This window comes from Vibrio genomosp. F6 (assembly GCF_005146325.1).
Classification (GTDB): domain Bacteria; phylum Pseudomonadota; class Gammaproteobacteria; order Enterobacterales; family Vibrionaceae; genus Vibrio; species Vibrio cortegadensis.
The window spans coordinates 57672-288357 of the sequence record NZ_SYUT01000031.1 but is presented as its reverse complement, the minus strand read 5'-3'; the positions used below and the strand labels follow the sequence as shown (position 1 = coordinate 288357).

The 230686-nt window shown below is 42.8% G+C and carries 193 protein-coding genes and 2 tRNA genes (2 of these 195 only partly in view); 117 read left to right on the top strand and 78 right to left on the bottom strand.

Annotation, left to right across the window (positions count from 1 at the left end):
* The 4 genes from FCV43_RS14395 to nadC form a co-directional block, all read right to left on the bottom strand.
* A protein-coding gene (locus FCV43_RS14395) for a type II secretion system F family protein (RefSeq protein WP_136995578.1) crosses the window boundary here: on the bottom strand, window positions 1-505 show its start. 722 nt of this gene lie to the left of the window's left edge; 505 of the gene's 1227 nt are visible here — the first part of the coding sequence; it begins with the start codon at window positions 503-505; its stop codon lies beyond the left edge, outside the window.
* Between the two features lie 136 nt (window positions 506-641).
* Window positions 642-2321 (bottom strand): type IV-A pilus assembly ATPase PilB, encoded by a 1680-nt coding sequence (gene pilB, locus FCV43_RS14390; RefSeq protein WP_136995577.1) that lies wholly within the window; start codon window positions 2319-2321, stop codon window positions 642-644.
* Window positions 2322-2327: 6 nt separating this feature from the next.
* Window positions 2328-2783 carry a pilin gene (locus tag FCV43_RS14385; RefSeq protein WP_136995576.1) on the bottom strand — a complete coding sequence of 152 codons (456 nt, stop codon included), beginning with the start codon at window positions 2781-2783 and terminating at the stop codon, window positions 2328-2330.
* 256 nt (window positions 2784-3039) lie between these two features.
* Complete coding sequence (gene nadC, locus FCV43_RS14380) at window positions 3040-3930, bottom strand: carboxylating nicotinate-nucleotide diphosphorylase (RefSeq protein ID WP_136995575.1); 891 nt, start codon at window positions 3928-3930, stop codon at window positions 3040-3042.
* Window positions 3931-4069: 139 nt separating this feature from the next.
* Between nadC and ampD the strand changes: the two genes are divergently transcribed.
* The 5 genes from ampD to lpdA all read left to right on the top strand — a co-directional run bounded on the left by ampD (window position 4070) and on the right by lpdA (window position 12167).
* A complete protein-coding gene (gene ampD, locus FCV43_RS14375; protein ID WP_136995600.1) occupies window positions 4070-4618 on the top strand; it encodes a 1,6-anhydro-N-acetylmuramyl-L-alanine amidase AmpD in 549 nt (182 codons plus the stop codon).
* A 467-nt stretch (window positions 4619-5085) separates the two neighbouring features.
* Complete coding sequence (gene pdhR, locus FCV43_RS14370; RefSeq protein ID WP_017054164.1) at window positions 5086-5853, top strand: pyruvate dehydrogenase complex transcriptional repressor PdhR; 768 nt, start codon at window positions 5086-5088, stop codon at window positions 5851-5853.
* 56 nt (window positions 5854-5909) lie between these two features.
* The gene (gene aceE / locus FCV43_RS14365) at window positions 5910-8573 is read left to right on the top strand and encodes a pyruvate dehydrogenase (acetyl-transferring), homodimeric type (protein ID WP_136995574.1); all 2664 of its coding nucleotides are present in this window, start codon (window positions 5910-5912) and stop codon (window positions 8571-8573) included.
* Window positions 8574-8602: 29 nt separating this feature from the next.
* The gene (aceF, locus tag FCV43_RS14360; protein WP_136995573.1) at window positions 8603-10492 is read left to right on the top strand and encodes a pyruvate dehydrogenase complex dihydrolipoyllysine-residue acetyltransferase; all 1890 of its coding nucleotides are present in this window, start codon (window positions 8603-8605) and stop codon (window positions 10490-10492) included.
* A gap of 247 nt (window positions 10493-10739) precedes the next feature.
* On the top strand, window positions 10740-12167 hold the full coding sequence (gene lpdA, locus FCV43_RS14355) for a dihydrolipoyl dehydrogenase (RefSeq protein WP_017054161.1): 1428 nt from the start codon (window positions 10740-10742) through the stop codon (window positions 12165-12167).
* A 267-nt stretch (window positions 12168-12434) separates the two neighbouring features.
* On the opposite strand, the gene FCV43_RS14350 is transcribed toward lpdA, so the two are convergent.
* The gene (locus tag FCV43_RS14350) at window positions 12435-13052 is read right to left on the bottom strand and encodes a LuxR/HapR/OpaR family quorum-sensing transcriptional regulator (RefSeq protein ID WP_136995572.1); all 618 of its coding nucleotides are present in this window, start codon (window positions 13050-13052) and stop codon (window positions 12435-12437) included.
* Between the two features lie 293 nt (window positions 13053-13345).
* On the opposite strand from FCV43_RS14350, the gene hpt reads away from it, so the two are divergent.
* Window positions 13346-13876: a hypoxanthine phosphoribosyltransferase gene (hpt, locus tag FCV43_RS14345; RefSeq protein WP_029203536.1), complete on the top strand. Its 531-nt coding sequence runs from the start codon at window positions 13346-13348 to the stop codon at window positions 13874-13876.
* A 57-nt stretch (window positions 13877-13933) separates the two neighbouring features.
* Here the strand turns inward: hpt and can are convergent, their stop codons facing one another.
* Complete coding sequence (can, locus tag FCV43_RS14340; RefSeq protein ID WP_136995571.1) at window positions 13934-14617, bottom strand: carbonate dehydratase; 684 nt, start codon at window positions 14615-14617, stop codon at window positions 13934-13936.
* Window positions 14618-14878: 261 nt separating this feature from the next.
* Here can and FCV43_RS14335 point away from each other — a divergent pair, with 261 nt between their 5' ends.
* The 3 genes from FCV43_RS14335 to FCV43_RS14325 all read left to right on the top strand — a co-directional run bounded on the left by FCV43_RS14335 (window position 14879) and on the right by FCV43_RS14325 (window position 18407).
* Window positions 14879-16510 carry a SulP family inorganic anion transporter gene (locus FCV43_RS14335; RefSeq protein WP_240697171.1) on the top strand — a complete coding sequence of 544 codons (1632 nt, stop codon included), beginning with the start codon at window positions 14879-14881 and terminating at the stop codon, window positions 16508-16510.
* Between the two features lie 207 nt (window positions 16511-16717).
* Window positions 16718-17635, top strand: a complete 918-nt coding sequence (locus FCV43_RS14330) for an ABC transporter ATP-binding protein (RefSeq protein ID WP_136995570.1) — start codon at window positions 16718-16720, stop codon at window positions 17633-17635.
* Window position 17636: 1 nt separating this feature from the next.
* Window positions 17637-18407: an ABC transporter permease gene (locus tag FCV43_RS14325; RefSeq protein ID WP_017054155.1), complete on the top strand. Its 771-nt coding sequence runs from the start codon at window positions 17637-17639 to the stop codon at window positions 18405-18407.
* A 94-nt stretch (window positions 18408-18501) separates the two neighbouring features.
* On the opposite strand, the gene panC is transcribed toward FCV43_RS14325, so the two are convergent.
* The 7 genes from panC to sfsA form a co-directional block, all read right to left on the bottom strand.
* On the bottom strand, window positions 18502-19395 hold the full coding sequence (gene panC / locus FCV43_RS14320) for a pantoate--beta-alanine ligase (RefSeq protein WP_136995569.1): 894 nt from the start codon (window positions 19393-19395) through the stop codon (window positions 18502-18504).
* A gap of 8 nt (window positions 19396-19403) precedes the next feature.
* Window positions 19404-20198, bottom strand: coding sequence for a 3-methyl-2-oxobutanoate hydroxymethyltransferase (gene panB / locus FCV43_RS14315; RefSeq protein ID WP_017054153.1), 795 nt, complete (start codon window positions 20196-20198; stop codon window positions 19404-19406).
* 51 nt (window positions 20199-20249) lie between these two features.
* On the bottom strand, window positions 20250-20735 hold the full coding sequence (folK, locus tag FCV43_RS14310; RefSeq protein ID WP_136995568.1) for a 2-amino-4-hydroxy-6-hydroxymethyldihydropteridine diphosphokinase: 486 nt from the start codon (window positions 20733-20735) through the stop codon (window positions 20250-20252).
* Window positions 20732-22093, bottom strand: a complete 1362-nt coding sequence (pcnB, locus tag FCV43_RS14305; RefSeq protein WP_136995567.1) for a polynucleotide adenylyltransferase PcnB — start codon at window positions 22091-22093, stop codon at window positions 20732-20734. The genes folK and pcnB overlap by 4 nt, the downstream gene beginning before the upstream one ends.
* 87 nt (window positions 22094-22180) lie before the next feature.
* On the bottom strand, window positions 22181-23104 hold the full coding sequence (gluQRS, locus tag FCV43_RS14300) for a tRNA glutamyl-Q(34) synthetase GluQRS (RefSeq protein WP_136995566.1): 924 nt from the start codon (window positions 23102-23104) through the stop codon (window positions 22181-22183).
* A gap of 70 nt (window positions 23105-23174) precedes the next feature.
* Entirely contained in the window at window positions 23175-23621 is a 447-nt protein-coding gene (dksA, locus tag FCV43_RS14295) for an RNA polymerase-binding protein DksA (RefSeq protein WP_017054149.1), read from the bottom strand.
* Window positions 23622-23751: 130 nt separating this feature from the next.
* Window positions 23752-24483: a DNA/RNA nuclease SfsA gene (sfsA, locus tag FCV43_RS14290; protein WP_136995565.1), complete on the bottom strand. Its 732-nt coding sequence runs from the start codon at window positions 24481-24483 to the stop codon at window positions 23752-23754.
* Window positions 24484-24538: 55 nt separating this feature from the next.
* Here sfsA and hrpB point away from each other — a divergent pair, with 55 nt between their 5' ends.
* The 10 genes from hrpB to FCV43_RS14240 all read left to right on the top strand — a co-directional run bounded on the left by hrpB (window position 24539) and on the right by FCV43_RS14240 (window position 41128).
* The gene (hrpB, locus tag FCV43_RS14285) at window positions 24539-27004 is read left to right on the top strand and encodes an ATP-dependent helicase HrpB (RefSeq protein ID WP_136995564.1); all 2466 of its coding nucleotides are present in this window, start codon (window positions 24539-24541) and stop codon (window positions 27002-27004) included.
* 5 nt (window positions 27005-27009) lie between these two features.
* Window positions 27010-29448: a penicillin-binding protein 1B gene (gene mrcB / locus FCV43_RS14280; protein ID WP_240697168.1), complete on the top strand. Its 2439-nt coding sequence runs from the start codon at window positions 27010-27012 to the stop codon at window positions 29446-29448.
* Between the two features lie 165 nt (window positions 29449-29613).
* Window positions 29614-31911: a patatin-like phospholipase family protein gene (locus FCV43_RS14275; RefSeq protein WP_136995563.1), complete on the top strand. Its 2298-nt coding sequence runs from the start codon at window positions 29614-29616 to the stop codon at window positions 31909-31911.
* A 275-nt stretch (window positions 31912-32186) separates the two neighbouring features.
* Window positions 32187-34775: a bifunctional aconitate hydratase 2/2-methylisocitrate dehydratase gene (gene acnB / locus FCV43_RS14270; protein WP_017054144.1), complete on the top strand. Its 2589-nt coding sequence runs from the start codon at window positions 32187-32189 to the stop codon at window positions 34773-34775.
* Between the two features lie 268 nt (window positions 34776-35043).
* The gene (locus FCV43_RS14265; RefSeq protein ID WP_113799235.1) at window positions 35044-35418 is read left to right on the top strand and encodes a YacL family protein; all 375 of its coding nucleotides are present in this window, start codon (window positions 35044-35046) and stop codon (window positions 35416-35418) included.
* Between the two features lie 199 nt (window positions 35419-35617).
* Window positions 35618-35956, top strand: coding sequence for a P-II family nitrogen regulator (locus tag FCV43_RS14260; protein WP_017054142.1), 339 nt, complete (start codon window positions 35618-35620; stop codon window positions 35954-35956).
* Window positions 35957-35982: 26 nt separating this feature from the next.
* Entirely contained in the window at window positions 35983-37212 is a 1230-nt protein-coding gene (locus tag FCV43_RS14255; protein ID WP_136995562.1) for an ammonium transporter, read from the top strand.
* Window positions 37213-37364: 152 nt separating this feature from the next.
* Window positions 37365-38378, top strand: coding sequence for a Fe(3+) ABC transporter substrate-binding protein (locus FCV43_RS14250; protein WP_136995561.1), 1014 nt, complete (start codon window positions 37365-37367; stop codon window positions 38376-38378).
* Between the two features lie 96 nt (window positions 38379-38474).
* Window positions 38475-40100, top strand: coding sequence for an ABC transporter permease (locus tag FCV43_RS14245; protein ID WP_136995560.1), 1626 nt, complete (start codon window positions 38475-38477; stop codon window positions 40098-40100).
* Entirely contained in the window at window positions 40100-41128 is a 1029-nt protein-coding gene (locus FCV43_RS14240; RefSeq protein ID WP_113799227.1) for an ABC transporter ATP-binding protein, read from the top strand. The genes FCV43_RS14245 and FCV43_RS14240 overlap by 1 nt, the downstream gene beginning before the upstream one ends.
* 177 nt (window positions 41129-41305) lie before the next feature.
* Here FCV43_RS14240 and FCV43_RS14235 read toward each other — a convergent pair whose 3' ends face one another.
* The 14 genes from FCV43_RS14235 to hemL all read right to left on the bottom strand — a co-directional run bounded on the left by FCV43_RS14235 (window position 41306) and on the right by hemL (window position 63953).
* Window positions 41306-42718 carry a phosphoglucomutase/phosphomannomutase family protein gene (locus FCV43_RS14235; protein ID WP_136995597.1) on the bottom strand — a complete coding sequence of 471 codons (1413 nt, stop codon included), beginning with the start codon at window positions 42716-42718 and terminating at the stop codon, window positions 41306-41308.
* Between the two features lie 73 nt (window positions 42719-42791).
* Window positions 42792-45197 (bottom strand): GH36-type glycosyl hydrolase domain-containing protein, encoded by a 2406-nt coding sequence (locus FCV43_RS14230; protein ID WP_136995559.1) that lies wholly within the window; start codon window positions 45195-45197, stop codon window positions 42792-42794.
* 89 nt (window positions 45198-45286) lie between these two features.
* Complete coding sequence (locus tag FCV43_RS14225; protein ID WP_136995558.1) at window positions 45287-47224, bottom strand: beta-N-acetylhexosaminidase; 1938 nt, start codon at window positions 47222-47224, stop codon at window positions 45287-45289.
* A 26-nt stretch (window positions 47225-47250) separates the two neighbouring features.
* Complete coding sequence (locus FCV43_RS14220) at window positions 47251-48126, bottom strand: N-acetylglucosamine kinase (RefSeq protein WP_017054134.1); 876 nt, start codon at window positions 48124-48126, stop codon at window positions 47251-47253.
* Window positions 48126-49856 (bottom strand): glycoside hydrolase family 9 protein, encoded by a 1731-nt coding sequence (locus tag FCV43_RS14215; RefSeq protein ID WP_136995557.1) that lies wholly within the window; start codon window positions 49854-49856, stop codon window positions 48126-48128. The genes FCV43_RS14220 and FCV43_RS14215 overlap by 1 nt, the downstream gene beginning before the upstream one ends.
* Before the next feature lie 129 nt (window positions 49857-49985).
* The gene (locus FCV43_RS14210; RefSeq protein ID WP_017054132.1) at window positions 49986-50981 is read right to left on the bottom strand and encodes an ABC transporter ATP-binding protein; all 996 of its coding nucleotides are present in this window, start codon (window positions 50979-50981) and stop codon (window positions 49986-49988) included.
* 64 nt (window positions 50982-51045) lie between these two features.
* Window positions 51046-52029, bottom strand: coding sequence for an ABC transporter ATP-binding protein (locus FCV43_RS14205; protein ID WP_017054131.1), 984 nt, complete (start codon window positions 52027-52029; stop codon window positions 51046-51048).
* Window positions 52030-52031: 2 nt separating this feature from the next.
* The gene (locus FCV43_RS14200; RefSeq protein ID WP_113799212.1) at window positions 52032-53057 is read right to left on the bottom strand and encodes an ABC transporter permease; all 1026 of its coding nucleotides are present in this window, start codon (window positions 53055-53057) and stop codon (window positions 52032-52034) included.
* 2 nt (window positions 53058-53059) lie between these two features.
* Window positions 53060-54046: an ABC transporter permease gene (locus FCV43_RS14195; protein ID WP_136995556.1), complete on the bottom strand. Its 987-nt coding sequence runs from the start codon at window positions 54044-54046 to the stop codon at window positions 53060-53062.
* A 170-nt stretch (window positions 54047-54216) separates the two neighbouring features.
* Window positions 54217-55899: an ABC transporter substrate-binding protein gene (locus tag FCV43_RS14190; protein WP_136995555.1), complete on the bottom strand. Its 1683-nt coding sequence runs from the start codon at window positions 55897-55899 to the stop codon at window positions 54217-54219.
* A 660-nt stretch (window positions 55900-56559) separates the two neighbouring features.
* The gene (locus FCV43_RS14185; protein ID WP_136995554.1) at window positions 56560-59949 is read right to left on the bottom strand and encodes a response regulator; all 3390 of its coding nucleotides are present in this window, start codon (window positions 59947-59949) and stop codon (window positions 56560-56562) included.
* Between the two features lie 210 nt (window positions 59950-60159).
* Window positions 60160-61182 (bottom strand): 16S rRNA (guanine(1207)-N(2))-methyltransferase RsmC, encoded by a 1023-nt coding sequence (rsmC, locus tag FCV43_RS14180; protein ID WP_136995596.1) that lies wholly within the window; start codon window positions 61180-61182, stop codon window positions 60160-60162.
* A 119-nt stretch (window positions 61183-61301) separates the two neighbouring features.
* Entirely contained in the window at window positions 61302-62387 is a 1086-nt protein-coding gene (locus FCV43_RS14175) for an AI-2E family transporter (RefSeq protein WP_017054125.1), read from the bottom strand.
* A 252-nt stretch (window positions 62388-62639) separates the two neighbouring features.
* Window positions 62640-63953, bottom strand: a complete 1314-nt coding sequence (gene hemL, locus FCV43_RS14170; protein WP_017054123.1) for a glutamate-1-semialdehyde 2,1-aminomutase — start codon at window positions 63951-63953, stop codon at window positions 62640-62642.
* Window positions 63954-64237: 284 nt separating this feature from the next.
* Between hemL and erpA the strand changes: the two genes are divergently transcribed.
* The 3 genes from erpA (at window position 64238) to FCV43_RS14155 (ending at window position 69044) form a co-directional block, all read left to right on the top strand.
* The gene (gene erpA / locus FCV43_RS14165) at window positions 64238-64579 is read left to right on the top strand and encodes an iron-sulfur cluster insertion protein ErpA (protein ID WP_017054122.1); all 342 of its coding nucleotides are present in this window, start codon (window positions 64238-64240) and stop codon (window positions 64577-64579) included.
* A 215-nt stretch (window positions 64580-64794) separates the two neighbouring features.
* The gene (locus FCV43_RS14160; protein WP_029203530.1) at window positions 64795-65886 is read left to right on the top strand and encodes an efflux RND transporter periplasmic adaptor subunit; all 1092 of its coding nucleotides are present in this window, start codon (window positions 64795-64797) and stop codon (window positions 65884-65886) included.
* Between the two features lie 8 nt (window positions 65887-65894).
* Window positions 65895-69044, top strand: a complete 3150-nt coding sequence (locus tag FCV43_RS14155; protein ID WP_136995553.1) for an efflux RND transporter permease subunit — start codon at window positions 65895-65897, stop codon at window positions 69042-69044.
* A 154-nt stretch (window positions 69045-69198) separates the two neighbouring features.
* Here the strand turns inward: FCV43_RS14155 and FCV43_RS14150 are convergent, their stop codons facing one another.
* Entirely contained in the window at window positions 69199-70488 is a 1290-nt protein-coding gene (locus FCV43_RS14150; RefSeq protein ID WP_136995552.1) for a peptidoglycan DD-metalloendopeptidase family protein, read from the bottom strand.
* 127 nt (window positions 70489-70615) lie between these two features.
* On the opposite strand from FCV43_RS14150, the gene tyrS reads away from it, so the two are divergent.
* Window positions 70616-71803, top strand: coding sequence for a tyrosine--tRNA ligase (gene tyrS, locus FCV43_RS14145; RefSeq protein ID WP_017054118.1), 1188 nt, complete (start codon window positions 70616-70618; stop codon window positions 71801-71803).
* Window positions 71804-72246: 443 nt separating this feature from the next.
* Window positions 72247-73092, top strand: a complete 846-nt coding sequence (locus tag FCV43_RS14135; RefSeq protein ID WP_017054116.1) for a magnesium transporter — start codon at window positions 72247-72249, stop codon at window positions 73090-73092.
* On the opposite strand, the gene dacB is transcribed toward FCV43_RS14135, so the two are convergent.
* Window positions 73071-74486 carry a serine-type D-Ala-D-Ala carboxypeptidase gene (gene dacB, locus FCV43_RS14130; protein ID WP_136995551.1) on the bottom strand — a complete coding sequence of 472 codons (1416 nt, stop codon included), beginning with the start codon at window positions 74484-74486 and terminating at the stop codon, window positions 73071-73073. The genes FCV43_RS14135 and dacB overlap by 22 nt on opposite strands.
* Before the next feature lie 117 nt (window positions 74487-74603).
* Window positions 74604-75629, bottom strand: coding sequence for a porin (locus FCV43_RS14125; protein WP_136995550.1), 1026 nt, complete (start codon window positions 75627-75629; stop codon window positions 74604-74606).
* Window positions 75630-76137: 508 nt separating this feature from the next.
* Between FCV43_RS14125 and greA the strand changes: the two genes are divergently transcribed.
* On the top strand, window positions 76138-76611 hold the full coding sequence (gene greA / locus FCV43_RS14120; protein ID WP_113799192.1) for a transcription elongation factor GreA: 474 nt from the start codon (window positions 76138-76140) through the stop codon (window positions 76609-76611).
* Between the two features lie 85 nt (window positions 76612-76696).
* Here the strand turns inward: greA and yhbY are convergent, their stop codons facing one another.
* Entirely contained in the window at window positions 76697-76993 is a 297-nt protein-coding gene (gene yhbY, locus FCV43_RS14115; protein ID WP_017054112.1) for a ribosome assembly RNA-binding protein YhbY, read from the bottom strand.
* Between the two features lie 113 nt (window positions 76994-77106).
* Here yhbY and rlmE point away from each other — a divergent pair, with 113 nt between their 5' ends.
* The 17 genes from rlmE to FCV43_RS14030 all read left to right on the top strand — a co-directional run bounded on the left by rlmE (window position 77107) and on the right by FCV43_RS14030 (window position 95310).
* Window positions 77107-77736, top strand: coding sequence for a 23S rRNA (uridine(2552)-2'-O)-methyltransferase RlmE (gene rlmE / locus FCV43_RS14110; protein ID WP_017054111.1), 630 nt, complete (start codon window positions 77107-77109; stop codon window positions 77734-77736).
* Between the two features lie 107 nt (window positions 77737-77843).
* The gene (ftsH, locus tag FCV43_RS14105; RefSeq protein WP_136995549.1) at window positions 77844-79790 is read left to right on the top strand and encodes an ATP-dependent zinc metalloprotease FtsH; all 1947 of its coding nucleotides are present in this window, start codon (window positions 77844-77846) and stop codon (window positions 79788-79790) included.
* Window positions 79791-79907: 117 nt separating this feature from the next.
* On the top strand, window positions 79908-80738 hold the full coding sequence (gene folP / locus FCV43_RS14100; RefSeq protein WP_017054109.1) for a dihydropteroate synthase: 831 nt from the start codon (window positions 79908-79910) through the stop codon (window positions 80736-80738).
* 30 nt (window positions 80739-80768) lie between these two features.
* A complete protein-coding gene (glmM, locus tag FCV43_RS14095) occupies window positions 80769-82106 on the top strand; it encodes a phosphoglucosamine mutase (RefSeq protein ID WP_017054108.1) in 1338 nt (445 codons plus the stop codon).
* A gap of 236 nt (window positions 82107-82342) precedes the next feature.
* Window positions 82343-82678: a preprotein translocase subunit SecG gene (secG, locus tag FCV43_RS14090; protein ID WP_017054107.1), complete on the top strand. Its 336-nt coding sequence runs from the start codon at window positions 82343-82345 to the stop codon at window positions 82676-82678.
* A 25-nt stretch (window positions 82679-82703) separates the two neighbouring features.
* Window positions 82704-82788: transfer RNA gene (locus tag FCV43_RS14085), tRNA-Leu, on the top strand.
* A gap of 55 nt (window positions 82789-82843) precedes the next feature.
* Window positions 82844-82920, top strand: a tRNA-Met gene (locus FCV43_RS14080).
* Between the two features lie 239 nt (window positions 82921-83159).
* Complete coding sequence (rimP, locus tag FCV43_RS14075; RefSeq protein WP_017054106.1) at window positions 83160-83615, top strand: ribosome maturation factor RimP; 456 nt, start codon at window positions 83160-83162, stop codon at window positions 83613-83615.
* Window positions 83616-83650: 35 nt separating this feature from the next.
* Entirely contained in the window at window positions 83651-85138 is a 1488-nt protein-coding gene (nusA, locus tag FCV43_RS14070; protein ID WP_113799188.1) for a transcription termination factor NusA, read from the top strand.
* Between the two features lie 20 nt (window positions 85139-85158).
* Window positions 85159-87849: a translation initiation factor IF-2 gene (infB, locus tag FCV43_RS14065; protein WP_136995548.1), complete on the top strand. Its 2691-nt coding sequence runs from the start codon at window positions 85159-85161 to the stop codon at window positions 87847-87849.
* 100 nt (window positions 87850-87949) lie between these two features.
* Window positions 87950-88381, top strand: a complete 432-nt coding sequence (rbfA, locus tag FCV43_RS14060) for a 30S ribosome-binding factor RbfA (protein ID WP_017054103.1) — start codon at window positions 87950-87952, stop codon at window positions 88379-88381.
* Complete coding sequence (gene truB, locus FCV43_RS14055) at window positions 88381-89334, top strand: tRNA pseudouridine(55) synthase TruB (protein WP_136995547.1); 954 nt, start codon at window positions 88381-88383, stop codon at window positions 89332-89334. Before rbfA ends, truB begins: the two co-directional genes overlap by 1 nt.
* Window positions 89335-89563: 229 nt before the next feature.
* Window positions 89564-89833: a 30S ribosomal protein S15 gene (gene rpsO, locus FCV43_RS14050; protein ID WP_017054101.1), complete on the top strand. Its 270-nt coding sequence runs from the start codon at window positions 89564-89566 to the stop codon at window positions 89831-89833.
* Window positions 89834-90153: 320 nt separating this feature from the next.
* Window positions 90154-92277 (top strand): polyribonucleotide nucleotidyltransferase, encoded by a 2124-nt coding sequence (gene pnp / locus FCV43_RS14045; RefSeq protein WP_136995546.1) that lies wholly within the window; start codon window positions 90154-90156, stop codon window positions 92275-92277.
* A gap of 112 nt (window positions 92278-92389) precedes the next feature.
* The gene (gene nlpI / locus FCV43_RS14040; protein WP_136995545.1) at window positions 92390-93328 is read left to right on the top strand and encodes a lipoprotein NlpI; all 939 of its coding nucleotides are present in this window, start codon (window positions 92390-92392) and stop codon (window positions 93326-93328) included.
* A 103-nt stretch (window positions 93329-93431) separates the two neighbouring features.
* Window positions 93432-93842 (top strand): MarR family winged helix-turn-helix transcriptional regulator, encoded by a 411-nt coding sequence (locus FCV43_RS14035; RefSeq protein ID WP_017054098.1) that lies wholly within the window; start codon window positions 93432-93434, stop codon window positions 93840-93842.
* A 115-nt stretch (window positions 93843-93957) separates the two neighbouring features.
* Window positions 93958-95310 (top strand): MATE family efflux transporter, encoded by a 1353-nt coding sequence (locus FCV43_RS14030; RefSeq protein WP_136995544.1) that lies wholly within the window; start codon window positions 93958-93960, stop codon window positions 95308-95310.
* 72 nt (window positions 95311-95382) lie between these two features.
* On the opposite strand, the gene FCV43_RS14025 is transcribed toward FCV43_RS14030, so the two are convergent.
* From FCV43_RS14025 to FCV43_RS14015, 3 genes are all read right to left on the bottom strand, one after another.
* Entirely contained in the window at window positions 95383-96264 is an 882-nt protein-coding gene (locus FCV43_RS14025; RefSeq protein WP_029203528.1) for a U32 family peptidase, read from the bottom strand.
* Between the two features lie 22 nt (window positions 96265-96286).
* Window positions 96287-97300: a ubiquinone anaerobic biosynthesis protein UbiU gene (ubiU, locus tag FCV43_RS14020; RefSeq protein WP_017054095.1), complete on the bottom strand. Its 1014-nt coding sequence runs from the start codon at window positions 97298-97300 to the stop codon at window positions 96287-96289.
* Between the two features lie 126 nt (window positions 97301-97426).
* Window positions 97427-99466, bottom strand: a complete 2040-nt coding sequence (locus tag FCV43_RS14015) for a sensor domain-containing protein (RefSeq protein WP_017054094.1) — start codon at window positions 99464-99466, stop codon at window positions 97427-97429.
* A 192-nt stretch (window positions 99467-99658) separates the two neighbouring features.
* Here FCV43_RS14015 and ubiT point away from each other — a divergent pair, with 192 nt between their 5' ends.
* The 4 genes from ubiT to rimI all read left to right on the top strand — a co-directional run bounded on the left by ubiT (window position 99659) and on the right by rimI (window position 101773).
* Window positions 99659-100186: a ubiquinone anaerobic biosynthesis accessory factor UbiT gene (ubiT, locus tag FCV43_RS14010; RefSeq protein WP_017054093.1), complete on the top strand. Its 528-nt coding sequence runs from the start codon at window positions 99659-99661 to the stop codon at window positions 100184-100186.
* Window positions 100170-100673, top strand: coding sequence for a GNAT family N-acetyltransferase (locus FCV43_RS14005; protein ID WP_113799174.1), 504 nt, complete (start codon window positions 100170-100172; stop codon window positions 100671-100673). The genes ubiT and FCV43_RS14005 overlap by 17 nt, the downstream gene beginning before the upstream one ends.
* 235 nt (window positions 100674-100908) lie before the next feature.
* Window positions 100909-101328, top strand: a complete 420-nt coding sequence (locus FCV43_RS14000; protein WP_136995595.1) for a DNA polymerase III subunit psi — start codon at window positions 100909-100911, stop codon at window positions 101326-101328.
* The gene (gene rimI / locus FCV43_RS13995; RefSeq protein WP_017054090.1) at window positions 101321-101773 is read left to right on the top strand and encodes a ribosomal protein S18-alanine N-acetyltransferase; all 453 of its coding nucleotides are present in this window, start codon (window positions 101321-101323) and stop codon (window positions 101771-101773) included. The genes FCV43_RS14000 and rimI overlap by 8 nt, the downstream gene beginning before the upstream one ends.
* A gap of 126 nt (window positions 101774-101899) precedes the next feature.
* On the opposite strand, the gene FCV43_RS13990 is transcribed toward rimI, so the two are convergent.
* On the bottom strand, window positions 101900-103954 hold the full coding sequence (locus tag FCV43_RS13990) for a putative bifunctional diguanylate cyclase/phosphodiesterase (RefSeq protein ID WP_136995543.1): 2055 nt from the start codon (window positions 103952-103954) through the stop codon (window positions 101900-101902).
* Window positions 103955-104211: 257 nt separating this feature from the next.
* Between FCV43_RS13990 and prfC the strand changes: the two genes are divergently transcribed.
* The 8 genes from prfC (at window position 104212) to deoD (ending at window position 113241) form a co-directional block, all read left to right on the top strand.
* Window positions 104212-105801, top strand: coding sequence for a peptide chain release factor 3 (gene prfC / locus FCV43_RS13985; RefSeq protein ID WP_017054088.1), 1590 nt, complete (start codon window positions 104212-104214; stop codon window positions 105799-105801).
* A gap of 217 nt (window positions 105802-106018) precedes the next feature.
* Window positions 106019-106177: a hypothetical protein gene (locus tag FCV43_RS20405; RefSeq protein WP_170961662.1), complete on the top strand. Its 159-nt coding sequence runs from the start codon at window positions 106019-106021 to the stop codon at window positions 106175-106177.
* Window positions 106174-106959: a TatD family hydrolase gene (locus FCV43_RS13980; protein WP_136995542.1), complete on the top strand. Its 786-nt coding sequence runs from the start codon at window positions 106174-106176 to the stop codon at window positions 106957-106959. The genes FCV43_RS20405 and FCV43_RS13980 overlap by 4 nt, the downstream gene beginning before the upstream one ends.
* Before the next feature lie 204 nt (window positions 106960-107163).
* Complete coding sequence (locus FCV43_RS13975) at window positions 107164-108435, top strand: NupC/NupG family nucleoside CNT transporter (protein WP_017054085.1); 1272 nt, start codon at window positions 107164-107166, stop codon at window positions 108433-108435.
* 531 nt (window positions 108436-108966) lie between these two features.
* Window positions 108967-109743 (top strand): deoxyribose-phosphate aldolase, encoded by a 777-nt coding sequence (gene deoC / locus FCV43_RS13970; RefSeq protein WP_017054084.1) that lies wholly within the window; start codon window positions 108967-108969, stop codon window positions 109741-109743.
* Window positions 109744-109847: 104 nt separating this feature from the next.
* On the top strand, window positions 109848-111176 hold the full coding sequence (gene deoA / locus FCV43_RS13965) for a thymidine phosphorylase (protein ID WP_136995541.1): 1329 nt from the start codon (window positions 109848-109850) through the stop codon (window positions 111174-111176).
* Between the two features lie 18 nt (window positions 111177-111194).
* A complete protein-coding gene (locus tag FCV43_RS13960; RefSeq protein ID WP_136995540.1) occupies window positions 111195-112415 on the top strand; it encodes a phosphopentomutase in 1221 nt (406 codons plus the stop codon).
* Between the two features lie 106 nt (window positions 112416-112521).
* Entirely contained in the window at window positions 112522-113241 is a 720-nt protein-coding gene (deoD, locus tag FCV43_RS13955; protein WP_017054081.1) for a purine-nucleoside phosphorylase, read from the top strand.
* An 84-nt stretch (window positions 113242-113325) separates the two neighbouring features.
* Here deoD and FCV43_RS13950 read toward each other — a convergent pair whose 3' ends face one another.
* On the bottom strand, window positions 113326-113931 hold the full coding sequence (locus tag FCV43_RS13950) for a YtjB family periplasmic protein (protein WP_029203525.1): 606 nt from the start codon (window positions 113929-113931) through the stop codon (window positions 113326-113328).
* A gap of 117 nt (window positions 113932-114048) precedes the next feature.
* Between FCV43_RS13950 and serB the strand changes: the two genes are divergently transcribed.
* Window positions 114049-115029 (top strand): phosphoserine phosphatase, encoded by a 981-nt coding sequence (gene serB / locus FCV43_RS13945; protein WP_017054079.1) that lies wholly within the window; start codon window positions 114049-114051, stop codon window positions 115027-115029.
* Between the two features lie 96 nt (window positions 115030-115125).
* Here the strand turns inward: serB and FCV43_RS13940 are convergent, their stop codons facing one another.
* Window positions 115126-117471 (bottom strand): PilZ domain-containing protein, encoded by a 2346-nt coding sequence (locus FCV43_RS13940; protein WP_136995539.1) that lies wholly within the window; start codon window positions 117469-117471, stop codon window positions 115126-115128.
* A 143-nt stretch (window positions 117472-117614) separates the two neighbouring features.
* Between FCV43_RS13940 and radA the strand changes: the two genes are divergently transcribed.
* Together radA and fusA are read left to right on the top strand one after the other, a co-directional pair.
* Window positions 117615-118994 carry a DNA repair protein RadA gene (gene radA, locus FCV43_RS13935; protein ID WP_017054077.1) on the top strand — a complete coding sequence of 460 codons (1380 nt, stop codon included), beginning with the start codon at window positions 117615-117617 and terminating at the stop codon, window positions 118992-118994.
* 219 nt (window positions 118995-119213) lie between these two features.
* Window positions 119214-121298 carry an elongation factor G gene (fusA, locus tag FCV43_RS13930; RefSeq protein WP_017054076.1) on the top strand — a complete coding sequence of 695 codons (2085 nt, stop codon included), beginning with the start codon at window positions 119214-119216 and terminating at the stop codon, window positions 121296-121298.
* Between the two features lie 177 nt (window positions 121299-121475).
* Here fusA and FCV43_RS13925 read toward each other — a convergent pair whose 3' ends face one another.
* From FCV43_RS13925 to FCV43_RS13915, 3 genes are all read right to left on the bottom strand, one after another.
* Window positions 121476-121688: a VF530 family DNA-binding protein gene (locus FCV43_RS13925; protein WP_017054075.1), complete on the bottom strand. Its 213-nt coding sequence runs from the start codon at window positions 121686-121688 to the stop codon at window positions 121476-121478.
* A 58-nt stretch (window positions 121689-121746) separates the two neighbouring features.
* Window positions 121747-123432 carry an AMP-binding protein gene (locus tag FCV43_RS13920; RefSeq protein WP_136995538.1) on the bottom strand — a complete coding sequence of 562 codons (1686 nt, stop codon included), beginning with the start codon at window positions 123430-123432 and terminating at the stop codon, window positions 121747-121749.
* 153 nt (window positions 123433-123585) lie between these two features.
* A complete protein-coding gene (locus FCV43_RS13915; protein WP_136995537.1) occupies window positions 123586-124332 on the bottom strand; it encodes a helix-turn-helix domain-containing protein in 747 nt (248 codons plus the stop codon).
* Between the two features lie 173 nt (window positions 124333-124505).
* Between FCV43_RS13915 and FCV43_RS13910 the strand changes: the two genes are divergently transcribed.
* The 15 genes from FCV43_RS13910 to FCV43_RS13840 all read left to right on the top strand — a co-directional run bounded on the left by FCV43_RS13910 (window position 124506) and on the right by FCV43_RS13840 (window position 137189).
* Complete coding sequence (locus FCV43_RS13910) at window positions 124506-124679, top strand: Flp family type IVb pilin (protein ID WP_136995536.1); 174 nt, start codon at window positions 124506-124508, stop codon at window positions 124677-124679.
* Between the two features lie 74 nt (window positions 124680-124753).
* Window positions 124754-124921, top strand: a complete 168-nt coding sequence (locus FCV43_RS13905) for a Flp family type IVb pilin (RefSeq protein ID WP_136995535.1) — start codon at window positions 124754-124756, stop codon at window positions 124919-124921.
* Window positions 124922-124940: 19 nt separating this feature from the next.
* Complete coding sequence (locus tag FCV43_RS13900) at window positions 124941-125450, top strand: prepilin peptidase (RefSeq protein ID WP_136995534.1); 510 nt, start codon at window positions 124941-124943, stop codon at window positions 125448-125450.
* Window positions 125451-125467: 17 nt separating this feature from the next.
* Window positions 125468-126817: an AAA family ATPase gene (locus FCV43_RS13895; protein ID WP_136995533.1), complete on the top strand. Its 1350-nt coding sequence runs from the start codon at window positions 125468-125470 to the stop codon at window positions 126815-126817.
* The gene (gene cpaB / locus FCV43_RS13890; RefSeq protein ID WP_136995532.1) at window positions 126814-127560 is read left to right on the top strand and encodes a Flp pilus assembly protein CpaB; all 747 of its coding nucleotides are present in this window, start codon (window positions 126814-126816) and stop codon (window positions 127558-127560) included. The genes FCV43_RS13895 and cpaB overlap by 4 nt, the downstream gene beginning before the upstream one ends.
* An 8-nt stretch (window positions 127561-127568) precedes the next feature.
* Window positions 127569-129035 (top strand): type II and III secretion system protein family protein, encoded by a 1467-nt coding sequence (locus tag FCV43_RS13885; protein WP_136995531.1) that lies wholly within the window; start codon window positions 127569-127571, stop codon window positions 129033-129035.
* A gap of 9 nt (window positions 129036-129044) precedes the next feature.
* Window positions 129045-129308, top strand: coding sequence for a hypothetical protein (locus FCV43_RS13880; RefSeq protein WP_017054066.1), 264 nt, complete (start codon window positions 129045-129047; stop codon window positions 129306-129308).
* Between the two features lie 32 nt (window positions 129309-129340).
* The gene (locus tag FCV43_RS13875; protein WP_136995530.1) at window positions 129341-130573 is read left to right on the top strand and encodes a TadE/TadG family type IV pilus assembly protein; all 1233 of its coding nucleotides are present in this window, start codon (window positions 129341-129343) and stop codon (window positions 130571-130573) included.
* 1 nt (window position 130574) lies between these two features.
* Window positions 130575-131009, top strand: coding sequence for a TadE/TadG family type IV pilus assembly protein (locus FCV43_RS13870; RefSeq protein ID WP_017054064.1), 435 nt, complete (start codon window positions 130575-130577; stop codon window positions 131007-131009).
* A complete protein-coding gene (locus FCV43_RS13865; RefSeq protein WP_136995529.1) occupies window positions 131006-131506 on the top strand; it encodes a TadE/TadG family type IV pilus assembly protein in 501 nt (166 codons plus the stop codon). Before FCV43_RS13870 ends, FCV43_RS13865 begins: the two co-directional genes overlap by 4 nt.
* 15 nt (window positions 131507-131521) lie before the next feature.
* On the top strand, window positions 131522-132736 hold the full coding sequence (locus tag FCV43_RS13860) for an AAA family ATPase (RefSeq protein WP_136995528.1): 1215 nt from the start codon (window positions 131522-131524) through the stop codon (window positions 132734-132736).
* 31 nt (window positions 132737-132767) lie between these two features.
* On the top strand, window positions 132768-134219 hold the full coding sequence (locus tag FCV43_RS13855) for a CpaF family protein (RefSeq protein ID WP_136995527.1): 1452 nt from the start codon (window positions 132768-132770) through the stop codon (window positions 134217-134219).
* Window positions 134220-134233: 14 nt separating this feature from the next.
* On the top strand, window positions 134234-135202 hold the full coding sequence (locus FCV43_RS13850; protein WP_136995526.1) for a type II secretion system F family protein: 969 nt from the start codon (window positions 134234-134236) through the stop codon (window positions 135200-135202).
* Window position 135203: 1 nt separating this feature from the next.
* Entirely contained in the window at window positions 135204-136148 is a 945-nt protein-coding gene (locus FCV43_RS13845; RefSeq protein WP_136995525.1) for a type II secretion system F family protein, read from the top strand.
* A 9-nt stretch (window positions 136149-136157) separates the two neighbouring features.
* On the top strand, window positions 136158-137189 hold the full coding sequence (locus FCV43_RS13840) for a tetratricopeptide repeat protein (protein WP_136995524.1): 1032 nt from the start codon (window positions 136158-136160) through the stop codon (window positions 137187-137189).
* Here FCV43_RS13840 and FCV43_RS20400 read toward each other — a convergent pair.
* Entirely contained in the window at window positions 137183-137338 is a 156-nt protein-coding gene (locus tag FCV43_RS20400; protein ID WP_017054057.1) for a hypothetical protein, read from the bottom strand. The genes FCV43_RS13840 and FCV43_RS20400 overlap by 7 nt on opposite strands.
* Window positions 137339-137351: 13 nt before the next feature.
* Window positions 137352-138494, bottom strand: a complete 1143-nt coding sequence (chrA, locus tag FCV43_RS13835; protein ID WP_136995523.1) for a chromate efflux transporter — start codon at window positions 138492-138494, stop codon at window positions 137352-137354.
* An 83-nt stretch (window positions 138495-138577) separates the two neighbouring features.
* On the opposite strand from chrA, the gene FCV43_RS13830 reads away from it, so the two are divergent.
* Window positions 138578-139516 (top strand): LysR family transcriptional regulator, encoded by a 939-nt coding sequence (locus FCV43_RS13830; protein ID WP_170961665.1) that lies wholly within the window; start codon window positions 138578-138580, stop codon window positions 139514-139516.
* Here FCV43_RS13830 and FCV43_RS13825 read toward each other — a convergent pair.
* Window positions 139505-140899: an O-antigen ligase family protein gene (locus tag FCV43_RS13825; protein WP_136995522.1), complete on the bottom strand. Its 1395-nt coding sequence runs from the start codon at window positions 140897-140899 to the stop codon at window positions 139505-139507. The genes FCV43_RS13830 and FCV43_RS13825 overlap by 12 nt on opposite strands.
* Before the next feature lie 506 nt (window positions 140900-141405).
* Between FCV43_RS13825 and FCV43_RS13820 the strand changes: the two genes are divergently transcribed.
* Window positions 141406-142590 (top strand): NnrS family protein, encoded by a 1185-nt coding sequence (locus FCV43_RS13820; RefSeq protein ID WP_017054053.1) that lies wholly within the window; start codon window positions 141406-141408, stop codon window positions 142588-142590.
* A gap of 112 nt (window positions 142591-142702) precedes the next feature.
* On the opposite strand, the gene dapD is transcribed toward FCV43_RS13820, so the two are convergent.
* The 4 genes from dapD to FCV43_RS13800 form a co-directional block, all read right to left on the bottom strand.
* A complete protein-coding gene (gene dapD / locus FCV43_RS13815; protein ID WP_136995521.1) occupies window positions 142703-143734 on the bottom strand; it encodes a 2,3,4,5-tetrahydropyridine-2,6-dicarboxylate N-succinyltransferase in 1032 nt (343 codons plus the stop codon).
* Window positions 143735-143960: 226 nt separating this feature from the next.
* Window positions 143961-144602: a MarC family protein gene (locus tag FCV43_RS13810; RefSeq protein ID WP_017054051.1), complete on the bottom strand. Its 642-nt coding sequence runs from the start codon at window positions 144600-144602 to the stop codon at window positions 143961-143963.
* 125 nt (window positions 144603-144727) lie between these two features.
* Complete coding sequence (locus FCV43_RS13805; protein ID WP_017054050.1) at window positions 144728-145024, bottom strand: YebG family protein; 297 nt, start codon at window positions 145022-145024, stop codon at window positions 144728-144730.
* 132 nt (window positions 145025-145156) lie between these two features.
* The gene (locus tag FCV43_RS13800) at window positions 145157-146065 is read right to left on the bottom strand and encodes a LysR substrate-binding domain-containing protein (RefSeq protein ID WP_017054049.1); all 909 of its coding nucleotides are present in this window, start codon (window positions 146063-146065) and stop codon (window positions 145157-145159) included.
* Between the two features lie 211 nt (window positions 146066-146276).
* Between FCV43_RS13800 and FCV43_RS13795 the strand changes: the two genes are divergently transcribed.
* Window positions 146277-147248, top strand: a complete 972-nt coding sequence (locus tag FCV43_RS13795; RefSeq protein ID WP_136995520.1) for a TDT family transporter — start codon at window positions 146277-146279, stop codon at window positions 147246-147248.
* Between the two features lie 183 nt (window positions 147249-147431).
* On the opposite strand, the gene FCV43_RS13790 is transcribed toward FCV43_RS13795, so the two are convergent.
* Complete coding sequence (locus FCV43_RS13790) at window positions 147432-149249, bottom strand: DUF3413 domain-containing protein (RefSeq protein ID WP_136995519.1); 1818 nt, start codon at window positions 149247-149249, stop codon at window positions 147432-147434.
* A gap of 283 nt (window positions 149250-149532) precedes the next feature.
* On the opposite strand from FCV43_RS13790, the gene recC reads away from it, so the two are divergent.
* From recC to recD, 3 genes are all read left to right on the top strand, one after another.
* The gene (gene recC, locus FCV43_RS13785) at window positions 149533-153066 is read left to right on the top strand and encodes an exodeoxyribonuclease V subunit gamma (RefSeq protein WP_136995518.1); all 3534 of its coding nucleotides are present in this window, start codon (window positions 149533-149535) and stop codon (window positions 153064-153066) included.
* Between the two features lie 377 nt (window positions 153067-153443).
* Window positions 153444-157109: an exodeoxyribonuclease V subunit beta gene (gene recB, locus FCV43_RS13780; RefSeq protein WP_136995517.1), complete on the top strand. Its 3666-nt coding sequence runs from the start codon at window positions 153444-153446 to the stop codon at window positions 157107-157109.
* Window positions 157109-159307 carry an exodeoxyribonuclease V subunit alpha gene (recD, locus tag FCV43_RS13775; RefSeq protein ID WP_136995516.1) on the top strand — a complete coding sequence of 733 codons (2199 nt, stop codon included), beginning with the start codon at window positions 157109-157111 and terminating at the stop codon, window positions 159305-159307. The genes recB and recD overlap by 1 nt, the downstream gene beginning before the upstream one ends.
* Window positions 159308-159391: 84 nt before the next feature.
* Here the strand turns inward: recD and FCV43_RS13770 are convergent, their stop codons facing one another.
* On the bottom strand, window positions 159392-159583 hold the full coding sequence (locus tag FCV43_RS13770) for a hypothetical protein (RefSeq protein WP_084654878.1): 192 nt from the start codon (window positions 159581-159583) through the stop codon (window positions 159392-159394).
* Window positions 159584-159839: 256 nt separating this feature from the next.
* Entirely contained in the window at window positions 159840-161177 is a 1338-nt protein-coding gene (gene argA / locus FCV43_RS13765) for an amino-acid N-acetyltransferase (protein ID WP_136995515.1), read from the bottom strand.
* Window positions 161178-161339: 162 nt separating this feature from the next.
* On the opposite strand from argA, the gene FCV43_RS13760 reads away from it, so the two are divergent.
* The 5 genes from FCV43_RS13760 (at window position 161340) to FCV43_RS13740 (ending at window position 164868) form a co-directional block, all read left to right on the top strand.
* Window positions 161340-161831, top strand: a complete 492-nt coding sequence (locus FCV43_RS13760) for a DUF2850 domain-containing protein (protein ID WP_136995514.1) — start codon at window positions 161340-161342, stop codon at window positions 161829-161831.
* 61 nt (window positions 161832-161892) lie between these two features.
* Window positions 161893-163005 (top strand): murein transglycosylase A, encoded by a 1113-nt coding sequence (mltA, locus tag FCV43_RS13755; protein WP_170961661.1) that lies wholly within the window; start codon window positions 161893-161895, stop codon window positions 163003-163005.
* Between the two features lie 125 nt (window positions 163006-163130).
* Window positions 163131-163940: a tRNA cyclic N6-threonylcarbamoyladenosine(37) synthase TcdA gene (gene tcdA / locus FCV43_RS13750; RefSeq protein WP_136995512.1), complete on the top strand. Its 810-nt coding sequence runs from the start codon at window positions 163131-163133 to the stop codon at window positions 163938-163940.
* A 13-nt stretch (window positions 163941-163953) separates the two neighbouring features.
* Entirely contained in the window at window positions 163954-164382 is a 429-nt protein-coding gene (gene csdE / locus FCV43_RS13745; RefSeq protein ID WP_136995511.1) for a cysteine desulfurase sulfur acceptor subunit CsdE, read from the top strand.
* A 180-nt stretch (window positions 164383-164562) separates the two neighbouring features.
* Window positions 164563-164868: a DUF3622 domain-containing protein gene (locus FCV43_RS13740; protein ID WP_136995510.1), complete on the top strand. Its 306-nt coding sequence runs from the start codon at window positions 164563-164565 to the stop codon at window positions 164866-164868.
* A gap of 293 nt (window positions 164869-165161) precedes the next feature.
* On the opposite strand, the gene FCV43_RS13735 is transcribed toward FCV43_RS13740, so the two are convergent.
* Together FCV43_RS13735 and FCV43_RS13730 are read right to left on the bottom strand one after the other, a co-directional pair.
* Window positions 165162-166226 (bottom strand): succinylglutamate desuccinylase/aspartoacylase family protein, encoded by a 1065-nt coding sequence (locus FCV43_RS13735; RefSeq protein WP_113799098.1) that lies wholly within the window; start codon window positions 166224-166226, stop codon window positions 165162-165164.
* A gap of 129 nt (window positions 166227-166355) precedes the next feature.
* Window positions 166356-166787: a type IV pilin protein gene (locus FCV43_RS13730; protein WP_136995509.1), complete on the bottom strand. Its 432-nt coding sequence runs from the start codon at window positions 166785-166787 to the stop codon at window positions 166356-166358.
* 102 nt (window positions 166788-166889) lie between these two features.
* Here FCV43_RS13730 and FCV43_RS13725 point away from each other — a divergent pair, with 102 nt between their 5' ends.
* The 5 genes from FCV43_RS13725 (at window position 166890) to FCV43_RS13705 (ending at window position 171506) form a co-directional block, all read left to right on the top strand.
* Window positions 166890-167390, top strand: coding sequence for a GspH/FimT family pseudopilin (locus FCV43_RS13725; RefSeq protein WP_136995508.1), 501 nt, complete (start codon window positions 166890-166892; stop codon window positions 167388-167390).
* A complete protein-coding gene (locus tag FCV43_RS13720; RefSeq protein ID WP_017054034.1) occupies window positions 167368-167970 on the top strand; it encodes a hypothetical protein in 603 nt (200 codons plus the stop codon). Before FCV43_RS13725 ends, FCV43_RS13720 begins: the two co-directional genes overlap by 23 nt.
* Window positions 167967-169247, top strand: coding sequence for a hypothetical protein (locus FCV43_RS13715; protein WP_136995507.1), 1281 nt, complete (start codon window positions 167967-167969; stop codon window positions 169245-169247). Before FCV43_RS13720 ends, FCV43_RS13715 begins: the two co-directional genes overlap by 4 nt.
* Window positions 169237-169650 (top strand): type IV pilus modification PilV family protein, encoded by a 414-nt coding sequence (locus FCV43_RS13710; RefSeq protein ID WP_136995506.1) that lies wholly within the window; start codon window positions 169237-169239, stop codon window positions 169648-169650. Before FCV43_RS13715 ends, FCV43_RS13710 begins: the two co-directional genes overlap by 11 nt.
* Window positions 169651-169931: 281 nt before the next feature.
* Complete coding sequence (locus FCV43_RS13705) at window positions 169932-171506, top strand: AbgT family transporter (protein ID WP_017054031.1); 1575 nt, start codon at window positions 169932-169934, stop codon at window positions 171504-171506.
* Between the two features lie 88 nt (window positions 171507-171594).
* Here the strand turns inward: FCV43_RS13705 and fghA are convergent, their stop codons facing one another.
* Together fghA and FCV43_RS13695 are read right to left on the bottom strand one after the other, a co-directional pair.
* Complete coding sequence (gene fghA, locus FCV43_RS13700) at window positions 171595-172440, bottom strand: S-formylglutathione hydrolase (RefSeq protein ID WP_136995505.1); 846 nt, start codon at window positions 172438-172440, stop codon at window positions 171595-171597.
* Window positions 172441-172593: 153 nt separating this feature from the next.
* Window positions 172594-173742 (bottom strand): S-(hydroxymethyl)glutathione dehydrogenase/class III alcohol dehydrogenase, encoded by a 1149-nt coding sequence (locus tag FCV43_RS13695; protein ID WP_136995504.1) that lies wholly within the window; start codon window positions 173740-173742, stop codon window positions 172594-172596.
* 171 nt (window positions 173743-173913) lie between these two features.
* On the opposite strand from FCV43_RS13695, the gene FCV43_RS13690 reads away from it, so the two are divergent.
* Together FCV43_RS13690 and tadA are read left to right on the top strand one after the other, a co-directional pair.
* Window positions 173914-174780, top strand: a complete 867-nt coding sequence (locus tag FCV43_RS13690; protein WP_017054028.1) for a LysR family transcriptional regulator — start codon at window positions 173914-173916, stop codon at window positions 174778-174780.
* A 29-nt stretch (window positions 174781-174809) separates the two neighbouring features.
* Window positions 174810-175361 (top strand): tRNA adenosine(34) deaminase TadA, encoded by a 552-nt coding sequence (gene tadA, locus FCV43_RS13685; protein WP_136995503.1) that lies wholly within the window; start codon window positions 174810-174812, stop codon window positions 175359-175361.
* 115 nt (window positions 175362-175476) lie between these two features.
* Here tadA and FCV43_RS20775 read toward each other — a convergent pair whose 3' ends face one another.
* Both FCV43_RS20775 and mltF read right to left on the bottom strand, forming a co-directional pair.
* Window positions 175477-175611 (bottom strand): hypothetical protein, encoded by a 135-nt coding sequence (locus FCV43_RS20775; protein ID WP_017054026.1) that lies wholly within the window; start codon window positions 175609-175611, stop codon window positions 175477-175479.
* Between the two features lie 253 nt (window positions 175612-175864).
* Entirely contained in the window at window positions 175865-177454 is a 1590-nt protein-coding gene (gene mltF / locus FCV43_RS13680; protein ID WP_136995502.1) for a membrane-bound lytic murein transglycosylase MltF, read from the bottom strand.
* A gap of 341 nt (window positions 177455-177795) precedes the next feature.
* Here mltF and purL point away from each other — a divergent pair, with 341 nt between their 5' ends.
* The gene (gene purL / locus FCV43_RS13675; RefSeq protein WP_136995501.1) at window positions 177796-181725 is read left to right on the top strand and encodes a phosphoribosylformylglycinamidine synthase; all 3930 of its coding nucleotides are present in this window, start codon (window positions 177796-177798) and stop codon (window positions 181723-181725) included.
* 87 nt (window positions 181726-181812) lie between these two features.
* Here purL and csdA read toward each other — a convergent pair whose 3' ends face one another.
* The 7 genes from csdA to FCV43_RS13640 form a co-directional block, all read right to left on the bottom strand.
* Window positions 181813-183024, bottom strand: a complete 1212-nt coding sequence (gene csdA / locus FCV43_RS13670) for a cysteine desulfurase CsdA (protein ID WP_136995593.1) — start codon at window positions 183022-183024, stop codon at window positions 181813-181815.
* Window positions 183025-183131: 107 nt separating this feature from the next.
* Window positions 183132-184025, bottom strand: a complete 894-nt coding sequence (gene panE, locus FCV43_RS13665; protein ID WP_136995500.1) for a 2-dehydropantoate 2-reductase — start codon at window positions 184023-184025, stop codon at window positions 183132-183134.
* Window positions 184026-184133: 108 nt separating this feature from the next.
* Window positions 184134-184940, bottom strand: coding sequence for an outer membrane protein OmpK (locus FCV43_RS13660; RefSeq protein ID WP_136995499.1), 807 nt, complete (start codon window positions 184938-184940; stop codon window positions 184134-184136).
* Window positions 184941-185329: 389 nt separating this feature from the next.
* Window positions 185330-186703 carry an AmpG family muropeptide MFS transporter gene (locus tag FCV43_RS13655; protein ID WP_136995498.1) on the bottom strand — a complete coding sequence of 458 codons (1374 nt, stop codon included), beginning with the start codon at window positions 186701-186703 and terminating at the stop codon, window positions 185330-185332.
* A gap of 95 nt (window positions 186704-186798) precedes the next feature.
* Complete coding sequence (locus FCV43_RS13650; RefSeq protein ID WP_136995497.1) at window positions 186799-187347, bottom strand: peptidylprolyl isomerase; 549 nt, start codon at window positions 187345-187347, stop codon at window positions 186799-186801.
* Window positions 187347-187916, bottom strand: a complete 570-nt coding sequence (locus FCV43_RS13645) for a YajG family lipoprotein (RefSeq protein WP_017054018.1) — start codon at window positions 187914-187916, stop codon at window positions 187347-187349. Before FCV43_RS13645 ends, FCV43_RS13650 begins: the two co-directional genes overlap by 1 nt.
* A gap of 65 nt (window positions 187917-187981) precedes the next feature.
* A complete protein-coding gene (locus tag FCV43_RS13640) occupies window positions 187982-189133 on the bottom strand; it encodes a methyltransferase (RefSeq protein ID WP_136995496.1) in 1152 nt (383 codons plus the stop codon).
* A gap of 198 nt (window positions 189134-189331) precedes the next feature.
* Here FCV43_RS13640 and bolA point away from each other — a divergent pair, with 198 nt between their 5' ends.
* The 9 genes from bolA to nqrM all read left to right on the top strand — a co-directional run bounded on the left by bolA (window position 189332) and on the right by nqrM (window position 197370).
* The gene (gene bolA / locus FCV43_RS13635; RefSeq protein ID WP_017054016.1) at window positions 189332-189640 is read left to right on the top strand and encodes a transcriptional regulator BolA; all 309 of its coding nucleotides are present in this window, start codon (window positions 189332-189334) and stop codon (window positions 189638-189640) included.
* 430 nt (window positions 189641-190070) lie between these two features.
* On the top strand, window positions 190071-191411 hold the full coding sequence (locus FCV43_RS13630; RefSeq protein WP_113799068.1) for a Na(+)-translocating NADH-quinone reductase subunit A: 1341 nt from the start codon (window positions 190071-190073) through the stop codon (window positions 191409-191411).
* Window positions 191412-191415: 4 nt separating this feature from the next.
* Window positions 191416-192657, top strand: coding sequence for an NADH:ubiquinone reductase (Na(+)-transporting) subunit B (locus FCV43_RS13625; protein WP_017054014.1), 1242 nt, complete (start codon window positions 191416-191418; stop codon window positions 192655-192657).
* Complete coding sequence (locus FCV43_RS13620; protein WP_017054013.1) at window positions 192647-193417, top strand: Na(+)-translocating NADH-quinone reductase subunit C; 771 nt, start codon at window positions 192647-192649, stop codon at window positions 193415-193417. The genes FCV43_RS13625 and FCV43_RS13620 overlap by 11 nt, the downstream gene beginning before the upstream one ends.
* Window positions 193417-194049 (top strand): NADH:ubiquinone reductase (Na(+)-transporting) subunit D, encoded by a 633-nt coding sequence (locus tag FCV43_RS13615; protein WP_017054012.1) that lies wholly within the window; start codon window positions 193417-193419, stop codon window positions 194047-194049. Before FCV43_RS13620 ends, FCV43_RS13615 begins: the two co-directional genes overlap by 1 nt.
* Before the next feature lie 7 nt (window positions 194050-194056).
* Entirely contained in the window at window positions 194057-194653 is a 597-nt protein-coding gene (gene nqrE / locus FCV43_RS13610) for an NADH:ubiquinone reductase (Na(+)-transporting) subunit E (RefSeq protein ID WP_017054011.1), read from the top strand.
* Between the two features lie 35 nt (window positions 194654-194688).
* Window positions 194689-195912: an NADH:ubiquinone reductase (Na(+)-transporting) subunit F gene (gene nqrF, locus FCV43_RS13605; RefSeq protein ID WP_017054010.1), complete on the top strand. Its 1224-nt coding sequence runs from the start codon at window positions 194689-194691 to the stop codon at window positions 195910-195912.
* Window positions 195913-196090: 178 nt separating this feature from the next.
* On the top strand, window positions 196091-197101 hold the full coding sequence (locus tag FCV43_RS13600) for an FAD:protein FMN transferase (RefSeq protein WP_136995592.1): 1011 nt from the start codon (window positions 196091-196093) through the stop codon (window positions 197099-197101).
* 14 nt (window positions 197102-197115) lie between these two features.
* Window positions 197116-197370, top strand: coding sequence for a (Na+)-NQR maturation NqrM (nqrM, locus tag FCV43_RS13595; RefSeq protein WP_017054008.1), 255 nt, complete (start codon window positions 197116-197118; stop codon window positions 197368-197370).
* An 83-nt stretch (window positions 197371-197453) separates the two neighbouring features.
* Here nqrM and FCV43_RS13590 read toward each other — a convergent pair whose 3' ends face one another.
* Window positions 197454-198668: a diguanylate cyclase gene (locus FCV43_RS13590; RefSeq protein WP_136995495.1), complete on the bottom strand. Its 1215-nt coding sequence runs from the start codon at window positions 198666-198668 to the stop codon at window positions 197454-197456.
* A 205-nt stretch (window positions 198669-198873) separates the two neighbouring features.
* Here FCV43_RS13590 and dinB point away from each other — a divergent pair, with 205 nt between their 5' ends.
* Window positions 198874-199947, top strand: a complete 1074-nt coding sequence (dinB, locus tag FCV43_RS13585) for a DNA polymerase IV (protein WP_136995591.1) — start codon at window positions 198874-198876, stop codon at window positions 199945-199947.
* 105 nt (window positions 199948-200052) lie between these two features.
* On the opposite strand, the gene FCV43_RS13580 is transcribed toward dinB, so the two are convergent.
* Window positions 200053-201972: a RecQ family ATP-dependent DNA helicase gene (locus FCV43_RS13580; RefSeq protein ID WP_136995494.1), complete on the bottom strand. Its 1920-nt coding sequence runs from the start codon at window positions 201970-201972 to the stop codon at window positions 200053-200055.
* A gap of 80 nt (window positions 201973-202052) precedes the next feature.
* On the opposite strand from FCV43_RS13580, the gene FCV43_RS13575 reads away from it, so the two are divergent.
* The 3 genes from FCV43_RS13575 (at window position 202053) to FCV43_RS13565 (ending at window position 204964) form a co-directional block, all read left to right on the top strand.
* Window positions 202053-202535, top strand: a complete 483-nt coding sequence (locus FCV43_RS13575) for a GreA/GreB family elongation factor (RefSeq protein WP_136995493.1) — start codon at window positions 202053-202055, stop codon at window positions 202533-202535.
* Window positions 202536-202606: 71 nt separating this feature from the next.
* Window positions 202607-203350, top strand: coding sequence for a YggN family protein (locus tag FCV43_RS13570; RefSeq protein WP_136995492.1), 744 nt, complete (start codon window positions 202607-202609; stop codon window positions 203348-203350).
* A 249-nt stretch (window positions 203351-203599) separates the two neighbouring features.
* Window positions 203600-204964 carry a sodium-dependent transporter gene (locus tag FCV43_RS13565; protein ID WP_017054002.1) on the top strand — a complete coding sequence of 455 codons (1365 nt, stop codon included), beginning with the start codon at window positions 203600-203602 and terminating at the stop codon, window positions 204962-204964.
* 7 nt (window positions 204965-204971) lie between these two features.
* On the opposite strand, the gene FCV43_RS13560 is transcribed toward FCV43_RS13565, so the two are convergent.
* From FCV43_RS13560 to FCV43_RS13525, 8 genes are all read right to left on the bottom strand, one after another.
* Window positions 204972-206759 (bottom strand): diguanylate cyclase domain-containing protein, encoded by a 1788-nt coding sequence (locus FCV43_RS13560; protein WP_206380333.1) that lies wholly within the window; start codon window positions 206757-206759, stop codon window positions 204972-204974.
* A 244-nt stretch (window positions 206760-207003) separates the two neighbouring features.
* Window positions 207004-207195 (bottom strand): DUF4250 domain-containing protein, encoded by a 192-nt coding sequence (locus FCV43_RS13555; protein WP_136995490.1) that lies wholly within the window; start codon window positions 207193-207195, stop codon window positions 207004-207006.
* A gap of 1 nt (window position 207196) precedes the next feature.
* Window positions 207197-207400: a YaeP family protein gene (locus FCV43_RS13550; protein WP_017053999.1), complete on the bottom strand. Its 204-nt coding sequence runs from the start codon at window positions 207398-207400 to the stop codon at window positions 207197-207199.
* A 230-nt stretch (window positions 207401-207630) separates the two neighbouring features.
* Window positions 207631-208347: a tellurite resistance TerB family protein gene (locus FCV43_RS13545; protein ID WP_136995489.1), complete on the bottom strand. Its 717-nt coding sequence runs from the start codon at window positions 208345-208347 to the stop codon at window positions 207631-207633.
* A 176-nt stretch (window positions 208348-208523) separates the two neighbouring features.
* Window positions 208524-210239: a proline--tRNA ligase gene (locus FCV43_RS13540; RefSeq protein WP_017053997.1), complete on the bottom strand. Its 1716-nt coding sequence runs from the start codon at window positions 210237-210239 to the stop codon at window positions 208524-208526.
* A 99-nt stretch (window positions 210240-210338) separates the two neighbouring features.
* Complete coding sequence (tsaA, locus tag FCV43_RS13535) at window positions 210339-211034, bottom strand: tRNA (N6-threonylcarbamoyladenosine(37)-N6)-methyltransferase TrmO (RefSeq protein WP_017053996.1); 696 nt, start codon at window positions 211032-211034, stop codon at window positions 210339-210341.
* Between the two features lie 39 nt (window positions 211035-211073).
* The gene (locus FCV43_RS13530; RefSeq protein ID WP_113799051.1) at window positions 211074-211517 is read right to left on the bottom strand and encodes a YaiI/YqxD family protein; all 444 of its coding nucleotides are present in this window, start codon (window positions 211515-211517) and stop codon (window positions 211074-211076) included.
* A 12-nt stretch (window positions 211518-211529) separates the two neighbouring features.
* Window positions 211530-211814: a hypothetical protein gene (locus FCV43_RS13525; RefSeq protein WP_017053994.1), complete on the bottom strand. Its 285-nt coding sequence runs from the start codon at window positions 211812-211814 to the stop codon at window positions 211530-211532.
* Window positions 211815-212602: 788 nt separating this feature from the next.
* Between FCV43_RS13525 and FCV43_RS13520 the strand changes: the two genes are divergently transcribed.
* Window positions 212603-213106: a GNAT family N-acetyltransferase gene (locus tag FCV43_RS13520; protein ID WP_136995488.1), complete on the top strand. Its 504-nt coding sequence runs from the start codon at window positions 212603-212605 to the stop codon at window positions 213104-213106.
* On the opposite strand, the gene FCV43_RS13515 is transcribed toward FCV43_RS13520, so the two are convergent.
* Window positions 213072-213371: a DUF3301 domain-containing protein gene (locus tag FCV43_RS13515; protein WP_113799049.1), complete on the bottom strand. Its 300-nt coding sequence runs from the start codon at window positions 213369-213371 to the stop codon at window positions 213072-213074. The two genes, FCV43_RS13520 and FCV43_RS13515, sit on opposite strands and share 35 nt — an antisense overlap.
* Window positions 213372-213381: 10 nt before the next feature.
* Entirely contained in the window at window positions 213382-214419 is a 1038-nt protein-coding gene (locus tag FCV43_RS13510; RefSeq protein ID WP_136995487.1) for a DUF3549 family protein, read from the bottom strand.
* Between the two features lie 88 nt (window positions 214420-214507).
* On the opposite strand from FCV43_RS13510, the gene FCV43_RS13505 reads away from it, so the two are divergent.
* Both FCV43_RS13505 and truC read left to right on the top strand, forming a co-directional pair.
* A complete protein-coding gene (locus FCV43_RS13505) occupies window positions 214508-214822 on the top strand; it encodes a YqcC family protein (protein WP_136995486.1) in 315 nt (104 codons plus the stop codon).
* On the top strand, window positions 214822-215565 hold the full coding sequence (gene truC / locus FCV43_RS13500) for a tRNA pseudouridine(65) synthase TruC (RefSeq protein WP_017053989.1): 744 nt from the start codon (window positions 214822-214824) through the stop codon (window positions 215563-215565). The genes FCV43_RS13505 and truC overlap by 1 nt, the downstream gene beginning before the upstream one ends.
* Window positions 215566-215643: 78 nt before the next feature.
* Here truC and FCV43_RS13495 read toward each other — a convergent pair whose 3' ends face one another.
* The 3 genes from FCV43_RS13495 to map all read right to left on the bottom strand — a co-directional run bounded on the left by FCV43_RS13495 (window position 215644) and on the right by map (window position 219808).
* Window positions 215644-216027, bottom strand: a complete 384-nt coding sequence (locus FCV43_RS13495; RefSeq protein WP_136995485.1) for a DUF3461 family protein — start codon at window positions 216025-216027, stop codon at window positions 215644-215646.
* Between the two features lie 161 nt (window positions 216028-216188).
* A complete protein-coding gene (gene glnD / locus FCV43_RS13490) occupies window positions 216189-218810 on the bottom strand; it encodes a bifunctional uridylyltransferase/uridylyl-removing protein GlnD (RefSeq protein ID WP_136995484.1) in 2622 nt (873 codons plus the stop codon).
* Between the two features lie 125 nt (window positions 218811-218935).
* Window positions 218936-219808 (bottom strand): type I methionyl aminopeptidase, encoded by an 873-nt coding sequence (map, locus tag FCV43_RS13485; protein WP_136995483.1) that lies wholly within the window; start codon window positions 219806-219808, stop codon window positions 218936-218938.
* 358 nt (window positions 219809-220166) lie between these two features.
* Between map and rpsB the strand changes: the two genes are divergently transcribed.
* The 10 genes from rpsB to FCV43_RS13435 form a co-directional block, all read left to right on the top strand.
* Window positions 220167-220901, top strand: coding sequence for a 30S ribosomal protein S2 (gene rpsB / locus FCV43_RS13480; protein ID WP_017053985.1), 735 nt, complete (start codon window positions 220167-220169; stop codon window positions 220899-220901).
* A 146-nt stretch (window positions 220902-221047) separates the two neighbouring features.
* A complete protein-coding gene (gene tsf, locus FCV43_RS13475) occupies window positions 221048-221893 on the top strand; it encodes a translation elongation factor Ts (RefSeq protein ID WP_017053984.1) in 846 nt (281 codons plus the stop codon).
* Between the two features lie 193 nt (window positions 221894-222086).
* Window positions 222087-222818: a UMP kinase gene (gene pyrH / locus FCV43_RS13470; protein ID WP_017053983.1), complete on the top strand. Its 732-nt coding sequence runs from the start codon at window positions 222087-222089 to the stop codon at window positions 222816-222818.
* A gap of 113 nt (window positions 222819-222931) precedes the next feature.
* On the top strand, window positions 222932-223489 hold the full coding sequence (frr, locus tag FCV43_RS13465; RefSeq protein ID WP_017053982.1) for a ribosome recycling factor: 558 nt from the start codon (window positions 222932-222934) through the stop codon (window positions 223487-223489).
* A 106-nt stretch (window positions 223490-223595) separates the two neighbouring features.
* On the top strand, window positions 223596-224351 hold the full coding sequence (locus FCV43_RS13460) for an isoprenyl transferase (protein ID WP_136995482.1): 756 nt from the start codon (window positions 223596-223598) through the stop codon (window positions 224349-224351).
* A gap of 12 nt (window positions 224352-224363) precedes the next feature.
* Entirely contained in the window at window positions 224364-225206 is an 843-nt protein-coding gene (locus FCV43_RS13455; protein WP_136995481.1) for a phosphatidate cytidylyltransferase, read from the top strand.
* Between the two features lie 70 nt (window positions 225207-225276).
* Window positions 225277-226485, top strand: a complete 1209-nt coding sequence (gene ispC / locus FCV43_RS13450) for a 1-deoxy-D-xylulose-5-phosphate reductoisomerase (protein ID WP_136995480.1) — start codon at window positions 225277-225279, stop codon at window positions 226483-226485.
* Window positions 226482-227840, top strand: a complete 1359-nt coding sequence (gene rseP / locus FCV43_RS13445; protein WP_136995479.1) for a sigma E protease regulator RseP — start codon at window positions 226482-226484, stop codon at window positions 227838-227840. Before ispC ends, rseP begins: the two co-directional genes overlap by 4 nt.
* Before the next feature lie 48 nt (window positions 227841-227888).
* On the top strand, window positions 227889-230303 hold the full coding sequence (gene bamA / locus FCV43_RS13440) for an outer membrane protein assembly factor BamA (RefSeq protein WP_136995478.1): 2415 nt from the start codon (window positions 227889-227891) through the stop codon (window positions 230301-230303).
* 26 nt (window positions 230304-230329) lie between these two features.
* Window positions 230330-230686 carry the 5' portion of an OmpH family outer membrane protein gene (locus tag FCV43_RS13435; protein ID WP_029203514.1) on the top strand. Its footprint extends 144 nt past the window's final position, so only the first 357 of its 501 coding nucleotides appear in the window; its start codon is at window positions 230330-230332; the stop codon falls past the right edge of the window.

Here is a 230686-nt window from a genome sequence, read left to right as displayed (position 1 = left end):
CTTTGGAACGCAGTTGTTCGCTTTTTTCTCTATAAGTGGCTAAACGTTCAAAGACTTCCGCAAGGTTCCCCGCTTGCTCACCCGTTGCAACAAGGTCTGTATAGAGTCTATCGAAATGGTGACTGCTGGTTCTCATTACTTTTGATATTGGGGTTCCGGCCTCGACCCCTTTACTTATCTGTAGGAGAATCGATTTCATTTCTGCTTTTCGGTGATTGTCTGCCACGAGTTTGAGCGCTTGTACAATCGGCACTCCTGTTGTGAGCATAGTGGCAAGTTGACGAGTAAGAAGAGTAATATCTCTTGGTTTGACTCGATGAGCTAATCGCGTGAGTAGAGAAACACTGCCGCGCTTCAGTTTTTTTACCTGAATATGTTGTTCTTTGAGTTTATCTCTTACTTCAAGCTCACTGAGGGCTAGCATCTGTCCTGATGTCTTTTTTCCTAAGCTATTGATGCCTTTCCAACGAAAATTTTTGAGTGGTATTGGTTTATTGTGTTTCATGGCTATTCCAATTTTCAGTGGTCTCGTATTTAGCGATTGATGGGGCGTTGGTCTCTATACCATGACCGCTCAATACAGAAGTTATGGTCGTGATAGAAAACCGGCTGAGCCTTCTTTTTTAGTGGTGCTCGTTTAATCAAAAGTAGAGCACTCGTTGTAATTCACGATAGCTAGTGATGCCTTGTTTTAATTTTTCCATCCCTGAGTTGTGTAAATTTTGCATCCCATTCTTTTTGGCCAATTGCTCAATTTGATTAATGCTGGCTCCTTTAATCAGAGCTTCAGAAAGATCTGCGTTAAATTCCATGACTTCATAAATACCCACTCGCCCAGAGTAGCCGCCAGTGCATTCGCTACAGCCTTTAGGGTTCGCTTGATAGATACGATCTTCAGCACTTATTTCAAGGTGTAGAGGTGTATTGGTATCCGGTTGACGGCAATGCTCGCACAGCCGTCGAGCCAGACGCTGAGCAATGATTAAACTTAAAGATGAGGCGAGATTGAATGCTTCAATGCCCATATTAGTAAGCCGTACTACGGTCTCTGCGGCTGAGTTGGTGTGAAGCGTGGAAAGCACCAAGTGGCCAGTTTGCGCTGCTTTCACCGCTATTTCGGCGGTTTCTAAATCACGGATCTCCCCAACCATGACCACATCGGGATCTTGACGGAGAAAAGATCGCAGAGCTTCAGCAAAACCAAAGCCAATTTTCGGTTTGACTTGAACTTGGTTGATCCCCGATAAATTGATCTCTACAGGATCTTCCGCCGTCGAAATGTTCACTTCACTGGTATTTAGAATTCTGAGTCCAGTATAGAGCGATACTGTTTTTCCACTTCCTGTTGGGCCGGTCATTAAAATCATGCCTTGCGGCTTTTTTAGGGCGTTAAGGTAGAGTTGTTTTTGTTCTGAATTATAGCCAAGCGTGTCGATATCGAGATTGGCCGCACTGCTATCGAGCAGCCGTAATACGATCTTTTCACCCCATAAGGTTGGCAAGCTAGAGACGCGGAGATCGAGGGCGTTATCTTGATTCAACCTGAGCTTGATCCGCCCATCTTGAGGCAAGCGTCGTTCTGAAATATCGAGTTTGGCGAGAATTTTTAATCGTGCTGAAAGCCTCCGGCTTAAATGACTGGCGGGTTGTTGAGTTTCAACCAAAATGCCATCGCAACGCAGACGAATGCGATAGTTGTCTTCGTAAGGTTCAAAGTGAATATCGGAGGCTTTCTTACGGACGGCATCTAATAACACTTGATTGATAAAACGGCTAACAGGGGAGTCATCTTGACTAAGGTCTTCAATATTTTCGATCTCATCTTCACTGACCTCAATTAAGTTAGCTAACTCCTCTTGGCTGATCTCTTTCTGTGTTTGTTGAGCGCCCTGGATGGAATGCCCATACAAGCGTCGAATCGCCCCTTGCAGTGTTTTAAAGTTCGCGAGCACTAACTCAACTTGGTGACCAGTCGCAAAACGAAAATCATCTTCGATTAATAAGTGAGTAGGGTCAGAAACGGCAATGGTGAGCACATGGTCATGACTGGAAATAGGCAGCGCTTGATGGCGGGTAATCAGTTCACGCAACCCCAGTTTTTGGCACAGGTCATGGTAGTCATAATGGTCAAGGTTGGTTTCAGGTAAACCAAAGATAGCGCTTAGGTGATCGGTTAGGGTATTGGCCGAAAAAAGACCGAGATCGAATAATGCCTCCGGCACCGAAAGGCCAGAAGCATTCATATGTTCAACCAGTGCTTGTTCTTGCGTCAGGCTAAGCAGGTTAGCCTGACGTAGAATAGCGGGGAGGTTGGTGAACATTTACTGTTATGCACCTGTACAAGTTTTAGGCAGCAAACGTTCAGTGGCTGCAATGCTTGATGTACAGGCCCAAGCCCCAGTGGCAGTTGTTCTCGTTAATGTTACAGTTTTTCCTGCAACTAAAGCACTAGCATCATTACCTGCAGTATCAAATGTAAATGTAATAGTGCCAGCATCGGTTTTTCCGGTAGCTTTTAAAGCTACCGTACCTAAAGGCATTGCGGGAATTCCCAAAGCTGACTCTTGTCCCGCCGCTGGAAATTGCCCTGTTTCAACGGTTGCAGCTTCTACATTAGTTTTTGCCCCAGTTAGAGTTGCAAGAACAGAAGCCACTTCACTCTTTGCTACATATTTTTGATATTGAGGTAAAGCAATTGCTGACAGAACCCCAATGACAGCTACTACAATCATCAATTCAATTAGGGTAAAACCTTTCTGTATTTTTTTCTTACTGTGTTTCATCTTGTTCTCCAAATCTCAGTCCATATTGTGGAAATCACGAATATTTGATGAGCCAGAGAATAGAATCTTGCTGGAGAGTTGAATATGCGGTGAGAGAGGGGGCGCGAGTGAGATAATGAAATTCACTCAATGATTTCATTAAAGATACAAAATTGTGAGAGTGAGTTAATAGAAAGGCATATTGTTTACTATGTTATCAATACAAAAAAGGCCGAATTAACGACCTTTTTTGTTTTATATCATCATGTTAACTTATTTATGATTGGAAGCGCATGGATAGATCCATCGCTTTTAAATGCTTGGTTAATGCCCCTACAGAAATATAATCCACACCGGTTTTTGCAAACTCACGGATGGTTTCAAGTGTTACATTGCCTGAGTTTTCTAAAGCAGCACGGCCAGCGTTGAGTTTTACCGCTTCGCGCATCATATCGGTAGTGAAATTATCCAACATGATAATATCAGCGCCCGCTTCAATGGCGTGTTTCAATTCTTCAAGGCTTTCTGTTTCGATCTCAACAGGTTTGCCAGGGTTTAGTTGTTTCGCTGTCGCTACCGCTTTTTCAATGCCACCACAGGCGATAATGTGATTCTCTTTGATCAGGTAAGCGTCAAACACCCCAATACGGTGATTAAAACCGCCACCACAAGCCACCGCATATTTTAGTGCACTACGAAGGCCAGGAATCGTCTTGCGTGTATCGAGTAGGCGGCAACCCGTCCCTTCAATCTGTTTCGCATATTCAGCCACCGTTGTTGCACAGCCAGATAACGTTTGAATAAAGTTCATTGCATTACGTTCGCCAGTTAATAACGCACGTGACGGGCCTGATAATGTGCAGAGTGTTTGGTTTGGTTCAACTTTATCGCCATCTTGAACGTGCCACTCAATCGTGACTTGACCACCAAGTTGCTTAAACACTTCATCAGCCCAAGCTTTACCACAGAATACACCGTGCTCACGAGTAATAATGGTCGCTACGTTTTGTGCATTTTCAGGGATTAAACTTGCGGTAATATCAGCGGCTGGATCTAAGGTTCCACCAAGGTCCTCTCTGATGGTATCGACGACAGAGCGAGTGATTTCTAGAGGAAGTTGCTGCTTTAAGTAGTCAAGTCGTTCTTGGCTGTTATGTGTGTTTTTCATCGCAAATCTAATATGGGAGTCGAATAGGAATGAGAATGATACTCTTGCTGAGGATGAAATTCAGCCATTAATCTCGCTTTTCATTGTCTGAAATGTAAAATCTAAGCGATCCCAGAAAAGTAGCCAAGGAATAACAGTGATGATTGATGAAAATGGTTGGTATCAATCGGCTCGTCATGTGCCATCTCCTTTTTATAATGAACGCCCTGATCCGTCAGATATTTCTCTGCTGGTGGTTCACAATATCAGTTTACCACCAGGGGAGTTTGGTGGGCCTTATATCGAACAGTTTTTTATGGGTAAACTTGATGCAAACGAACATCCTTTCTTCGCTGTGATTCATAACATGCAGGTGTCTGCTCATTGTCTCATTCGCAGAGACGGTGAAATCGTGCAATTTGTGCCCTTTACTGCTCGAGCATGGCACGCTGGACAATCCAGCTTTTCAGGACGGACAGGATGCAATGATTATTCGATTGGCATTGAGCTTGAAGGTACTGATTACGATGCTTATACCGATGAGCAATACCAATCGCTGCAACTATTGTCTGAGGCGTTGATGAATGCCTACCCAAGGATTACTCTTCCCCGAATTACCGGACATCAATACATTGCGCCCTTAAGGAAAACGGATCCCGGTTTATGTTTTGATTGGCGACGGTTTCGAAAAAGCCTACCAGCAGTTTAAAAATATGTAAGATAAATGTTGGAATTTATCTTTTCTCTTTAGATTGTGAACTTGCGCGAATTTCGCTGTTTTTTGAGAAGCCGCGCACTTTTTCTAGATTTTCATTTTATTTAAAACTTTCGAGGTGTTTTTACCTCTTTGTGAGTATTTGTTAATTGATAAAAAACTCACAATTGTACCAATGAGGAAAATCCCCCCTCCTTTTTATTCATATTTCATCACAAATGAATCTAATAAGACGAATACCACCTAGCACGTCACCTCCCCACTCGTATCTTTTCTGTAAATGGTAAGACCAATTCCTTTATTGTTTTAAAGTTAATTTGTTAAATTGCGGTTAATCCGTGCTGTGTTCTATGATTTAGGTCAATTTTCAACTGGACAGTGTCGTTTTAATTATGTTAATTTCTTGCCCAACTTGAAATTGGTATTACCAATTGACTGCATAGAGTAGAAGAACAATAAATATGGCTTATCAAAGGATTCGTCAGCCTAAACTTTCTGATGTTATTGAGCAGGAACTAGAAAGGCTGATAGTGGAAGGAACACTGGCTCCAGGGCAGCAACTGCCACCAGAGCGCGAGCTGGCTAAACAGTTCGACGTGTCTCGTCCTTCGATCCGTGAAGCGATACAGCGCTTAGAAGCCAAACGACTGTTAACACGCCGTCAAGGTGGTGGAACATTTGTTAGTGAAGGTATCTGGAAAAGCTTTTCTGATCCTTTACTTGATTTATTGTCGAATCATTCTGAAACTCAACTTGATGTGTTGGAATCACGTCATGCGATGGAAGGAATATCCGCTTATTTTGCAGCCTTACGTGGTACTGATGAAGATTTTGCTCGCATTCAAGCGTGCCAGGAACAAATACATGCAGCGCAAGATAAAGCTGATGTAGAACAAGAATCTGCTGCGGTAATGGCATTTTTAGTAGCGCTTACAGAAGCGGCCCATAATGTGGTTTTGCTGCATATTGTTCGAAGCCTTGCACCTTTGCTTGAGCAAAACGTTTTACAAAATTTAAAGCTATTACATCGCCGCAAAGACGTGGTGGATAGAGTGAGTATACACAGGGCTAATATTGTTGATGCGATCGTTTCTGGACAGCCTGAGAAGGCGCGAGAAATGTCACACTCCCATTTAGCTTACATTGAAGAAACATTGTTGGATTTGACAAAAGAGGAGTCGCGACGCGAACGATCTTTACGTCGAATTCAACAGGGTGGTGATTCGTAATTAAGCGAATCACTGCGTGTTTAGTAGAATCCAACTAACAAAAAGGATAGACCGCCATGTCTGACATGAAGCATGACGTTGATGCACTGGAAACTCAAGATTGGCTAGAAGCACTTGAGTCAGTAGTACGCGAAGAAGGCGTAGAACGTGCACAATATTTACTAGAGCAAGTTCTAGATAAAGCACGTTTAGATGGTGTTGATATGCCAACAGGTATTAACACTAACTACATCAACACCATTCCAGCAACACAAGAGCCAGCTTACCCAGGTGATGTGACTCTTGAGCGTCGTATTCGTTCGATCATTCGTTGGAATGCCATCATGATCGTATTGCGTGCTTCGAAAAAAGATTTGGACTTGGGCGGCCACATGGCGTCTTACCAATCTGCTGCGGCGTTCTATGAAGTTTGTTTTAACCACTTCTTCCGTGCTCCAAATGAGACAGATGGTGGCGATCTAGTTTACTACCAAGGTCACATCTCTCCAGGTATCTACTCTCGTGCATTCGTTGAAGGTCGCCTGACTGAAGAGCAGCTAGATAACTTCCGTCAAGAAGTGGATGGTAAAGGTATCCCTTCTTACCCGCACCCTAAACTGATGCCTGAATTCTGGCAGTTCCCTACAGTATCTATGGGTCTTGGCCCTATCTCTGCGATCTATCAAGCACGCTTCCTTAAGTACCTTGATGGCCGCGGCATGAAGGATACTTCAGCGCAACGTGTATACGCGTTCCTAGGTGACGGTGAGATGGATGAGCCAGAATCACGTGGTGCTATCTCTTTCGCTGCGCGTGAGAAGCTAGACAATCTATGTTTCCTAATCAACTGTAACCTACAGCGTCTAGACGGCCCTGTAATGGGTAACGGTAGCATCATCCAAGAACTTGAAGGCCTATTCAAAGGTGCTGGTTGGAACGTTGTTAAAGTTATCTGGGGTAGCAACTGGGATTCACTACTTGCGAAGGACACGACTGGTAAGCTTCTTCAACTAATGAATGAAACTATCGACGGTGACTACCAAACATTCAAATCTAAAGATGGCGCATACGTACGTGAGCACTTCTTTGGTAAGTACCCAGAAACAGCGGCACTAGTGGCTGACATGACTGACGACCAAATCTTCGACTTGAAGCGTGGTGGTCACGACTCTTCTAAACTGTTCGCTGCATTTAACAATGCAAAAGAGACAGGTGGCAAGCCGACGGTAATCCTAGCTAAGACTGTTAAAGGTTACGGCATGGGTGATGCAGCAGAAGGCAAAAACATCGCTCACGGTGTTAAGAAAATGGACATGACTCACGTTCAATACCTACGTGATCGTCTAGGCCTACAAGACATTCTTTCTGATGAGAAAGTGGCTGAACTTCCTTACTTGAAACTGGAAGAAGGTTCTGCTGAATACGAATACCTACATGCTCGTCGTAAAGCATTACAAGGCTACACGCCAGCTCGTCTGCCTAAATTTACTCAAGAGTTTAAGGTTCCTGAGCTAGACGCATTCGCGCCTCTATTAGGTGAGCAGAAGCGTGATATCTCTACCACAATGGCTTATGTACGTACGCTAAACATTCTTCTTAAAGATAAGAACATTGGTAAGAACATTGTTCCTATCATCTGTGATGAAGCGCGTACCTTCGGTATGGAAGGTCTATTCCGTCAGGTTGGCATCTACAACCCGCACGGTCAAGAATACACACCTGAAGATAAAGGCATCGTTTCTTACTACAAAGAAGCGACATCTGGTCAAGTGCTTCAAGAAGGTATCAACGAACTAGGTTCAATGGCTTCATGGGTTGCTGCGGCAACGTCATACAGCACAAACGATCTACCGATGATCCCGTTCTACATCTACTACTCTATGTTCGGTTTCCAACGTATTGGTGACATGGCATGGTTAGCGGGCGACCAACAAGCTCGTGGCTTCCTACTAGGTGCTACAGCGGGTCGTACAACGCTAAACGGTGAAGGTCTACAGCACGAAGATGGTCACTCGCACATCATGGCGAACACAGTACCGAACTGTATCTCTTACGACCCAACGTTCGCTTACGAGCTAGCAGTAATCATGCAAGATGGTATTCGTCGCATGTACGGCCCTGAGCAAGAGAACGTTTACTACTACCTAACCGTAATGAACGAGAACTACGCAATGCCAGCAATGCCAGAAGGCGCTGAAGAAGGCATTCGTAAAGGTATTTACAAGCTTGAATCTCACGCTGGTGCTAAAGGTAAAGTTCAATTAATGAGCTCTGGCACCATCATGAATGAAGTACGTAAAGCAGCACAAATCCTAAGTGAAGACTATGGCGTAGCGTCTGATATCTTCTCTGTAACATCGTTCAACGAACTTACTCGTGACGGTCAAGATGCAGAGCGTTACAACATGCTACACCCAGAAGCGGAAGCGAAAGTACCATACATCACAACGGTTCTTGGCAATGAGCCAGCAATCGCTGCGACGGATTACATGAAGAACTACGCTGAGCAAGTACGTGCATTTATGCCTACAGAGTCTTACAAAGTTCTTGGTACTGATGGCTTTGGTCGTTCAGACAGCCGTGAGAACCTACGTCGTCACTTTGAAGTTAATGCTGGCTACGTAGTCGTTGCTGCTCTAACTGAAATTGTGAAACGTGGTGATGTTGAAAAATCAGTAGTGGTAGACGCTATTGCTAAGTTCGGCATCGACGCAGACAAAATTAACCCACAATACGCTTAATACAGCGCTTAATAGAAGGTAAATAAGCAATGGCAATCGAAATTAATGTACCTGACATTGGTGCGGATGAGGTTGAAGTTACTGAGATTCTTGTAAGCGTTGGCGACAAGGTTGAAGAAGAGCAGTCTCTGATCACGGTTGAAGGCGATAAAGCTTCTATGGAAGTTCCAGCGTCTCAAGCAGGTATTGTTAAAGAGATCAAAGTTGCAGAAGGCGATTCTGTTTCTACTGGTTCTCTAATTATGCTGTTCGTTGAAGAAAGTGGCGAAGCGGAAGGTGCAGCAGTACCGGCTGCTCCTGCAGTTGAAGCGGCTCCTGTAGCTGCGCCTGCATCAGTTGCTGAGCTTAAAGAAGTTCACGTTCCTGACATTGGCGGTGATGAAGTTGAAGTCACTGAAATCATGGTTGCAGTTGGCGACGCAGTTGAAGAAGAGCAATCTATCCTTACTGTTGAAGGTGATAAGGCTTCAATGGAAGTTCCTGCACCATTCGCTGGTATCGTTAAAGAAATCAAAATCGCTTCTGGTGATTCAGTGTCTACTGGTTCTCTAGTCATGATCTTTGAAGTTACAGGCTCTGCGCCAGCAACTCCAGCAGTTGAAGCGGCGGCACCAGTGGCAGCGGCTCCTGCGGCATCTGCTGAGAAAGAAGTGAACGTTCCTGATATCGGTGGTGACGAAGTAGAAGTTACTGAGGTTATGGTTAAAGTTGGCGATACAGTAGAAGAAGAGCAATCTCTAATCACTGTAGAAGGCGACAAAGCTTCTATGGAAGTGCCTGCACCATTCGCTGGTACAGTTAAAGAGATCAAGATTGCTGAAGGCGATTCAGTAACCACTGGTTCTCTAATCATGACGTTTGTTGTTGAAGGGGCAGCGCCTGTTGCTTCTCAAGCGGCGGCTCCAGTAGCTCAAGCGCCATCAGCACCTGCGGCTCCTGCTGCTAAAGTTGAAGCACCAGCTGCTGGTGATTTCCAAGAGAATAATGACTACGCACATGCTTCACCAGTTGTTCGTCGTTTAGCGCGTGAATTTGGTGTTAACCTGACTAAAGTTAAAGGTACAGGCCGTAAGAGCCGTATCTTGAAAGAAGATGTACAGAGCTTCGTTAAGGAAGCGCTTAAGCGTCTTGAGTCTGGTGCTGCAGCTTCTGCGAAAGGCGGTGACGGCTCTGCACTTGGTCTTCTGCCTTGGCCAAAAGTGGATTTCAGCAAGTTCGGTGAAACTGAAGTTCAGAAGCTTTCTAAGATTAAGAAGATCTCAGGTGCTAACCTACATCGTAACTGGGTAATGATCCCTCACGTTACACAGTGGGATAACGCTGATATCACTGAGCTTGAAGCGTTCCGTAAAGAACAGAATGCAATCGAAGCGAAGAAAGACACAGGCATGAAGATCACGCCACTTGTGTTCATCATGAAAGCGGTAGCTAAAGCATTAGAAGCGTTCCCAGCGTTTAACTCTTCTATTTCTGAAGATGGTGAAAGCATCATCCTTAAGAAATACGTAAACGTAGGTATTGCGGTTGATACGCCTAATGGCCTAGTTGTTCCAGTCTTTAAAGATGTGAACAAAAAAGGTATTTACGAGCTATCTGAAGAGCTAATGGCTATTTCTAAGAAAGCACGTGCAGGTAAGCTTACTGCTGCTGATATGCAAGGCGGTTGTTTCACTATCTCAAGCCTTGGCGGTATTGGTGGCACAGCATTTACACCAATCGTAAATGCGCCTGAAGTGGGTATCCTTGGTGTATCTAAATCTGAAATCAAACCAGTATGGAATGGTAAAGATTTTGAACCTCGCTTACAGCTTCCTCTTTCTCTGTCGTACGATCACCGAGTGATCGATGGCGCAGAAGGTGCGCGATTCATTACTTTCTTAAATAGTGCATTGTCAGACATTCGTCGTCTAGTACTTTAGAAAGCAATTATTAAGGTGACTTTCGGGTCACCTTAATTTTTAACACACAGAATTAGTAGACAATATTCATCATCGCTTTTCTATAAATCAGAATTTCATGAGATGAATTGTTGTCTAGCTCACAGGCTAACCTAATCTTGCTTTCACACTGTTAACATCTCTGTAAAATATGTACCGTTTGAAAGCGACATTCTATTTTAGGTTTACCCATTCAGCCTGTTAGGGATAATGACTACAAGAGGTCACAATGAGCAAAGAAATTAAAGCCCAAGTTGTTGTACTTGGTTCAGGTCCTGCTGGTTATTCAGCGGCATTCCGTTGTGCAGATTTAGGTCTAGAAACGGTATTAGTTGAACGCTACAACACGCTTGGTGGTGTATGTTTGAATGTGGGTTGTATCCCATCAAAAGCATTGCTTCATGTATCTAAAGTTATCGAAGAAGCAAAAGCGATGGCTGATCACGGTGTTGTATTTGGTGAGCCTCAAACTGATATTAACAAGATCCGTATTTGGAAAGATAAAGTTGTCACTCAACTGACTGGCGGTCTTGGCGGTATGGCTAAGATGCGTGATGTTACAGTTGTTAATGGTTTCGGTAAATTCACAGGTCCTAACAGCATTCTTGTTGAAGGCGAAGGCGAGCCAACAACGGTTAACTTTGACAACGCTATCATTGCAGCGGGTTCTCGCCCAATCAAGCTACCGTTTATTCCTCATGAAGACCCACGCATTTGGGACTCTACGGATGCACTTGAACTGAAAGAAGTACCTGAAAAGCTACTTATCATGGGCGGTGGTATCATCGGTCTTGAAATGGGTACGGTATATCACTCTCTAGGTTCTAAAGTTGAAGTTGTAGAGATGTTCGATCAAGTTATCCCTGCTGCGGATAAAGACATCGTTAAAGTTTACACTAAGCGTATTAAGAACAAATTTAAGCTGATGTTACAAACTAAAGTAACAGCAGTTGAAGCGAAAGAAGATGGTATTTACGTTTCGATGGAAGGCAAAAAAGCACCAGCAGAAGCTGAGCGTTACGATGCCGTTCTTGTTGCTATCGGCCGTGTACCAAATGGCAAACTTATCGATGCTGAAAAAGCGGGTATCGAAGTTGATGAACGTGGTTTCATTAACGTAGATAAGCAAATGCGTACAAACGTAGATCACATCCATGCTATCGGTGATGTGGTTGGCCAACCAATGCTTGCTCATAAAGGTGTGCATGAAGGCCACGTTGCTGCTGAAGTTATTTCAGGTAAGAAGCACTACTTCGACCCTAAAGTAATCCCATCAATTGCGTACACTGAGCCAGAAGTCGCTTGGGTAGGTAAGACAGAGAAAGAAGCGAAAGAAGAAGGCCTTAACTATGAAGTTGCCTCTTTCCCTTGGGCTGCATCAGGCCGTGCGATTGCATCTGATTGCGCTGATGGTATGACTAAGCTTATTTTTGATAAAGAGACTCACCGTGTCATCGGTGGTGCTATCGTCGGTACTAACGGTGGTGAACTTCTTGGTGAAATCGGTCTTGCTATCGAGATGGGTTGTGATGCAGAAGACATCGCACTTACTATCCACGCTCACCCAACTCTACATGAGTCTGTGGGTCTAGCTGCGGAAGTATTTGAAGGTTCAATCACTGACCTACCAAACAAAAAAGCAGTTAAGAAGAAGTAAGTTGTACATTAGCATTATTCGCTAAATCACTTCGAGATAAGAGCTTTTAAAAGAATAAAAACCGCTGATAAGTCAGCGGTTTTTTTGTGTCTAAAATTTATCAGCGTGATATTTGTCGTAATGAAGCTATGAAGCTATGAAGCTATGAAGCTATGAAGTACAAAGTACAAAAGACCACGGATTAAAAAAGGCTGATATAAATATCAGCCTTTTTATTTGTTTATTCTAGATTACATGGCGGTTTTATCCGCTGGTAACGCGAATAAATTAGTGATTTTCACGCTTGTAAATACATAGCATGTCTAGATAGCTCGTAAGCAAGGCTTGTATGCTCTCTAGGTCTGGGTTTCGATTTGCTTGAACAAATAGCGAGTAACATACGCCGTGGAACAAATTAGCCAAATGCTCTGGCTCATGTTGATCACAGACTTCGTCACGCTCTATCGCTTTAGCAAACATATTTTGAACGAGCAGTTGGCTGGTTCTATTCGTTGTAACAAACAGAGGCCATACTTCGTCACGTGTTGATGCGCTCCATTCAAACCACACTTTCAGCCAGTAGCAATCATTGATCACTAAACTCACCATTTCAGAGGTGATGTTATGCAAGTTTTCTTTTGCGTGTAGATCGAGATCAATGGTGTCAGAGAGGAAGTTCGAGAATTGACGAACCACATGGTTTAACACTTCATCGACTAAATCTTCTCTAGTCGGGAAGTAGTTAAATACAGTAGCAACAGAGACTTGGGCGATTTCTGCAATATCTGCATGACCACCACGTCCTATGCCACGACGAGCGAATACTTCTAACGCAATTTCCATCAGCTGATGTTTGCGTCGTTGAGGAGAAAGCCTTGTTCTTGGTCTCTTAGCTATTGAGTCCATTTTATTTTCCTTGCCGTGAGTTGTTTCTAATTGATTATTATATTTATTGCTTAAAGCGGTATGAGTGTAATGGTGCATATGAAGTAGGTCAATAACTAATGGCGAATTAGTAGACAATTATATCAGTAATGAGAAAAGCAATGGATTGCGTATGAAATTTATTCTAATCATCGCGGCAAGGTTAAACATTTAACTATGGGGCGTAGCAGTGTTAAGATAAGCCCGAGTTTATGGAGCTACATGATTTTTGCTATAAAATCGATGTAGTTAACACCCCACAAATCGAGATTGGTATGAAACATACAGTTGAAGTTATGATTCCAGAACAAGAAGTTCAGGAGCGAGTACGTGTATTAGGTCAGCAAATTACGGAACACTATCAAGGCAGCGAAGATTTAGTCATGGTAGGTCTGCTACGTGGCTCATTTGTCTTCATGGCTGATTTAGCTCGTGCCATTGACATAACACACCAAGTGGATTTCATGACCGCATCTAGCTACGGCAATACAATGTCGAGTTCGCGTGATGTGCGTATCTTGAAAGATCTAGATGATGATATTAAAGGCAAAGATGTTTTGCTGGTGGAAGACATCATCGATACGGGTAACACTTTAAACAAAGTTTGTGAAATTTTATCACTACGTGAACCTAAGTCGATTCAGATCTGTACTTTGTTAGATAAACCATCGCGTCGTGAAGTTGATGTGGATGTTAAGTGGATTGGCTTTGAAATCCCAGATGAATTTGTTGTTGGTGTAGGGATAGATTACGCACAGAAATATCGTCACCTACCTTACATTGGTAAAGTTGTACCTCAAGAGTAAGTATCGATTGAACTGATGCAATAAAATGCCCGCTTAAGTTAGCGGGCATTTTTAATTTTATGGGTTTAACTCATCAATACTGGTTAATAGCTCTTTTGAGCTGAGTATTTTCTTAATTGCAGCATGGTATGAAGTCTCTAAACTTTCTCTACTAGAGCAGCGCATACCAATGTCTTCTAATTTTCCATCTCCGATACCATAGACTACGCCATGGACTTGAATATCTTGACCCTGCTCCCATGCATTTTGAAGTACAGTCGAGTTACCCAAGTTATACACTTGCTCTGCAACATTAATTTCGCATAGCTTATCTGCCCAACGTTCTCGAGGCATTTCAGCAAGAAAACTACGGTGCTTTAAATACAGGTCTCGGATATGAAGCAACCAGTTGTTGATTAAACCAAGTTGAGGGTTATCAATGGCCGCATTTACCCCGCCACAACCATAGTGACCGCACACAATGATGTGATTCACTTTAAGAACATCAACCGCATACTGCACGACAGAAAGACAATTCAAATCGGTATGAATCACTTGGTTCGCTACGTTTCGGTGGACAAAAAGTTCCCCGGAATGAAGCCCTGTTAAACGTTCTGCTGGAACTCGACTATCTGAGCAACCTATCCAAAGAAATCCTGGATTTTGGCCGTCCTCTAGTTTTGCAAAATACTCTGGCTGGTTGGATCTGATCGACTCTGACCATTTTGAGTTATTTTCAAAAAGTTGTTTAATTTCTGGCATCTTACTTCCCTTAATGATCTTTCATCACTATACACAATGTTACAAATTCGGTCGTGTAAAAAATCAGTTAAAACGTACTCATCTGACGTGTTCTAGAGGCAAAAATCATTAACTTAGCGCTGATCCTAACTTTCAGTTATAACTCATGATGACGGAGATAATGAGAGTGCTCAATTATCGATGTGAGATTTGTTAAGCTTATATTCATCCCCGTTTTCTATTGGCAGGAGCCATATTTTGTTTGGAAGTCGTTTTAAAGATATGAATTTTAAGGGAGACATGTTCGGTGGTGTTACGACTGCCATCATTTCACTTCCTTTGGCATTAGCGTTTGGTGTTGCTTCTGGGGCAGGAGCCGAGGCCGGGTTGTGGGGCGCGATTATGGTGGGGTTATTCGCTGCGCTTTTTGGTGGTTCATCCAGCTTAATTTCTGAGCCTACCGGTCCAATGACGGTGATCATGACGGCGGTAATGACCAGCATGATGGCTCGCTACCCCGAAACTGGCATGGCAATGACATTTACCGTGGTGATGATGGCCGGCGCATTTCAGATATTAATCGGTACTTTAAAGTTAGGAAAATATATAACTTTGATGCCATATAGTGTGATCTCCGGTTTTATGTCGGGAATTGGCGTAATACTGATCATCCTCCAGCTCTCCCCACTATTGGGACACCCAGCCCCTTCCGGTGGCGTGATGGGGACATTGAATGCTTTGCCTGAGACACTCTCTGACATTCAGTTTGGAGAGCTATTCTTGGGCATTTTGACTCTGCTTATTCTGTTCTTATTGCCGGATAAATATCGTAAATATATGCCCGCTCAGCTTGTGGCGCTGATTGTGGTCACCTTATTGTCGGTCATCATTTTTGATACTGATAGTATTCGTCGAATCGGTGAAATTCCAGCGGGTTTACCATCTCTTGTTATTCCAACGGTAAACGCTGAAATGCTCACTGCGATGGTTATTGATGCGTTGGTATTGGGGACTCTAGGTTGTATTGATACGCTGCTAACGGCTGTTATTGGAGACTCTCTAACTCGTAAGGATCATGATTCAGATAAGGAACTGAGAGGCCAAGGTTTAGCCAATATGTTGTCTGGTTTGTTTGGTGCATTACCGGGCGCAGGGGCTACGATGGGAACGGTGACCAATATCCAAGTGGGTGCGCGTTCGCCTCTTTCTGGAGTGATCCGAGCTTTAGTCTTAGCCTTAGTTGTATTAGTGGCAGGCTCACTCACTGAACCGATTCCAATGGCAGTTTTGGCGGGAATTGCAGTATACGTTGGCTTCAATATATTGGATTGGAGTTTCATCCAGCGCGCTCATAAAGTCAGCCTACAAGGCATGGCGATTATGTATGGGGTAATGCTTCTGACGGTATTTGTCGATTTAATCGCGGCGGTTGGTTTGGGCGTTTTCATCTCTAACATCATTATTATTGAGCGATTAAGCCGTGAACAGGCGAGAAAAGTAAAGGCCATCAGTGATGCTGATGACAATGATGTCCCGTTAACGGACAGCGAAAGATCCTTGCTTGATCGGGCTAATGGAAAGGTGTTGTTCTTTTACCTCTCTGGCCCAATGATTTTCAGCGTTTCGAAAGCGATTTCACGCCAACATAATAGTATTGATGACTATGACGCGATGATTTTAGATTTAAGCGATGTGCCAATGATCGACGTCACGGTGGGTCTTGCGTTAGAAAATGCCATAAAAGATGCGTTGGATACGAACTGTGAGGTCTATTTACTTTGCCCTAATGAAAGCACGTTAGAGCAATTAGAGAAGTTTCATGTTTTGGATTTAGTGCCAGAACATAATAGTTTCAAGTTCAGGTATGAAGCGTTGAATGCAGCACTCGAATATGTCGGTGTGGATGAGAACTGATTATTAGAGATTCGACAGAGCGTAGTAGGGGTTGTAAGCCGTTGAAGAGGTAAAGTTCAACGGCTTTTTTGTGGTGAATTGATCATGGCATCAATTGATAAGATTCATTAATTAATAAGAGTCGGTGAGGTTTTATTGCTTTAATCGTCATTCGACGATAGACTGTCGGCCATAATCAATTACCTGCTTAGCTTGAAGGGTAAAGCAATGTACGCATTAGAAATAGAACAGTTACGCAAGACTTACGCTGGCGGCTTCGAAGCTTTAAAAGGCGTTAGCTTAAGTGTTAAAAAAGGTGATTTTTACGCCTTGTTAGGTCCCAATGGTGCGGGGAAGTCGACGACTATTGGCATTATTTCATCTCTTGTTAACAAGACCTCAGGCAAGGTTAAGGTATTCGGATACAACATTGATACTGATCTTGAGTTGGCAAAACAGAACTTAGGATTGGTGCCACAAGAGTTCAACTTTAATCCATTTGAAACGGTAGAGCAGATAGTTCTACAGCAAGCGGGTTACTACGGTGTACCAAAAGCACTCGCTAAAGAACGAGCTAAAAAGTACCTATCTCAGTTAGATTTATGGGAAAAGCGCGGCGAACGTGCTCGTAACCTATCGGGTGGTATGAAGCGTCGTCTAATGATTGCACGTGCTCTGATGCATGAGCCACAACTGTTGATTCTTGATGAACCAACTGCGGGTGTTGATATTGAACTGCGCCGCTCTATGTGGGAGTTCCTTCAAGGTATTAATGAGGAGCTGGGCATTACGATTATCCTGACCACGCACTATTTGGAAGAAGCGGAGATGCTCTGTCGAAATATCGGCATCATTAATCGTGGTGAGTTGATTGAGAATACCAGCATGAAATCACTGCTTGGCAAACTGAGTGTTGAGACCTTCATTTTGGATTTAGAAGAAGGAACACCAGAACCTAAGCTCGATGGAGTGAATAGCCAGGTGATGGTTAATGGCTCTTTAGAAATTGAAATTGATAAGAATTTAGGCTTAAACGCCATTTTTGCTCAACTAAGTGAACACGGCGTAAAAGTGCTCTCGATGCGTAATAAAGCGAACCGTTTAGAGGAGTTATTTGTGAGTATTGTTCGTGAGGGGAGTCAATAATATGTACAGCTTATATTGGACAGCTTTTTGTAGCTTATTGACGAAAGAGGTGAACCGATTCACTCGTATTTGGGTGCAAACGTTGGTTCCACCTGCAATCACTATGACACTTTACTTCATCATTTTCGGTAACCTGATTGGTGCTCGAATCGGTGAAATGAATGGTTTTAGCTATATGGAATACATCGTTCCTGGTTTGATCATGATGTCGGTGATCACCAACTCGTATTCGAATGTTGCCTCCTCATTCTTTAGTGCTAAGTTCCAAAAAAACATCGAAGAACTATTGGTCGCTCCGGTCCCAAACTATGTCATTATCGCTGGCTTCGTGATGGGCGGTGTTGTACGTGGTTTGCTTGTTGGTACGATCGTAACATTCGTTTCACTGTTTTTTGTCGATCTACAAGTTGATCACTGGGGTGTGATCATTGCGACGGTCTTCTTAACGTCGATTGTGTTTGCGCTTGGTGGATTAATTAATGCGGTATTTGCACGAACGTTTGATGATATCTCGATTATTCCAACCTTTATTCTGACACCGTTGACATACTTGGGTGGGGTTTTCTACTCGATCAGCCTGCTGCCGGAATTCTGGCAAGGCGTCTCTAAACTGAACCCGATTGTCTACATGGTTAATGCATTCAGATATGGCTTCTTAGGGGTTTCTGATGTAGGTATCGTGACCTCTTTTAGTGTGCTGGGTGTGTTTATTGTGACGCTCTATGCCATTGCTCACTATCTAGTGACGAAAGGTATTGGTCTACGTAGTTAATTACGATAGCGGATAAAGAGACAATAAACGAAAAAGGCGCCATCATTAGTGATGGCGCCTTTTATTATGCGGTGTCGTTTACTAATAAAAACGACTACTCTGTTTTTTCTTCTGTGGCTTCAGGCTCTTTCACTTCCGCAGCTAGATCCAAAACTTGGTTATCAATTAAACGAGCTTGACCTAAGAATGCGGACATTAAAATGACCGCTTGGCTACTTTCCGCTGATACCGCTTGTAGAGTGCTCGCATCACGAATGAAAATTTCATCTGGTTGTAAGCCTGCTGCACGTAGTTGATCGCTCGCATCTTCAATCACAGAAGCGTAATCATCACGACCACCGCGAATAGCACTGCTTATCCAGCGCATGGTTCTCGCTAATACAGGCGCTCGTTGGCGCTGATCAATGGTCAGTAGGCCATTACGTGAACTAAGCGCTAAACCATCCATTTCACGGACTGTTGGTACACCAATAATTTTGATATCCAACGCAAGATCGGTGGTCATTTGACGTATTACCGCAAGTTGTTGGTAATCTTTTTCGCCAAAGCAAGCGACATCGGGTTGAACGATGTTGAATAGCTTCGTCACTATGGTGGAAACACCACGGAAATGACCCGGACGAGAAACACCTTCCAGCATTTGTGATAAGCCAGGCACTTCAACAGAGGTCTGTTTATCTAAACCTCCTGGGTACATGATCTCTGGCGTTGGAGTAAAGACGAGATCGACCGCTTCACCGTTAAGTTTGCTTAAATCGTCCTCTAACGTGCGTGGGTAGTTTGTTAAATCGTCTGCACGTTCGAACTGCATAGGATTCACAAAAATACTCACGATGACGATATCGGCATGTTCACGAGCTTTGCGCACTAAGGTAAGATGCCCTTCATGCAAGTTGCCCATAGTTGGAACAAAAGCAATGGTTCGTCCATCACGCTTCAACTGTTTGATCTGTTCGCGTAAAGCGGTTATTTCAGCAAAAGTTTGCATAGTCTTTCCTAAGCGATGGTGTGTGCGTCATCAGGGAAAGTCCCTTGTTGCACATCAGCAATGTACTTCGCGACAGCTTTACGCATGTCTCCAGTTTCAGCCAAGAAATCTTTAGAGAATTTTGGCATATAGTTCGCTGAAATCCCGAACATATCGTGCATTACCAAAATCTGACCATCGGTGACGTTGCCAGCACCAATGCCGATAACAGGTACATTACACGCTTTGGTAATGCGTTCAGCAAGGGATGCAGGAACGCATTCTAGTAATACGATTTGGGCTCCAGCATTCTGCAGAGCTAAGGCATCAGAGACCATTTTATCTGCTTGTTCTTGGTCACGACCTTGGATCTTGTAGCCACCAAAAATATTAACAGATTGAGGCGTTAAACCGAGGTGGGCACAAACAGGGACAGCGCGTTCTGTTAGTTTCTCTACGGTTTCAACTAACCATCGACCACCTTCAATCTTAACCATGTTAGCGCCAGCTCTCATCAAGGTTGCTGCGTTCTCGCAAGCTTGTTCTGGTGTCGCGTAGCTCATGAATGGCATGTCTGACATTAATAGACAGTTAGGGCTACCAGCTCGAACCATTTTAGTATGGTAAGCAATATCTTCAACTGTCACTGGCAAAGTATCATTCTTACCTTGCAGTACCATTCCTAATGAGTCGCCAACCAATAATACTGGCATCTCTTGGCTTTCAAACAGTTGAGCAAAGCTTGCATCATAGGCTGTTGATGTCGCAAACTTGCGGCCTTCTTGCTTGCATTTGATTAGGTCATTAATGGTGATTTTTTTCATTGATTATCCTTATCAGTGTCTGGCTGTAAAACGGAGTGCTATAACCTTCCGTTATGAACACCAAATACTGAGTCCATTTTGGTCAACGACTGTTAATAGATCGGCAAGTCGCTCGCCATCAGGGAGTTGTAAACTTGGTGCGATTTCAGCAAGCGGGTAGAGCACGAATTCACGCTCTTTCATTCCATAATGCGGAACGACTAGACGCTCGGAATCGATCACCTCATTGCCGTATAAGATAATATCGAGATCTAAGGTTCTTGGACCCCAGCGCTCATCTTTACGGACACGCCCTTGTTCTAGCTCAATCGCTTGTGTGCAGTCGAGCAGTTCAAGTGGCGTTAATTCGGTTTGAATTTCAATAACAGCATTGATGTAATCTGGTTGGTCTTGCGGCCCCATGGGTGTGCTACTGTATAGCATAGAGGCTTTCACTAACTCAGATTTAGGCAGTAACCTTAGCGCATCAATCGCACGGTTTGCTTGAGATACCGGATCGGTAAGGTTGCTGCCTACAGCAATGTACGTCGTGATCATTCTGCTGATTTCGCTTTTTTATTGCGGTAATTCTTACGACGACGAGTTTGGCCAGAGCGATTCGGTGCTCCATCGACTTCGTTTGCCATCGCTTGACGCATATTACGGCCCGCTTTTTGGTAGGTGTCCCACCATTTTGCTAGCTTCTCAGTTTCGCCTTGTTCAACTTCACCACGCATTTCTAAGAAATCATAGCCAGCACGGAACTTATTCAGCTCCATAAGGCGAGAAGCGCGTTTGCCATTGCGACGAGGAAGACGCAATTGAAGCTGCCAAATCTCGCGAATGGTAGCGGTATGACGACGAGGAATGGCTATTGAGCGCACTTGCTTATCAAGTATCAGGTTGCTTGCTTCCATTACGGCATCGTAATGGGCCATACCTTGCTCTGCGACTAGCTTGTCTGCCAGTTTGTTCATTGGGTACCACAAAATAGCCGCAAACATGAATGCTGGGTTAATACGCTTACCATCTTCAATTCTAAGATCAGTCGAATCAAGCACCAGATCAAGCATCATCTCTGTCGGTGATGAGTAATCTTCAGTGAACTCTTCGGCAATCGATGGGAACATCTGTTGGAATAGGTTGTACTCACGCATTAAGTGGTACGTCTCTAAACCGTATCCTGATTGAAGTAGCTTTAATGACTCTTCAAATAGGCGAGCTGAAGGAATATCTTGCAGAAGATGAGCGAGTTCCTCGATAGGAGCGCCAGTATCTTCTTCGATATCAAAATCGAGTTTTGCTGCAAAGCGAATCGCGCGCAACATACGCACTGGATCTTCACGGTAACGAGTTTCAGGGTGGCCGATTAAACGAATCAGCTTGTCTTCAAGGTCTTCAATACCGTCAGCATAATCATGGATGCTGTAGTCAGCAATGTTGTAGTACATTGCATTGATGGTGAAGTCTCGGCGTTCGGCATCTTCATCGACGCTGCCGTATACATTATCACGCAGTAGCATGCCTTCGGTCGACTGAGCGGAAACATTTTTACTTGGCTCTTGGTGGTGACCACGGAAAGTTGCGACTTCAATGATGTCGCGACCAAACATGATGTGCGCAAGCCTAAAGCGACGTCCAATAAGACGACAGTTTCTAAATAGGTGCTTGATCTGCTCTGGTGTTGCATTGGTCGCGATGTCGAAATCTTTAGGCTGTTCTGCCAGTAAAAGATCGCGTACACCTCCGCCAACTAAAAATGCATCAAAACCGGCACCGTTTAGTCGATAGAGAACTTTTAGAGCATTATCGCTGATCTGCTTACGTGAAATATTGTGCTCTTGGCGAGTGATAATATTCAGGGCTAAATCTCCGTTTTCGCGTTCGTCGCGAATGGTAATGTCGTTTTTATTCATTAACTTATCGAAAAAGTTGGTATCGCCAACTTTGCCTTTATTCTGTTCTAAATGGCGTTATGCTCATTATTTGCGGCTAATCATAGCCTAGCTGACGCCATTTGAGAATCTTGGTGTGATCTCGATCTGCGAAGGTAGTTGCTTTAAGTGCCAATTTTGGCAGCCCCAACGAATAATTTCATCGATGCTTACGCTGTGCATTTCTTGGTTTATTTCAAACCCTAAAAATGACATGGCATTCAGTAATGTTGCTTTCGGATTTCGCACATCTATTGCCGTGGCATGATTTTGTTTCGATAGCTTATTCCCATTTCCATCCATCGCAAGAGGTAAATGAAGATAGCTTACCGGTTCATGACCTAAGGTTCGGTACAGACTAATTTGACGACCGGTCGGCTCTATCAGATCTGCGCCACGAACGACTTGCGTGATACCTTGGTCAATGTCATCGAGTACAACCGCTAGATTATACGCGTAGAGGCCATCACGACGTTTAATGATGAAGTCTTCTTCCGCTAGCGCTTTAGGGATGGTTATCTCTGCATGACGCTGGTCTAAGAAGCGCTCAACAGGGTGTGCCATTTTTAAGCGTATCGAACAATTGTCCGTAGAGGTAAGCTGTTTATCTCGGCAAGCACCGTTATAGAATCCGCCGCTCTGTTTAATCTGCTTACGTGAACATTGGCAATAATAGGCTTGTTTGCTGCTTAGCCATTTATCGATTTGATCTTGGTAAAGATCATGCCTTTTACTTTGGTAAACCACATCACCATCCCAATAGAGGTGATAAGCTTCCAGTGCAGATAAGATTAATTTAGATGCGCCCACCATTTCTCGTGGTGGATCTAAATCTTCCATTCTGACTAACCATTGCCCACCCATAGACTTTGCTTGGAAATAGCTTCCCAGCGCCGCAATTAAGGATCCAAAATGCAGAGGTCCTGAAGGCGAAGGGGCAAATCTTCCAATGTAAGGCGAGGTGTTGATAGGTGATGATGTATTGTTGGTCATAGCGATCAAGTTGGCATTGGTTAATCAAAAAAGGGAGCCTAAGCTCCCTTTTAAAACAAAGTTAAGGCGATTAGCCCTGCATCTGTTTTTCTTTAATTTCTGCAAGCGTTTTACAGTCGATACATAGATCAGCTGTTGGGCGAGCTTCAAGACGGCGTACACCAATCTCGATACCACATGAATCACAGAAACCGAAGTCTTCATCTTCGATCTTAACCAGCGTCTTTTCAATCTTCTTGATTAGACGACGTTCACGATCGCGGTTACGTAATTCTAAGCTGAACTCTTCTTCTTGAGAAGCACGGTCAACGGGATCGGGGAAGTTTGCTGCTTCATCCTGCATATGGTGAACAGTACGATCAACTTCTTCCCTGAGCTGGTTGCGCCACGCTTCTAAAATTTTAGTAAAATGAAGCGTTTGTTCAGGTGACATGTACTCTTCACCTGGTATTTCTTTATACGGTTCAACACCTGCAATGGCTAGGATGCCTAGCGCTTTTTTCTTTGATTCTGGCATGCAGCATCTCCTACTTACACCTAGTCAACTGCTTAGCAGTTAATTTGAGGCGGGTATCTATAGCAGAAAGCAGTTGTGGTGGCAAATCCTGAGTTATAAATTTATCTTCATTGTGAAGATAACATCACTTTTACTGCTTATTGATAAATTCAATAGCAGAAACTAGCTTTATCTCAGAATCGTTCAGTTCCGCTTTGTAACAGAGAACTTCCACTCCGGCATTTCTTGCTTCAATGAGTAATTGTGAATATTTGGCGTCTATATGGTGTGCCGCAGAGACTTTTTCAATCCCTGAATGTAAAACAGTGAATAAAAGTACGGCTTTACTTCCAGTATTGACCATTTCTGTGAGTTCACGTAAATGTTTCTGCCCACGAGTCGTTACTGTGTCGGGAAAATAGCCTTGCCCAATCGTGTCACCGTTATGAGTATCATCGAGCAGAGTGACGCTTTTCACTTCTATATAGCACTTTGGTTTATTTTCTGCTGTTAGCAATATATCAATTCTGCTGTTTTCATTGCCATATTTCACCTCTGTTTTCAGTTCGTCGTACCCTAATAATTCCGAAATGGCATTGTTATTGATGGCTTCAACCGCGAGTTGATTGGCTCTTGCCGTATTGATACAGATGAAATGCCCCTGAGAGGTTTCAGAAAGTTCCCAGCTATTGGGGTATTTTCGTTTTGGGTTATCAGAGGTGGAATACCAAACCTTATCTCCAGGCGTCGCGCAACCGGTCATTGCTCCAGTATTGGCACAATGGATGGTTCGTTCGCTTCCATCGTCGAGTTTTATATCCGCAAGGAAACGTTTGTATCTTTTTATTAGCGTGGCGCTTTCTAATCGTGGGTTAAAGTGCATTCTCATACTGTTTTTATGTACAATGATGGTCTCATTAAATCATAAGGGTTAACCATTGTCACAACTGCCTATTGAAGCTGTGATGCCCGAGTTACTTACCGGCGTCCAAAGTCATCATCAACTGATCTTAAAAGCGGCTCCCGGTGCCGGAAAGTCGACACATTTCCCTCTCCAATTGCTTAAAACTGGCGGGCTTGCCGGTAAGATCATCATGCTGGAACCAAGGCGTTTAGCGGCTCGTAATATTGCTCAGTATCTATCAAAGCAGTTAGGTGAAACGGTTGGGCAGTCGGTGGGCTATCGAGTTCGTGGTGAAAGCAAAGTGAGCTCACAGACAACGCTAGAGATTGTCACCGAAGGCATTATGACCCGAATGATCCAGAGCGATCCGGAATTGTCGGGTGTGAGTTTGCTGATTTTTGATGAGTTCCATGAACGCAGCATACATGCAGATACCGCACTGGCATTAAGTTTAGAGATCCAAGAGGCTTTGCGAGATGATCTGAAAATTGTGGTGATGTCTGCAACGTTAGATCAGCAGGCTTTGCAATCTTTGCTGCCCGAAGCTTGTTATGTGGAATCTCAGGGGCGCTCTTTTCCTGTGGAGTATCGCTACTCTGCGCTTGGGGTGAATGAGTATCTTGTGCCTGCAATGGCGAAAAGAATTGAGCATTTGATGACGACAGAGGAGGGCTCCTTACTCGCTTTTCTTCCCGGAGTCGGTGCGATCAAACAGCTAGAAGTGTCGCTAACCAGTTTGCTTCCAGATGTTGATATTTGTCCTCTGTATGGCCAATTGAATTTCAGCCAACAGCAACGTGCGATTGCAGCAAGTGAAAATGGCCGCCGTAAAGTGGTGCTTGCGACCAATATTGCGGAAACTTCTCTTACCATTGAAGGTATCCGTCTTGTCGTCGATTCTGGTTTAGAGCGAGTGGCCAAGTTTGATCTCAAAACGGGGATCACCAAATTAGAGCAAGTTAAAATCGCTCAATCTTCCGCAGAGCAACGAGCAGGGCGTGCGGGGCGGTTAGAAGAGGGGATTTGCTTGCGCCTGTATAGTGAAACCCAATTGGCTCAGCAACCTTATGTGCCTGAGCCTGAAATATTACATGCGGATCTCTCTTCACTCGTTCTAGAGCTCGCGCAGTGGGGAACGGTGAATGTGGATGAGTTATCGTGGTTAGATAAGCCACCCGCAACCGCTCTAAAACAGGCGACCACGCTGCTCTCTTCGTTAAATATATTAGGGGAGAATGGTCAGTTAACCGCATTTGGTAAGCGCGCTCATGAGCTAGGGTTAGATCCTCGAATTGCCAGTATGTTGGTGCATGTCAGCCAGCATCAGAGTGATATGCAGCACTGCGCGATTTTAGTGGCGGCGTTATTAGAAGAGCCAGAGCGTAACGTGGCAAACTTGCAGCATTCCCTTCGTCGTTTTAAGCAATCCAACCACTCAAAAATGAAGGTTATCACTCAGCGTGTGAGTGTTTTAGCTAGAAAGCTTAATGTGATCTTTGATGTGAAAAAAGTCGATGAACGGCAAGTTGGCATCATTTTAAGCTTAGCTTTTCCTGATCGAATAGGTCAGCGACGCTCCGCACAATCAGGCCGTTTTATATTATCCAATGGGCATGGTGGTGCGATGGATGAGTCTCAGTCGCTAGCGGATGTGGATTATCTTATTGCGATTGATCTGATGCGCTCATCTCAAGAGGCGAGTCAGATTTTTCTTGCGGCAGAAGTCGACATCATTGCCCTTGAAGCGCATTTCCCATTTTTGTTTGTGTCTCACGAAGTTGTAGATTGGGATGAAAAACGTGGTCGCTTAATGGCTGAACAACGAACGACTTTAGGAAAGTTAGTCGTTCGACGCAAAGAGATGAGTCAGCCTGATCAAAGTAAAATGAGCGAAGCTCTGCTCAATTATGTCCGCAGAAAAGGGTTGGAGTGTTTGAACTGGGATGAAAACAGCATCGCGTTATTAAAACGTATTCGTTGTGCTATTGAGTGGCTACCAGAACAGGATTGGCCCGCGATGGATGATGAGAGTTTATTATCCGATCTTGAATTATGGCTAGCGCCTTACATGAGCGCTATTACGTCGATCAAACAGCTGAATAAGATGTCGTTAGTGCCCGCATTATTAGCACGCTTAGGCTGGCCTTTGAATCAATCGATAGATGAGTGGCTGCCGACTCATTATCAAATGCCAACGGGAAATCGAAAAGTAATTCGTTACCAAACGGGAAATGAACCCATCATTTCAGTGCGAATTCAGGAAGTTTTTGGTGAGCATGATTCACCAATGATTGCTCAAGGCAGAAAAAAAATCGTACTAGAGTTACTATCGCCTGCACAAAGGCCATTGCAAGTAACACAAGATCTCGCAGGGTTTTGGAGTGGAAGCTACAAAGAGGTTCAAAAAGAGATGAAGGGGCGCTACCCGAAGCATCCTTGGCCTGATGATCCGGCAAACCATGTGGCAACGACTAAAACCAAACGACAGTTGAATAAATAATGTTAATGAACTCTCTAAAAAAGTCAGCAGTAGATAAACCGTTGGTCAATAAGCGCTCAGCAGAAAAAAAAGAGACCACGAAAAAGAAACCAGCTGGTGGAAAAAAAGCCACGACGACAAAAAAAGCGGCTGTAAAACCGAAAAAACGAACCACAACCAAGTGTAAAAAGGCAGCGAAAGAGAAACGTAGCTGGTTACGAATTTTGTGGGGCGTGAGTTGGAAAAGCGGTATTGCGGTCATCGCGTTATTGATTTTTATTGGCGTGTATCTTGATTCCGTTGTGAAGCAGAGATTTGAAGGTCAGCTATTTGATTTGCCTACGGTGGTTTATGCGAGAGTGTTGAACTTGGCTCCGGGTCAAGAGGTGGCGCTTAAGCAAGTTCAAAATGAGTTGGATGTGCTCAATTATCGTAAGGTTCGTCAACCTCGTCATCCAGGTGATTACTCCTCTTCGTCCACCAAAATAGAGGTGATTCGTAGGCCATTCGAATTTACAGATGGGCCGGAGCCGGATCGTCACGTCATGTTACATTTTGATAAGACGAGCCTTACGCGCATTCAATCGTTAGAACAAGATCAGGACATGGGCTACTTGCGCATTGAGCCGAAGATGCTTGGGATGCTAGAAAAAGGCAAAGACGAACAACGACTATTCTTACGCCGTGAGCAGTTCCCCGAAGTAATGGTAGACGCATTGCTCGTGACAGAAGATCGCTATTTTTATCAGCATGAAGGGGTTTCGCCTGTTGCGATTGCCCGTGCTCTGGTGGCGAATATCAAAGCGGGTCGTACGGTTCAAGGGGGAAGTACATTAACTCAACAACTTGCCAAAAACTTATTTCTATCAAGAGAAAAAACATTATGGCGAAAAGTACGGGAAGCGTATATCGCATTGATTTTGGACTACCGTTATAGCAAAGACCGAATCTTAGAAGCGTACTTGAATGAAGTCTATTTAGGACAAAGTGGTGGCGAAGCAATTCATGGTTTTGGGCTGGCTTCGAGGCTCTATTTCGGACAACCGATTCAAGAGTTGCGTATCGACCAATTAGCCTTGCTGGTTGGGATGGTGAAAGGTCCTTCCTATTACAACCCTGTCCGCTACCCTGAACGCGCTAAGAAACGTCGCGACTTAGTACTTCGCCTTATGATGCAGCAAGATACTCTCACGGCCAGTCAGTATGAAGAAGCCGCTCGCAGGCCGCTTGATATTCAAGATAATCCACGTATTGCTAGCCGCCAGCCCGCCTATTTCCAACAATTGAAAATAGAGTTAAATGAATCTCTGGGAACACGGTTCCATTCGGATTCAGGGTTGCGTGTGTTCACGTCACTTGATCCTGTTTCTCAAGTGAAATTAGAGCAGGCAATTGGCAGAAAAGTACCGGAATTAGCCAAAAGGGCTGGCAAAGAGTTAGAGGCTGCTGCGATTGCGGTAGATCGCCATTCCGGCGAGATCCGCGCCATGGTCGGTGGAAAACGTACGGGATATGATGGCTTTAACCGAGCTTTAAATGCCAGCCGTCCAATCGGTTCACTTGTAAAACCAGCCATATACTTAACAGCGCTTGAACAGCCTGATAAGTATTCACTGGCTTCGACGTTAATGGATTCTCCTCTCAGCTTAAAAGGCAGCAAAGGGAGTGTTTGGTCCCCGCGTAATTTCGATCGTAAGTTCCGTGGTGAAGTGCCACTCTATCAAGCATTAGCAAAATCTCTGAATGTACCAACGGTCAGGTTAGGCATGCAGTTGGGGATAAAAGAGGTATCAAAAACATTAGTCAAATTGGGTGTGGATAACAGCGAAATTCGCCCCGTTCCATCGATGTTTTTAGGTTCATTTTCATTGACGCCTTACCAAGTGGCGCAGATGTACCAAACGCTGACCAATTCAGGTAAGAAAGCGCCACTTTCTGCATTGCGTTCTGTGGTTAATTTAGATGGCGATGTGTTGTATCAAACACTTCCAAGAGTATCGCAAGCGGTTGATCAGCAAGCCGCTTGGCTGACTACTTACGCGATGAAAAAAGGTGTGTCACAGGGGACGGGGCGCTTCCTTCAGAATCAATTCGCGTGGGCGGCGCTGGCTGGAAAAACAGGAACGAGTAACGACAGCCGAGACAGTTGGTTTGTTGGCGTTGATGGGCGTGAAGTCACGACCATCTGGTTAGGTCGTGATGACAATAAACCTACGACACTAACGGGCTCTAGCGGTGCATTGCGTGTATACGCTGATTACCTGCAACACCGCATTCCTGAAAAACTACGGTTGCCTTGGCCGAAGGGTATCGCTACTTTAGGCTTCTCTCCGACATCATCTGGCGGTTTAGAGCTTGATTGTGGTAGTGATTTTAAGCTGCCTGTTTGGGACAGTGAAGGTCAATTAAAACAAGGGTGTGAAAATCGACCACAACAATGGCTTAAAAAATTATTCCAGTGGTAGGTTAAGGTTTATTTGGGGAAGTTCTTCGTATTAGTGCCCTTTGGCATAAAGGCTATTTTTCATAAGAGCTATTTTTAATAAGAACTGTCTCTCATAAGAGCTATTTTGCATTAAAGCTTTTTCGCATAGGTAAGTAAAAACGTACTTTTATATAAGGATTTTGGAATGGCGCGTCAGTACAATTTAGGATTCCTATTAATATTGAGCAGTTTACTGCCAGCCTCTAGTGCATGGGCATTAGACGTTTCTGAAAAGGAAGCATCGCGCCCTAAGGTTGCTGTTGTATTAGCAGGCGGTGGTGCGAAGGGAGCGGCTCATATTGGTGTATTAAAAGCACTTGAAGAGATGCAAATCCCGGTTGATTACATTGCAGGAACCAGCATGGGAGCCTATGTAGGCGGCTTGTACGCGATGGGAATGAGTGCAGATGAAATTGAAAGCTTTGTCTATACCATCAATTGGAATTCTGGGTATCGAGACCGTGTGGACCGTAGCCAACGTCGTGTACGAGATAAAGAGTATGAAGATAGATATCAACTCACAACCGACATAGGATTACGTTGGGGAGAAGTTCGAGCACCAAAAGGGGTAGTGCAAGGGCAAAATATGTTACGCATTTTGAGGGAAACGACAGGTAACTTGCCGCCGTTTGACTCATTTGATGATCTTGTGATCCCTTATCGTTCTGTCTCTACCGATATCATAGAACTACAACAAGTGATCATGAAAGACGGTTATTTGGTCGATGCCATGATGTCTAGTATGTCGGTTCCTGGTGCGCTGCCTCCGTATGAAGTCAATGGACAGATGCTTGTCGATGGTGGCGTCACCAACAATATGCCTGTCGACGTTGCTCGTGCAATGGGGGCTGATATTGTTATCGCGGTTGATATTAGTACGGATTATAAAGGGGAAGATGATTTTACGACGTTTTTAACAGCTGCGGATCAGCTTTCCAATTATCTAGTTCGTCGTAGCACTCACAAGCAAGCTGAAACGTTGACTGATGATGATTTTTATATCCAACCAGATGTTGGGGATATGGAGACCACTGAATTTGATAAAATGCCGGACGCTTACCAAAAGGGTTATTTAGAAACTCTCAAAGTGAAAGATAAATTAGCGGCGTTATCGCTTTCAAATCGAAACTATCAAATTTATATCGATCATATACAAGATCGCAGAAAGACGTTGCAATTTGGTGATGAAACCGTTGTCGATGAGATAGTGGTGAACAATGAGACTCACTACAGTGACAAGCTTCTCGCTAACCGTTTAGATTTAAAGCCAGGACGGATTCTGAAAACGGGTGAGATAGAGAAAAGTGTTCAAGATCTTTATGCATTAGACCGATTTGAATTGATCACTTACCGTTACGATCAAGTCGATGGTGTGAATCAAGTTATCTTTGATGTTGATGAAAAGTCCTGGGGCCCAAATTACGTCAATTTCAGATTTTTCCTTGAGGATGATTTCGCAACTAAAAGCCAGTATTCGATCGGACTTTCCAGTAACTTTACCGATATTAACTCTCATGGTGCAGAGCTACGAACCAACCTAGAGATGGGGACAGACAAACGAATTGAAGCCGAATTTTTTTCACCGATTCTTTCTGGGCAAAAGCTTTTTACGTCTACCAAACTGATATATAGCAATCAAAACCGAAATATCCCTTTGGACGGTTTTGATGACATGACTTTAGAAGGTTCTCGTGATTATTTGCCTGTCACCTTTCAAGAGGTGGTTGGAGAATTTGAGCTAGGATATCAAGCTGCGTTATGGCAAGAGTTTACCATCGGTGCTCGCTATACCGATGGCTCGGCGGAATATTCGACATTACCCTCTCTTGGCGATTTCAGGTTTACCCGAATGGGTGGGTTTGTCAGTTATCGATTGGACACATTAGATCACTATAGTTTACCAACAAAAGGGCTATATATTGATCTTGAATACTTGATTTCACATGATGATACCAATGGTTACGTTGACGACTCTTCAGAAGATATCACCGATACGGTTTATGAAATATCGGCTGAATTGCAAGCCGCAAGAAGCTATGAACGACATACTTTGGTCGCAAAAGCGGAATATGGTGTCGTAGAAAGTAAAAACTCACTAGTACCGATCGATCCTCGGGAGTTAGGCGGTTTCTTAAATTTATCGGGTATCTCAAGAAATAGCCTCATCGGACAGAACAAAGCTTTTGCAAGCCTAGTGTATCGTTACCGCTGGTTTGACAATGACTTCGGTCTGTTTGAATCCCCAGTCTACTTAGGGGCGTCGATCGAAAGAGGAGGCGTTTGGACGGATAATTCACTGAAGCTAAATGAAGCTCCTATGTATAACGCCGCGTCTATTTTTGCTGGCATCGATTCACCTATTGGGCCTGTGATGTTTGCTTATGGACGCACAGAAGAGGATTTCGACTCGGTGTATCTGATCATCGGAACGCCGTCTAAATAACCATTACCAGAAGTGCAAATTTGACGACTTAATAGGCCGAAATTATAAAACTTTAGTCTTAAGTTGCTATGTTGGTCAAAATGATAAGATTTTAATTTATCGTTAAATTTGCTATTCTCCCCACCACCGTTTGGTCTCTCTGGTGTTGTACATCAATGTGATTAGAGTGATGGACAATGGCAAAGGAGAGCCAAGTTTCCAAGGATGTTCACTCCCTTTTTCTTTAATAAAAAGAGTAAATAATGAGGGAGGAACCGCAATGAGAGGAAAAAGTCGTGCTTGAAGCCTATCGTAAACACGTCGCAGAGCGTGCTGCTGAAGGAGTCGTTCCGAGACCACTAGATGCTGAGCAAGTAGCCGCATTAATTGAACTGGTAAAGAATCCGCCACAAGGTGAAGAAGCGTTCCTTCTTGACCTACTAGAAAACCGTATTCCACCGGGTGTAGATGAAGCTGCTTATGTTAAAGCTGGTTTCCTTACGGCCATCACTAAAGGTGAAGTCGTTTCTCCACTAGTAAGTAAAGCAAAAGCGGCAGAACTGCTTGGCACTATGCAAGGCGGTTACAACATCGAATCTCTAGTCTCTCTACTAGACGATGCCGAACTTGCTCCAATCGCTGTTAAAGCACTGTCCCACACTCTACTGATGTTTGACGCGTTCTACGACGTAGAAGAGAAAGCGAAAGCAGGCAATGCTTCAGCACAGCAAGTACTCCAATCTTGGGCTGATGCCGAATGGTTTACGTCAAAAGAGAAAGTCGCAGAAAAAATCACGGTTAAAGTATTTAAAGTCACTGGTGAAACCAACACCGATGACCTATCGCCTGCGCCTGATGCATGGTCACGCCCTGATATTCCAGTGCACGCAAAAGCGATGCTGAAGATGGAACGTGAAGGTATTAATCCTGACGAACAGGGTAGCGTTGGTCCTATTACTCAAATTGAAGAAATGCAAAAAGATGGCATTCCACTGGCTTATGTTGGTGATGTTGTTGGTACAGGTTCTTCACGTAAATCGGCAACGAACTCAGTACTTTGGTTTATGGGTGAAGATATCCCATTCGTACCAAACAAGCGTACTGGCGGTGTTTGTCTTGGTGGTAAAATTGCCCCAATCTTCTACAACACAATGGAAGACTCAGGTGCACTTCCAATTGAACTGAACGTACAAGACATGAACATGGGTGATGTGATTGATATCTACCCGTACGAAGGTGTTGTTCACAAAAACGGTTCTGTGATTTCAAACTTCGAACTAAGCAAGGTACTTCTTGATGAAGTGCGTGCTGGTGGTCGTATTCCGCTTATCATTGGTCGTGGCTTAACGGGTCGCGCACGTGATGCTCTAGGTCTAGAAGAAACCGATCTTTTTGCTAAACCAATCGACCCATCCGCATCAGATAAAGGCTACACGCTAGCTCAGAAGATGGTTGGTAAAGCATGTGGCGTTGAAGGTGTACGTGCTGGCCAGTACTGTGAACCTAAAATGACAACCGTAGGCTCGCAAGATACAACAGGCCCTATGACTCGTGATGAGCTTAAAGACCTTGCTTGTCTTGGCTTCTCAGCAGACCTTGTTATGCAGTCTTTCTGTCACACATCTGCATACCCGAAACCAGTCGATGTAAACACTCACCATACGCTGCCTGATTTCATTATGAACCGTGCGGGTGTTTCACTGCGTCCTGGTGATGGCGTTATCCACTCGTGGCTAAACCGTATGCTTCTTCCTGATACTGTTGGTACTGGTGGTGACTCGCATACTCGTTTCCCTCTAGGTATTTCATTCCCTGCGGGCTCAGGCTTAGTAGCATTTGCTGCGGCAACGGGTGTAATGCCTCTTGATATGCCTGAATCTATCTTGGTTCGTTTTAAAGGCGAAATGCAGCCGGGTATCACGCTACGTGACCTAGTACATGCCATTCCTCTTTACGGTATTAAGCAAGGTCTACTAACGGTAGAGAAAGCAGGTAAGATCAATGAATTCTCTGGTCGTGTACTAGAAATTGAAGGTGTTGAGCACCTATCTGTTGAGCAAGCATTTGAGCTTTCTGATGCATCTGCTGAGCGTTCGGCTGCAGGTTGTACAGTGAAGCTGTCTCAAGAGTCTATCGATGAGTACTTGAACTCGAATATCGTTATGCTTAAGTGGATGATTGCTGAAGGTTACGGTGATGTTCGTACGATTGAGCGTCGTATTACGGCAATGGAAGAGTGGTTAGCGAACCCTGAGTTGCTCTCTGCTGATTCTGATGCTGAATACGCTCATGTTATTGAGATTGATCTTGCTGATATCGATCAGCCAATTCTATGTGCACCAAACGATCCAGATGATGCTCGTCTTCTTTCTGACGTTCAAGGTACTGAGATTCAAGAAGTGTTCATCGGCTCTTGTATGACGAATATCGGTCACTTCCGTGCGGCAGGTAAGATGCTTGAAGAGTTCAATGGTTCTCTAAACACTCGCCTATGGGTGGCTCCGCCAACTAAGATGGATAAAGACCAACTCACAGAAGAAGGTTATTACGGCATCTTCGGTCGTGCTGGGGTGCGTATTGAAACTCCGGGTTGTTCTTTATGTATGGGTAACCAAGCACGTGTTGCTGATGCTTCTACGGTTATGTCGACGTCTACTCGTAACTTCCCGAACCGTTTGGGTACGGGGGCGAACGTTTATCTCGCTTCTGCTGAGCTTTCTGCTGTTGGTGCGATTCTAGGTCGAATTCCAACTAAAGAAGAGTACCTGGAGTACGCTGAGAAGATTAATGCGACCGCTGCGGATACATACCGTTATCTAAATTTCCATAAAATGGGTCAGTACACGGAAAAAGCAGACACTGTTATTTTCCAAGAACCAGCCTAGTTCCTCGTTATATTTGTAGCTGCAGCGTTGTTGACTGCGTACGTTCACCCTAATCACATAGAGCTTCTATGCTCATAGGGATGAACGTACTTGTCGCCTAGCTGCAACTCCAACTATTTAGAGGAACCCAAATGATAGAGCGTCTACTTCGGTAGGCGTTTTTTTTATGTCTGTATGTTAGGTGATGAGTGACTCGATCTCTTGGTGACTTCACTATATACTCTCGCCTCATTTTTTACCCTGTCTGTGATTAGCGCGTGGAGCCTTTATGGAATTCGAATTTACAAGAAACACTTTAATGGGTGAGTACTACGTAAAGTGCAGCATGGGGCATGAGATTATTGGTCGTTGGTTGCAAGAAGAGATTGGAACCAATAGACAGAAGATTGATCAAGTCTGTGCGTTACTTGATGAGGCTCAACTGCGAACGTCGAAAGAACAAAAATTATTAGGGACAGAAATTAGCCTCGTCATTTGTGAAGATGAAGTAACCGTTCAAGAAAATAGTTTAGATCATGATGCTGAGTTGGAAGAGCAGCATAGCGAATATGATTATTATAACTGTGAAAGTACCGCAAGTTGTGGCCTAGAAGATTTTGAGTTATTGATTGAACGTTGGAAAGATTTTATTGGTTATGTCTAGGATAAATTAAGTTTTGCACCGCTTTGGAGCTATAGCGGATTGCGCATTATATTTGGGAAAGAGCTGCACCGAACTGGTGCAGCTCTTTTTTTATATATCGATGAAAATGCACCTAATTGTTATTTATCAATGAGTTATTGATTTGGCATGCAACTTGATTATTAGAAAGTGTAAAAGGAATAATTTTCGAGGGAACGATATGAAATTGATTAATGCGATAGTGAAACCATTCAAGTTAGATGATGTGCGTGAAGCGTTGGCGGAGGCTGGAATCGAAGGAATGACGGTTTCTGAAGTAAAAGGCTTTGGTCGTCAAAAGGGTCATACAGAGCTTTATCGTGGCGCTGAATATCAAGTGGACTTTTTGCCAAAGGTTAAATTAGAAATCGCCACTCAAGCAGAGAATGTGGATAGAGTGGTTGAAGCGATTACCAAGGCTGCTCATACAGGAAAAATCGGTGATGGTAAGATTTTTGTGTATGACCTAAGCCAAGCCGTGCGAATTCGTACTGGTGAAATGGATGCTGAAGCACTTTAAAGAAAGACAAGGATTGGAGACTTAATATGGAACTTACAACAACAGTAACGGAACTACGTTACGCACTAGACACTTTTTTCTTCCTCATTTCAGGTGCGTTAGTCATGTGGATGGCAGCAGGCTTCGCGATGTTAGAGGCTGGCCTAGTTCGTTCAAAGAACACCACAGAAATTTTAACTAAGAACATTTGTTTGTACGCGATTGCTTGTACCACTTTCTTAGTCGTTGGTTACAACATTATGTATGTAGATAACGGTGAAGGCGGCTGGTTACCCTCCTTTGGTACTCTAATTGGCACGCAAGGCGAAGGCGCAGACCACTCTCTAGAGTCTGATTTCTTCTTCCAGGTTGTATTCGTGGCAACCGCTATGTCTGTGGTATCGGGTGCCGTTGCTGAACGTATGAAGCTTTGGTCATTCCTTATCTTCTCTGTGGTACTGACAGCGTTTATCTACCCAATGGAAGGTTACTGGACTTGGGGTGGTGGTTTCTTATCTGAGGCTGGTTTCAGTGACTTCGCAGGTTCAGGTATCGTACACATGGCTGGTGCTGCTGCGGCGTTAGCGGGCGTTTTACTACTGGGGGCTCGTAAAGGTAAATATGGTAAGAACGGTGAAATTTACCCGATTCCTGGTTCAAACATGCCGCTTGCAACGTTAGGTACCTTTATTCTTTGGTTCGGTTGGTTCGGTTTTAATGGCGGCTCTCAATTGATGGTTTCAGATTTCGAGAACGCGACAGCTGTGGGGCAAATCTTCTTAAACACTAACGCAGCAGCGGCTGCTGGCGCGATTGCAGCACTACTAGTATGTAAAACCACTTGGGGTAAAGCAGACTTAACAATGGTATTGAATGGTGCGTTAGCAGGTCTAGTGGCAATCACTGCAGATCCTCTTTCACCGTCGCCACTCTATGCGGTTGCGATTGGTGTTGGTGCGGGTGCATTAGTAGTATTTAGTATTATCGCTCTTGATAAAGTGAAAGTTGATGATCCGGTTGGCGCGATTTCAGTGCATGGTGTATGTGGTTTCTTTGGCTTGATGGTAGTTCCGTTTAGCAATGCTGATGCGTCATTCGGTGCTCAATTGTTAGGTGCTGCAGTTATCTTTGCATGGGTATTTGGTGCGAGTTTAGTAGTATGGGCCGTGTTGAAAGCCACAATGGGAATTCGTGTGACAGAAGACGAAGAGCAAGAAGGAATGGATATGCACGATTGTGGAGTAGGGGCTTATCCTGAGTTTGTGACTGTGAAATAGAGATCACAATTTCAGCTATTGTTTCGTAGTTAATAACAAACCTGTCATTAGTTGGCAGGTTTTTTTGTCACAGATCATTGTATTCTAAATAAAGATGAATATAATAACGCGACTGATAAACGTTATCATTACGAAACTCAAGGAACTCGATGATGAAAAAACTGCTAACTCTTTCAGCGCTCGCTTGTAGCGTATTAACATCAACTGCAATGGCTGCTGAAGAAGTAAACGTCTACTCTTACCGTCAACCTTTCTTAGTTGAGCCTATGTTTAAAGAATTCACTAAAGAAACGGGCATCAAGGTAAATGTGAAGTTTGCTAAAAAGGGCCTAGCAGAAAAGTTAGCTCAAGAAGGTGAATACAGCCCAGCGGACGTTGTATTAACTACGGATATCAGCCGTCTTGCTGAATTGACGAACAAGAACCTTGTTCAAGCAGTAGAAAGCAAAATTATCGAAGCGAACGTTCCTGCGCAATATCAAGATAAAGAAAATGAATGGTTTGCTCTGACACTGCGTACACGTAATGTTTACTCATCACGTGACCGTGTTGGTAAATTAGGTCAAGAATTTAACTACTCAGATCTAGTTAATCCTGAATTCAAAGGCAAGATTTGTACACGTAGTGGTAAGCACCCATACAATGTCTCTTTAGTTTCATCAATGATTGCTCATAAAGGTGAAGCTGAAACAAAAGCATGGCTTGAGGGTGTGAAAGCAAACTTAGCTCGTAAGCCTCAAGGAAACGACCGCGCACAAGTAAAAGCGATTAAAGAAGGTCTATGTGACGTTTCTTTAGGTAATAGCTACTACCTAGGTAAGATGGTTAACGATAAAGATCAAAAAGCATGGGCAGATTCAGTTTATATTAACTTCCCAGGCCAAGCTGCTCAAGGCACACACGTTAATATCAGCGGTATGGCTCTTGCTAAATTTGCACCAAACAAAGACAACGCAGTTAAGCTAATGGAATTCCTAACGGGTGATGTAGCTCAGCAGATGTATGCAGAAGTGAACTATGAGTACCCTGTAAAAGTGGGCGTTAAGCGTTCTGAACTTGTAGCTTCATGGGGTGATTTCAATGCCGATAAGCTATCTTTAGATGATATCGCATCACACCATGCAGACGCGATTAAACTTCTAGATGAAGTGAAATTTGACCTTTAATTGAAACTAAGGGTATAACAGTACCCTTATTTTTAAAGGAGTATGAGATGTATTTGCCATGGTAAATATGTCTCATAGCCTTGATGTAATTAGGCAATGAAAGAAAAAAACTCTTTATGGAAAACCAGTAGTGGGAGCCTTGCTCTATTACTGGTTTTGCCGATCTTAGCGATCTTCTATACCGCTGTTGGTGAAACTGACGATGTGTTTTCTCATCTGATGTCCACAGTGATGCCCACCTATACTTATAATACCGTCATGCTCGTTGTGGGGGTGATGTTCCTTTCTCTCATTTTTGGTATTCCAAGTGCTTGGATCATGGCGATGTGCCGTATCCCAAGCGAAAAATGGTTGCAGTGGGCACTTGTACTGCCGCTGGCGATGCCGGGTTATATTATTGGCTATATCTTTACGGATTGGTTTGATTTTGCCGGTCCAATACAAGTCTGGTTGCGGGACATTACAGGTTGGGGCCCCGGAGAGTACTGGTTCCCTGATATTCGAACATTGGCTGGGGCAACAGTTGTCCTTTCGTTAGTGTTATATCCTTACGTCTACCTACTATGCCGTGCCGCTTTTATGGAGCAAAGCATCTCTTTGTTGCAGTCAGCAAGGTTGCTTAAATGCTCTCCTTGGGAAAGCTTTCGTCGAATTTCATTACCTCTCGTTCGCCCATCTATAGCTGTTGCCCTTTCGTTAGTCGCAATGGAAACCTTAGGGGATTTTGGTACGGTGAGTTATTTTGCGGTCAGCACGCTCACGACAGCGGTATATGATACTTGGCTTGGGTATTCAAATTTAACTGCTGCGGCTAAAATTTCTGCCTTAATGTTAGTGATCGTCATTATTCTATTAAGTGCTGAGCGGTATAGCCGTCGTAAGCAAAAATTGTTTCAGAATCAATTTAGCAGCCATGATGACTTTCGTTATGAATTACAAGGTTGGAAGAAGTGGCTAGCCCTAGTATGGTGCTGGGGATTAGTTGGCGTCGCTTTCATCTTTCCACTGATGCAACTGATCATTTATGCGTACAAATATTTTGCTCAAAGCTGGACGCCGGAGTTTCGTGAATTCGCGATAAACAGTTTGCAAGTTTCTCTTTCGGCTGCGTTTTTTGGTGTGTTAGTCGCATTGGTTGTGAATTTTTACCATCGCCTAAGTCCAAACCGTATTAGTCTCGGATTTATGCGTTTCTCTTCTCTGGGCTATGCTGTCCCTGGAACAGTGCTGGCGATAGGGGTTATGGTAACCGTGTTGGTGATGGATCACTCAATCAATGATTTCGCTAAATACATGGAGTGGGGACGACCTGGGCTTATTTTTTCTGGTTCAATGTTCGCTTTGATTTTTGCTCTTGTTGTGCGCTTTTCAGCGGTGGCAATCGGCAGTATTGAAAGTAGCCTAAATAAAGTACCCCCCTCACTTGATATGGCATCAAGAACAATGGGATGTAACGCCAACCAAATGTTACGTCGGGTGCATTTCCCACTGATCAAGCGTGGAGCATTGATTGCGGGTTTATTAGTGTTTATTGAATCAATGAAAGAGCTTAATGCTGCTCTGTTATTGCGTCCTTTTAACTTTGAAACGTTGGCCACCTATGTGTACAACTACGCATCAGACGAGCACTTAGAGCTTGCTGCTTTGCCTGCGGTATTATTGGTCTTAGTGGGGTTAATTCCTCTTGTTATTGTTAACCGTTCTTTGGAGAAAACTCACTAATGAGCTGTGCATTATCGATTCAAAACTTAACCTGTAAATATGACTCTCAAACAATATTAGAGTCGTTATCTTTGGATGTTGAGCATGGTGAAATTGTTTGTCTTTTAGGGGCGAGTGGCTGTGGCAAAACGACCTTACTAAAAGCGATTGCAGGCTTGCTTCCACTAAGTAGTGGAGTGATGAGTTTAAACTGTTTGACGATTGATGACGGTGAAAACTGGCTGCCTCCGGAGCAGCGTAATATCGGTATGATCTTTCAAGACTATGCGCTTTTCCCTCATTTGACGGTGGCTGATAATATTGCGTTTGGCTTGCGAGATCTCTCATCTGAGTCTCGACGCGAAAAGATCGAAGAGATGTTGAGTTTAGTTCACCTCGACGGTTACGGTGATCGATACCCACATCAGTTGTCTGGTGGACAGCAACAGCGTGTGGCGATTGCTCGTTCGTTAGCTTACAAACCCGATCTATTGTTGCTTGATGAACCGTTTTCCAATATTGATACTCAAGTCCGTCATGAGCTAATTAGTCAGATCCGTAAGATTTTTAAAAAGCAGGGTGTCACCGCAATTTTTGTGACTCACTCTAGAGAGGAAGCGTTCGCTTTTGCTGATAAAATGGCGGTGATGAATCATGGTGTCATTGAGCAGTACGGCACGGCTTCGGAGTTGTACTATCAACCTTCAAGTAAGTTTGTGGCAGATTTTCTTGGTGGCGGAAGCTATGTGTCTGCAACACGAATCTCTTTGACCGAGTTTCAAACGGCACTGGGTGTCGTCGAAGCTCAAATCAAAACAGAGGTCGCAATTAATGCTGAATGTGAGTTGTTACTTCGCCCGCAACATATCCAAATTACAGCGACGGAAGAGAGTTCTGTCTTTGTGTTAGAACAGCACTTCATGGGTGATCATTGCCGTTATGTTATTGAAGCAAATGGTAATCGGCTACTCGCAAGTTCAACTGAGGCATTAGTGATAGGGCAAGCGGTCTCTGTGCATGTGGATATGAATGGCGTGTTAGCTTTTTAGCTAAAAGGCTAGTTCTTCAAATGCGATTACTTTAAATGTAATGGCTCCAACATGATTAGCCAAATACTATTAGCCGAAATGTTATTGCCTAGATAGAAAAAGGCCCAGCGCATTCACGCTGGGCAAGTGCTCTTCACCTATAGGGAGCTCATTGAGCAGGTGTACAAGTGAGAACTCCTACAAAGCGAGGAAGTCTTTTACTTGTTGAAGAACACGTTCTGCAGTGTCTTTATCTGCCATTTCAGAAAAAATTCTTAGCAGTGGTTCTGTTCCAGAGAAGCGAGCAATGACCCAACCTCCGTTTTTAAAGTAAACTTTTGCGCCATCTTCATAGCTCACTTTTTCTATTTCGAACTCAAAATCTGGCAGTTTTTTCTCAATATAAATCTTGTCATACAGCACCTCTTTTTGAGCAGGTTTGAACGTACAGTCGCCCTCGGCGGTGTAGGCGTAACCGTACTTTCTGTAGATCTCATCAAGCAGTTCCGATAATTTTTTCCCGGTAGAGCTGATCATTTCGACAAGCAAGCTTGATGCAAAGACGCCATCTTTGCCTTTAATGTGACCTCGAATAGTTAAACCACCAGAGCTCTCGCCACCAAGAAGTGAGTCATCGGCTTCCATTTGTGAACTGATGTGCTTAAAGCCCACTGGAACCTCAAAGCATTTTTCGTCATGATCTGCGGCAATTTTATCAAGTAAGTGAGTTGTGGCGATATTTCTGACTACAGACCCTTTCCATCCTTTGTACTCAAGCAAGTAGTAATACAGCAGCATCAGGACTTCATTAGGATGAATAAAGTTACCTTTTTCATCAATGATACCTAAACGGTCTGCATCACCATCGGTACCGATTCCAATGTCGTAACCTTCCGCTGCCACTAGGTGCTTCAAACGATAAAGGGTCGAGGCATTAGGAGAAGGCATCAAGCCTCCAAAGTCAGGGTTTTTGCCATCGTTAATCACATCGACATCACAGCGGCCATTGATCAGAACGGTTTGTAATGCATTTTTCGCAACTCCAAACATTGGGTCAATCAATACTCTAAGGTTCGCTTTTTTGATTGATTCGATATCGATAAAGTCGATGATTGAGTCAACAAATTCATTCATCGGGTTGATGATTTCAATGGCTTTATCGTTGATAGCTTGTTCAAAATCGACGGATTCCACATCACTTAATTCTAAATTAGCTATCTGGTCTTCAATTTTTTGAGTAATAATTTCGTCAGCATCGCGCCCACCTTCAATGAAGATTTTTATACCGTTGTAATCGGCAGGATTATGTGAAGCCGTAATACAAGCTGAGTAGGCACAGCCCATCTCTTTCGCTTTAAACATTACGATTGGCGTTGGGACAAATCGATTAATGAAGCTGACTTTAATGCCATTTGCGGCGAGTACCTCAGCAAACCAACTAGCGGCTTTATCCGATAAAAATCGACGGTCATAGCCGATAATAAACCCTTTATCTGCCACTTGTTCATTTAACATGATATTGGCAACAGATTGAGCAACAAGACGAACATTGTCTTTCGTAAACTCTTCACCAATAAAGGCGCGCCAGCCACCTGTACCAAACTTGATCATAGTAGACATCCTATCTCTCTCACGCTCTAACGAGCAAAAATTAAAAGTAGGGGGATGATTCTCCCCCTAAAAATTAGCCTAGTATTACGACAACGTGGTTAACGCTCCCTTGTGGCTGTGCTGGAATTGCACCTTCGACCACCTCGCCATTTAGCGTGATGGTTTTTACGCCTTTGCTCACTGAATCTGGATTTTGTACTTCGATGTTATAAACCGCATCGCGCCATTCACGGCGAACTTCAAAACCAGGCCATGCATTTGGCACACACGGGTCAATCACAAGGCCATCAAAACCAAGGCGAACACCAAGCATAAAGTTGGTCACGGCGAAGTAAGCCCAACCTGAAGTTCCGGTTAGCCATGGGTGGTTTGCTCGCCCATGGTCTTGGTGATCACGTCCCATGATGAACTGTACGTATGAGTATGGTTCAGCGTAGCGAGTTTCAATCATGTCGTTTTGATTGTATGGGTTTAGAGCGTCATAGAACTTCATCGCTTGATCTCCGCGACCAAGCTTGGCTTCAGCAACCCATGCCCACGGGTTAGGGTGGGAGAAAATCGCGCCGTTCTCTTTTACACCTTGATAAACACGGGTAACAAAACCAATATCATCGTTGGGGGTGGAGAATGAAGGTGAGTTAAGGTGCAGGCCATATTCTGAGTAGAGGTGTTCATCGACAGAGTTCATTGCGATTTCACCGCGCTCTTGAGATACGGCACCAGACAGTACTGCCAGAGTGTTCGACTCTAGATGGATACGGCCTTCGGTCTGTTGTGCGGTACCAATTTTGTCGCCATCTTTGGTTAGACCGCGTATATACCAACCCCCTTCATCATCCCATAAGTGGGTTTCACAAGCTTGGCGTACGCCCTCTGCCATTGTGGTGTATGCATCTACATCGTCATTACGGCCAAGATATTTTGCTAGGTCGATAAATTCTTGTAGTGCCCAGTAGTGAAGGAAAGAGACCATCGATGACTCACCGCCACCTAGGTTCAGACAGTCATTCCAGTCGGCACGCAAACCTTTACAGATACCTGTATTACCGACGTATTGTGCCGAGAAGTCTAGCGCCGCTTTCATATGATCATAGACTGTTGCGATGCCACCATCAGCGTATGGGATCTCTTCATCAAAGAAAGTCTCTTCGCCTGTTTCCATCACGTATTTACAGATGGTTGGAACGATCCATAGGTGATCATCAGAACAGGTATCGTCAATACCATGTATCTTATCTTCATCGCTTGGCGTCGGGACAACCGTTGGTGATTTCGATGGCTCCACGTCAGCTTTCTCAGGATCAAACCAATCAGGATCAAATAGGTGTAAACCGTAACCCGCTTTTACTTGGCCTCTTAATAGATCAACTAAACGCTTACGTGTCATGCTTGGGTTTGAGTGGGGAACAGAGATTGCGTCTTGAGCCGTGTCACGATAACCAAGGCCAGTACGTCCTCCAACCTCGATAAAAGAGGCAAAGCGCGACCAAACAACACAGGTTTCCGCTTGATAAAGCGTCCATGTGTTGATCATGGTATCCAAGCCTTCATTTGGTGATTTCACTTGGAATTTATTACAACGTTGTTCCCAGTGATCTTTAATGCCAGCAAATGCCGCATCGATATTGGCTGGATCTTGATACTTTTTACGAAGTTTTGCGCCATTCCCTTTGCCTAAACCTAGAATGTAAGCAAAGCGAATCTCTTCTCCGGGTTGAATTACGAACTGTTTATGCAGTGAACCACAGTGGTTGTAACAAGTTTGTGCGCTGTTTGAGCACTTACCTTGTTCAACTGCAATGGGGTTCGCTTCATCACGGTAAGCGCCTAAGAAGTTATCACGCTGGCCATCGTAGCTATCTGGAGAGAATGTAGAGGCTAAATAGTAGAAGCCTTCAAAATCATTGGTGTTGTAGTAAAGATCGTATTCAATCACTCCATCTTTATATTCAGTGCCAGCAGAGTAGAGTGACATCTGGTGATTTTGATTGTCTGATTGAATATGACTAAATGAGAACTCCACAAATGAGAATGCACTGATGGTACGCGGCTTATCGCTAGTGTTTTTTAAGACCACATCCCAAACTTCCGCATCTTCACCTTTTGGTACAAATAGTGTTTTAGTTGCTTGAATGCCGTTGTAATCACATTTGAACTTTGAATATGACAAACCATGACGAACTTCATAACTTGCTTCATCTAAGCTTTTTGCAACGGGTTGCCATGAAATTGACCAGTAATCGCCAGTTTCATCATCGCGGAGGTAAACATAGTGTCCTGGACGATCAAATGATGCGTTTGGACGAAACTTAGTGACGCGATTGTGTTCAGGGGAGTTATAGAACGAATACCCCCCAGCATTGTGTGAAATAACGGTACAAAATTTCTCGGTCCCTAAATAATTTGTCCAAGGTGCAGGTACGTCAGGTCGTGTAATGACGTATTCACGATTTTCATTATCGAAATAGCCGTATTTCATGGTCTTTTCCTTTTTAACAAGCTGCAATGGGGAATGGGCAGCTAAAAATTCACAATTAGTATCGTTCTAGAATCTTTTTCTAGACGTCGTTAGTTTTTCCATGGGGAGCGGAAGTTCACACCTTGCTTTGAGAGCAAAGGCAAATGTCCTTTTAATCGAGAGAGATAACAGTGCCAATCTCGGTTTGGTTTTTCTGTCCAGCACGCTTCTGCCATTGCCGTTAAACGGGGGAAAACCATGTAGTCCATGCGAGACTGGTTATTGATGATTTCAGACCATAAAGCGCATTGGATACCTAAAATCCGTTTTCTTATCGGGTCCGACTCTGGAATTTCAGCGAGAGGCTCATAGTGGTAAGCTTGAAGGAGTGGGATCACGCAAGCCCAATCCACACCTGGTTCTTCTGGCGCATAGTCTTGTGTCATGTCGAGATAGGTGTATTGCGCGGGTTGCAGTACGACATCAAAGCCTTGTCTCGCGCAATTTACTGCCGCTTCTTCACTCAACCATGAGTAGATAACCGTGTCTTTACTGACTTTGTTGCCATGCTGAGCTTCTTCCCATCCGACCATGCGTTTGCCTAAAGCTTTGAGTTTTTTCTCGGCATAGCGGAAGAGGTGCCCTTGTAACTCTTTGGTATCTTGATAGCCATGCTCTTGCATTAAGTCTTGGCATTTTTGACTCTGTGTCCAAACTCCATTAGGTACTTCATCGGCTCCCATATGAATGAAAGTCGCTGGGAATAATTGCGCTACTTCTTCAATAACGGCATCTAAAAATTGATATGTGCCTTCAAGTGCAGGGTTAAGCACGTTGTCTGAATAGTGCTGAATGCTGCGATAAGCGGTGGTGTCGTCTGTATCGACTAATAATTCAGGTAATGATTTAATCGCCGCGCGACAGTGACCGGGAATATCAATTTCTGGAATGACAGTGATTCCGCGCATCTCAGCGTAGGCGATGACATCTTTGATCTCTTGTTGCGTGTAGAACCCACCATACCGATTTGCTAGGTTTGTATATTGCGGTTCGATTCTTTCATTTACTCCGCGCCATGCTCCAATCTCAGTTAATTGTGGGAACGCTTTAATTTCGATTCGCCACCCTTCGTCATCCGTTAGGTGCCAATGGAAGGTGTTGAATTTGTAATGAGCAAGGTGGTTGATTAAGCGTTTTACTTGATCAACTGGATGAAAATGTCGCGCGCAGTCGAGCATCATGCCACGGTAACGAAAGCGTGGTGAGTCAGATATTTTGCAGTAAGGTACAGAGAGCCCTTGGCCGTCGCTATCACGAGTTATGAGTTGTAATAGTGTTGCGCAAGCATGTGTGAATCCAAGCGGAGTGCCTGACTCTAATCGAATGCCTTGACGATCAACATTCAGTACGTACTGACCTTCGTCTAAAGTCGGGTTACTTCTAAATAAAACATCGCCTTTACCAATCGCTTTGAAGTGATACTCGAACAAGTGCTCTAGCTCTTCCTGTAACCAAGTTGCAGCATGATCGGCATGCGATGCTTTTAGGGTTATCTGGCTATCACTTGAGAGTCGGTAATATCCATCAAAAAAGTTGGATTTATTGGGCTGTGGGATCAGCGCGACTTTGTTGGCTTCTACTTGAGGAATATCTTCCCGTTCCCGATAAGGTGAAGCGAGAACGATAGGGGTTATCACTACAGGAAGCAGCTCTTTATTCTCAGTGTTGTGGCTATTTGAACGATTGATTTGAATAAAAGCGTCATTGAACCCATCAGTCAGAAAGCGGAATGGGGCGGTTTGTACACTAAATTCACAATAGAAATGATGGTTAGCTTTGAGAGTCGCGACATCGGGCGTGACTGAACAGTAACAACCGATTTGCTCTAGTACACCTTGCGACAAACTATCAACTTGAATAAATCGGTCAAAAGCAAAATGCAGAGACCAATCTGTTAGATCTTGATCGCTTAAATTGTGTAGTGTTAATCCAAATCGGCAGTTCTGTTTCTGTTCTGAAAGAACCGCTAAATCAATACGATAATCCATACTTACTCCTAAGATCTCATCGCTTATCAATACAAGTTATGTTCGGGTTTTCCCGCGAACATAATTGCACCTTCAATCGCATCGAATTGAGGCTCAACGATCCATTGCTGAACCGGAGGAGAAAGCCATTTCACAATCCGTTCAGCAATACTTCCCATTAAACAGATACGCGTAGCTCCGCGTCTATTTAATGCCATTAAAAACATCTCTATGTCTGTTGCCGTTTGTTGCAACATCTCTAGTGCGAGTGGATCTGCTTGAAGGGCAAATTCAAAAATCGCAGGAGAAAACTGTCCATAATCTCGAGGAATCGCTTGTTTTGACCAAGCTACAATGTCATCAATACTATTATTGAAGTGCGCCATCACATGTTCGGATAGTGGTGTCTTTTCACGAATGCCATCTTCAGCGAGTAACACCTGTTGGATAAGGTGGAGGCCCATGACCGCGCCACCTCCTTGATCTGAAATTGGGAATTCGCGCCCGCCAACAACATGCTGCTGTCCATCTTGTAGATAGATGCCACATGAACCAGTCCCTGCAATCATGATGGCGCCGTTGTCACCGTTATGCGCACCAATACAAGCACCATAAGCGTCAGTATTGAGTGTGACGCTGGCAAAAGGGTGGTGCTGTTCCATGAACGCTTTCCATGCTGATTTTTGTTCGGCACCCGCAAGGGCAAGCCCAACATGCATTTGTGAAAAGTTGGATTCGGATAACCCACCTTGCAGGGCTGCTTCTTTGATTGCTTGAAGAATCGAAGCCATGGCCACATCAACGCCGAGTAAAATATTGGCACTGCCACTTTTAGCTTCGCCAATTAAACTCCCCACAGAGTTACGGATTCGCGCGCGACATGAAGTACCACCGCCATCAATACCAACATAGTAAAAGCTCATTATGATAGTTCCTCTGATTGTGAAGATGAGGTGTGATTAAATTGCGTCATAATTGCCAGTAGGTACCAAGCGCCATGAGGGATCCATTGTTCGCCCCAGCGCCAGTTCTGTAGCATGTCGTCTTTTTGACCGAGAGGATTAAAAGCAATGTCTTCTTCGTTATCAAAACCAGCAGTTATGCCGTTACAAATACCACCCTTAGCATTAAAGAAGCCCAATTGAGGGAGGTAGTTAGGGTTATTTTTTCCATGACCATCCAGCATCGACATATCGTAAGGGTTAAGGCCGACAATCCAGTTCAATGCGTTTTGAGCAAATTGCGTTAATTGTGTTTTTAGATCATGGCAATCCAAATGCTCTTGAGCGAGGTAAGCCATAGATGCAAGTGAACCTAAGCGAGCATTCTCACCTTGCCACCAGTAACCAGATTCATTGTCGTGAGCCACAAAAAAAGCATCTCGTTTGGCACTGTTTACTGATTTAACATATTGGCGAGGGTAACCAAAAGGATTGGTCACTTTGCTCGTGATGTTTATTTCAAAATGACAAGCGTTTTGAATCACTTTTTTGATTGGTTGGCTGAACATCACTTGAGTTTCGATTGTTAAGTATTCGCATAGGGCGATAACCGGTAAACCAGCCTCTGCGGCATGAAAATAAGGTCGAGAACCATCATTGTTGGCAGACCAGAAGTGTTGATTATTTTCATCTGACTGTTGACGTTGGCTTAACCGCTGAGCCCAATCTCTGGATTCGACAAGGTATTTACTATCATTAGTTGCTCGGAAAAGCTCGACACTGGCGAGTAGAGCACAGTACTCATCAATAATGTTTTCAACGCCATCGTCTATGTAGCGAGTGTTGAACTCTTTTAGGTGCCAGTAGCCTTTTTCGGCGGTTTCTTGGTAAATTTGTTGCGTATATTCACCATGAATATCTAAAGAAGACGCAGCTGCGAGAGCGGCAATAGAGACTCCGCCACCTTGTCTAAACCCTGCTTGGTAGGCACTGTTTTTATGACCGGCTTGAGTGGTGTATGAACAGATTTCTCGTTGGGAAATGTCTTTGCTCCACTTATCAAAAACAGTAGTGAAAAAGAAACCATCAGAGTGCTGCATACGAACAAGAAAATCAGCACCAAACAGCGCCTCTTCCTTAAGGCGGGTGCGAGAAAATGCAGCAAACTCTGAGTGTTTCGATAATAGTTTATCTCCTTTCAGCATGTTCCAAACCACCATTGGAATTTGCTGTGGGTTTAAGTAGTTCGCGTATGACAGATGGCTTAAATATTTACTCACATCGCCGGAAGCGTCGTACCAACCACCATGTACATCAACGGTTTCATTCGAGCCATAAAGTGGGACATTATGATCTTGTTGATCAAAGGTGCCACCGCAGCGTTGAGACTTAAAGTAGTGCAGTAAGTCAGAAAAAGTGCGCTGCATAAGAACGCTAGTCCCAATTTCAAATACTTCAGAACGGATATGATCAAATTTTAAATAGTAGCGACCAGGGTGAGTATGTAATGAGAAATCTAAGTGATAGAACTGACCTTGGTGCCATTTTGCGACTTGGCCATGTTGAGTTAAATGGTAACTCGCTACTGTGGTATGGTTATCAGCACAAACCAATAAAGCGATATCATTAGATAAGCGCTCCTTTTTAGTAAGCAAAATAGCCTGTTTAGGACCATTTGCTTCATAGCCAATATGGTTAGTCAGTAGCAGCATTAAAAACTCCGTACATTATTATTTTTGTTATTGTTTGTGTATGACATTCATTTTATTTTTGGTTGGAGCAACTCCTGAGGCAGTTCAAGAGCCGCTCCTGATTTATCATCTGTGAATCAACATTTGCGATTAACTTTCGTGTAAGTAACAGCGAGTAAAGTGATTCGGACCTAATTGAGTAACACTCGGCAACTGCTCTCTGCACTTATCCATTGCATGAGCACAGCGTCCAGCAAAAGGACAACCGATGGAGTTTGGTGTCCATAGTGGGATCTCGCCTTTATTCCCTTTTAACTTGGTATGGATAGATTTTTTAGGATCTGGTACCGCAGAAACAAGAAGTTGGGTATAGGGATGTTGAGGATTAGCAATGACTTCATCAGTATCACCCCATTCAACCATATGGCCGACATACATGACCGAAAGGTCTTCCGCGATATAACGAGCCGTGGCGATATCGTGAGTGATATAAAGTAGAGACATCTGTTTCTCGAACTTCATCTCTTCCATTAAGTTCAACACACCCGCACGAATCGAAACATCAAGCATTGAGGTTGGTTCATCAGCGAGTACCACTTCCGCCCCGACGGCAATATTTCGGGCTAAATTGACACGCTGACGTTGGCCTCCTGAAAGTTGGTGCGGGTATTTTTCCGCCGTCTCTTTCGGTGGGATCAAGCCAACTTGTTCTAGAAGATCATATACACGCTCTTCTAGCTCTTTTTTGTTACCTGGGGTGATCTTTTTATGGATCAACAGTGGTCGCGCAATGTGGTGAAAAATATTGTGCGTAGGGTTCAATGAGCCAAATGGGTCTTGCCATACCATTTGAACCCCTTCGCGGTAGTGCATTAAATCTTTTCGGCTAGTGATCTCTTGAATGTCACGGCCTTTATATTCGATGTTGCCGCCAGATGGTGCGTACATTTTCGCAATCATTTTTGCAGTGGTCGATTTACCTGAACCAGATTCTCCCACAACGGCCAAACCACGGCTTTTATACATCTTGAACGATACATCGTTGATCGCTCGCATCATTGGTTGTTGAAGGGCATTACTACTAATAGGGAAGTCTTTAATGACGTTTTTGCCTTCCACGAGCAGTTGACCAAAATCGTTACTCATAATTGTCTCCAGAAATTCTTTTATTACTGCCAATCGCTATTTTGCTACTGCAAGAGGATTGAATTTAAACTTTTGTCTGAGCAATTGAGTCACCGTAAAGGTGGCAGTTGGATAAACGGCCATGCTCAATTTGACGTAATGTTGTCGGCACTTTTGTGCACGCTTCATGAACGCGATTACAGCGAGATTGAAAACGACAACCCTGTGGGATTTCTAGTAAGTTCAGTGGATTACCAGGAATGCCTGTTAGTTTAGTTTTAGGTCCAGTAAGTGGAGGGAAAGAACTTCCCAGCCCTTTGGTATAAGGGTGGTAAGGGCTTTCTAGAATCTCTTTTGAAGGGGCAACTTCAATGAGTTCTCCAGAGTACATAATGCCAATTCGATCTGAGAACTCGACCATCAAAGAGAGGTCATGAGTAATAAATAGAATTGAGAATCCGAACTCTTCTTTTAGCGCATAAATTTTTTGTAGAATTTCACGTTGTACCACGACGTCTAGAGCAGTGGTTGGTTCATCCATGATGATCATTTTTGGATTAAGCGCGAGAGCGATAGCAATCACTAGACGCTGACGCATACCACCTGAGAATTGGTGTGGATAATCCGTAAGACGGCTAGGGTGAATATCAACAATTTCAAGTAGTCCTTGAGCGCGTTTAACCGCTTGTTCACGAGTCATATTGGTATGACGCATGATCACATCGCAAAATTGCTCTTCCATTGGTAGTACAGGGTTCAAAGCATTCATTGCGCTTTGGAACACCATTGACATCTCACTCCAACGGAATGATTGCATGCGTTCGTCACTGTACTCTAGGATGTTTTCGCCATTGAATATCACTTCCCCACCAGTAATGAATGCAGGCGGCTTATGTAAGCGCATTAGCGAAAACGCGACAGTGGATTTACCACAGCCAGACTCACCAGCAAGACCAAATACTTCACCTGGAGCAAGGTCAAAACTCACGTTGTTACATGCGCGGACATCGCCCGCGTCTGTGATGTAATCGACGCATAAATTGCGGATTGAAATTAGTGGTTCAGACATGATTATTTATCTCCGCTCCAAAGTGCATTTTGTGGTGGTAAAACAGGTGCTCGTTCAGATTTGTCTTGCTTAGCAAGCTTTTTCCAACGCTTCATACCTTTGTGTGAACGCAGTTGTGGGTTTGCGATTTCATCAACAGCAAAGTTAAGTAGAGCTAAGCCTGTGACCAGTAAAGTAATCGCAACACATGGAGCAATGAGTTCCCACCAAGCACCGATAAGCATTGATGATGAAGTTTGTACGTTGTAAAGCATGATGCCCCAGCTAATAGTGTTTGGATCACCCAGACCAAGGAATGATATGGTCGCTTCCATCATGATGGCGTACATCACGGAGCCGATGAAGCTCGCACCAACAATTGAAATTAGGTTTGGCAAAATCTCAACAAAGATGATGCGGAAAGAGGATTCACCTAATACTTCGGCGGCTTTAACAAACTCTTTTTCACGTAAAGCTAAGGTTTGAGAACGAACGACACGTGCGCCCCATGCCCAGGAGGTACAACCGATAATCAATGCTATGGTTAATGGCCCTGCCTCCCCAATGAATGCTGCAACCACAAAGAGAAGTGGATATTGAGGGATAACCAGCATGATGTTCATTGCCGCGGTTAATACATCATCGACTTTGCCTCCGAAGTAACCCGCTGATACACCGATAATGGTTGCTAGGAAACACACGGTTAAACCAGCACCAAAACCAACAGCAAGAGAGACGCGTGCTCCGTATACCACTTGAGACCAAATATCACGACCCATTCGAGAGGTTCCCATGACATGATCCGCTTTCTTAGACATGATCAGTGTGCGGCGATCGTCGGCTAAGTTTTCAGCAACCCATCCATCAGGGTTAGATTGAGCAGACTTTACGACAAAGCTTGGGTACTCATGAGGGTTACCTGTTCGCTTGTCTGGTGCGTGTTTAGTGATCAACGGTGCTGCCAGTGCGATGAATAGGAATACACTTAAAATGGATACTCCAATCAGAGCCATAGGGTTGCCCCCAATTAATTTAATAATGCCTTTCATGATTATTTACCTCCCTTACGTAGACGAGGGTCTAAGACAACGTAAAGCATGTCTGCTAGTAGGTTAAAGAACAGCATAAACAACGTCATAATAAGTAATTGACCTTGTAGTACTTGGTAATCACGAGCGGTGATGGCATTGAAAAGTACGCTGCCTAACCCTGGGTAGTTAAAGATAATTTCAATGATTAACTGCCCACCGATGGCCATACCTAGAGACATAGAGAGAGCGGTAACACTTGGAAGCATTGCGTTACGAGCTGCGTAGTTAAATACCACGCGGTTCTCACTAAGACCTTTACCTTTTGCCATGGTGATATAGTCTTCAGCAAGTAGGTTAATCATGTTGTTACGCATGTTGACGAGAAAGCCACCCACTTGAACGATAGAGGCACAAACTAGAGGTAGAAATGCATGGTAAGCAACGTCTTTGATAAATGCCCAACTTGTCCAATCAGGAATGGTTCCTGCTGTGTAGGCGTAGCCTGTTGGGAACCACTTTAAACCGATAGCAAAAGTGAACATGGCTAGCATCGCAATTACCACTTGTGGAACGGCTTGAATGATCAGTGTTCCAGGTGTTACGAAGGCGTCATAACGACTGCCACGGTGCCATGCGGCAAATATTCCGAGAACGGAACCCAGTGAAAACGATAAGATTACAGCTGTTCCCGCTAAGAATAGGGACCAACCAAATGCGCCACCTAATAGGGCATTAACTGAAAGTGGGTAAAACTGAATTGACGTTCCCAACTCCCAACTAAGGATGTTTTTCATGTAGGCAAAGTATTGCATCCAAATAGGACCATCAACGAAGCCTAATAGTTGTTTCATTGCCTCGATACGTTCTGGTGTAACTTGAACAGAAGCGTTCGCAAACATCATGGTAACGGGGTCACCAGGCATTGCTCGTGGAATAATAAAATTCAAAGTAGCTGCGACTAACAGCGCGATAAAATAAAATGACAAACGTCTTAAAAAATAACCCATAACTTACACCTTACTCACCCAAGTATTTTATCCCTGCTCTTGGTTTCAGGTCGTTCCTAGCGAAATTTGGAACGAAAAATCCCCTGACGACGAGCGTCATACTTTCAATTGAGAGTGTGGGGATTTTATAAGCGGTGTACGGGAGTACACCGCAAGGATTGAACGATTACTTATTTCACTGGTTTCAGGTCCAGTACGTGAAGTAGACGCTCTGGGATACCAGCCCAAATGTTTGGACGGCCTTTAGGATTTTCTTCATTCCACCAACCAGTGAAGCGAGTTGTGTTGTATTGGTACATGTAAGCACCAGACATCACAGGAATCGTAACTTGGTCAGCCGCGATGATTTTCTGAATACCATGAGCGATTTCTAGCTGCTCATTTTTATCTGCTGTTTTGTAGAAGCTGTTTAATAGACCATCTAGCTTGTTGTTTGTGTAGTAGTGCATCGCGAAACGAGGCATACCATCACCAGACTGAAGTGCAGAGTTGTATGCACTGTTCCAGTAAGTGTAAGGATCCGCACCGTGGAAGTAGTTTGTGTATGCTACGTCGTACGTACCTTCAAGCATCGCTTGGTTGTATACAGAGAAATCAGGCGTACGAGCTTTCGCTTTGATGCCGATTTCATTCAGTTGCTCTACTGCAAGTTGAACGGTGTTGTTGAAATCCGTCCAGCCGTTTGGCGACTGAATCATCAGCTCGAAAGATTTACCTGTTGGAGTATCTACAAAGCCATCGTTGTTTACATCTTTGAAGCCAGCTTTAGCAAGAAGTTGCTTAGCGCCTTCAGCGTTGTATGTGTTAAAGCCTTTGTATTTGTTGTGAGTCTTTTCATCAGACCATGCTTCGAATGCGTAGCCAAGGCCAGATGCGAAGTCATTCACTGTACCGCCACCGTAGAATGCGATGTCGATGATAGTTTGACGATCAAGTGCCATAGAGAATGCACGACGGAAATCAACGTTGTTCAGTGCTTCATTTTTCGCTGCATCTGGGTTTTTGAAGTTAACCACAAATGCTTGTGTGCCTGAAGGCGGGTACCAGTAGTGGTGCTTAGGACTTGCTGCTGCGTAAGTGCGGTCAATGTCTGGGACGAACGATGAAGTCCAGTCCATTTCAGAGTTGACGACTTTGCCTAAGAATTGGTCATTGTTTGCAATTTGTGGAACACGTAGACAGTCAACATCTAGGTTGTCTGCATCCCAGTAATTCGGGTTAGCACACTGGATGTATAGTTGAGCTGTGAAAGTGTCAATTTCTGTAAATGGACCTGAACCAACAGGGTTTTCATTGGTGAAACTTGCTGGATCTTTGATGTCTTTCCATACGTGCTTAGGAACTACTGGTACTTTAGCAATTTCGTAAGGAACGTTTGAGTTCGCTTCTTTTAGACGGAAACGGACTTGGTAGTCATTGAGTTTTTCTACACTAGAAACCCAAGAGTTGATGCCGCTTTGGTCTAGCTCTGGTTTCTCTTTTACTAAGTTGAAAGAGAAGATAACATCGTTTGCAGTAAATGCTTCGCCGTCAGACCATTTTACGCCTTTACGGATATCAAAAACGACACTCATTAGGTCGTCAGACATTTTGAAGTTTTCTGCCAAACGGAATACCGGAGTATTACCGTGCATTTCGTTAAACACAACAAGAGGCTCATACAAGAAGTCTGTTGTTGTATGAAGGTTCGTTGCACCTAGGTACGGGTTAAAGTTACGTACGAAAGTCGTAAACTCCTTCGGGTGGATAGTCAGTTCACTGCGTTCCGCGGCTGTCGCTACTGAGGCGAAACCTGTAGTAGCTGTCGCAATAATGGCTGTTGCAAGTGCTGTTTTTTTAATATTGGCAAGCATAGCTGTTCCTTACTATTTGCTTTCATTTCACTAATGGATTGGAATGTCATCAATTGATTAACACTCTCCAAGACCTACCTCTTTTTTACCTCCTGTTATAAAGGAGCGTATTTGAAAAAGATTGGCCTGTAGGTCTAAGACGTAACTAGAAGACACTTTATCGAGTGAATAATCAAATACCATTCCCGTTAAAAACGTCAAATCAGCAATCAACTCCGTCATAAACGTTAAAAATTCATTGTTTGCTTAATAATGAAGCGATTTTTCGCGGTTGATCTGACTCGCAAATCCATTTTCGAATACTTATTAAGTTGGTGAACACTTATCTTTTGGGCCTTTAAATATAATGGTTTAACCTTTGAGTGAATTAACGTAGATCTCGGTCACGCAGTGGTTCTACGTTAATTTATCGCGTGAATTTAAATCTGCCGTTCTGTTGTGATTAAGTTCGCAAAGTGAGATAACTGATGATGTTCTATGGAAACTATCGGTGATTTTTGTATCAATTTGGTCGGAATTATTGTGGCTTATGGTTCTTTTTTTATGAAGAGAAACAACCAACTTTCATAAGAGTAAAAATGGGAGGGTAGGTCATTGTCGAGTGTTAAAGATAAAAAAACCTGCATGTTTAATGCAGGCTTTATTCCTAAATAGAGCGAGTTAACTCGTTAACAGCTTTTGTAGTTTATCGCGTAACACTTCAATATGAGCTCGTTCTGGGCTCTGCTCTTTGCAATGTTCTAATATAAACTCAATTGAGCTTAATACCGTTCGCCAGCGAGGCGTTTTCGGCAGGGTTTCGACTCGTAGGTATTTGTCCAAGGTGCGGGTTTGTAGAGTGCTTCTGTCTAAATAGACGCGCCATAGACCACTCTGTTCGGCGAATGCAAATTTAGACTGATCGGTGACTCTCTCCCAGTAGTCGAGTGCGTTGGTCATTGCATCCACTAAGATTTCACGCATTAAATCTTGCTTGTTCATTCCTTCACCCACAGCTTTATCCGCAAGGCGAGTAAATTCACCGCCAAGCTCTTTAAGTTGCTGAAGTTTATTTTTATCGCCTTCAAAAGCGTAACTTGATAGTGCTTCTACTGCTGTCTCTAGGTTATTGATACGTGCCGCATTAACACCGCCCCCAATGTTAAATATATACATGGCATGCAAACCGGAGCCTTTTGCTAATTTAAGAATATCAGTAGAGATATGCTGTCGAATGTCTTCAACGTAGATATCGACGTCTCCACAATAATGCTCTTGCGTCACATTAAGGTATTTTGGAGCAATGATTTCATCGGCCATTGAGCGTTTAAGTTGTTCTTGAGAGCGTCTAAATAGCTTCGATGCCGCGTCATTGGCAAAGCGAATACGCATGTCATCTCGAATGCAGATAATAGCTTCTGGAGCTGATTCTAGTTGTTCAAGCAAGCGGCCTTGAGTTTCTAGTAAGTTCGCTTCGACCATTGCGCGGTGTTTTAACTCTAACTGTAATTGATCATTTTCAATTCGGCGGAGCTCGGCTTTGCTGGCCGTTAAATGGGCAATAATTCGAGCAGCAAGCTCCTGTTTGTTGAAAGGTTTAGACAAATAATCATTAGCACCAGCTTGGAAGCCTCGAATGCGGTCCTCCGTTTGGTTTAGGGCGGTTAACATTAAAATAGGAAGCTCGGCATGATCGTACTCTTCTCTTAATTTTTCGCACACCTGGTAGCCACTCATTCCTGGCATCATGACATCTAATAGTAATAACTCAGGCTTCTCCTGTTTAATCAGTTCAATAGTTTCTGGCCCATCATTAGCGGTGCGAACACGATAGCCTTCAAGGCGTAAGAAACTATCGAGGACATGTAAGTTAACAGGCTCATCGTCGGCGACAATAAGCAGAGGTCCATCGCTATTTTCAGGCAGTGCGGTACTTTCACCCTCTATGACATCAAAGGCATCGGGAGCCTTAAAGTGGTTGAGCGATGTCATGTTATAAGATGAGGCAATCTCTTCTTCATTCGCGATGGGCAGAGTGAAACTAAATGTGGTTCCTACCATAGGTTGGCTACTCACATACAGAGCTCCTCCCATTAATTCAATGAGTTGACGAGTGATGGATAGCCCTAAACCGGCTCCTTGACGATAGCGTCCAGCATCTTGACCTGCTTGAATTAAGGGTTCAAAAATATGCTCTAAATGTTCTGCAGGAATGCCTTGGCCTGTATCGACCACTTGCACTCGAACTGAGTCATCGACAATGTTGGCAGAGATAACAATCTTGCCTTCAGAGGTATATTTAATGGCATTACCAATTAAGTTATATAGGATTTGTTCCAATCGCTGAGGGTCCGCAGAAACGAAAGCAACGTTGGTGGTGATTTGGTTAATGATGCGAATGGGTTTATTGCCGAGTAAGTGATTGGACAGTTCCAACACCAAACGGGTCGCACTAGAAATATCAACGGCTGACTTTTGAATGTCCAAGCTGCCGTAGCGCATTTTATGGTAGTCCAGTAGGTCGTCGACTAATGTCGCAAGTCGCTGACCACTGTTAATGATAATGTCGAGCTGATATTTCTGATGGGCAGGGATCGGTCCATTCGCACCTGAAATGAGAGCTTCGGCAATGCCCACCATTCCGTGCAATGGTGTTCGTAATTCATGTGAAGTGGTTGCTAAGAATTCATCTTTGAGTTTATTTGCCAGTTGTAGATCGTCATTTTGTTTTTGGATTAACTTCAGGTTTTGCTCAAGTTCCTTGTTTTGACTTTCAATAAGTTGAATTTTTTCTCGAATGGAACGTTGCATACGGGAGAAGCTGATCGCTAAACGTCCAATTTCATCTTTACGGTCGGTATTGATGACATTCTCATCGAGATCTCCCGCGGACACTTTTTCTGCTGCCCAAGTGAGCTTTAAAAGTGGGGAAGTGATGAAGTTGGATAAATAGTGAGAGGCGATAAAAACTAAAATAATCGCGGTCAGCATGACAAGCACGAAGAGTTTTTCGAGCTGCTGAATTCGGGCGTAAGCTTCATTTTCAGGCAGTTCAACCACCAGTGCCCAAGTAGTACTTTTCAGTGCGATAGGAGCATAAGCGGCAATGGTGCTTTCGCCCTTAGCATTGATATAGCTACCGACCCCCGTGATTCCGCTTAACGCCTTATCAACAACTTTTAAACTGGTGTTGATGTCGTCTTGGCTATGCGCGAGGGTTCTGGGTAGGTGATCACTGCCAACTAATAGGGTTTGCATTGAGGAGGTTTTATTAATATCCGTAATTAACTTTGTAATGCCATTACTTGGGAGGCGCAACATTGCGTAGCTGTGTAGATACCCTTGCTGAACAATTGGCGCACCTAACCACGCTACCTGTTTTCCGTTCTCAATTAAAAAGTCCGACATAATCACAGGGGTGTAATCTTCATTGCTCTTGCGTTTAGATTGCACTTCATCAGCCAGTTTTTTAAAGGTAATGCCAAGGTTTGAGTCTTTATAGTGACCTGTCAGTAAATTGGTGCCGTAGTTATCATGTTTATAGGTGGAATAGGCGACATTACCTTCAAGATCTACTAATAGAATGTCATCAAAATCCGCACGTTTAAGCAATTCTAGATAAGCAGAGTGATAGCGTTTATGAAGTAGGCGATAACGTTCGCTTCCAACATAGCTGCTTGATTCTGGAAGGATTGATGTTTTTATTTGGTTGCCTGAACCTTTGATATATCGTTGCTGAGCATGGGCTCTCGCTTGATCGATATCCATCCCTAAGCGTTGAAAAGCGTTCACTAAGCCATAAAAACGCCCACCACTGGCATAGGCGAGTTCTGAACGAACAAAGCCCATCACTTCTGATTCTTGAGCTTGTAGATAATCAATGACTTGCTGTTGTTTTGTATCTCGAACCGATAAGAGGTGTGAGGTGTTTTGCTCTTGAAGATCGGTGCTGTGAGATTGGAGAAAAAAGACCGCAATCACAGTTAAAGGTGTGATACTTAAAACAAGAAAAGCCATCATTAAAGTATTCTGAAGGCGCTTGAATTTTTGCTTTCGATAGAACCTAAACATAAATAAGGCGTTAATTTCCGTGGCGGTTTTGACAACATTGACGAGGTAATCAAAACAGAGTGAAGGATTAAAGGGTTTCTAATCTAACGAAATTAACGAGTTTTTTTACTTTGACAAGTAAGTGTGATGCAAAGCGTGTTCAAAGACGCACTTTTTGCTTAATGAAACGGAAAATAGAGCACAGATTTTATTCTGTACTCTATCAATTAGCTATTTCGACGCGTGGTAAATCGCAAATTTGGTGGTCTTATTTATCGTCGCGCAATTACTAAAAGCTTGCTCGATAATCGGGATGTATTTGAGGAAACTATTCGCCACAATAAGCAGCTGACCTTTACGTGTCATGCGGGTTGGAGCTTTCGCTAGCAGTGTTTCCGTTGCGCTGTAGCTGGTATCTAAACCTGAATGAAAAGGGGGATTACTGATGATAAATTGGTAGTCATCGCTACAATCTGAATAGACATCAGAAGCAAAAACACGACCTTGTAATCCGTTAGCTTCCAGAGTCGCTTGGCTTGAGGCAACGGCTAATGCGCTAATGTCACAGAGTTCTAATTCAATATCTGGATTTTGGCTTGCCATCACTGCACTGAGAACCCCTGCGCCGCAACCAAAATCTAGAACTTTACCAGAAAGTGCTGGTAGGCTATCAAGCAGTAATTTACTGCCAATATCAAATTCACCATGACTAAATACACCAGGTAAACTTTTTACGGTTAACGTCTGTTCTGCGTATTGGACGGTGTAGGTTTTGAACCAATCTTGTAGTGCAAAAGTGGCTACTTGTTCGGTGCATTGTCCCCAATAGAACGAACAACGGCGAGCTGAATCGTATTTTTTCACAGGCCCATAAGCTTGGAACATTTTTTCGATACTTTTTACGCCAGAGCGGTTTTCGCCAACAACGACGATCTCGGTATCTGTACCTAGCTTCGCCAATAACATGGCAAGAAGGTATTCCGCTTCCGCTTTGGCTTTTGGCCAATACAATAAAATCATATCGGCTGGAGTTTCTGCCGTAAATTCAGCACCAAAATATCGAGAGATAGATGAGTGAGCTTCTAACTGGCGGTAATAGCCATAATGAGTTGTGAATACACTCACCGATGCACAGTGCTTTTCTAACTCGATAGGAAACAGATCTTCGACTTCGCCAGCAACAAGTACATGCTTTCCTTCAAAGTAGGCAAGCTGACGTTGGGCGATTTGACTCGGTGTTGTATAAACAGACATGATGAACTCAATTAATGGCAAGCGAAAATACGAAAGGGCAGATTCTCGCATAATCTGCCCTTTGCTTGAAGATATTTTAATGCTCTTCAGCACTCTCTCGTGGATAGAGAGAGTGTGAATTAATTATTGTCTTGTTTATCTAAGAAGTCTTTAAATTCTTCTTCATAGATATTAAACAGCACCATAGTGATAGCGAAAATAATAGGGCCATAGATAAGACCAATTAAGCCAAATAGTTGGATCCCGCCCAGTAATGAGAAGAAAATCATCAGGGTATTCATCCCCGCGCTGCCTTGCATTAAGAATGGTCTCAATAGATTGTCAATAGAACCGACAATCGCAACGCTCCATACCGTTAAGAAGATCGCCCAAGTGGTATCTCCGGTTAAAAATAGGTAAATTGCCGCAGGGATCCAAATTAAGGCCGTTCCTACGACAGGAATGAAAGAGGCAAATCCCATCATGGTTCCCCAGAAAAGTCCTGGGAACCCTGCGATCCACATACCTATCCCGCCAGCAAAGCCTTGTGCTATGGCAGTAAGAAAAGATCCCATCACTGCGGATTTTGACACTTGTTCGATTTCCGAGAGTAGTTTGTCTTCTTGGCTGCGAGATAAAGGCAAGATATGGCGGATCGCACTGATGATCTTGTCGTGATCGCGAAGCAAAAAGAACAGCACAAATAGCATCAAGAAGAAATCCATTAGGAAGTTGGTGGCATCCCCAAGAATTCTCGCACTAATGGCAACCAAATTTGAACCAAATGATGTGGCGAATTCCCCAACTTTTTGGGCAATAGATTGTGGTTCAATAGTGTCAAAAGGAAGATACTCATTGATAAAAGCAAGAGCCTTGACCACTAATGGGTGAGCAAAGAGCTCTTGAATACCACCATGAGATACCCACTGATAAGTATTGTGTGAGAAGGATGAGCCCTGCTGAACAATAGCTGCAAAAACCGCCAGCAATGGAATAACGATTATAAAGGTGAGGATGACACAGGATAATAGGGAAACAATATTGGCTTTATTAGGCAGTTTTTTCTCTAGCCAATTATGAATAGGGAACATCAACAGTGAAATGATAAAGGCCATGACAATCGAATTGACATAAGGCTCTATCAATAAATAACAGGCATAAGCCGCTGCGAGGAGCGCCACAACGATAACCCAATGGCTAGATGTAATTTTGATTTTATCCTGCAAAATTAAGTCTCTAAAGTAGTCTTGATTAAGTTTATAATGACGTTAAAGCAGAAAGTGATCAATCAGGAGTTTTATTTATGGGCTGTTGTGGGAAAGATAGTGGTTGTAGCAAGAAAGCGCCTAAACGTAAAGTTCCATGGTTTTCGTTGCTTCTTGTGGGGTTATTGATACTTGTTGCTGTAAATTGGCAATAAAGAAAGTTGGTAATAAGTAGAAAGGCTGAGTTCAGCCTTTCTACTGCTCAATATTAAGTTATTCTGCTTCTTTTGCGATATTTGCTTCTTTTGCGATAATAGCAAAACAGCGGTCTGCCGCTTCTAGTGTGGCTTCAATTTCTTTAGAGCCATGAGCTAGCGAAGTAAAGCTTGCTTCAAAAGCTGATGGTGCAAGGTAAACACCGTGCTCTAACATCAGGTGGAAGAAGCGTTTAAAGCGTTCAACATCGCATTTTGTCACGTCATCAAAACAAGTCACACTCTGTTGATCCGTGAAGAAGAAACCAAACATACCGCCTACATAGTTTACGAGTAGAGGGATACCATGCTCGTCTGCTCGTTGTTTTAACCCCAAAGCGATTTGCTCTGTTTTAGAAGCAAGGCGTTGTGCATGACCGTCTTCTTTTAGAATAGTTAAACATGCGAAACCAGCGGCCATTGCAACAGGGTTGCCTGACAATGTACCCGCTTGGTATACAGGACCTGTCGGTGCGATATATTGCATTACTTCTTTACGACCACCGAAAGCACCCACTGGCATGCCGCCACCAATGACTTTACCAAGAGTCGTTAAATCAGGTTTGATGTTGTAATGCGCTTGAGCACAGCCTTGAGCCACGCGGAAGCCTGTCATTACTTCATCAAAAATCAGTAACGCACCTTCTTGATCACAAATTTCACGCAGACCTTCATGGAAGCCTTCAACTGGCGGGATGCAGTTCATGTTACCGGCAACAGGTTCAACAATGATGCACGAGATTTCACCTTTATTCGCAGCAAACAGTTCGCGAACCGATTCAAGGTCATTAAACGTAGCGGTTAATGTGTATTTTGCAAAATCAGCAGGTACGCCTGGTGAGCTTGGTTGGCCAAGTGTTAATGCGCCAGAGCCCGCTTTTACTAGTAGGCTGTCTGCATGGCCGTGGTAACAACCTTCAAACTTAAGAATTTTATCTCGGCCTGTAAAGCCACGAGCCAAACGGATAGCACTCATTGTTGCTTCAGTACCTGAGCTCACCATGCGCACTTGTTCCATTGACGGAACCATTTCAGAAACCAATTCAGCCATGTTGATTTCCATTTCGGTTGGAGCTCCGAAACTTAAACCACGTTGAGCCGCACTAATCACAGCTTCACGAATAACAGCATGGTTGTGGCCAAGAATCATTGGACCCCAAGACCCAACATAGTCAATATATGCTTTACCATCAGCATCAAAAATTAACGGACCGTCAGCACGTTCTACGAAAATTGGCGAGCCACCAACACCGTTAAATGCACGAACTGGTGAATTTACACCACCTGGAATGGTGTGTTGTGCTTTTTGATACAGCTCTGATGATTTGGTCATGATATATCCTCTTTTGATTGTTCGGACCAATTGTCACGCATTGTACCTATCACACTCCGAACTAGAAATGTTTTGGCCAAATTTCTGACATTTTTCACGCTTAATCAAAAAATTTGAGTGGTAGATAGAAAATGAAAGGGCTAGAAATGCGGAATAGTATCGGTGAATACTTGAACGAAACAGTCAGGTATTAGATAATCGCGGTATTATTAAAAAAGATACACCTGTTAACATGAGTTTTTACGATACTCAATTTAACGGGTCATTACACGAGAGAGGTTGTCGTGAGCGAAGTAAATGTACCACTGTCTTTTTCAGACGCAGCAGCAACACGCGTAAACACTTTAATTGCGGAAGAAGAGAACCCAGCATTAAAATTACGCGTTTATATTACTGGTGGTGGTTGTAGCGGCTTCCAATACGGTTTCACTTTTGATGAAAACGTAAATGAAGGTGACACGACCATTGTAAATAGCGGCGTTACTTTAGTTGTCGATCCTATGAGCCTTCAATATTTAATTGGTGGCGTTGTGGATTACACTGAAGGCCTTGAAGGGGCTCGCTTTTTTGTGAATAACCCTAATGCAACAACCACTTGTGGCTGTGGTGCATCATTTAGCGTCTAGTGAGTTTTGTAATACCTGAATTTACTAAATCTATAGCAGGTAAAGTGAAACGCTTCACAGCAAATGAAGCCTTCAGCAGTTACTTTATAGAATAACTGTATAAATTTTACGTATAAGGATGTTGCGTGAAATTTTGAGCGGTAATACTGATACCAGAAATGCAGATCGCTGGTGTTGGTATTTACGCTCTAGATCTCTATCTAAAAGGACTTCATATGCCGAATTTTCGTGCTGGTGGCTTTTTTGCTCAGCGACCATGGCTGATATCATTTCTACTCCTTCTGTTACTTTCTCTTTGGCTTGGTCTTGGTGCATTACGTGCTCAAGAAGCGCCGAACAATAATAAATCTCAAACCATCCCATTGGCGAAAGTGGTCTATCAAACTTTCAACGCGCAAGCGACTGATAAAAAGATCGATCTGTACGGTCGTACGGCTCCAGATCGACAAGCGACTTTAGGTGCTGAAATTGCAGGGAAGGTGACGCAGGTTAAAATCAAAAAAGGTGATGCTGTTAAAAAAGGCCAAGCCATTGTTCAAATCGATAAAGGCGATCTAGCCATTCAGCTTGAACGAGCGAATGCGGTGTTACGCTTAAAGCAGAAAGAATTTAAAGCAGCAGATTCACTTAAAAGTCGTGGTTTACAAGGTGAAGTCGCCTATACCTCTGCACAAGCTTCTTTAACGGAAGCTAAAGCGGCAGTGAGTAATGCGAAACTCGCCTTAAGTAACACATTAATTCGAGCCCCTTTTAGTGGTGTGGTTGAAGCATTGAATATCGAAGTCGGAGATTTTGTTGGTGTAGGCGATCCTGTTGCAACATTGATCGATTTAGATCCACTGGTGATAAAAGCCGATGTGAGTGAACGACATATCCAAAGCCTTCAAGCTCAGCAAGATGCAAGGATAAAGCTACTCGATGGTTCGACTGTCGCTGGCAAGCTTCGCTATATTTCTCGTATGTCTTCAGAATCAACGAATACTTTTCCTATCGAAATAGCCATCGCCAATACGGATAAGAAAATCCCAGCAGGGATAAGTGCAGAGGTGACCTTGAGCCTAGAATCTCAACTTGCCATTAAAATTACGCCTGCAATGCTCGCCTTGGATGATGTAGGCAACTTAGGCGTTAAAACTCTGCAACAAGATATGGTTCACTTTGTGCCAATCCAATTGGTTAAAGCTGAACAAGATGGCGTGTGGTTGACGGGGCTTGGAGAGAAGGTTGATATCATTACGATAGGGCAAGGTTTTGTGCGTGATGGTGATTCAGTGATTGCGATTGAATTTTCTGAACAACAAAACTAGGAGGCACTATGTATTCCATTATTGATGCCGCCTTATCTCGCGCAAGAACCATGTTAACGCTGTTGGTGCTGATTTTGATTGCTGGAATTGGTACTTATATAGCCATTCCTAAAGAGTCTAGTCCCGATATAACCATACCTATTATTTATGTATCAGTAGGGCATCAAGGTATTTCGCCAGATGATGCTGAACGCCTTCTAGTTCGTCCAATAGAGCAAGAGTTACGCTCTATTGAAGGTGTTAAAGAGATGACCGCCACCGCTTCTGAAGGGCACGCTTCGGTCGTTCTTGAATTTAACGTTGGTGTCGACCTAAGTAAAGCGATGGCGGATGTTCGAGATGCGGTCGATCTTGCGAAACCTAAACTTCCCGCAGACAGTGATGAACCTACTGTAAATGAAGTGACATTAGCGTCAGAGCAGCCCATCTTATCGGTTGTCCTTTATGGAACGGTACCAGAAAGAACCATTGTCCAGTTAGCAAGGCAGTTAAGCGATAAACTGGAGAGTTACCGCCAAATACTAGAAGTCGATATAGCAGGGGATCGTGACGATATCGTTGAGATTATTGTTGACCCTCTATTGATGGAGAGCTACGGGCTGGACCAAGGAGACATTTACAACCTTATCGCGTTGAATAACCGAGTCGTTGCAGCTGGATTTGTTGATACGGGTTATGGTCGTTTCTCGGTGAAAGTCCCTTCGGTGTTCGATTCTTTAAAAGATGTACTAGAGTTGCCAATCAAGGTTGACGGTAAACAAGTGATCACTTTTAGTGATGTGGCGACCGTGAGACGTGCTTTTCGCGATCCAGAAAGTTTTGCTCGACTGGATGGTAAATCAGCGGTGGTGCTTGATATTAAAAAGCGCGCTGGCGAAAATATCATAGAGACGGTCGAGTTAGTCAAAGCGGTGATGGTTGAAGCGCAGAAGCTTGACCAATGGCCTAGTAACCTTCTGGTTAAATACACCTGGGATGAATCTAAAGATGTCGAGATCATGCTCAATGATCTGCAAAATAATATTCTATCTGCCATCATCTTAGTGGTTATCGTCATCATTGCGATTTTAGGTGTTCGAACCGCGCTGCTTGTTGGTATCTCTATCCCTGGCTCATTTCTAACTGGTTTACTCGTACTGTCTGTTTTTGGATTAACCGTTAATATCGTGGTGCTTTTCTCTTTGATCATGGCCGTTGGAATGCTGGTGGATGGCGCCATTGTGGTGACCGAATTTGCAGACAGAAGAATGCAAGAAGGCACGCCAAAGAGAGAAGCTTACCAAGATGCGGCGAAACGAATGGCTTGGCCAATTACTGCATCAACGGCAACAACACTTGCTGCATTTGCACCACTGCTTTTCTGGCCTGATATTACGGGTGAGTTCATGAAGTTCTTGCCATTGACATTAATTGCCACCTTATCGGCATCTCTTGTGATGGCACTGCTATTTATTCCAGTGCTAGGCAGTTTGATTGGTAAGCCACAGCATGTCTCGACAAAAAATAAAGAGAAAATGCTCGCTTTACATAATGGTGATTTTTCGAAAGCTACGGGTCTGACCAAACTCTATTACCACACGTTATCAATTGCTATTAAGCACCCTCTGAAAATCTTACTGTGTTCAATATTGCTTGCGGTGAGTGTCGGGTTTACCTATTCAAAAGCAGGTTTAGGCGCGGAGTTTTTCCCTGAAGTGGATCCTCCTTTCTTTACGGTGAAAGTGCGATCTTATGGTGATCTCTCTATTGATGAGAAAGATGTGATCATGAGCCGAATTGAACAGGTGATGTTAGATCATGAGGAGTTTGAGAGCGTTTATACCCGAACGGGAGGGGATGATGAAATTGGACAAATTCAGATCACCCCTGTGGACTGGCAATATCGACGCCGTGTGAAGGACATTATTGATGAGTTAAAACAGACAACTAATCAATTCGCGGGCGTTGAAATAGAGTATAAATTCCCTGATGCTGGCCCTCCGGTAGAAAATGACTTAGTGATAGAGATGTTTGCTCGAATTCCTGATTCATTAGATGGTGCGGCTAAGTTAGTTCGTCATTGGGCTGATAATAACCCGGCCCTTACAAACATCAGTGATACCTCAAGTAAAGAGGGAATTGATTGGAAAATTGATATTCGTAGAGGGGATGCGGCTCGTTTCTCTGCTGATGCGACGTTAGTGGGAAATACCGTACAGTTCGTCACTAATGGGCTCAAAATTGGAGATTATCTTCCTGATGATGCAACAGAAGAAGTCGATATCTTAGTGCGCTTCCCTGAAGATAAGCGGGATATAGGACGCTTTGACCAATTAAGAATAAAGACGCCTGCCGGTCTTGTTCCTATTACCAATTTCGCTCAAATCGTGCCAGATCATAAGCAGGACACCATCAATAGAACCGATGGCCAGCGAGTGATCAGTATTATGGCGGATATGGAAGAAGGTTATAACCTTGCCCTTGAACTACCCAAAATTCAGCAAGCGCTCACCGAGTTGAATTTGCCTAGCGGTGTTGAATTTAAAATTCGTGGCCAGAATGAAGAACAAGAACATTCATCTGAATTTTTACAGAGCGCCTTCATGGTTGCATTGGCGGTGATGGGGTTGATTCTAATTACCCAGTTCAACAGTTTCTATCAGGCGTTACTGATCTTGAGTGCGGTGTTGTTCTCTACTGTCGGTGTGTTTATAGGGTTGCTGATCTTCCAACGTCCGTTTGGCATTGTGATGTCAGGTATTGGCGTGATTGCGCTTGCTGGGATTGTGGTTAACAACAATATTGTATTGATTGATACCTTTAACCAATTGATCAAGCGTGGGCTAAGCAAACAAGATGCCATTTTACGTACTGGTGTTCAGCGTTTAAGGCCCGTGATGCTGACGACTGTTACGACCATATTGGGATTAATGCCAATGGTACTGGAGATGAATATTGATCTGATTAATCAAAAGATCGAATTTGGTGCTCCGAGTACGCAGTGGTGGTCACAGTTGGCGACGTCTATTGCCGGTGGATTAGCGTTTGCTACCGTTTTGACTCTCGTGTTAACCCCATGCTTATTGATGCTAGGGCGAGATAAATCCAAGGCGGCAGTAACTGAGCCAAAACAACTGGCAGAACTGAAGTCTGACGATGCTCAAATAGTTAGAGCTTAAAGAGATAAAGTTGAATTTGAGAGCACCAAGAAAGAGCATTAATGAGTTCTCTTTAAGAGGTAGAGATACAGAGGTAAAGAGATAGAGAGTGGCGAGATGTCTATTCACCACTCTCTATTGATCACGATTTCATAACAATTATTGTCTATGCCTATTACTGTTTAGCGAGCAATTGACCGTATCGTTCAAGTTTATTCAATCGAATATTCGCGTTGGCAATAAAGGTTGCTTTCGCTTTGCCTGTTAGCGATTTTGATTGCGGTAGTTTAACCGTGCGCGCGTTCTTATGTACGCCATTTACTAGGAATTCATAATGTAGGTGCGGGCCTGTCACTCGTCCGGTTCCACCTAGTGTCCCTACCGTTTGCCCCTGTTTCACTCGTTGGCCTGTTTTCACCATACGACGTTTCATGTGCAGGTATTTTGTGATGTAGGTATTGCTATGGCGAATGAAAACGTAATTACCGTTATATTTGTTGTAGCTAGACTTTTGCACGATACCATCACCAGCAGCCCAAATAGGCGTTCCTACTGGAGCTGCATAATCCGTACCTCTGTGAGCACGAACTTTTCCTGTCACAGGGTGTTTACGACGAGGGTTAAAGTTTGAGGTAACACGACGGAAATCAATAGGAGAGCGTAGAAATGCTTTTTTCATAGCACGCCCTTTCTCGTCGTAATAGTTGCCCGTTTTATCATCAAGGATGGCGGTAAAGGTATCCCCTTGGTTGGTAAATACCGCGGCCATTATTTTACCTCTGCCAATCACTTCACCTTCCACCACTTTCTCTTGATAGAGCATTTTAAAGCTATCGTTCTCTCGGATGTCTAAGGCGAAGTCAATATCCCAGCCAAATATGCCAGCCAATTCCATGATTTGGTTCGCGGTTAATCCTGATGAAATGCCAGCATTCCAGAAGTTGGATGTGATTTTCGCTTCCGCATAATTGTATTGGTAGTTGATCTCTTTCTTATCGAATTCAGATTGAAACCCAAAGTCAGTCCGAGTGACTTTGAATGTTTCAAATGCGCTGATATTACGTTTGAGCTGTACCATCTCATTGTTTTCATCAAAACCGAAAATGAGCTTGTCGCCTGGTTTCAATTTGGTGAGTTGAGTTTTGATATCTTTATTGGTTGATACGAGGTTATAGAGTAAACGTGCGGATAAACCAATGCGTTTGAAAAGAACAGAAGCACTCTCACCGGATTGAACTTTGTGCGTTTCCCATTTTAGTACTGTCGTAGGCAATATGTCCTGACCAGGGGAAAGCGCCTCTGCATTAATCGCCAAAGGATAATGTCGCCCTAGTTCTAGGCGGCTTTCATCTGTTCTTAGATCGCTAGCATCGGGTAATAAAAACAGCGCAACAAAAATAATGGCGCTAAAAAAGACAATTAATGTCTTATGAATCCAAGGTAGGCGGGTAAAAATCGACAACATGTTCAGGTTCGTTCTGTATTTTTTGTGAAAATAGACAACGGAATAGTTTAACTGGTTTCAAAAAACATCTCTATTCAGTAATATGTCTGGATAACATATTTTGCCAAATCTGTGGGAGCAACCAACAATGGCGAGTTTTGAAGCAGCACTTGCTGAAATTAAACGCGGTGTAGAAGAGCTAATACCGGAAGAAGAACTAATTGCAAAGCTGAAAGAGGATCGTCCTCTTCGTATTAAGCTAGGTGCCGATCCAACTGCACCCGATATCCACCTTGGTCACACAGTTATTTTTAATAAACTGCGTCACTTTCAAGATCTCGGCCATGAAGTTACTTTCCTTATTGGTGATTTCACAGCAATGGTTGGAGACCCGTCAGGTAAAAATACGACGCGTCCACCACTTAGCCGTGAAGATGTATTGAGAAATGCTGAAACGTATAAAGAGCAAGTATTTAAAATTCTCGATCCGGCACGTACTAAAATTCAGTTCAACTCTGAATGGTTATCTGAATTAGGTGCTGAAGGTATGATCCGTTTAGCATCGAACCAAACCGTTGCTCGTATGCTTGAACGTGATGACTTTAAAAAGCGTTATGCTGGTGGTCAGCCAATCGCTATTCATGAATTTATGTATCCTTTACTGCAAGGTTACGATTCTGTTGCGATGGAAACGGACGTTGAGCTTGGTGGTACCGATCAGAAGTTCAATCTACTGATGGGTCGTGAACTACAAAAAGCACACGGACAAAAGCCTCAAGCTGTATTGATGATGCCGCTATTGGTAGGTTTAGATGGCGTTAAGAAGATGTCTAAATCGGCACATAACTACATCGGCATTAGCGAAGCGCCAAGCGAAATGTTTGGTAAAATCATGTCTATTTCAGATGACTTGATGTGGAGCTACTACGAACTCCTTTCTTTCCGCCCACTTGAAGAAGTTGCGGAATTGAAAGCAGGCGTTGATGCAGGTAAGAACCCACGTGATGTGAAAGTTCTATTGGCTAAAGAGATCATCGCTCGTTTTCACTCAGAAGCCGATGCTGATGCAGCAGAGCAAGAGTTTGTGAACCGTTTCGCGAAGAATCAAATACCTGAAGATATGCCTGAGTTTGAATTTGAAGCAGGTATGCCAATTGCTAACGTATTAAAAGAGTCGGCTTTAGTGAACTCGACTTCAGATGCGATGCGTATGATCAAGCAAGGCGCAGCTAAGATTGATGGCGCTAAAATTGAAGATAATAAACTCGTTCCTGAAGTTGGAACGGCGGTTTACCAAGTTGGTAAGCGTAAATTTGCTCGTATTACGATCAAATAATAGTGGTTATCAATAGTAGAACGTAATTCAAAAAGGCATCGTGATGATGCCTTTTTTTATACTTAAAAAACGAAGTAAATGTGATGCTTTACTCATCTAATTCATGGGCTTGGTTTGTTTTTTTTGTTAGAATACCGCCGCTGCCAGTAAGGCAGTATCTTTGGAGATTTTTATGAACCATACCGACCATCCTCCCAGTTGCTGGGTAAAAAGCGCTAAGGGAGCAAAATAACCCGTTTCGGTATCGGTGATCTTCACTCCTACCCAACGGTAGGGGACTATTCCTGTCAAACTGAATGAGCATGACTCTATTGCTTATTTTTAATGACACTGTATCCAGTTTTCCCAATCTATTTTCTCTTATATGTACTTTTGTATAGGTATCTTGCCGTGCGCTTGAGCTATACAGATGGTCGTTACCAATGCCAATCGGGAGATTCGCCATGACGGTAATGAACAACATTTTTCAACACCACAATACTCATTTTTCGAATGCGGAGATCAGCGCTGCGACGAATGCGTTTTTACAATATGAGCAGTCACACCAGATCCACTTATTGACGGTGATGTCGATTGAAGAAGCCGTGGGGGTTTTGAACCACTGCACGGTTGGGTATGTGCAGGAGTTACTCTCACTGTTAGAGCTGGAAGGTTATGACAAACGAGCGCGTCATTATGCTCACCAATTGGGTTTCATTCGTTCAGAAGCGGAGACCACTCAGGGGTATTTGGCGACGAGTGTGCTGGAACACGTTAAACAGCGAGTCGGTTGGATCGTTATTCTGGCTTTGTTCGGGATCATCTCTGGGCTGATTATCGCTCAGTATGAAAACACATTAAGCCAGTTGATGTTGCTCGCGATTTATATGCCAGTTATCGCTGCCGCCGGTGGTAATACTGGCACGCAAGCGGCGACATTGGTGATACGGGCGTTAGCGACTGGAGATCTTAAGAAAAGGCAGTGGATATCTGTTCTTTGGAAAGAGAGCCGGGTGGCGATATGCCTAGCGATTGCGATTTCAGCAGTGATGATGGGGCGCATACTATTATTTGGCGATGCTCAATCAACAGGGGGATTTGATATCCATTTGATTGCTTTTGCTATTGCAGTCGCTCTGTTTATCCAAGTGACGATATCAACGACCTTAGGAGGGCTATTGCCAATATTAGCCAGAGTCATCAAGCTTGATCCTGCGGTTCTAGTTAGTCCTGTACTTGCCTCGATCGTTGATATTTCAGGTATGTGGATCTACTTTACCGTGGTGAATTACTTTTTAGGTTTAGCCTGACTTGCTTTTAAAACATCACGATAAAATTCTTGTTCGAATAATGTGATAGGAGCGGTGACTGGTTTGCCATCGCCGCTCTTACTTGGGAAGTAGTCACTCACAAATTGAATAAACATCGTTTCAGGTTGACCATTTTTATTTAAACCGTATCCCGCCATATTGTAAGTACCGTATAAAGAACCACTTTTAGCGATAAGTTGATCTGAAATTGGGTTTTTTCTCATGCTAGAGCGATATTTCAAGGTTCCATTCTTTCCAGCGACAGGCATCAGTTTTATCAAGTTAAGTTGCTGATCATTTTCCCAGATATAGTGCAGAACATGAGACATGTCTGATGCGGTTATGCGGTTATTTCTTGATAACCCAGAACCATCAACCAGTTGTGCATCTGTTAAGTCTATACCCGCTTTTGCAAACAGTATTTGTTTGATCGCTTGTGTGCCATTACCAAAACTGCCCGGTTGGACAAAAAAGTGCGCACCTAGCGTTTTTGTTAAATTGTCTGCGATTAAGTTATTCGACTTTTTTAGCATGATATCGAGTAACTGTGGGAGCTTTTCTGAACGGTGCTCAGCGATGAATTCACTCGAACCTTTGTTCGCAGGAGCGCCAATGAAAATATCTCCGCTGATTGTCATGTTTAATTCATGCAAAATCTGAGTGATTAAAGCTTGTGTATAGAGTTCGGGTTGCTGAAGAGCAAATTTCAAAGGCAGAGGCTTTGTACGCGACACTAAGCAGCCGGAAAGTGCATAGCGATTATTGTCGTAGGTTTGCAGTTCCAAATCACACTGAGTCGCATTTTGTCCTGCCTTAGATACCGTGGTGGCATTTGAAGAAACGGTGATCGGTTGATGTTGTGGGACGTGAACGCGCGTTGAGCCATTAGTTTGAGTATAGATTGATGCCTGAATACAGTTGCCATCGAGAGTAATTGCGGTAGATGGAGCACTGTAGCAGACCCCTAAAATATCCCAAGGCCAGCCTACCGCACGCGGGTATCCAGTAAATGCTGAATTATCTAACCACAGGTTACCGTCTATCGAATGAGTCCCCATCTGCTTTAGCTGGATGAACAGCTGCTTTAGATGAGCTCTTGTGAGTGTTGGATCACCAGAGAAGCGAATAATCAGATCTCGGCCGCTTCTTTCAAGAGTGGTCGGAAAGTAGAAATCATCACCTAGCTCTAACTTGGTCGCGAGAGCCGTTAATAGTTTTAAAGTGCTGGCTGGAGGATAGAGTGAAGATGAGTCTTGCTTTATGACAGCGTTATCTGAAGACAATGATTGAATGATTAAACTGCTACGGCTGCCATTTGGCAAATGAGAAGTAGGTGAATATGCGAGAGAGAATTGAGAAAACAGTAAACAACAAACAAGCAATAGCGAACGCATAATAAAAACTTCTAGAAAAGGAGTAGTTATGAGTATACATACATAAAAAAACGCCTGCTAGAGAGCAGGCGTTTAAATTCATTTTGTATCTGAGACTAATTTAGAATCAGGTTAGACTTAGAAGTCGTAACGTAGACCTAAAGCTAGTTCATCTTCAGCATCCATAGATGTTGCAGAACCGTTACCAGCACCAACTTCACCTAGCTTGTCGCCTTTAGAGATTAGGTTGAAGTTGTAAGATACGTAGCCACGGAAGTTAGGCTTGAAGAAGTAAGTTGCATCTACAGCAATGTTATCTGCTGATGTTTCGCCATCAGTTTCTGCATTGTTGTAAGTAGAAGAGAATACAGTTTGACCCATAGTGTAAGCTGCTGCTAGCTCGTAACCTGTGTAGTCTGCATCTTTCTTGTCTTTTTCACCGTCAGTGAATACACCAGCGAAGTATAGATCACCCATTGTGTAAGATGCTGCTAGCATGTATTCGTTTTGGTCTGCTTGGTCCGCGTAACCACCACCAAGTGCTAGGCCAGTTTCGCCGATAGTGTAGATACCAGATAGAGAGTAACCATCTTCACCGTTGTCGCCGTATTCGCCAGGGTTAGTTGTTGTGCCTTCAACACGGTCAGCAAAACGGTAGCTTGCTTTAACATCTAAAGCGTTGAAAGAACCTTTGTACGAGATCATGTTGTCTGTACGGTCAGCAGCCGCAAGTTTGTCTGCTGCAGAGTTACCGTGGTAAGCCATGATATCAGTGAAATCTGTGATTACACCAAGAGCACCGTCGTTTTTACCGTAAGTTACTTCACCAAATTCACCACCGATACCAGCGTAAGCGTAACGGTTATCTAAGCTATCAACAGAAACGTCATTACCATTAGTGTCTGTTACTGTTGCTGGGTCAGTTACGAATTCACCTTCGTAGAAACCAACGCCGTATAGGCCATCTTGGATTTCAACTTTACCTAGGAAGTTAAGACGAACACGTGATTTGTCTTCAACTTTGCCATCTTTCATAGATAGACGAGCTTCAGCACGGCCACCCATTTCTAGAGAAGTACCATCTTGATTGTAGAGTTCAGATGCGTTTGCGCCAGTAGCGATTGCAGCAGCAGCTACAGAAAGTGCAATTAATGTCTTTTTCATTGTTATAAGTCCTAAATTTACTGTCCATAAATTATGCGAGAGGAAGTTCCCGCTCGAGTACTCTCTATTTGCTTAAATCTGATTCGCTATATCTGCGATGTACGAAGCAAGCTCAAGTAATCTGTGGTTACTTTTTACCCCTAAAGTTCATCAGCTCGTTAGTAAAATGATATAAATGAAAGTTATGAACACTGTTTTATTGCTTTTTTATAGGTGTAAGCTGTTGTTTTATATTGTTTATGTCGAATGTTCTTTTGGCGGGGATTTGCGTTTTTTTTAGCTTTTTTTATATTGGTATGCCCAATTTCTATCAATTTAGCTATTTTTGATAGCCACGAAAAATTAATTCCTGTGAGTCGAATGGTAGTTTCATGCTTGGAAAAATTAATTAAGATGATTTAGCTCTTGAGTTTGTTTAAACTAATAGCATGTTAGTTAATCCCTACTTTAGCTGTTGTGCTAAGAGGGTTTTTTTGTCCAAAGAAAACTTTGGCATAGAGGTTACGTAATGGAAAAGGTTCCAATGACCCTTCGTGGTGAAAGTAAACTGCGAGAAGAATTAGAAAGATTGTTGAAGCTGCGTCCTATTATTTCAGCTGCAATTGGCGAAGCTCGTGAGCTTGGCGATTTAAAGGAGAATGCTGAATATCATGCTGCTCGTGAAGAGCAAGGTATCTGTGAAGCTCAAATTCGTGATATTGAATATAAGCTATCTGTTGCTCAGATCATTGATGTGACTAAAATGGAAAATACCGGAAAAATTATTTTTGGTACTACCGTTACTTTGATCGATGTTGATACCGACGCAGAAGTGAAATATCAAATTGTTTCTGAAGATGAAGCGGATATTAAATCTGGCAGAATTTCTGTTAAATCACCAATTGCACGCGGATTAGTGGGCAAAATGGAGGGGGATGAAGTGATTATCTCGACTCCTGGTGGCGATAAAGACTTTGAAATTGATAAAGTAGAATATATTTAATTTTCAATTTTAGCGTTGAAAACTAAAAAGGCCGCAATGCGGCCTTTTTCTATTTCGTAACAAAGTTTGCAATTAATGCGAACTGTTATTTACGAGGGATCTCGATTTTACGCTCAGGTGTCTGGCGGAATAGTACTAATGTTTTACCAATAGTTTGTACTTTTTCTGCGCTTGTTTCACGAACAATAGCGTCAATAATCAATTGCTTAGTTTCGCGATCTTCTGATGCGACTTTGATTTTGATCAGTTCATGGTGATTCAGAGCAAGATCTATTTCCGCTAGAACAGCCTCAGTTAGTCCATTTGCGCCCATTAGCACAACAGGTTTTAAACTGTGAGCTAGGCCTTTTAGGTGCTGCTTTTGTTTGGTGCTTAGGTTCATTATGCGGCCAATTTTCTTTATTATAAGGGTTGAAAAAACCTATTTTAGCGCCATCTAATCCCGAAGACTATAATTTATTAGGCATTGATGTCGACCAACGAGTTAGGAATCTAATGAGTAAACAGAAACACTCGGCCAGTTCAGGCCGCTGGTTGAAAGAACATTTTGATGATAAGTATGTGAATGAAGCCAAAAAAAGAGGCTATCGTTCACGTGCAATTTTCAAAATTGAAGAGATTCAGAATAAAGATAAATTGCTGAAACCAGGTATGACAGTGGTGGATTTAGGTGCTGCACCTGGAGGTTGGTCACAATATGCAACAGAAATTGTTGGCGAGGAAGGACAAGTTATTGCTTGTGATATTCTCCCAATGGATTCCATTGCGGGAGTGGCTTTTCTGCAAGGTGATTTCCGTGAAGATGCGGTATTAGAGGCCTTGCTAGAAAGAATTCAGCCTGACATGGTAGATGTTGTGATGTCTGATATGGCTCCGAACATGGCTGGAAATCTTTCGGTAGATCAGCCAAGAGGTATGTATTTGGTTGAATTAGCGTTGGATATGTGTCGACAAGTTCTAGCCCCAAATGGTAGCTTTGTAGTTAAAGTATTCCAAGGTGAAGGATTTGATCAGTACACCAAGGAAATACGCAATATGTTCAAAGCAGTTAAAATAAGAAAACCAGATTCTTCGAGAGCTCGCTCCCGTGAAGTCTATATCGTAGCCACTGGTTACAAAGGTTAACGATTTGCTTGCAAAAGCAAAACTTAACACTATAGCTACAGGTTACAAACTGTAGTACCCTACCTTTAATTACAATTAGTTATCGCGAGGCTTACACCTTGAGTGACATGGCAAAAAATTTAATCCTGTGGCTAGTAATCGCAGTCGTCTTAATGTCGGTATTTCAGAGCTTTGGCCCTGGTGAAAGTAACGGCAGAGCGGTTGATTACACCACATTTGTACAAGAAGTTGGCCAAGGCCAAGTACAAGAAGCACAATTTAATGACAGTCAAATAACCTATGTTCGTCGTAGTGGTGGTGCTAAGTTTGTTACTTACATGCCCGTTTATGACAGCAAGCTTCTTGACGACTTAATTAATCAGAAAGTGAAAGTACAAGGTACTCCGCCAGAAGAGCAGAGCTTACTAAGTACTATCTTTATCTCTTGGTTCCCAATGATCTTGCTTATCGGTGTATGGATATTCTTCATGCGTCAAATGCAAGGCGGCGGTGGCGGCAAAGGCGCGATGTCTTTCGGTAAGAGTAAAGCTCGCATGATGAGCGAAGAGCAGATCAAAACATTGTTCTCTGACGTTGCTGGCTGTGATGAAGCAAAAGAAGATGTAAAAGAGCTAGTTGATTACCTTCGTGACCCAAGCCGTTTCCAAAAGCTAGGTGGTAAGATCCCTACAGGTATCTTGTTAGTTGGTCCTCCTGGTACGGGTAAAACGCTACTTGCTAAAGCGATTGCTGGTGAAGCAAAAGTACCGTTCTTTACTATTTCAGGTTCTGACTTTGTTGAAATGTTTGTTGGTGTCGGTGCATCTCGTGTGCGTGACATGTTTGAACAAGCGAAGAAAGCAGCACCTTGTATTATCTTTATTGATGAGATCGATGCTGTAGGTCGTCAACGTGGCGCAGGTGTTGGTGGTGGACACGATGAACGTGAACAAACACTAAACCAAATGCTTGTTGAAATGGATGGATTTGAAGGTAACGAAGGTATTATCGTTATCGCTGCAACCAACCGTCCTGATGTACTAGACCCTGCATTGCTTCGTCCTGGTCGTTTTGACCGTCAAGTAGTTGTTGGACTTCCTGATGTTCGCGGTCGTGAGCAAATCTTGAAAGTTCACATGCGTAAAGTTCCACTAGCGGGCGATGTTGAACCATCACTAATTGCACGTGGTACTCCAGGTTTCTCTGGTGCCGACCTTGCAAACTTAGTCAATGAAGCTGCTCTATTTGCTGCTCGTGGTAATAAACGTAACGTTTCTATGGTTGAGTTCGAACTTGCCAAAGATAAAATCATGATGGGTGCTGAGCGCCGTTCAATGGTGTTGTCTGAAGAAACGAAAGAATCGACGGCTTACCATGAAGCTGGGCACGCAATTGTTGGTCGTTTAGTTCCTGAACACGATCCAGTGTATAAGGTTTCTATTATTCCTCGTGGTCGAGCTTTAGGTGTGACGATGTACCTACCTGAGCAAGATCGTGTGAGCATGAATCGCCAACATCTAGAATCAATGATTTCTAGCTTGTACGGTGGTCGTCTAGCTGAAGAGTTGATTTACGGTAAAGACAAAGTCTCTACTGGCGCATCAAATGATATCGAACGTGCAACTGATATTGCTCGTAAGATGGTGACTCAGTGGGGCTTCTCTGAAAAACTTGGTCCTCTGCTTTATGCAGAAGATGAAGGTGAGGTGTTCTTAGGCCGTAGCGTAACTCAAACGAAACATGTTTCGAATGACACGGCTAAACTGATTGATGACGAAGTTCGAATTATCATAGATCGTAACTACGACCGAGCTAGAAAAATTCTTGAGAAAAATATGGATATCATGCATTCAATGAAAGATGCATTGGTGAAATATGAGACGATTGATGCTGGCCAAATTGATGACTTAATGGAACGCAAAGGCGATATTCGCGAACCAGCAGGTTGGGCTGATCAAGTTAACGGTAGTGAATCTGCTAAGAGCGAAGCAAAAGCTGAAGTAAAACCAGCAGCTGAAACTCAAGACACAGAACCGAAACCGGACGTTGAAACGAAAGATAAAGATTCAGAATAATTGAATTATGATATTAAGCCCTGAGGAAACTCAGGGCTTTTCTGTTTCTGTCGTTTAGCGATAATGAGCATGAGTATATCGAAGAGCGATATGTGTTTTCTTGGGGTATAACCAACGATGATTTTAAAAGCAAATAATAAACAGCTTCACCTCGATCGCCCACATGTGATGGGGATTCTCAATGTTACCCCTGACTCTTTCTCTGATGGTGGAAAGTATCATTCGTTAGATAAAGCGCTGATTCAAGCTCAGCGCATGATTGATGCTGGCGTAAGCATCATTGATATCGGTGGGGAATCAACAAGGCCTGGAGCCCCGGATGTTACGTTGGAAGATGAGTTGAACCGAGTCATTCCTGCCATTAAAGCGATCCGAGAAATATCCGATGTTTGGATCTCTATCGATACCAGTAAAGCTGAGGTGATGCAGCAAGCGATTGCCGCTGGGGCAGATCTAATTAATGACGTTCGGGCACTTCAAGAGCCGGGAGCGTTAGAAGTGGCAGCAAAGGCGCAAGTTCCTGTTTGTCTTATGCATATGCAAGGGCAGCCGCGCACCATGCAAATCACACCGTCGTACCAAGACTTGTTGGTTGATGTAACGTCATTCTTACAAGAGAGAATCGCGGCGTGTGAAGCGGTAGGAATTCAGAAAGAACAGCTGATTTTAGATCCTGGATTTGGCTTTGGGAAAACAATCGATCATAATTACCAACTTCTTGCGCATTTAGATCAATTTCATGCTCTTGGTTTGCCGATTCTTGCGGGGATGTCACGTAAATCAATGGTATTTAAGTTACTCGATAAAGCGCCTGCGGAATGCATGGTCGCAAGCGTAACATGTGCAACGATTGCTGCTTTAAAAGGAGCTCAAATTATTCGAGTCCACGATGTTGAAGAGACAATAGAAGCGATGAAAATTGTCAACGCAACTACTCGAAATTTATAATTGAGCCAAATAATAATTTAAGGAATAAACATGTCAAACAGACGTTACTTCGGCACAGATGGTGTCCGTGGGAAAGTTGGTCAATATCCGATTACCCCTGATTTTGTATTAAAACTTGGTTGGGCTGCTGGTCGAGTGCTAGCAAAACAAGGCACGAAGAAAGTCATTATTGGTAAAGATACTCGAATTTCTGGTTACATGCTTGAATCTGCATTGGAAGCTGGTTTAGCGGCTGCGGGTTTGCAAGCGACGTTTACTGGACCAATGCCAACACCAGCTGTTGCGTATTTAACACAAACTTTCCGAGCGGAAGCGGGGATTGTCATTTCTGCATCACATAACCCTTTTTACGATAACGGTATTAAGTTCTTCTCTTCAGAAGGAACAAAGTTATCAGATGAGATTGAGTTAGCGATCGAAGCTGAATTAGATAAAGATATTGAGTGTGTAGAATCAGCAGATCTAGGTAAAGCGGTCCGTCTTAATGATGCCGCAGGTCGTTATATCGAATTTTGTAAAAGTACATTCCCAAGTCATTTAAGTCTTGCGGGCATGAAAATCGTAATCGACTGTGCGCATGGAGCGACATACCACATTGCGCCAAGCGTTTTCAAAGAGCTTGGTGCTGATGTAATCGCTATGGGTGTTGAGCCTACTGGTACTAACATTAACCATGAAGTCGGAGCCACCGATGTTCGTGCACTGCAAAAACGCGTAGTCGAAGAGAAAGCGGCTCTTGGGCTTGCATTTGATGGTGATGGTGACCGTATCATCATGGTGGATGAATTAGGTAATAAAGTCGATGGCGACCAAATTGCTTATATCATTGCTCGTGATGCACTACGTCGCGGTGAACTAAAAGGTGGTGTTGTTGGTACGCTGATGACAAACCTTGGCATGGAGAACGGACTTAAACAGCTTGGTATTCCATTTGTACGAGCGGCGGTAGGCGACCGTTACGTCATGGAACAATTGCTGCTTAAAGGCTGGAAAATCGGTGCTGAGAACTCAGGTCACGTTATCTTGCTCGATAAAGTGACAACAGGCGATGCTATTGTTGCTGCTCTACAAGTGTTAGCTTCTGTTATCGACAGTGAAATGACATTAAATGAGTTGGCTCAAGGCATGACACTGTATCCACAAGTTCTTATCAATGTTCGCTTTAGTGGTGATTCTAATCCGTTAGATGCGGAAGCAGTAAAACAGTCTGTTTTAGATGTTGAAGCCGAACTTGGTGAAAAAGGACGCGTACTGTTACGCAAGTCTGGAACCGAGCCATTATTGCGTGTAATGGTTGAAGGTGAAGATGCTGATTTAGTGCAGAGATCTGCAGATAACATTGCAGAGGCAGTCAAAGCAAGCTGTTAGGCTCAAATGACGAAAGTGCAGGTTCCTTGTCATGGTTGGATAGGGAACTTGGCATTGTTTGTCCTTTTTTTGACCGTTTAAACTTGAAGTTGACGCTTTTTAGCAATTTCTTCTTGTCAGTTAAGCATCCTTTCGCTAGTATTGCTCGGCCTTCAGTTAGGAGGTCGTTAGCTTTGTTTTAAAATATAATGATTTAAAGCAGTGCTGGCTCAACTATTCGGAACATAGGTGGAAAAATGTTTTCAGTTCTACTTGTGATTTACCTGTTGGCAGCGGTTGGTGTAATTGGCCTCGTGTTGATTCAACAAGGTAAAGGCGCAGATATGGGAGCCTCATTCGGTGCTGGCGCTTCAAACACAGTGTTTGGTGCTGGTGGCTCAGGTAATTTTTTAACCCGAATGACAGCAATTTTTGCAACAGTATTTTTTGTTCTTAGCTTAGTGCTTGGTAATATGTCTACACATAAAACTGAGTCTCAGTGGGTTGATCCTACTCAAGGTCAAGTTATCCAACAAGCTGATGACACAATGAGCGAAGTTCCAGCTAAATCTAGCGACGAAATTCCTCAATAACTTTTTTTCGAAAAAGTTCTTTGATGCCGAGATGGTGAAATTGGTAGACACGCTAGCATGAGGTGCTAGTGCCTTAGGGTGTGAGGGTTCGAGTCCCTCTCTCGGCACCATATTTACAAACTTGTAAAAACCTTAATTGAGAGTGTATAATCTCATTAAGTCGGACGCGGGATGGAGCAGTTTGGTAGCTCGTCGGGCTCATAACCCGAAGGTCGTCGGTTCAAATCCGGCTCCCGCAACCATTTTTGATTATTCTTTAATGATTGATTTGGTCGCAAGTTTGCGCAGTGTGAACCTCACTGCGAGTTAAGTGTAAAAGTCCTCTGAGACTATATACTTAACACATCAGGGTCCAGCAACATAAACCTCGATTTTCGGGGTTTTTTGTTATCTGTACTTTTCGATTTTCGAAATTGTATGGGTAGTTTGCTTGGGATTTAAATTGGGCTCTGAGCCCTTTTTTTGTTTCTGGAGTGGTTAAATGACTGGTTTAGAAAGACAACTTACTGAAATGCTAGATGCGCCAGTGGCTGCATTAGGCTATGAGTTAGTTGGATTGGAATTTATTCGTGCTGGTGAGCACTCAACACTACGTATCTACATTGACCATGAAAATGGAATTTTTGTAGAAGATTGTGCTGAAGTTAGCCGTCAAGTAAGTGCAGTGTTAGATGTTGAAGATCCTATTTCTGTGGCGTATAACCTAGAAGTATCTTCACCAGGTTTAGAAAGACCACTATTCAATGCAAATCATTACCAACAATTTATTGGTCATGAGGCAAGCATCGTATTAAAAATGGCCGTTGCTAACCGCCGCAAGTGGAAAGGTACGATCAATGCAGTTGAAGGTGAGACCATCACTGTAACTGTTGACGGGCAAGAAGAACATTTTGCATTGAGCAATATTTCTAAAGCTAACCTAATCCCTAAATTTTAGTTCTCCTAGAGAGAAGAGCTTAAGAGGCTAGATTAATGAACAAAGAAATTTTAGCGGTAGTTGAGGCTGTTTCTAATGAGAAAGCACTTCCTCGTGAGCGTATCTTTGAAGCACTAGAGATCGCATTGGCTACAGCCACTAAGAAAAAACACGCTTTAGAAATTGAAGCTCGTGTTGTTATTGACCGTAAGAGCGGTAATTTTGAAACTTTCCGTCGCTGGGAAGTGGTAGCAGAAGTTGAATTCCCTACAAAAGAGATTTCAATTGAAGCTGCACAGTATGAAGATGAAACCCTAGAGCTTGGCGGTTTTGTTGAAGACGAAATTGAGTCAGTGACGTTTGACCGTATTACTACTCAAACAGCAAAACAAGTTATCGTACAAAAAGTACGTGAAGCTGAACGTGCTCAAATCGTTGAACAGTTTATTGATAACGAAGGTGACTTAGTTACTGGTGTTGTGAAAAAAGTTAACCGCGATACAGTTGTTCTGGATCTTGGTAACCAAGCAGAAGCGGTAATTTTACGAGATGACCAACTTCCTCGTGAAAACTTCCGTCCAGGTGACCGTGTTCGTGGTTTACTATATGCAGTTAAGCCAGATGCTCGTGGTTTCCAACTGTTCGTAACTCGTTCAAAACCTGAAATGCTAGTTGAATTATTCCGCGTAGAAGTGCCTGAAATTGGTGAAGAGCTAATTGAACTGAAAGGTGCTGCTCGTGATCCTGGTTCACGCGCGAAAATTGCAGTGAAAACTAACGATAAACGTATTGATCCAATCGGTGCGTGTGTTGGTATGCGTGGCGCTCGTGTTCAAGCTGTTTCTGGCGACTTAGGTGGCGAACGTATTGATATCGTTATGTGGGATGATAATCCTGCGCAATTCGTTATCAACGCAATGGCTCCAGCTGACGTAGCATCAATCATTGTTGATGAAGATTCGCACTCAATGGATATTGCTGTTGAAGCCGATAACCTAGCTCAAGCTATTGGCCGTAGTGGTCAAAACGTACGTCTAGCTTCACAACTTACTGGTTGGGAACTTAACGTAATGACAGTTGCTGATCTAGAGAAGAAGCACCAAGAAGAATCAGTAGCTGCTATTGAAAGCTTCATGAAGCACCTTGATATCGAACAAGATTTTGCAGAAATGCTTGTTGAAGAAGGTTTCTCAACACTTGAAGAAGTGGCTTACGTACCAGTACATGAACTATTAGAAGTTGATGGTCTGGACGAAGGTATTGTTGAAGAGCTACGTGGCCGAGCAAAAGATGCTCTAACTACATTAGCCCTTGCTCAAGAAGAGACATTCGATGGTGTTGAGCCAGCAGAAGATCTATTAGGTCTTGAAGGTCTTGAGCGCGAGATGGCATTCAAATTGGCAGCAAAAGGTGTAGTAACACTTGAAGATCTTGCTGACCAAGGTGTAGACGAACTTGAAGGTATCGAAGATCTAACAGAAGAACGCGCAGGTGAGCTAATCATGGCTGCACGTAACATTTGTTGGTTCGGCGACGAAGCATAATTCAGCAAGGAGAGAGCGGTATGACAGATTTAACAGTTAAAGCACTGAGTGAAGAAATTGGTACTCCAGTTGACCGCTTATTAGAACAACTTGCTGATGCTGGAATGAAAAAAGCAGGTAATGACCAAGTTTCTGATACAGAGAAGCAACAACTTCTTATGCATCTTAAGAAAGAACATGGTGATACTTCTGGTGAAACAGAACCGACTCGCTTAACACTCCAGCGTAAAACTCGTAGTACACTAAGTGTTGCTGCTAGTGGCGGCAAGAGCAAGGATGTTCAAGTAGAAGTACGTAAGAAGCGTACTTACGTAAAACGCAGCGCTATCGAAGACGATGCAAAACGTGAAGCTGAGGATGCGGCTAATCGTGAAGCTGAAGAGCTAGCAAAACGCGAAGCTGAAGAGCTAGCACAACGTGAAGCTGCAAACAAAGCACAACGCGACGCTGAAAATAAAGCAAAACGTGAAGCGGAAGCAAAACGTGAAGCGGAAGAAAAAGCGAAACGCGTACAAGCTGAAAAGGCTAAAAAAGACATGAACGCAAAGAATTCTGATGTAAACACGCAAGCAAAAAAAGAAGCTGATGAACTAAAACGTCGTCAGGAAGAAGAAGCGCAGCGTAAAGCTGAGCAAGAAGCTGCGAAGCTAGTTGAAGAAGCTCGCAAGCTTGCGGAAGAGAACCAAGAACGCTGGTCTGAAGAAGAGAAGAAGAAGAAAGAACTTGAGAAATCTGCGGATTATCATATTACGACTTCGACTTATGCTCGTGAAGCAGAAGATGCTGCCGACCAAAAAGAAGAAAAAGCACCTCGCCGTCGTAAGAAGAAAGCGCCAGCGGATGCGAACAAACGCGGTGGTCGTAATAACCAACGTGGCGGTCGTAACAACCGCAGAGATCAAATGGCTAAGCCTACATCAATGCAACATGGCTTTGATAAGAGCGCAGCTGTTGCTAAGCAAGATGTTGTTATTGGCGAAACGGTTGTTGTTTCTGAACTGGCAAACAAAATGTCAGTAAAAGCAACTGAAGTTATTAAGGTAATGATGAAGATGGGCGCTATGGCGACTATCAACCAAGTTATCGACCAAGAAACGGCTTCTCTTGTTGCCGAAGAAATGGGCCACAAAGTTATTCTTCGTAAAGAGAATGAACTAGAAGAAGCAGTACTGTCTGATCGTGATAACGATGCTGCTCTAGAAGGTCGTGCTCCTGTTGTTACTATCATGGGTCACGTTGACCACGGTAAAACATCTACACTGGATTACATCCGTCGTGCACACGTTGCTGACGCGGAAGCTGGCGGTATTACACAGCACATTGGTGCATACCACGTTGAAACTGACAACGGTATGATCACTTTCCTTGATACTCCTGGACACGCGGCGTTTACTGCTATGCGTGCTCGTGGTGCTCAAGCGACAGATATCGTAGTACTTGTAGTTGCTGCCGATGATGGTGTTATGCCACAAACAATCGAAGCTATCCAACACGCAAAAGCGGCTGGTGTACCTCTGATTGTTGCGGTAAACAAAATCGATAAAGAAGGCGCTAACCCTGATAACGTTAAAAATGAGCTTGCTCAATATGACGTTATTCCTGAGGAGTGGGGCGGCGAGAACATCTTTGTACATATCTCTGCTAAGCAAGGTACAAACATCGATGGTCTTCTAGAGTCTATTCTTCTTCAATCTGAAGTACTTGAATTAACTGCGGTTAAAGAAGGTATGGCATCAGGTGTTGTTGTTGAATCTCGTCTAGATAAAGGCCGTGGCCCAGTTGCTACTGTTCTTGTTCAATCTGGTACTCTAAACAAAGGCGATATCGTTCTTTGTGGTCAAGAGTACGGCCGTGTTCGTGCAATGCGCGATGAAAATGGTCAAGAGATCTCTGAAGCGGGTCCATCTATCCCAGTAGAAATTCTAGGTCTTTCTGGCGTTCCTGCATCTGGTGACGAAGCGACAGTTGTACGTGATGAGCGTAAAGCTCGTGAAGTTGCAAACTACCGTCAAGGTAAATTCCGTGATGTTAAACTTGCACGTCAACAGAAAGCGAAACTAGAAAACATGTTTGCGAACATGGAAGCTGGTGAAGTTGCTGAATGTAACGTTGTACTTAAAGCGGATGTTCAAGGTTCTGTTGAAGCAATTGCTGATTCACTACGTAAACTATCAACTGACGAAGTTAAAGTTAACATCGTAGGTTCTGGTGTTGGTGGTATTACTGAAACTGATGCAACGCTAGCAGCGGCTTCAAACGCAATCATCTTAGGCTTCAACGTACGTGCTGATGCAACGGCTCGTCGTACTGTTGAAAATGAAAACCTAGACTTGCGTTACTACTCAATCATTTACCAACTGATTGACGAAGTGAAACAAGCGATGGGCGGCATGCTTGCACCTGAATTCAAACAAGAAATCATCGGTCTTGCACAAGTACGTGACGTATTTAAATCGCCTAAACTTGGTGCGATTGCTGGTTGTATGGTTACTGAAGGTACAATTAAGCGTAGCAACCCAATTCGTGTACTACGTGAAAACGTTGTTATCTACGAAGGTGAGCTAGAGTCACTACGTCGCTTTAAAGACGATGTTCAAGAAGTTAAGAATGGCTACGAATGTGGTATCGGCGTTAAGAACTACAATGATGTTCGCGTTGGTGACCAAATCGAAGTATTCGAAATCGTTGAAATTCAACGTACTCTCGACTAATTGACAAAGTTATTAACTTGCCAAAAAGGTAAGTGATACGGTTGTTGAATACACCATGGGGGGCTGATAGCCCCCCATTCTTTCTATAGTGAGAAAAGAAATGTCAAAAGAATTTAGCCGCACACAACGTGTGTCGCAACAACTACAAAAAGAGCTCGCTCTTATCCTTCAACGTGAAGTGCGTGATTCACGCATTGGTATGGTTACCATTTCAGATGTTGAAGTATCACGTGATCTTGCTTACGCAAAAGTATTCGTTACTTTCTTATGTGTGGGTGAGCAAACACCAGAATCAAGCTTAGCAGCACTTAAAGAGCATGAAGTTCCTGTTCGAATGATGCTAGGTAAGCGTATTCGCCATCGTTTAACACCTGAAGTTCGCTTTACTTACGACAACACGCTTGTTGAAGGTATGCGTATGTCTAACTTAGTAAGCGAAGTTCTAAGTGAAGATAAGCGCAAGCAAGTTGAATCAGGTCGTGAAGACGAAGCTGAACAGAAAGATGAATCTGAGCAGAAAGGTGAAGAGTAATGGCTCGTCGTCGTAAAGGTCGTCCAATTAATGGTGTGATCCTTTTGGATAAACCAACTGGAATTTCATCTAATGATGCGCTGCAGAAAGTAAAGCGTATTTATTTTGCTGAGAAAGCGGGCCATACCGGCGCACTTGATCCTCTTGCGACGGGTATGTTGCCTATCTGTCTTGGTGAGGCGACGAAGTTTTCTCAGTTTCTTTTAGATTCTGATAAACGCTACGTGGTGATCGCTAAGCTTGGTGAACGTACCAATACCTCTGATTCTGATGGTGAAGTGGTAGAAACTCGTGATGTAAACGTGACTCAAGAGCAACTTGAGAGCTGTATCGAGACCTTCAAAGGTGAAACCGATCAAATTCCATCAATGTTTTCAGCATTAAAATACCAAGGTCGTCCTTTGTATGAATATGCTCGTGAAGGCATTGAGGTTCCGCGTGAATCTCGTAAAATCACGGTCTACTCAATTGAACTCCTTCGTTTTGAAGGCGATGAAGTTGAGATGGAAGTGCATTGCTCGAAAGGGACATATATTCGTACGATTACCGATGACCTTGGTGAGATGCTAGGCTGTGGCGCTCACGTTAAGTACTTGCGTCGTACTGGTGTGGCAAAATACCCTTACGAGAAAATGGTGACCCTTGAGCAGTTAAATGAACTGTTAGAGCAAGCTAAAGAGCAAGATATTGCACCGAAAGAGCTGCTTGATCCGTTGCTAATGCCAATGGATACCGCGGTTGAAGACTTACCAGAAGTGAACATGAATGCAGAGCTGACTGATTTGGTTCAGCACGGTATGCAAGTTCAAGTTTCAGGTGCTCCTGCAGAAGGTGTCGTTCGAATGACAAGCGGTGAGGAGAAGCTCTTTATTGGGGTTGCTGAAATTGATGATGATGGCCGTGTCGCACCTAAGCGCTTGGTTGTTTTCAGAGAAGAAGAGCCGCAAGCATAAACAGCAATTAAACTGCTATTTTAAAACCGAGGTCATTTGGCTTCGGTTTTTTTATATGCTGCTTTTGCTTAGATTGATTTGAGGGGAAGAGAATCGTAAATTGCGCGTTATTTGCTTTCAAATATCTTGTGTTTAAACTTTAGCCCCCGTATAATCCGCCCCTCGCGTAGCAGCTGAATCAGAGATTGGCTGTTACAAATTATAAACTTACTCTTATCAGGAGAGAATTATGTCTCTGAATGCAGAAACTAAAGCAGCAATCGTTGCAGAATACGCACAATGTGAAAACGATACTGGTTCACCAGAAGTACAAGTAGCACTACTTACTGCTTCTATCAACCACCTTCAAGGTCACTTCAAAACGCACATCCACGACCACCACAGCCGTCGCGGTCTGCTACGTATGGTTTCTAGCCGTCGTAAACTTCTTGACTACTTGAAAGGTAAAAACCTTACTCGTTACCAAGATCTTATCAAGCGTCTAGGTCTACGTCGCTAATAGCGATGTCTACAAAGACAGTTTGAAGAAAGGGGAGCGTTTATCGCTCCTTTTTTTGTGCCTGAAAACCCAGTATTTTTTACCGCTTGAAATACCTCTCTAATTAAAAATAGTTTATACTATGCCTCGTTGAAATAACGTTATGTTGTTTCACATATTAATCTAACTCATCGCTTTACAGTCACCGAAGTCGACCAATTGGTCGCGACTATTACAAATTATCTTTTTCGAAGTCAATTTGTACTAGTCGCGATTAGTATTGCTTTGAGTATTCATTTAATCATTCTAAATCTCATATGAGTTTAGAGTAAGGAAATCAAATGTTCGCGAATCCAGTCGTAAAATCATTTCAGTACGGTAACCACACCGTAACTCTAGAAACAGGCGTAATAGCACGCCAAGCTACCGCTGCTGTAATGGCAACAATGGACGATACGTCAGTATTCGTTTCTGTAGTAGCAAAAAAAGAAGCGGTAGCAGGTCAAGATTTCTTCCCGCTAACAGTTAACTACCAAGAGCGTACTTACGCTGCTGGTAAAATTCCTGGTGGTTTCTTCAAGCGTGAAGGTCGTCCTTCTGAAGCTGAAACACTAACAGCTCGTCTTATTGACCGTCCAATTCGTCCACTTTTCCCAAGTGCGTTTAAAAACGAAGTTCAAGTTATCGCTACGGTTGTTTCTATCAACCCTGACGTAAACCCAGACATGATCACTATGATCGCAACGTCTGCTGCACTTTCTATCGCTGGTGTTCCATTCAATGGTCCTATCGGTGCTGCACGTGTTGGTCACATCGATGGTCAACTAGTACTTAACCCTTCAAATACAGAGCTTGAAAACTCTAAACTAGACCTAGTTGTGTCTGGTACTGAAGGCGCAGTTCTTATGGTTGAATCTGAAGCTGATAACCTATCTGAAGAAGAGATGCTTTCTGCTGTTGTTTACGGTCACGATCAACAACAAGTCGTTATTAAAGCTATCAACGAATTTGCTGCTGAAGTTGCTACTCCTGCATGGGATTGGACAGCTCCAGAAGTAAACGAAGAGCTTAAAGCTAAAGTTGCGGAACTTGCAGAAACTCGCCTTTCAGACGCGTACCAAATTACTGAAAAAATGGCACGTTATGAGCAAGTTGGCACAATCAAAAATGAAGCAGTTGAAGCGCTTCTAGCTCAAGACGAAGAACTTAATGAACGTGAAATTCGCGGCATGCTAGGTTCTCTAGAGAAAAACGTAGTACGTAGCCGCATCATTGCTGGCAACCCACGTATTGATGGCCGTGAAAAAGACATGGTTCGTGCGCTAGACGTACGTACTGGTGTTCTTCCACGTACACACGGTTCTTCTCTATTTACTCGTGGTGAAACTCAAGCACTTGTTACGGCAACACTTGGTACACAACGTGATGCTCAAATCATCGATAGCCTAATGGGTGAGAAGAAAGACCACTTCCTTCTACACTACAACTTCCCTCCATACTGTGTAGGCGAAACTGGTTTTGTTGGTTCTCCTAAGCGTCGTGAAATTGGTCACGGTAAGCTAGCGAAACGTGGTATCCAAGCAGTTATGCCTTCAATTGAAGAATTCCCATACACAGTACGTGTTGTATCGGAAATCACTGAATCTAACGGTTCATCTTCAATGGCTTCTGTATGTGGTACTTCTCTAGCGCTTATGGATGCTGGTGTTCCAATCAAAGCATCTGTTGCTGGTATCGCGATGGGTCTTGTTAAAGAAGGCGATGATTTCGTTGTTCTTTCTGACATCCTTGGCGACGAAGATCACCTAGGTGACATGGACTTTAAAGTTGCGGGTACTAACGACGGTATTACTGCTCTTCAAATGGATATCAAAATTGAAGGTATCACTAAAGAGATCATGCAGATCGCTCTAAACCAAGCACAAGGTGCGCGTAAGCACATCCTTACTGTTATGGACGAAGCAATCTCTGGCGCTCGTGAAGATATCTCTGAGTTTGCTCCACGTATCCACACAATGAAAATCAACACTGATAAGATCCGTGATGTTATCGGTAAAGGCGGTGCGGTTATTCGCGCTCTTTGTGAAGAAACAGGCACAACTATCGAAATCGAAGATGACGGTACAGTTAAAATTGCTGCAACTTCTGGCGAACAAGCTGAAGACGCAATCAACCGTATCAAGTCACTAACTGCAGAAGTTGAAGTGGGTACTATCTACACGGGTAAAGTTGCTCGTCTAGCTGACTTCGGTGCATTCGTAACGATTCTTCCTGGTAAAGATGGTCTAGTACACATCTCTCAAATCGCTGACAAGCGTATCGAGAAAGTGTCTGACTACCTAACTGAAGGTCAAGAAGTTCAAGTTAAAGTTCTTGAAATCGACCGTCAAGGCCGTGTACGTCTAAGCATGAAAGAAGCAGTAGAACAGCCTGCAGCTGAAGAAAACGCTGCACCTGAAGCTTAATTGCTTAAGGTGATGAGCTTAGGGTTTATTAGCCTATAAGTCTCAAAGCATGTTATAAAGGGGAGCGATATCGCTCCCCTTTTTCATGCGGGTTTAACAGGAGTATCTATTTGTGAAATGGTTTCAAACCGCTAGTCTATGCATAATGCTGGTATTGACTGGATGTTCATCAACAACAAAGCAGTCAAGTCAGTGGATCTATCCACCGATGGCAGTGCCTCTTCAATCGACAATTAAGCAAGAAGTACAAATTGCTCGTTTGACTCAATTGTTGCAGCGTTCTGATCTTAAAGATGAAGTTCGCGCCAAGATGTTTTATGAACGGGGGAATTACTACGATAGCGTTGGGTTGCGAGATCTTGCTCGTTTAGACTTTAATCAATCTCTAGCATTAGATCCTGCTCAGCCTGACATCTTCAACCTATTGGGAGTGTACTTTACTCAAGTTGGTGAGTTTGATGCCGCATATGAAGCTTTTGATTCAACGTTAGAGCTTGATCCCTCTAACTCTTATGCTGAAAGAAACCGAGCGATTGCACTCTATTATGGTGATCGTATTGATTTAGCATTTGAAGATATGACCAAGCATTATCAGGATGGTCCCAGCGATCCATTTCGCGCCTTGTGGTTGTATATAATTCAATACGAACTTGACCCTATTGAAGCGCAACAAGCGCTATTAACACGCTATGAATCGAAAGATGAAAGCTGGGGCTGGGTGTTAGTGGCATTGACTCTGGATAAAATTACGGAAGAGCAAGCATTCAAAGCCGTGCTAACAAGTAGCCGTGACAACACACTGCTGGCGCAACGACTCACCGAAGTCTATTTTTATTTGGGTAAGCGTTATCAGCTAGTCGGTGACTATGCTAATGCCGTCTCTCTCTATAAGTTAGCCCTGTCATTTAATGTGTTTGAGTATGTGGAACATCGTTACTCATTTTTAGAGCTTGGACGGATTTTTGAAGAGGTGAAAGCTCAGCGTTTAGCCGAAACCAACGATAAAAAAATGAGTGAAAGTTCAGAGAAAAGCGAAGTAGTAACGCAATAGCCGCATAATAATTGAAAGAAAACCGTCCACGTGGCGGTTTTTTTTGCTTTTAAAACACTCAAATAGTAAACTAGTTAGCCTTGCTAACTAAAATGAGCGATACATGAGTTTAAATCACCACCTAGAAGAGCTAGAGCGATTTTCAGCGAAAATTTGGAGAGTGCACAGTAAGGAAGATCCGATTGCTCAGCTCAGTTTCAATGAGTATGACTACCTCAAAGTCATTCAAGCTGCCCCTGAACTGATTCGCTTGACCGATTTAGCAGCCGAGATGCAAGTCACGAAACCATCGGCAACGAATATGGTGAAACGATTAGAGCGTAAAGGGCTAGTGGAGCGGAAACCATGCCCCGAAGATGCCCGTTCTAAACGGGTTGGCCTAACGCCTTTAGCTACTGACAACCTTTCGTTGGAAAGTAAAGTCTATGAATTAATGTCGGATCGTTTGATGAAGGGTCTGACGGAAATTGAAGCTCAGCAGTTAAATGAGCTTCTGAAAAAGGCGTTGAAATAAGATTGAATTTACCCATTTAGTTAGCCTTGATAACTAAATTTATAGATTAACTAAGTTTATCGATGACTAAGTTTATAGATAACTAAATGCACAGATAGCTAATGAAAAAGAGATTATGACAAATTCTATTTATCGCCAGTTTTGGCGCTATACCATTCCTACCGTTGCTGCAATGCTAGTCAATGGCTTGTATCAAGTCGTTGATGGTATTTTTATTGGTCGCTATATGGGGGCTGAGGGGCTTGCCGGTATTAATGTCGCTTGGCCTGTTATTGGGTGCATTCTTGGTCTCGGAATGATGATTGGGGTCGGGACTGGTGCGTTATCATCGATCAAACAAGGTGAGCAAAACAGCGAAAGCGCAAAACAAGTACTGGCGACTGGCTTGATTTTATTGGCAGGTTTAGCACCAGTGGTATCCATCTTACTGTGGTACTTTTCAGATGCTTTCCTATTAGTGCAAGGAGCGGAAGGGCGCGTATTAGAGCTTGGTTTGCAGTATTTACATGTTTTGATTTTTGCGAGTGTCTTCTCGTTAGGTTCTATTGCACTGCCATTTTTATTGCGTAATGACGATAGCCCTAACCTTGCTACGGTATTGATGATCATTGGTGCTGTCATCAATATCGCTCTTGATTACGTTTTTATTGTGTGGCTCAAATGGGAGTTAACTGGAGCGGCGTTGGCGACAGGCATTGCTCAAATGATCGTAACAGTATTAGGAGTAGGATACTTTTTCTCTTCTCGAGCAAAACTGCGGCTCACTAGGCGCTGTTTAGTGTTACGTTTGAACTATGTGCCTCAACTGTTTGCTATCGGTGTTTCAAGCTTTTTTATGTACGCATACGGGGCTATGATGGTGGCGTTACATAATGCACTATTTACTCAGTACGGTAATACGTTGATCATTGGATCATATGCGATTTTGGGATATATCGTAACGGTTTACTACTTAACGGTTGAAGGGATCGCGAATGGGATGCAGCCACTGGTTAGCTATAATCACGGTGCTAAAAATAACCATAATATTAAGCAGTTACTTAACGTTGCGATGATAACGTCTATTGTGGGCGGCGTGCTGTTTATTATCCTATTGAATATCTTCCCTTATGAAGCGATATCGGTTTTTAATTCACAAGATTCGGAGTTGATTGATAATGCCGTGCTAGGGATCCGCTTACATTTATTCGCTCTATTCTTAGATGGTTTTCTTGTGGTTGCAGGCGCTTATTACCAAGCGATAAATCGTGGGGGGAAAGCAATGTTTGTGACTGTAGGTAACATGCTAATTCAACTGCCATTTTTGTATTTATTACCAAAAATACTTGGACTGACAGGTGTGTGGATTGCTTACCCTCTATCCAATATAGCATTGAGTATTGTGGTTATTATCATGATGGTTAAAGATATTAAAAGGCTATCTAGTCAACAAGATATAGAGCCCAACCATCAAGTACTGACGAATTGATGCAATAATGTATGCGGCTGGTTGATTGCTGGATATAAAAAGAGCGACATTCTAGTCGCTCTTTTTATCGTTTTAGTCTATCTGTTTGACTTCTAAACCCGCAAGTTGATGCCAGTAACCATTACACTGATGGCTCTGAATTATCTTGGGTTGCGTACCAGATTCATTCGCTCTGAAGCGATCGACTTCTGAGAACGTATCAAGACCGAGAGGGCTCAGGCGAACCACATCGACTAGCCCTTGCATACTAGGTAAATCATTAATCAAGTTATAACAGTAACCAGATTGAGTTTGAATGCCATTCAAGTTAAATACTGACTGCCCCTCTTGGCTATCAACTTGAAGCCCCGTCGGATATTTTATGCAGCATGTCTCGCAATCATCTTTGGCTTTGTTCTCGGCTCTAGCGGTAAAGCAGCGAGCAGAATAAGCCAGAGGTAGATAGCCATGGCTAAAGACTTCGACTTCAAACTTATTACGAATATTCAAAGACTCACACTGAGTCATTACATTGCTTAACCATTCACGAGATAGTTCAACAGGCATGCACCAACGAGTCATCCCCTGTTTAAGGAAAAGGTTCAGTGTTTGAGCGTTGTAAGCATTAACCGCAGGGCCAACAACGAAAGGCACTTTGTGTTCGTAGGCAAGCTGAATAGCAGAAACATCGTTGGCCTCTATCGCAAAGTCACCATTATCGATGTATTTCTTTAAAATGCTGACTTCGCTCGGCGCTTCAAGAAGTGCCATGGTAGACAGAACAACTTGCTTGCCAGATGCCGACAGCTCTTTTGCAATTTCAAACCAGTTTTTTAGCTTCATTTCACGGCGTTTTGAGCACACCGATTCCCCTAAATAGATGATATCAGCTGAGCTGGATTGTGCCTGCGCGTAAAAATCTTCTACATTCTGTTTTGGCCAAAAATAAAGTAATGGACCAAGGGCGTATTTCATCGTGTTATCCATTGTTTATTCTCTATTGCCATTTACGGTGGTAAGCACCAAGAGTGGTCTGGGTGCCTTCAGAAACGTTCGCTAATGTTGCATTCCACGCTTGCTCAACTTGGTAATCTTCTGGGTCTGCAAGGTAGCGATCAATCGCTGCGCGCCAAGTTCGTGTGACTTGTTCAACATAAGCGGGGCTACGTTGGCGGCCTTCAATTTTCACTGAAGCCACATTTGCGGCAAATAGCTCTGGAAGCATTGAGAGGGTGTTCAAACTGGTTGGTTCTTCAAGAGCGTGATAACGTTTTCTTTCACCGTCAATATCCGCTTCAAAACGGCCTTTGCACAATGTTGGGTAACCTGCGTTTTCACCGGCTGAATACTTATCTATTAAGATCTCATTAAGGCGAGACTCAAGACCGCCATCGGTTTCTTGCCAGCGAACATATTTAGCGGGAGAACAGGCTCCAACGGTGTTTGGAGATTCGCCTGTCATGTATGAAGAGAGGTAACAACGGCCTTCAGACATAATGCACAAACTACCGAATGCAAATACTTCTAACTCGACATCACTGGTGATATTTCGAGATAACTGTTTGACTTGATGAATCGATAGCACGCGAGGTAATACAACGCGCTTTACATTGAAATTTTGATGGTAAAAATCGACAGCAGCAACGTTGGTGGCTGATGCTTGTACGGATAGATGCAGTTCTAAATCAGGGTATTTATTTGCTGCATAATCGAGTACGGCTATATCAGCAACGATCAGTGCATCGACACCTAAGTCTGCGGCGTTATCGACGGCGTTGGTCCAACGTTCAAAACCATTTGGATGGGCAAACGTATTAAGCGCCACATGGATTTTTTTATTGTGATCGTGAACATATTGCACGGCGCGATCGAGCTTCTTGCCCGTAAAATTTAAACCAGCAAAATGACGAGCATTGGTGTCATCTTTAAAACCAATGTATACGGCATCAGCACCGCAATCGATGGCTGTTTTTAAAGCAGGAAGGTTACCTGCCGGACATAGGAGTTCCATTTGCTCACTACCAGATATCTAAATAAGAGTACCCGCATTTTATGAAGAAATATGAATGGCAAATTTGATGTGAGGCAGGTTTACGTGAATAAAGTCGTATTTACCCCATAAGGATTACTTACAGGGTTAATTTTTGTGTCGGCGATTTTGGGCAAACAGCTCTTCGACTTCTTGTTTCGGTTGAGGTCGATGAAAGTGGAAGCCTTGAATTGAGTTGCAATTAAGGTTTGAGAGTAGCGTTGCTTGCTGATGAGTTTCAACACCTTCTGCTACCACGGTTAAATTGAGTGACTTACCCAAATTAATGATATTTTCAATTACCGTGATCTGCTTGGGTAGCGTATCAATATCAGTGATGAAAGCACGATCAATTTTGAGCTCATCAAGAGGGAATCTAGCCAAATAGGAGAGTGATGAGTAGCCAGTACCAAAATCATCAATTGATAAGGCAAAGCCCAGTTTTTTGATCGCATTTAGCATTTGAAGAGTGTGGTCGCTATCACTCATTACGGCGCTTTCTGTGAGCTCAAATGTAATGCAACTTGGATCTAGCTCTGTGGTTCTGAGTAACTTCTCCATGTAATCGATCAATTTCGGATTACCAAATTGCTCTGGAGATAGGTTAATCGCCACTCTGCCAGGTAGAATACCTTGAAGCTTCCAGCGTTTTACTGTGGTAAATACATCGCGCATCACAACTCGGCCAAGGTGCTCAATTAAACCTGCTCGTTCTGCTACAGGGATAAAGGCGGCCGGGCTGATGTAGCCTTCAACAGGGTGTTTCCAGCGAACTAGAGCTTCAGCGCCATTGATGCTGAAATCGCGTGCATTCACTTTAGGTTGGTACCAAACTTCTAATCCGTTTTGTTGCAGTGCTTTTTGCAGTTCAATCTCTAGCCAAAGCCTCATTCGAGCTTCTTTGTTCATCTGGTCATTAAACTTAATGAGTCGATTACGGCCGCGATCTTTTGCCTCATACATTGCGGTATCGGCATTTTGCAATAAGATCCGAGCATCGTTGCCATCTTGTGGAGAGGCAACGCTGCCAATAGAACAGGCTAAACGCTTGCTGAAGTGGTGCAGATCGAAGGGCTGATTAATAATGGATATAATGCGTTCAGAAAGTGATTCAGCCATACGATTATTTTCAGGTTCAGGCAGAATAATCCCAAACTCATCACCACCTAAATGCCCCAGAACCGCTTGTTTAGGCAGTAATCGTTTTAACCTTGAAGAGACCTCTTTGATGACTTTATCACCAATGTGGTGACCTAGAGAGTCATTGATGTTTTTAAAGTTATCAATATCAAGATACAGCATCACAAGTGGTGTTTTGGTGTGGATGAACTGCTCTAAACGCTTGGTAAAGCCAAAACGGTTATAAAGATTGGTCAGTGAATCGATATGAGCATCTTCATTGACGGTGCTAGACAGTGGTTTTGGTGCGTCTTCGGCATCTTGAATTAATACGATTTGTGAAGCGCTACCTAAAATGAGAGTCGAGTCTGCATTGAGTTGGAGTTTTCTCTCAAACCCGCAACGAGATCCTGTTAAGCAGACAAACGGTTTCTCTGAAAGCAGTGAGCCTAATTTCGTATTAAAGACGGTTTTTGTATTAACATCGATAAATAGGCGCCCGAGCTCTTCACCTAATAACTCGTTCGCTGAATTGAAACCGAGCAATCGTGCTGCGGCTGGGTTCGCGGACAAAATGCAGTCATCTTCAACTAACAAAAGCCCATCGGGGAGTAGCTGAGTTAACTTAGAAAATTTATTTTCGGACTCTTCGAGGGAGCGAATGAGGATCTGTTTTTCAGACGTATCAGTAGCATGAAAGATTACATGGTCGATTTTCTTGTCATTATGAACGGGAGACAATGAAAAATGCAGACTGGTCTCTAAATCCGTCTCATTGAGAGTAATTTCGGCTTCAATGACTTCTCCAGCAAATGCTCTTTCATAGTAAGGCTGTAAGTGCTGGTAAAACTGCTCTCCGAGGATCTGTGAATCACTCATACCAACCAGTTCGGTTTGGCTAAGTCCTGAAATATCGCAATAGCGATCATTGACCATGCAGTAGTTGTGCTGATCATCCAATATGGCAAAAAAGAACGGACTGTTTGACGTTAGTTTTGCGAACCAATGTTGTAACTGCTGGGATGACATCAATTTACTACCGATTCTCCACTGGGCTTATTTTTTACACAATGAGTGAAATATTCGTAATACACTAACTATAACTGTGATTCTATCGATGTGAAACATGTCAACGCGATGTTTCTTGACTCATAACAGGAATCCATTCAATCTCATCCATTATGATGAGATATTCTTCTTACAAAGTAACGGATAAATAGCGTGATTAACAAGATTCGCACCCAACTAGTTCAAAACGCAGCATCAATTTTGCGATCTCCAGTCCACTTATTGCCTCAAACTGTACAAAAAAAAGCCTTGCTAGAAGGGTTGAAAACGGTTTTTCACGAAGCGCTTGAAGACGGTGATTTTGAGTTCCTTGAAGATAAATGGTTAAAAGTATCAATTAAGGATATGAACCTTAGTTGGCATATCAGTTACCAAGATGAAAAACTTGTAGTATCAGAGACTTCAGAGCAAGAAGATGTCAGTTTTAGTGGCAACTTGAATGATCTTATTCTAATTGTAGGACGAAAAGAGGATCCTGATACGCTCTTTTTCCAACGTCGTTTAAGCATTGAAGGGGATACAGAATTAGGCCTAGAAGTTAAGAATTTAATGGATAGCGTGGATCTGGAGTTGTTACCTAAACCGCTGCAATTATTTGTAAATCAATTAGCTGATTTTGTGCATAAGGGCGTACAATCACCGTCTACACAAAATGAGGTTATAAATGCTTATTCGAACTGAAGCTCCAGCAGATATATTAACGATTGATCGTTTAGTTAAATCTGCATTTGAGACTGAAGCTGAAGCCAACTTGGTGATGAAGCTTCGTGAAAATAGCCGTTTGACGTTATCTTTAGTGGCGTGTTCTGATGATGGAGAGATTATCGGCCATGTCATGTTCAGCCCGGTTCAGGTTGATGGTGAAGATCACAACTGGCAAGGGCTTGCTCCTTTGTGTGTTAAAAGTGAATATCAAAATCAAGGAATTGCTACCTCTTTGATTAAGGAAGCATTTGTATCTCTAGTTGATTTTGGTTATCCAGGATGCGTTGTTTTGGGAGACCCAGCTTTTTATCAAAAGTTTGGTTTTAAAAATGCCGATATATTCAACTTTAACTGCATTTGGGATGTGCCTGAGGGCGCATTTCAGGCCATTGAACTCGTGGATGGTTGTTTTCAAAATCATTCAGGTTTAATTGAATATAGCCCTGAATTTTCTGAGTTGTAGGGCTCAACGCAGTCGTTCAGTTAGATTAAGAAACAAAGGAGCGATATCGTTCCTTTGTTTTTTATGCCATCAGCGTTATGCTTGTTGAGAACGCCTTATCCTGATTATCATGTTGTGCTTATTATAAGTACTTAACGCCTCTGAATTGATAGATATTTTTAGCCATGGGCCTAATTAAATCGCTATGTCTCAACTGATTACGCAATCCCAATTATTTATGCAATCACAGCAACTTATGCAATCCCAACAACAAAGCCAATTTCGACAAGCTTGCTACTTACAAGAAATGGGCATCAGCCAGTGGGTTTTGGCTGACCCTAAAATGTTTGAAGGCTATCAGCCTGTAGATTTAGAACTTCCTGACTCATGCAAGTTATTACTTATCTCACCGATGCCACCAAGTGGAGAGATCGTTACGATGTTTGAGCGCGTTTTAAAAAGTATTCATTTACGGCTTGATCAGGCGTTGTTCATTCAACCGTCACAACTATCTCAACTAGGTGAAAATCAACTTGAATGGGTATGGTTTGCTGGCTGCGAGACTTCTGACGGCGTTCAGGTTAAAAAAGTACTTAACTCACCTTTGTTATCTGAAATAGATGGTAATGTTCAACACCGACGAGATTTATGGCAGCAGATCTGTTCTTATGACTAATCAATTAATCAAACTTCGACCTGAACATCTCAATGATGTTTGGAATATCGAACAAAGTGCACATTCTCACCCTTGGGCGCAATCTAATATTAATGATCTCGACAGTCGAGGTGGAAATCATCATGGTTTGTGGGTGAATGAAGAGTTGGTGGGGTACTTTTACTCGCAAAATATTGTGGGTGAAGTGACATTACTGAATATCGCGATAGCACCTGATAAGCAGGGTAAAGGTTACGGGCGTATCTTGATGGAGGCATTCATTAAGGCGTGCGAAGAATCTAACGCTGAAAGCATCTGGCTTGAAGTTCGAGAAAGTAACCTCAAAGCGTTTCAGTTATACGAGTCGCTCGGTTTTAATGAGGTCGATAGGCGCTATAACTACTACCCAAGCGCTAATGGAAAAGAAGACGCGATTATCATGAGTTATTTATTCTTCTCTTTTTAGCGAGCTCTAGGCTCTTCATTGAGAAAACCACTAATACTAAACATCGTCTTAGTTCAACGATAACTTAATTGAATGGGTTTGCTGCTTATTATGTCGAGTAATAAGCAGCAAGTCTTCAAGATATCGTTAACTTGTTTTAACTAAAGCGGCTTGGTTAACCGCGGTTTCAATATTATAAGGGCTGTTTTTTAGCTTGATGGCGATCTCTTTTGCTGGCAGTGGTTTATCAAATAAGTAACCTTGGAACTGTGTACAGCCCAGATCTTTAAGCGAATTGAGCTCAAGGACTTCTTCAACACCTTCAGCAATGACTTCTAGATTCAACCGTCTTGCGGTCATAATGATGGTATCAACAAGGGCTTGATCGCTTTCATCTAAATGCAGTTGAGTCACAAAAGATCGATCTATTTTTAAAACATCGACCGCTAAGTGTTTAAGATAGCGCAATGAAGAGTAACCAGTCCCAAAGTCATCTATCGATATTTGTATATCTCGCTCTTTCAATTCGGCCATTTTCTTGATGGCGCCTTCAATGTTCTCTAGCAGCAAACTCTCTGTTATCTCTAATTCGATATGTTGACCACTAATCCCTGCTTGCGCTAGAGCATCGAAGATATGATCGACAAATGATTCTTGTGAGAATTGGAGCGGACTGATGTTGATGGCTAGGCGCTTAAATGTTGGAGGTAGAACCCCTTCTTTTTTCCATGCGGCATATTGGTAACAAGCCTGCTCAATGATCCAGTCGCCAATTTGTAAAATTTGCCCTGTCTCTTCGGCAATCGGCATGAATATCCCGGGAGGGAGTACCCCTTTTTCTGGGTGATTCCAACGAATGAGTGCTTCTACGCCAATGATCTGCTGATGTTGATTGACTTGCGGTTGGTAGTAAAGCTCCAGTTGATGCTTGTTTAGCGCCTCATGTAGCCCTTTCTCAATCTCCAAAAAGGATTCTACCTGCGCCTGCATCTCTGGCTCATAGAACATGTAATTGTTTCTACCCGCGACTTTCGCTCGGTATAGCGCAGTGTCGGCTTGCCTTAACACATCAATACTGGTGCTATCGACGGAAGGGAAAACCGATATTCCGATACTCACGGTACAATAGAGTTGATGATCGTCGATTGAGTACGGGTTGGAGATCAGAGAAAGTAACTGTTTGGCGACATTGGTTGCTTCTTTTGAAGTGAGGCCAGGGACTAAGATGGCAAATTCATCACCACCAATTCTCGCCGCAACGTAGCCGGGCTTTAGCCAAGCATCAATACGAAGTGCAATGGCTTTGATTAAATGATCCCCAATCGTATGACCTAATGAGTCATTGATGGTTTTGAAGCGGTCTAAATCAAGATAAAACAGTACGCCGCTGGTACGCGTTTTTGCGGAATCGGTAATGGTTGAGCTTAGAGTTTGAAGTAACAAGCTACGATTCGCTAATCCTGTTAATGAATCATAGTATGCGAGTTGATTGAGCTTGCCTTCTGCTTTTTCTCTGTCTTGCCATAAATCATGGAATGACGTCGCGAGGCGGCTCAGCTCATCATTTCTGTCTTTTGTTGGCAGCGGTTGAGCCTTGTTTTTATCCTGCAGAGATTGAACCCATTCAATGAGAGTTACGATAGGTTTCGACAATTTATAGTAGAAAAAAATCAGTAGGATAATGGTTAGAAGCACGTTTCGGATTAAATCGAAAAGTAAGATTCGTGAGGATTTTGCGATGAAGTCTTGTGCGATGCTCGTGCCATTAATTGAGAAACTAAGTGAGCCGACGATAACCTCAGAGTTTGGCTGATGTAATGCCGTTATGTAATGGGTTGAGGTCGGGGTTAAATAATCAGACAAGAGTTCCGAAAGGCTACCCTGGCTGACGACTTGTTTATCTTTGATTGTGAGAATATCGCCAAAATCGTCAATAATTTTTACATTAAAAATGGCAGGATCCATCATAAGGCTGGACGCCACTTGTTCTGCTAAGAGATGATTTAAGTGGTAGGCGGCTTGGCTTGCGTTAGAGTAGTTCTGGAGCAATTTGAATTGGTAGTGCTCTTCGATGCGTTGTTGCTCTTGGTGCAAATCGACTAAAATGTAATAGAAACTAAAAAACAGCCCCAAAACGACTGAGACTAAAAAGACGGTTTTTGCTTGTTTAAATGCCAGAGAATGTACTTTTTTTGCTTTCAAGGTATACCCAACTCAATCTCATCACTTATTAAGTTATAGCTCAATTTCATCTATATTTTTATAGGTTATTTGTTTTCTTGAAGATTTTGTTATCTAGGGCATGATACCACGTGGTTTACCGCTTTTTATTGTGAATGCAGACAAATTTGCCCCGAACGCAAATATAGGGGAAAATACGCGCAAAATTGATTCATATCGCTAATCCAGAGTGCAATCTGCCCTGATGGATACATGTTAGCCCAAAGAAGATTACATTAATGTCAAATACTCCGTTTATCGGTGAAGTGTCTAAACGTAGAACCTTCGCTATTATCTCGCACCCGGATGCGGGTAAAACCACTATTACTGAAAAAGTACTCTTATTCGGAAACGCTATTCAAAAAGCGGGTACGGTAAAAGGTCGTGGCTCTAACCAACACGCTAAATCCGACTGGATGGAGATGGAAAAAGAGCGTGGTATTTCGGTTACTACCTCTGTGATGCAGTTTCCTTACAACGACTGCCTCGTTAACCTACTTGATACTCCTGGACACGAAGATTTCTCGGAAGATACTTACCGTACATTGACTGCCGTTGATTCGTGCTTGATGGTTATTGATGCCGCTAAAGGTGTCGAAGATCGTACGCGTAAATTAATGGAAGTTACTCGCCTACGTGATACGCCTATCGTGACGTTCATGAACAAATTGGACCGCGATGTTCGTGATCCAATGGAAGTGTTAGATGAAGTCGAAAGCGAATTAGGCATGGCCTGTGCACCTATCTCATGGCCTATCGGTTGTGGTAAAGAGTTTAAAGGTGTGTATCACATTCATCGCGATGAGACGATCTTATATGAATCAGGCCACGGTCATGAGATCCAAGACGTTCGTATCATTAAAGGTCTAGATAACCCTGAGCTTGATATTGCTGTCGGTGAAGATCTTGCTGCAAGTGTACGTGATGAACTAGAACTTGTTATTGGTGCATGTCCTGAGTTTGATCACGAGCTTTTCCTTGCTGGTGAGTTAACGCCTGTTTACTTCGGTACTGCATTAGGTAACTTTGGTGTTGACCATATGTTGGATGGCCTAACGGAATGGGCACCTGCCCCACAAACTCGCAAAGCAAATGAGCGTGATGTTGTGGCAACCGAGGAAAAATTCTCTGGTTTTGTATTTAAAATTCAAGCGAATATGGATCCAAAACACCGTGACCGCATTGCTTTCATGCGTATCGTATCGGGAACTTACAACCAAGGTATGAAGATGAACCATGTTCGTACCGGTAAAAATGTCAGTATTTCTGATGCGGTAACCTTCATGGCAGGTGATCGTACTCGTGCTGAAACAGCGTATGCGGGTGATATCATTGGTTTACACAACCACGGCACGATTCAAATTGGTGATACTTTCACGCAAGGCGAAAATTTGAAGTTTGCAGGTATTCCGAATTTCGCCCCTGAATTGTTCCGTCGTATTCGCTTAAGAGATCCTCTAAAGCAGAAACAGCTATTGAAAGGTTTAGTTCAACTTTCGGAAGAGGGCGCGGTACAGGTATTCCGTCCACTGCAAAATAACGATCTTATTGTGGGCGCGGTTGGTGTTCTTCAGTTTGATGTTGTTGTGGCTCGTTTGAAAGCGGAATATAACGTTGAAGCTATCTACGAAGGTGTCAACGTTGCAACAGCGCGTTGGATTGAGTGTAGTGATGCTAAGATGCTTGAAGAGTTTAAGCGTAAGAACCAAAGTAATTTAGCATTGGATGGTGGCGATAACCTATCTTATGTTGCTCCAACGATGGTGAACCTTAACCTTGCGTCAGAACGTTTCCCTGACGTTCAGTTTAGAGCGACTCGTGAACACTAATCTGATTTGATCGATAGTTAGCGATAATTATTGGTTCGAACATGTAAAACGCCTATTGTTAAATCAATAGGCGTTTTTTATGCGTTCAATCTAATCTTTTATACTTTGGCATTTATTTCTATTCATACGCTCTGATTACCGAGTTCTTATGACTGATCCTTTATAGCTGAGCCTGTATAACTGAGTGCCAAATAACCATGCTACACGGAGGAGTAATATGATCAAATGGCTACGAGGGTGGGTGGCTCGTTATGATCTTTGGTGTCAATCTATGGGATTAACTCCAGAGCAAAGACGCAGTTGTGTTCCATATAAAGAGGAGCAAAAACGTGAAAATAATGAAGAATCAATGAAAAGAGAGTCAACGAACGAATGAATGATTCGATTCGGCTATTTGACACTCACTGCCATTTTGATTTTGAACCCTACCGACAGCATTTTAGTGATGAACTTGAAGCGGCTAAAAACCAAGGCGTAGAGAAAATTCTCATTCCGTCTATTGGAATGAAGAATTGGGCAGAGATTCAGCGCTTATCTATACAACATGATGAGATCAGCTATGCCTTAGGTTTTCATCCTTACTTTTTGAATGACTATTTAATAGAAGATATAGATGAGCTAGAGAGAGAGTTGCAGGTGTCACCGACAAAATGCGTGGCGATAGGAGAGTGCGGTTTAGATTTCGCCATTGATATTGATCCTCAACAGCAAGAAGCGTTTTTTATCCGTCAAATCCAGCTGGCAAACTTAATGAAATTACCGCTTATTCTCCATTGTCGAAAAGCTCACAATAGAATGATTCAGCTACTGAAGAAGCATAGACCAGAGAAAGGAGGTGTACTGCACGGCTTTTCTGGAAGCTATCAGCAAGCGATGAATTTTGTCGCGTTAGGGTTCTATATCGGCGTTGGCGGTGTCATTACATATCCTCGAGCGAATAAAACTAGGCAAGCGATTGCATGCTTACCATTAACCTCACTGGTACTAGAAACGGATGCTCCAGATATGCCAATAAATGGGTGTCAAGGCCGTGCAAACCACCCTAAAAACGTGATTAACATTTTTGATGAGTTGGTTTTGATTAGAAAAGAGACAGAGCAAACGGTTGCTTCTCAAGTGTGGGAAAATAGCCATTCTCTCTTTGCTATGTGTGAATAAAATCGAAACAAAATGTTCCCTTGATGAGAAAGTTATCACTTATTGGTGATCTTTGTCACATATGCGGGTGAATGACTTATGAATCTTATAAGAAAGTGTGAGGTCGGCATTACTTTATTTCTGAGGGCGTGAGTATAATTGCCCCCGCTTTTTAGTTCCATTTTGTTACACGCCAATACACAACTTATAAGGAAGTCATAAACTATGAGCCTGTTTATGAGCCTAGTCGGCATGGTAGTTTTAATTGCAATTGCAGTCCTACTATCAGATAACCGCAAAGCTATCAATATCAGAACAGTGGGTGGCGCTTTTGCTATCCAATTTTTCATCGGTGCATTCGTTCTTTATGTACCTTGGGGTCGCGATCTTCTAGCAGGTTTCTCTGCTGGTGTTGCAAACGTGATCGATTACGGTAAAGACGGTACAGGTTTCCTATTTGGTAGCCTAGTTAACTTCTCAGTTGACGGTATCGGATTCATCTTCGCGTTCCAAGTTCTACCAACGCTGATTTTCTTCTCTGCACTTATCTCTGTACTTTACTACATTGGTGCGATGCAAATAGTAATCAAAGTTCTTGGTGGCGGTCTGCAAAAAGCATTAGGTACGTCTCGTGCGGAATCTATGTCTGCTGCGGCTAACATCTTCGTTGGTCAAACTGAAGCACCTCTTGTTGTGCGTCCGTTTGTTCCAAAAATGACACAGTCTGAACTATTCGCAGTAATGTGTGGTGGTCTAGCTTCTGTTGCTGGTGGTGTACTTGCTGGTTACGCTTCAATGGGTGTTCCACTAGAGTACCTTGTAGCGGCATCATTCATGGCTGCACCTGGTGGTCTACTGTTTGCTAAAATCATCAAGCCTGAAACTGACACTCCAGATGAGAACCTAGGTACTGACATCGACGGTGGCGACGACAAGCCTGCTAACGTTATCGATGCAGCTGCTGGCGGTGCTTCTGTTGGTCTTCAACTTGCTCTTAACGTTGGTGCAATGCTACTAGCATTCATCGGTCTAATCGCGCTAATCAACGGTATGTTGGGCGGCATCGGTGGTTGGATTGGTATGCCTGAGCTAACTCTAGAACTTATTCTAGGTTGGATCTTCGCACCTCTAGCATTCGTTATCGGTGTTCCATGGGAAGAAGCGACAATCGCTGGTACTTTCATTGGTCAGAAAACGGTAGTTAACGAATTCGTTGCATACCTAAACTTTGTTCCTTACGTTGGCGATAACGCTCAACTAGTAGCAGAGACTGGTAAAGTAATGTCTGAGAAAACTCAAGCAATTATCTCGTTCGCTCTATGTGGTTTCGCAAACCTTTCTTCTATTGCGATTCTACTAGGTGGTCTAGGTGGTATTGCTCCTAACCGTCGTCACGACATCGCTAAGATGGGTGTGAAAGCGGTAGCAGCAGGTACTCTATCTAACCTAATGGCTGCAACAATTGCTGGTTTCTTCATTACACTTATGGCTTTTTAAGTCCATATAGTTTAGTTAATCAATAACTATATAGACGCCATTTAAATAGAGCCCCGTAGCAAGAAATTGCTGCGGGGCTTTTTTTTTGTAAAAACGGAAGAAGAGAGCCACACCTATTTGACAGAATTAGGAAGCGTTTGTTTTCTACAGATTTGGTTAAATAGGGGGCTTTTCTAAAGTATTTTGAGATACAAACCGTTTGCGTTCTAAGGAGCACTACATTTTTTTATAAAAATCTATAATGTATAAAGCATAGAGATAGGATTCTCTTGTTGGCTTAAGCGCTTTAATTAGCCTAGGAATATAGCTAAACTTATACATGTTAGACACAACATGACTGAATTGTTGTGCCATAGACCAAACTGGTACTGTGCGGTGACAAGGATAGCAATTGATAATACGGGGTGTGTTATCAAGTCTTCAGGGAACCAAGTCCGTTCATTTGTGACTACTGAGCAAAATTATTATTCCTATCTATACTAGGTAGGGGCAAGGTAGTTGACTATTTGAATATATTGATCGGAGATAGAAATGAGCGATTTAAAAGCAGCAGCTCTACGTGCACTAAAACTTATGGACCTAACTACGTTGAATGACGACGACACTGATGCAAAAGTGATTTCGTTATGTCATGACGCGAAAACTGCAGTAGGTAACACCGCTGCAATCTGTATCTACCCTCGCTTTATTCCTATTGCAAAGAAAACACTACGCGAGCAAGGTACACCAGAAGTACGTATTGCAACGGTAACAAACTTCCCACACGGTAACGATGATATCGCTATCGCGGTTGCGGAAACAAAAGCTGCTGTTGCTTACGGTGCAGATGAAGTTGACGTAGTATTCCCATACCGTGCCCTAATGGCTGGTAACGAAGAAGTCGGTTTTGAGCTTGTTAAGCAATGTAAAGAAGCATGTGGTGATATCACGCTTAAAGTGATCATCGAAACAGGTGAACTAAAAGAAGAAGCATTAATCAAGAAAGCATCTAAAATCTGTATCGAAGCAGGTGCTAACTTCATTAAAACTTCAACAGGTAAAGTGCCTGAAAATGCAACACCAGAATACGCACGCATGATGCTAGAAGTTATTCGTGACATGGGCGTAGCAAAAACAGTTGGTTTCAAACCTGCTGGTGGTGTTCGTACTGCTGAAGATGCTGCGCTATACCTAGGTATGGCTGATGAGCTTCTTGGTGGTGAGTGGGCTGATAACATGCACTACCGTTTTGGTGCTTCAAGCCTACTAACAAACCTACTGAATACATTAGAAGTGACGGACGAAACTGCAGATCCTGCAGCTTACTAATCCTTAATTCTAACTAAGATGGAGTGAGTGATGAATCATTGTCACTCCATCTTGTCTCTTATCCTACAAACCCAAAACTCTAGCAAAGAGTCGGGGAGGCACTAATGTATTTACCACAAGAAATCATCCGTAAAAAACGCGACAACGAAGTTCTTACTACTGAAGAAATCAACTTCTTCATTCAAGGTGTTGCAAAGAATACTGTATCTGAAGGCCAAATCGCTGCATTCGCAATGGCGATCTTTTTCAATGAAATGACGATGCCAGAACGTATCGCACTTACCTGTGCAATGCGTGATTCAGGCATGGTTATCGATTGGTCTCACATGAATTTTGGTGGTCCAATTGTCGATAAACATTCTACTGGTGGTGTTGGTGACGTAACTTCTCTAATGCTTGGCCCTATGGTGGCAGCATGTGGTGGTTTTGTACCAATGATCTCTGGCCGAGGCCTTGGTCACACTGGTGGTACTCTTGATAAACTAGAATCAATTCCTGGTTACAATATCACACCAACTAACGACGTATTTGGACAAGTAACCAAAGACGCGGGTGTGGCTATTATTGGTCAAACAGGTGATCTAGCCCCTGCTGATAAACGTGTTTACGCGACTCGTGATATTACAGCGACTGTTGATAACATCTCACTTATCACAGCTTCAATTCTTTCTAAGAAATTGGCAGCAGGTCTTGATTCGCTAGTAATGGATGTAAAAGTAGGTTCAGGCGCATTCATGCCAACTTATGAAGCCTCTGAAGATCTTGCTCGTTCTATTGTAGCGGTTGCAAATGGTGCTGGCACCAAGACAACGGCAATTCTAACGGATATGAACCAAGTGTTAGCGTCTTCTGCAGGTAATGCTGTTGAAGTTCGTGAAGCGGTTCAATTCTTAACTGGTGAATACCGTAACCCTCGTCTTCTTAACATCACTTTAGCATCATGTGCTGAAATGTTAGTGCTGGGTAATCTTGCAAAAGATTCAGATGAAGCTCGCGCTAAACTGATGGAAGTTCTGGATAACGGAAAAGCGGCAGAGTGCTTTGGTAAAATGGTTGCAGGCCTTGGTGGCCCAGCAGACTTCGTAGAAAACTACGATAACTACCTAGAGAAAGCAGAAATTATTAAACCAGTGTACGCACTTGAAAGTGGCATTGTTTCAGCAATGGATACGCGTGCAATTGGTATGGCTGTTGTAGGAATGGGCGGCGGTCGTCGCGTGGCTACAGACAGCATCGATTATGCAGTAGGCTTTGATGGGTTCATTCGTTTAGGCGAAACAGCAAGCAGTGATAAGCCACTAGCAATTATTCATGCCCGCACAGAAGAGCAATGGCAAGAAGCGGCGAAAGCGCTGCAAAGTGCTATTGTTGTGGGTGGCACTTACGAAGCAACTCCAGATGTGTACCGTCAGATTCGTTCTGAAGACGTATAACATTTGGTGGAGAGAGCAATGAAAAGAGCATTTATTTTAGTTTTAGATTCATTCGGTATTGGCGAAGCACCTGATGCAGAAAAATTCGGCGATGTAGGTTCTGATACTCTAGGTCATATCGCCGCTCATTGTGCGCAAGGTAAAGCTGATAATGCAGATCGCAAAGGTCCATTAAAGCTACCTAACCTATCTAAACTAGGTTTGGCTATGGCACATAAAGAAGCAACGGGTGAATTTGCTCCTGGTCTTGATGCGAATGCTGAGATCATTGGTGCTTACGGCCATGCGGCTGAACTTTCTTCTGGTAAAGATACGCCTTCAGGTCACTGGGAAATCGCAGGTGTTCCAGTACTGTTTGATTGGGGCTACTTTACAGATAAAGAAAACAGCTTCCCGAAAGAGCTGACAGATAGCATTCTTAAGCGCGCAAACCTACCTGGTTTCCTAGGTAACTGTCACTCATCGGGTACAGAAATCCTAGATAACCTAGGTGAAGAACACATGAAGACTGGCTTACCAATCTTCTACACTTCAGCAGACTCTGTTTTCCAGATCGCTTGTCATGAAGAGACATTCGGCCTGCAAAACCTATTAGACCTTTGTCAGATTGCTCGTGAAGAACTAGCAGACTACAACATCGGTCGTGTTATCGCTCGTCCGTTTATTGGTGCTGGTAAAGGTCAATTCGAACGTACGGGTAACCGTCGTGATCTTTCTGTTGAGCCACCTGCAGCAACGGTTTTACAAAAACTCGTTGATGAGAAAGGCGGACAAGTACACTCAATTGGTAAGATCTCTGATATCTACGCAGGTTGCGGTATTTCTAAGAAAACGAAAGCGACAGGTATCCCTGCTCTATTCGAAGCAACGAAAGAAGCGATTACAGCAGCAGAAGACAACACAATCGTATTCACTAACTTTGTTGATTTCGATTCAGCTTATGGTCACCGTCGTGATGTTGCGGGTTATGCTGCAGCTCTAGAGTATTTCGATAACCGTTTACCTGAAATCTTAGAGATGATGGGTGAAGATGATATCGTGATTCTAACAGCAGACCACGGTTGTGATCCTACTTGGCCTGGTACTGACCATACTCGTGAGTTTATTCCAGTATTAGCTTACGGACCAAAACTACCAGCAGGTTCATTAGGTCACCGTAGTACTTTCGCTGATATCGGCCAAAGCCTAGCAGAGTACTTTGGTACTTCTGATATGGATTACGGAAAAAGCTTTCTATAAGCAATAATGAAATAGGGGCGCAATAGCGTCCCTTTTTATATACGAATAGGCATATTTGGTGCTTATTCGTATATTCAATTGAAACTTGAAACAGAGGATAACGTTAATGGCTACTCCACATATTAATGCTGAAATGGGCGACTTTGCTGATGTTGTATTGATGCCTGGTGACCCTATCCGTGCTAAATACATTGCAGATACATTCCTAGATGATGTTGTTCAAGTATGTGATGTTCGTAACATGTTTGGCTACACTGGCACATACAAAGGTCGTAAGATTTCTGTAATGGGGCACGGAATGGGTATCCCATCTTGCTCTATCTACGCCACTGAATTGATCAAAGATTTTGGTGTGAAGAAAATTATTCGTGTGGGTAGCTGTGGCGCGGTTAGCGAAGACATTAAAGTTCGTGATGTTGTGATTGGCATGGGTGCATGTACAGACTCTAAAGTGAACCGTATTCGCTTTAAAGGCCATGATTTCGCTGCAATTGCGGATTATAAAATGGTTCGTAATGCTGAAGATGCAGCTAAAGCTCGTGGTATCGATGTGAAAGTTGGCAACCTATTCTCTGCTGAACTTTTTTATACTCCAGATCCAGAAATGTTTGATGTGATGGACAAATACGGAATCGTAGGCGTAGAGATGGAAGCGGCTGGTATCTACGGCGTTGCTGCTGAATATGGCGCAAAAGCTCTGACTATCTGTACGGTTTCAGATCATATTAAAACAGGCGAACAGACGACTTCAGACGAACGTGCGACAACGTTTAATGACATGATGGAAGTTGCATTAGATTCAGTATTGCTAGGCGATAAAGATTAATCTAACGTTCTATTATGAATAAAAAACCTCGCATTTAACGTAAGTGCGAGGTTTTTTTGTATTTGGCAGAGAAAAATTAAGAGGTTAACCTACATTTTTTAACAGTAAGTTTTCCCCTTTATCTCTTGGCTTTCTTCGTAAGATAGCCACAATGAGCATGCCACTGAGGAAGCTCATCATCAGCATTAGATACATGTAACGATCACTTTTTCGATAATGGTGATCAGAAATAGCCGTTACTTTACCCGTTTCGAATGTGATCCTCACAAAACCAATGATATTACCATCGTTAAACACCGGTTCTAACAACTGCTGCCTGCCAATACTTGCGGTTGAAAGAGGCGTATCAAGCCCTAAAACCTCACGAGCCGTCAGCGCTTTATCACTTGAAGCGAGCCGAACCCCCTCCGCGTCATAAATCGTGGCATCAAACACTAAGCGATCTTGAGAAAGTTGGTTGGTTAATTTTAGTAGTCGTTCCTGATCTTGCTGTGTGATCATCTCGCTAGCCGAAAGTGCGGCTTGGGAGATCAGGACTTTAGTTAATGTCTCAAGCTGTCGAGACTGAATTTTTTCATTACCTTTACTGATCACAACACTATTTTTGATTGTTGTAATAAACATGACGACCAAAAGCGCCAAAATGAGAATACGAAATGCATTTCTCAGAGAAAATAACGAACCGTCAATTTTTGATACGTCCATTTGGGTCCCATGGAAACAAATTTACATTTCATCCATATTGAGACTTGCGTTTTTAAATTGCAATAGGTTAACGTCTTAGGAGGCCAATTAGGAATCATATACATGGAAGCGTTAAAGATTTTGCCAATAAAGAGGCACACCTCGTTACTGACTCGTTTACCTGAGACAATAAAAACATCACAACTCGCCCGAGCAAAGGCGACATGGATCGTTTTCGGAGAGTTTTTATCTCCTGAATGTTTTGATGAGATAGATGAACATACAGGGATCGAGCATATTATCTTAGATACATGGAAGGTCGGCCATTATGAGGTTGCCTTGATGTCAGGAGCATTAACCGAGCAGCACAAACAAGTGCTTCATGCTTTAGAGCTCGATTATGCCAACTTAAGTGAAGTTCCAGATCTATCAAAACCTGGATTGATCGTCATGGATATGGACTCAACCGCAATACAGATTGAGTGCATTGATGAGATCGCCAAACTGGCGGGTGTGGGAGAGCTTGTTTCTGAAGTGACAGAGCGAGCCATGCAAGGTGAACTCGACTTTGAACAGAGTTTACGCCAAAGAGTGGCAGCGTTGAAAGGTGCAGATGAATCCATTCTAGAACAGGTGAGATCAACTCTCCCATTGATGCCTGATCTTGAAGAGCTGGTTAATACACTCAGTGCATTAGGTTGGAAAACCGCTATTGCATCAGGGGGCTTTACCTATTTTTCCGATTATTTGAAAGATAGCCTAGATTTGGATCACGCTCAGTCTAATACATTGGAAATCATCGATGGAAAATTAACCGGACAAGTGCTGGGGGATGTTGTATCGGCAACAACGAAAGCGGATATCTTGTTGGAACTTGCTGATAAATATAATGTAGAAGTACACAACACCGTTGCTGTTGGTGACGGCGCAAATGACTTAGTGATGATGGATATCGCAGGCTTAGGGGTCGCTTATCATGCAAAACCTAAAGTGGAAGAACGAGCGCAAACCGCAGTTCGCTTCTCTGGTTTAGGTGGTGTGCTATGTATTTTATCGGCAAAATTAGCGGTACAGAAAAAAATCAGTTGGAAGAGTAAACCCTAGCGGATTTTGATTTTTCTAAAAGTTAAAAGTTAAAAGTTAAAAGTTTAAAAACGGAAGAACAAAGAGTGGCATTGCAGCCACTCTTTTTCGTTCTGTTTAAGTGAGTTCTAGGCGTATCATTACTTCCTCGGTGATATCAACAATTTCACCATAGCCAATGATCGAACGGATCTCTTTATCCAGTTTTCCTGCGTCATGGATACTCACTTGGGTTAGCTCATCAATGTCATATTGAAGCAGTGAAGTAGTTGAGTTAAACACCGGTGCGCCTGAGATCCGAAGCACATAAACTTCTCCCATCTCTTTGGCTTTTTTGATGAAATCGATTCGTTCTCTAGCGTGCTTAAAATCATCAGATAATTTGGTATGAATCGATTGAAGCTTTCCACCAAATTTAATCGCTGCAATATACACTTCATGATACTGCAGCTCTGCGCCTTCAATTCTCTTGAGGGGAGTTGCCAGTAGGGAATTACTGCGCCCTTTAAATATAGGCTCTAGTGATAAGCACTCCTCATGGCCCAATTTTGCAAGTAGTACTAAATGGTTCGGGAGTGGGTAATTCACCCCTATAACCTTAGTTCTTAAATTCGAATCATGCTTATCGATAAAAATAGGCGAGCTGACTATTTTATTGAGTAATGAGTTATGTAGGCTTTCAAGTAAACTGTTGCTAGCCAATAGCTCGTGTACCTCTTTTAATTTGTCTTTATTGTGCTCAATAATACTATTGAAAAAGGCAATGGTTTTAGTCGTTCGACTCGTATTTTCAATAGCCAGTTGTACACACCTTGCATTTGGGCTGATACGAATCACTTGATACGGAACCTCTCCCAGCGGAAGCGATTTATCGTACAACTGTAGCTCTTTAAGATTGACAGAAAGAGAGTCACCAGCCTTAAGTGGAGCAGCGGTATCTAGAATTAGGCTGATACCATGTTTTGAAATATCAATGGAGTGGCCTGTGAATGGTAAGGCGTCTGATGTGGTGATCTCCACAGGTGACTTAAACTGATAACGAGGCTCTTTTCGTCGTCCTTGAGCATCAAAAAAGATAGCTTTTGGTTGACCAAGGATCTGTCTTGAATGACGGAATTGGTTGAGTTCATTACTGGCCAGGCGAGGGCGTTCCGTTAGTAGATAATCTGAACTAGACTGCTCGTTGCCTATCTCTTGTAAGATGCCGCAGTGAGTGAGCCCTTGTGAACTATCGTTCAGTTCAGTTGAATGCTGCGCTAACGATTGACTCTCTTCTTCTGAAAGCTCAAATATTGAAAGTCGAAAGGCTTTCCAGCTCGGTCTTTTCGCTCCGATGTGCCAGAAGAGTTGCCTTTGTTCTCTGCTCGCTTCTGGGAGCATCATTGAGTAAAAAAGCGTCTTATTTTGATGAGTATGGGTAAAAGAGTAGATGACGTTACTTGATCCCTTTAACCCCGGTCTCGTCAATAGATCCATTCGTTCAGAATTAAATAATGTTCCGAATGCTTGTTGGTTTCGCTCATCATGCCAATACTGCCATAGTGGTTGATTATTATCGGTGAGCAGCGCCAGTTTGAGTTCACTGCCGCTGAAAAATAGCGGTAGATTCCCAGTGTGTTTCAAATAGGCGTGTTCATAACCACGGGTTCTTGCTTGGATGATTTTATCTTGATTATCATGACGAGTTTTTTTGCTATTGCTTGTTAACGATTCAGTGATCACTTGATTAACGATATCTGTTTCAGTTAAACGCATTGTGCGTAAGAACTTTATCGCGTCATTTTCGTGTGAATCATCAATGCCTAAAATTCGGTATACGATAGGTTTATCTATTCCAACCACTTCGGACTGTTTCATTAGTTCCGTGAAAGTCACCGCAATTTCTTGTCCCAAGTTATAGTCAAATGCGCTAGGCACTTTAAAGCGAGCACCGGAACCCGATAAATCAACACTCAAACCGTGTATAACTTGGGATTTTGGTAGCTCAATTTTAACTTGAGAGAAGACTTTTAATCGGTTTTCTTGGCGCTTGAGGCTGTAACCTAAGTGAATAGGCTCTGCTTCATATGGACTATCAGGGTTAGTAATACTTTTTGATTGTTTAGCGTTGGGCTGTTGATTCAATACCCTAAAATTATTTTTCGTATTATTTAACGCCTCCCAAACCCCTTCAGTGTAACTTCCGAAGCGTCTGGTATTTTTATGGTAAGCATTAAAGGCAACATCATCGAGCCAATGCTGTATTCCATCTAACTCATATTCTCTGCATTCACCCTGAACTTTGCCGCGAAGATCAATTTTCTTCGAACAAGGGGCCATAATTCGGTTCAACTCCATCTTAACTAAGAGTTTTACGGATGGAGGCTCTCCATTTGTGACTTGAGATAAGACATAGTCAAAATCGTCGGCGTGATAAGTGGAGATTAGCCGTTCTGTTAGTGAGAGAATTTCAGATTGCTGCATACTTTTCTGTTAGAGTGAGTTTGTCATATAGAACATCGGCGGATTGCCTTAGAACTTTAGCGATGAGTTACACCTGCTCAACTAAATATTAACCTATATTGACCATTTTTGTTTATATAGTTGGAAGAGAAATTAGAGGTAACATGGCAAAAGCAAAACGAGCGTATGTATGCAATGATTGTGGAGCGGATTTTCCGCGTTGGCAAGGTCAGTGTAATGCATGTGGTTCATGGAATACGATAACGGAAGTGCGACTTGCCGCATCCCCTCAAGTCGCAAGAAATGAGCGATTATCGGGTTATGCAGGTGCGGTAACTGAAGCTCAAATTCAAACGTTATCAGAGATAGATCTCCAAGAGGTGCCTCGTTTTTCGAGTAGTTTTAAAGAATTTGATCGAGTACTCGGTGGCGGAATTGTACCAGGCGCTGCTATCCTTATTGGTGGTAACCCTGGCGCAGGTAAATCAACATTACTTTTACAAACAATGTGCCGACTTGCTGCTGAAATGCCGACGTTATATGTAACGGGTGAAGAGTCACTTCAGCAAGTGGCGATGCGAGCCTCTCGGTTAGGGCTTCCAAAAGAGCATTTGAAGATGCTTTCGGAAACTAATGTAGACAAAATTTGTCAGATCGCTGAAAAAGAACAACCTAAAATAATGGTGATCGACTCGATCCAAGTGATGCACGTGGCCGATGTTCAATCATCACCAGGTAGTGTTGCTCAAGTCAGAGAGTCTGCGACAGCACTAACTCGTTACGCCAAGCAAAATAATGTGGCCGTTTTTCTGGTTGGGCACGTAACAAAAGATGGAACACTGGCTGGGCCAAAAGTGCTAGAACATATTATTGACTGTTCTGTATTACTTGATGGTAGCGCTGATAGCCGTTTTAGAACATTACGCAGTCATAAAAACCGTTTTGGTGCGGTGAATGAGCTAGGCGTGTTTGCAATGACAGGTCAAGGTTTAAAAGAAGTAACGAACCCTTCCGCTATATTTTTATCACGAGGTGAAGAACAGACCTCTGGAAGCTCTGTGATGGTTGTATGGGAAGGTACTCGCCCGTTACTCGTTGAAATTCAAGCGTTAGTGGATTATTCACAGCTCTCTAACCCGAGACGAATTGCGGTGGGGTTAGATCAAAACCGATTGTCACTTCTTTTGGCGGTGTTGCATAAACATGGTGGACTTCAAATGGCTGACCAAGATGTCTTTGTCAACGTGGTCGGGGGTGTTAAAGTAACAGAAACAAGTGCTGATTTAGCGTTAGTCATAGCATTACTGTCTAGCTTTAAAGACAGAGCGCTACCTAAAGATGTGGTTGTTTTTGGTGAAGTCGGTTTGGCGGGGGAGATCCGCCCTGTGCCTAGTGGGCAAGAACGTTTAATGGAAGCAGCAAAACACGGTTTCACTAAAGCAATCGTTCCTTTTGCTAATATGCCAAAAGGTGGCGTTGAAGGTATGCAGATCCATGGTGTTAAAAAATTATCGGATGCAATTAACGCTTTCGATGAATTGTAACTTATGTAAATATGCAGCAATGATTCAAGTAAATTAATGACTTTTATATAAATAACAATCCCTTAAAAATCAATTGCTTATTTTTTTTAAGTCAATGGCTCTTTTGCTTTATGCAGTAAAGTGAAAGTTTTTTAATCTCAAATGCACGCAAAGCTATCAGTCTTCACAGATTGTGATATACTCTGCGCGCATTTTATATCCTATTAACAGAGTAAAACGATGACTGATTTATCAAAATACAGAAACATTGGTATTTTCGCGCACGTTGATGCGGGTAAAACCACTACAACTGAGCGTATCCTTAAACTTACTGGCCAGATCCACAAAACTGGTGAAGTTCATGATGGTGAATCGACTACCGATTTCATGGAACAGGAAGCTGAGCGCGGAATTACTATCCAATCAGCAGCAGTAAGCTGTTTCTGGAATGATCACCGTTTAAACGTTATCGATACTCCTGGACACGTTGACTTCACAGTTGAAGTATACCGTTCACTTAAAGTACTTGATGGCGGTATCGGTGTATTCTGTGGTTCTGGTGGTGTTGAACCTCAATCAGAAACTAACTGGCGTTACGCTAACGAATCAGAAGTATCTCGTCTGATCTTCGTTAACAAACTAGACCGTATGGGTGCAGATTTCTACAACGTTGTTGACCAAGTTAAAAACGTTCTAGGTGCAACTCCTCTAGTTATGGTTCTACCAATTGGCCGCGAAGATGACTTCGTTGGTGTTGTAGACCTTCTAAGCCGTAAAGCATACGTTTGGGATGACACTGGTCTTCCTGAAAACTACGAAATCAAAGATGTTCCTGCGGACATGGTTGATGACGTTGAAGCTTACCGTGAAGAGCTAATCGAAACTGCTGTTGAGCAAGACGATGACCTTATGGAAGCTTACATGGAAGGTGAAGAGCCTTCTATCGAAGATATCAAACGTTGTATCCGTAAAGGTACTCGTGACCTTGCATTCTTCCCAACATTCTGTGGTTCTGCATTTAAGAACAAAGGTGTTCAAATCGTTCTTGACGCAGTTGTAGATTACCTACCTGCTCCAACTGAAGTTGATCCACAACCTCTAATGAACGAAGAAGGCGAAGAGACTGGCGATCACGCTATCGTTTCTGCTGATGAAACTTTCAAAGCGCTAGCATTCAAAATCATGGATGACCGTTTTGGTGCACTAACTTTCGTTCGTATTTACTCAGGTAAGTTGAACAAAGGTGACACAATTCTTAATGCTTACACTGGTAAAACAGAGCGTGTTGGCCGTATGGTTGAGATGCAAGCTGATGACCGTAACGAACTAACTAGCGCACAAGCTGGTGACATCATTGCGATCGTAGGTATGAAGAACGTGCAAACTGGTCACACTCTATGTGATCCTAAGCACCCAGTAACACTTGAGCCAATGGTTTTCCCAACTCCAGTAATCTCTATCGCTGTATCTCCAAAAGATAAAGGCGGTTCTGAGAAAATGGGTATCGCGATCGGTAAAATGGTTGCAGAAGATCCATCTTTCCAAGTTGAGACTGACGAAGAAACTGGCGAAACTATCCTGAAAGGTATGGGTGAGCTTCACCTAGACATTAAAGTTGATATCCTTAAGCGTACTTACGGTGTTGACCTTACAGTTGGTGCTCCTCAAGTTGCTTACCGTGAAACTATTACTCAAGCAATTGAAGATAGCTACACGCATAAGAAACAATCTGGTGGTTCTGGTCAGTTCGGTAAGATCGATTACCGTATCAAACCAGGCGAAACTGGTTCTGGCTTCAAGTTCTCTTCTTCTGTTGTTGGCGGTAACGTACCAAAAGAATTCTGGCCTGCAGTAGAGAAAGGCTTCGCTGGTATGATGGAGAACGGTGTTCTTGCTGGCTTCCCAACGCTAGACGTTGAAGTTGAACTATTCGACGGTGGTTTCCACGCAGTCGATTCATCAGCAATCGCATTCGAAATCGCAGCGAAAGGTGCATTCCGTCAATCTATGCCTAAAGCTGGTGCTCAACTTCTTGAGCCTATCATGGCTGTTGACGTGTTCACTCCAGACGATCACGTTGGTGATGTTATCGGTGACCTTAACCGTCGTCGTGGCATGATCAAAGATCAACAAGCTGGCGTAACTGGTGTTCGTATTAAAGCTGACGTACCTCTTTCAGAAATGTTTGGTTACATCGGTCACCTACGTACAATGACTTCTGGTCGTGGTCAATTCTCTATGGAATTCGCACACTACGCAGCATGTCCAATGAACGTTGCTGAAGAAGTTATTGCTAAAGTTAAAGCAGAGAAAGAAGCTAAGTAATTAGTCTTTTTCTTTAAAATAACTTAAAAAAGCCCCGCTAGTCTGACTAGCGGGGCTTTTTGTTATTGGTTTGTGGCTCTTGGGACGTTTAGTAAAAAGTGAGCGAGAGATAACAGGATACAAGTTTCACTTTCAAAGAGACTTAAAGTATCGGCCTGAGTCTTATCGCTCTAGTCACTAGCGTTTTAAGTCAATATATAACTTTTCAACTTTAGCGCGTGCCCAATCGGTTTTTCTTAAAAACTTTAAGCTCGATTTAATACTTGGGTTACTCTTAAAGCAATTCACATTCACTATATGGCTCAACTCTTCCCAACCGTAATGATCAACGAGTTCCGTCAATAGTTTTTCTAAAGTAATGCCATGTAATGGATTGTTCGCTTGTGTCATGCTGTTATCTCTTGATAAATATTGCGTCTAGTATAACAGCATCTTGACGGCCGCTACTTTATTCTTCCCATACAACAAGCTTATCTTTTGGCCAGTTATGACCAATTTCATGGTATTTCTGCTCCAAAACATGACGCTTAATTTTTAATGTCGGTGTGAGAACGCCATTTTCGATACTCCAAGGTTCCTTGATCATCAATACGCCTTTAATTTTTTCATGCGAAGCGAGCTTGGTATTCATTTTTTCGATAACTCGTCGAGAGGTTTTTTCATAACGAGCTCGATCAAAATTTGGGAAATCATGAGGAACGACAAGTAAAATCGGGCCAGGTAGACCAAGACCAATTAAGCACATCATCTCGACACGGCTGTATTCAAAGAGCTTATTCTCAATAGGAACAGGTGCTACAAACTTCCCTTTCGCTGTTTTGAAGGTGTCTTTTTTACGACCTCTGATCGTTAGATAGCCCTCGCTATCAATGGACCCGATATCACCGGTATGCAACCAACCCTCATTATCAAATGACTCTTTAGTCGCGATGTCATTTTTGTAGTAGCCAGAGAATAGTCCATTGCCTCGAACCATAATTTCATCATCACCAGCAATTTTTAATTCGATTCCAGGGCCAGCGCTTCCAACGGTACCAATCTTTTCTGCTCGGTATGGGAAGTTAAGCGTGCTATAGGCAAACGACTCGGTCATTCCCCAGGCTTCTGAGATATGTAAACCGATGCTCTCATACCACTCTAGTAGCGCGGGAGATACTGGTGCTGAGCCACACCCAAGTACTCGAGCTTGATCAAGCCCTAATCCATCAGCCAGTTTTTTCTTGATGATAGAATTAATGAAAGGGATCTTCATCAGAATATTCAGCTTACGTTGAGGCAGTTTATCTTGGATACGCTGTTGGAACAGAGTCCATAAACGCGGCACTGAGATAAACAGTGTAGGGCGTTGCATTTTTACATCTTCAATAAAGGTATCAAGAGACTCAGGGAATGCGGTTTGAACGCCTCCCATGATTGATGACCCAAAGATATAGACTCGTTCAGTAATATGAGCGAGAGGTAAATATGAGAACAAACGGTCATTAGGCTGAATGCCGATATGGTTAATGAGTTGCTGAACGGACCATGCAAAGGCTCCATAAGTTAGCATTGCCCCTTTAGGGACGCCTGAGGTGCCAGATGTATAAACCAGCGACATGAGTTTGTCATCATGATGTAGCGGGCGAAACTCACTTGGAGCGTGTTGCTTCATTAGCTCACTAAATTGGTATTGACAGTTTGGAGCACTATCATATGGCAGAGCAATACTGATCAAATCAGGCAAGTTCGCAAGGACTTGTTGGGTGGCCTTTGCATCATCGAGTTTTCCTGCAAGCAGAATTTTACTTTCACTATGGGTTAAGCAGTACTCAACAGTATCTGCTCCTGCTGTGGGGAAAATAGGGACGCTGACATAGTCACCTAGCATCATAGCGAGATCACAGATAAACCACTCAGCACAGTTCTTTGATATGAGGGCTATCTTATCGCCGGGTTTAGCACCTAAATCTTGCAAAGCAGAGACTAATTTAAGTGCCTGTTCTGCGACGTCTGAATAGGTATACTCGACGAATTGACGGTTGATAATCTGCTTTAGATAGACCTCATCAGGGCGTTCCTGTGCCCATTTCAAGATCATTTCATTTGGTAGCGGGAGAGCGCAAGTTGTTGTGCTTAACTTGTTAGGCTGATTCATTGTCTAACTCCATGTTATTGGCAACGATTATATTGTTATTATGTTAATTTCTTGTTAATTCTAGCATGTAACCATCACAAGGGAAAAGCGGATCTACTGTTTAATGTCTAGAAATCATAGCTATAGCGATGAACGCTGTTAGAAATAAATTCATTAGTGATTCGCCCTAAAAGTACCCGGACTCATACCTGTTTTCTTTTTAAAAATGCGAGAAAAATAGGAGACATCCTTGTAACCACATTGATATGCAATAAAGGATATTTTGATTTTTCGATCTGAAATGAGCATTTTTTTTGCGTTGTTGATTCTTTTATTACAGACATAATCACGAAAGCTAATACCTACAACCTTATGAAATAACTTAGAAAAATAAGTAACGGAATAATGACACTCTTTGGCAATATCATCTTCTTTGATCACTTTATCTAGATTGTCTTCCACGTAACGTAGAATACTAATAATCTCTTTACCGACATTATTTTTTATGATTAAAGGCTCATCTTTTACCTGTTCTAGTACTTCTCGATGTGAATCAAAACTTAAATGTACCTTCAGGGTAAAATCTTGGAGCCATGAGCTAAAATTATCACTGTCGACTGATATCTGGCTATAGATAACACTATGATTCAATAGATCTTTATTTACTCTTCCTTGATACAAAATAATTAAATTTTTACCTAAGTTTTGGGCAATTTTTTGCGCCACCAATAGAAGTGGGTAATTTGACGCTTCATCTAAAAAAAAGAAAGAGAACTGAACGTTGGGGTCACTGAGAATAGAGACATCACTATGATGCTCTTTTAAATCAAAATATAAATCCAGCTCAGCAAATACGTCGTGAGGTAATTGAGTTAAAGATTTTCCTAGCCAGTGGCCAGTTCGTTGCACATCCATATGCATAAAGTATCCAATTATTTTCTTAAACCAAAAGTATTAAATTCGTTCTTATAGTTAGAGTAGAAGTTGTGCGGAAAAGTGCAAGAACATAACAAAAAAGTCCTAACCGTTATTGATAATAATATCTAGATTTAAAAAGCAATCGGAATGGAGTTGCATTGGAAGGAGACCAAATAATGAATAAATTTATTACGAACTGCAAAGCATTTATGCAAGATGAAGAAGGGTTAACCGTTGTCGAGTATGTTGTAGGCGCAGGGTTACTTGTTGCTGGTTTAACTGCCATATTCAGTAATATGGGTAGTGATTTAGATGATAAATTATCAGCGACCATTTCTAGTATTTCATAAGTTATGTATATGGATGTACTGTAATTTAATAATATATCCTACAGTACATTCAACATGACAATTGGAGAGACGCAATGAAAAGCAGCTTATGCCATATAAAGATTTTTCTTGGAAATGAACAAGGCCTAACAGTAGTAGAGTATGTTATTGGGGCAGCTTTTCTTGTGGGTGGGCTAACGATATTTTTTTCAAATTATGGCAATACGTTGAGTGATTTTTTTACAGCAACTATTAATAGATAATAATGTGTTTGGTGGGTATATGAATTTAGCAATTTGGGGGTGTTTAATAACAATCGCAGTTTATGATGCGAGAGATAATAGAATTCCGAATAAGTTACTTTTATTTATACTGTTTTTGTTTGTAATTGAAAATATTCTTGCTGGGACACCGTTAACCACTCTAAGTAAAGCATTTATCTCTGGTTCTCTATTTTTTTCTATAGGGCTCGTTTTTTACTTTTTAAAAGCGATGGCTCCTGGTGATGTGAAATTATTGGGAGTTGTAGGGGTAATTATGGACTGGGGCTCTTTGTTCACAGTATCTTATTGGATATTGCTTTCTGGGGCATTAATTGGCTGTTTTTATTATTTGGAGATGGCATCAGTAAATCCTATCAGATTCAAATTATGGGCTGATAAGTGGTTAGTTTATTTCTTATACGGGGTAAAGCGAGATACTTACCAACAAACAGTACGTCAATCAGAAAAATTAAGAATGCCATTTGCACCCGTTGTTGTTATTGGGTTAGCACTACATAGCTATTTCTAATTAGAGAAGGGGTCTCTATGGAAATGAATATTAAATCAGGACATAAGGACGATCTGACACCGCAAGCTGCTGCGCCTAAAGTGCCAACCTCTTTTGATGCTCTCAATATACCTCAAGTCGTGATCGAGAACCTTCTCATTAAGCAATTAGCTGCTTATCCAAAATCTGATATTTTAGCTCTCACTCGTTTAATGGGTATAAATAGCCACATGATTGAAACCTTGATCGCTGTGTTAAGGAAAAAATCGTTTGTCGAAGTGTTTCAGGCGGCCAGTGAAACTTTCGCCTCTCAAAGTAACTCTGGTCATGTGCGATATGCTTTATCTGAGCAAGGAATGCAAGAAGCGGACACTGCGTTTAAGAAAGATGCCTACTTAGGTCCAACGCCAGTCTCTCTTAGTGATTATGATCGAATGGTGAAGGAACAAGACGTTCGAGCTCATTTAGTCACAAGAGGCGATGTGACTAGTGCATTAAGTGATGTTTATGGTGCTGAACGCATGGTCTCTGTTCTTGGTCCTGCGATCAATTCAGGTCGGGCACTGCTTCTCTACGGGGATGCGGGAACAGGGAAAACGTATGTTGCAACTCGTTTACTTAACTCTCTGAACACCTCTGTTTATATTCCTTATGCCGTATACGCGGCAGGAAACATCATTAAAGTTTTTTCTCCGCAACATCATAAAAGAGTGGATAGCAACCATATCAATGACTCTATCTCTTTTAAATCTCAATATGATAAGCGTTGGGTGTTGAGTGAGCGTCCCAGTATTCAAGTGGGAGGTGAGCTCACTATGGATATGCTGGAAGTTAATCATACCGAACACAACCGAGTTTGGATGGCACCGCTTCAAATGATGGCGAATAACGGCATATTCATTATTGATGATTTAGGTCGTCAACCGATGCCAGTTGATACGCTACTGAATCGCTGGATTGTTCCTATGGAGTATTTCTTCGATTACTTGTCGCTTCCAAATGGGCAACAAATATCCATCCCATTCATTCTCACTTTAGCTTTTTCAACAAATTTAAAGCCAGAGACGATCGCCGACCCTGCATTTTTGCGTCGTCTAGGTTACAAGATTCAGTTTAATCCACTCAAAGAGGATGAATACCAAGCCTTATGGGAGTTAATGGCACAAGGTAAGTCATTAACTCTAGAACATGATTTATTTAAACCATTACTACAACTGCATCGTCAACATAATGTGGGTTATTACCCATGCCTACCTAAGGATATTGTAGGTATCAGCAAGGATATTATTGCATTCGAAGAGACAGACCCTGTGATCACTCCAACGATATTAGAGCGAGCTTGGGAAGTCTACTTTACTGCCGATGGCAAAGGAGGAGGTGCAAGATGAACAGAAATCAGGTCATTTTATTGTTTTTATTGTCGATTATCTTTGGCTTGGCTGCGGTGTTTTTTGCTAAGCAGTGGATGGATAGGCAGTCACAGCCACAAACCGAAGTGGAAGTCGTATTACGTGAGCCTGTGATCATCGCAGCACAAGAGATCCCGGCGGGAACGGTGATTGAAGATCAGCACCTTACCACTAAGTTGCTAGAGGAAGATTGGCGCAACGAATATCAATATACTGAAGCTACTGAGTTACTAGGACAAGTTGCCGCCTCCTCCATCTATTCTGGGGAAATCGTGAATACTCAAAGGATGTCGGTCGGTGCTGAAGGTTCCGCTCTTGCCTCATTAATTCCTGAAACGAAACGAGCGGTGACTATTCGTGTAAATGACGTGATTGGTGTAGCGGGTTTCTTATTACCGGGTAATAAAGTGGATATTCTTAATACGATTTCGTACGGGAAAGGATCGGCGAATACCGTGACAGTTTTAAAAGATATCAAAGTATTAGCGGTCGATCAGACAGCAAGAAGTAAAGAAAACAAGCCGATTATCGTTCGAGCGGTGACATTGGAAGTTTCACCGAGAGAGGCGGAAAAATTATTAACGGCGAAGAGTAAAGGAGAGATCCAACTCACGTTGCGTAACCCACATGAGCCGAAAGAAAAAGTGGTGCGTCGCTATGTATCTCCTAGTGTCACCATCATCAAAGGGACACAGTCTTCTAATGTTCGAGTCAGGGATTGAGGTGATACATGAAGAAAGTAATCATAATTGTATTCGTGTGGTTGGTAAGCAGTTTTGCCGTTGTAGCATCTACACAGACAGGGAAAGTAGTAAAAGTCCCTCATCATAAATCAACACATGTTGAATTATCAGGTAAAGCCAAACGAGTCTCGTTAGGGGATCCTGAAGTGTTAGATATCGTAATGCTTAAGTCCGATGAATTGTTCCTAATTGGTAAGAAGTTAGGATCCACCAATTTAATGGCTTGGGATAGCCGTGGGCAACTGATTGAGTCAATAAATATTGAGGTGACTCATGACCTTAATAGCTTGAAATCAAAACTTTACGAATTCTTACCAGATGAAACCGTCGAAGTTCATAGTGCTCAAAATAGGTTAATTCTAAGTGGTCAGGTGAGCTCCCAAGAGAAGATGAATGTTGCTTTACGGGTTGCTGAAACTTATGCATCAGGCCAAGAAGCGGATGCAGCGAAAAGCTCCCTTAGTGTACAAACGCAACAGACAGGAATCATCAACTTGATGTCTATCGGTGGTGCGCAGCAGGTCATGTTAGAAGTAACGGTAGCTGAAGTTCAACGTAGCCTTGTTCGTCGTTTTGATGCCAGTTTTCACTTCTTTGAGCAGAACGGGAATTTTTCATGGGGCGGAACGTCTGGTGGTGGGATCCTCGATGATATTGGCGGCTCTGTTGGGCCCATTTTTAACAACCCAACCGTGACTAAAACGGGCATCTTAGGGGCATTTGTTGATGGCGATACGCTGTTCACGTTTGCTCTTGATATGGCTAAGCAGAGTGGTGTGGCAAAAGTGTTAGCGGAACCGAACTTAACGGCATTAAGCGGTTCTAAAGCTGAGTTTTTAGCTGGGGGCGAGTTCCCAATACCAGTGCCCGATGATGATGGCATTACCATTGAATACAAAGAGTATGGGGTCGGCCTTAAGTTTATTCCTACCGTTCTTAGCGATAAAAAAATTAACTTAAATTTAGCGGTAGATGTCAGTGAAATTGCCAGCGCAAATAGCCTGACTTTGTCACCAAATGGCACCAATGGGACTTATTATATCCCTCCGATTACCCGTCGTAGTGCGTCATCAACGTTAGAGTTGGCTGATGGTCAAACCATTGGTATTGCAGGCTTGCTCAGTGAAAATGTTCGAGATGCATCAAATAAGATGCCGGGCTTTGGGGATATTCCAATATTGGGCCAGTTGTTTAATAGCCAAGAGTACATTTCGGGCGAAACTGAGTTGGTGATTCTAGTCACACCTCGATTAGCGGCTCCAATTGATCGAAATAAAGTCACCTTACCGACCGACGCATTTGTTAACCCTACCGACCTGAAATACTACTTACTGGGAATGGGCGCATACATTGATTCATCGGTTAAACCTTCAGTAAATCAAGCACCTTCCGATCCTGAGTTTTTGGATAATAGTCAAGGTGGCTCAGAAGGTTCATTTGGACACAGTTTATAGGAGAGGATGATGAGAAATATAATGTTAGTGACCACTTCTCTGCTTTGTTTAACCAGCTTGATTGGTTGTGCAAATGATGCACCTTTAGGTAGCCATGTGGCCCAGCTAAAGCAAGAGCAAATGTATAACAAACAAGCGACAGAGGAAAATATGGGGGTTATCCCTACTGGTAGTGGTGAAAGAATGGAAGGCGCATATCACGTCTATACTGGTAAGAAGGGTGACAGTTTAGCGGGTTCTGATAGCCAGTTTATCGAAGGGTTTAGCCAATAGGTATTCTGGTCTACAAGCTCTAAGGATTTATCATGAGAACGATGACGAGCAGTAACAAGAAAGTGCTAAAGCAGAAAGGCTTAGTTTTGGTCATGGTGACGATGGCTATGTTGGTCTTTGTCGCGATAGCTGCATTTTCGATTGATATCAACCATCTCATGGTAAATAAGACACGGCTCCAAAATGCGGTGGACTCAGCGGCTCTTTCCGCGGCGGTATTAATTGATAGTGACAGTAGTATCGCTGATGCAACGGCAGCGGCAAACACCACGTTTACCAATATGGCAGGCGCGGTGGGTAACAGTGAGATGGATATGTCGACAGCCAATGTATCGGTGACTTATTCAAATGACCCGCAGACTTTTCCTGATTCTAGCTTTGATAGTTCGTTAGATGTATATGTGCGAGTCGAAGTAACGAGCTTGGATATGGACGAATTTTTTATTCAAGCATTCGGGCTTCAAAAAACGGTATCCGCGAGTGCAGTTGCAGGGCCAAGCTCTGCATCGATAAAAGCGTGCAATATCGTTCCTATGTCAGTGTGCTCTGGTGGCGGAACCTCTACCGATGGTTATGAGCGAGGTGAGCTATATATGCTTAAACTTGCGAGTACAAGTCAAGGAACGATGGGACCCGGAAACTATCAACTCCTCGATTTTGGTTCCGGTGCGAGTACCATTCGATCTGCATTGGCTGGGGGGTATGACGGGTGTATTACGATTGGTGAGAATATAGATACAAAACCAGGAGGCAATGTAGGGCCTGTTGGTCAAGGGATTAATTCTCGATTTGGTGTTTATAGTGGGGGCGGAATCTCTGCATCTAGTTACCCTAGCGATATCTATGTTAAGGAACCATCAACACTAGCAACAGCAGACTCAAGTGGGAACATTACTTATAGCGATACTAGTGGTGAAAGCGGTGATCCTTGGGGTTACAGTGACTATCTTGCTGCCACACCAAATTGCACAGGGAAGAGTGGTTGTCGGATTGGGCTTGGCGGAAAGGCAGACAGACGAATCTTACCAGTCCCAGTTGTTGATTGTTCTACGGCATCAGGGGGGACTTCAAACGTCAAAGTGACAGCCATAGGTTGCTTCTTCTTATTACAACAAGCCCCAACCAATAATGGAAGTCATGAGGGGGTCTTTGGAGAATTTATTGAAGACTGCACGGTAGACCATAGTAATTCCGGTCCAACCCCTGAAGATGAAGGACCTTATAGAATACAGCTCTATAAAGATCCACTAAGTACGGAGTCTTGATATGAAAACGATACTTAGGCATAAACAAAATGGATTAGCAGCTGTTGAATTTATTATCGTTTTTCCCGTGCTGTTACTACTATTAGTAGGAGTCATTGAAATCGGTAACATAATGTTGGAGCAAAATAGCTTAAATAAAGGGGTACAAAACGGGGCTCGATATGCGGTAACGGAAGTGTATGGCACCTCCTCTTATGATCAAATTGCCGATGAAGATGAGATCAAAAATATTGTGCTTTACGGACAATCGAGTACTGGTAGTCACCGAATTTTAGACTCTTTAGCGGTGAGTGATATCTCGGTTTCTCATGTCAATGGCTATGTTACGGTTTCGGCAAGTTATGACTATTTACCAAGCTTTTTAGTCTTACCAATATCCAATACCTCTTTAGCTGTCACATTGAACGCATCGTCAGTAATGAGGACAGGGCCATGAACAGTCATCGAGAACACCAAAGTGGGCTAGCGATTATTGAATTTACTGTGGTGTCGAGTGCGTTGTTACTGATGTTATTCGGCATTATTTCGTTTGGTTATTACATGTTTTCTTTGCAAATGGTGAACGAAATCACACGAAAAGCGGCGCGTTTAGCCAGTGTGTGTTATGTCACGGATTCAGCGGATATTAATACCTTGGTTATTGACAGTAATGCACCTTCAGATTTCACCACAAGCCATTTGGTGATCGAGTACTTAAATGAATCAGGTGGAGTTGTTACTGGTGATTTAGAAGATGAAGATACATTTACATCAATAAGGTTTGTTAGAGCAAAAGTAGAAAACTATGACTACCAGTTTATTTCTCTTTTTAATTATTTAGGAAATAACGGACTAGTATCAGTGCCTAGTTTTGAAACCACACTACCAGCAGAAAGCCTTGGGGTAGTTAGGCCAAATAAAAATAATACAAATGGAACCAAGACCGATTGCTAAGGAAGGGGATCGACTATGGGAGAAGCGGTGAAACTAACGATGCAAGACGATAACCAATTAAGGTTAAAAACGAATCTGTGCATATGGGTTTTGTATTCAAATGATCGTTTTAAACTTCACATGGGGCAAGAGCTTGAGAAGTGTCGAAATCTGACGTTCGAAATGATCTCCATGTATAGCTTAGACGTGGGAAGCTTAAAACAACTCACCCCTCCAGATTTAATTTTCGTGGAGACGGGGCCAAATTGGGCGCAGAAGATTGTGATCTTACAAGAGTATGAGCCACCAACATCGGAGTATGAAGCTTCTCTTGTGGTATTTGGTGATGAAAGTGATAACGGCGCATTAAAAATCGCATTACGAATTGGCGCCGCTGATTTTGTTTCAGATCGAGTGGTTCTCAGTGAACTCTTTCCATTGCTAAAAAATGTCGCAGAAGAAAAAATCGCGAGTCGTAATATGGGAGAGTTGTTCATTTTTATGAATACCAAAGGGGGCTCAGGGGCTTCAACACTTGCATTAAATACCGCGATGGAGATTGCAAGTTATCATAAAGATGAGGTGCTGCTTCTTGATTTAGATATGCAGTTTGGCGTGATATCGGATTACCTAAATGTGGCTCCCTCTTATAGCATTTCCGATGCAATCACCAATGTCGCTGATTTAGATGAAAGCTCATTGAGCAGTATGGTTACAAAGCACCCATCGGGGTTACATATGCTGAGTTTTGGTCTTGAAAACAGTAATGAAGATTTCGATCAAGCTAAAAATATTGGAAAGCTATTACCTACATTAAGGGAGTTTTATCCTTATCTCATCGTGGACTTATCAAGAGGCATCGATAAGCTATTTTCCTCTGTGATCTCGTCAGCCAGTAAAGTATTCCTCATTACTCAGCAAAATCTAGTAGCTGTAAAAAATACGACTCGAATTAGTCGTGCACTAACGTTTGAATACGGTATAACACGAGAACAAATTGAGTTGATTGTTAATCGATATGAAAAACGCCAATCAATAAAAATCAAAGATATTGAGCAGACGATCAATGGGGTAAAAGTACATATGATTCCCAATGATTTTAAAGTTGCAATTGAAAGTGCAAATCTAGGCAAGCCGTTTATAGAGTCAAGGAAAAGCAGTCCAATTACTAAATCGGTCGTGGAGTTTTCACACTTAATATCACCGCCAGAAGAGTCCAAAAAAGGATGGCTGAAACGATTGTTTTCATAGAATTAGTTTCAGAACAGAATAAGGGATTGCTATGTTCTTTAAACGAAAAAATATAAATCCAGACTTTCAAGAGAAAGCGTTGTCAGTTGATGATACTAGGGTACAAGATGACAGCCCCGTTGATTTTTCTAATGAGCATCCGGAAAATAAAGTCGAAAGAAAACTGCGAGAAGCTGAAGCAAAAAATAAAGCGGTCGATGAGGAAAAAAAGATCCTCGAACATGAGTTGGAGATGAAGCACTACTATCATCAGCGCTTACTCGAAACCCTTGATTTGGGGCTGTTATCTAGCCTAGAAAAGGAGCGAGCACGCAAGGATCTTCATGACGCTATTGTTCAGTTAATGGCTGATGATAAAACCCATCCAATGAGTGCCGAAGGGCGTAAACGAGTTATTCAACAGATTGAAGATGAAGTGTTTGGGTTAGGACCATTAGAGCCTCTTCTTAATGACCCAACAGTATCAGACATCTTAGTGAATGGACCGAAGAACGTATTTGTAGAGCGCTTTGGTAAATTAGAGAAAACCCCATATACCTTTTTAGATGATCGTCATTTAAGAAACATCATCGATAGAATTGTAAGCCAAGTTGGACGACGAATTGATGAAGCATCACCGATGGTTGATGCGCGTCTACTCGATGGTTCTCGTGTTAACGCCATTATCCCTCCCTTAGCTCTCGATGGCCCTTCTGTTTCTATTCGTCGTTTTGCGGTTGATAAGCTGACAATGAATAATTTATTAGACTTTAATTCACTGTCAAAACCAATGGCTAAATTTGTCGAGGCGGCAGTAAAAGGTGAGCTTAATATTTTGATATCTGGTGGTACGGGTTCCGGCAAAACAACCACGTTGAATATTTTTTCAGGATTCATTCCTAGCGATGATCGTATTGTCACAATAGAAGATTCAGCGGAACTACAACTGCAACAACCTCATGTAGTTCGTTTGGAAACGCGTCCAGCAAACCTGGAAGGAAAGGGGGAAATAGGGCAGCGTGAGCTGGTCAAAAACTCACTTCGTATGAGGCCCGATAGAGTCGTTCTTGGTGAGGTTAGGGGGAGTGAAGCCGTTGATATGCTAGCGGCAATGAATACCGGGCATGACGGTTCGTTGGCGACGATACATGCTAATACACCACGTGATGCGCTAAGTCGGGTTGAAAACATGTTCTCAATGGCAGGGTGGAATATCTCAGCGAAGAATCTACGTTCCCAAATCGCTTCTGCGATCCACTTGGTTGTACAGATGGAGCGTCAAGAAGATGGTAAACGGCGCATGGTGAGCATCCAAGAGATTAATGGAATGGAAGGCGAAATTATCACCATGTCTGAGATATTTAAATTTCACAGACAAGGGGTTGATGAAGACGGCAATATCATCGGTTATTACACCGCGACAGGTGTTGTCCCCTCTTGTCATGAACAGCTGACTAAGCGTGGTCTTGATCTTCCATTTGAGCTGTTTAATGAAACCTATTAATAAGGAGTAGCGTTATGGAAAACGACATTACTTTCTTCCTCGTTCTGCTCTTTTTTGCTGTTGTGTTTATATCTCAAGCGTTGATTTTGCCTGCAGCCGGGAGTAAAGCAAAGCACCAAGAGCTAGCCAAACGCTTGAAAGAGACACAATCCAATTTGGATGAAGAGAGTCGTTCACTATTGCAAGAGCACTACCTTCGAAGCTTAACTCCACTTGATCGTAAACTCGTGAAGTATTCGATATTTTCATCGTTAAAAAAATCATTAGAGCTTTCAGGTTATGACTGGTCATTGAGTCAAACCTTGGCTGTTACTGGGCTTCTGAGTTTATCATCACTCGTCTTTCTACTACTGATTGGCCAGTTCTGGTATGTCGCGGTCTCTGCTGCTTTAGGTGTGTGGTTTATCATGCATTTTATCTTACAGAAAAAGATCTCCGATCGACTGGCTAAGTTTGAAGAACAACTCCCAGATGCGCTAGATATTATCAAGCGAATGTTGCAAGCGGGACAACCAGTGACACAAGCATTTAATGAAGTTGGGAATGAAATGCCAGCCCCAATTGGTGTCGAATTCAAGAATACCTTTAATCTCCTAAATTATGGTTATGACATGCGTCTGGCGATTATGCAAATGGCAGACAGGACGCCCACCGTCTCTATGCTCGCCTTTTCCAGTGCCGTTTTATTACAGAAAGAGACAGGGGGGAATTTATCGGAAAACCTAGAGAAGGTGTCTCAGGTATTAAGGGCGCGGTTTAAGCTGACTCGAAAAATTAAGACAATTTCCGCAGAGAGTCGAATGTCCGCTTGGATTTTGGTGTTATCGCCATTTGTTCTTTTTATATTTATGTCTTTTATTAATCCGGTTTATTTGGAGCCTCTTTATCAGGACCCCCGGGGGATTAAATTAATTAGTATTGGGGTGGTGAGCCTGTTTTTTGGTGCGCTTTGGATACGTCAAATAATCAACTTTGAGGTGTGATATGGATACGATTTTAGATCTCATCGTTAATTTTGAAATCAATGAAGAGACGCTTTTTCTCGGTATGATTTTGTTGTCTACATCTCTTCTTATAGTGAGTATAAGTTTCATCGTGATGGGGACCCGCTCGCCAATCAAGCGAAAATTAGAAATCATGCAACAAGAAGGGGGTGGCGCTAAACCTAAAAGAAACCAAACGATTGATAATACATTAGAGTCTTTAGCGCCCATTATTTCCTCTCGGGATGTGAAAGAGAAAGAGAGCCTTCGACACAAATTAATGCATGCCGGCTTTCATGACAGTAATGCACTGACTATATTTTATGCCATTAAAGTTTTTTCGATGATTCTTGGTCTTGGGACAGCTGCAGCTTTCTATTTTTTTCTACCTGATTTAGGAAGTCTAAACTTGGTGATGATTGTGAGCGTCGCCGCGGGTCTTTATCTGCCTAATGTTGCGCTTAGTCATTTTGTCAAAAAGCGCCAACGCCGAGTTCGTGGTGGCGTTCCTGACGCATTAGATTTGCTGGTGGTTTGTACCGAATCAGGACTTGGATTCAATGCTGCTTTAAGAAGGGTGGCTGACGAGTTAATGATCTCCCACCCTGATTTTGCCGATGAATTGGATACCGTTTGCGCCAAAATTAAAGCAGGGGTCGAAATGTCTGACGCTTTCGAGGATTTAATTGAGAGAACGGGATTAAGTGAGATTACTGGTCTGGTGAATATGCTTTCGCATGCCTCAAGGATTGGGGGGAGTCTATCTCAAACATTGCGAGATTATACTGAAGATTTTAGAGATAAGAGAAACCAAGAAGTAGAAGAAATTGCAGCAAAAATACCGACTAAGATGATATTTCCGCTGTTGATATTTATATGGCCATGTTTTTTCATTGTTGCAATAGGGCCTGCGTTGATTTCACTGTCTGATGCATTAGGCAGCTAGGGAGTTTTAATGAATAATTTATGGAAAACGTTCTTTTTAGTATCAAGTCTGTTCGTGCTATCAGGGTGTGCGAGTAGTGAGCCAGAAAAACCAAGTTTTGATAGTTCTCTTTATGAAGGACGCCCAATAGACACCTTAACATCGGATGCGGCGCCGCTGAGTGAAATGGAGGCGATTCAACGAGGTGATATTGCACTAAGTAATAATAATATTGATCTCGCCTTGTATGAATATATACGTGCCCTTTCATTTCCAGACGCTCAACACCAAGATAAAACTTTATACACCATAGGCCGAATCCACCAATCCAGGGATAATACGCTTTATGCAGAAAAAGCATTTCTCGCGTCTGTTGAGTACAATCCGAATAATGTTCAGGTACTGGAACAATTAGGATCAATTTACATGAAGCAGGGAAGTGTTCAGCAAGGAAAAAGTTATTTTTATCGGGCGCTTAATGCCGATCAGGTGAGGTTGAAAAATCCGAATACATTAAGTGATACCGTTGAGCTGGTAGAGATTAGGCAATTGCAAGTGGATAAGGATTCGCCAGCCTTAGCTTATATGGGATTAGGGATTGTTGCTGATATTGAGGCTCAACATGAATACGCAAAAGTTTTCTATCACAAGGCGATAGAGGTAAAGCCTAACTCGGTTAAAGCACTTTTGAATCTCGGTTACTCTTATTATATGAGTGGAAATTACACTTCGGCTAAACGCTATACCATGTCAGCACTGGAAAAAGATCCAAACAATGAAAAAGCACAAAATAATTTAGCGCTTATTTACTTAGGTAAAGGTGAAATTAAGCGGGCGATAAACGTTTTCATGCGCCATATGGATGCAGCAGAAGCGCTCAACAATGTAGGGTATTTTCTTATTCTTCAAGGCAAACCAGACAAAGCGGTGCCTTATTTGCAGCAGGCTATCGATAAGAAACCCTCTTATTATCCCGTCGCAAATGAAAACTTAGAGAGAGCGCTTGCCGAAGTTAGGGCTATTACGCCAGATGCGGCAGAGACATCCAATGCGCTTCAGTAGATAGGAGTAATAGAGCCATTCAGTAAATAGAAGTAGTAGAGCCTGCGGGTTGGAATACTCTCGCCAATAGAAGTGGTGATCCATTGTAGGATCACCATTTTTTGTGAATTAATTTGAATGATTTGATAAGAGGGCTCAATCTTCATCATTAATAGTTCATCGCTATAGGTGGCTTATTCCCACCCCAGATACAGCGAAAAGTAGCACTAAATAGACGATGGGTATTTTCCACTGTTTCAGTAAGTAGAAGCCTAAGATCACTGCGGCTATGTCTAAACCTGAAGCGACAGCACTGACAAAAACGGGTTGGTAGAGTGCTGATAGAAGTAAGCCTACAACGGAGGCGTTAATTCCATTGAGCACTCCCGAAACGAAAGCGTTACTTGCTAGGGTTTGCCAGTTTTTTAATACACTAAGAAGCAGTAAAAAGCCCGGAAGGAATACCGCAAGTGTCGCCAGCAATGCCCCGAAAATAGGCGTGTTAGGCAGTAATTGATAACCAATATAGGTAGCAAAAGTAAACATTGGTCCTGGAACCGCTTGAGCTGTGGCATAGCCCGTTAAAAAGGCTTCCTGAGTTAATTGGTCACCAACAATGTTTTGCAGTAGTGGAAGAACGACATGGCCTCCACCAAAGACCAAACTCCCAGCTTGAAAGAAGTCTGAAAATAGCCCAATTTCAGGTGTAGCCTTACTTATGAGCGGTAACCCGAAGAGCAAAAGAGCAAACAGTAAAAGAGGGATCAGTGATATTTTATGTGGGCTTGGGGGCTGGGTTTGTCTGTCTTGTAGCTTGACCGCTCCAACCATGCCACATAGCAATAAAAGAGATACCTGAGTGCCGATGCTAGGAATAAGTAGTAGACCTAAAGCAGTGATGACGCATAGAGTGACAGACAGGCGTGATTGGCAAAAATTTTTGTACATTCCCCATGTCGCATCGGCAACGACCACGACGGCGAGAAGTTTTAATCCATGTACTACATTTTGAAATAGAGGGGATTCCGTTAACTGACTGCTTAGAACCGCAAGTAATAACATGATTAAGATAGATGGAAGTGTAAACCCAAGAAAAGCCATGAATGCTCCACTTAATCCTCCCTTTTTATAGCCTATAGCAAAACCCACTTGGCTTGATCCCGGGCCGGGAAGAAACTGGCTCAGAGCGACTATCTGGGCATAATCTTTATCACTTAGCCAATTTAATTTTTCAACGAATGTTTGTCTGAAGTATCCAATGTGGGCAGCCGGCCCTCCAAAACTGATCCAACCTAATCCAAAGAAAACTTTGAAGATAGAAAACATAGTGTGTACTCATAAAATTAATCATCGTGGGTAGAGTACGATTTGAATTATAATGATTCAAATTGATAGTTTTTCTAGTATCTATGAATGAAATAGGATTTGATGTGGTTGACTTGAATTGGAAAAATGTGGATTTAAACTTACTGGTTGCTTTTTCTCAGCTATATCAGAGTCGGAGTGTGAGCGCGGCCGCTGAAAAAAGTTACGTTAGCCAATCAGCGATGAGCCACAGTTTATCTCGATTGCGTTTACTGTTTAGCGACCCACTTTTTGAACGTAAAGGCCACAGCATGGCACCGACAGATCGTGCTCACGAAATCGCTCCGATCATAGAAACGATCCTCACTCAAGTTCAAACCGATCTATTATGGACTAACCATTTTTCGCCAAGTGAGTACTCTGGAGTATGTCGAATTGGTTTAACTGACTACGCTGAATTGATCTTTGCGCCAGCGATTTATGATGCGATTCGCCAATCAGCTCCTGATGCTCAAGTCAGCTTTATTAATGTCTCTCGTCACAACTATATTGAGGCTTTTGATAAGGATCGGCTGGATCTTATGGTTGGGAGTATTACGCGATTAGACGATCAATTTGAAGCTCAAAAATTATACACAGAAAAGCATGTTTGCTTGTACGATCCCGCCCAGTATCATTTTGGTTCAGAACTCACACTACAAGAGTTTATTGATGCCGAGCATGCGTTAATTAGTCCTGATGGCATACTTGAAACACAAAGTGATCAAAGATTAAAAGCATTAGGTGTATCGCGGTTCATACCCGTTGCGTCACGCAGCTTTTTGACCGTAAGACGCTTAATTCAGAATCGAAAATTGATTGCGACAGTCCCAAGATTGATGGCTCAAGCTGATATGCTCAATGATAACTTGACCACGGCATTGCCTCCAATCTCGATAGATGACTTTGATATATCAATGATTTGGAATAAGGCCAGAGCGAGTGATGAGAAGCAAATTTGGCTTCAATCTTTAGTGTTGGGTGTTTTTGATTCATTTGAATAATATTGGCCCTGAGCAATTGTATCCAAGCCAAAACTGAGGTTTAAGCTGAACTGAAAATTCTTGATCAGGGTAGTTGGTTATTCGAAGATACAATTTATTCGCTGTTAACAGGGAGCTTAACAGTAACACTCCAACGATCCCGTATTGGAAATATCGATGTTTTATTTTTGATGGATGAGAAGCACAAACTGGGTGATGTTTTTTACATGCGGACCAAAAAATAGCGAGTGAGATTACTGCCAGTAACTGGCTAAGCGGAGAGTCGAGAACTCCGGAAACGAGGCTATAAGCAAACCCAGCTAAAACACTTAATCCTGTCACTCGAACCCAGCGATGGTAGGTCGTAATGACGGTTTTCAGTGTGAAAAAAAGTAAGAAACCGTAGCAAAGTAGAGGAATGAGCCCCCAATTTACCAAGACTAAAAGTGCAGAGTTATGTGGGCGACCAAATAATTTGGATGAACATACAAAACCATCACCTCCTAGCCCTAACAGCGAAGACAGGGTTATTGCTTCGGCCCACAGCGCCATGCGCCCGGGAGAGTCGGTTCGAACTTTTGGCCATGTCCACAATCCATCATTAAATAGATAGGCAGGTAATGGGGCAAGAAAAACAATACGAAGTAAACAGCCAAAAATAATACTGAATAGCAGTAGTTTAAGTATTTGCGATCTTAAGGGCTTATCAATTTTAGCCCAGATAAGAATGGCTGTAATGATGGCAATGGAAATCCCACGAGCATCCAAAGCAAAAATAATAGCTACATGAGTACAAAGTAGAAAACGTAATGCGTTATAAAGCCATCGCTTTCTTCTAAAACAGAGAGTGAAGTAGAGTGTCGGAATAATCAGCCACACTTGAACTTGATTCAAAAATCGGGCGTTTGCAAATCCAAAAATGGTATGAATATTCGTTTCAAGTTGATAGTAAACTCGAAGCCAAAACCCGACACTGACCGAGAGAAACAGTAAAAGCGTTATCCAGCAGAAATAGCTATAAAGTCGCACTTTTTGGGATTCAAACCCAATAGATAGAAAGGCGGTCAGTAGCGCTAATCCTAAGAAATAGAAGTAATCCGTTTGAGCTCGCCAAAAATCAATACCTTGAAAATTGGCGATAGCTGCAAAAATACCGAAAATAACAAGAACCCACCCAACGCTAAGGCTAAGCTCCGTAAATTGTTGTGTTATACGAACTCGCCAGTGGCGGTCGCTTAAAATAATAAGGTTAGAGATAAGAAGTACGGAACAGATGAAAACGCGTTTTGCGTCGTACAGCAAGAAGACACTATTTCGAGGTATAAAAGTGTTGAAACATAACACCATGATTCCTAAGAAAGTGAATCCCATTAATAGAGTGAATTTCCACTTGGATTGCACCATACAACGGCCTTTTATTATCTTTTTAATAGCTTAGACCAAAGTGGAATCAGGTGTTGTTTTGATACCGGTTAAATCTAAACGGTGTGATCTGCAATATTAGAAAATGGGTCTGGGGGCATATGTTGCTATTTACCAGTTACACTTCAATATAAAAATGGCACATATCATTCACCAATTTCGTGAAGCTACCAAACATCCATAGTCGCTACTGAATAATGCGTTGTTTTTCTAACTATGAATGACCTATCGTCATCAAAATTACTTGCCTTTGCTGTTTGTTCATAATCATTATTAATGCTCTACACACCAATAGGTCTAAATTATTCCATCGTGTCATTTAGACTTCTTTTGATTTTGTCTTTTTGACAACGAAAATGTATTGTCATTGTCTTAACCCTTTAATTATAAAGCATTAAATTCTTGGCCTGAATAATGCAATGTACAGAGTATAATCTTGCTAAACTATTATTAGTGCTTTATCGGGAAGTACCAATAAAGGAGCCACCTTGCTAAATATTACAGACAAAAGTGTTGAAGAGCGTATTCCTGCCTATCTTCGCCTTGGTTTTCGTCCTTTCTTTTTCTTAGGCAGTATTTACGCTGTTATTGCCATTATCGCTTGGGTCATTATGTTCCAAAATGGCCAACCAGACATGCTGCAAGTCCCTGCTTTGTGGTGGCATGTGCATGAGATGCTATTTGGATTTTCGATGGCGATTGTGGTGGGTTTTGTATTAACTGCAGTGCAAACATGGACTGGAGTCAATGGAACCAAACACTATCGTTTGGCTTTCCTTGTCATGCTTTGGATAATACCTCGCATTTTATTTTGGACACCAGCACCGTTATGGCTTATTTCATCAATTGAAGCGTTATTCTTAGCGCTGTCGGCTTATGAGATCGGGTTTAGAGTGGTACGTTCTAAAGGGTGGAAGAACCTGTTTTTCATCCCGCTCTTTGTGCTTGCTATTGTTGCTAACTTTGCTAGCTATGCCACGATAAAAGGAATGCCTCCATTTAGCTCTGCGGCGGTATGGCAGGCGATGCTGTGGTGGTTTACATTATTATTGTCCGTTATGGGTGGGCGTGTTATCCCATTCTTTACCGCGAAACGCTTTAATTTCGAGAAAGCTCAACCATTGGTGTGGTTAGAGTGGGTGGCAAATTTGCCGTTAGTGAGCTTGTTCGTATTGAGCTTCTTCCCATTAACTTTTTCTCAAATTGGGCAAGAAGTGATGTTATTTGCCGGCATCGCGCAGTTTGTCCGTTTCGCTCGCTGGAAACCGTGGACAACTTTAAGTGAGCCGCTTGTCTGGAGCCTGCATAGTGCTTACCTTTGTATTCCATTAAGCTTGGTGTTGCGTGGCGTGATTGATAACCCATTTGTCAGCCATAACATGTTGCACTTATTTGCGATTGGCGGACTGGGTGGTGTGATTTTAGCGATGATAGCTCGAGTCACAATGGGCCATACGGGTCGTGCTATTTATAAAGGCCCAAGTATGTGGTTGGCCTTTTCTGCTGTTTTACTTGCGGCTTTAGTTCGTAGTTTAGGCGTCGCCTTTATGCCAGAACAAATGATGCTGATGATCAATATTAGTGCTGTGTTATGGGCGCTGTCATTTGGTATGTTTGTGTGGAAGTTTGGAATGATGTTATTAACGCCAAGAGTTGATGGTCATCCTGGATAATTCACGTGATTAAATGAAACATAAAAAAAACGAGCTCAAATAGAGCTCGGTTTTTTTATTATCTGTAGCGAGAAATTCAAAGCTTGGAATTGGATCCGTCAGCCTGAATTAATTAGTTATTACTGTGAAGCTCGCTGTTTAGCTCAACCGCAGATTTATTGGTTAAGCACTCAATTTGACCAGTAATCGAATTACGACGGAAAAGAAGATCAGCCTTACCAGCAAGGTCACGTGCCTTAGCAATTTCTACTTCTTGGCCTTGGTTATCTAGCATGCGAACTTTTGTTCCTGCAGTAACGTATAGACCTGACTCTACCGTACAACGATCGCCCATAGGGAAACCAAGGCCAGCATTTGCCCCTAACAGACAGTTCTCGCCGATAGAGATCACCATAGTACCGCCACCAGACAGTGTACCCATGATTGATGCACCGCCACCGATATCAGAACCATTTCCAACCACAACACCTGCAGAAATTCGACCTTCAACCATGCTCACACCTGTAGTACCAGCATTAAAGTTGATGAAGCCTTCATGCATTACAGTTGTGCCTTCACCCACATGTGCGCCAAGGCGAACACGGGAAGTATCAGCGATACGAATTCCTGTTGGAACAACGTAATCGACCATTTTAGGGAATTTATCAACGCAATCGACCGTTAACGCTTCACCTGCAAGACGAGCATCAATTTGACGTTCTGCAAGCTCAGGTAAATCGATAGGGCCTTGGTTTGTCCATGCAATGTTATGTAGCAAACCAAAAATGCCATCTAATACTGTGCCATGTGGTTTCACTAGACGGTTTGAGATAAGTTGCAGTTTAAGGAAACCTTCCGCGACCGATTGAGGCTTCTCATCTGTTGCGAGAATAACGGCAACTAATGGCTGGTTTGATTGCGCCGCTTTTTGAGCGAAAGAAGCATTTGCAGTGTCATTGTTTGCTGTGAATACGGCAACAAGCGCTTCGCTTTGAACCGCTGAAATTTCAAGGGCTTGGTTGCCTTCAGTGTAACCAATCACTTCAGCGACAGCAGAAACGAGTGCATCGCTTGGGTTTAAGAGTGGGCTAGGAAAAAATGCTTCAATGATCTTTCCATCACGGTTTTTAGTTGCTGTGCCGAAGGCAAGAGAAAAAGTCGCCATTATTTAATAATCTCCATATTTGAATTTGTTTCAGTTGGCCAAGCTTTATTGTCTTTCTATGCTGAGCAGGCTTGGACCGTTAAAATCATTTGTTGATAAACATCATAGAGAGAGCGCCCTTCAGATGAAAGAGGGCGCGGGTAGAAAGTCTGTAAATAGATATGTGTTGTCTTTATAGCGATAGCTGTCGTCTATAAGAAATTAGCGTGATAGACGTAAAATCAGTTTAAATCGCGAGTGCTTTATAGGCTTGTTCAATCCCTTCGATTAGCATCTGCATTCCAATAACAGCCAAAATAAGCCCCATCATTCTAGTGACTACATTCAATGCGCTTGGTCCAATTGCTTTGACAAATTTTTCCCCAAAAACAAAGAGCACATAGGTTAAGGCACACAGTAACCCGAATGAGATGATGGTAATCACCATTTCGTAAATGCCGCCAGTTGTCGCAAAGTTCATCGCGGTTGCGATGGTTCCTGGTCCGGCGAGAATGGGCATAGCTAATGGGGACACGGCAATACTGAGCGCAGAATCATTTTGCGCATCTGATTGAACCTTCTCTTTTGCTTTGCCATGAGTCGAATCACCTTGCAGCATGTGAAAGCCGATCAAAAACACTAATATTCCGCCAGTAATACGCAGTGCATATAGCGTAATGCCAAAGAGATCGAAAATAAGACGGCCTGAAATAGTAAATACAGAAATGATAATGAAGGCGATCAACACTGAACGAAAAGCGATAGATTTAACAGTTTGACGATTCTCACCGTTGGTTAAACCAAGAAAAATCGGAGTATTGGCGATGGGGTTCATTATGGCAAAAAAGCCCATGAAAACCGTAATGGTGTGGATAATTAGCTCTTTCATCTCTTTCCTATTAGCAAGTATTCGTGGTATGTATCAGCATCATAGAAGATATTGAGAATAAAAAATAGCCAGCAAATTGCTGGCTATTGAAAATTGATATTGAATCGAAAGTAGACGCTAAATACTTATGCTGCGTCGTCTTCTGCTTCATCCGCCACGGCTTCAACCGCTTTTGGTTTTTTAGGCGTTGGTTTGCGTTTTGCGCCTAAAGCATAAAGCACTTCTTCTTTATTTTTCGCAAGGTACATCGCAAGCTCTTCTTGCTTACCTTCATCTTCGATGAGCTCACTACCATTAATCAATGTAAAAAGCTCATCTGCCATATCTAACATTTTGTCGTAAGCGTCAGCTTCAGCTTTAGAGGTAAAAGTCATCTTTTCTTCTCCGTTGCGCTCGACCACGTACTTGACGATTACAGCCATGGTTATTCCTCAATAATTGATAACTATTTCTACTGGCTTTTTATACAGTTTCAAGTTTTAAATGTCCAGTTGAAGGCAGAGTTTTGAGAGTTGAACGGTTAGAGAACCGACATCACCTCCTGATTTATAGCATTACTTTTGTATTGATTGGCAGTAATGCATGAAGGCTTTTAGCAGCGGGCTCTGATATTTCTCCTTATGGACTAACAACCAAAAGCGTCTTTTCATATCGAGAGGCGTTTCAATGAGGGCAACACGTCCGTCGTTGATGGCGGTATTGACGGCCAAGCGAGATAAGCAAGCCAACCCAAGCCCTGCTGAAACGGAGTTAATAATTGCTTCAGTGGTATTGAGTTCAAAAGCTTCATGCCAACTCTCTAAGCGAGGAGCAACGGTACGTAGGAAAAACTCACGAGTGCCCGATCCCGGTTCTCGTAGTATCCAATGACTTTGCTCTAATTGATGCAGTGCTATCGGCTGGCTACTTGAGGCTAATGGGTGATGAGTTAATGGGTGATTAGGTGCGGCAACAATGCACATTTCATCCTGACTAAATTGGCGTGATATCAATTCAGGGTTCAATGTTTTCCCTTCAATTAGCGCAATATCGAGTTCGTAGTCGATCAGCTTTTGGCAGATCAACGCAGAATTTGAAATGAACAAGCTTTGAGATAGATGTTGGTACTGTTGACGAAACCCACTGAGAAGAAAAGGGGCAACTTGGTTACCAATGGTGTCGCTGGCGCCAATTTTAAGACTGCCACTGAGTGGTTGATTGTCTTCAAAAAGGTCATCGATTCCTTTTGCCCGATGTAATAGCTCATCGGCAAGCGGCAAGAGTTTTTGACCTTCTTGATTCAGAATTAAACGGTTATTAACGCGGTCAAACAGTGAATGTCCCAGCTGTTTCTCTAACTCGGATAGTGCCATGCTAACGGCTGCTTTGGAGAGAAATAACGCTTCGGAAGCGGAGGTTAAAGTACAGTGCTGAGTAACGGTGACAAAAACTTTTAGTTGCTTGAGTGACACATTATGAGCCATTTACTCTCTCCATCTAATTACTTGTGCCAACTTATTACTTACGTGAACTAAGCAAACATTGATCGTTGTTAGGATAATGCGAGTTCGTTAAGTATATCTTAACGCCTGTTTAATATGATTAGATATATCAGAACGTATTGCAAGCGTATGATGACGTCATCGGAGTTTACTGCTGTTGCAGATTGTCCAATAGCTCCAAAGTGAGGCGGAAATGATAAATAGAATGAAACTTAAAGTGATGGGAGCGCCAACTCCTATGGCTGGGCTCGCACTGGCTATTGCAAGTTTAGGGTGGAGTTGGGAAAACATGGTTGATTGCGGAGGCTACGCACAATGGACGAGTGCGGTGATAGCGTCGATTTTATTGGCTATTCTTGCGGTTAAGTTTTTAGTGCATCGCCATTTACTTCGTCAAGACTTAGCGCATCCGGTTGTTGGAAGTGTTGTCCCGACATTTGCGATGGGCACCATGATCGTTTCAAGTTCTGTTGGCTATTTTTACCCAATAGTGGGTGATGCCATTTGGTTTGCCGCAGTACTATTGCATGTCATCTTTTTGGCTAGTTTTATGTATCACAGAGCAAAAAGTTTCGAGTTACATCATATGGTGCCAAGCTGGTTTGTACCACCTGTTGGCATTATTGTTGCCGATGTGGCTTTTTCGGGCACGCCAGCGCTACAACCTATTGCTGATATAACACTACTGTTTGGCATGGTAGCTTACGCCGTGATGTTGCCCATTATGATCTATCGCTTAATGTTTACGCATGAAATTCCGGATGCAGCAAAACCGACAATTGCTATTCTCGCGGCGCCAGCCAGCTTATCTTTGGCAGGTTATCTCAGTGTCACTTCAAGCCCGTCACCGGTTGTGATCGCGACTCTATTTGGTATCGCGATTTTAATGACCACAATCATCTATCTCGCGTTCTTTAAATTGTTGAGATTACCGTTTAGCCCTGGGTATGCGGCATTCACATTCCCCATGGTAATAGGAGCAACGGCACTGTTTAAAACTGCGAACTGGATGCAAAGTGTTGGTGTTGATGAAGAGTACGTGGCTCAGGTGTGGTGGTTAGCAGGAGTTGAATTGTGTGTTGCCACGGCTGTGGTAGGGTATGTTGCGATTCGTTACTTTGCTTATTATCAGCCATATAAAATGAGACCGGTAGCGCTCTCATAACAGCGTTAGGCTATCTATTTGATGAAAGAATAAGCTTGTTAAGATGATAAAACCTAACAAGCTTATTTTTTGTTTCTGTTTGGCTACATAGCGTTTTCTACTGTTAACCTAAAGGTGCCGATCTCTTTTAAAAGCCACGACTTATTAAGAAACATTACTTATTAGAAGCAACGCTCTATAACACTATTTTCTATAAAAGCGAGACATGTCTTCTAGTGACTTTTGTATCGCATCAATAGGAATCTTTTTATCAGATTCTGGCTGCAACTGATTATCAAGTTGGCTTGAATTGCCTGCTGGGTTGACGACAAGCATCGTCTCTTTGCCAACAAGCGCATAATTGTAGTAACTGCCTGAGATAAACCAATCGCGCGGTGTTGAACCATCAAACAAGTTTGCCCCTACACTATAATCAGACACATCTGATTGAGTAGTAAAAAGCGTATCCATTAACGTCGGAACGACATCGAAGTGAGTGGTGCGATAATCGATCTCTTTTACGACTTTATTTGGTTGATAGACGTATAACGGCACATGAATTTGAGCCTGACTATAGTTGCCAGTATGCCCCCAGTAGTTCAGTTTATTATCATTAAACTCTTCGCCATGATCAGAGGTGATCACTACGATGGTATTGTCTAGATCAACCTTTTCGAGAACTTTCCCAATTAACCCATCAATATAGAAAAGAGAGTTTTTATAGCGGTTATGGTAAGGCTCAGGATCAAAGTCATTATCAAGAAGAATATGATCCACTCGAGAAAGATAAGGCTTGAATTTAGCCCCTTCAGGCTCTGGAAATTCAGTGCCATGCGCTGAGTCGTAGAACAAAAATCCAAAGTAAGGTTGCTCACTCTCCTGCTGTTGGAAAGCTATAAAGTCTTCGGTGATCCTCGCATCGCGTTCTACTTGAGTGGTTCCCGGTGTGCGCAATCGTAAATTGTCTACCTGTTTAAAGACAGTGCGCGATAGTGGCGGACTGGTTAAAGCCGCCGAGCCGAAAATCCCCATGCGGTAATTTGATTCTTGTAATTTATCCATAAAGAGTGGCGACACTTGATTGGCGTAAAAGGTGTTCCAATAGGTCGCAGGTAAACTATAAAACAGGCTAAATATACCAGCTTGCGTAGAATTCCCACCGCTCATGTGTTGATTAAATTGACTGCTCTTGATTTTGAACTTGCTCACGTTCGGCATGATCTCAGCGTTACTGTCATCAAAGCGCCATGCATCAACCAAGATAAATAGTACGTTTGGTTGTTTCTCTTTCTGCTGAATCTCAACTGGCATTGATGGATATTGTAATTCCGTTTTTTCACAAGATTTAAACTCCACCCGCTTTTGTTGAGCAAACTCTTCGCTGACAAGCTCGTGCTCATAAATAAATGAGCGGGCAGTGAGTGGGTAGTAAAGAGGCCAATTACTGGTGAATTGACTTACTTCATTATCGAACGTTGCGTTTTTCCATGCATGAATCGCTTGGCTGCTGAGTAGTAGGGCGAACCACACTGAGATCATCACGTACTTCACTTTACTGCGAGCTAATTTATTACTTAGCCATAAGGTAACGCCGAACCCAATAGTAAGAGCGAATAATTCGGCTATGAATATCAACGCGCTCAGCCATGAAACATTGAATACTTCATTTCCAGAATCCAGAAACATTTTGATCAGTAATGCATTGATATGAAATTTATAGTGTTGAAAAACCGTAATATCGATTTTTAGTGCGATTAGAATGATGATCGCTATGGTGGCACAGATAAATTTGAAACTCTTTGTGGGTAAAAAACTCGCGACGATTGTAGTTAACAATAGAGGAAAGCAGATAAGCCCTAACCATCCGATTTGGGTTGCTGCGAGATAAAATACCTGTAAGAGACTATATTCCTGAGGATTGACGGTGAGTAAATACGGGTAACAGGCGATAGAAAGATAAAGACTGAAACAAGAGAAAAACGCGATGAGCCAAGCGTTATTATAAGAGAGTCTTTTCAGCATAAATACGAATCCAAATCAAATTAGGGCAGCAGTGTAAAAAAGCGACGGAGTATAAAACAGTGTTTTTTATCATGCAATCAGAGATTTGTATGTCTCAGTATGTCAGTGTTTGTCACTCTGGTGATCCGTACCAGCGTCATCTTTGGCTATCTCACTGAATGGCTTGTAATCTTTCTGGTGACATCTCTTTTTTTTACCGTTGGGTAGGCTGATATTTCTCTAGAATCGAGGTGCGATATGATAATCTCTTAAAACGTCGTCATCGGAAAAGTGTGAGTGCATTTTGTTTTCTGTTTATCATTCCAACAAAGTAGATAGCCTAAAAATCCTGTTAGTCCATTTAGCGAAAAGTGAACCGCTAGATAACCCATTTGAACAAGAGCAAATCTTGGTGCAAAGCCCGGGAATGTCGCAGTGGTTGAAAATGGAACTCGCCAAGGAGTTTGGTGTGGCGGCGAATATCAACTTTCCTCTTCCTGCTACTTTTATTTGGGATATGTTCACCCAAGTGCTTCCTGATGTACCAAAGCGAAGTGCTTTTAACAAAGAAGCCATGACATGGAAAATCATGCATATCCTTCCTTCAATGTTGGACGAAGAGGCTTTTGCTCCATTAAAGCAGTATCTAGAGCAAGATGACGACAAATCTAAGCTCTATCAATTATCTGAAAAGATCGCCGATATTTTCGATGGCTATTTAGTTTATCGACCGGAATGGATCGCCAGCTGGGAAAATGGCCTCGTAGTCGATGAACTCGAAGGCACTCATCCTTGGCAGCCGATGTTGTGGAAAGCGTTATACGATTACACTCTTGAGCAAGGCCAATCTAAATATCACCGTGGTAATTTGTACCAAGATTTTATTGATGCGCTGGCTCGCTCTAAAGATAACCTCAGTCATCTGCCGAAGCGCCTTTTTGTGTTTGGTATTTCATCTTTGCCTCCACGCTATATGGATGCGTTGAAAGCGCTGGGCGAACATATTGATGTTCATCTCATGTTTACCAACCCTTGTCAGCATTATTGGGGCGATATTCGAGACCGAAAAACCTTAGCTCGAATTGAATCGAGAAGTTGGAATCGTCTCTCACTGCAAGATGATCTTTTAGAACGCCAACCCACCTCGTCATTATTAAAAGGTTCCATTGAAGATAACCTTGAAGATGATCTGCATACCAATAGCGCCGTCGGAAATGAGTTACTGGCATCGATGGGAAAACTCGGTCGTGACAACCTTTATCTGCTTTCTCAGCTTGAGTGTGATGAGAATGATTTTTTCATGCGTGTCGAACGCGATAATTTACTGCACCAACTGCAAGCGGACATCCTCAATTTAGAACAGCATCAAAACGATGAAATTTTAGATTCAAGCTTCCATAAGCAGCAAGTAGATATCAATGATACCTCGCTGACGGTTCATGCATGCCATAGTCCAATGCGAGAGGTTGAGGTATTACACGATCAGTTGTTGGCGATGTTTGATGCAGATACCAACTTAAAACCGCGCGATATTATTGTGATGGTGGCGGATATCAACGCGTATAGCCCCGCGATTCAAGCGGTATTTGGTAATGCTCCTGGTGAACGTTATATACCTTATTCGATTTCAGACAGAAGTGCTGATCAAGAGAGCCCGATCCTTTCAGCATTCATGCAGTTGGTAAATTTACCCAATACGCGCTGTTTGGCTTCAGAGCTGCTGGAGCTGTTAGAAACGCCTGCGATGATGCTGAAGTTTGGCCTTAATGAACAGCAGTTTGAGCAAGCCAAGCAGTGGGTTGAAGAGTCAGGGGTTCGTTGGGGGGCAGATGCCAATACTGCCACCGAATTTGAACTTCCTGCGACAGAGCAAAATACTTGGTTGTTTGGTATTCAACGGATGCTATTGGGTTATGCGATGCCAGAATCTGCTGGGTTATTTGCCGCGCCTAACAGCAACATTTCAGCCTATAACGAAGTGCAAGGTATGGGCGCTGAACTGGCAGGGAAATTAGCTCACTTTATCGAGCTTATTACCCACTACCGCCAAGCGTTGAATCACACTCAGTCGATTGATGAGTGGCGAGAGATCTTGAACGGTTTACTGAACGATTTTTTTCAGGTTGAGCTAGAAGGTGAAGTGGTATTGAAGTCCATTCGTGACTCTTTAATTCAGCTAAAAGAGCAGCTTAGTGATGCTGGATACGAGGCTGATATCGCCCCGAGTATCTTAAGCCAGTATTTGCAAAATAGGCTATCCGGAACGCGAGTGAGTCAGCGTTTCTTAGCTGGCCAAGTTAACTTTTGTACCTTGATGCCAATGCGTTCTATCCCATTTAAAGTCGTCTGTTTGTTGGGCATGAATGACGGCGTATATCCGCGCTCAATGCCACCAGAAGGTTTTGATCTAATGAATGGGCCAGCCAAAGCGAGAGCAGGGGACCGTTCACGCCGAGATGATGATCGTTACCTTTTCCTTGAAGCTATGTTGTCAGCGCAGCAAGGTTTATATGTCAGCTATGTTGGACGTTCGATTCAAGATAATACAGAGCGCGTGCCTTCGGTTCTGGTGTCTGAATTACTTGAGTATTGCCAGCAGAATTACTGTTTACAAGGTAGCGAAAGTTTAGCCAGTGATGAATCAGGTCAGCAGCTGCTCAATGCATTGGTTGAGCATCACGCGATGGTACCATTTAGCCCGAATGCCTTCATGTCTGCTGAAGCTGATACTGCTCAAACTGCGGATAATCAATTGACTAGTCGTTCGCAACAGAGCAGTTACGCCAAAGAGTGGTTACCTGCGGTTAATCGCCTTGGCCAGTCAAGTGATGACTTTAAGCGCAAGCTCGGGGACTACTTATTGGATGTGGTTTATCCCCTTGAATTGGATTTGGTTGAGCTGCAAAAATTCTGGCGTTTGCCTGTTCAGTATTTTTTCAACCGCCGATTAAAAGTGGTGTTTGAAGCGCCTTTACCCGTAATGGAAGATGATGAACCCTTTGTTTTAAATGGCTTAGACAGCTTTAAACTTCGTGACCAGTTGTTGGATGTGCTATTGACGGCGAAACTGCACACTCATCAAGATCCGAAAGATGCACTGAACGGTTTTATTGAACAACAAAGAGCACAAGGGAAGCTTCCTGTTGGTGCGTTTGGTGATATTGAGTTTGAAACCAATCGTGTTCAGGCTGAACAGTTAGTCGAAGAGTTAGCCTTTATTTGCGGCAAACCTATTGATGATATTGAAATTGATCTCACCCTCAATGCTCTTGCGAATAAAGAGACTGGTGAAGAGAATGCGGTTCATCTAACGGGTTGGTTGACCAAGCATTACCAATCTGGATTAATCCGCTATAGAAGTGGTCGAGTTCGTCCTCAAGATTACCTCTCTGCATGGATTGATCATCTGAGTTGCGCAGCAATGGGGCATTCAAAAACGACACACCTTATTGGCTACGATCGCAAAGAAGGCGTAGTGCATATGATGTACCCTCCGATGAACGATCGTAGTGAGGCTCTCGATATTTTAAATGAGTTGGTGCGCCTGTTTTATCAAGGTATGACCGAACCTTTGCCTTATTTCCCTAAAACGGCTTTGGCTGGCGTTGAAGCTGGATTCAGTCGAGGAAACTGGGTGGATGATGAAGAAAAGTCACTGAAAAAAATGGCTGATACGTTTAATGATGGCTACGCCTTTACTGGTGAAGGGCGAGATAGCTACATTGCGAGAATTTGGCCAAAATGGGATGACGAACTCGCGTTGCAAGCTCGTTTGTACTCAAGTTTAGTGATGCAGGGGCCAAGGCTCTGGGCGAAAGACGCCAGCGATATTGAGTAAAGTCAGGACGCATGCTTAATTTACGAATGACATCGTAAAATAGAGTGGCCGCCAGTCAATCATTATAGTGTAGGGCGTCTTCTGTGCGGCCACATGGTCAGAGGGACCATTGTTTGTTATTCAAGTTGCTTTTATTAGCAGAATGATGACGGATCAAGATTCTTCTAATGGGTAATGCGACAAATTAGGTGCGGATACTAACTATGCTATTGCGTAGATACCGTGAGTGAGATCCCACGGCTTTTTATTCAGTAGTAGAAATTTAAAACAATATGAACTTCTAAGGGATGACTCACAGTGAATTCATGTTGTGTGTTGATGAATTTGATTTTCAGTATCAAATATATTGTTAAAAACAGATCGAAAAGGCAGTTGAAATGACAACAGTAGTCGCCAATAACCTAGATACAATGACTTTTCCCTTACACGGTGCAAGATTGATTGAAGCTTCTGCGGGTACAGGGAAAACCTTTACAATTGCAGGGTTATACCTTCGTTTGCTGCTTGGACATGGTGAATTAGTCGATGGGGAAGAGACATGCCACTCTGAGCGACTGACGGTTGATCAAATTCTCGTGGTGACCTTTACAGAGGCGGCGACCGCTGAACTTCGTGATCGTATCAGAGCGAGAATTCACGATGCTCGTATTGCCTTTTCACGCAGTCAAAGTGATGATCCGGTAATCAAACCGTTATTGGCTGCGATAAGCGATCACCCTAAAGCGGCAAAGATACTGCTACAAGCTGAAAGGCAGATGGATGAAGCGGCCGTGTTTACTATTCACGGCTTTTGCCAACGAATGCTGACTCAAAACGCATTCGAATCGGGCAGTCGATTTAACAATGAATTTGTGACTGATGAAAGCCAGTTGAAAGCACAAGTCGTTGCCGATTATTGGCGTCGTCAGTTCTATCCTCTATCTCTGAATCTTGCCAGCGAAGTGCGCAATATTTGGGGCTCACCATCGGCACTGCTTGGTGATGTGAGTAACTACTTAACGGGCGTACCATTAGAGTTGTCGGTTAGCGCGATGTCGGGAGACCTTGCGGATTTACATCAACAAAATCTAGAAGAAATTGATCAACTTAAAGCCTTGTGGCGAGAGTCAGAAGGGGATTTTCTTGCTCTAATTTCAGGTTCAGACATTAATAAACGCAGTTACACTAAAAAATCACTCCCGACTTGGTTAGAAGCCATTTCGGTATGGGCGAACAGTGAAACGAATGACTACTCCATTCCAGATAAGCTTGAGAAGTTTGCCCAAAATACGTTAATCGAGAAAACCCCTAAAGGTAATGCCCCTGAACATGCGGTATTTGCTGCTATTGAACACTTTTTGGCGAACCCTGCTGATTTGAAAGCGCCTCTATTAGCTCATGCGATTTTGCACTGTCGAGATATGTTGGCAGCGGCTAAGCAGAAGCAGCAACTGCTCTCATTTGATGATTTATTGACTCAGTTGTCAGCCGCGATTGATAGCGACGAGCAACAGTTGCTGGTGGAGCGTATCCGCAGCTTATATCCCGTTGCGATGATCGATGAATTCCAAGATACCGACCCTCTGCAATACAGTATTTTTAGCCGCATCTACCTAGATAACCCTGAATGTGGTCTGTTTATGATCGGCGATCCTAAGCAAGCGATATACGGTTTCCGTGGTGCTGATATCTTTACCTATATCAAAGCGAGAAATCAGGTAAAACAGCATTACACGCTGGGCACAAACTGGCGATCCAGTGCCGACATGGTCAGTGCTGTTAATCAGGTATTTCAAGCCTCCGACAGCCCGTTTATGTACGATCAAGATATTCCGTTCTTACCTGTGAATGCAAGTCCCGGAGCCGATCAAAGAGCGTGGTATTTAAACGGCGAAAAGCAGCAGGCGATGAGTTACTGGATCCAAGAAGCTGAAGACAAGCCCTTGCCAAAAGGTGAATACCACCAAGCGATGAGTGAAGCGACGGCAAGCCAGATCCAAACGATTCTAACCGCAGCGCAGCATGAGAAAGCTTACCTTGTGACGTCGAAAGGTCAAAAACCAGTACAAGCTGGCAATATTGCGGTGCTTGTAAGAACGGGAACGGAAGGGCGCTTGATCCGAGATGCTTTAGCCAAACAAGGCATTGCGAGTGTTTACCTTTCTAACCGTGATAGCGTTTTTGTCAGTGGTATCGCGCAGGATGTACAGCGTTTACTGCAAGCTGTACTTACCCCCGAAAATGACAGAGCACTACGAGCAAGTTTAGCGTCTGAGCTCTTTGCTTTAGATGCCGCGAAGTTAGACGAACTCAATAACGATGAAGTCGTGTGGGAAAACGCGATTAATGAATTCCGAGAATACCGTCAGCTATGGATTCAACGTGGCGTGCTGCCTATGCTCCGTAGTGTGATGAGTAAGCGTCATATCGCTGAGCGCCTACTAGAAGAAGAAAATGGTGAGCGAACTCTGACCGACTTAATGCATATGGGTGAGCTATTGCAACAAGCTAGCCAAGAGATGGATAGTGATTATGGTTTGCTTCGCTGGCTTGCCGAGTCTGTATCTGATGCGGTTAATGGGTTGAGTAGTGGTAGTGATGATGATATTCAGCGTTTAGAATCCGAACGTAATTTAGTGCAAATCGTGACGATCCATAAATCAAAAGGGCTGGAGTATGATTTAGTCTTTTTACCTTTCGTAAGTAGTTATCGCGAAGCAAGCGAAGGTAAATATTATGATCAGCAAGCAGATAAAACGATTTTAGATATAACAGGTAATAAAGCGGCTCTGGCTCAAGCAGACAAAGAGCGTTTAGCTGAAGACCTACGCTTGATCTACGTTGCGTTAACTCGTGCCGTTTATGCCTGTTTTATTGGAATAGCACCCTTGAGAAAAGGTCGCTCGACCAAAGAGCCTACCGGTGTCCATTTGAGTGCCATGGGCTACTTGATTCAAAATGGTGAAGAGCTTGGCATTTCAGATCTAACCAAGAGAGTTGAAACCCTAACTCATGCAAATTCAGCCATTGGCTTAAAAGCTTTGCCACAAGCTCATGATTCACTTTATGTGGCGCAAGAAGTTGATGCCGTAGATCTCATCGCTAGTGAACTTAATAACCCTATTGATCGAGGGTGGAGAATCACCAGTTATTCTGGTTTGGTTAAGCAAGGCAGTCATGCATCTCATGGCTCTTTTAGTGATACTCAAGACGTTAATTTACATGATACCGCGCTTGAGTCTGCGGGGTTTGATATTGACTCGGCCGATGAACAGGACGAGTTGGAAGTGCTTGAGCCACAGCGTTCAATTTTCACTTTTCCGCGAGGTGCGAGGCCTGGTACTTTTCTGCATACCTTATTTGAAGAGGTTGAATTTACTCAACCCGCAACGTCAGATGCTAATACACAAGTCATCCTACAGCTCTTAGAAAGTGAGCAGTATGAGTTGGAGTGGCTTCCTGTGTTGCAAACGCTGGTGGACACTGTGCTTAACGCTCCGCTAGACGGCAAACAGATGAAATTAAATGAGAAAACCCCAGCTCAACGTTTAGTTGAAATGGAGTTCCTATTACCTATTGAAGTGCTAACGTCTTCTGGATTGAATCGAGTCATACAGCGCCACGATCCGCTTTCTGCTAAAGCGGGAGATCTGGGTTTTCAAACCGTAAGAGGTATGTTGAAAGGCTTTATTGATTTAGTGTTTGAACACCAAGGTAAATATTACGTATTGGACTGGAAATCCAACCATCTTGGCGATGATGTTGGGGCGTATCATGGTGAAAACTTGAAAGTGGCAATGGCGGATCACCGCTACGATCTTCAGTATCAAATTTATGCCCTTGCTCTACATCGTTTTTTACGCAGTCGCATTGCCGATTATCGCTATGACACACATTTTGGTGGCGTGTATTACCTGTTTTTGCGAGGCATTGATGGTGATTCAGATAATGGTATTTTTTCAGCGAAGCCAAGTGTCGAGTTGTTGGATGAAATGGATAAATTAATTGATGGTCAGGCAATTGAAAGCCGGACGACGAACCAAGGTCAAATGGAGTTACTGTAATGATTGTAGAGACCAACTCTATTGAACCAAGTGAAAGTCACCTGCCACTCTTCAGTGAGGTTAGTTCGCTGTTGGATGTGCTCAAAGCTTTGAGTGTTAAGGGAACCTTGCGCCAAATCGATTATCAGTTTGCGCGTTTTATCGCTTCTCAAGTGGAAATCAATGCGGATGAAATAGGCTTTATTGCAGGGATCGTTAGCCATGAGCTAGGTAAAGGGCATATCTGTATTCAGCTCAATTCTGAGCAAGGGGGTATGAATGATTTTGCCTCAATGCTTGGCTTATATGGCGATGCTGCAAAGGCGCTGAACCAAAAGTTACTCAGCGTTGATTGGCGCACTCTACTCGATCAATCTTCCGTGGTTGGTAAGGAGAGGCAAGCCGTCCCATTAATGTTGGATGATGGACGCTTATACCTGCATCGTTACTGGAATTATGAATCTTTTTTGGCAGAAACCTTATCGAAACTGAGTAAGCCTGTCGACTTGAGTGGTGTGCAATTGGGTCAACTGACGAAAACGCTTAGCCATCTTTTCGCTCGTAGCTATCATTTTTTATATAAGGATTTGGTGAAAGCGAGCAAGGACGGTAAGAGCACTCAAGTGTTAAGACAGCAATTAGTGTGCGATCACCTGGATGTCGTCTCGAGTGAAAATTTGGATTGGCCTGCTATAGACCAAATACTCGTATCGGCCCAAAAAACTCAACATCTTAATGAATTAGAACGCCTTGTTCCCGAAGCGTTTTGTCTCAACTGGCAGAAAGTTGCAGCAGCAGTCGCGTTAACAAGGCGCTTTGCTGTGATCTCTGGTGGCCCCGGTACAGGCAAAACCACAACGGTAACTAAACTATTAGCGGCACTGGTTGAGCAAGCTCAGGCTCAGTTGGAAGACGGTGGTTTAATGCCCACCATTAAGTTGGTTGCACCGACGGGCAAAGCAGCGGCTCGCCTTACTGAATCTATCGGTAAAGCGGTGGCTGAACTACCACTCGACCCATTAGTTAAAAAACACATCCCAACAGAATCGAGCACGTTGCATCGATTACTCGGGGCGATCCCAAATCGTGCGGAGTTTCGTCATCACCGTCATAATCACCTACACGTCGATATCTTGGTGGTCGATGAAGCTTCTATGGTCGATTTGCCTATGATGTTCAAATTGCTCGATGCGCTTCCTTCACATGCTCGTTTGATTCTACTTGGAGATAAAGATCAACTCTCATCGGTGGAAGCGGGGGCGGTATTAGGTGATATTTGCTCATTTAATGATTATGGTTTTAGCCAAGCTCAAAGCAAATCTCTGGCTCAGTTAACGGGGTATCAAACATTAGCCAGCAGCAGAGTCGAAAATAGCATTGATGCGCCTATTTGCGACAGCCTATGCATGTTACAGAAAAGCTATCGTTTCGATGCTCGTTCAGGTATTGGTCAATTAGCGAAAGCGATTAATACCGGAAAAGCACAGCAAGTAGAATCGGTATTGACCAAAGGATTCAATGATATTCAGCACTACCCCTTATCGGCTGACAACTACAATCAAATGATTACCACGTTAGTCGTGAACTATCGTCATTATCTTGATCGAATTAGTCATAATAAGGTGGATGAGGTAACCGATAAGCGAGAGACTCAGGAACAGAAAGCTCTAGCTGTGTTGGCACTATTTAGCCAATGCCGCCTGTTGTGTGCTATCCGAGAGGGTGATTTTGGTGTTACAGGCTTGAATCAAAGGATTGAAACAAGATTAGCGGCAAGGCGATTGATTCAGACCAACGATGAGCTTTGGTATGTGGGTAGACCCGTCATGGTGACACGTAATGATCACGGCCTTGGGTTATATAACGGTGATATTGGTATTTGTATGCTGGATGACAGTGAATCAGAACCTCGATTAAAAGTGTATTTTGAGCTTCCAGATGGCAGTGTGAAATCGGTATTACCAAGCCGAGTACCAGAACACGAAACCGCTTATGCGATGACCATCCATAAATCTCAAGGCAGTGAATTTGAACTTACCGTGATGATTCTGCCACCGGATTTTAGCCCTATTCTTACACGAGAATTGATCTATACCGGAGTGACGCGAGCAAAAAAAGAGCTCATGCTATTTGCAGATTTATCGGTGTTGAAGCGTGGAATAAAAATAAAAACAGAGCGAGTGAGTGGTTTAGTTCAGCGGCTGAAAGTCAAAGGCTAGTGTTTTGGTCGATGATAGGGGAAGGTCAGTCGGTGTTAATAACCATCCATGGCTATAGATATTAAATTGAAATTGATAATGGACTTATAAATCGACGGTATGAAATACACGAGTGAAGGACACACTCTTAATGTTGTATTGCTTTTGATAGTTCATTATCAAAGATTTAAGGTTGTCATTGGTAGGGAATACACAATGAACGTCTAAGTCTTCAAGAAAGTGGTTTTCGGCCATATCCCAAAAACTTTGGATAGAATTACAAATAATAGTTCTCATAGGTGTCAGCTCTTTTTATGTCGACGTTGTGGTGATTTTTATTAGATATATCACCGTACTATGAGCAATCCATGCAGAACCCAAGTTAATGGGTGGGCTAATCCAACCAAAAATGTGAAGTATGTCTCACAAAATTTGAGTGAATTCTATACAACTTTTACTATGAATGATAGTGCGTAATGAATAAAAGCATGAAAAATCATGCTTTATCATTAATGTTCACTTTTTGATGGTTTTTATTTTTTATTTAATATTTTCAAACTCTTAGTGATAATATTTTGGATTTTCGTTGATAGTTATAAAGGTCTTGTTTTTCCATAGGTAAAGCATCAACACCTATTTCGTAGAACCCTTGCTCCCTGAACCAGTGCAAACTATGGGTGGTGAGTACAAAAATGTGATGAATATTCTTCGCTTTAGATTGCTGTTTCATGAAATCAAGCAGCATCAGCCCTTTTTTACCGTCTCGATAATCTGGGTGAATCGCAACGCAAGCCATTTCAGCCATATGTTCATGGGGATAAGCATAAAGTGCAGCACAGCCAATAATTAAGCCATCTTTTTCGATGATCGTGAAACGGTGAATCTCTTGTTCTAATTGCTCTCTTGAGCGACGGACGAGAATACCTTGCTCCTCTAGAGGACGTATCAACCCTAAGATACCGCCAATATCATCAATATTCGCCTGACGAACTTGTTCCGCGCTTGCCATTACAACTTGAGTTCCAATGCCATCAAGAGAGAAAAGTTCTTGAATCAGAGCACCATCATCTTTATAGCTAATTAAGTGGCAACGAGAAACGCCCGCTCGACAAGCCGATACTGATCCTTTAAGAAATCGCAATGTTCCAGAGCTGTTATCTTGAGATTGGTCAACACTGTCATTAATCGAATGCAGTATGTTCTCAGCATCACTTGGAAAGATTTCGGCAACGGCTTCACCATTTTTATCGATGACGCCTTGGTTGGAGCAAAAGCCGATAAGTTTGTCTGCTTTTAGTCGAATGGCCACTTGAGTTGCTAACTCTTCAGAAGACAAATTGAATGACTCTCCAGTGACGGAACTCGCGATAGGGCCGAGCAGTACGATTGAACCTTGATCCAGCATGCGATTGATCCCTTGCGAATCAATACGACGTATGCGTCCGCTATGGCAAAAATCAACACCATCATCGATACCAAGAGGTTGAGCGGTGACAAAGTTACCACTGACCACATTGAGTTGAGTTCCTGCCATTGGTGTATTGTTTAAGCTCATGGAGAGACGAGCTGTAATCGTCAGTTGCAGTTGTCCGGCTGCTTGCATAACTAAACCAAGCGCATGTTCGTCAGTGACGCGGATATTATTATGGTATGGCGTTGTATAGTTTTGAGCTTCCAGAGCCTGATTGATTTGTGGCCTTGCTCCATGGACTAAGACAATTTTCACACCCAAGCTATGAAGTAAGGCAATATCATTGATTATATTGCCGAAGTTTTTATCAGCGACAGCTTCACCGCCTAACATAATGACCATCGTTTTATTTCGATGAGCGTTTACATAAGGTGTGGATTGGCGGAACCCTTTCACTAAAGCGGTGCTTCTAATTTTCACGCATATTACCCGTGTGGTTATTTATGCTGAAATAATGGCTTTTTATTCAAGTGTGAGCAAGTGTTTTTTTGGAATGAAAAGCAAAGAAATAAACAGAATGACTGCATATAAAATTGGTTTGTATTAAATTAGTATAAGTTAAGGTTTATAGTGAAAACAAAAATGGCTAAAACGATCCGAAAAAGCAAAGTAGATAAAATTATCGACAATTTATATCCAGATACAGGGTCAGCTGAATTTCACGCAAAAAGAAGGCGTAAAATAGCAGAGCGTACTCTGATGTTGTTGGCGATTATTGGCACCATTTCAGTCATGAGTTTATATAGCGACCTTATTGAACGTTTGGTTATCCCTGAAGTGGATAAAAGCTTAGTCTACGGAATGTGGACTGAGAAAGATGTCGCCAGTTACGCTCAAGATAAGTTTATCGTTGGGAGTGGTGGCATTTCCGTAAATGGCGCTATTGTCGCGACAGATTTTGATTTCGATGGTCGCTACTTAGAGTATGTGAGAGGTGGGAAATCATTAAAATATAAATTTTCAGGTCAAGATTATTCGGAGATGAAGTTGGTCTCTCCTGCCCATTATAGCCCTACTTTTACTCGACGAACGATGGGTTCTAAAGCCTCAAATGGTATACGCCCCTCTTATTAAGTAAAACTCTGATTGAGATTTTGAAAAGAGTTTGTCATTCTCTGGGCATCAAACCTTTTGGATGACTACTGTGATAAAAAAAATCATTCCTGCAGCGGCGTTATTATTTCTCTTTGGCTGCGCACAACCGACTGATCGGGCTCAACAATATTTAGATAGCGAATTTGAAGCCGATCTTAATAAAGTTGAAGTCATAGAGTCTAATCAACCTCGTGATTTTACGGCTTTTTCAAAGCAAGCTGAGCAAGTGGTGACCCTTTCACCTTCTATGGCTAAAATTTACCAACCTCTATACGAGCAACTTGAGGCGTGGGCTCTCCAAAGTGGCGATCCAAGCGATTTGGCTAATTTTGGCATTCAAACGGCTCAACTCGGCGGTGGTGATAGCCAAGGTAATGTGTTGTTTACAGGGTATTTTTCTCCAGTTATTGAATTACGCCATGAGGCTAATGAAGAGTATCAGTATCCGGTATATGGACAACCAGAATGTACGGATACCTGCCCAACACGTGCTCAAATTTATGCTGGAGCGCTAAATGGGCAAGGTTTGGAATTGGGCTATGCCTCAAATCTCATCGACCCATTTATTATGGAAGTTCAAGGAAGCGGTTTTGTTCATTTTGGTGATGACGATACGTTAGAATATTTTGCTTATGCAGGTAAAAATAATCGCGCGTACGTAAGTATTGGACGAGTGTTGATTGAGCGTGAGCAGGTTGCCCGTGAAAATATGTCTCTTAAAGCCATTAAAGAGTGGGTATTGGCAAATGAACCTGACGTTGTGCGTGAACTCCTTGAACAAAATCCTTCGTATGTATTCTTTTCCCCTAAAGCGGCAGCCCCAGTAACGGGAAGTGCCGGTATTCCATTACTCCCAATGGCGTCAGTTGCTGGTGATCGTTCTATTTTCCCTATGGGAACGCCTATTTTAGCGGAAGTTCCACTGTTAAATGCGGATGGAACTTGGAGTGGTGCTCATCAACTACGCTTACTCCTAGTATTAGATACAGGGGGCGCGGTGAAGCAAAATCATTTAGATTTATACCATGGCATGGGGCCAAGAGCGGGAACGGACGCTGGGCATTACAAACATTTTGGTCGAGTTTGGAAGCTCGGTTTAGAGGGGAGTGCAACGCAAGCACCTTGGGCTCTTCCTCCAGAAAAAATACAATAGTTGTACTCTAGAGAGCTTATTTATCGCGGTTGAATCTTTGCGGTTTGCTAAGCCTAGACATTTCCAGAAAGAGTGCGTATAAAACGCACTCTTCTTTTTCTATCGATTAAAATTAGGGTGCATTCATGCGCGAATTAACCGAACCAGCTTCTGAAAATTATGATCAACGCTTTGGTGGTACACGCCGACTATATGGTAATAGCGAAGTCGAAATTTTACGTGCAGCACATGTGTGTGTCATTGGTATCGGTGGTGTCGGTTCGTGGGCGGTAGAAGCACTGGCTCGTACAGGCGTGGGTGAATTGACTCTGATTGATATGGACGATGTTTGTGTTACGAATATCAACCGTCAAATTCATGCAATGTCAGGCACGGTAGGGCAGAGTAAAATTGAAGTCATGGCGGAACGTGTAAAGCTGATCAATCCTGAATGTAAGATCAACTTGATCGATGACTTTATTGGCCCAGATAACCAAGCCGAGTATCTCAGTAAGGATTTTGATTACGTACTTGATGCGATTGATAGCGTCAAAGCAAAAGCCTCTTTATTAGCTTATTGTAAGAGTAATAAAATCAAAGTGATTACGATTGGTGGCGCTGGCGGCCAAACGGATCCGACTCAAATTAAAGTGGCAGACCTTACCAAAACGATTCAAGATCCTTTAGCGAAAAAAATTAAAGATACGCTGCGTCGTCATCATAATTTCACTAAAAATCCAGCGCGTAAATTTGGTATTGATTGCGTCTTTTCAACTGAGCAACTGAAATACCCTCAAGCAGATGGTTCTGTGTGTGGTGTTAAGGCTACAGCGGAAGGGCCGAAACGTATGGATTGTGCGAGTGGGTTTGGCGCTGCAACGGTCGTCACTGCGTCATTTGGTTTTGTTGCAGTCTCTCGAATTGTTGAGAAACTGATTCAGAAACACCGGAAATAATTAGGAATTCGTAATGTCACCATTTCAAGCTTCGCCATTTGGTACTGAAATTAGCGCCGAGATGATCGTCGAAACGATGCAAAAATTTCACGGCTGGGAAGATCGCTACCGTCAAGTTATTCAATGGGGCAAATTGCTACCGAAAATATCTGAAGAGCTTAAAAGCGATAAAGTCACCGTTTCTGGGTGTGAAAGTACAGTTTGGTTGGTCAGTCAGCAAGTTGATGGCTACTGGTTTTTCTGTGCAGATTCCGATGCTCGAATTGTTCGAGGGCTTATTGCGTTAGTGATGGCGGCATTTGATGGAAAAACGGCTCAACAAATACAGGTGTTTGATGTCGATGATTACTTCAATAAGATTGGATTAATTGCCCATTTAAGCCCTTCCAGAGGGAATGGTTTAAAAGCGATTGTTGAGCAGATAAAACAGCTTGCTAGTTAAGGGATGACTTATTGAGTTTTGCACAGAGACTCTGCTATTTTCAGCGAATTATTTGCAGCAATTTGAACTCAAATGTGCTCTAATACCGCGCTTACCAAGGGATGGTGTTAAAAATACTCAGCTTAGATGGAGTTATCAAAGTTGACGAATCCCTTAATTATCCCTAGGAATAAAAAGAACATGTCTAAGAATAAAAAATACGATATCCGTACTACTGAAAAACGTACAGGTTGGACTGCTGAAATTACTCGCCAAGTGACTTCTCGCCGTGTAACTGTATCAAAACGTGAAATGGGTTTTGAAACTGAAGCGCTAGCGATCGAGTGGGCAGAGAAAGAGCTTGAAGGCTTTGTAAAAAACCAAGCAGAACGTAATGAACGTAAAGGCGAGCAGCGTAGAGCAGCAGAAGAACGTGCTGAAAAACGTAAAGCGGCCGATCTCCTTGCTAAGCAACGCAAAGAAGCGGAACAAGAGCAAGAAGACTAATTTTTAATAAGACAAAATCCCAACTAAGATTTTGTCGTTAAGAAAACTGAGTATGTTTAAGAAAACTAAGCATGTAGCTTTAGTGACTGTTTAACCTCAAGGCTTTTCAGTTTTAGAGACTTATTACTTTCAGGTTTTTCTTACTTCCAGAAATAGCTTACTTCCAGAAACGGCTTACTTCCAGAAATAGCTTACTTTCAGAAACGGCTTAGTTTTCTTGAACAAAAGGCATCGATAATATATCGGTGCCTTTTTCGTTTTGGATCATCATCTTTTGTGACTATTTAATGGGGCTAACTGTTTGAAATTATCTGGCCTGTGGTGAGCGGTTCATAATCAAGATCAATCACCTCCTCAAGGTAGTTCTCGACCGCTTGTTCTATCTCTTCATCATCTTGTTTAAAATAGGCCAAATGAAAAACCGCATCACCTTCATTCACGAGAGGAAGTGTCTGTTGTCCAATTACCACTCCGCCTTTATGAGCTTTAATTTCACACTCACTATGGCCTAGAGGCGAGCTAATATAAGCCAGAATTTGACCTTTTTCGACTTTTTCTCCTAATGTTACCACTGTTCTCAAAATACCATCGCTACCTGCGCGAACCCAACTGGTTGATTTTGCAATGATGGCAGTCGGAAGTTTTTTACGACTTGAACGCAGCATTCCAATGGATTGCATCACTTGCTGAATACCGATAAAACCAGCACTGATTGCAATTGGCTCAAAGCGTAAAGCTTCACCTGCCTCATAGGTGAGCACGGGAATACCGCATTTTTCGGCTTCACTTCTTAATGAACCATCACGTAGGGCTGAATCGATAATCACAGGAGTAGCAAAAGCTTGCGCAATACGCAGAGTTTCAGGGTTACTTAAGTTCGCGCGAATTTGCGGCAGGTTTGTTCTGTGTATTGCCCCGGTATGTAAATCAAGAATGTAGTCACATTTTTTGGCAACTTGATCAAAAAACGTGAAAGCCATGCGTGATGCAAGAGACCCATGCTCACTACCTGGAAAACAGCGATTTAAGTCGCGGCGATCTGGCAGGTAACGCGACTTATGGATGAAGCCAAATACGTTCACGATAGGCACGGTAATTAAGGTGCCTCGGAGTTTATTGGGGTCGATGGTATTAATTAGCTGTCTTACAATTTCGACGCCGTTAAGCTCATCACCATGTATCGCGGCATTGACCATTAAAGTAGGCCCTGCAAAGCGTCCGTTAATCACCTCAATTGGAATTGAGAGCGGTGAGTGGGTATAGAGCTTTGCAGCTTCTAGTTCGATCACTCGGCGTTGCCCTGGAGGAATCGTCTCATTTAATAAGTTAAAGGGTGTGTTTTTTTTCACTGCAACCATGCTATATGACTCATAAATTAACCAATGAACCAAATGTACCAACGGCCTCTTTATTGCACCAATGAATGATTTTTCTAGTGACGACAAAATAATTTAGTGAGTCGCAGAGTCATTTATCACATCACGGGGCTACTTCCAGCAGTTTGTCGGTAAACTTTCTCCTGTCGCTTTTAAGATCATTTTTTTATTGTTAGGTAAGCATGTATCTTGGTCTTGGCCTTTTGTCGATTGTGCCGTTGCAACGATGGAATAGGCCACGCTGGCTGAACTTACAACGTTAAAACTATATCTATCCGAATCGGATTCGCATAATAAACAGTGTCCCCCTGAGATAATAGCGCTCCAATCATAACTACCAGAATAGTGCTGCTCTAAAGAGAGTTGAATACGTGCCATGTCTGAAAGTGCTTGGCTACGGTGTGATTTTATGACGTGATTGGTATAACTCGGGTAAGCGATCGCACTTAATACACTTATGATGGCAATGACCACTAATAATTCGATCAATGTCATCCCATTACCTGTTTTTTTGTAGTTATTACATGGATTTATTGGAATCATTTCTAAGCCTCTCTGGTTTTATTTTTCGCTATTTTTCGTTGGTGATAGCATCTCTGCAAGTCTTAATTACAGTGTATTGTTCATTACATAGGAATTTGGGAAATGCCTCGCGGGTTTACGTTATTAGAGCTGCTTATCACGATATCGGTGATGTCGATATTGTTAGTTGTCGCAGCCCCCAGTTTTAGTTCGGTCACTCAAACCGTGAAAATGCAAAGGCTTGCGAGTGAGCTGAATGGTTTTATGCTTCAAGCTAAATCAGAGGCAGTGATGCGAAATAAGGATTTATGGGCACACTTCATTATGTCTGGCACAACCAACAGCACGGGAGATTGGAAGATTAAGCTATCAGAAAACGTGGCTCCCAATGTAGGCCCTGCGATTCTAATGTTGTCTGGAGAAGCTTATCGTAATGTGGTTTTTTCGGTGAGCTATGGATCTAAACAGGTTAAGTTTAGTGGTATTCATGGGAAAGCGAAGAACGGCAATGTCACTCTATCTATAGGAACAAAAACGCTCAAACTAACCACTTACCAAGTATCTGGAAGAATGAGAATATGCGGAGTCGGAGGTGAGTATTATGGCTATCAAGCATGCAGTTAATTCATCTCAATTAGGTGCGACGTTGATTGAATTTATGATCGCTTCTCTTCTGGGAGTAATAGCCATTTCCATCATTGGGTCGGTATTTCTATCTGGGCAGAGAGTGGCGACTGAGAGGAGTAAAGAGTTACTCCTGTTGCAGCAAGTTTCTGGCGCATTACAGTACTTCAAGCAAGATATTCAGAGGGCGGGTTATGACGGTGGAGGTGGGCACTCATTAATGCTATCAGGTGCTGCCAATATACTGCACATATCGCCTGACTTTAAAACCGCCGCTTATGCTTATCAACATCAGACAAAAATTCGCAATGTGGCGTTTGTTTTTCAGTCCGGAATGATCAAAGTGTGCGATAGCCCATCGACGATTGTGAAAACCGTATCATCGGCAGTAACAGGCTGCTCTTCAATTTTTGAGCCAAATCAGATTAAAGTCACTGACTTCAGTGTGAAGAGTGATGTCATTGCGGGGCAAAAGAGTGCCTCGGGGCTTACCTCGATCGCTATGTCTGCAGAATTAGTGGGAGATCCACTGGTCAGCTATTCATCCAGCGTTGAAGTTCAGCAGAGGAATTGGCAATGAAGAAACATCAACATGGTGCAATCACGCTGCTAATTACCAGTGTATTGCTGCTTTGCGCATTGATACTCACACTAGGCAGTTACCGCTCTATTTTTTATCAGATCAAGCGGGCACAAAATGAAGTAGTTGCAAGGCAGCAGCATTGGCAAGCTGAAGGTGGGTTAGAGTGCGCTTTTACTAAGGTATATCAAGATAAAGATATGACACAGTTAACAGCTGCGGCCTCTGTAGGTTACTTCTCTACCCAATGCTCGTCACCTTTAAGCTTACATCAAATCATATCTACACCGGTTATTGTCGGTAAAAGTTACCAGCTGTCCGCAAAGGTATTGAGTACCAATGATTCGCACATTACCAAAACGTTGCGCTTTAAAAGTGATAAAGGTAAAGGTGCGATTCAAACCGAATCAAGCATTAAAATTATCGCTGATGCTAGTGTTGAGATTGCACCTGAAGTTAATGATGAAGTATTGAACAATGGGAAGTTTGACTGCACAGCGATGAGGTTTAAAGATACGGTTGAATTTATTGCCAACGGAAACACGTTACAAACAACGCTTCCGATTGATACTCCAGCAGATTTTACTGAGTGTAATGACTATACCTCTCTTTCTAGTAACGCCTTAATCACTCAAGCAGGCTCATTGCCAATTGGGGCCTTTATGTCTGATTTCAAACATGATGCCGATATTGATACCTTCTATAACTACTTTGGCATGAAAAAAACGCCAGCGAATTTAGTATCTGTAAAAGCGGACTATTTCCATATTGATCTCACCTCTGGTGGAAATTGTGCCACTTTAGTGAAGAGTGCATTTGATAGTGGAAAAGAGAAAGTATGGGTCTATGGAGACTGCGTTATTTCGCCTAATTTATCAGTGATGGATGGGGCTGGCGTGATTACACCTCGCTCATTGGTGGTTGAAAATGGTGTCTTTGTTACTTACGGAGCGAATGTTTTTGATGGCTCATTTTATCATATGGTCAATATGTCTATGTTTGATGATCCTGACACTTCGGGTACCGATCTCGACCTTCTACCAGCGCACTGGGCTTCACTTACCTTACCTCCTGGTTTTGATATTTCACTGATTGAAGCCAATTCTATCTATATTGATACGGGTTCATTCTTTCCAAAAGGTGGAATTTTCCTCGACACTCCAAATGGGCTATCAACCATTAAAGGATCACTGAATTTAGACTTTACCAATAGCTATAACCCTTTCGATGAGCCATCAACTGTGGTTTGGCAAAGAGGATCTTGGCATGACTTCTAAACAGCAAGGCTTCAGTCTTATTGAAGTGTTAATTTCATTCTCATTGATTGGAATTGGTGCTTTGGGTTTGGTTAAACTCCAAGCTTATGTCGAACAGAAGGCCGATTTTGCAACTCACAGTGTTGAAGCGCTGTATTTGGCAGAAGAAAAACTAGAGTGGTTTCGAACTCGTGGAGCATCCGATGCGATGTCTACCATCACTCCTGCAAACTTTAATTCTGATTTGGTAACAGGGATGGATGTCTCACACCCTTTTTATACTCTTAGTTGGTCTGTATCTGCAATTTCACTGTCTGGAGCGTTAAAAACGATAGAAATAGAAGCGCAGTGGCAAAATCGGTTTGGTGATAATGAGTCGGTTAAGCTAACTACCATGATATCCAAATATAGTGAATTTAATTAATAGATGTCGTGAATGGTACTAAAGATCCCTTATTTTCAGTGATTGTTCATTAAATGTCAGGTTATTACATATCGGTTAATTTCATGTGTATGAGTGTTGGTGGTTATTGTATTTATTATGTTGTGTCATGTTGCTATTTTTGCAAAATATGTCTCCAATTATGAAAAAACAACCAGGATCTTATGCTTTTCAAGTTGTGTTTATTTAGAATAAAAAATATCAACGACCGTGATTATTACAATATTAGGTCGAATATACACAACCGCATAAATGGAGTTACGATGAGTAACCAAGCCGCACAATCTTCAGCACCACCGCCTTCAACACCACAGAAAGCAAGTGGTATGGATCGTTTTCTCAATACAATTGAAAGGGTCGGGAATAAGATCCCAGATCCAGCACTACTTTTCTTCTGGGGCCTACTTATTGTTTGGGGGCTTTCAGCACTATTATCACAAGTACAATTTGATTTGATTCATCCAGTAACGAAGGATGCGGTTCAAGTTAAAAATCTACTAACGGGTGATTCTCTCGCAAACTTTTTAGCAACCATGGTGAAAAACTTCACTGGCTTTGCACCACTTGGTATCGTATTAGTTGCGATGCTCGGTGTTGGTGTCGCAGACTCTTCAGGCTTTATTCAAACTGGCCTTAAAAAGATGCTGAATTTCACACCTGCGAAATTACTGACTCCAATGCTGATTCTTGTTGCGATAGTTTCGCACACGGCGGCAGATGCGGGTTATGTTCTGGTTATCCCTTTAGGTGGTATTATTTTCCACGCTGCGGGTCGTCATCCACTCGCGGGTATTGCTGCTGCTTTTGCTGGTGTATCTGGCGGATTTTCTGCGAACTTTATTCCATCGGGTATCGATCCTCTGTTGGCTGGTTTTACTCAAACCGCTGCACAAGTTCTGGACACGTCATATATTGTTAACCCATTGGCAAACATTTACTTTACAGGTCTTTCATCAATTTTAATCGTGCTTATCGGTTGGTATGTGACAGAAAAAATCATTGAACCACGTTTAGCGAATACTCCAGTTGATGATGATGCAGAAGAAGCACCAGATCTAGGCTCATTTACTGCGATTGAATCGAAAGCATTTAAATTTGCAGGTTGGGCAATGGTTGCTGGTATTGCGTTACTCATTGCACTTATCTACCCAGAAGATTCAGCTCTGCGCTCTCCTGATGGTGAAATTACCTCGTTCTCTGCACCAATCATGAAATCGATTGTGCCACTGATTTTCATTCTGTTTATTATTCCAGGGATCGTTTACGGACGTGTTTCGGGCACTTTTAAGAACAGTAATGATGTGATTAAAGCGATGTCTGAAACGATGGGGACAATGGGGGCGTACATGGTTATGTCGTTCTTCTGTGCTCAATTCTTGGTTGCATTCAGTCAATCGAACATTGGTACTATCCTGGCGATGTACGGTGCTGACTTCCTTAAAGCATTAGATCTTCCGGGCCAAATGACGGTCATCGGTATGATTTTGCTGACTGCTTTTGTTAACTTGCTGATTGGTTCGGCATCCGCTAAGTGGGCTCTTATTGGTCCTGTCTTGGTGCCAATGCTGATGGGCGTAGGTATTTCTCCTGAGTTATCACAAGCGGCATATCGTGTAGGTGATTCAGTATCGAACATTATCTCACCTCTAATGGTATTCTTCCCGCTCGTGGTGGTTTACTGCCAACGCTATGTGAAGACAACGGGTATCGGTACATTAGCGTCATTGATGATGCCATTCTCTATTGCAATGCTGATTGGCTGGACTATTTTCCTACTGGCTTACTGGGCGTTAGGTATTCCTCTAGGCATCCAAGCGCCATACACTTATACAATGTAAGTGAAGCTAATCAGTCAATTGATCTGAAAATAAAAAGCCCGCTGTCATAAAATAGCGGGCTTTTTTAATTCTTACTTGTCGAAAAGTTTTAAGCGTTTAAGTGAACGGCATGGAATCGCAGGTGATCATCAATGAAGCTAGAAATAAAGTAATAGCTGTGATCGTACCCTGGCTGCATTCTTAGTTCTAACTCAGAGCCATGCTTTTGCGCTGCTGCTGATAAACGCTCAGGCATTAGTTGCTCGATAAGAAATCCATCCGCTTCCCCTTGATCGACCAAGATAGGAACAGGAGAGCGCTGGCTTTTAAGTAGCTCAACGGCATCATACTTTTTCCAAGTTGTCGCATCTGAGCCTAAATAGTGACTGAAGGCTTTTTGTCCCCAAGGCGCTTTTGTTGGGTTAGATATCGGGCTAAAAGCTGAAATAGAACGGTATGATTCTGGATTATTAAGCGCAATCGTCAGAGCGCCATGTCCACCCATACTATGGCCAGAGATGGATTTTACCGATGATACCGGGAAGTTCGCTTCAATTAACGCTGGCAACTCACTGTTTACATAATCATACATGTGATAATGCTCATCCCATGGTGCTTGAGTCGCATTAAGGTAAAAGCCTGCCCCTAAACCAAAATCGTAAGCGCCTTCAGGATCATCAGGAACGCCTTCTCCTCGTGGGCTTGTATCGGGTGCTACAATCGCAATACCAAGCTCTGCCGCTGCTTTAAATGCTCCTGCTTTTTGCATGAAATTCTCATCGGTACAAGTTAATCCAGATAGCCAATATAAAACGGGGACGGGGTTTTCTTTGCTTGCATTTGGTGGAAGAAAAATAGCAAAGCGCATTGTGCAGCTTAGAGCTTCAGATGTATGGGTATATTGTTTATGCCAACCACCAGCAACCTTGGCTTGGCTAATGTTTTCGATTGTCATCTATTGTGCTCCGTTAGGTTGATGGTTTTGGAGAATAACATGTCTATATCATCTAAAGTTGCACCACCCACCGGGCAGGAGGTGGTGAAGACAGTTTGTTGCTTTTCATTCATAGCTTTGGCCCCGGCACCTAAGTATCGAGGCCAAGGTGGATTACTTATCCATATGCAGAACAGTACGGATAGATTCACCTTTATGCATTAGGTCGAACGCTTCGTTTACGTCTTGCAGACCCATAGTGTGAGTGATGAACTCTTGAAGACCAAATTCACCCGCCATGTAACGGTTAACGATTTCTGGAAGTTCTGAGCGGCCTTTAACACCACCAAAAGCAGAACCACGCCATACACGACCAGTCACTAGTTGGAATGGACGAGTTGCGATCTCTTGACCAGCACCAGCAACACCGATGATTACAGATTCGCCCCAACCTTTGTGGCAGCACTCAAGAGCTTGACGCATCACGTTTACGTTACCGATACATTCGAAAGAGTACTCAACACCACCATCTGTCATCTCAACGATAACGTCTTGGATTGGTTTGTCGAATTTAGTTGGGTTGATGCAGTCAGTCGCGCCAAGCTGTTTTGCTAGCTCGAATTTGCTCTCGTTGATATCAACACCAATGATGCGGTTAGCACCAGCCATGCGAGCACCAATGATTGCAGAAAGACCGATACCGCCTAGGCCGAATACGGCAACGTTGTCGCCTTTTTCAACTTTAGCTGTGTTCAGTACCGCGCCCATACCCGTTGTTACACCACAACCTAGAAGACAAACTTCTTCAAGTGGTGCTTCTTTGCTTACTTTCGCTAGAGATATTTCTGGAAGTACTGTGTACTCAGAGAAAGTAGAGCAACCCATGTAATGGAAAATTGTTTCGCCATTGATAGAGAAGCGGCTTGTACCGTCTGGCATTAGGCCTTTACCTTGCGTTTCACGAACGGATTGGCATAGGTTAGTTTTACCTGATTTACAGAACTTACATTCGCCACATTCAGCGGTGTAAAGTGGGATAACGTGGTCGCCAATCTCAACACTTGTCACGCCTTCGCCGATCATCTCAACGATACCGCCACCTTCGTGACCAAGAATTGAAGGGAAGATACCTTCGGGATCGTCACCTGATAGTGTGAATGCATCAGTGTGACAAACACCAGTAGCAACGATACGAACTAAAACTTCACCAGCTTTAGGAAGTTGTACATCGACTTCTTCCATTTTTAGTGGTTCGCCAGCAGCCCAAGCGACCATAGCTTTAGATTTAATTGATGTTTGACCTGGTTTGATTTCAAGCGCCATTGGATGTTCCTTTTATCTAGTTATGTTGCGGTCGACTAAAGCGTAGTAAAGCTTTGAATGTTCCGCTTCTCGTTTTGTTGTGGCCAGTATATATATTTCTCATATGATGATAATCCAGTTAGAATGAAAATGATTTTTACGTATTTGTAATAATGTTTGTGGAGGGGGAGCATGGCGAATTGGGAAGGGGTGAGTGAATTTGTCGCCGTTGCGGAAGTTGAAAGCTTTACTGGCGCAGCAAAAAAATTGTCTACATCGGTTGCCCAGATCAGCCGAAGAGTTTCAGCTTTAGAAGAGAGGATAGCGGTAAAGTTACTTAATCGAACCACTCGACGTGTCTCCTTAACCGAAGCGGGGCAGCTTTATTATCAGCAATGTAAACAACTTGTCGAAGGGTTGGAGCTTGCTGAACTAGCGGTAACCCAGATGCAATCAACACCGAAAGGCTTGATTAAGGTGACTGCCCCTGTGACTTATGGCGAGAGGCAATTAGCTCCGTTGCTCCATCAGTTTTTAGCTCAACACCCTCAGCTAGAGTTAGATCTCATCTTAACGAACCAGAAACTCGATTTGATCGAGCAAGGGGTTGATGTAGCGATTCGTTTAGGACGTTTGGAAGATTCGAGCTTGATAGCAAAACGCTTATCTGATCGTCAGCTTTATGTGTGCGCTACGCCAAGTTATCTTGCTCAATTTGGAGAACCTCATACTCTTTCAGAATTGTCTCGGCATCAATGTTTAGTGGGTTCATTTCCGCATTGGCGCTTTAAAGAGAAAAACCAGTCGAGAGCCATTCGAGTGCATAGCCGACTAAAATGTAATAGTGGGATTGCGCTGCTTGATGCGGCACTACAGCATTTAGGTATGATTCAACTGCCCGATTATTATGTACAAGAATATATGGATAGCGGTGAGCTTGTAGAGGTACTCTCCGACTATCGAGATGATAGAGAAGGGATTTGGGCTCTTTATCCGCAAAATAAAAACCTATCATCGAAAGTGCGATTACTCGTCGATTTTTTAGCAGATGCTTTATAATAACCAAAAATATGAATTGAGACTCTATAGTGGCGACTTTGAACCAAGACCATCCCTCCCAACCTGAATCACCGAATCATTTTACTGATCAAGATGAGAAGTTTATGCGTCGGGCCATTGAGCTCGCCTCAGTAGCCGAGGGGGAAGGGGAAGTACCTGTTGGGGCTGTGTTAGTGAAAGATGGCGTTATTATATCTGAAGGATGGAATCGTTCGATTGGTTGCCATGATGCGACCGCGCATGCTGAAGTTCAGACATTACGCCAAGCGGGAAAGAAGTTAGAAAACTATCGTCTACTCGATACGACGTTGTACGTCACATTAGAACCTTGTCCAATGTGTGCTGGAGCGTTATTGCATAGCCGAGTTAAGCGGGTTGTATTTGGTGCGCCCGATCTTAAATCAGGTGCGGCAGGAACCGTATTAAATTTATTCGAAAGTCAGGCGTCGTATCATTACGCGGAAATAGAGTCGGGGCTATTAGAAGATCAGTGCCGTGAGCAATTACAAGCTTTCTTTAAAAGACGCAGAAAAGAGATTAAAGCGCAAAGGAAGGCAAAAAAAGCATTAGATGGTCAATGATGACTTGATGGATATTTGCAAACATCTCCCTGAGTCGATGTTTGCGATAGATATGATTCTTTGTTGATAGTTGTTTGAGGATGAATAGTTGATTGAATTTTTTATTAATTAAATATTATTCTACGAGCAGTTGTACAAATGCTCGGTTTCGCCAGATGATTTTCTTTTTATTATTCGACATCATGCGTTTACGGCGATTCGCTGATACGGTTTTATTAAGGCGCTGAGATAGCTTTCTTTTTGCTAGCATTGACGGCCTCCTACCTAATGATGGGCTTAAAAATTTAAGCCTGACGTTAATATATCCCTAATGTTTTGGTTTAGGGGACTTTGATATCTCAATATATCGTTTTGCCACTATGTTATAGAAGCAAATTGTTACCGTTATATGAAGCTTGCCTAGTGATATGACTCACATTTCTATGTATGAGTTGCAAAAGGGGAGTTTCAGCGTGCAATAAACATCCAGTTTTTGCACGCTGAAGTGATGTTGCTTAGCTTGCCTATTTCTCTGTGGTAGCGGTTTCTGGTGACTCTTCATCTGCTGAGTCGAGCGTCGAAATAGCCGCTGAACTCTCCGCGTCAAGCTTATCTGTTTCCTGTACTACAGGGCCGGGAATGACGACAAGATCATCGATGTTATTTTCTTGATCGATGATCTGTTGTTTGTCGATGTGACCAATAATACTTTGGTAATATCGGCGAATATTTTCGACATAGTTTCTCGCTTCATCACCACGCGCATATCCGTATCGAGTTGTGCTGAAGTATTTTTGCTGCCTTAATAGCGGCAAACTATCTTTTACATCCGCCCAAGCATTAGGGTCACCACCTTGTCTTTTCGTTAGCCTTCGAGCGTCCATCATATGCCCATAACCGACATTATAGGAAGCAAGAGCGAACCAAATTTTCTCATGATCGGCGATAGAGTCGGGCACTCGGTCTACAATTCTACGGAGGTATTCAACGCCGCCACGTACCGATTCTTCAGGATCAAGTCGATTTGTCACACCGACACTTTTCGCTGTTGGCAGGGTGAGCATCATCATGCCGCGTACGCCTGTTGGAGATTTCGCTTTTGGGTTCCAGTGAGATTCTTGATACGAGAGTGCCGCAATTAATCGCCAATCAAATTCAAGTGAATATTGCTGAAACAGAGGCGACCATTTTGGAAGTTTGGCATCTAAGGCACGAATAAAGGCGCGAGTGTCTACGTAGTCAAATGAACCTATATGGCCAAGGTATTTCTCTTCCAAACTCGCCAGTTCACCAGACTGTTTTAAATTGCCGAAAAACTCGATTAAAAGAGCATAAAGGCTTTCATCATCTGAGCGGCGCATATACCAAGAGATCGGTTGGTCTTCAGTTAACTCAAAGGCAAGTGCAAGATCGGGATACAATCGTTGCGATAATGAAAGCTCAACTGAATCAGCCATAGTGAATGGAATGCTACCTTCAGACACTTGTTTAAGTAGATCATTTACATCGGCATTGGTGTCAACGGTATACTCAAGATCTGGTTGTTTAGCTTTAATGTCAGCTAAGGTTTGTACAAAGTGTGAATCTTTAACAATCACTAATGAAGGCGTTGATTCAGAAGACGTAGTGTCGCCATCTTCTAGTATTTGTTGTTTAAGTTTTACCTGTTTATTGACTAACTGTTTGAGATTTCTTGGTCGCCATTGACCTTTTTTGTATACCATCTGTTGGCTAACATAATAGTATGCAGGGCCCGCTCTAAATTGACTTAAACGCTCAGGTGATTGACTTAAACCTGCGGCAATCATATCTATCTCACCACTTTTTAATGCAGGGAATAGGTTTGAAATTCGGTAAGCCGGCTTCATCTCTAGCTGTACACCTAATTGATCGGCAAATACGCGAGCAAGTTCGTAATCAAGTCCGGTAGGGCCATCGGGGCCAATGTAGTAAGACAATTGATTGTTGAGAGTTCCAACGCGTAAAACCCCACGCTCGCGAATCTTTTCTAATTCACTTTTAGGGTCTGAGTCTATTTGGCAGCCTGCAATTCCGACAGTGATCAGTATTAGAGAGAGCAAGCGCATTGGTAAGCTAATCATTAACTTTGGCATTAAATTTTCGTTCTCGTACTTTAACTTATGCCTTTATATCAAAGGGGCGCGATTAGGGATAGTTTGATTCATGCCGGATTAAGTAATAAGTGTCAAACTGAGGAATAAAGCATCAATACGAGATAAAAAAGGCGATGACGTAAAAAATAACGCAAACGGTTGCTTTTTGTGTTACTTCACAAAAAGAAATGCTTTATAATGCGCTCGCATTGAAGAGGTGGAATCGGCATAGGTTTGGCAACCTTCGGGAATAGCTTCGAAGAAAACAGTTAGGTTGTTCCTATAACCCACTGAATTTATTCCAATACTACCTTAATCAACTGCATAAGAGACCTAAGCACATGAGAATTTTGCGTGGCTCCCCAGCTCTATCTGAGTTTCGTGTTAACAAGCTTTTAGAGCTTTGTCGTGAATTAAGCTTACCTGTAACAGGTATTTACGCTGAGTTTGCCCACTTTGCTGATCTAACGGCAGACCTAGATGAGTCTGAAGTTGAGAAGCTAGAAAAGCTACTGACTTACGGCCCTGCGCTTTCTTGTAAAGGCAATGGCGAAGAGCATCAACCTGAAGGTTTACTGCTGCTTGCCACGCCCCGCCCGGGCACTATCTCACCTTGGTCTTCAAAATCTACTGACATTGCTCACAACTGTGGTCTTGATAAAGTTTCTCGCCTAGAGCGCGGTACGGCCTTCTACATTGAGACATCAACAGAACTTTCTGAGCTTCAACTTGTTGAGCTGAAAGCAATCCTGCACGATCGCATGATGGAAGTTGTTTTCACTGACTTCGAATCGGCAGCGGCACTGTTCAAAGTTGCTGAGCCTGCTCCTTATGCGGAAGTTGACCTATTAACTGGCGGACGTAAAGCGCTTGAAGAAGCAAACGTTACCCTAGGTCTTGCACTTGCAGAAGATGAGATTGATTACCTTCTTGAAAGCTTCACTGAAAAGCTAGGTCGTAACCCGACTGACATCGAGCTAATGATGTTTGCACAAGCGAACTCAGAGCACTGTCGTCACAAGATCTTTAACGCTGATTGGACTATCGATGGCGTTAAGCAAGAAAAATCATTGTTCAAGATGATTAAGAACACCTTTGAAACGACACCAGAACACGTTCTGTCTGCTTATAAAGATAACGCAGCGGTAATGACAGGTTCTGAAGTCGGTCGTTTTTTCCCAGATCCAGAAACTCGTCAGTACAACTATCACCAAGAGAAAACACACATCTTGATGAAAGTTGAAACGCACAACCACCCAACGGCAATCTCTCCATGGCCGGGTGCATCAACAGGTTCAGGCGGTGAAATACGCGATGAAGGCGCGACAGGTATTGGTGGTAAGCCAAAAGCAGGTCTGGTTGCTTTCTCTGTATCTAACCTTAAGATCCCGAACTTTGTTCAACCATGGGAAACTGACTTTGGTAAGCCGAGCCGTATCGTTACTGCTCTGGATATCATGCTTGAAGGCCCTCTTGGTGGCGCAGCATTCAATAACGAATTTGGTCGTCCAAACCTACTAGGTTACTTCCGTACTTACGAAGAGAAAGTAAACTCTCACGCAGGTGAAGAAGTACGTGGTTACCACAAGCCAATCATGCTTGCTGGTGGTCTAGGTAACATTCGTGATGATCATGTTCAGAAGAAAGAGATTCCAGTAGGTGCAAGCCTAATCGTTCTTGGCGGTCCAGCAATGAACATCGGCCTTGGTGGCGGTGCCGCATCTTCAATGGATTCTGGTTCTTCTTCTGAAGACTTAGATTTTGCTTCTGTACAACGTGAAAACCCAGAGATGGAACGTCGTTGTCAGGAAGTTATCGACCGTTGTTGGCAGCTTGGTGATGCGAACCCAATCGCATTCATCCATGATGTGGGCGCGGGCGGCATCTCGAATGCACTTCCTGAGCTAGTAGACGATGGCGAGCGTGGCGGTATCTTTAACCTACGTGATGTGCCAAACGATGAGCCGGGCATGAGCCCACTTGAGATCTGGTGTAACGAATCTCAAGAGCGTTACGTTATGGCGGTTGCTGATAAAGACATGGCAACATTCGACGCGATTTGTAAACGTGAACGCGCACCTTACGCGGTGGTTGGTAAAGCAACAGAAGAACGTGATCTTAAATTAGAAGATTCTCACTTCGACAATACGCCAATCGACATGCCAATGGACATCCTATTAGGTAAAACACCTAAGATGCACCGTGACGCGAAAACGTTGAAAGCAAATAACCCTGCAATCGACCGCTCTGGTATCGAAATGAATGAAGCGGTTGACCGTGTGCTTCGTTTGCCTACAGTTGCTGAGAAAACATTCCTTATCACTATCGGTGACCGCTCAGTAACGGGTCTTGTGGCTCGTGACCAAATGGTTGGCCCATGGCAGGTTCCTGTCGCTAACTGTGCAGTAACGGCAGCAAGCTACGACTCTTACCACGGTGAGGCAATGTCTCTTGGTGAGCGTACGCCAGTGGCACTACTAGACTTCGGTGCATCGGCTCGTCTAGCGGTTGGTGAAGCAATCACTAACATCGCAGCGACCAACATCGGCGATATCAAGCACATTAAACTGTCTGCGAACTGGATGTCTCCAGCAGGTCACCCAGGTGAAGATGCAGGCCTTTACGAAGCGGTGAAAGCAGTTGGTGAAGAACTATGTCCGGCACTGGGTCTTACTATCCCAGTAGGTAAAGACTCAATGTCGATGAAGACTAAGTGGGAAGAGAACGGCGAGCAGAAAGAAGTGACTTCTCCGCTATCTCTTGTTATCACTGCGTTTGCACGTGTTGAAGACGTTCGTAAGACGATTACGCCTCAACTTCGCACCCCTGATAACCTTGAAGGACTAGGCAATACTTCACTAGTTCTTATCGACCTAGGTAACGGCAAAAACCGTCTGGGTGCTACAGCACTAGCGCAAGTTTACAAGCAGCTTGGTGATAAGCCAGCAGACGTAGACAACGCAGCTCAACTAAAAGGTTTCTACGAAGGCGTTCAAGCACTTGTAGCAAATGACCAAGTTGTGGCTTACCACGATAAAGGCGATGGCGGTCTATTCGTAACGCTAGCTGAAATGGCGTTCGCAGGTCACTGTGGTGTTCAAGCTAATATCGAGGCGCTAGGCGAAGATACACTGGCAGCACTATTCAACGAAGAGCTAGGTGCGGTAATCCAAGTTCGTAACGATGACCTAGACGCGGTTCTTTCTACGCTTGCAGCCAACGGTCTAGAAGCGTGCTCACATGTTATTGGTTCAGTTGAAGCTTCTGACGAGCTAGTGATTAAGTCTGGCGAGTCTGTAGTAATCGAACGTAACCGTACTGAACTACGTACTATCTGGGCTGAGACGACGCATAAGATGCAAGGTCTACGTGATAACCCAGCATGTGCTGACCAAGAACATGAAGCGAAGAAAGACAACTCAGACCCAGGTCTGAACGTGAAACTAAGCTTCGATGTTAACGAAGACATCGCTGCACCGTTCATCAACACTGGCGCTAAGCCTAAGATGGCGATTCTACGTGAACAGGGTGTTAACTCTCACGTTGAAATGGCAGCAGCATTCGACCGTGCAGGCTTCGAAGCAACTGATATTCACATGAGCGATATCCTAACAGGTCAAGCGGTGCTAGAAGAGTACAACGGCCTTGTGGCTTGTGGTGGCTTCTCTTACGGTGACGTACTAGGCGCTGGTGAAGGTTGGGCTAAATCAGTTCTGTTTAACGATTCTACTCGTGACCAATTTGAAAACTTCTTCAAGCGTGAAGATACTTTCTCTCTAGGTGTGTGTAACGGTTGTCAGATGTTGTCTAACCTGCGTGAACTTATCCCAGGAGCTGAGTTCTGGCCTCGTTTCGTTCGTAACGAATCTGAGCGTTTTGAAGCTCGTTTCAGCCTAGTTGAAGTTCAGAAGTCTGATTCTGTATTCTTCAACGGCATGGAAGGTTCTCGTATGCCAATCGCTGTTTCTCACGGTGAAGGCCGCGTAGAAGTGCGTGATAACGACCACCTAAACGCGATTGAAAACTCAGGTACGGTTGCACTACGTTACGTTGATAACAACGGTAACCCAACGCAGCAATATCCGAACAACCCGAATGGTTCGCCAAACGCTATCACAGGTCTAACAACGACGGATGGCCGCGTGACTATCATGATGCCGCACCCAGAGCGAGTCTTCCGTACGGTTGCAAACTCTTGGTTTCCAGAAGGTTGGGGCGAGAACGGCGCGTGGATGCGTATGTTCCAAAACGCACGTAAGAACGTGGGTTAATAAAAGAACAGGTGAATAAATAAAAGCCGCTGAACATTGTCGTCAGCGGCTTTTATATTTATTCGATATAATGCTTTGGTTTCGATTCTAGAGCAGATCTACGGCTTTTTTGATAGCAGAGATCAACCGTTCGACATCATCAAGTGTGTTGTAAATAGCAAATGATATTCTGACGGTTCCTTTAACTCCAAGTGCATCCATTAAAGGGTGAGCGCAATGATGTCCTGCTCTAACGGCAATGGCTTGCTGATCAAGCAGTGTTGCGATGTCTTGATGATGGACACCGTCCATGACAAAAGTGATCACACTAGCATGCTCTTGAAAACCGATAACCGTGATGTCCTCAATTTTCGAAAGCGCTTGGTAGGTTAATTGTTGGAGCTGAGTGATGTGTTCTTCAATGTCAGAGATTTTAAATTGTCGAAACCAATCAATTGCTACTGACAGTGCAATCGCCCCTGCAACGTTTGGAGTACCCGCTTCAAATTTCCCCGGCAATTCAGAGTATGTGGTTCCTGAAAAAGAGACCTTTTCTACCATTTTCCCGCCACCGTGCCAGGGTGGCATACTTTCGAGTAAGCTCTGTTTTCCATAGAGCACACCAATACCTGCTGGCGCATACAATTTATGACCAGAGAAGACGTAGAAATCCGCATCGAGATCAGTCACATTTACTGATTCATGAACGATACCTTGTGCGCCATCAACCACAACGACGGCATTAAATTGATGCGCTTTTTTAATCACGGACTCTATTGGTTGACGAGTTCCGGTGACATTAGTGGTTTGTGCAAGCGCCACTATTTTCGTTTTTGGTGTGATTAACGTTTCAAAAGCGGAGTAATCGAATTGGCATTGGCTGGTCATTGGAACTTTTACGATTTTAGCACCCGTTTGCTGTGCGACGATCTGCCACGGAACTATGTTTGCGTGGTGCTCCATTTCGCTGATCAATATTTCATCGCCAGACTTTAAAGTATTCCGAGCGTAAGTTTGAGCGATCAAATTCAGTGCTTCAGTCGCACCGCGAGTCCAAATGATCTCTTTAGCTGAAGAGGCGCCAATAAAGTCGCAAACCGTTTGGCGAGCGGCTTCAAATTGGCTCGTTGCTTCGGCGGTTAAGCTATGGCTCCCACGATGAACATTGGCATTTTGACTACTGTAGTATCGGCTAATCGCATCAATGACAACTTGAGGTTTTTGAGCGGTGGCAGCACTGTCTAAGTAGACGAGTGATTGGTCATTGATCGTTTGTGCTAGTGCCGGAAATTGATTGCGAATACTTTGTATATCAAACATGAGATAACTTAATGTTGTGGTCGTGAGTGCTGAAAGAGCGATCATAGGCGTAGTCACTCGCTATCACAACTCTTTCTAACTCTTTCTTATTAGCGAGTCGTTATTTTCTATTCTTCGGATTGCCAGTTATTTTCGATTTGTTTGATTGATTCATACAAAGCGCGGTTTTTAGGTAGCTCTATGTGGTGTTTAGCGGCTGCTTTGATTAAAAATCCGGTGATGAAGTCAATTTCACTATTGCGCTTATGATGAATATCTTGATGCATGGAAGAGTAATTTTCAGCGGTGGCATTGATCACGTTATATATTGTATTGAGTAATGATTTTTCATCCGCTTGGATATGGTTTGCTTTCATTACTTGAACCAGCTCAGTGACTATCTCTTGTATCTCGATTTGAAATTGAGGCTGTGCAAGTGCGCCATTTTTACATTGATGAAGGGCTGTTAAAGGGTTAATCGCACAGTTGATAGCAAGTTTATTCCAAAGAGCTGTGTTGATATCTGAGTTCCAAACCGCACTTGGCAGAGCATGGTTGAATACATCCGCGAGAAAGGAGCACTGTTGTCCTAGATCGTTATATGCCCCAATTTGAGTTTGGCCTTTCCCAGTATACAACACACATTGGGCATAAGGTTTTAGTGCGCCGTGAGTGGTGGTGGCAAGTACGATCGGAAAGTGGCTTATTTGAGAATTTAAGTCATCAACCGCCCCCATACCATTGTGCATAAAAAGCAGTATCGTTTTGGAATCGATCTTGTCTAATAGAGGGAGTAGGGCACTTTCAACTTGCCAAGATTTTACCGTAATAAGTAATATATCTGTCTGCTGAAGGCGTTGAGCATCGTTATTGTGAAATGATATCTCTGGGAGGTTATCAAGCTTAATTGGTAGGTGTTTGCTCGTACTACGACTACAAAGCGAAACATTATGGCCAGCTTGATGAAGTTTACATGCCCAAAGGGAACCAACGGCTCCGGGGCCTACAATAGTGATATTCAAAGAAGTGTCCTAGCTGAATGGTATAGGACGATGATAAGTGGGCTACTTTAGAAAGCAATAAAAAATGGCGCTCAAGAGCGCCATTTTGGAAAATTACTTCAAGTTAAATTAGAACTTGTAAGTTACTGCTACGTAGTGGCCAACACCTGAAGATTCATTTACGTCACCCCAAGGAAGAGTCTTGCCATCTTCAAAACCGTATACATCTTTGTATAGTTTTAGACCGTAGCCGACTGCAAACTGGTCAGAGTGCCAGTAAATACCATTGAACATTGCGCCGCCAGCACTTGTGCGGTGAGCGTCTTTATCATCCATACCGAATTGGTAATCGATGTAACCTTGGTAAGAGATGAATGAACCATTCTCTAGGAAGTAGAAAGGTTTGAACCAGTTAGTAGAGATTTGGTAACCGTTCCAATCTTTTTCATTGCCATCGTAGAAGCCGTATAGGTTTAGACCAATTTTACCAAGCCATGGAACCATAACGTCAGAACCTAGACCAATTTTGTGGTTCTTAAGGAAGCCATCCCATTCGTTTAACGTTGCAACGTAAAGTTCTTGTACAGGACCGAAAGATAGATCTTTACCCGTTAGGCCATCGATAGACATACGAGGTGCAAACTTCATGAAGATTTTATCTTTACCTGCTTTATCACTGCTTTCTGAATCAGCTAGGTTAAATACATCAACGTAACCGTAAAGATCAAAAATACCATTGCGGCCGCCAAATTCCATCTCTAGGTAATCATGGCTAGATTCTGAACCTACACCTTTTTCATCGAATGCACCCATAAGGTTGAATTGCATCCATTTGTAATCATTTTTATGAGTATCGCCGTCAGAGTAATCTGCAGCCATAACAGGAGCAGTTGTTGCTGCTGCCATTAAACCAAGAGCTAGAAGTGATTTGCGCATAAGGGGACTCTCTATGTTTGCATTTAATTGATGGATACGATCTAAGCCGTATTCCTGATGGCGAGAATAATAGCGGCAAAATTTTTAATTGGTAGTGACGAAAGGCGGAAAAACAAACAAATATGGTGATCATGATCACGCTGTAAAACTCTTTTGCGGAACTAAATTTAAATTACATTTTGTTGCATTATTTGTGTGATTTAAGTCGTTACATTTTACGTGGGGAAGTGAGCTTACATATTCTGTTTCTTTATTTGTGTGAGATATGTCGCAATCGAAAAAACAACAAAAACAGTGAATGTCTGAAAAAATGTGAGGTTATGAAAAACACAAAAGAGGCATATAAGCCTCCTTTGTCGGTGAACTAAATAATTGTGTTCAGCTTCACTTTACTTATCAGAGCTCTCATTTAGGTTTCGCTGTTGGGCTTGATGAAGTAGATCCGTGAAGTAATGGCGCAGTCTGTAAAGCATGAATAAGCTTGGAAGAACCATCAGGGCCGTGATTATAAAGAAAGTTGACCAGTCATTAAGGTAATCGACCAATTCACCACTGAATGACGCCAGAGTGGTTCTGCCAAAATTGCCGAGGGAGGCGAGCAGGGCATATTGAGTCGCCGAAAAAGCTTGTCCTGTTAATACCGTTAAGAAAGAGACAAAGGCAATCGTTGAGAAGGCGGTGGTAAAGTTATCTACGATGATTGTCGCTAAGAACAGGTTCTCACTTGGCCCTACATTTGCTATCCAAGCAAACATCAAATTACTCGCTGCCATAGCAATGCCGCCGATCATCAAACCACGAACGATACCAAACCTGACATTAAATAAGCTGCCAATAAAGGTAAATAGTAGAGTCACGCCCCAACCGATAAGTTTAGAGTAGTAACCGATTTGCTCATTACTAAAGCCCACCTCTTTATAGAAAGTGATCGACATGCGCCCAAGGAAAGCTTCTCCGATTTTAAAAAGGAAAACAAACAGCAATAGCGTGATCGCAACTTGCACGCCATTACGCTTAAAGAAATCATAAAATGGTTCGATTACGGTAACGCTGATCCAAGCGATCAATTTAGAACCGACCACTTTATTGTGGCGAGCTTCTGCTTGGTGCTGTAGTTGTTCACGTTTGGTGTTCGGCTCATCAGCTAAAAGAGTGAAGACCATTAGCACAGCTACAATAATAGCCATACCGTAATAGACGCCATTCCAGCCAATTGAGTCTGCATTGATAAAGGCTAAATACCCAGGAAGCGAGTAACCTGTCGACCAACCCATTACCGCCATAGCAGAGGCTTGAGGAAGTTTACTTGATTCAGATTTAGGGAAAGTATCGATACGAAAGGCATCAATCGCAATATCTTGAGTCGATGAGGCGATAGCAATGCCAAGAGCCAGCATTGAGGTGAACATTAAATCATTAGCGGGATTGACTCCTGCTATAAATAGAGTGCAAATGAGGATGGCTGATTGACACAGGAAAATCCAGCTACGGCGTTGACCTAACACAGAATGCAGAATAGGCAGCTTTACTCGATCGACTAGAGGGGCCCATAAAAAATTAATGGCATAAACCGCAAAGACAGAACCAAAGTACCCAATAGCGGCCCGGGTTAAGCCTGCATCTTTTAACCAACCGGACATATTTGAGCCGATCAATACCCAAGGAAAGCCGCTTGAACAACCAAGCATGAATACCCAAAGTAAGCGTTTGTCTAAAAAGCTGCGGAAGGTGTCCATCCAAGAAGGGGAGGAAGTTGAAGGCATAAAACCAATCCTTGTTGATTCTTCTAAGCTGAATGAATAATGCCTAGAATGAGATTCTAGGCATTAGATGATCAAACACGAGACATGAAGAAGTATTAATCGTTAATAAGTGTCGCTTTAGTGATAATGATGGGTTCTACAGGAACATCTTTCATACCACGTAGGCTGTGAGTGGGTTTATTCGCCATACTCTGTACAACATCAAAACCTTTCGTGACTTTACCAAATACAGCATAACCTGGTGGGCGTTGGCCATAATCTAAAAAGTTATTGTTACCAAAGTTGATGAAAAATTGGCGAGTGGCAGAGTTAGGATCGTTCGTTCTTGCCATTGCAATGGTCGCTTGGTTGTTTTGTAAACCATTAGACGCTTCATTACTTATTGGAGAATAAGTTGGAAGACGTTGCATATCTTTATCAAAACCGCCACCTTGAGCCATGAAACCAGGGATAACTCGATGGAATTGGCTGCCCACATAGCTACCGTCATTTACGTATTTAATGAAATTTCCGACACTGATGGGTGCCTTTTCTTCATTTAATGAGACAGTAAAAGAGCCTAATGTGGTTTCAAATACGACTTGAGGACTTGCCCAAGAGACGCCACTAACCAGTAGCAAAGCGGATAAAAGTAGGCGATTCATTAGAAGCGTTCCTTCATGTAGGTTTGTAGCTCTTGGTCGTTAGCGATTTCAGCTAATACCAAATTGATCACATCGTTTAAAACCATCTCGACGTCTTCATTTGACGCGCTTAACGTTCCAGTGCGTTGCGCTGTACCATTGTAAGTTCTCACTAGTTTTCCTTTCGGAGTTTCAGCGGTAACTTCTAATGTAACTTTACCTTCCATTTCATTTTCCATTACTGAATGTTGCACAGTAATCAGAGCTTCTTGGATTTCCAAGGTAATTGAGTTCTCGCTTGCGACAGTGACATTGAAACCTTGAGATGAGAATTGATCAGCAAGAACGTTCTCTAAAGATATTCTCATATTCTGCTTCGCATGAATTGGCAGAATGTTTGAGCGGCCATTATTGAGTAGAGCAACGTACTGAGCGGCGCGAACATCTTTACTGGTTAGTGTTAATGTTTTGCCTTTAACAATGTCATTTTGGCTCAAGGTAGCTTTGGGAGCCAGATTAATCTGTTCTTGCTGTGGTGCTGCACAGGCTGTCAATAGAGCCATTGAAGCGACTAAAATCAATTTTTTCATTACTATTTCCTTGTCAAATACATCATCGGTGGCGCGAGAGTTACCGATATATACTATAAATTCAGTTATTTGTTAAAGTTAGCAGGCTCTCTAGTGGCTTGTAAAACTTCAAACTTATTATTGAGTTCAAGAGTTTCAACATTCGCCTCACCAAATAATCTAGCCAGCTTTACATCGTATCCGAGGTGACGGTTTCCAATAACAATTAATTTGCCTCCATTGCTAAGAACATGCTTCGCATCACAGAACATCTGCCACGCGATATGATCGGTGATGGCTTGCTGCTGATGGAATGGAGGATTACACAATACGAGATAGGTGCTGTTTTTCTTGAATCCATCTAAACAGTTATTGGCGATGAACTGAACTTGGCGATCTGGACCTAAATTGTCTAAAAGGTTTTGTTTTGCTGAATCTATCGCCATAAAGCTTTCATCAATACAAGTAATTCGAGCTTCTGGGTTAAGTTGACCAGCTTTAACAGAAAGCACGCCATTACCACAGCCTAAATCAATAATATGACGTAACTCAGGATCTTGAGGAATGTGATCGAGCAAACAACGAGCGCCAAGGTCTAGACCTTCACCTGAATAAACATTCGGTAAATTCTTCAAGTGGATATCTTCATCATCCACGTCCCACTCAGTGATCGGGTTGACGTCTAAAACGGGTTCGCAATCAGGCGTCGAAAATACAAGGCGATGCTTCTTTTTTGCCAAAGAGGTGGTGGTAGTTCCTAAGTATTTTTCAAACAGATCTAACGTTGAAGTATGGATCTCTTTTACTTTATTCACACCAATGACAGGGCAGCCCTTAGGAAGCGCTTTTCTTAGCTGGTTAAGTTGCCATACAAGATGACGATTACTTTTTGGTAATTGAAACAAAACCAAATCGATAAACTCAGGGATCTCGTCCATACAGTTCAAAAAAGTGATTCGTCCACATTGATTGCGTTGTAAATTTTTTAATGTGCCTGAATGAGATACATAAGAGTCGCTCATCATTGTGACTTGATGTTTCTCTGAGAACCAACAAGATAACGCGCCAAAATTATCATTGAGTATCAAGATATGCTTACCAGGTTCCAGTTTCATATCTTCCACATGATTGATGAGATACTCATCTCCGGCATCCCACGCCTGTAATGTTTCATTTGATCGCTTTGGAAAACGATTCAGGGTCAGGGTGCGGTCATGAAGGGTCAGTTCAGTTTTCATAGTTTATTGGCGCTTACATTGGAGGATTAACGAAACTATTGTCGCAAAACCTTGTTAAACAAGATACAAAAACATCGAATCTCATGGCTTGAAGTTAGAAAATAACTCGGCCATGAAAACCCTACAGACATAATTTGAGCCAAAGTTTATACTTAAAACATGAATGAATAAATTCTGTTGGAATACTAAGGAAGAGCAATGATCCAAGAAGTGATAGAGTCGAAACTACATAATACTTTTAAGCCAGAGTATTTGAATGTGATAAACGAAAGCTACATGCATAACGTTCCCCCTGGTTCTGAGAGTCACTTTAAAGTGATTGTGGTCAGTAACGAGTTCGAAGGCAAGAGACTCATTGCTCGACATAGGCTCATTAATGTTGCATTAGCTGACGAGTTGAAAAATAACATTCATGCGCTTTCAATCCACACATACACGGAATCAGAATGGAGAATCGAAAGAGATGGCGTGCCTGATAGCCCGATGTGTATGGGGGGAGATAAATAATCGGTTTTTATAAATAGGTTTTGCTCTTTATATATGCTGTGTTGATAAGAAGAAAATTAACAGTGTTTCAACATGTGAGAAATGTAATGGATTTAAAGTAAAATATTTCCATTTATGAATATTGGTATACCTCTAAAGTATAATGCGGTGAGTAATTGTGCGACACATCAAAGTTATCAATATTCGCAAGCCTATATACAGCAATTCCTCGTAAATAAAATGTCTATTCAAGCGGTTGGTCATGGCATCCCATTCTAAAAAGATGCTAAACTACTGCACCTAATAAATAGCAATTACTGATTGTAATTGTCTTTTTAAGAGAATGTTGCGATCTTGGTGCGTCATTATACCAAGGCCGGACACTTAAATGTCGTGTCTAAATGTTACGCAATTAAAGAATCTTTTTCCCGATAAAGTAGTGCAAGCGCGTATGATTACAATAAAGAAGGGCTTGGATCTTCCTATTGCAGGAACTCCATCCCAGGTGATTAATGATGGTAAGTCCATCAATAAAGTCGCCTTGCTTGGCGAAGAGTACGTTGGTATGCGTCCTACGATGCATGCTCGCGTTGGTGATGAAGTAAAAAAAGGTCAAATTCTTTTTGAAGATAAGAAGAATTTGGGCGTTAAATTTACTTCTCCAGCAAGCGGTAAAGTTATCGAAATTAATCGTGGTGCTAAACGTGTACTTCAATCTGTTGTTATTGAAGTTGCAGGTAATGAGCAAATTACGTTTGATAGCTTTGAAGCTAGCCAATTAGCTAAACTTGACCGTCAAGCGGTTAAAGCTCAGTTAATTGAGTCTGGTTCATGGACCGCTCTGCGAACTCGTCCGTTCAGCAAGGTTCCAGCCATTGAGTCTACAACTCAGGCCATTTTCGTTACTGCTATGGATACCAATCCACTCGCAGCAGAGCCTGAATTGATTATTAATGAACAGTCTGATGCATTTATTGCCGGTCTGGACATTCTATCGACTCTAACTGATGGCAAGGTGTACGTTTGTAAAAAAGGTACAAGCCTTCCTCGTTCGGCTCAACCAAACATCGAAGAACACGTTTTTGATGGCCCTCACCCAGCAGGTCTTGCTGGTACGCACATGCATTACCTATATCCGGTAAATGCTGAAAATGTTGCGTGGAGCATTAACTATCAGGACGTTATCGCTTTCGGTAAGCTTTTCCTTACCGGTGAAATCTACACAGATCGTGTTGTTTCTCTTGCGGGTCCAGTGGTAAATAACCCTCGTCTTGTTCGTACTCAGCTTGGTGCTAGCCTTGATGAGTTAACAGATAATGAGTTAATTCCTGGCGAAGTTCGTGTTATTTCAGGTTCTGTTCTGAATGGTGTTCATGCTACCGGCCCTCATGCTTTCCTTGGCCGTTACCATCAGCAAGTGTCTGTTCTTCGTGAAGGTCGCGAGAAAGAGCTATTCGGTTGGGCTATGCCTGGTAAGAATAAGTTCTCTGTTACTCGCTCATTCCTTGGTCACTTATTCAATGGTCAGTTGTTTAATATGACAACGACAACGAATGGTAGTGATCGTGCAATGGTTCCAATTGGTAATTACGAAAAAGTAATGCCACTTGATATGGAACCTACATTGCTTCTTCGTGATCTATGTGCTGGTGACATCGATAGCGCACAGAGCCTTGGTGCTCTTGAATTAGATGAAGATGATTTGGCATTGTGCACCTTTGTATGTCCAGGTAAGTACGAATATGGTCAATTACTTCGTGAATGCCTAGACAAGATTGAGAAGGAAGGATAATTCCATGCTTAAGAAGTTTCTTGAAGACATCGAGCATCATTTTGAACCTGGTGGCAAACATGAAAAATGGTTTGCACTGTATGAAGCAACGGCAACGTTGTTCTACACGCCTGGTACAGTAACAAAACGTAGCTCGCATGTTCGTGATAGCGTTGATTTAAAACGTATCATGATTATGGTTTGGTTAGCCGTATTCCCAGCAATGTTCTGGGGTATGTATAACGCTGGTGGTCAAGCGATCGCTGCGCTAACACATATGTACTCTGGTGCTGAATTAGTATCAGTAGTTGCAGGTAACTGGCATTACTGGTTAACAGAAATGCTTGGCGGTTCCATCTCTGCGGATGCAGGTTGGGGCAGTAAAATGCTACTGGGTTCGACTTACTTCCTACCAATTTACGCTACTGTCTTTTTAGTGGGCGGATTTTGGGAAGTGTTGTTCTGTATGGTGCGTAAACATGAAGTTAACGAAGGTTTCTTTGTTACCTCTATTTTATTCGCACTGATTGTTCCACCGACGCTTCCTCTATGGCAAGCAGCACTAGGTATTACCTTTGGTGTTGTCGTAGCTAAAGAGATCTTTGGTGGTACTGGTCGTAACTTCCTAAACCCTGCGCTTGCTGGCCGTGCGTTCCTATTCTTTGCATACCCTGCACAGATTTCTGGTGACGTAGTATGGACGGCTGCGGATGGTTTCTCTGGCGCAACTGCTCTTAGCCAATGGGCTCAAGGTGGTAGCGGTGAACTAATGAATATCGTGACAGGTGAAGCAATCACTTGGATGGATGCATTCGTTGGTAACATTCCAGGCTCTATTGGTGAAGTGTCCACACTAGCTCTTATGCTTGGTGCTGCAATGATTGTTTACATGGGCATTGCTTCATGGCGCATCATTGTCGGCGTAATGCTAGGTATGATCGCGGTTTCAACACTATTTAACCTAGTAGGTTCAGATACTAACGCAATGTTTAGCATGCCTTGGCACTGGCACCTAGTTCTTGGTGGTTTTGCATTCGGTATGTTCTTCATGGCAACCGACCCTGTATCAGCATCATTTACTGATAAAGGTAAGTTAGCTTACGGTATCCTTATCGGCGCAATGTGTGTGATGATTCGTGTTGTTAACCCAGCATACCCAGAAGGTATGATGCTGGCGATTCTATTCGCTAACCTATTTGCTCCTCTGTTCGACCACATTGTGATCGAGAAGAATATCAAACGGAGACTAGCTCGCTATGGCAAGTAATAACGATAGCATTAAAAAGACGCTGTTTGTTGTTATCGCATTGAGCCTAGTGTGCTCAATCATCGTATCAACAGCAGCTGTTAGCCTGCGTGATAAGCAGAAAGCAAATGCAGTGCTAGATAAGCAAAGTAAGATTGTTGAAGTTGCAGGTCTTGATACTGAAGGTAAGAAGATCCCTGATCTTTTCGCTCAGTACATCGAACCTCGTCTGGTTGACTTTTCTACTGGTGAGTTTGTTGACGGCGATGCTGCAACTTACGACCAGCGTAAAGCGGCTAAAGATAAGAACTTATCGATCAAACTGACTGCTGAACAAGATAAAGCGAAAATCATCCGCCGCGCTAACGAAGGTCTTGTATACCTAGTTAAAGATGGCAGTGCTGTATCAAAAGTTATCATTCCGGTTCACGGTAGTGGTCTTTGGTCGATGATGTACGCATTTGTTGCAGTAGAAACCGATGGTAACACTGTTGCGGGTATTACTTACTACGAACAGGGTGAAACTCCTGGACTTGGTGGTGAAGTAGAAAACCCAAGATGGCGTGCTCAATTCGTGGGTAAGAAACTGTTTGATGAGAACCATAAACCAGCGATTAAAGTGGTTAAAGGTGGCGCTCCTCAAGGTTCTGAACACGGCGTTGATGGCCTATCTGGCGCAACCTTAACGGGTAACGGTGTTCAAGGTACTTTTGACTTCTGGTTAGGTGATGAAGGCTTTGGTCCTTTCCTAGCTAAAGTGCGTGATGGAGGTTTGAACTAATGGCTAGTGCAAACGATATTAAAAAGAGCATTTTAGCGCCAGTGTTGGATAACAACCCTATCGCGTTACAAGTTCTTGGTGTGTGTTCTGCTCTTGCGGTAACCACTAAATTAGAAACTGCCTTTGTAATGACGCTTGCTGTAACTTTTGTAACAGCACTGTCTAACTTCTTTGTTTCTTCAATTCGCAACCATATTCCTGGTAGTGTGCGTATTATCGTTCAAATGGCGATCATTGCATCTCTAGTAATCGTGGTAGACCAAGTACTTAAAGCTTACTTATACGATATTTCTAAGCAGCTTTCTGTATTCGTTGGTTTGATCATTACGAACTGTATCGTAATGGGTCGTGCGGAAGCATTTGCAATGAAATCAGCGCCAATTCCTTCTCTTATTGATGGTATTGGTAATGGCTTAGGCTACGGTTTCGTTCTGATTACTGTTGGATTCTTCCGCGAACTATTCGGTTCAGGTAAGTTGTTCGGCATGGAGGTTCTACCTCTAATCAGTGAAGGTGGGTGGTATCAACCAAACGGTATGATGCTACTCGCACCATCGGCGTTCTTCTTAATCGGTTTCATGATCTGGGCTATCCGTATCATTCGACCTGAACAAGTAGAAGCGAAGGAGTAAGGTAAAAATGGAACATTATATTAGTTTACTCGTTAAATCGATCTTCATTGAAAATATGGCGCTCTCTTTCTTCCTAGGTATGTGTACATTCCTAGCGGTTTCAAAGAAAGTGAAAACCTCTTTTGGTCTTGGTATTGCCGTTGTTGTTGTATTGACGATTGCTGTTCCTGTAAACAACTTGGTTTACACATTTGTACTAAAAGAGAATGCGCTGCTTGATGGCGTGGATTTAAGCTTCCTTAACTTCATTACCTTCATTGGTGTAATTGCAGCTCTAGTACAAATCCTTGAGATGGTACTGGATCGCTTTTTCCCACCTTTGTACAACGCACTTGGTATCTTCCTTCCGCTGATCACAGTTAACTGTGCGATCTTTGGTGGTGTATCTTTCATGGTTCAACGTGATTATAACTTCGTTGAGTCTGTGGTATACGGCTTTGGTTCTGGTGTGGGTTGGATGTTAGCTATCGTGGCACTTGCTGGTATTCGTGAGAAGATGAAATATTCAGATGTACCTCCAGGCCTTCGTGGTCTAGGTATCACTTTCATCACAGTAGGTTTGATGGCGTTAGGCTTCATGTCTTTCTCTGGTGTTCAACTGTAAGTCGGGTAAACCGCACAATATTTAAGGAATAGTTGATGGATATTATTCTTGGAGTAGTGATGTTTACTCTGATTGTACTTGTTCTAGTATTAGTGATTTTATTTGCTAAATCTAAGCTTGTACCGTCAGGTGACGTGACTATCTCAGTAAACGGTGACCCAGAGAAAGCATTTAAAACTTCTCCAGGTGACAAACTACTTAACGCAATGGCGGGTAGTGGTATTTTCGTTTCTTCTGCTTGTGGTGGCGGTGGCTCTTGTGGTCAGTGTCGTGTAAAAGTTAAATCTGGCGGTGGCGATATTCTACCAACAGAACTTAGCCACATCAGCAAAGGTGAAGCTCGTGAAGGCGAACGTCTAGCGTGTCAGGTAGCCGTTAAAACTGACATGGAAATCGAACTTCCAGAAGAAATCTTTGGTGTTAAAAAATGGGAATGTACTGTTATCTCTAATGATAACGAAGCAACCTTCATCAAAGAACTTGCTCTTGCGATCCCTGAAGGTGAAGAAGTTCCGTTTAAAGCTGGTGGTTACATCCAGATTGAAGCTGAACCGCATCACATCAAATACGCTGATTTCGATATTCCAGAAGAGTATCGTGGTGACTGGGATAAGTTTAACTTGTTCCGTTATGAGTCAATCGTTACTGAGCCTTCGATTCGTGCTTACTCTATGGCGTCATACCCAGAAGAGAAAGGCATTATCAAGCTTAACGTACGTATTGCGACTCCGCCGCCAAATAACCCAGACGTGCCACCAGGCGTGATGTCATCTTACATCTGGTCACTGAAAGAAGGTGATAAGTGTACGATTTCTGGTCCATTTGGTGAGTTCTTCGCAAAAGAAACTGACAATGAGATGGTCTTCATTGGTGGTGGTGCTGGTATGGCTCCAATGCGTTCTCATATCTTCGACCAACTTAAGCGTCTTAACTCTACTCGTAAGATGTCTTACTGGTACGGTGCGCGTTCTAAACGTGAAATGTTCTACATTGAAGATTTTGACGGCCTAGCGGCTGCGAATGAAAACTTCGTATGGCATTGTGCACTTTCAGACCCTCAGCCAGAAGATAACTGGGATGGTTACACAGGCTTTATTCACAACGTACTTTATGAAAACTATTTGAAAGATCATGAAGCACCAGAAGATTGTGAATATTACATGTGTGGTCCACCAATGATGAATGCTGCTGTAATCGGCATGCTGAAAGATCTTGGTGTTGAAGATGAAAACATCTTGCTTGATGACTTTGGTGGTTAATCTACCTAAGTGATTGAATCTATGGCTGACTCTTTGGAGTCAGCCATTTGTTTTTTAGAATTAGATTATTCATTTATAGCTATTCATTGATTCCCTTTTTTGGTGAGTACCTATAAATCAGTTATTTATACTCAAGGAGTTGCTAGTGAAATTCAGTATTATTCACCTAGCTAAAAATATTAAATTTTGGTTTGTGACACTTATCTCGATTACAACTATTGTTGCTTGTACGCAACCTCGTGAACAGGTGCATTTAAGTGGTCCTACGATGGGGACAAGCTACAATGTTAAGTACATAACACTTGAGAACACACCTAAAGCTGAAGCGCTTCAAGTTGAAATTGATCGCTTACTCGAAGAAGTTAATGATCAGATGTCGACGTATCGAAAAGACTCTGAGCTAAGCCGTTTTAACCAGTATCAAGGTTTAGATGCATTCGAAGTATCAAAGCAAACGGCATTGGTTGTGAAAGAAGCGATACGTTTGAACGGTCTTACATTAGGTGCATTAGATGTAACCGTTGGGCCTTTAGTGAATTTATGGGGCTTTGGTCCTGAAGCAAGACCGGAAGTTGTTCCAACTGATGAAGAGCTTAAAGCCCGTCAGGCGAATGTTGGTATTGAGCACCTGACAGCAACGAATTCGTCGCTAACTAAGGATATCCCTAACCTGTATGTTGATTTATCGACGATTGCAAAAGGGTGGGGGGTTGATGTTGTTGCTGATTACCTTGAGTCTCAAGGAATTCTTGATTACATGGTTGAAGTCGGTGGTGAAATTCGTCTGAAAGGGAAAAACCGAGAAGATATAGGCTGGCGCATCGCGATTGAAAAACCAAGCGTTGATGAGCGTACCATTCAAGAAATTATTGAACCGGGTGATATGGCGGTTGCGACATCTGGTGATTACAGAATTTATTTTGAGAGAGACGGCATTCGTTACTCCCATATTATTAACCCAGAAACGGGTAAGCCAATTCGTCATAAAGTTGTCTCTGTGACCGTCTTGGATCCTTCGTCTATGACAGCTGATGGTTTGGCGACAGGCTTAATGGTATTGGGTGAAGAGAAAGGCATGGAAGTCGCAAATCAGAAAAACATACCTGTATTTATGGTTGTGAAAACAGAAGACGGATTTGAAGAGATCGCTTCTGAAGCATTCAAACCATTTATGAAGAAATATAAATAAGAGCGAGCGATAAAATGAATACATTTTTGATTACATTCGGAGCGTTTCTAGCTTTTGTTGTGGCGATGTCGGTTGGTTACATCGTACAGAAAAAAGTAGTGAAAGGAAGCTGTGGCGGTCTTGGTGCTGTAGGTATCGATAAGGTATGTAATTGTCCTGAACCTTGTGATGCACGTAAGAAGCGTGAAGCAAGAGAAGCGATGCGAGAAGAGAAACTTGCCGCTCGAAATGAGCAGCTTGCCGCATGGGAAAAAGACCGAATCGCTTAAGCATAACGCACAGAACAACATGATATTTTTCAAAACCCAAAACAGTCCGTTTTGGGTTTTATTTTATCTGATGAGTACCTCTATCATTCATACACAATCCTGTTTCTTCCCTCATTTTTGGCTTGATAAAGTCGATCATCGGCTTGGGTTATCTGCTCATCTAAGCTTGCTGGGGTGTTAGATGTACCGACACTAATGGTGATGGATATTGGTTCGCCATTATGATTGATCTCGGTCTTCTCTATTCGTTTTCTCATTCTTTCCAATTGTTGGATGAATTCGTTAAATGGTGAGCATGATTGAATACAAAACTCTTCACCACCAAAGCGGGCAACCACGTCATCTTTAAAGTAAATGTTCAGTATATGGCTTAGAGTGACTAAAACGCTGTCACCACCATCATGACCATAGGTGTCGTTTACCTTTTTGAAATGGTCAATATCAATCATCGCAATATTGCGCTTATTACAACCATCACAAACTTGATTAAACAGGTAGCGTCGATTCCATAACCCTGTGAGCGCATCCTGATTGGCCATTTTGTACAATTTGTCAGTGGCTTCTTTCATGTCTAAAAGGTGGTGAACTCGACAGAAGAACTCCTCTTGATTAAATGGTTTGTATAAAAAGTCGTTCGCTCCCGCCTTAAGAAAACGCGCGGTCATTGCTCTGTCATCACTACCTGACAATCCTAAAATGGCAAGTTGATTTCTATCATAGGTAATACGGATGTCACGAGTCATCTGGATGCCATCTTTTTCGGGCATATCGTGATCGGTAATAATTAGAGTGACATCAGGGTGCAGCTGGAGAAGAGAGAGCGCCTGATCGCCATTTTCAGCTTCAATGGTCTGAATGTATTGATGCTCTAAAAGCTGCACTACATGGCGTCGGACCGTTGGCGAATCATCAACAACGAGGGCTTTATGGTTTCGGTTATTAATCAGTCGTTGAACTAAAATGAGTAAATAGGCTATGGATGCTTGGCTATCTTTAAAAATGTAGTCAAGCGCCCCTCTAGAGAGTATTTGCTCACGAGCATTTTCTTGAATCATAGCGGTTAGCACAATGACTCGGTGGCCAAAACTTAGCACGAGATCAATGATTTCACCGTCTTGACCATCGGGTAAGCAGTAATCGAGCACGGTACATAAAAAATCAGACTCTGAATTTAAAATTATTCTCGCTTGTTCGACAGACTCCGCCAGTACCACCTCGCAACCTATTTGAGTGAGTTGCTGATGTAAATAGCTACGAAACGCTCGACTGTCTTCAACGACTAGTATTTTATTACTCAATCAAATGTCCCTATCGTTCAGTATTGATTCAAATTGTACAGACTCACGTCTATCATAAAAAATGACATTTTTATAAATCATTGGTGAATTTATGTTTAATTACTACTTTATCATTAATATTGAGGGGGAAACGCCATAATTACCAATTTACCAATGAATAATTATACTGGTATTATATACAGTTCGATAGTTGGGGGATGTAGTGATGACCGCAATAGATAAAATTAGGAAAATAATCCACGTTGATATGGATTGTTTTTTTGCTGCTGTGGAGGTTCGAGATAACCCCGAATATAGAAATCGACCTTTAGCGGTTGGAGGGCATGAAAAACAGCGTGGCGTGCTGAGTACCTGCAATTACGAAGCTCGAAAATTTGGAATTCGTTCCGCAATGCCCACGGGCCAAGCATTAAAACTATGTCCGCACCTACTTGTTGTACCTGGAAGAATGCAGGTTTATAAAGAGGTCTCCACGCATATTCGAGAGATCTTTTCCCGTTATACCAATTTAATTGAGCCTTTATCGCTGGATGAAGCATATCTTGATGTGACGGAGTCAACCTTATGCCAAGGCTCTGCGACCTTGATTGCACAATCGATTCGCAACGATATTTGGCAAGAGCTTAATTTAACTGCTTCTGCTGGTGTCGCTCCAATTAAGTTTCTCGCGAAAGTCGCTTCGGATATGAATAAGCCTAACGGGCAGTTTGTTATTCCTCCAGATCAAGTGCAAGCAGTTGTCGATAAGTTGCCATTGGAAAAAATCCCAGGAGTGGGAAAAGTTAGCTTAGAAAAACTAAATCAGGCAGGCTTCTATACTTGTGAAGATATTAAGAATAGTGATTACCGTGAATTACTGCTTAAGTTTGGGCGTCAAGGTGCTTCTCTTTGGAAGCGTAGCCATGGTATTGATGACAGAGAAATCGTGGTTGAGCGAGAACGAAAATCCGTCGGCGTTGAAAGGACGTTCAGCCAAAATATCTCTAGTTACGAGCAATGTTGGCAAGTGATTGAAGGGCAGCTTTTTCCGGAATTAGACCGAAGATTAGGCAAGGCAACGGCTGATAAAGCGATCATCAAACAAGGTATTAAGTTGAAGTTTGCTGATTTTCAACAGACTACGATTGAGCATATACATCATCAACTAGAGCTGGATGACTTCAAAGGCTTGCTACGAGATATATTACAGCGTCAAAAAGGACGAGAGATCCGTTTACTTGGCTTAAACGTCATGCTTAAACCTGAAGCCCAAATGAAACAACTCAGTTTTTTTAACTAGCATTTAAATCGCATTTGGGCATAGGTTGCTATGCCAGAGCCAGAGCCAGAGCCAGAGCCAGAGCCAGAGCCAGAGCCAGAGCATAAGACTAAGAAGAACTTGATACTAAGAAGAGCTTTGATGCTTGATCACCAACTGTCTAACCTCATCAAAAGGCATTAGCTCAAGTTTACCGAAACCTTCCATTTTGCCTGCTTTTAATTTTGTGGAAAGTGGCGTAGTGATCCCACACAGAAAACGCGTAATGGCCTCATTGGTCAGCGGGTCGGAGCTTGCGGCTAAAAGGGTGGTTATCCAAGAACCAAGCTGGCTGACATTAGCCTCTCCGAGATACGTGCTTGGCAGTTTTGCTTGATTGCCTCGACAAACAGAGCAATGCCCACATTTGGTCGGTGCATGATGATCCGCAAAGTAGTTCGCTAACTTGTGACTTAAGCATTCTGACTCTTCAAAAAAGTTAACCATCGCTTTAATTCGTTTTATCTCATTATGCTCTTTTTGATGAAAAAGCTGATAAAGGTGTTCAGTTAACTCATCGATTGGTGTTTGAGTGTTGGTGATTTGGAATACATCAGTGATCTGCTTGCTTTCAAGCTCAATCCATCCTTGCTCATTGAAGTAATCAATCGCGGCTATCACACGCTGCCTATCTGCCTGATAATTCATCCATAATGCTTCAAAGTCTAAAGTGCACCATGTTTTGGCCTTTGGTGCGCACTGGAAAATGGCATGCACAAAATGTTGCCGCTCGCCCTGAAAGTGGGAGATGATTTGTTGTTGGGTTTGGATAAACTTGAATTTATACTCTGCAAAGTAGCTGTATTTAGGTTCGATAACCCCCGCGAGTTCTAAGTAGACTAATAGCGTTTTGAGTGGTAATTGGCGAATGTTGGAATCTCGAGATAATCGATTGAGCATGATTTCCCAAGGTTTTTGCTGTGCGTAGATTTGCTCCACCACATACCGAATCGACGCTTTATCTGGAGTGTCTCCATAGACAAAATTCTCAAGCACATTCAGGCCATTTGCGTTCGCCAACAAGGTACAAACCGAATCTTGTCCATCTCGGCCAGCTCGTCCAATTTCCTGAGAGTAGTTCTCAATTGATTTAGGTAAATCAAAATGAATGACGCGGCGAATATTGGCTTTATCTACTCCCATCCCAAACGCTATGGTTGCCACAATACAGTTTATTTTACCTTGCATGAATTGCTGCTGAATGAATTCTCGCTGTTCAGTTTTAAGACCAGCATGGTACGCGTGAGCCGAGATGCCTGCATGTTGTAAGGTTTTGGCGACCTGTTCTGCTGAGTGCTGCAACGTGACATATACGATGGTAGGTTCATCTGGTGTAGGAGCGATGATATCAATCAAACTGTCGGTTTTATGCTCTTCAACACACGGTGAAATAGCCAGGTCGAGATTAGAGCGATAAAAACCCGTGATTGTAATGTGCTCTTTTTGAATGGCAAACTTACTCTGCATATCTTCAATAACATTAGGTGTCGCCGTCGCTGTTAAAAGCAAAACTTGCGGGATTTTTAATGCCTGTTGATATTGCGGAAGCTTTAAATAATCGGGTCTGAAATTGTGGCCCCACTCAGAGATACAGTGTGCTTCATCCACCACTAGCAGAGACATTGGTATTTGAGAGATAAAATGTCTGAATCGTTCGTTTTTCAATCTTTCGACTGAAATCATTAAGATCTTAATTTCGCCATTGCGTACCGCTTGCATCACTTGCTGAGTCTGTTCTCTCTCTTGACTCGAATCAATAGAAGCCGCAGCAATGCCTTTAGAGTGCAGAAATTGTAATTGATCTTTCATTAGGGCCAACAGAGGAGAGATCACCAAAGTTAAGTGCGGGAGCTCGATTGCTGGAAGTTGATAGCAAAGAGACTTCCCTGATCCAGTAGGAAAGATAGCTGCGGCAGAGTGTCCTTCAAGAACATGATGAATAACATCCGATTGTCCCTTTCTTAGGCTATCAAATCCAAAATACTGTTTTAGCGTCTGTTCAACCATCAATCGGTCTCCTTTTTTGCTGGCGCTCTATGGTACTTAATTCTATCCTTGAACGTCTAATGAAAAGAGTTGTAAATAGAATGAATAAATACGATCTACAGCAAATCATTTTGCAACGTTTAGAAATGAACCATCAAGTTGCCGTTGATGCGACTCAACGTGCGATTGATGCAGCGACAGATGAAGAGACAGTACCTGAGCATAAATACGACACTTTAGCATTGGAGGCGTCTTATTTGGCTCATGGGCAAGCTTTACGAGTACAAGAGTGTGAAGATGATATTCGGACTTTTCGGGAGCTTGTATTACGAGAGTTTGATGACAAGAGTGCGATTGGTATGAGCGCTTTAGTTCAGCTAATTGATGAAGACGATCAGGCCCGTTGGTTTTTCATTGGGCCAACGTCTGGAGGGTTGATAGTTGAGTGCCAAGGCAATCGGGTGGCGGTATTGACGCCTCATGCCCCATTAGGTGCGCTGCTTAATAAGAAGCAAGTAGGGGATGAAATAGAGCTGACGATAGGCTCAAAAAGTGTCAGTTACGAAATCGCACAGGTTTCTTGACCCAATTTTTACTTACTATTTGTTAATGTCTGATACCGTTAATGAATAGGTTTAATGTTTATGAGGTGCGTATGAAATCAGTAATTGGCGTAATGGCCTTAACTCTCAGTTCAAGTGTTTATGCGGTGCAGTGTAATGTTGATATTGAGAATGAGGTGCACCTCAATGGCTCAGATTTAGAGATATATAAAGATGGTACTCCGAAAGTTCTGATCAATGATGATAATCACCTTTATATCCACGGAGAAAAAATTCAGCTTGATGATAAGCAACAGCAAGCGATTGAAGCGTACCGTGAGAAAATGAATGCTTATCTACCTCGTGCAAAAGATATTGCCAATGATGGACTGAACCTAGCGAATGACATTATTGATGATGTTTCAGTGAGCTTTGATAACTCGGAGTCGTTCAATAAAGTTAAGACGGCTTTAGAGGCATTTTTTGCTGACGTAGAAGCTCGCTATTACCAAGGTGATGAGTTCGTTTTACAGAAAGATGCGTTTGACTCCTTTATTCAAAATTGGCAAAAAGATTTTGATAAAGCTCAAGAGGTATTTAATAGCGAATTCTTTACCAGCGCCTTTGATGCGATGTCTGAGAAAATGAAACAAGATGGTGGCATCAATTTTACTGAACTGGCGAATAAGATGGCGGAATTAAAAGAGAAATTAGCGGCTAAAGTGACAGAGCAGTCGAAAGTTATAGAGAAAGAAGCGCAGATTTATTGTGAGTCTCTTGATGAAGTAGCAGAACAAGAGCAAGAGTTGCATGAGAAGATTCCTGAATTGAAGAACTATCAAGTGTTTACTATTTAACATCAGCTTCTTTATTAATAAAAAGCACCCCATGGTGCTTTTTTTGTATGAGCTAATTGCCTGCCTTCCAAGTCTATTTTAGCTTTCATACTCTTTAAGTACTCCCAACTGTAAAAATACTTTTACATACCGATATAATATTAAATCCCAAACTTGTTTAAATTATGAACGTTCTTGTTTGAGCCAAAAGGCTATTTGCAATAACGTACTAGCACGCTAGTTTGCAAGTATTTTTTTTAGGTAGGAAGCATGATAGAAAACAGATCCTCATCACAACCCCGTGAGCACTTTGGCTCTCGCCTTGGCTTTATTCTGGCCGCCGCTGGTGCAGCTGTTGGTTTAGGCAATATTTGGGGGTTTCCTACTCAAGCGGCAAGTAATGGTGGCGGTGCATTTTTGCTCGTCTATTTAGTGATGATCTTGGTTGTCGCACTTCCTATGCTGATTGTTGAAATGGCGATTGGTCGTCACGGACAAGCCAATCCTGTTGATAGTATGCGCTCACTAACTTCAAACCCATTGGGTAAGAATGTCGGTGGATTTATTGGCTGGATTGGCTTAAGCGTGCCTAGTGCTGTTTTAGCTTTTTACAGTATTGTTGGTGGTTGGTTGATTTGCTTCTTGTTGGGCGCGTTAACTGAACTGGCGGGGCTTGAAGCTGCAACGGCATGGTTTAAAGGTTTTAGCGTTGAGCGAAATCTGTTCGGTACGATTGTCTTTTATGTTCTTACTATCTTGATCGTACAGGGTGGCGTTAAACAAGGGATCGAAAAGTGGTCGACACGATTAATGCCCGCTCTGTTTATCTTGTTTGGCGTCCTATTTATTTACATCATGATGCAAGATGGAGCGATGCAGGGTTTAGAGCATTACCTGATTCCCGATTTCGATAAGATTTGGGACAAGAAGCTCATATTGGCCGCCATGGGACAAGGATTCTTCTCGCTGACGATTGGTGGCTGTTCGATGCTGATTTATGGTTCTTACCTGAGTAAGAAAGAGAACCTACCAAAAATGGCGATGAACGTGACTCTAGTCGATACTGCTGTCGCTTTCATTGCGGGTCTGGTTGTTATGCCTGCAATGTTTGTGGCAATGCAAAAAGGCGTTCAAATCTACGCTGAAGATGGCTCTTTGCTTAGTTCAGATACACTAGTCTTTACTGTTTTACCTCTTATGTTTGATAGTTTAGGCATTTTAGGTCAACTGTTCGCGGTTGTCTTTTTCCTTCTGCTGACTATTGCGGCATTAACATCATCTATCTCAATGTTAGAGTGCCCTGTAGCGCTAGTGAGTGAACGTTTCAACACTCGCCGTACACCGACGAGCTGGATCCTTGGCGGGTTGATTGCTCTGTTTAGTGTGGTCATCGTTTATAATTTTGGTGCGCTATTTGGTTTAGTCGCAACTGTGGCGACGCAATACTTACAACCCAGTGCCGCATTACTCTTCTGCCTCTTTGGTGGTTGGGTATGGAGCCGACAATCTAAGATTAAAGAGCTAGAGCAAGGTTGCCCTGATTTTCAGCTAGGCTTATTCGGTAAAATTTGGCCAATGTATGTGAAGTTTGTGTGCCCCATTTTAGTTGCAACCGTTATTTGGGCCTCTTTTTAAGCGACTTTTAGCGATATAAAACAGAGCCAGTGGATGATGTATTCTTTACTGGCTTCTGTTTATACATCTCTTTATCGGCATAGTTGACTAAGTCTTGGCTATTATTTGCGTGATCAGGGTAGATCGCATAACCCATACTTGCTTCGATAGTACAGCTTCCGGTTTTATACGCTATTGGCTGGGAAATGCTCTCTTTGAGCGCATCAATGAGGTTAATGACGGGGTCAGTATCTTCGATGTCATTGAGTATCACAATAAATTCATCGCCACCTAATCGCGCCACAATATCGGACTTTCGTAAGTTCCTTTGAATCCGAGAAGCCACCGATTGTAATACGATATCCCCGACATAATGGCCGAGTTGATCGTTAACCTGTTTAAATTTATCTAAATCAATGAATATCACAGCGATCTTTTGATGATGCCTCTGAGCTAAAGCAATGGACTGTTTTAGGTAGTCTTCCATTAAATAGCGATTTGGAAGACCTGTGAGCTTATCGTGCCCAGCATGGTACTCTGCTTTGGCGATAGCATTGTAAGCGTCGCCTAATTTATTGCCCATTTCAACGACATGGTTTGCTAGGTTATCAAGCTCAGCAAACTTCATCCTTGGTTTCTGCTGCTGATAATTTCCTTGGCCAATACTTTGAACGAGTTTAAGAATGCTGTTTAGTTCAGATACGGACGATTCGCCGATACGAGCGGAGCGGTGAGTGATATAGAAGAAGAAAATAAGATAGAAGAAAAATAGCCCCGCCACCATTAGCCAACCAATGTTTGCCAAATTTTGTTTGATGTCGAAATAGCGACGTTCAATCTGTTTGGATGGCGCAAGAAACACTAACTTCCAATCCGTTCCTGGTACTTGAGCCCAACTCATTATCATTGGGTTGTTTAAAGTGATTAAGGTGGATCCTTGAGGAGTCGAAAGTAATGTAGAGATATACTCTTGGGTTTTTGGGTGTGTTTTTAAATTAAAGCGACTGGGCTTAAATTGGTCCTGATCGATGTGCTGAGTATATTGGTGAGAAGTGAGTTCTTTCAGTGCAAAATCTTTTTCAGCTCTTTCTGGCATTGCGATTATCGATCCATTTTGATCAATAATCATTGCGTAGCCTAACCAACCAATTTGGATATTTAGCATTTCTTTTATTATCGACCTCAAGGTGATATCAACCCCGACAACCGCTTCTAATTTGTCTGGTTCTGCTGTGGAGTAAACAGGGGCTATGGAGGAAATCATCCACCCAGAGCCAGCGGGATCTAAGTAAGCATCTGTCCAAACCGCTTCTCTTTTGGGGTTATGTTTTAAATCTGCCAGGTAGTAAAAGTTAAAATCAATCAAGTCGATTTCGCTTGAGAATGTCGTCAAGGTGTTTATATATGGATAAAGCCGATTGTATGAGTCATAAGTATTGATATACACCTGCTGGATTAGGTCGTTCGAGCCATGAATGGACTTCATTAGTGGGTCGAGGGTGGCGGTCACAGCGACTTTTTCTTTCTGCTCTTTATCTATGGTATTAATCGCGCTGTAGTAAACGGAAGAACCGCCATTATTGTGTGTCGTGTGGTACACACCATCAGGTGATAACGCTAAATTGTCGGCGTATATCTTTGTTGCATCATCACTATTGAGAACCCAACTTGTTTGAGAGGCAAAGATTTTTGTGGCAGCTTGAATGGACGTTAACTGGTGGTCGATTCTTTTCGCCGCTTTTAACGTATGGATTTGAATACTATCGTAAGCGGCATCGATTGCGAGCTGAATAGATTGATCATTACTAATGGTCACGCTAAGCCAGTAAATACAGAGAAAGGTCACTTCAACAAATAGAAAGGGGATTATCGCCGCACGTATGAAGGAACGCCGGACTGTTTTTGGTATTGTTGTGAGCTTTTCTTTAACAGACATATATGCCTTAACTTAGTAAGTCGATCTTACATATAAGCGTAGACATATAATCTGTTATTTATATAGATGTAGTTAAAAGTTTATGATTATTTTAATGATTTTAATCAAAATCTTAACTTTTAGATTATCTGAACTGTCCGGTTTCAGTCATAAATTCAAACCCGGCAGAAGCCAGTTTTGATACTAAAGTTAATTTATCAATTTCGAAGTATGCAGTGAGTTTATTTAAGTCTCCAGAGAAGTCATCACGAAGCTTCATGTTGATAATGCTCATGAGCATAATTGGGTCCATTTTTTCAAAATTAGACAGGTTCATATTAATCCTCGAAATCAGAAATTAATAGATTTGCAGCCGCAAAAGCTGCTCGCTCACGAGTTCCTTTCGGCAGTGATTCATCTGCTGCAATGTCGTTTAGTGTTTTCAATACGCAAGTGATTGCTTGCGGAATGTAGCCCTGATCGCCACTGCCAATTTGTGCGTATAGTTCTCTTACTAGATCACAACAATCGTATATTTTCATGGTTTAACCTTCACTAAATGATAACTGGTCTCAATATACACAGTGAGCACTCGAAAAACAAAATCAGATTGTTGTGAGAGTTGTTCTATCTCAAATAGCGGTATGAGTTGGTGGTATTTCCATCAACTCAAGTGCCATCATCGAACAAAGCTATTTAATTACTCCATCATTCACTCATGAACCTGCGACTTATCAACATTCTATTTATCAACCAGCTATTATTAACTTAGCTATTCACTGATTTGCGCGCTCAGTTGAGCAACAAGGTCGGGAGCCAAGTTAAGTTGCTTAGCCAATTCTTGAAGGTAAGCTTTTTCCATGAAGTTTTGTTCATCAGCCACAAGTAATGACGCTAAGTACACCTCTGCGGCTTCTTCTGGGGAAGAGACAAGGGTTGCAATTTCAGCAGGATCAAGAGGCTTACTAAGTTCCTGCTGTACAAACAAGTTCACACTAGGATCAGCTCCTAACGCCTCCACTGCTTGTTGAATTTGGTGCTGTTCTTGTTCATCAACATGTCCATCCGCTTTAGCTGCGGCGATCATCGCTTGCAGAATCAAGGTATTTTGCTTCTCTTCATTCGTTAGTGAGGTGGAGTGATTTGATGCATCTAAAGAGGTTGATGATGTCTCTAAGGCGCTAGGTGCAGATGCTGGCTGGTTAGACTGCCAATCTTTATACACTTTAAATGCAAGCGCTCCTAATGCCGCCGCACTCGTCACGCCAATGGCTTTTTTGCCCATTTTTCGAGTTTTTTTGGAGCCCATCAGTAGCCCTAGAATCCCACCTCCGACCGCGCCAACCCCAAGAGTCGCAAGTTGGCTCTTATCTTTAGTTAATGAATTGAGCGTATTACTGCTTGAGCTTGATGCTTGGGATAACTGCTCTTTTCCCTGCTTTACGATGTCAGAATTAAGAGCTTGGTTAAGTAAACTGGTTAGATTCATAAAGTACCTCCGAATAGTGATACCGTCAGACTAAATGAATGAAGATGAATGGGGGATTAACAGGTGAGAAAGAAAAGTGGGTATGGGACTCAACGAGAATAACACTCAATAAAAAGGGCTGCCATTGTGGCAACCCTTTAGAGTAATTTAACTCAGATTACTTAAATATGATGGTCTTATTTAAGCTGAGATAATAGATGATCAACAACCGTGTCCATTGCCACAGCGTCTTTATCACCAGTACGACGGTTTTTGTATTCGAAGTTACCTTCGTCCATGCTGCGATCGCCAATAACGATAGTGTGAGGGATACCCACAAGCTCGATATCTTTGAACATAACACCTGGGCGCTCTTTACGGTCATCAAATAATACTTCGATACCTTTGGCCGTTAGATCTGCGTATAGCTTTTCAGCCGCCTGTTTAACGCGCTCAGACTTGTGCATGTTCATTGGAACGATAGCTACTTGGAACGGCGCTAGTGCGTCTGGCCAAGTGATACCGAATTTATCGTGGTTTTGCTCAATAGCAGATGCAACAACACGTGAAACACCGATACCGTAACAACCCATTTCTAGGATTACGCTCTTACCATCAGGACCAAGCACGTTACAGTTCATTGCTTTAGAGTAAGTGTTACCTAGTTGGAAGATGTGACCTACTTCGATACCGCGCTTAAGCTGGATAGTACCTTGACCACATGGGCTTGGATCGCCTTCAACAACGTTACGTAGGTCTTCAACTTGAGCAAGCTCAACGTCACGACCCCAGTTGATGCCGAAGTAGTGCTTACCGTCTATGTTTGCGCCAGCGCCGAAGTCGCTCATTACAGCAACAGAGCGGTCAACGATGAATGGTAGCTCTAGGCCAACAGGGCCAAGTGAACCAGGACCTGCACCAACAAGTGCACGGATTGCAGCTTCATCAGCCATCTCTAGTGGAGAAGCAACTTGTGGAAGGTTCTCTGCTTTCACTTCGTTCAGTTCGTGGTCGCCACGGATGATTAGCGCGATGATATCAGCGTCTACTTCATCAGACGCTTTAACGAATAGAGTCTTAACCGTCTTCTCGATTGCTAGACCGTGTTGTTCTACAAGCTCAGCGATTGTTTTTGCGTTTGGCGTATCAACCAGTTCCATCTCTTGAGTTGGCGCTGCAAGTTCAGCTGTTGGAGCCAGTGCTTCTGCTTTCTCAATGTTCGCTGCGTAATCAGATTCAGAAGAGAATGCGATTAGATCTTCGCCGCTTTCAGCAAGAACGTGGAACTCTTGAGAGCCGCTGCCGCCGATTGCGCCAGAGTCTGCCAATACTGGACGGTACTCAAGACCCATGCGGTCGAATGCTTTACAGTAAGCATCGTGCATCGCTTGGTAAGACTTTTCTAAGCCTTCTTTGTCGATATCAAAGCTGTATGCATCCATCATAGAGAATTCACGAGCACGCATTACGCCAAAACGAGGGCGGCGTTCATCACGGAATTTAGTCTGGATTTGGTACAGGTTTAGAGGAAGCTGCTTGTAAGAGTTCACTTCATTACGAACTAGGCTAGTCACCACTTCTTCTGCCGTTGGGCTAAGAACAAACGGACGAGAGTGGCGATCTGTGAAACGAAGAAGTTCAGGCCCCATCTTTTCAGAACGACCAGTCTCTTCCCAAAGTTCAAATGGTTGAACTACGGGCATCAAGATTTCAACGGCACCTGCATTATCGATCTCTTGGCGAACGATGTTTTCTACTTTGCGCAGTACACGTAGACCGGTAGGTAGCCAAGTGTATAAACCTGAAGCTAACTTACGGATCATACCTGCACGTAGCATCAGCTGGTGGCTGATAACTTCTGCGTCGTTTGGAGTCTCTTTCACTGTCGAAAGAAGATAGTTACTGGTACGCATTCTATGGTATCCGTTTCATCATTGATAAAAAAAAATCTATTGTGCCTTTGCAGCAATAAATTGAATTGAGCTGTTTATGATATCAGCCAAACCGCGATCTCAAAAGTGCTCAATGCGGGTTACTGTTATGAAAAGGGGACCAACGGTGAATTTTACGTTCAAATCGAACAAATTTACCGCATATTCCTTTTCATCTAGCTTGTTTTTTTTGTAGGCAGGCCGTGGATCTTGTCCAAGCACCTCTTTGATGACTTGGATGATATGCTTCGCTTCGGGATGCTGGTTAAGCATAGAGATCGCTTGTTCTGAAAAGTTGACCTCTAATATTTCAGGCTCTTCAGCCGCAAAGCCGCCTTCTGCATCCGGTATAGAATCGGAGTACGGGATGTAGGGTTTAATATCAACAATCGGAGTGCCATTTACGAGATCAACACTGCCGAGCTCTAGCCAAGTCTGGTTCCCTTGTTGGGTCACGCCTTTTAATTCTACCGCAGACATTCCAATGCCATTGGGGCGAAATGTAGCCCGTGAAGCAAACACGCCAATACGCTCGTTTCCACCTAATCGTGGTGGACGAACGGTTGGTTTCCATCCTGCCGCTAAGTTTTTATCGAATAGAAACAGTAGCCAGATATGACTAAATTGCTCGATACCACGAACCGATTCGGGGGAATTGGCGTCTCCCATCAGTTTGATTCTTGCGGTCGCACTTGGAGTCAGACGCGGTTGGCGTGGTACGGCAAACTTTTCTTGGTAAGGGCTTTGGATAACGCCTATTGGTTCAATTGGATACATGGCTTTTTACTGTTTTAAGTACTCGAATAGTAATGAGTGTTATCGTTTGGCGAGGATTCTGTCTAAATGGTTGGCAAACTCGCGGCGATCGGTTTGAGATAAAGTGCTTGGCCCACCAGTCTGAATACCGCTTGAACGCATGGTGTCCATGAAGTCTCGAATATTAAGTCGGGCTTTAATGGTCTCTTTTGTATATAGCTCACCACGGGAACTGAGTGCTTGACCACCCTTAGTAATGATTTCATCCGCGAGTGGAATATCAGAGGTGATCACTAAGTCACCAACTTCTGTACGCCTCACTATTTCATTATCCGCTATATCAAAACCACTTGGGACTTGGAGTGAATGAATATTGGCGCGTTTTGGTACAGGGACGACATGGTTGGCAACAAAGGTACACTCTACGCCTGTTCTTTCCGCTGCTCGAACGATCGTTTCTCTAATTACTTTTGGACACGCGTCGGCATCAACCCAAATCTTCATTGGTCAGTATTCCTATTTATTTTCTTGATTTTCTAATGCTTCGATACGAGCGGTTAGTGCCTTTACTTGAGCTTCTAACTGCGAGATTTTATCTTGTGTGGAATCTGCTGTTTGAGCGATTTCCACTTTAGGCACCCGATGATTACTTTTCCAACTTTTGATGGTCGCAATCAATGCTGGCATCGGAACCGGAGAACTTAAACGAGCCTTGACGATGGCAACGGTTGGTTCTTTCCCTTGTTCTTTCAACGTTTGCAGCACATTTTCAAGCTCTGCCGATATATCTTTAGTTAACATTTGAACCCTCATCGTTGGTTTGAGTGCATGCTACTATTTTTGCTTGGATTAGGCGAATCCGTTCATTATTGGGTTGTGATAGTAGCTGTACTTTTGATAAATGGGAAAATAAGAGATTGCTTGTAAGAGATCGCTTACAAAGGTGTAAGTTAAAGTGATTTTATTCATGCGATATGGGCATGGTTTTCTTAATAACTTGTTGATTGGTATAGGGTATGTATTTTTTGAATGGTTTGAGAACATTTAACATTGCTCAATGCCCATTGAGATGGCGCTAAAAAAGCGTAAATTAAACCTTGTCGAAAGGGAAGCGGCACGGAACAGGAAACAACCACGGATTTGGTTATCTTCTAGGATGAAGATTTGATTATTCAGGATGAGTAATCAGCATGGAGCGAAGGACATTGTACGGACGCAACAGTCGATAGGATATTGGCTACAAAGGAATGACAATGGACACCTTTAGGATAAAGGTTAGGAACAACATCAGGATGATGTAAAGGATACCGCTCAAGGAACAAGTGACGTGAGTTAGCTAGGATTTGCTAACTGTCAGGATGACTAGGACACCGCTAGGATGGCGAAGTAAAGGAAAGAGCTGAAAGAATCAGCCACTATTACGGACGATGCATGGAGCATAAACAAGTAGCCGGATCGCTGCGGGTAAGACTACAGCCCTGATACCTCGGTATCAGGGCTTTCTTATATTCCAACGTTTTTTGTTCCGTGGTCAATGTTTTATCCCGAATGGTATGAGAAAATTTCGGAACTGATACAAGGAATGTAAAATGACGATTGCGACCACCAGAACTCTGCTCACCCCATACACAGAGACCCTAGAAGCTGACTTTGTAATTTTGAATTGCAATGCGATTAATCGCGCTCAAATGAATGGAGCACACTCCGTTTCGTCAGCAAAAAAACTATTTCAATCCGTGCTTAATGACCCATCATTATACGCAATGGCGGTACTGGATAATAAAACCCGAGACTATTTAGGACATGTATTTTTACAGCACTCTGATGATGGTCTTGCTGAGTTGGGGTTTATTTTTGATCGTTCTCACTGGGGGAAAGGCATTGGATTTGAAGCACTTAAAGCTTTTCTCTCGAAAGCGTGTTGGGAGCTTTCATTAATGGAAGTGTATGCAACGGTTAATGTTGGACATCAACCGTCGATACGTATACTTGAAAAATTAGGGTTTAAACAAGGCGCAGTGAAATCTGATATTTACGGGCCATATTATGAGTACCGATTTACATCCGATGCGGTGGTAAGTGAAACTGCATAGGACGAAAGCCGACCATGGTTAATTGACCTTGGTAGCAATCATCTCCAAGCGCTGAAAACTCAAAATTGTAGACAGTATGCCAGCGCCAATTGCCTTGAGGTGTTTTTAGCTTATGGCCACCAAACGCAACACTAACCATTTGAAGTTCTAACTGCTCACACTTCCTTGTTACGGCTGCTTTTGCGAGTTCTGATTGCCTTCTCTGTTGCCAGAAAAGAAAGCACCCAAAACTGAGCAGCAGTATCGACAGTAGATCTCCTATCATGAAATTCCCTCTATGATTTTGTCGCTTTTTGCAGATTCATTAACGCAGAGCCTAGCTCTTGAGATGGATTGGAATGAAGAAGCGGCAGCATGACCATTCTTAACTCTGGCAACATCACTAGATCGGCAAATAATTGATTAAACAGAGCCTGATTGCCACTTTGAGCTAATCTTAGTAAATATTTTTCTGCGGTTTTACTTTCTGACAAAGCCTGCCATGTTCTACCTGCGATTGCGATTAACACTTCAGGGTGACTCAATCTTGGGCTGGCTAAAATACCGTCAATGATTGGCTGGTAAATATTTTTGCTGGTACCCGATAATGCTCGAGCATAAGCCGAGAGTAGAAATAGATCAGGATCTTGAGAATCAATTTGCTGCTGTGCTAACTCTTGGACTTTTAGTGCTAACTTTTCAGGCAGTGTTGAGTGCTCTAAAGCGCCTAATACACCATATAGTGGTTCATTTGCGATATGTGCCAGTGCTTTTCGCATCATTAAACCGTTCTGATCACGATCTAATCGGGCACAAATATCAGTAATGCCTTGAAGCCCAACGGTCTGCCAGTTTGCCCAGCCTAAACCGCCAGAGAAGTAATGTTGGGCGTGTTCATAATATTGGCTCGTTGCAAGGTCTAAGTGAGCTCTGACTTGGCTGTGAAAAACGGCCATCTTGTCATCTGCGGGTTTAAACGTATAAGGGTTATTCGCTAGTTTATCTTGTTGCTCTTCTGTCATATTGCTATTGATTCGACTTCCCATCGCTTCGATAACATATTTCAGGAAATTACCCACCTCAGCTTGCTCTAGAAGACCTCGTTCGTCTAAAGAGAACTTCAGAAACCAAATCCATGGCTGATTATTTTCATTCCAGTAAGCGATTCCTATGTGCGCATGTCTTTGACTTGGGAATGGGTACGGCTGCTTTCCCGCCTCAACATTTTCGAATTGTTGGTTGTCGATGGTTTGAATTCGGCGACCTAAATCAAAAATCTTATACTGACATTGGCTATCTTGTAACAATTGACTAAGGGTGTGAATGGTTTCCATGGGCAATAAGGTCCTAACTTTCTTTACTCAATAGATGGTACTCTATGGCACAATTTCAAGGTTAGTAAACAAAATAACTTGGTGAACAATGACCACAGCGGCAAAGATAACGAATATTTTAAATGAATTGGAACATCAGATGCGCAAGTTGGATGTCTGGCAGGCGGCAAAACCAACCGATGACGCTTTAGCCAGTCGGGAACCTTTTTCTATTGATACATTACAACCTGAGCAATGGTTACAGTGGATCTTTATTGCCAAAATTCGTCAACTCATTGAGTTAAATCAGCCGTTACCGAAAGGCTTTGAAATGTCGCCTTATTTCTCGGAAGTGTGGAAAGAGCGCCAAGAAATGCAGCCTCTTCTATTATTAATTGAATCGATAGAAAAGGCTTGTCAGTAATGCTCGATATTATTTTTCAAGATGAATACTTTGTTGCGGTCAATAAGCCAGCGGGTATGTTAGTGCACCGTTCATGGCTTGATAAGCATGAAACTCAATTTGTCATGCAAACGCTGCGTGATCAAATCGGGCAACATGTTTTTCCTTTACATCGATTGGATAGACCGACATCTGGTGTGTTGGTTTTCGCACTTTCTAGTGAGGTCGCCTCACAAGTGATGCCAATGTTTGCCAATCATGAAATGCAGAAGACCTACCACGCTATTGTTCGGGGTTGGATTGAAGAGGGAGACACTCTCGATTACCCTTTGAAAGTGGAACTGGATAAAATTGCAGATAAGTTTGCGAAAGAGGATAAAGAGCCTCAAGAAGCCGTGACTGCCTATGAGCCGTTAGCCAAAGTTGAAATTCCGTATTCAACGGGACGCTTTCCTACGAGTCGCTACGGGCTAGTTGAAATGGCTCCAAAGACAGGGAGAAAGCATCAACTTCGTAGGCATATGGCCCATTTAAGGCACCCTATTGTCGGTGATACGTCTCATGGTGATGGGAAGCATAATAAACTTTTTCGAGAGAATTTAGAGTCGCACCGTTTATTACTTCACGCTTCAGAGCTGCGTTTTATTCACCCATTCACTCAACAAGAGTTGGTATTAAAGGCGAAGTTCGATGAAACATGGTTGGCGTTGTTTGAACGATTTGAGTGGCAAGATATTCTTGAGAAGCTAGAAGCTAGAAGCTAGAAGCTAGAAGCTAAAGATTAAAGTATAAAAGGGCGAGGCACCGTGGTGTGACTCGCCCTTTTTTGGTTTCAAATAAGGTTATTTCAATTTTTCTAAGTCAGCTTCAATCTCGGCGATTTTACTTGATACGACTTTTTCAAGGTGGCGCAAGTCGGTGAGGATCTTCTGTTTTACGTCGAGCTCTGGCGCTTTAGTAGGCTTGGTGATTTTGTTTAACTCATCAATCACCAAGGTTAGATTTCTATTAATCTCCGTGACTTCTTTGTATTGATGGCTTCCGCTGTCGACCAGCACATTCTTAATTTGACGTGGATATTTGAATTTTACACTTTTAGCAAAAAGCTCACCTTTCTGTTTATGAAAATAGATCTTCAAAACATCTTTGTGAGCTTCTTGACGTAGGGAATAACGCTCAATTTGTTTAGGGTCTTGAATGCCTAAACCAGTGAGGTTTGGATACATAAGCTACCTCTATAATTAACATCAGTGACATAAACCAATGTAGCAGTCTAACTGTGTGGTAGATAGATGATCTTTAGGCTTGAGTGATAAGTTGTGGGCAAGATCGCGATTAATTTTTCATCTTAATCTTGCTCACAACGTACCCATAAGGATATTAGGGACTAACTGGGGGCAAGTTGTGAAACATTGAGAATCAGTTTCTCTCTTAATACCTCTTTTTGCTGATCACTCAATCGACCACCATCACTGGTTAAGATAAAGAGATCTTCTGCTCGCTCCCCAATCGTGGTGATTTTTGCGCCATGTAAGCTGATATTAAGTTCAGAAAAAGTGGCACCAACCTTGGCGAGTAGCCCAGGAGTATCAAGCGCAACAAATTCCATTAAGGTGCGTTTTTTACTTTTAGTTGGTAGAAAATCAACTCTGGTTTTTACTTTGAAATGTTGAAGGTTTCTTGGGGCGCGGCGTACTTTTATTTTTGTAGGGCGGCCATCTTCAAGTACATGAACTAAGTGTTTCACCACGGCTTTGTGGCGAGATTCATCAATGGCTTGTCCATGTTGATCGAGAACCATGAATGTATCGATGACATAGCCATCTTTACTGGTCATCACTTGTGCGTCATGCACGTTAAAATTACGCCTATCTAATTCCGCTACAACCGTGGCAAACAGTGCTGGTTGATCTTTACAGTAAACGAAAACTTCTGTTCCGCCCCTTGTTGGCTTTTTGCTGATAAGGATCAGAGGTTCATCTGGGTTCTCTTGTCTGAGTAAATTCTCACAATGCCATGCGATTTGCTTATGGGTGTGGCGTAGAAAATAATCCGCTTTAAACCGCTGCCATAGAACTTCTATTTGCCTTGGGCTAAAGTTCTCTTTACGTAGAAGGGCAGATGCGAGTTGCTGGTTGTGGCGGATTCTATCTCTAATATCGACAGGGTTCTCTAATCCGCGTCTTAATGCGCGTTGAGTTGAGTGGAACAGCTCAGCAAGAAGCGTGCGTTTCCAACTATTCCAAAGTTCAGGGTTGGTAGCACAAATATCGGCTACGGTTAAACAGACTAAGAACTCTAAGGACTCTTCATCGCGTACTTTTTTTGCAAACTCAGTGATCACTTCGGGATCGTAGATATCACGTCTTTGCGCGGTAACCGACATGAGAAGATGATTTTGAACTAACCAAGAGACTAACTTCGCTTCGGGTTTCGATAGACCATGCTCGATGCAAAAATTATAAGCTTCAACCGCGCCAATTTCAGAGTGATCCCCTCCGCGCCCTTTGCCAATATCATGGAAAATGGCCGCAAGAATTAGCAACTCCTTCTTCTGAATTCGAGGATATACTTCGCAACAGATCGGGTGTTTATCTCTATTTTTCGCGTAACTGAACTGATTAATATGTTTGAGCAATCGCATGCTGTGCTCATCTACCGTGTAGACATGAAAAAGATCAAATTGCATTTGACCGACAATCTGACTCCATTGCGGTAGGTAGGCAGAAAGAACCCCTAAACGGTGCATTAAACGAAAGGCTTTATGTAATGCGTTAGGGTGACGAACAAGGTCCATGAACTTTTCGCGTGCTGCGGGTATGGTATGCAAAAATTTATTTAAGCGACGTCGAGCGGTTCGTAACTGACGCAAAGTCGGGGGGCTAACGCCATCAATGGTTGAATCATTCGCAATATGAATGAACATATCTAAGATGGTTTCAGGTCTGGCTTGGAACAGTGCTGGCTTTCTTGCTTCAATGAGTGAGCCTCGGCGCTGGAAGTCATTGTCTAATATTTCAGGCTCAGACGTTTCCCCTCCATTTAAAATGACCTGATCAAACAGTTTGAGCAGCATTTTATTGAGCTCAGAAACCCGTCTTAACGTTCGATAAAACTCTTTCATCATCTTTTCGACGGCGACATTACCTTCACCGACAAAGCCTAAATTTTCTGCGACGTGAGCCTGATGGGCAAATGTGAGCCGGTTGTCGTAACGTTTTAATTCGCTGTGCAGTGCGAAGCGAACACGCCATAAGAAATCTTGGCACTCAACCAACTCGCGATATTCTGCATCGGTCAGAAATCCAAAACGGCTCATTTCCAGTAGTGATGTTGCGCCAAAATGCCGGCGAGCAACCCAACTGAGAGTATGGATATCTCTTAAGCCACCTGGTGTCGATTTGATGTCGGGCTCTAAGTTATAAGTGGTATCGTGAAAACGAGCATGACGTTGCCTTTGCTCTTGGATTTTTGCTTTGTAAAAGACTTCGCTCGGCCAGAATGATTCAGAATGTACTCGTAATTTTAATGCTTGAAACGTCTCTTCGCTGCCACACAGAAGTCGAGACTCTTGTAAGTTTGTTGCGACAGTTAAATCCTCACGGCCAATGTCATTACACTCATCAACCGTTCGAACGGCATGGCCAACTTCGAGCTTTAAATCCCATAACAGAGTAATGAACTCACTGATTTGAACGCCAAGCGCATCGGGTAGTTTATGCTTGGAGAGAATGAGGATATCAATATCAGAAAGAGGGTGAAGCTCACCTCTACCATAACCACCTACGGCAACTAAACTTAAATTTGGTCGTTCATAGAAGCCAAAATGACGCCATAATCGTGTCAGCAACAGATCCATATATTCGGCACGAGCGAGGACTAAATCGTTTATTGGGTGCTGGTTGAGAAACTCTTGCTTTTGATAGCAAGTGAAAATATCGAGCTGCTCTTTTAGTTCAGAGACTTGAAGCTGCTCATCGCTAAAAGTGAGTGGTGATTGATAAGGCATTGTCTGCAATCCATGCAAGAAAAGTAGAATAAAACTAATCTACCAGAATATAGGGCTAGATAAAAAAATATCCCCGATTGACGGAGATATTTCAACAAAACAGATTCGATGTCGTTAGCTAATAATTAGTTAACTAGCAGTCGTGGGATCGTGTCTTCGCTACGAAGTGTCAGTACTTCACAACCCGTTTCGGTTACGAGAAGAGTATGTTCCCATTGCGCTGAGTTTTTGTTATCAGCGGTGTAAACTGTCCAACCATCTTCATCATCAAGACGGCAACCAAATTTACCTGCATTGATCATTGGTTCAATAGTAAAAATCATTCCAGCTTTTAAAACTGTGCGATCACTGTTTTTGTAGTGAACCACTTGCGGATCTTCATGGAACTCAGCACCAATACCATGTCCACAATAGTCTTTTACGATCGAGAATTTAGCGCGAGGGTTATTTTTATTGTTGGTCTTGATGTATTTTTCAATCGCAGTACCAATTTTACCTAACTGAACACCAGGTTTCACTTGGCGCATACCTTCATACAATGCTTCTTGAGCAACCATACATAGGCGCTTGTTAACGGCTGATACATCACCCACAAGGAACATCTTAGAAGTATCACCATGGTAACCAGTAGGACGTACGCTTAGGTCCGCATTTTCGTCATCAGGGATGATTACGGTAATGTCAACGTTGAGAATATCACCATCTTTTAATACCGCAGGTTTGATTTGACCATTAACGATAACATCTTCTTCTGCAGGGATGCCGTGACAAACAATGTGATTGATTGACGTACAGATAGATTTAGGAAAACCGTGATAATTAAGAGGGGCAGAGTAGGCACCTTTCGCAAGCGCGTATTCATGACAGATGGTGTTTAACTCTTCTGTCGTCGTACCCACTTGAATATGGGGTTCAATCATTTCTAAAATTTCTGCTGCAAGTTTGCCCGCAACGCGCATTTTTTCGATTTCTTCAGCTGTTTTGATTTTTACAGACATTGGCTTTCTCTATTATCTATTTTCAGATGCCTTAAGATGGCTATAGCCGCTATTCTATCAGTGAGACACGGAAGCGCAATTGAAATCCGTTTTCATTTAGACTTTGTTCGCTCAATTTGACTAAGGAAATTGGCTTTTTACTGGAAATTTATAATCAAACTATGGTATAAAGCGCGCCGGGAACAAAGACTGTTATCTCCTGTTTGGCGAAGCAGCTTTGACCTATACTAAATTATCTTTAAATCACACACATTTCGACACATGTTCCGGGGTGCTTCAACTTCATTAACTTAGGTTAGTAGGTTAGGGGTCGGATGCATGGGGAATGTGGAGGCCTAACCCCATAGAGGATTTTAAAATGGCAACTGTATCAATGCGCGATATGCTTAAAGCTGGTGTTCACTTCGGTCACCAAACTCGTTACTGGAACCCAAAAATGAAGCCATTCATCTTTGGTGCTCGTAACAACGTTCATATCATCAACTTAGAAAAAACTGTACCAATGTTCAACGAAGCTCTAACTGAGCTTGCTAAAGTTGGCGAGAAAAAAGGTAAAGTTCTTTTCGTTGGTACTAAGCGCGCTGCATCTGAAGCTGTTAAAGAAGCTGCTATCAACAGCAACCAGTTTTACGTTAACAACCGCTGGTTAGGCGGTATGCTAACAAACTACAAAACTGTTCGTCAGTCTATCAAGCGTCTGAAAGAACTTGAAGCGCAAGCTCAAGACGGTACTTTCGACAAGCTTACTAAGAAAGAAGCTCTAATGCGTACTCGCGAAATGGAGAAGCTAGAGAAATCTCTTGGTGGTATCAAAAACATGGGCGGCCTACCTGACGCTCTATTCGTAATTGATGCAGATCACGAACACATCGCAGTTAAAGAAGCAAACAACCTAGGTATCCCAGTTTACGCTGTTGTTGATACTAACTCTAACCCAGACGGCGTTGACTTCATCATTCCTGGTAATGACGATGCAATCCGTGCGGTACAGCTTTACCTAAACGCTGCTGCTGATTCGGTTAAAGAAGGTCGTAACAAAGATGTTGCTGCTATCACTGCTGAAAAAGATGGTTTTGTAGAAGCTGCTGAATAATAGCGACTCCAACCATTGCTTAGTTTTGGAAGACAGAGTTTTAGTGAACCCTCGTTTTAATAGAAACTAAGTTATAGTTAGCATCAGGGGCCCTCTATTTGGCCCCTGATTTTTACCTTATTTTAGAATCAACCGAGGAATCGAGAATGGCAACTGTAACTGCTGCTCTAGTAAAAGAACTTCGTGAACGCACAGCTGCGGGCATGATGGAATGTAAAAAAGCACTTGTTGAAGCTGACGGCGACATCGAGCTAGCGATTGAAAATATGCGTAAATCTGGCGCAGCTAAAGCAGCTAAAAAAGCGGGTAACGTTGCTGCTGAAGGCACAATCATCATTAAAGAAGACGCAGGTGTTGCTGCTATTCTTGAAGTTAACTGTCAAACTGACTTCGTAGCAAAAGATGCAGGTTTCCTTGCATTCGCTAACGAAGTAGCAGAAGTAGCGTTAACTGAGCGTCTAGATATCGCGGCTCTTCAAGCTAAATTTGAAGAAGCACGTATTGCACTAGTAACTAAAATCGGTGAGAACATCAGCATTCGTCGTGTTGAATTCATCGAAGGTGCTAAAATCGGTTCTTACCGCCACGGCGACCGTATCGGTGTTGTTGTAGCTGGTGAAGCTGACGAAGAAACTATTAAGCACGTTGCTATGCACGTTGCTGCGTCTAAGCCTGAGTTCCTAACTCCAGACGACGTACCTGCTGATGTAGTTGCTAAAGAGAAAGCGGTTCAAGTTGAAATCGCAATGAACGAAGGCAAACCACAAGAAATCGCAGAAAAAATGGTTATCGGCCGCATGAAGAAGTTTACTGGTGAAGTATCACTAACTGGTCAAGCTTTCATCATGGAACCTAAGCAAACTGTTGGCGATATTCTTAAAGCTAAAGGTGCGACAGTAACTGACTTCATTCGTTTAGAAGTTGGTGAAGGCATCGAGAAAGCTGCAGAAATGAGCTTTGCTGATGAAGTTGCAGCGGTACAAAAAGGTTAATCCTTAGTGTATTGCTAATAAAAAGACCGTGGCCATTGCTGCGGTCTTTTTATGACAGCTATATCTATTTTTATTAATCGTCATGATTTGGTATTCCGCGGTTTTTATCCGACGATACTTATTCAACGATGGAAATGCTCTGAGTATTAAACCATGACTGTTAATTAACTACTCTCTTTGGAAGGTATACTTCATGACTACGAACCCTAAACCAGCATATCAACGTATTCTGCTTAAACTTAGCGGCGAAGCCCTTCAAGGCGAAGAAGGATTTGGTATCGATGCAACGATACTTGACCGTATGGCTCAAGAGATAAAAGAGCTTGTGGAGCTAGGTGTTCAAGTTGGTGTTGTTATCGGTGGTGGTAACCTTTTCCGTGGTGCTGGTCTGGCTGAAGCGGGTATGAATCGCGTTGTTGGTGATCACATGGGTATGCTTGCAACCGTAATGAACGGCTTAGCAATGCGTGATGCTTTACATCGTGCATATGTGAACGCTCGTGTAATGTCAGCAATTCCACTGAAAGGTGTATGTGACGATTACAACTGGGCAGATGCAATCAGCCAACTTCGTCAAGGTCGCGTTGTGATCTTCTCGGCAGGAACGGGTAACCCATTCTTCACTACAGATTCTGCTGCGTGTTTACGCGGTATTGAAATTGAAGCGGATATCGTTCTAAAAGCGACGAAAGTTGATGGCGTATTTACAGCGGACCCTGTAGCCAACCCTGAAGCAGAGTTGTATCATACGCTTTCTTACAACAGCATTCTTGAGAAAGAGCTGAAGGTTATGGACTTAGCGGCATTTACACTAGCACGTGACCATAAAATGCCTATTCGTGTATTTAATATGAACAAGCCAGGCGCATTACGTCGCGTGGTAATGGGTGAAGCAGAAGGTACGCTAATTAGCGATGCTGAATAATTATAAAATCACAAATCAAATGGTTTGTATCTTATAATCATCCTATTCATTCTTTTTAGTACGTGTTGTTTATTAATGCGTATTCTTTAAGAAAAATTATTTAAGGTGAAATTGTGATTAACGAAATCAAAAAAGACGCGCAAGAGCGCATGGAAAAAAGTGTAGAATCACTACGTAACAGCCTACTTAAGATCCGTACAGGCCGTGCGCATCCAAGCCTTCTGTCTGGCATCTCTGTAGAGTACTACGGTGCAATGTCGCCACTAAACCAAGTGGCTAACGTCATCGCAGAAGACGCACGTACGCTGTCTATTACTGTATTTGATAAAGAGCTTACTCCTCTTATCGAAAAAGCAATCATGAAATCTGATCTAGGCTTAAACCCTATGTCAGCGGGTACCGTTATTCGTGTGCCACTTCCACCACTAACTGAAGAACGCCGTAAAGATTTAGTGAAAATCGTTCGTGGTGAAGCTGAAGGTGGCCGTGTTGCTATTCGTAACATCCGTCGTGATGCAAATGGTGATCTTAAAGCACTTCTTAAAGACAAAGAAATTTCAGAAGATGAAGACCGTCGTGCACAAGACGAAATTCAAAAGCTAACAGATGCTGCTGTTAAGAGTGTTGATGACGTTCTAGCAGTGAAAGAAAAAGAGTTGATGGAAGTATAACCAATACTTACAACTTTATGATTGGTAAGGCGCTGAGCTCGCAGCACAGCGCCTTTTTTTATGCTAGTCTGTCCAATCTTGACGATGGTACGTAAATTAACTTCATATGCAAAATTCTCAGAACTTCACAGACTCCCTTCCAAAACATATCGCTATCATAATGGATGGTAATGGCCGCTGGGCTAAATCTCATGGAAAGCCTCGTGTTTTTGGCCATAAAAAAGGGGTGAGTGCCGTAAGAAAAACGATATCAGCAGCAAGTAAGCTGAAAATTGAAGCGGTGACTTTATTTGCATTTAGTAGTGAGAATTGGCGTCGACCTGAAGAAGAGGTGGGCTTGCTTATGGAATTGTTTATTACTGTATTATCGAGTGAAATAAAAAAACTCCATAAAAACAATTTAAAGCTGCGTATTATTGGTGATAAAAGCCGATTTAGTGCTCGTTTGCAAAAGAAAATCATTGAAGCTGAAGAGTTAACCGCAAACAATACAGGTATGGTGGTTAATGTCGCGGCCAATTATGGCGGTAAGTGGGACATCACAGAAGCCATGAAGTCTATTGCCACTAAAGTCGCTGAAGGGAAATGTAGCGTAAGTGATATTGATGAGGATATGATCTCTCAACATCTCACTATGGCCGATATTCCAGAAGTAGACTTATTGATTAGAACAAGTGGTGAATGCCGCATAAGTAACTTTATGCTTTGGCAACTCGCTTATGCTGAGATGTTTTTTACCGAAGAATTTTGGCCAGACTTTGATGAAGACAGTCTGGTTGAAGCTGTAACTTGGTTTGTCAATCGCGTACGACGTTTTGGTTGTACTGATGACCAGGTTAAAGCATTGATGGAAGAAAAATAAGGATTATAAAGTTTGAAACAACGAATCATTACCGCGTTGATTTTAGCTCCTCTAGTTATTTTAGGAATTTTTGAATTATCGCTCCCGCTATTTATGTTAGCTCTGGCAGTGATCACACTGCTCGGATTTTGGGAGTGGACGCAATTTGTAGAACACAAATCTCGTTATATGGCATTAATCCCATCCGTTATTGTTGGTGCCGCGAGCTATGCCTTACTGCCTACCGATGCTGATAGCTTGAACTCCCTCTCTAGTTTGCACTTTTCAATTTTAGCTGTTGGCTCTATCTGGTGGATTATCGCGAGCGGTTTAGCGATAACCTACCCTAAATCGGCAGCTGGTTGGCAAGGCTCTAATGTCTTACGTCATGTGTTTGGGTTACTGACATTACTTCCTTTTTTTTGGAGTGTCGTGATTCTACGTGCCGAAGATATCTCTACTGATCCATACCACGGCGCTAAGCTTGTTATGTTTGTTTGCTTTTTAGTATGGGCGGCTGATAGTGGCGCTTACTTCTCAGGCAAAACATTTGGCAAAAGAAAGATGGCTCCCGCAGTAAGCCCTAATAAAACGATTGAAGGTTTATTGGGAGGCATTATTGCAGCGCTACTGGTTGGCTGGGGCTTCTCAGTTTGGTTTGATATCCAATTTGCAACGCCTTTACACATGATTGTGATCACGCTTATTACGGTTGTCATTTCAGTACTAGGTGATTTAGTAGAAAGTATGTTTAAACGTGTATCAGGAGTTAAAGATAGCAGTAATATCATTCCTGGGCATGGTGGCATCCTTGATCGCATTGATAGCTTAACCGCTGCCTTCCCTGTATTTGCTCTTCTGTACTATATATTTTAATAACGTTTTATTTTAGTGATTAAGGCAAGGTCATTCTTGCCTTTTTCTCGCAACTAACGGTCTATACGCAATGCGAAATTTAACTATTCTCGGCGCAACGGGTTCAATTGGCACTAGTACCCTCAAGGTTGTAGAGCAAAACCCTGAACATTTTTCAGTTGTTGCTCTGGCTGCCGGAACCAATGTAGAGAAAATGCGTCAGCTGTGTGAGAAGTGGCGACCAAAATATGCAGTGATGGCGAGTGATGATGCTGCTAAGTTATTAAAAGAACAGCTATTAACATTAAAAATCTCAACTCAAGTACTGTCAGGCTTGGAAGGGATGAATCATATCGCTTCATTTGATGAAGTGGATACGGTGATGGCGGCTATCGTTGGCGCTGCTGGACTTATCCCTACTATGGCGGCGGTACAAGCGGGTAAGCGAGTGTTGTTAGCGAATAAAGAAGCTCTGGTGATGTCAGGCCAACTCTTTATTGATGCGGTAGACAAATTTGGCGCAGAATTATTGCCAGTTGATAGTGAACATAATGCTATCTTCCAATGCTTACCTAGTGAGATCCAAACTAACTTAGGTCGATGTAACCTCGAACAGAGTGGAGTTGATAACATACTACTGACCGGATCCGGTGGCCCATTTCGTTACACTGATGTCAGTGAGTTAAGTGCGGTTTCCCCTGCGCAGGCTATTGCTCATCCTAACTGGGCGATGGGGCCGAAAATCTCGGTTGATTCTGCGACAATGATGAACAAAGGTCTTGAGTATATTGAAGCTAAATGGCTGTTTAATGCCTCCAAAGAGCAGCTGAAAGTAATTATTCATCCTCAATCTGTCATTCACTCAATGGTTCAATATAAAGATGGCTCGGTGTTAGCTCAGATGGGCGAACCGGACATGTCGACACCTATTGCTCTGACAATGTCTTACCCTCAGCGTGTGGATGCTGGTGTCAAAGCGCTCGATTTTACTAAAGTGGGACAGTTGACCTTCCTTGAACCAGATTTCGATCGCTACCCTTGTTTAAAACTTGCGATTGATGCGTGTTATGAAGGGCAATATGCCACCACCTCTTTAAACGCAGCCAATGAAGTCGCCGTTGACGCATTTTTGAATAACACACTCAAATTTACGGACATTGCCGCTGTTAACGAAGCTGTATTGTCTAAGGTCTGTGCGACTAACACTTCTCACTCCATTGATAGCTTGGAAAGCCTACTTGAGCTAGATAGAATGGCTCGAATATTTGCTTTAGAAGCAGCTCGTGAGCGTAAATTATGATTGATATATTATGGAACTTCGCTTCATTTATCATTGCGTTAGGCATTTTGGTGGCTGTGCATGAGTATGGGCATTTCTGGGTAGCCCGTCGCTGCGGCGTAAAAGTGGAAAAATTCTCAATTGGTTTTGGTAAATCAATCTGGAGAAAAATGGGTAAAGATGGGACCGAATATAGCCTTTCAATGATCCCATTAGGCGGGTACGTAAAAATGCTCGATTCTCGTGTTGACGAAGTGCCTGAAGATCAAAAACAGTACGCGTTCGATCAAAAAGCACTATGGAAGAGAAGCGCGATTGTTGGTGCTGGTCCTGCTTTTAATTTTGTATTCGCGATTTTTGCTTACTGGCTGGTGTTTTTAATTGGTATTCCAGCGGTTAAGCCTGTTGTTGGCGAAGTGATTCCAAACTCAATTGCGGCACAGTCAGGCATTGAACGTGGAATGCAATTTCAGTCGATCGACGGCGTTAGAACTCTCGACTGGGAATCAGTGAATATGGGGTTAATTTCTCATATCGGTGATGATGTGATGACAGTCACGCTTACGCCTGTTGATGGTGTTGGTTACGAAGAAGTGAAGACTCTCGACATTCGAGAATGGAACTTTAACCCAGAAACTGAGTCTGCTATGAGGGCACTTGGTTTTTCTCCGTTTACGCCTGAGATAACACCAGTACTGGTTAACGTATCAGAAGACGGGGCAGGCGCTCGAGCTGGGCTGATTGCAGGTGATAAGTTTGTGCGAGTCAATGGTGCGCTCGTTGAGGACTGGCAGCAGATTGTAGAGGCGATACGCCAAAGTCCTAATAAAGTAGTGGCTTTAGAGATCGAGCGAAATGGTGTGGTTCTTCCTATTGTGTTAGAACCAGATAGCAAAAAGATTTCCAAGGATAAAGTGATTGGTTTTGCGGGTATTGCACCGAAAGTCGCAGAATGGCCGCAAAGTTATCGATTTGAGCTGAAATATGGTGTATTTGAATCGATAGAAAAAGCGTTTGATAAAACAGGACAAATTATAAGCTTGACGATCAGCATGCTTAAGAAGCTGGTTGTTGGTGATGTAGGCCTAGATAATTTAAGTGGGCCGATATCGATAGCAAAAGGAGCAGGAGCAACCGCTGATTATGGCATTGTTTACTTCCTTGGGTTTTTAGCATTAATCAGTGTGAATTTAGGGATCATTAATTTGGTTCCATTGCCTATGTTAGATGGTGGGCATTTGCTGTTTTTCGCAATTGAAGCCGTAACCCGACGCCCGGTGCCAGAAAAGGTACAAGAGATGGGGTATAGAGTCGGAGGAGCTATCATCTTCTCATTGATGGCGTTAGCAATATTTAATGATTTTACTCGTTTATGATTTTTAAATCGTAATCAAAAGCAGTAGCAAGGAATAGTTAGAATAAATATGGCGATTAAGCAGATTCTATTCGCAACGTTGTTGGCAACTAGCGTGTCAGCGAATGGCGCAGAAAATTTTGTCGTTCAAGACATAAAAATCGAAGGATTACAGCGTGTGGCTCTCGGTGCCGCATTATTGAAGATGCCTGTTCGTATTGGCGACTCTGTTGACTCACAAGACGTATCGGAAATTATTCGAGCGCTTTATGCTTCAGGTAACTTTGAAGATGTAAAAGTATTACGTGATAACGATGCTTTAGTCATCCAAGTCAAAGAGCGCCCGACCATTGCCAGCATCTCATTTTCTGGTAATAAAGCGATTAAAGAAGAGCAGCTTCAGCAGAACTTGGATGCATCTGAGGTTCGTGTGGGTGAAGCTTTAGATCGCACTACGCTAAGCAATATTGAGAAAGGTTTAGAAGATTTTTACTACAGTGTTGGTAAATATAATGCGACGGTAAAAGCGGTTGTAACCCCACTTCCTCGCAATCGTTCTGACCTTAAATTTGTTTTCACCGAAGGTGTTTCCGCTAAAATTCAACAGATAAACTTTATTGGTAATGAAGTTTATAATGATGAAGAGTTACTTTCTCGATTTAATCTGAACGTAGATATTGAGTGGTGGAACTTCCTATCTGATGATAAGTACCAGAAGCAGATTCTTGCTGGTGATTTAGAAGCATTGAAGTCTTACTACCTTGACCGAGGGTATTTGAAGTTTAAGCTTGATTCGACACAGGTTGCCATCTCCCCAGATAAGAAAGGTGTCTATATTACGCTTGGCTTAGAAGAGGGCGAAGCCTATACCGTTAAGGATATAAATTTCCGTGGTGACCTTGTAGGTAAAGAGGCTGAGTTTACCGCTTTAAATCCTTTTGAAGCTGGCGAAGTGTATAACGGTTCTCGAGTGACGGAATTAGAGGAAGGGGTTAAACGTATTTTAGGGGAGGCGGGTTACGCTTATCCTCAAGTTCGTACTATTCCTGAATTTGATGATGAAACCAATGAAGTGTCACTTATTATCAATGTTGATGCGGGTAGTCGAATTTATGTTCGAGACATCCGATTCACTGGAAATAACGCCACAAAAGACGAAGTTTTGCGTCGTGAAATGCGCCAAATGGAAGGCAGTTGGTTAAACTCAAAATCGATTGATACGGGTAAAGCACGTTTGAACCGTCTTGGTTACTTCGAAACGGTTGATGTTCAAACGGTTCGTGTTCCAGGAAGCGAAGATCAAGTCGATTTAGTGTACAACGTTAAAGAAGCCAACTCGGGTAGTGTTAACTTCGGTGTTGGCTACGGTACTGAGTCTGGTATAAGTTTCCAAGTCGGTCTACAGCAGGATAACTTTGCCGGTAGTGGTAATCGAGTCGGCATCAGTGCCATGATGAATGACTATCAGAAAAATATCAGCTTAGAGTACCGTGACCCATACTGGAACCTTGATGGTGTGAGTCTAGGTGGTAAAGTTTTCTACAATGAATTTGAAGCTTCTGAAGCGGGTATTGTTGACTATACCAATGAAAGTTACGGTACGAGCTTAACGTGGGGTTTCCCGTTTGATGAGCTCAACCGTGTCGAATTTGGTATTGGTTATACGCATAATAAGATTTCAAACTTAGATGCCTATGTACAAATTGAGCAGTTTTTACAAGCGCAAGCCGATAACATGAACTCTGACGGTAGCTTGGTGACCAATGATTTTGATCTCAATATTTCATGGACACGCAACAATTTAAACCGAGGGTATTTCCCGACGGAAGGTAACCATCAACGAGCATTTTTCAAGGCAACGGTACCGGGCTCTGATGTTCAGTATTTTAAAGCTCAGTATGATGTGAAACAGTACATACCTTTAACCAAAAAGCATGAATTTACGCTCTTGATGCGTGGTCGTTTAGGTTACGGTAATGGTTATGGTCAAACGAATGGTAATGATAACTTATTCCCATTCTATGAGAACTACTACGCGGGCGGCTTTACCACTTTACGTGGTTTTGGTTCGAACTCCGCCGGGCCTAAAGCTGTTTATAATGAAGGTGTAGGTAATAACCCTAATTATAAAGCGACAGATGACTCTGTCGGTGGTAACGCGGTGGCATTGGCAAGTATTGAGCTGATCGTACCAACACCATTTGCATCGGATGAAGTACGAAATCAAATCCGTACTAGCGTATTCTTCGATATGGCAAGTGTATGGGATACCGAATTTGATTACCGTAAAGCGAGTGCTGACATGCCTGGTGGCGCTTACTACTACGATTATTCAGACCCAACAAATTATCGTTCGTCATATGGCGCTGCGTTGCAGTGGATGTCTCCTATGGGGCCATTAGTATTCTCAGTCGCGAAGCCGGCTAAATCTTTTGAAGGTGATGATGAAGAGTTCTTCACTTTCACTATTGGTAGAACATTCTAAATTTTAAGGAATATATTTTGAAAAACATGATGAAAGCAGCGGGTCTTGGCCTTATCGTATTAAGCTCTTCTTTATTTGCTCAAGCTGCGGAAGCTGCTCAGAAAGTTGGTTATGTTAATACTGCTCAAGTATTCCAAGAGCTACCTCAACGTGAAATCGTACTGCAAAAATTGCAAGAAGAGTTCAAAGATAAAGCGGCTGAACTACAAGCGATTCAAGCTGAAGCAGCAACAAAAATTGAAAAACTTAAGCGTGATGGTGAGCTACTAGGTCCAGACGAAGTTGAAAAACTACGTATTGAAATTGGCCAACTTCAGAGCAACTACAAAATCAAAGGACAAGCTTTAGAGAAGGCGAGTCAACGTCGCGAAGCTCAAGAGAAG

What these genes read in the sequence shown, in the direction of transcription:
- pilB (WP_136995577.1), bottom strand. Translation starts at nt 2,321, where the DNA reads ATGTTCACCAACCTCCCCGCTATTCTACGTCAGGCTAACCTGCTTAGC.
- FCV43_RS14385 (WP_136995576.1), bottom strand. Translation starts at nt 2,783, where the DNA reads ATGAAACACAGTAAGAAAAAAATACAGAAAGGTTTTACCCTAATTGAA.
- nadC (WP_136995575.1), bottom strand. Translation starts at nt 3,930, where the DNA reads ATGAAAAACACACATAACAGCCAAGAACGACTTGACTACTTAAAGCAG.
- ampD (WP_136995600.1), top strand. Translation starts at nt 4,070, where the DNA reads ATGATTGATGAAAATGGTTGGTATCAATCGGCTCGTCATGTGCCATCT.
- pdhR (WP_017054164.1), top strand. Translation starts at nt 5,086, where the DNA reads ATGGCTTATCAAAGGATTCGTCAGCCTAAACTTTCTGATGTTATTGAG.
- aceE (WP_136995574.1), top strand. Translation starts at nt 5,910, where the DNA reads ATGTCTGACATGAAGCATGACGTTGATGCACTGGAAACTCAAGATTGG.
- aceF (WP_136995573.1), top strand. Translation starts at nt 8,603, where the DNA reads ATGGCAATCGAAATTAATGTACCTGACATTGGTGCGGATGAGGTTGAA.
- lpdA (WP_017054161.1), top strand. Translation starts at nt 10,740, where the DNA reads ATGAGCAAAGAAATTAAAGCCCAAGTTGTTGTACTTGGTTCAGGTCCT.
- FCV43_RS14350 (WP_136995572.1), bottom strand. Translation starts at nt 13,052, where the DNA reads ATGGACTCAATAGCTAAGAGACCAAGAACAAGGCTTTCTCCTCAACGA.
- hpt (WP_029203536.1), top strand. Translation starts at nt 13,346, where the DNA reads ATGAAACATACAGTTGAAGTTATGATTCCAGAACAAGAAGTTCAGGAG.
- can (WP_136995571.1), bottom strand. Translation starts at nt 14,617, where the DNA reads ATGCCAGAAATTAAACAACTTTTTGAAAATAACTCAAAATGGTCAGAG.
- FCV43_RS14335 (WP_240697171.1), top strand. Translation starts at nt 14,879, where the DNA reads ATGAATTTTAAGGGAGACATGTTCGGTGGTGTTACGACTGCCATCATT.
- FCV43_RS14330 (WP_136995570.1), top strand. Translation starts at nt 16,718, where the DNA reads ATGTACGCATTAGAAATAGAACAGTTACGCAAGACTTACGCTGGCGGC.
- FCV43_RS14325 (WP_017054155.1), top strand. Translation starts at nt 17,637, where the DNA reads ATGTACAGCTTATATTGGACAGCTTTTTGTAGCTTATTGACGAAAGAG.
- panC (WP_136995569.1), bottom strand. Translation starts at nt 19,395, where the DNA reads ATGCAAACTTTTGCTGAAATAACCGCTTTACGCGAACAGATCAAACAG.
- panB (WP_017054153.1), bottom strand. Translation starts at nt 20,198, where the DNA reads ATGAAAAAAATCACCATTAATGACCTAATCAAATGCAAGCAAGAAGGC.
- folK (WP_136995568.1), bottom strand. Translation starts at nt 20,735, where the DNA reads ATGATCACGACGTACATTGCTGTAGGCAGCAACCTTACCGATCCGGTA.
- pcnB (WP_136995567.1), bottom strand. Translation starts at nt 22,093, where the DNA reads ATGAATAAAAACGACATTACCATTCGCGACGAACGCGAAAACGGAGAT.
- gluQRS (WP_136995566.1), bottom strand. Translation starts at nt 23,104, where the DNA reads ATGACCAACAATACATCATCACCTATCAACACCTCGCCTTACATTGGA.
- dksA (WP_017054149.1), bottom strand. Translation starts at nt 23,621, where the DNA reads ATGCCAGAATCAAAGAAAAAAGCGCTAGGCATCCTAGCCATTGCAGGT.
- sfsA (WP_136995565.1), bottom strand. Translation starts at nt 24,483, where the DNA reads ATGCACTTTAACCCACGATTAGAAAGCGCCACGCTAATAAAAAGATAC.
- mrcB (WP_240697168.1), top strand. Translation starts at nt 27,010, where the DNA reads ATGAACTCTCTAAAAAAGTCAGCAGTAGATAAACCGTTGGTCAATAAG.
- FCV43_RS14275 (WP_136995563.1), top strand. Translation starts at nt 29,614, where the DNA reads ATGGCGCGTCAGTACAATTTAGGATTCCTATTAATATTGAGCAGTTTA.
- FCV43_RS14265 (WP_113799235.1), top strand. Translation starts at nt 35,044, where the DNA reads ATGGAATTCGAATTTACAAGAAACACTTTAATGGGTGAGTACTACGTA.
- FCV43_RS14260 (WP_017054142.1), top strand. Translation starts at nt 35,618, where the DNA reads ATGAAATTGATTAATGCGATAGTGAAACCATTCAAGTTAGATGATGTG.
- FCV43_RS14255 (WP_136995562.1), top strand. Translation starts at nt 35,983, where the DNA reads ATGGAACTTACAACAACAGTAACGGAACTACGTTACGCACTAGACACT.
- FCV43_RS14250 (WP_136995561.1), top strand. Translation starts at nt 37,365, where the DNA reads ATGAAAAAACTGCTAACTCTTTCAGCGCTCGCTTGTAGCGTATTAACA.
- FCV43_RS14245 (WP_136995560.1), top strand. Translation starts at nt 38,475, where the DNA reads ATGAAAGAAAAAAACTCTTTATGGAAAACCAGTAGTGGGAGCCTTGCT.
- FCV43_RS14240 (WP_113799227.1), top strand. Translation starts at nt 40,100, where the DNA reads ATGAGCTGTGCATTATCGATTCAAAACTTAACCTGTAAATATGACTCT.
- FCV43_RS14235 (WP_136995597.1), bottom strand. Translation starts at nt 42,718, where the DNA reads ATGATCAAGTTTGGTACAGGTGGCTGGCGCGCCTTTATTGGTGAAGAG.
- FCV43_RS14230 (WP_136995559.1), bottom strand. Translation starts at nt 45,197, where the DNA reads ATGAAATACGGCTATTTCGATAATGAAAATCGTGAATACGTCATTACA.
- FCV43_RS14225 (WP_136995558.1), bottom strand. Translation starts at nt 47,224, where the DNA reads ATGGATTATCGTATTGATTTAGCGGTTCTTTCAGAACAGAAACAGAAC.
- FCV43_RS14220 (WP_017054134.1), bottom strand. Translation starts at nt 48,126, where the DNA reads ATGAGCTTTTACTATGTTGGTATTGATGGCGGTGGTACTTCATGTCGC.
- FCV43_RS14215 (WP_136995557.1), bottom strand. Translation starts at nt 49,856, where the DNA reads ATGCTGCTACTGACTAACCATATTGGCTATGAAGCAAATGGTCCTAAA.
- FCV43_RS14210 (WP_017054132.1), bottom strand. Translation starts at nt 50,981, where the DNA reads ATGAGTAACGATTTTGGTCAACTGCTCGTGGAAGGCAAAAACGTCATT.
- FCV43_RS14205 (WP_017054131.1), bottom strand. Translation starts at nt 52,029, where the DNA reads ATGTCTGAACCACTAATTTCAATCCGCAATTTATGCGTCGATTACATC.
- FCV43_RS14200 (WP_113799212.1), bottom strand. Translation starts at nt 53,057, where the DNA reads ATGAAAGGCATTATTAAATTAATTGGGGGCAACCCTATGGCTCTGATT.
- FCV43_RS14195 (WP_136995556.1), bottom strand. Translation starts at nt 54,046, where the DNA reads ATGGGTTATTTTTTAAGACGTTTGTCATTTTATTTTATCGCGCTGTTA.
- FCV43_RS14190 (WP_136995555.1), bottom strand. Translation starts at nt 55,899, where the DNA reads ATGCTTGCCAATATTAAAAAAACAGCACTTGCAACAGCCATTATTGCG.
- FCV43_RS14185 (WP_136995554.1), bottom strand. Translation starts at nt 59,949, where the DNA reads ATGTTTAGGTTCTATCGAAAGCAAAAATTCAAGCGCCTTCAGAATACT.
- rsmC (WP_136995596.1), bottom strand. Translation starts at nt 61,182, where the DNA reads ATGTCTGTTTATACAACACCGAGTCAAATCGCCCAACGTCAGCTTGCC.
- hemL (WP_017054123.1), bottom strand. Translation starts at nt 63,953, where the DNA reads ATGACCAAATCATCAGAGCTGTATCAAAAAGCACAACACACCATTCCA.
- FCV43_RS14160 (WP_029203530.1), top strand. Translation starts at nt 64,795, where the DNA reads ATGCCGAATTTTCGTGCTGGTGGCTTTTTTGCTCAGCGACCATGGCTG.
- FCV43_RS14155 (WP_136995553.1), top strand. Translation starts at nt 65,895, where the DNA reads ATGTATTCCATTATTGATGCCGCCTTATCTCGCGCAAGAACCATGTTA.
- FCV43_RS14150 (WP_136995552.1), bottom strand. Translation starts at nt 70,488, where the DNA reads ATGTTGTCGATTTTTACCCGCCTACCTTGGATTCATAAGACATTAATT.
- tyrS (WP_017054118.1), top strand. Translation starts at nt 70,616, where the DNA reads ATGGCGAGTTTTGAAGCAGCACTTGCTGAAATTAAACGCGGTGTAGAA.
- FCV43_RS14135 (WP_017054116.1), top strand. Translation starts at nt 72,247, where the DNA reads ATGACGGTAATGAACAACATTTTTCAACACCACAATACTCATTTTTCG.
- dacB (WP_136995551.1), bottom strand. Translation starts at nt 74,486, where the DNA reads ATGCGTTCGCTATTGCTTGTTTGTTGTTTACTGTTTTCTCAATTCTCT.
- FCV43_RS14125 (WP_136995550.1), bottom strand. Translation starts at nt 75,629, where the DNA reads ATGAAAAAGACATTAATTGCACTTTCTGTAGCTGCTGCTGCAATCGCT.
- greA (WP_113799192.1), top strand. Translation starts at nt 76,138, where the DNA reads ATGGAAAAGGTTCCAATGACCCTTCGTGGTGAAAGTAAACTGCGAGAA.
- yhbY (WP_017054112.1), bottom strand. Translation starts at nt 76,993, where the DNA reads ATGAACCTAAGCACCAAACAAAAGCAGCACCTAAAAGGCCTAGCTCAC.
- rlmE (WP_017054111.1), top strand. Translation starts at nt 77,107, where the DNA reads ATGAGTAAACAGAAACACTCGGCCAGTTCAGGCCGCTGGTTGAAAGAA.
- ftsH (WP_136995549.1), top strand. Translation starts at nt 77,844, where the DNA reads ATGGCAAAAAATTTAATCCTGTGGCTAGTAATCGCAGTCGTCTTAATG.
- folP (WP_017054109.1), top strand. Translation starts at nt 79,908, where the DNA reads ATGATTTTAAAAGCAAATAATAAACAGCTTCACCTCGATCGCCCACAT.
- glmM (WP_017054108.1), top strand. Translation starts at nt 80,769, where the DNA reads ATGTCAAACAGACGTTACTTCGGCACAGATGGTGTCCGTGGGAAAGTT.
- secG (WP_017054107.1), top strand. Translation starts at nt 82,343, where the DNA reads ATGTTTTCAGTTCTACTTGTGATTTACCTGTTGGCAGCGGTTGGTGTA.
- rimP (WP_017054106.1), top strand. Translation starts at nt 83,160, where the DNA reads ATGACTGGTTTAGAAAGACAACTTACTGAAATGCTAGATGCGCCAGTG.
- nusA (WP_113799188.1), top strand. Translation starts at nt 83,651, where the DNA reads ATGAACAAAGAAATTTTAGCGGTAGTTGAGGCTGTTTCTAATGAGAAA.
- infB (WP_136995548.1), top strand. Translation starts at nt 85,159, where the DNA reads ATGACAGATTTAACAGTTAAAGCACTGAGTGAAGAAATTGGTACTCCA.
- rbfA (WP_017054103.1), top strand. Translation starts at nt 87,950, where the DNA reads ATGTCAAAAGAATTTAGCCGCACACAACGTGTGTCGCAACAACTACAA.
- truB (WP_136995547.1), top strand. Translation starts at nt 88,381, where the DNA reads ATGGCTCGTCGTCGTAAAGGTCGTCCAATTAATGGTGTGATCCTTTTG.
- rpsO (WP_017054101.1), top strand. Translation starts at nt 89,564, where the DNA reads ATGTCTCTGAATGCAGAAACTAAAGCAGCAATCGTTGCAGAATACGCA.
- pnp (WP_136995546.1), top strand. Translation starts at nt 90,154, where the DNA reads ATGTTCGCGAATCCAGTCGTAAAATCATTTCAGTACGGTAACCACACC.
- FCV43_RS14035 (WP_017054098.1), top strand. Translation starts at nt 93,432, where the DNA reads ATGAGTTTAAATCACCACCTAGAAGAGCTAGAGCGATTTTCAGCGAAA.
- FCV43_RS14030 (WP_136995544.1), top strand. Translation starts at nt 93,958, where the DNA reads ATGACAAATTCTATTTATCGCCAGTTTTGGCGCTATACCATTCCTACC.
- FCV43_RS14025 (WP_029203528.1), bottom strand. Translation starts at nt 96,264, where the DNA reads ATGAAATACGCCCTTGGTCCATTACTTTATTTTTGGCCAAAACAGAAT.
- ubiU (WP_017054095.1), bottom strand. Translation starts at nt 97,300, where the DNA reads ATGGAACTCCTATGTCCGGCAGGTAACCTTCCTGCTTTAAAAACAGCC.
- FCV43_RS14015 (WP_017054094.1), bottom strand. Translation starts at nt 99,466, where the DNA reads ATGTCATCCCAGCAGTTACAACATTGGTTCGCAAAACTAACGTCAAAC.
- FCV43_RS14005 (WP_113799174.1), top strand. Translation starts at nt 100,170, where the DNA reads ATGCTTATTCGAACTGAAGCTCCAGCAGATATATTAACGATTGATCGT.
- FCV43_RS14000 (WP_136995595.1), top strand. Translation starts at nt 100,909, where the DNA reads ATGCAATCCCAACAACAAAGCCAATTTCGACAAGCTTGCTACTTACAA.
- rimI (WP_017054090.1), top strand. Translation starts at nt 101,321, where the DNA reads ATGACTAATCAATTAATCAAACTTCGACCTGAACATCTCAATGATGTT.
- prfC (WP_017054088.1), top strand. Translation starts at nt 104,212, where the DNA reads ATGTCAAATACTCCGTTTATCGGTGAAGTGTCTAAACGTAGAACCTTC.
- FCV43_RS20405 (WP_170961662.1), top strand. Translation starts at nt 106,019, where the DNA reads ATGATCAAATGGCTACGAGGGTGGGTGGCTCGTTATGATCTTTGGTGT.
- FCV43_RS13980 (WP_136995542.1), top strand. Translation starts at nt 106,174, where the DNA reads ATGAATGATTCGATTCGGCTATTTGACACTCACTGCCATTTTGATTTT.
- FCV43_RS13975 (WP_017054085.1), top strand. Translation starts at nt 107,164, where the DNA reads ATGAGCCTGTTTATGAGCCTAGTCGGCATGGTAGTTTTAATTGCAATT.
- deoC (WP_017054084.1), top strand. Translation starts at nt 108,967, where the DNA reads ATGAGCGATTTAAAAGCAGCAGCTCTACGTGCACTAAAACTTATGGAC.
- deoA (WP_136995541.1), top strand. Translation starts at nt 109,848, where the DNA reads ATGTATTTACCACAAGAAATCATCCGTAAAAAACGCGACAACGAAGTT.
- FCV43_RS13960 (WP_136995540.1), top strand. Translation starts at nt 111,195, where the DNA reads ATGAAAAGAGCATTTATTTTAGTTTTAGATTCATTCGGTATTGGCGAA.
- deoD (WP_017054081.1), top strand. Translation starts at nt 112,522, where the DNA reads ATGGCTACTCCACATATTAATGCTGAAATGGGCGACTTTGCTGATGTT.
- serB (WP_017054079.1), top strand. Translation starts at nt 114,049, where the DNA reads ATGGAAGCGTTAAAGATTTTGCCAATAAAGAGGCACACCTCGTTACTG.
- FCV43_RS13940 (WP_136995539.1), bottom strand. Translation starts at nt 117,471, where the DNA reads ATGCAGCAATCTGAAATTCTCTCACTAACAGAACGGCTAATCTCCACT.
- radA (WP_017054077.1), top strand. Translation starts at nt 117,615, where the DNA reads ATGGCAAAAGCAAAACGAGCGTATGTATGCAATGATTGTGGAGCGGAT.
- fusA (WP_017054076.1), top strand. Translation starts at nt 119,214, where the DNA reads ATGACTGATTTATCAAAATACAGAAACATTGGTATTTTCGCGCACGTT.
- FCV43_RS13925 (WP_017054075.1), bottom strand. Translation starts at nt 121,688, where the DNA reads ATGACACAAGCGAACAATCCATTACATGGCATTACTTTAGAAAAACTA.
- FCV43_RS13920 (WP_136995538.1), bottom strand. Translation starts at nt 123,432, where the DNA reads ATGAATCAGCCTAACAAGTTAAGCACAACAACTTGCGCTCTCCCGCTA.
- FCV43_RS13915 (WP_136995537.1), bottom strand. Translation starts at nt 124,332, where the DNA reads ATGCATATGGATGTGCAACGAACTGGCCACTGGCTAGGAAAATCTTTA.
- FCV43_RS13910 (WP_136995536.1), top strand. Translation starts at nt 124,506, where the DNA reads ATGAATAAATTTATTACGAACTGCAAAGCATTTATGCAAGATGAAGAA.
- FCV43_RS13905 (WP_136995535.1), top strand. Translation starts at nt 124,754, where the DNA reads ATGAAAAGCAGCTTATGCCATATAAAGATTTTTCTTGGAAATGAACAA.
- FCV43_RS13900 (WP_136995534.1), top strand. Translation starts at nt 124,941, where the DNA reads ATGAATTTAGCAATTTGGGGGTGTTTAATAACAATCGCAGTTTATGAT.
- FCV43_RS13895 (WP_136995533.1), top strand. Translation starts at nt 125,468, where the DNA reads ATGGAAATGAATATTAAATCAGGACATAAGGACGATCTGACACCGCAA.
- cpaB (WP_136995532.1), top strand. Translation starts at nt 126,814, where the DNA reads ATGAACAGAAATCAGGTCATTTTATTGTTTTTATTGTCGATTATCTTT.
- FCV43_RS13885 (WP_136995531.1), top strand. Translation starts at nt 127,569, where the DNA reads ATGAAGAAAGTAATCATAATTGTATTCGTGTGGTTGGTAAGCAGTTTT.
- FCV43_RS13880 (WP_017054066.1), top strand. Translation starts at nt 129,045, where the DNA reads ATGAGAAATATAATGTTAGTGACCACTTCTCTGCTTTGTTTAACCAGC.
- FCV43_RS13875 (WP_136995530.1), top strand. Translation starts at nt 129,341, where the DNA reads ATGAGAACGATGACGAGCAGTAACAAGAAAGTGCTAAAGCAGAAAGGC.
- FCV43_RS13870 (WP_017054064.1), top strand. Translation starts at nt 130,575, where the DNA reads ATGAAAACGATACTTAGGCATAAACAAAATGGATTAGCAGCTGTTGAA.
- FCV43_RS13865 (WP_136995529.1), top strand. Translation starts at nt 131,006, where the DNA reads ATGAACAGTCATCGAGAACACCAAAGTGGGCTAGCGATTATTGAATTT.
- FCV43_RS13860 (WP_136995528.1), top strand. Translation starts at nt 131,522, where the DNA reads ATGGGAGAAGCGGTGAAACTAACGATGCAAGACGATAACCAATTAAGG.
- FCV43_RS13855 (WP_136995527.1), top strand. Translation starts at nt 132,768, where the DNA reads ATGTTCTTTAAACGAAAAAATATAAATCCAGACTTTCAAGAGAAAGCG.
- FCV43_RS13850 (WP_136995526.1), top strand. Translation starts at nt 134,234, where the DNA reads ATGGAAAACGACATTACTTTCTTCCTCGTTCTGCTCTTTTTTGCTGTT.
- FCV43_RS13845 (WP_136995525.1), top strand. Translation starts at nt 135,204, where the DNA reads ATGGATACGATTTTAGATCTCATCGTTAATTTTGAAATCAATGAAGAG.
- FCV43_RS13840 (WP_136995524.1), top strand. Translation starts at nt 136,158, where the DNA reads ATGAATAATTTATGGAAAACGTTCTTTTTAGTATCAAGTCTGTTCGTG.
- FCV43_RS20400 (WP_017054057.1), bottom strand. Translation starts at nt 137,338, where the DNA reads ATGATGAAGATTGAGCCCTCTTATCAAATCATTCAAATTAATTCACAA.
- chrA (WP_136995523.1), bottom strand. Translation starts at nt 138,494, where the DNA reads ATGTTTTCTATCTTCAAAGTTTTCTTTGGATTAGGTTGGATCAGTTTT.
- FCV43_RS13830 (WP_170961665.1), top strand. Translation starts at nt 138,578, where the DNA reads ATGAATGAAATAGGATTTGATGTGGTTGACTTGAATTGGAAAAATGTG.
- FCV43_RS13825 (WP_136995522.1), bottom strand. Translation starts at nt 140,899, where the DNA reads ATGGTGCAATCCAAGTGGAAATTCACTCTATTAATGGGATTCACTTTC.
- dapD (WP_136995521.1), bottom strand. Translation starts at nt 143,734, where the DNA reads ATGGCGACTTTTTCTCTTGCCTTCGGCACAGCAACTAAAAACCGTGAT.
- FCV43_RS13810 (WP_017054051.1), bottom strand. Translation starts at nt 144,602, where the DNA reads ATGAAAGAGCTAATTATCCACACCATTACGGTTTTCATGGGCTTTTTT.
- FCV43_RS13805 (WP_017054050.1), bottom strand. Translation starts at nt 145,024, where the DNA reads ATGGCTGTAATCGTCAAGTACGTGGTCGAGCGCAACGGAGAAGAAAAG.
- FCV43_RS13800 (WP_017054049.1), bottom strand. Translation starts at nt 146,065, where the DNA reads ATGGCTCATAATGTGTCACTCAAGCAACTAAAAGTTTTTGTCACCGTT.
- FCV43_RS13795 (WP_136995520.1), top strand. Translation starts at nt 146,277, where the DNA reads ATGATAAATAGAATGAAACTTAAAGTGATGGGAGCGCCAACTCCTATG.
- FCV43_RS13790 (WP_136995519.1), bottom strand. Translation starts at nt 149,249, where the DNA reads ATGCTGAAAAGACTCTCTTATAATAACGCTTGGCTCATCGCGTTTTTC.
- recB (WP_136995517.1), top strand. Translation starts at nt 153,444, where the DNA reads ATGACAACAGTAGTCGCCAATAACCTAGATACAATGACTTTTCCCTTA.
- recD (WP_136995516.1), top strand. Translation starts at nt 157,109, where the DNA reads ATGATTGTAGAGACCAACTCTATTGAACCAAGTGAAAGTCACCTGCCA.
- FCV43_RS13770 (WP_084654878.1), bottom strand. Translation starts at nt 159,583, where the DNA reads ATGAGAACTATTATTTGTAATTCTATCCAAAGTTTTTGGGATATGGCC.
- FCV43_RS13760 (WP_136995514.1), top strand. Translation starts at nt 161,340, where the DNA reads ATGGCTAAAACGATCCGAAAAAGCAAAGTAGATAAAATTATCGACAAT.
- mltA (WP_170961661.1), top strand. Translation starts at nt 161,893, where the DNA reads ATGACTACTGTGATAAAAAAAATCATTCCTGCAGCGGCGTTATTATTT.
- tcdA (WP_136995512.1), top strand. Translation starts at nt 163,131, where the DNA reads ATGCGCGAATTAACCGAACCAGCTTCTGAAAATTATGATCAACGCTTT.
- csdE (WP_136995511.1), top strand. Translation starts at nt 163,954, where the DNA reads ATGTCACCATTTCAAGCTTCGCCATTTGGTACTGAAATTAGCGCCGAG.
- FCV43_RS13740 (WP_136995510.1), top strand. Translation starts at nt 164,563, where the DNA reads ATGTCTAAGAATAAAAAATACGATATCCGTACTACTGAAAAACGTACA.
- FCV43_RS13735 (WP_113799098.1), bottom strand. Translation starts at nt 166,226, where the DNA reads ATGGTTGCAGTGAAAAAAAACACACCCTTTAACTTATTAAATGAGACG.
- FCV43_RS13730 (WP_136995509.1), bottom strand. Translation starts at nt 166,787, where the DNA reads ATGATTCCAATAAATCCATGTAATAACTACAAAAAAACAGGTAATGGG.
- FCV43_RS13725 (WP_136995508.1), top strand. Translation starts at nt 166,890, where the DNA reads ATGCCTCGCGGGTTTACGTTATTAGAGCTGCTTATCACGATATCGGTG.
- FCV43_RS13720 (WP_017054034.1), top strand. Translation starts at nt 167,368, where the DNA reads ATGGCTATCAAGCATGCAGTTAATTCATCTCAATTAGGTGCGACGTTG.
- FCV43_RS13715 (WP_136995507.1), top strand. Translation starts at nt 167,967, where the DNA reads ATGAAGAAACATCAACATGGTGCAATCACGCTGCTAATTACCAGTGTA.
- FCV43_RS13710 (WP_136995506.1), top strand. Translation starts at nt 169,237, where the DNA reads ATGACTTCTAAACAGCAAGGCTTCAGTCTTATTGAAGTGTTAATTTCA.
- FCV43_RS13705 (WP_017054031.1), top strand. Translation starts at nt 169,932, where the DNA reads ATGAGTAACCAAGCCGCACAATCTTCAGCACCACCGCCTTCAACACCA.
- fghA (WP_136995505.1), bottom strand. Translation starts at nt 172,440, where the DNA reads ATGACAATCGAAAACATTAGCCAAGCCAAGGTTGCTGGTGGTTGGCAT.
- FCV43_RS13695 (WP_136995504.1), bottom strand. Translation starts at nt 173,742, where the DNA reads ATGGCGCTTGAAATCAAACCAGGTCAAACATCAATTAAATCTAAAGCT.
- FCV43_RS13690 (WP_017054028.1), top strand. Translation starts at nt 173,914, where the DNA reads ATGGCGAATTGGGAAGGGGTGAGTGAATTTGTCGCCGTTGCGGAAGTT.
- FCV43_RS20775 (WP_017054026.1), bottom strand. Translation starts at nt 175,611, where the DNA reads ATGCTAGCAAAAAGAAAGCTATCTCAGCGCCTTAATAAAACCGTATCA.
- mltF (WP_136995502.1), bottom strand. Translation starts at nt 177,454, where the DNA reads ATGCCAAAGTTAATGATTAGCTTACCAATGCGCTTGCTCTCTCTAATA.
- purL (WP_136995501.1), top strand. Translation starts at nt 177,796, where the DNA reads ATGAGAATTTTGCGTGGCTCCCCAGCTCTATCTGAGTTTCGTGTTAAC.
- csdA (WP_136995593.1), bottom strand. Translation starts at nt 183,024, where the DNA reads ATGTTTGATATACAAAGTATTCGCAATCAATTTCCGGCACTAGCACAA.
- FCV43_RS13660 (WP_136995499.1), bottom strand. Translation starts at nt 184,940, where the DNA reads ATGCGCAAATCACTTCTAGCTCTTGGTTTAATGGCAGCAGCAACAACT.
- FCV43_RS13655 (WP_136995498.1), bottom strand. Translation starts at nt 186,703, where the DNA reads ATGCCTTCAACTTCCTCCCCTTCTTGGATGGACACCTTCCGCAGCTTT.
- FCV43_RS13650 (WP_136995497.1), bottom strand. Translation starts at nt 187,347, where the DNA reads ATGAATCGCCTACTTTTATCCGCTTTGCTACTGGTTAGTGGCGTCTCT.
- FCV43_RS13645 (WP_017054018.1), bottom strand. Translation starts at nt 187,916, where the DNA reads ATGAAAAAATTGATTTTAGTCGCTTCAATGGCTCTATTGACAGCCTGT.
- FCV43_RS13640 (WP_136995496.1), bottom strand. Translation starts at nt 189,133, where the DNA reads ATGAAAACTGAACTGACCCTTCATGACCGCACCCTGACCCTGAATCGT.
- bolA (WP_017054016.1), top strand. Translation starts at nt 189,332, where the DNA reads ATGATCCAAGAAGTGATAGAGTCGAAACTACATAATACTTTTAAGCCA.
- FCV43_RS13630 (WP_113799068.1), top strand. Translation starts at nt 190,071, where the DNA reads ATGATTACAATAAAGAAGGGCTTGGATCTTCCTATTGCAGGAACTCCA.
- FCV43_RS13625 (WP_017054014.1), top strand. Translation starts at nt 191,416, where the DNA reads ATGCTTAAGAAGTTTCTTGAAGACATCGAGCATCATTTTGAACCTGGT.
- FCV43_RS13620 (WP_017054013.1), top strand. Translation starts at nt 192,647, where the DNA reads ATGGCAAGTAATAACGATAGCATTAAAAAGACGCTGTTTGTTGTTATC.
- FCV43_RS13615 (WP_017054012.1), top strand. Translation starts at nt 193,417, where the DNA reads ATGGCTAGTGCAAACGATATTAAAAAGAGCATTTTAGCGCCAGTGTTG.
- nqrE (WP_017054011.1), top strand. Translation starts at nt 194,057, where the DNA reads ATGGAACATTATATTAGTTTACTCGTTAAATCGATCTTCATTGAAAAT.
- nqrF (WP_017054010.1), top strand. Translation starts at nt 194,689, where the DNA reads ATGGATATTATTCTTGGAGTAGTGATGTTTACTCTGATTGTACTTGTT.
- nqrM (WP_017054008.1), top strand. Translation starts at nt 197,116, where the DNA reads ATGAATACATTTTTGATTACATTCGGAGCGTTTCTAGCTTTTGTTGTG.
- dinB (WP_136995591.1), top strand. Translation starts at nt 198,874, where the DNA reads ATGACCGCAATAGATAAAATTAGGAAAATAATCCACGTTGATATGGAT.
- FCV43_RS13580 (WP_136995494.1), bottom strand. Translation starts at nt 201,972, where the DNA reads ATGGTTGAACAGACGCTAAAACAGTATTTTGGATTTGATAGCCTAAGA.
- FCV43_RS13575 (WP_136995493.1), top strand. Translation starts at nt 202,053, where the DNA reads ATGAATAAATACGATCTACAGCAAATCATTTTGCAACGTTTAGAAATG.
- FCV43_RS13570 (WP_136995492.1), top strand. Translation starts at nt 202,607, where the DNA reads ATGAAATCAGTAATTGGCGTAATGGCCTTAACTCTCAGTTCAAGTGTT.
- FCV43_RS13565 (WP_017054002.1), top strand. Translation starts at nt 203,600, where the DNA reads ATGATAGAAAACAGATCCTCATCACAACCCCGTGAGCACTTTGGCTCT.
- FCV43_RS13555 (WP_136995490.1), bottom strand. Translation starts at nt 207,195, where the DNA reads ATGAACCTGTCTAATTTTGAAAAAATGGACCCAATTATGCTCATGAGC.
- FCV43_RS13550 (WP_017053999.1), bottom strand. Translation starts at nt 207,400, where the DNA reads ATGAAAATATACGATTGTTGTGATCTAGTAAGAGAACTATACGCACAA.
- FCV43_RS13545 (WP_136995489.1), bottom strand. Translation starts at nt 208,347, where the DNA reads ATGAATCTAACCAGTTTACTTAACCAAGCTCTTAATTCTGACATCGTA.
- FCV43_RS13540 (WP_017053997.1), bottom strand. Translation starts at nt 210,239, where the DNA reads ATGCGTACCAGTAACTATCTTCTTTCGACAGTGAAAGAGACTCCAAAC.
- tsaA (WP_017053996.1), bottom strand. Translation starts at nt 211,034, where the DNA reads ATGTATCCAATTGAACCAATAGGCGTTATCCAAAGCCCTTACCAAGAA.
- FCV43_RS13530 (WP_113799051.1), bottom strand. Translation starts at nt 211,517, where the DNA reads ATGAAGATTTGGGTTGATGCCGACGCGTGTCCAAAAGTAATTAGAGAA.
- FCV43_RS13525 (WP_017053994.1), bottom strand. Translation starts at nt 211,814, where the DNA reads ATGTTAACTAAAGATATATCGGCAGAGCTTGAAAATGTGCTGCAAACG.
- FCV43_RS13520 (WP_136995488.1), top strand. Translation starts at nt 212,603, where the DNA reads ATGACGATTGCGACCACCAGAACTCTGCTCACCCCATACACAGAGACC.
- FCV43_RS13515 (WP_113799049.1), bottom strand. Translation starts at nt 213,371, where the DNA reads ATGATAGGAGATCTACTGTCGATACTGCTGCTCAGTTTTGGGTGCTTT.
- FCV43_RS13510 (WP_136995487.1), bottom strand. Translation starts at nt 214,419, where the DNA reads ATGGAAACCATTCACACCCTTAGTCAATTGTTACAAGATAGCCAATGT.
- FCV43_RS13505 (WP_136995486.1), top strand. Translation starts at nt 214,508, where the DNA reads ATGACCACAGCGGCAAAGATAACGAATATTTTAAATGAATTGGAACAT.
- truC (WP_017053989.1), top strand. Translation starts at nt 214,822, where the DNA reads ATGCTCGATATTATTTTTCAAGATGAATACTTTGTTGCGGTCAATAAG.
- FCV43_RS13495 (WP_136995485.1), bottom strand. Translation starts at nt 216,027, where the DNA reads ATGTATCCAAACCTCACTGGTTTAGGCATTCAAGACCCTAAACAAATT.
- glnD (WP_136995484.1), bottom strand. Translation starts at nt 218,810, where the DNA reads ATGCCTTATCAATCACCACTCACTTTTAGCGATGAGCAGCTTCAAGTC.
- map (WP_136995483.1), bottom strand. Translation starts at nt 219,808, where the DNA reads ATGTCTGTAAAAATCAAAACAGCTGAAGAAATCGAAAAAATGCGCGTT.
- rpsB (WP_017053985.1), top strand. Translation starts at nt 220,167, where the DNA reads ATGGCAACTGTATCAATGCGCGATATGCTTAAAGCTGGTGTTCACTTC.
- tsf (WP_017053984.1), top strand. Translation starts at nt 221,048, where the DNA reads ATGGCAACTGTAACTGCTGCTCTAGTAAAAGAACTTCGTGAACGCACA.
- pyrH (WP_017053983.1), top strand. Translation starts at nt 222,087, where the DNA reads ATGACTACGAACCCTAAACCAGCATATCAACGTATTCTGCTTAAACTT.
- FCV43_RS13460 (WP_136995482.1), top strand. Translation starts at nt 223,596, where the DNA reads ATGCAAAATTCTCAGAACTTCACAGACTCCCTTCCAAAACATATCGCT.
- ispC (WP_136995480.1), top strand. Translation starts at nt 225,277, where the DNA reads ATGCGAAATTTAACTATTCTCGGCGCAACGGGTTCAATTGGCACTAGT.
- rseP (WP_136995479.1), top strand. Translation starts at nt 226,482, where the DNA reads ATGATTGATATATTATGGAACTTCGCTTCATTTATCATTGCGTTAGGC.
- bamA (WP_136995478.1), top strand. Translation starts at nt 227,889, where the DNA reads ATGGCGATTAAGCAGATTCTATTCGCAACGTTGTTGGCAACTAGCGTG.